Origin of the sequence: Albidovulum litorale, assembly GCF_025751495.1 — a bacterium.
GTDB lineage: Bacteria > Pseudomonadota > Alphaproteobacteria > Rhodobacterales > Rhodobacteraceae > Albidovulum > Albidovulum litorale.
Genome location: NZ_JAOWKZ010000002.1, coordinates 111,162 through 334,070, shown reverse-complemented (window position 1 = coordinate 334,070; position 222,909 = coordinate 111,162). Strand labels below are relative to the sequence as shown.

The window sequence follows — 222,909 nt, the reverse complement described above, 5'->3', positions numbered from 1 at the left end:
GGCCTGCTGCACATGGACGCGCGCACGATCCACAGTGACACGATGGGCGAGGCGATCCAGAAATGGGACGTGGTCACCGCCAATGACGATGCGGTCGATACCTTCTATCGCGCAGCCCCGGGTGGCGTGCGAACCACGCAGGCCTTTTCGACTCAGAACCGCTACAAGGAACTCGATCGCGACCGCAAGGCAGGCGTGATCCGCGCGGCCGAACATGCGTTTTCCAAGGATGGCGGGCTGGCCGTCCTTTACGGGAACATCGCCGAAGAGGGCTGCATCGTGAAGACGGCGGGTGTCGACGAATCGATCCTGAAATTCACCGGTACCGCGCATATCTTCGAAAGCCAGGATGACGCCGTTCTCGGTATCCTCAACGGCAAGGTCAAGCCGGGCGAGGTCGTGCTGATCCGCTATGAAGGGCCGCGCGGCGGGCCGGGGATGCAGGAGATGCTATACCCGACCTCGTATCTGAAATCGAAGGGGCTTGGGAAGGTCTGCGCGCTGGTCACCGACGGGCGGTTTTCGGGCGGGTCTTCGGGCCTGTGCATCGGCCACGTCTCGCCCGAGGCGGCCGAGGGCGGGGCGATCGGCCTCGTTGAACAGGGTGACACGATCGAAATCGACATCCCGAACCGTCGCATCCATCTCGCGGTCGATGACGCCGTGCTGGCCGAGCGCCGCAAGGCGCAGGACGCGAAGGGCTGGCAGCCCGAAGCGCCCCGGAAGCGCAAGGTTTCAGCCGCTCTTCGCGCCTACGCCGCGCTGACGACGAGTGCCTCCAAAGGCGCGGTGCGCAACATCTGACGAAAGGCAAGGGCGACCCCATGGACATCCGCTCGATCTTCATGGGGCTGGCTTTTGCCCTCATGTGGTCCTCGGCCTTCACCTCGGCGCGGATGATCGTCGCCGATGCGCCGCCCCTGACGGCGCTCAGCCTGCGCTTCCTGATCTCGGGCCTGATCGGCGTCGCCATCGCCCGGGCCATGGGGCAAAGCTGGCATCTGAGCCGGGGACAGTGGCGGTCCGTCGCCATCTTCGGCCTCTGCCAGAACGCGCTCTATCTGGGCCTGAATTTCGTCGCCATGCAGTGGATCGAGGCGTCGCTGGCGGCGATCATCGCTTCGACCATGCCTCTGCTGGTGGCGCTTCTCGGCTGGCTTTTCATGGGGCAGAAGGTGCGGCCCCTCGGCATTGCCGGGCTGATCGCGGGCGTGATCGGGGTGGCAATCATCATGGGGTCGCGCTTTTCGGGCGGGGTCAGCATTCCTGGCCTCATATTGTGCGGCATCGGTGCGCTGGCACTCGCGGTCGCGACGCTGACGGTGCGGGGGGCATCGTCGAAGGGCAACGTGCTGATGATCGTCGGGCTGCAGATGTTCGTCGGTGCGGGGATACTGGCCGTTGCTGCGATGCTTACCGAAAGCTGGCAGGTCAACTGGACCCCGCGCCTTGGTCTTGCGTTCGTCTATACGACATTGGTGCCGGGCCTGATCGCGACATGGGTCTGGTTCCGCCTTGTGGACCGGATCGGCGCGGTGCGCGCCGCGACCTACCATTTCCTCAACCCGTTCTTCGGTGTGGCGGTCGCGGCGGTTCTGCTAAGCGAGCAGATCGGCGTGGCCGATATCGTCGGCGTCGTGATTGTCGCGGCGGGCATTCTTGCCGTGCAGCTTTCCAAGGTCGGCGCGACGGCTGGGTAGGGGCGCGCGGCGCATGGTCTTACACATTGGCCAGCGTTCCAGGCAATCGTGTCGCTCCGGGGCGGGCCGTGGGAAAATGCTTTGACGCCCGGCGCGGAGCGCCCATACCCTAGGTTCGACGGGTATACCCGGCCAAAGAGAGGTTCCAGGATCATGTTCCGACAGATGACAATGCTGCGCAGACTGATCCGCATTGCGGTGTTGCTGACCGTGCTGGTTATTGCGCATCTCGGGGTCTCCTATTGGCTTTACGACCTGGATGATGTTCTGGCCAACCGCGAGGGGAAAGGCATTCCCGACGGGCTGACGGGACCGGCGCAGGTTACGCCTCTGCGGCACGGAATCTTCCTGATCGGTGCGTCCGGCAGGAACGTGGTCGCGGTGATCGGTGGGGACGGGGTCCTGCTCGTGGACAGTAACGAGCCGCCGGATCTGGAGCGGGTTCAGGCCGCGCTCGACACGCTTACGGACCTGCCCGTGCGTTATATCATCAACACGCATCCACACGGTGACCATATCAGCGGCAACGCGTTTTTTGCGCGGGACGGCGCTGAGGTTATCGCTACGCGGCTGGCTGCCGAACGTATCCGGGAAGACGATGCGGCGAGTGGGCGGAGTGGACCGCCGCCCTCAGGCACAGTGCCCGATATCGTCTTTGACGGCAGCTACCGGATCAGGTTCGGGCCCCATACGGTAGAGATCATCGAGGTTCCCGACGCGCATAGCGAGGGCGATGCCGTCGTACGGTTCGTCGAGGCCAACGTGATCGCGGCAGGCGATCTCTTCATCAATGAAGGCCTGCCCTATATCGCCACTGACAAGGGACGCTCGATTGATGGTTATCTGGCTGGAATGGGGCAGCTTATAGCGATGACCGACGATGAGTCCATTATCGCGCCCGGGCACGGGCCAGTTGGCGACAGGACGCGGTTGATCGAAACTCGTGACCGGCTTGCAGGGGTCCGCGATGCGGTCGCGTTCCGCAAGGGGCTTGGCCTGTCGCAGAAACTGATCATCCTGACCTATCCCGCGCATGACTGGCCGGTCTCTTGGCAGCGTTACGGTGTTGCACGGAAATGGTTCGTGAAGATGATTTACCGCAGCCTGCCTTAAGCGAGGCAGGCGTCCGCCGCATCAGAACACACCCAGATCAAGACCCGCCGCGAGGGCCGCGCCGAGCTCGCGGCAGCGGTCGAGATCGTCATCCGGGATGTGCTTCTCGGCGAGGATTGCCTCGGGCGTCTGGGCGTGGGTGCAGATGATCAGCGGCGGCTGCACCTGTTTCAGCCGCCAGCCCGTGGCGATCCGCGCGGTCTGACGGGCGGCATTCTCACCATCCGAGCCTGCGCAGATCATCAGGGCATAGGGGCGGCCCTCGATGCGGCCCAGCACCGGGTAATAGCAGCGGTCAAAGAAATCCTTCATCACGCCGGACAAGGCGGCAAGGTTTTCGGGCGCGCAGAAGATGTAGCCATCCGCTTGCAGAAGGTCATCCGGCCCGGCCGCATCGGCGGTCTTGAGAACGGTCGTCGTCTCGTCCCGCGCGGCCGCCGCTGCGGCCTCGGCCATTTGCCGACTGCCACCGGTCCGCGAGTGGTAGACGATGAGAAGTTCGGCCATCTCTCACCTTCCTGACATGGGCAGTCGTGCCACCCGTGACGTTCAGCCGATCGCGCCGCGCTGGCCGCCGGTCTGGCCCCGGTCGAGCAGCAAGTGATCGAGGATCACGCAAGCCATCATCGCCTCGCCCACCGGCACGGCGCGGATGCCGACGCAAGGGTCATGGCGGCCCTTGGTGATGATCTCGGCCTCCTCGCCCGCAACCGTGATAGTCTTCCTCGGCGTCAGGATCGACGAGGTCGGCTTGACGGCAAAGCGCACAACCACATCCTGCCCGGTCGAAATGCCGCCCAGAATGCCGCCCGCATGGTTGGAACTGAAGCGCGGCCTGCCGTCATTGCCCATGAAGATCTCATCGGCATTCTCGACGCCAGTCAATTCGGCCGCCGCCATGCCCGCGCCGATCTCCACCCCCTTGACCGCGTTGATTGACATCATCGCGGCTGCGAGATCGGTGTCTAGCTTGCCGTAGACTGGCGCACCGAGGCCTGCGGGCACGCCCGAGGCCATGACCTCCACGACCGCGCCGACGGAATTGCCGGATTTGCGCAACTCGTCCAGATGCTCGACCCAGATCGCCGCAGCCGTCGCATCGGGGCACCAGAAGGGGTTCTGCTCAACCTCCGCCATATCGAAGCGGTCGCGGTCAGCCTTCAGCCGCCCCATCTGCACCATATAGCCGGTGATGCGGACCTCCGGCGCCAGCATCTTCAATGCCGCGCGCGCCACGCCGCCGGCCGCCACCCGCGCCGCCGTCTCGCGGGCCGAGGACCGTCCACCGCCGCGCGGATCGCGCAAACCGTATTTCTGGTGATAGGTGATGTCTGCATGACCGGGCCGGAACTTCTGCGCGATATCGCCGTAATCCTTCGACCGCTGGTCGGTGTTCTCGATCATCAGCTGGATGGGCGTTCCCGTCGTCCGCCCCTCATAGACACCCGAGAGAATACGCACCGCATCCGGCTCCCGCCGCTGCGTCGTGTACTTGTTCTGCCCGGGCTTGCGGCGGTCCAGCCAGTGCTGCAACATCGCCTCTTCCAGCGCCACGCCGGGCGGGCAGCCATCGACCGTCGCGCCAAGCGCGGGCCCGTGGCTTTCGCCCCAGGTCGTGACGCGGAAAAGATGACCGTAGGTGTTCAGGCTCATGGACGCGCTCCTTTGCCCCTGCGGTCTAGCGAAGCGCGCGTCAGCACTCAAGCATTCTCGGAGGTCTCGCCCTGCGCTGCGGTCAATTGTCGGTCAGCCGGGTTCCGGCGCAATGGATGACTGGCCCGCTACCAGAAGCCCAGATGGTCCTTCACGATCTCGTCTTCGATCTCGGGAAACGGGCCGCGCACCGTTACCGGGCGTTGACCGGCGGCGAAAACCTGATGGCAGCTCAGGTCCAGCGTCAGGTTTTCGGGGTTGTCGCCGGTCAGTTCTGCCAGCCGTTTTTCCGTGAGTCCATAGACCACGGCCCCGATGCCCGTCCAATAGCACGCCCCGGCGCACATGCAGCACGGCTCGACCGAGGTCACGAGCGTGCATTTTTCCAGAAATTCCGGCTCGTAGGTCCGGGCCGCCGCACGCGCCACGTTGGTTTCGGCATGGCCGACGCCCCGATCCTTCGAATAGGTATTGCCCGAGGAAAGCAGGACGTCCCCGTTCGGTCCGACAAGAAGTGCGCCAAACGGATGATTGCCGCTGGCGCGGCTCGTTGCGGCGATCTCCACCGCAAGTCGCAGATAGTCGATGTCACTGCGCATGTTCGCCCCCATAGCGCGTCAGTCGTCCGTTCGGGCGACCGTCCGATTGAGACCGATGTTACATCATCAAGTGATCTTGCGAACAGCGGTTCTCATCTGTAGGTTCCGCCTCACCTCGGGGTGTCCCGGATCTGATCCGTGACTGAGATGCGCAAGCGAACCCGTTGAACCTGAACCGGTTAGAACCGGCGGAGGGAAGGTCAGGCACTCATGCCACACCATCTCCGCCCGCCTGACCATTGGAGGACGAGAGATGAAACATACACTGTCTCCGGCCCTGATGATCGCGGGATGTCTTGCCGCCAGCAACGTGCTGGCTGCCGACACACCCGAACTGATCGTCTATGCGCCGGATTATTTCGGATCGGAATGGGGCCCGGGCCCGGCGATCGAAGCGGGATTCGAGGCGCAATGCGCCTGCGACCTGAAATTCGTCACCGGCGACGTGATGTCGCGGCTGAAGCTGGAAGGCGAGGGGACCGAGGCCGATGCGGTCATCGGCCTGACGACCGACCAGACGGCCGCCGCCCGCGCCACGGGCCTTTTTGCCGTGCATGGCAAGGACCTGTCTGGCCTGACCCTGCCGGTGGCATGGGACGACGACACCTTCGTGCCCTTCAACTGGGGCGAAACCGCGTTCGTCTATGACAAGACCCGGCTGGATACGCCCCCGGCAAGCTTTGCCGACCTGCTCGACATGCCCGATGAGGTGAAGATCGTCATTCAGGACCCGCGCAGCTCGGTTTCCGGCCTTGCGCTCGTCCTCTGGATTTCCGAGGTCTTTGGCGACGGTGCCGAGGATGCCTGGCGCAAGCTGAAGCCGAAGATCCTGACCGTCACGCCCGGCTGGTCGGAGGCTTACGGCCTCTTCACCTCCGGCGAGGCGGACATGGTGCTGTCGTTCACAACATCGCCCGCCTACCACATCATCGCCGAAGAAGATGAGACGAAGGCCGCCGCCATCTTCCCCGAGGGCCATTACTTCATGACCGAACTGGTCGCGAAGATCGGGGCGACCGATCAGCCGGACCTTGCGGACGCCTTCCTTGACTACGTGTTGTCGGACGATTTCCAGGGCATGATCGCGACCGCCAACTGGTCCTATCCGGCCCGGGAATTCGAGGGCGCGCTGCCTGCGGGATTCGCGAACCTTCCCCGCCCGGACAGGACGCTGTTCCTGCCCGAGGCAGAGGCCGAGGCGCGGCGCGACCCCGCCATCGCCACATGGCTGAAGGTGATGAGCGAGTGACGATCCCGGGCCCGGCACGACCGATGAGCCGGGCGCTCCGGATCGGCGCGGCGTTTGCCGCCGCGCTGGTGCTTACCCTGACGCTGGGCACGCTTGGCGCCGTTCTCTGGCGGGCCGAGAGTTTTGCCCGGCTTGGCGCCGCCGACTGGTCGGCCTTGCGCTTTACGCTCACGCAGGCGGCGGTTTCCGCGGCGCTCAGCGTTCTTCTGGCGATCCCTGCCGCCCGTGCGCTGGCCCGCCGCCGCTTTCCGGGACGTGCGCTTCTGATCACGCTTCTCGGCGCGCCCTTCATCCTGCCGGTCATCGTGGCGGTGATGGGCATTCTCGCGGTATTCGGCCGCTCTGGCCTGCTCAATGACGGTCTGGCGGCTTTGGGATTTGATCGCATCTCGATCTACGGGTTCGCGGGCGTCGTTCTGGCGCATGTCTTCTTCAACCTGCCACTGGCGGTCCGCCTGCTTCTCCAAGGCTGGCTCGACATCCCGGCTGAACGCTTCCGGCTGGCGGCAGCCCTTGGCTTCGGTCCCGGCGACATCGCCCGGCATCTGGAATATCCGATGCTGCGGGCCCGCGCGCCGGGCGTTCTCGTCACGATCTTCCTGATCTGCCTGACAAGCTTCGCCGTTGCGCTCACTCTCGGCGGCGGGCCGAAGGCGACGACGGTGGAACTCGCGATATACCAGTCCTTCCGCTACGATTTCGACCTTGGCCGCGCGGCGATGCTGGCGGCGATCCAGCTTGCGCTCTGCGCCACCGCCGCGCTGCTGGCCGCGCGGTTCACCCTGCCATCGGGCTTTGGAAGCGGCCTTGACCGGCCCGTCGCCCGCTGGGACGCAAACGGCCCCCTGCTCAGGGCGCAGGACATAGCCGTGCTGACCCTCACGAGCCTCTTCCTGCTCATGCCCCTTCTGGCCGTGGTCACGGCCGGCCTGCCGCGCATCGGTGGGCTTCCCGCCCCGGTCTGGCAGGCGGCCCTGCGCTCGCTCGCCGTTGCGGGCGCCTCGACTCTGGCAGCCATCGTCCTGGCCCTGCCGCTGGCGCTCGCCAGCGCCGCGCGGCCCGGACGGCGGGGGCTGGAGACCATCGGCATGCTGCCGCTCGCCACCTCGTCCCTCGTGACCGGCACCGGGCTCTTCCTCCTCCTGCGCCCCTTCGCCAATCCCGGCGACATCGCGCTTGCCGTCACCGTCGCGGTCAATGCGGCGATGGCTTTGCCCTTCTGCCTCCGCGCCCTCCTGCCCGCCGCACGGGAACTGGAGGCCGATTACGGCCACCTCGCCCAAAGCCTCGATCTGACCGGCCTCGCGCGTCTCAAGCTCCTGATCGTACCGCGCCTGCGCCGTCCCCTTGGCTTCGCCGCCGGGCTGACGGCGGCTTTGTCGATGGGTGATCTCGGCGTCATCGCGCTTTTTGCCGATGATGACAGCGCAACGCTGCCTCTGCAGCTTTACCGGTTGATGGGCGCTTACCGTATGCAGGATGCGGCTGGGGCGGCGGTGCTGCTGCTTGCGCTCAGCCTTGCCCTGTTCTGGACGCTCGACCGGGGAGGCCGCGCCGATGCTTGAACTTCTGGACATCACGATCACGCAGGATACCTTCCGTCTGGCTGCCGATTTCCGCGTCGAGAAGGGCGCGAGGGTTGCGGTGATTGGTCCCTCGGGCGCAGGCAAGTCCACCCTGCTGTCGGTCATCGCCGGGTTCTTTCCGGCCGAGTCAGGTCGCATCCTCTGGGACGGTAACGACATCACCGCCACCCCGCCCGGCAAGCGGCCCCTGTCGATCCTCTTTCAGGACCAGAACCTCTTCCCGCACCTGACGGTCGCCCAGAATGTCGGCCTCGGGCTGCGGCCCGACCTCAGGCTCTCCCCGGCTGACTATGAGGCCGTGACCCGTGCCCTGACCCGCACCGGCCTTCAGGGCATAGAGGGGCGCAAGCCCGCGACCCTCTCCGGTGGTCAGCAAAGCCGGGTGGCGCTGGCCCGCGCGCTTCTCAGGGCGCGGCCCCTGATGCTGCTCGACGAACCCTTCGCGGCGCTTGGCCCCGCGCTGAAGGCGGAAATGCTGGACCTCGTGGCCGAGATCGCAGACGAGACCGGCGCGACCGTTCTCATGGTCAGCCATGACCCCGAAGACGCAAGCCGTTTCGCGCCCGAGACCATTCTGGTCGCCGAAGGGGTCGCGCATCCGCCGCGCCCGACGGCGGCGCTTCTGGACAATCCGCCCCCGGTTCTCGCCGCCTATCTCGGGCAATAGCGGTCCTGCGACATTTCGTCCGTGCTTTCCCCTGGGAATCACCCTATGCTGCAATGCAGCAAAGCGTGGCGCAGCATCGGGGGCATCATGTCGGGCAAGGTCATCGCGGTCGTCCAGCAGAAGGGTGGATCGGGCAAGACGACGCTTGCCGTTAACATTGCCGTCGCCGCGATCCGGCGGGGTATGTCGGTCGCCCTCCTCGACACCGACCCGCAGGGCTCGCTTGGCCGCTGGTTCATTACACGGCGCGAAAGGCTGGGCGAGGCTGGGCTGGAATTTTCCACATCCTCGGCCTGGGGTGTGTCCTATGAATGCGAGAAACTGAAGCGCGAGGCCGATCTGGTGATCGTCGACACGCCGCCCAAGGTCGATGCCGATCTGCGGCCAGCGCTCCGCGAGGCCGATCTGGTGCTGGTGCCTGTCGCCTCCTCCCATGTCGATCTTTGGGCGACGGAGGGTGTGCTTGACCTCGCCGCGCGGGAACGAAAGCAGACCTGGCTGGTGATGAACCGCGCCCGGGCGGGAACGCGGCTGGGCGACGATGTCGCCCGCGCTGCCGCCGAACTGACGGCGGGCGTCACTGAGGCGCGGCTGGCCAACCGCGTCGTCTATGCCGAAACGCTCGGTCAGGGTCTCGGCGCCATGGAGGCGGGCAAGAGCGCCGCGACGGCAGAGGTCGGCGCGCTGACGGATGAGGTCCTGCGGCTTCTTGCCGAGTGACTTGCACCCGCGCGCGGCACCCCCATATCGGACGGGAACCCTTGAAAGGAGAAACCCGACCGATGAAATGCCCTGTCGACCATACGACGCTGGTGATGACCCAAAGAAACGGCGTGGAGATCGACTATTGCCCAAGCTGCCGGGGTGTCTGGCTAGACCGGGGCGAGCTCGACAAGATTGTCGACCGCAGCCTTGCCGATGCCGCCCCGCCCGTGGCGCTGAAGGAGCCCGAGCGTGACACGCGCCCCGCCCCGCGCCGCGATGACCGCCGCCGGGACCGCGACGATGATGACGATGACGACGACCGCCGCTATCGCAGGAAAAAACGCGAGAGCTTCCTGTCGGAGCTCTTCGACTTCTGATCACCGGTTTACAGGCCGTCCCCCGGGCGCGATAGTCAAGCTGAACGCGCCCGGAACGGAGTGAGCCCATGCCGACAATTGCCAAGGATTTCAGCGGTCAGACCGTCCTGACCACTTTCGAGATGACGCCCGGCACGGCGCAGGACCTGATGGACGAGCTGCGCGACGCCTATGACAAGTTCATCCGCCATCAGCCGGGCTTCATCGGCGCGGGGCTCCACATGAACGACGCCCAGACCCGCATCGCCAATTACAGCCAGTGGCGCGACCGCAAGGATTTTCAGGCGATGCTGCGCACGCCCGAAATGCGCGAAAGGAACCGCCGCCTTGCCACGCTCTGCTCGCGGTTCGAGCCGGTGATGTACGAGGTGATGGACGCGTTCTGACCGGGACCGATCCGCATCCCGCGGCGGATGCAGCGCGGTACATGTCGCCTTTGCGCTGGTGAGGAAGCCGGGAACAGGGCAGGAGAAGGCAACCGTTCCAGCCATCCTGTGACCCATGATCGTCCGTGAAACACCCAGCCTATTGCACCTCATCCTCGTGATGCAGGGCTCCATCGTGCCAAAGATCATTGGCCGGATTCTGGCCTTCGCCGGGTTCGCGCTGGCGGTGCTGCTGATCGACCGCCATGTTCTGACCCTGCCGCATGTCTCTATCGCCGCGATGGGCGTTTTCGGTATCGCGCTGTCGCTCTTCCTCGGTTTTCGCAACAACGCGGCCTATGACCGCTGGTGGGAGGCGCGCAAGCTCTGGGGGCAGATGATCGCCGATACCCGCTCGCTCGGGCGCGAGACGCTGATCTTTCTTGGCGCGGGACCGGCGCGGGATCAGGTCATGACCGGGATGGCGGGATTCGCCCATCTGCATCGCGGCTGGCTGAGGGGGGTGAACGCGACCGAAGGTGCTGCCGCATGGGACGGGCGGGCCATGGATCATGCCGTGCACCGCAACCCGCCCGATGCCGCGCTGAGGTCAATGGCCGGGATATTGCGGAACGAAGCCGAAAGCGGGCGGCTCAGCGACATCGGCCAGCGGGCGCTGGCCGAACGGCTGGGCTCGGTCGCGCTGGCGCAGGCGGGCTGCGAAAGGCTCGCATCGGCGCCCATTCCCTTCGTCTATTCGCTGCTCGTCCTCAGGACGAGCCATCTTTACTGCCTGATCCTGCCCTTCGCGCTGATCGACACGGCGGGCGCCTTCGCCCCGGCCGTGGCCGCCATCGTCGCCTATGTCTTCTTCGGCCTGAACGCTGTCAGTGACGAGCTGGAACACCCGTTCCGCGATGCCGCGAACGGGCTGCCGCTCGACGCGATGTGCCGGGTGATTGAAATCGCCGTCGCCGAGGCGATGGGGCGCGAGCCCCCTCAGCCCCTTCAGCCGGTGGACGGTGTGCTCAGCTGAGCATGTCCCGCACCATCGGCATAACACGTGTTCCGTAAAGTTCGATGGACCGCATCTGCGCGTCGTGGGGCATGGGGCCCGAGGAATACTTCATCTCGAAGCGGCCAAGTCCAAGTGCCCTGACAGTGTCCGCGATCTTGCGTGCGACCGTCTCGGGGCCGCCGACATAAAGCGATCCATGGCTTATTTCGCGGTCGAAATGGGCGCGGTCGGTCGGCGGCCAGCCACGCTCGCGGCCGATGCGGTCGTGCAGCGCCTTGTATCCCGGCCAGATCTGGTCCCGCGCGGCTTCGTCCGTGTCGGCGACATGGCCCGGTGAATGCACGGCGATGGCTTGCGGATTGCGCCCCAACTGGTCGCAGGCACGGTGGTAGAGGTCGACAAAGGGGCGGAAGCGCGACGGCGCGCCGCCGATGATGGCGAAGATGACGGCGAGGTCGTAATGCACCGCGCGCGCCACAGATTCCGGGGTGCCGCCGACGCCGATCCACGCCTTCAGCGGCTGCGACAGCGATGGATAGACCGGCTGATTTCTCAGGGGCGGCCGGATGCTTCCCGACCAGGTGACACGCGCTTCGCGCAGAAGCCGGGTGAAAAGGTCCAGCTTTTCATTGAAAAGCGTCTCGTAATCCGACAGGTCGAAACCGAAGAGCGGAAAGCTTTCAGTGAAGGACCCCCGTCCCAGAATCACTTCCGCCCGCCCTTCCGACAGGGCGTTCAGCGTCGAAAATCGCTGGAAGACCCGGATCGGATCGTCCGAGGAAAGGACCGTGACGGCTGTGCCAAGCCGGATGCGGCTTGTCTTCGCGGCGATCGCGGCCAGAACCGTCTCGGGCGCCGAAATCGCGAAATCGTCGCGATGATGCTCGCCGAGTCCGATGAAATCGACCCCGACCTTATCGGCCAGCACCGCCTGTTCGACCACATCGCGGATCACCTGATCCTGTGGCTTGAGCGTCCCGTCCGGGCCGAAGGTCACATCCCCGAATGTATCGAGCGCGAATTCCAGCGCCATCTGCGGCCTCATGGTCTGTTATCTTGCCTCGTTTACGCGAGACTGCGGGTGCGGCGAAAGAGACATGATGAAAGGCACCGTGTGCGCAAGGGCACAGGCTTTTTCACTTTCTGTCCGGAAATACTCTCGGGGGTGAATGCCCCGGACCAGGTCCGGGGCAGAGGGCCCCCTACCCGTTTTCCCGCAGCACGCCGCCCGCAAGGTAAAGCGAGCCGCAGATGAGGATGCGCGCGCTGGGGTCCCGTACGGCGATGCTTTTGACCGCCGCCAGCACGCTCTCCGCGGTGCCAGCCTCTATCCCCGCCTTCGCCGCGGCGGCCTGCGTGTCCTCAGCGGTCAGCGTGTTGGCCTCGCCCGGGATCGAGACGGCGGTCAGCGTCTTGGCCGCCGCCGCGACCGGTCTTAGATAGCCCGCGATATCCTTGGTATTCAGCATGCCGAGAATGAGATGTGTGGGCTTCGCGGGCAGACGCGCCAGCGTCGCCGCGACCGCGATACCGCCCGCCGGATTGTGGCCGCCATCGAGCCAGAGCTCGCAGTTCCCGGCCGCATCGACCAACGGCCCATGGGTCAGGCGCTGCATCCGGGCGGGCCAGTAGGCCTTGGTGACAGCTGCTTCGCAGGCTGCCTCATCGGCACCAAGATAACGAAGCGTGGCGATCGCAGCCCCGGCATTGTCGATCTGGTGCGGGCCGGGCAGGTTCGGCAGCGGCAGGTCGAGAAGACCGTTCTCATCCTGGAAGATCAGCCGCCCGCGTTCTTCCCAGACCTGCCAGTGCTGGCCATGGGCCAGAAGCGGCGCGCCAAGCTTCGCCGCCCGCGCCTCGATCACCTCCATCGCGGGTTCGTCCTGAGGGCCGACGATACAGGGAACACCGCGTTTGATGATGCCGGCCTTTTCGCCCGCGATCTCGGGCAATGTCTCGCCCAGATATTGCTGGTGGTCGAGTGAGATGGGGGTGAGGATCGTCAGGCAGGGTGTGTCGACGACATTGGTGGCATCGAGCCTGCCGCCAAGACCGACCTCCAGAAGCGTGTAATCCGCCTTTGTCCGCGCGAAAGCCAGAAGGGCGGCGCAGGTCGTGATCTCGAAATAGGTGATCGGGATGCCGCCATTGGCGGTCTCGCATTCGGCGAGAACCTCGGTGAGGTAGTCCTCGGAAATCAACTCCCCCGCCAGCCGGATGCGTTCGTGGAAGCGGGCAAGGTGGGGTGAGGTGTAAGCGTGGACGGATTTGCCCATCGCCTCCAGCCCCGCGCGGATCATCGCCTGCGTCGATCCCTTGCCATTGGTGCCTGCCAGATGGATCACCGGCGGCAGGTCGCGTTCGGGATGGCCGAGTGCGGCCAGAAGCCGCCAGACCCGGTCGAGCGTCAGGTCGATGATCTTCGGGTGCAGCGCCATCATGCGCGAAAGGATCAGATCGGAGCCGTCATTCATCGCCATGGCCTATCCGGTTTGCTTGCCGGAAAGGCCGGGGGGCCGTCTGCCCCCCGGACCCCCCGAGAGTATTTTCAGACAGAAAGTGAAGATCAGGTCGCGGGCTTCGTGCCCTCTGCGGGCTTCGCCTCGGGTTTCGGCAGGTCGCCCTTCACCGCCGGGGGCTGACCGCTCAGCATGCGCAGGATCGTCGTTAGCTCCTCCTTCAGCGCCTTGCGATGGGTCACGCGGTCGAGCATGCCGTGATCGAGAAGGTATTCCGACCGCTGGAAGCCTTCGGGCAGCTTTTCGCGGATCGTCTGTTCGATGACGCGGGCCCCGGCAAAGCCGATAAGCGCATTCGGTTCGGCAATCTGCACATCGCCCAGCATCGCGTAAGAGGCGGTAACGCCGCCCGTCGTCGGATGGGTCAGGACGACGATGTAGGGAAGGCCCGCATCCTTCAGCATCTCGACCGCGATCGTGGTGCGCGGCATCTGCATGAGCCCGAGAATGCCCTCCTGCATCCGCGCGCCGCCGGCGGCGGAAAAAAGCACGAAGGGCCGCTTTAATTTCACCGCCCGTTCGGCGCCAGCGATGATCGCATTGCCTACATACATAGACATCGACCCGCCCATGAAGGCGAAGTTCTGTGCGGCGGCGACGATGGGCGTGCGGTTCATCTCGCCTTCGGCAACCAGCATCGCCTCTTTCTCGCCCGTGGCCTTCTGTGCGGCCTTCATGCGGTCGGGATATTTCTTCTGGTCGCGGAAATGCAGCGGATCGGCGATGGGTTCGGGCACCTTCACCTCGGCGAATACGCCGCCATCGAAGAGCGCGGCGAACCGGTCGCGCGGGGTGATCGCGAGGTGATGGTCGCAATTGGTACAGACATTGAGATTGTCGGTCAGTTCCCGGTGGAACAGCATCGTTCCGCATTCGGGGCATTTGGACCAGAGATTGTCCGGGATCTCGCGGCGCGAGAACAGCGAGTTGATCGTGGGCCGGACGTAGTTGGTGATCCAGTTCATCGGGGCCTGCCTTGGCGTCTTTGGGTCAGGTTCCTGAGATAGTCCGGGCGGGCTGGAAATGCAATCAGACGCGAAGCGCGAGCCGCGCGAGCAGCCACGACACGATCATGGTCGCGAAATCGACGATGAGGGCTGGGCGCGCGACCGCCGGATCGGTAAGGTCGATGGGCAGAGTCCAGAGCGCCAGACCGTCGAGCGTGCCGCCGATGCCGACAATCAGCAGCGCCACGACGTTGTTGGCCATGTGAAAGCCAAGTGCTGCGCCGAGGCTGCCGCTGCGCGCGGTCAGATCGGCGGCCAGCACACCAAAGAAGGCGGCCCAGAGCGCGATCATCCCGGCATTCGCGCCGTATTCCTCGGGCAGATAATGGCCCCAGGCGAACAGCGCCGAGGGGATGCCGATCCAGATCAGGGGCGAGCGGAAGCGGGCGGCAAGCTGGCTTTGCAGATAGCCGCGGAAGAGCACCTCCTCGGCGCCGGTCTGGATCAGGATGCCTGTGAGCGCGAAGGGGAGATAGCCGAGCAAGGTGGCAAGGCCGATCCCCGGCTGCAAGTCTGCGCCGCTGAGGGTCAGCGGCATGAGCGCGACCTGTAGCGCCAGAACCGCGACAAAGACGCGGATGAAGGCGCGGAGCGTCACTGCGATGGACGGGCCAAAGAGCGTTCCCGCCCCGCGGCCATGGATTATTCTGACCGCAGCCATCGGGCCAAGGGCGAGGCCGAGAAATGTCCAGAGCAACAGAAGCATCCCGCCCGGCGTATCGCCGCGCACCATCCGCTCGATCAGCGCGGCGGTAATCAGGCTGCCATATTCCGCCGTCAGGAAGGCCGACAGCACCAAGAGCGGCAGGGTATAGGCCCCTGCGATCAGGATGGCCGCCGGTAATAGACGCCAGAGCTCTGACCGTCGCCGGGCGGGCGCAATCAGTGCTTGATATGCGGAATACGAGGGTGGCAGGGGCATGGCGCCCAGACCCTAGCGCTCGGCCCGTGCCTCCGCAATTGCAGATCGGCAGGTCCCGGCCACGCAGCGCCGACTGCGGGCCAGTCGCTTGTCTCGGCGTCCCGCCTCTCTTAATGCAGGGGCGAATCCTAGCCCCGGGAAGCCGATGAATCGCCGTATACACAATCCTGTCCTGCCTGACGGTCCGTCGGGTGGATCTCTCCGTCGCGGGGCAGGGCGGTCATTGGCCTGGCTTGTTCTCCTCCCGGTGCTGCTGTCGGCCTGCGTGCCGGGCGGTCCCGCCACGGTCACACGTGCCATGGCGGTCTCGGGCGGGTCGGTCGTGGTCGCGGGCCCGCCGGGCTACTGTATCGACCGCTCGGTCAGCCGGGACAAACCGGATGGCGCCTTCGTTCTCTTTGGCACCTGCGCGGCTTTGTCGGGATCGCGGGCGGCCGGTCAGCCTGCCTCCCCGGCGCTTCTGACCGTATCGGTGTCGCCCGGCGCGTCGGACGGGCAAACCTTTGCCGAAAGCCTTCCGGCGCTTGCCTCCTTCATGCGGTCCGTGCCGGGCCGGGCGGCCCTCAGCCGCTCGGGCGATGCCGCGCAGGTGTCGGTGGAGGACATCCGGATCAAGGGCGATGTGATGTTTCTCAGGGTGCGCGACCGGTCCGCCGCCTCCGACCGGCCGGTGGAACCGGAATACTGGCGCGCCATCCTGCGGGTTGAGGAGCATATCGTGACGCTGACCGCACTCAGCCCAAGCGAGCGGCCGGTGGCGGCGACGGAACGATTGCGCGCGCTCGAAGCCCTGGTCCGGGCGATGCGGGCAGCCAACAAGGACGGCACCACTGGCTGAACCGGCCTTGCGTCACCGCGGAAGGAATGGGTAAGACTTGGCTGGTTTCCTGCAGTCGCAGGGCAATTAAGGCGGCGACAAGATGGGTCTGAAAATCGGCGGACTGTTCGATCGCCTGCTTATGCGGCACGCGCTCCGGCGCTGGCGCGCAGTCGCGGCCGAAGCCGGGGGGGCGGACCTTGCCACGCTCAGGGCGATGCGGACCCCCGCCCGTCAGACACGGCGCGAGATCGAGCGGTTGCTGCATGTGGCCGAGGGTCGATTGTCGCTGCCCGCCATTGGTTCCGATGTGATCCGCAAGCCACTGATGTCCGACTGGGCCTGGCGGCCTGAACTGTGGCGCGGGCCGGTCAGCCCGCCCGGACTGGCGGCCGTGGAAAACCGCGCCACTTTCGGGGGCGAGGCGACAATCTTCCACGATTGCAAACAAAGTGAACTGACCATCCGGCAGATCCGCAATACGCGCGAACGCGATCTGGCGCCGTTTGGGGTGCGCATGGATGTCTTCCACTTCGGCGGATCTTTCCTGTCGCTGGTCATTGATCTGCCGGCCGAGGCCGTGCAAGGCCTGACCCTGACTCATGTGATCCGGATGGAAGCGGTGGTCGAGATGGAGCAGCCGCTTGAGATTTTCGCACGGCTCAATGTACGGCACGGCCCGAACACCGAGCAATTGGTGCGCGAATTGCCGCTGCAATCCGACGACGTGATGGTGGAATTCGACCTCGCCTATACGAAGATGAACGAAAAGCGCGTGGATCGCGCCTGGATCGACCTCATCTTCGAGGGTCCCGAAATGAACCAGATCATCCTGCGCGACGTGACGTTCAGCCGCCGCCCGCGGGCAGAGCTATAGAGGAAGACGTGATGAACGAACCGGCATTGGCGGTCGGGCATATTCGCGCCGGGCTGTGGGAGGCGGAATTGTCTGCGCCCGGGGACAAGCCGCCTGCGGTCGAAATCTGGCATCTGGAAAAGAAGCTTGACGGTGTGAAGGTCGGCGCTCGCTCGGCCCGGGGGACTTGGCCGGTCTCGGTTCCGATCCCGGTCGCGCTTCTCTCGGACGGGGTGCAGACCTTTCTGGTGAAGGAGGCCGCAGGCGATACCCTGCTCGGTCGGTTCACCATCGTTACCGGCGCGCCGCTGGAAGATGATATCCGGGCCGAACTGGATCTGCTGCGCGCCGAGCTCGATCTGCTGAAGAAGGCGTTTCGTCGTCACTGCCTGGACAGCGCCGAGTCCTAGGAAAAATCTTGGTTCAAGATTTTTCCGCTGGCCGCCTGGCCGGAGGAAAATCCTTCCCGAAGGATTTTCGGAATTTCGGAAGAGTTTTCGAGAAAACTCTTCCCCGCGCCCGATCCTGACGCAGCGTTCGGCGTGACCCGGGATCACTTCTGCGCCATCGTGCCGCCAGTTTCCGGAGGCCCGATATGACGCACTACCCCCATCTTCTTTCGCCGCTCGATCTCGGCCATGTGACCCTGCCGAACCGGGTGCTGATGGGGTCGATGCATACCAATCTGGAAGAGACGAGGGACTGGAACCGGGTCGCCGAGTTCTACGCGACCCGGGCGCGGGGCGGGGTCGGCCTGATGGTGACCGGTGGCATGGCGCCGAACCGCGAAGGCGGGGTCTTTCCGGGCGCGGCGGGCCTCTTCACGCCCAAGGACATCGCCAACCACCGCATCTTCACCGACCGGGTTCACGAAGCAGGCGGGCGCATCGCCATGCAGATCCTCCATGCCGGGCGGTATGCTTACGGCGAGACCTGCGTCGCCCCTTCGCCGATCAAGTCGCCGATCTCGCCCTACCGGCCGACGGAACTGGACGAGGCGGGGATCGAAAAGCAGATCGCCGATATCGTCACCGCCGCCGCCCGGGCGCGCGAGGCAGGCTATGACGGCGTGGAAGTGATGGGGTCCGAGGGCTATTTCCTCAACCAGTTCCTTGTCACCCATACCAACAAGCGCACTGACCGCTGGGGCGGCAGCCCGGAAAACCGGATGCGACTGTCCATTGAGGTCGTGCGTCGGGTACGCGCGGCCGTCGGCCCCGATTTCATCCTGATCTACCGGATTTCGCTCATCGACCTCATTCCGAACGGCCAAAGCTGGGACGAGGTCGTGACACTTGCCAAAGCGATCGAGGCCGCAGGCGCGTCGATCCTGAATACCGGGATCGGCTGGCACGAGGCGCGGGTGCCGACGATTGCCACCTCGGTCCCGCGCCGCGCCTTTACATGGGTGACGAAGAAATTGATGGGCGAGGTAAGAATTCCGATCATCACATCGAACCGGATCAACATGCCGGATGTGGCCGAAGCGGTTCTGGCCGAGGGCTGTGCCGACATGGTCTCCATGGCGCGGCCCTTCCTTGCCGATCCGGATTTCGTCGCCAAGGCCGCCATAGGCCGGGCCGATGAGATCGCGCCCTGCATCGCCTGCAATCAGGCCTGCCTCGATCACACGTTCGACGGCAAAATCTCGTCCTGCCTCGTCAATCCGCGCGCCTGTTTCGAAACCGAACTGGTGCTGCGCCCGACTGAACATCCAAAGCGTGTCGCGGTGGTCGGCGCTGGTCCGGCCGGGCTTTCGGCCGCGCTGGCGCTCGACGAACGCGGCCATGCCGTCACCCTATTCGACAGGGCGGATGAGATCGGCGGCCAGCTGAACCTCGCCCGTCAGGTGCCGGGCAAGGAGGAGTTCCACGGTCTTGTCGACTGGTTCCGCACCCGTGTTTCGAAAAGCCGCATCGACCTGCGTCTGGCGACCTCGGCAAGCGTCGACACCCTTCAGGGGTTCGACGAGGTGATCCTTGCGACCGGCGTCGTCCCGCGTGACCCGCGGATCGAGGGGCAGGACGGCGACAATGTGCTCTCCTATATAGATGTGCTGCGCGGCGCGCCGGTCGGTCCGAGAGTCGCGGTCGTCGGTGCCGGGGGCATCGGCTTTGACGTGGCAGAGTACCTCACGCAGTCCGGCGACAGTCCGACGCTTCATCTGCCCGACTGGCTGGCCGAATGGGGGATCGCTGACCCCTCCTCGGCGCGGGGCGGGCTGACCCAGCCGAAACCCGAGGCCCCTGCGCGTCAGGTCACTCTCATGCAGCGCAAACCTGAAAAGCCCGGACGCAACCTTGGCAGGACCACCGGCTGGATCCATCGGGCAACCCTGCAGGCAAAGGGCGTCGCCATGATCGGTGGGCTCAACTATGAGCGTATTGATTCAAAAGGAATTCACGTCAGTTCCGGTCCCGACCGGTCCGATCCGAGGCTGATCGAGGCCGATACGATCGTGCTGTGTACCGGTCAGGAAAGCCTGCGCGATCTTGCGGCACCGCTCACTAAGGCGGGAAAGACTGTCCATATCATCGGTGGCGCCGATCTTGCCGCGGAACTGGATGCAAAGCGCGCGATTGACCAGGGTGTTCGCCTTGCGGCCACAATCTGACCCTCTGTCGTTAGGGAATTGGAACATATCGGCGGATTCTTGCCACACTGGTTCCCGACATTACCCAACCTTTGTCCGCCAAGCTCCGCAATGTTGCCCGAATTGCCCCTGATACATGTCCTCGGCGGGCAATACAGAGTACGGGTGCATAATGGATCGTCTGACGGAAATGGAGGCCTTTGCCACAGTGGTAGACCAGGGGGGGTTTACTGATGCGGCCAAGAAGATGGGGATTTCGAAATCCGCTGTCTCCAAACATGTTTCTTCGCTGGAAGCACGCCTCGGGGCGCGGCTTCTGAACCGCACGACCCGGCGCGTTTCGCCGACAGAAATCGGACTGGCCTATTATGACCGCGCCCGCCGCGTGCTCAATGATGCCGGAGAGGCCGATGCACTGGTGACATCGATGCAGTCGGCGCCCTCGGGCCTGCTGCGTATCTCGGTCGCCACGGATTTCGGCGTGAATCTGCTCTCGCCGATCCTTGGGGACTTCCTGCTGGAGTTCCCCGACATCACGGTCAACATGGTGCTGAACAACCGGTATGTCGAACTGATCTCGGAAGGCTTCGACATGGCGATCCGGGTTGGAGAGCTGGAAGATTCGACGCTGCGGGCCCGCAAGCTGACCGAAACCGGTCGCCGCATGGTCGGTTCGCCGAGCTATTTCCAGAAATTCGGCCGCCCGCAGAAGATCGACGATCTGAACGAACACAAGCTCCTGCATTACTCGAACCAGTCCGCTGGCAACGTCTGGAAGATCACTGCCCCCTCCGGTGAAAAGCGTCAGGTGCGGACCGCTGGCTGGCTGACCGTCAATGATGGCCAATCGCTTCTGAACGCCGCCGTGTCCGGCCTCGGCATCGCCTATCTGCCGACCTTCCTCTATGCCGACGCGATGCGTCAGGGTCTGGTGGAAGAGGCCATTCCCGATCTGCCGGTCGAAACCCTGGGGATCTACGCTGTTTATCCGCCGGGCCGGTTCACCCAGCCCAAGGTCCGCGCCTTCATCGACTTCCTGGCGCAGTCCTTCGCGGAAAAGGGTCCGGACGCCTGGTAAGACGGGGCACGGAGCAGAGTGACGTCAACCACTCATTGGGTCGAGGTGATCATCGCCTCGACCCTTCTGTTTTGGGTCCGGCCTTCCGGTGTGAGGTTGGAGGCGATCGGGCTCAGGAACCCGACGCCATCGGCTGAAAGCTGGTTCGGGTCGACGCCGTGAAGGGCGACCAGCCGTTCCAGAACCGACTGCGCACGTTTGCGCGACAGCGCCACATTCCCTGCAAGCGAACCTTCGGCATCGGTATGGCCGACCAGCGCGACAGTCTTGTCGGGATTGGCCTTCAGGAACGCGGCAAGGGCGGCGAGCGAGGCAAAGCGCCCCTCGCCAAGATCGGTTGAGCCCGAGCCGAAATCCAGATCGTCCAGCACCACCTTGCCGGCCGTCGTCAGTTCGTCGTCAACCGCACTTGGGCCGGGTACTGCCGCGCGGGCGGTAAAGTTGGCCTTGGCGATCGGGACGGGTTCGGAAAGGGCGGCCCCCACGCGGACCATCTGGACAAAGCCGCTATCGGCCGACCGGCTGACCATCAGGCTGACATAGTCAGGCTCCGGCCCCGCGACCCGACGGGCCGAAAGGAAGCGGAAGTCGCCGAGATCAACATGCATTTCGGGTTCCGGCAAGACCGGGGTGCCAAAGCGGAAATCAAAGCCGCCGCAGGCATCGGTATCGCATTCAAAAAGCACTTCGAAGCCTTCGCCGCGCAACTGTTCGCGCAGATGCTTCAGCACGGCCATGGTCGAAAGGTCGCCCTCGCGGATCCGCCATGCAGTCTGGGTCACTTCGCCTTCCGTCGCCACGGTCTCGATCCGGCCGTTTTCCCACGGACCGATCGGCAGGGCATAGCTGCCCATCCGGGTCGAATCCTCAACGGTCCGCGCCGCCGACGGCGGCAACGACAGGGTCGGTGCGGCATGGGCGGCCGGGGCGGCAAGAAGAAGCGCAATCGCGAGACGTTTCATCTGTGCGCTCCATGATAATCCGCGTTCGGCTCCATTGCGGTGGCCGAGGCGATACGGTTCGTCATGTTGAAGAAGCCGGTGACCGAGGCGATGTCCCAGATATCGCGGTCGCTGAACCCGGCATCGCGCAGGGCCTGACGATCCGGTTCCTCGATCTTTGACGAGGCGACGGTCAGTTTTTCGGCAAATTCCAGCATCGCGCGCTGTTTCGGCGACAAAGGCGCGACGCGCCAGTTCATCACGAGAGCCTCGCCCAGAACCGGGTCGCCCGACAGTTCCCGCACCGCAGCGCCATGGGCGACCTGGCAATACCAGCAGCGGTTGATGGACGACACCGCAACCGCGATCATCTCGCGTTCAAGCTTGGTCAGGCCGCTGTCTGCCAGCATCAGGTCGTTATAGATCGTGGTGAAGGCGTTCAGCTTGTCGATGTCGAAGGCGTAGGCCTTCAACACATTGGGCACGAGACCCAGCTTTTCAGCGCAGATGTCGAAGTACTTCCGGGTTGCGTCCGGAAGGGGCTCGACCATGGGCAGGTCGAGGGCCGTGGGGGTGTGGCCTATATCTTTCAACTGCTCCCCTTGCCTCTTACGGCTTATATGAGCGGTAGTGATAGTGTCCCACAAGTTGCATGTTCAGGGAAGTATAGAGCGCAATCGCCGCGTTGTTTGATTGCACAACCAACACAGAAAACCGTTCTGCCCCATGATCTTGCGCCCATTTGGCGGCTTCTCGCATCATGTTGACGGCGGATCCTTGCCGACGCTGGTCCGGGACAATGTGCAAAGCGTGCAACATAGCGGTTTTTCCGTGAATCGCGATATAGGCCGCGCCCGACGCACGATCGTTGACGCGGCCGAGGACGGTCGTTTTCGGCCCCTTCGCGCGCTCCATCACCGCGATGCGGTCCGGCCCGATCCCGCCCTCGGCCCAGATGTCGCGCATGATGGCGAGGGGCGGCCAGATGGTGAAGGCCGAGAGGCGCTTGACCTCTCCCAGAAGCGCGCTGACGGGGGCCTCATAGAGGTTAACCGGGTCCTTGACCGTATAGCCCCGCGCGGCAAGCGCCGCATCCAGCCCGGTGTCGTCCGGCCTGATCATGAACAGCGGATGCTGGCCCAGCCCCTTCTGCGCCACCTCGACCGCGTCGATATCGGCCCCGGTCCAATCGCCCTCAGCCGTCGCGGCGGATACGCGCTGTCCGCCGCCCTTGCCCTCGCGCACAAGGAAGGGTCCGACCTTGTGAAAGGCGGCAGCGGGCCAGGTCGCCTCGGTGACAGCGAAGAGGTCGCTCATGCGCCGCCCCGCGGGAAAAGCGCCGCCAGACGGGCCATCGCCGCATCGATCCGGGCGGCATCGGTACCGCGGATGACGATGTTTGACCCATAGGCGCCGTTCTGGATGAAGGGGTAAGAGCCGAAGGAGACGTCATCGAACTCCGCGGCCAGTTCGGCCAGCGGCGCGGCGATGACGCCTTCGCCCTGATCGATCCGCAAGGTCTGGCTGAGGAGCGGTTTGCCACCGGTCAGGCGTGGCAAGAGAGAGGCGACCATGGCCTGAAAGATGTTCGGCACCCCCGCCATGACATGGACATTCTCCAGGGAAAAGCCGGGCGCGGCGGAGATCGGATTGTCGATCAGAACGGCGCCCTCGGGGATACGCGCCATGCGCTGGCGCGCGGCGTTGAACTCCAGACCCGAGCGCTCGTAATGCGCGGCAAGCAGCGCGCGGGCATCCTCGCGGATGCCAAGCGCCATGCCGAAGGCCTCGGCCACCGCATCGGCGGTGATGTCGTCATGCGTCGGCCCGATCCCGCCCGAGGTGAAAAGGTGGTCATAGGCGCCGCGAAGCGCGTTCACCGCCGCAACGATGGCTGCACGGTCGTCGCTGACAACCCGCACCTCCTTCAGATCAATCCCGATCCGCGTCAGCTCGCCCGCGAGGTAATGCATATTGGCATCGCGGGTGCGGCCAGAGAGGATTTCATCCCCGATGATCAGGATGGCGGCGCTGGGATTGGGCATGGGCGTTACCTCGTTTGGCAAAAGCTTTACGCAAGGGGCCGGGCGGGGGAAAGACCCGGCCTCTGGCCAAGGCCGGTTTTGTTGACTATCTAGACCGGCATGAGACAGAAGGAGAGCCCCGTGGATGATCCCCGCGGCCGTCTGACAAAGGACGGGATCAGACTTTATGAGCCCGGCGATTTCGCCGGTATGCACGCGGCCGGGCGGCTCGCGGCCGAGATTCTTGACGAGGTGGCAGCGCTTGTGGAGCCCGGGGTGACGACCGAGGCTCTCGACGACTTCATCCGCAATCGGGTCGAAACGGCGGGCGCGCGGTCGGCCACGATCGGCTATCGCGGCTATCAGCATGCCTCCTGCATTTCCGTGAACCATGTCGTCTGTCACGGCATTCCGGGGCCGAAGGTCCTGAAGGACGGCGATATCCTGAATATCGACGTCACCGTGATCGTCGATGGCTGGTACGGCGATACCAGCCGGATGTATGTGGCGGGCCAGTTGTCCCGCAAGGCAGAGCGGTTGATTCAGGTCACCCATGACGCGCTGATGCTGGGGATCGAGGCGGTCAGGCCGGGCAATACGTTCGGCGATATCGGCTTTGCGATCCAGTCCTATGTCGAGGCGCAGCGCATGTCCGTCGTGCGCGATTTCTGCGGCCATGGGTTGGGCCGGGTCTTCCACGCGCCGCCAAACGTCCTGCATTACGGACGGGCGGGTACCGGCCCGCGTCTCGAAGAGGGCATGTTCTTTACCATCGAACCGATGGTCAATCTCGGTCGGCCCGAGACCAAGGTTCTCGCCGATGACTGGACCGCCGTGACGCGCGACAAGTCGCTTTCGGCGCAGTTCGAACATTCGGTCGGCGTGACAGCGGATGGATGCGAGATCTTTACGCCCTCGCCAGCTGGACGGTTCCACCCGACCAAGTGACGCCACCCCGGCTGGGGACCGCTACACCGCTGCTTGATCAGGACCTTTGGCCAACGGCAGTCGCGGTCACTCTTCGCCGATGCGTCTTGCCCGCGCAACTGCCGCATCAAGGCCGGTGGCGATCACCTCTTCCAGCCCCGCGCGCTCCATCGCCAGAAGGCCCGCCGCCGTCGTCCCTGCATAGTCCACCATCGCCCGCACCTGTTCGGCCGGGCTTTCCTGGCTCGCACCCAGAACCGCGCCACTGGACAGAAAGAGCTGCCGGACCGCGCGTTCGGCGGTTTCCGGCGCGATTCCCGCCGCACACGCGTAGCGGATCATGCAATCTGCGTAGAGCGCGACGAAGCCCGGCACGGGCCCTGTCATCGCGGTGAAATGATCGATATGGGCCTCGTCATCCAGCTCGTCAGTCTGACCGATGGCGGAAAAGAGCGCGTGGATCGTTTCGCGGTCGGCATCGGTAACAGCGGCAGACCCGATCCAGGGCGAATAGGCCATCCGGTCGGCGGCAGCCGGGCTCGACATCGCCCGTACGACCCGCGCCGCGCCGGTTTCTGGGCTAAGCCTTTCGCGGGTGACGCCAGCCATGACCGACACGACGAGCCGGTCAGGCGCCGTAATGCCGACCTTTCCGAAACCGGCGGGCGGAACCGACATCAGGATCGTGTCGCAAGCCCCGGCCAAGGCCATATTGTCGGTGGTGACCGCTATGCCGGGCCAGTTGTCCAAAGCCTCGGCCCGCCCCGAACGCGCCGAGATCCAGAGGTCTTCGGGCGCGATCGCACCTGCCGTCAGCAGGCCCTGCGCGATCGCGCTGCCCAACTGCCCGTTGCCGCCGACGATACCGAGCTTGCCCCTGATCCTCATGTCTCCGCCCCCTTCCTGCGCATTTCCATCTGGCCCAGCCGAACATGCCGCAAGACCTCGATCAGCATCGCCGTCATGAGCCCCATCGACAGCAGCCCGTTCGCCGCCGCCATGCCGCCAAGAAGCCGCCAGTCGACCGGCAACAGGATGTCGCCGAAGCCGAGCGTGGTGAAGGCCACAAGCGCGAAATAGACCGAACCCTCCATCGTCGCGAAGATGCCAAGCGCACGAAACGCGAAGGCCCAGACCCAAACACCTGCCGTGACCGTTCCAAGAACCCAGACCACCGTGATCGACAGCACCAGCGCCAGTTTCGGCCGGTGCGGTTCCTGAAGCAGCCAAGGCCGCGTCCGGTTCAGAAGGACCTCCAGCGCCCAGAAGGCCAGCCCCGCGATCAGGATCGTCAGCAGGATCAGGGCCGTGCCTAGCGCGATCTGGATGAACATGCCTGCCTCTGGATGCGGATGTGCCTGTAGGTCCACACCATCGCAGTTATTTCCACCAGCGTGAAGACCGATCCGGGCGCGCGGACCGTTTCAGGCCGCCCTCAGGAATGCGGTCACGGTCAGGATCATGCCGAAACCGATCACGCCTCCGCGCAGGACCCGGACCGGCACCTTGCGCGCGGCCGCCCCTCCGGCATAGCCGCCAAGCGCCGCACCGGCCATGACAGCGAAGGCATAGGGCCAGTGGACCGAGCCCCCGGCGATGTAGACCCCGCAGGCGATGAGGCTGATAAAGCCGATCACCGCGTTTTTTAGGGCGTTGGCGCGGTGGAACTCGTCCTCTCCCATCAGGATCAGCGCGGCCAGCATGATCTGCCCGAGACCGGCGCCGAAATAGCCGCCGTAGACGGACAACAGGAACAGGCTGGCAAGACCGGAAAGCCCGTACCTTGTCCTGTCGCCGGCGCGCCGGGCGACAACGAGGCGCACCTTCGGCGCGACGGCGAAGAGGAGGGTGGCGAAGCCGATCAGCCAGGGGACCGCGCTGTTGAAGATCTCCGCCCCCAGAACGACAAGCAGAAGCGCCCCGAGGATGCCGCCCGCCCCGCCGACGACGAAGGGTGCGATCAGGCCCCGGCCGATCGCCCGCAATTCGTGACGGTAGGCGGGCAGCGCGGCAAGGTTCGCGGGAACCAGCCCGACGAAGTTCGTCGCGTTCGCGACAAGCGGCGGCAGCCCGGCAAGGATCAGCGCGGGAAAGGTAAAGAACGACGCGCCGCCGGCGATGGCGGATGCCGCGCCGCCGACGGTCCCGGCAAGAAAGAGAAACAGCGTCGCGGCACCCCCGAACTCCATCCTCGCAAGCTCCTCCCTGCCCCCATCGCCGGGTGTCGCCCTGCCCAACCCCCTCGCGACGCGTTACCGCAGCGCACGGTCCGTAGCTACGGAAAACCTACGCCGGCGCTACGGATATGCGACACAATGCCTACGGCATGATCGGCACTTCTGGACTTGCGCGCCCGCCTCGCCTATCTCTGCCCGACCATGGCCGAGAAATCAGACCCCAACTACAAGGTGATCGCCGAAAACCGCCGCGCGCGGTTCGATTACTTCATCGAGAGCGATCTCGAGGTCGGCATCGTGCTGACCGGGTCCGAGGTGAAATCGCTTCGCACCGGCCAGTCGAATATCGCCGACAGCTATGCCTCGGTCGAGAATGGCGAGTTGTGGCTGATCAACGGCTATATTGCCCCCTACAAGCAGGCCGGCGTCTTCGGGCATGAAGAGCGTCGCAGGCGCAAGCTCTTGGTTTCCAAGAAGGAATTGTCACGGCTCTGGCAGGCCGTGGGGCGCGAGGGCATGACGCTGGTGCCGTTGGTGATGTATTTCAACCATCGCGGCATGGTGAAGCTGAAGATCGGTGTTGCCAAGGGCAAGAAGGCCCATGACAAGCGCGAGACCAGCGCGAAACGCGACTGGAACCGGCAAAAAGAGCGGCTGCTGAAACAGGGATAGGCGGGCATAACGGCTTGCACCCGCCCGCCTCGCCCGGATAATGCTGGGACATCCATGAAGGGGGGCATCCATGTCCGGGGACGATCCGAAAACGCTGGTATCGACAGAATGGCTTCAGGCCCATCTGAAGGACCCTGACCTGCGGATTCTCGATGCCTCCTGGTACCTGCCCGACATGGGCCGAGACGCGAAGGCCGAGTATCAGGCCGCCCATATCCCCGGCGCGCGCTTCTTCGATATCGACGAGATTTCGGACCAGCGGTCAAACCTGCCGCATATGGCACCGCCGCCGGAGAAGTTCATTTCCCGCATGCGGGCGATGGGCGTGGGCGACGGCCATCAGGTCGTGGTCTATGACGGGGCTGGCCTTTTCTCCGCCGCTCGGGTCTGGTGGAATTTCCGTCTGATGGGCAAGACCGACATCGCGGTTCTCGACGGCGGATTCCCGAAATGGCAGGCCGAGGGGCGACCCGTGGAGGACATGCCCCCGGTGCTGCGCGACCGCCACATCACCGTCAGCCGTCAGGCGCATCTGGTGAAGGATGTCACCCAGGTCGCGGCCGCATCCAAGCTCGGCGATTATGAGATCGTCGATGCCCGCGGCGCCCCCCGCTTCAAAGGGGAGGAGGCGGAGCCGCGCAAAGGGCTGCGTTCCGGTCATATCCCGAATTCGAAGAACGTCCCCTACCGCGCGGTCCTGAACGGCGACAATACGATGAAGGGCCCGGACGATCTTAAGAAGGTCTTCGCCGAGGCTGGCGTCGACCTGTCCAAACCCGCGATCACCACCTGCGGCTCGGGCGTTACTGCCGCGATCCTCTCGCTTGCGATGGAGCGGATCGGCAAGCGCGATCACGCGCTCTATGACGGGTCCTGGGCTGAATGGGGCATGTATGGCGACCTGAAGGTCGTCACCGGCTAACTGAGGAGCATCGCCATGCTGGGCACATTGAAACCGCAACCGGCGGATAAAATCCTGATGCTGATAGGCCAGTTCAAGGCCGATCCCCGCAAGGACAAGATCGACCTCGGCGTCGGCGTCTACAAGAACGCGGACGGCGTGACCCCGGTCATGCGCGCGGTGAAGGCGGCCGAAAAACAGCTTTGGGAAGTCGAAACAACCAAGTCCTATACCGGCCTCGCGGGGGAGCCCGAATTCAACGCCGCGATGGCGGCTTTGGTCCTTGGCGACGCGGTCGCGGCCGACCGCATCTCCTCCGTCGCGACACCGGGCGGCACCGGCGCTTGCCGTCAGGCATTTGAGCTGATCCGCATGGCCTCGCCCGATGCCACGGTCTGGGTTTCGGACCCGACCTGGCCCAACCACCTGTCGATCCTGAAACATCTCGGCATGAAGGTCCGGATGTACCGCTATTTCGACAACGACACCCGCGCGGTCGACTTCACCGCGATGATGGAGGATCTGGCGCAGGCGAAGGCGGGCGACGTGGTCCTGCTGCATGGCTGCTGCCACAACCCGACTGGCGCGAACCTGACCGGGCCGGAATGGCGGGCGGTCGCTGACCTGCTGGGCAAGACAGGTGCCACCCCGATGATCGACATCGCCTATCAGGGCTTCGGCGACGGGCTGGAAGAAGATGCTTCCGGCGTGCGGCTCATCGCCTCGCGCTTGCCAGAGGTGCTGATCGCCGCCTCGTGCTCGAAGAACTTCGGCATCTACCGCGAACGCACCGGTGCGCTCATCGCGCTGTCGGACCCTGCCGCGAAAGAGGTCACTCAAGGCACGCTCGCCTATCTCAACCGACAGAACTTCTCCTTCCCGCCCGATCACGGCGCGCGGCTGGTGACGATGATCCTGAACGACCCGGCCTTGCGGGCCGACTGGGCCAAGGAGCTGGAAGAGGTCCGGCTGGGCATGCTGTCCTTGCGCGAACAGCTTGCGCAAGAGCTGCAAAAAGCCTCCGGCTCCGACCGTTTCGGCTTCATCGCCCAGCATCGCGGCATGTTCTCGCGCCTCGGTGCGGCACCGGAACAGGTGGAGCGGCTGAAGACCGAACACGGCATCTACATGGTCGGCGATTCACGCCTCAACATCGCCGGTCTGAACGCGAACACGGTGCCGATCCTCGCCCGCGCGATCATCGACGTGGGGATCTGATCCCCGGCGTTCGGGGCTTTCAGAGGACACGTTCCCCCTTCTGTGGTAGGGTGAATCCAGCCATCGGGGGAGGGTGTCCGAATGAAACGCAAACCGCGTGTATCGCGCTTGTTCGTCAGTCTCGCAGCTATCTTGCTCTCTGCGGGAGCAAACCTGACGCCCATCCGTGCGATCGCGCAATCGGCGGAATGCGATCCGCAGCGACTCGCGAACCAGCACGCCTCCGTCGCCGTCTTTCGCAAGTTGCAACTGGAGGTCGCGACCCTCATGCAGGCGCAATCCGAGGCGATCCTCGAGGTCGATCATGGCATCGTCATCAGCAGTATGGATGACGGCGGCTTTTTTGGCCCGACCGGGTTTCTCGGGAAACGTATGGACAAGGGACAAAGCGCCATTCACGCCGTCCTGATTGCTGGCCGCCGCCTGCCGCTGGACGACGATGGCGCGGCAAGGCTGTCCGAAATCGAGACCAGCGCGAATGAAATCATCGCGATCGGTCATTCGATGGTGCCGCTGCTGGAGGCCGGGGACATAAAGAAGGCAACCAGCCTTTACGCGCAACGCTCAGTCCCGGCACAGGTGGCCGCCGTTGGCGCAGCCTACACAATGTCCTCCGGACTCGAGCGACAGCTGAAGCTGATGTCGCTGCGCTGCCGCTGACCATCTTCTCGCTCAGGCCACGAGTTCACCGAACGCTGCACATGCCTGACGACCGGCCGTTTTGCCAGAAAGCGCGGCGGAATGCTAAGGTCGATGCATTCGAAGGGGGAGGATAGGAAATGCGTGCGCTCGGGATGGCCCTGGCAACGGGCCTTTGTTTCACATTGTCCGGTCTGCCTGCCCACGCGCAGGAAACACCGCAGCAACTTGCGGCCCGCGCATCGGCAGAGCTGCGTCTGCTGGGTTCTTTGCAGGTCCTTGAACGCATGACGAGCCAATTGAACCATTACATGGTCTACAGCATCGAAGCGGAGCGCGGCGGCTGGCGCGCCATGGATAAGGAAATCGGAAACGACTACGTGATCCGCAGCAATGCCGACAGCGCCAAGCTGGAAGTGGCGCGGGCGCATAGCAGCATCCGGAAAAGCGACGTCGCGACCGAGGATGAATTGAAGGGCGCCGAGGCTGCGGTCGAGAATTTGAACGTTCTGATCGAATTGGCGCCTCAGATCGCCGAGATGATCCTGGCAGATGAATTTGATGCGGCGGCGGCCCTTTACAAGGAAACCGGCCAACCGGCGCGCGACCACGCCATCCGCGGCGCTCAAAGCTCAATTGGGACGGTGCAGAAGCGTCTCGGGAAGACGTTGCTGAGTATTCGCACCGCCAAGTGATCCCGAGGCCCCGGGCCTCGTCACCGCGGGCGTGATCAGCAAAAAAGCAGGGACAACCGCCCCTGCTTCTTCATTGTCCAAATACCCCCGCCGGAGGCAGGCCGCCGAGCCCCGGGGGATAGCTCAGGCGTGATAGGCGCTTTCGCCGTGCGAGGTGAGGTCGAGACCCCGACGCTCGTCATCATTGGCAACGCGCAGGCCGATCGTCTTGTCGACGATGAAGTAGAGCACTGCCGAGGCGATACCGCACCACAGGATGGTGATCACCACCGCCTGGATCTGGATCCAGGTCTGTGCCGCCATCGCATAGTCCTCGCCGCCGGTGCCGCCGAGGCCGGGCGCGGTGAAGATGCCCGTGCCGATGGCGCCGATGATGCCGCCGATCCCGTGGATGCCGAAGACGTCGAGGCTGTCGTCATAGCCCATCTTGTTCTTCACCACCGCGACGAAGAAGTAGCAGACGGCCGAGGCAATCGCGCCCAGCACGATCGCGCCCACCGGCCCGACCGACCCCGCCGCCGGGGTTACGGCGACAAGCCCCGCAACCAGACCCGAAGCCGCGCCCAGCATTGACGCTTTGCCGCGCATCACTGCCTCCAGCCCAGCCCAGGCAAGGATCGCGCCCGCCGTCGCGGTAAACGTGTTGATCATCGCGAGCGTCGCGCCGCCATTGGCCTCAAGGTTGGAGCCTGCGTTGAATCCGAACCAGCCGACCCAAAGGATGCCCGCGCCGACGAGGGTCAGCGTCATCGAATGAGGCGCCATCATGTCTTTGCCAAGCCCGATGCGCGGACCGACAAAGTAGGCGCCGACCAGCGCCGCGATACCGGCATTGATATGCACGACCGTGCCACCGGCGAAGTCCAGGGCCCCCATGTTGAAGATCAGGCCCGCGCCGTCCCAGACCATGTGGGCAACCGGGAAATAGACCACCGTAACCCAGAGCGCAGAAAAGAGCATGACCGCGCCGAACTTGATGCGTTCGGCAAAGGCCCCGACGATCAGCGCGGGCGTGATCGCGGCGAAGGTCATCTGGAAGGCGATGAAGACATATTCCGGGATCACCACGCCATCGGTGAACGTCGCGGCCATGCTGTCAGCCGTAACACCTGCAAGGAAGAGCTTGCCGAAGCCCCCGAAGAACGGCCCCGTCCCGCCGCCGAAGGCAAAGGAATAGCCATAGACCACCCAGATCACCATGACCATCGCGGTGATCATCGTGCACTGCATCAGCACCGACAGCATGTTCTTCGACCGCACCAGCCCGCCATAGAACAGCGCGAGCCCCGGCAGGATCATGAAGAGCACGAGAAGGGTGGAGACCATCATCCAGGCCACGTCACCCTTGTCCATTACCTCCGCCGCCGCTTCCTGCGCGAAGGCTGGAAGTGCCGACAGCGTTGCGAGCAGCCCCGCCAGACTTACAGATTTCATCATCGTCATCCCCTTGAAATTATCGCTCACAGCGCGTCCTCCCCGGTCTCTCCGGTCCTGACGCGCAAGGCGTCCTTCAGGTCGAGGACAAAAATCTTGCCGTCGCCGATCTTGTCTGTCTTCGCGACCTTGGCGATTGTCGCGATCACGTCGTCGGCAAGGGACGCGCTGACCGCGATTTCCAGCTTCATCTTCGGCACAAAATTCACCGCATATTCCGCGCCGCGATAGATCTCGGTATGTCCTGACTGAGTGCCGAAGCCCTTGATTTCACTCACCATCATGCCTCGGACGCCGATCGCCGTCAGCGCCTCGCGCACCTCGTCGAGCTTGTAGGGCTTGATCGCCGCTATGATGTATTTCACATCCCTCTCCTTCTGAGACGGCCCGTCGCGGGCCTCGGCGTCAGCGGAAACGCTGCGGTGCAGCATGACAAGATTTCCGACCCCTTTGGGTGAGGTGAATCCGGAGAATCCCGGTTCATTGGCAAGATTCAGGCGGATTGCCGCTTTTTTGGGCAAAGGGTGAAGTGAAACGTGAACCGGCACGGCTCCACATTCCCGCGCCATGGCTGTATGGTCGCGCCCCAAGAGCAGTATCGGGTTTTCGGAACAATGAGCAAAACGGGCGGCAAAAAACCCCCTCTGGTCGCCGAACGGCGCTATGCGAAGGCCGCCTCAAAGGCAAAGCCCAAAGCCGCGCCAAAACAGGCGCGGGCGGCGAAACCGCGCCGGGCGGCGCGCAAGGCAAGCTGGCCTGTCCGGCTGGTCACCGGATTGGTCCGGCTGATCTGGCGTGCCATATGGGGTGTCGGCTGGCGGCTTGGCGCGATGGGGGCAATCATTGTCGGCCTTTTCACGCTTTACTATTACGCCCAGCTTCCGGCGCTTGAGTCGCTCATCGACGCCCGCACCAAGGGCTCGGTCACGATGCTTGACCGTGAAGGCCGGGTTTATGCCTGGCGGGGTGAAACCTTCGGCGGGCAGATTTCGTCCGACACGGTGTCGCCCTATCTCAAGAACGCCATCATCGCGACCGAGGACAAGAGGTTCTATCGCCATCTCGGCATCTCGCCCCGCGGCATTGCATCCGCCATCCGCATCAACCTGAGCGAGGGGCGCGGGCCGCTGGAAGGCAACGGCGGATCGACCATCACCCAGCAGGTGGCGAAACTCATCTGCCTTGGCGTTCCCTACGATTCGACAGTCTGGAAGAGCGAGGCTGATTACGAGGCTGACTGCCGTGTTTCATCGAAATGGCGGAAGCTGAAGGAGGTCCCCTTCTCATTCGCGATGGAGGCGAAATACGGCAAGGCAAATATCCTCACGCTCTACCTGAACCGTGCTTATCTCGGCGCGGGAGCACGGGGGTTTGAGGCCGCCGCGCAGCGCTATTTCGGCAAGTCGGCGAATGAGGTGAATCCGGCACAGGCGGCGATGCTGGCCGGCCTTCTGAAAGCGCCGTCCCGCTATGCGCCCACGGGCGATCTGCAACGGGCGCAGGACCGCGCCTCGGTGGTTCTGGGGCTGATGCACGATCAGGGTTATCTGACCGACCTGCAATACAAGGAGGCGATCGAAAGCCCCGCAAGGCTGTCGCAGGCCGCCGAGGCCAAGGCGGGAGGCTATTTTGCCGACTGGGTGATGGATTCCGGCCCGGCCTTTCTGACGCAGGACACGACCGAAGATGTGATCGTCAAAACGACACTCGATCAAGATATCCAGAAATCGGCCGAAGAGGCGCTGGCCTACGTTTTCGACACCAAGGTCAAAGAGGGCTCCGCCGCGCAGGCCGCGATCGTGGTTATGTCGGCCGACGGCGCCGTGCGGGCTATGGTCGGCGGGCGCAAGACGCAAGTCTCGGGCGCGTTCAACCGGGCGACGCAGGCGCTGCGTCAGGTTGGCTCCACTTTCAAACCCTTTGTCTATGCCGCGGCACTCGACCTTGGCTACAACATGAACTCCTTTGTCGATGACGCGCCGATCACGCTCTACGTCAAGGGATCGGGCGAATGGACACCCAAGAACTACACGCCCGAGTTCAGGGGCATGATCACGCTGACCGATGCGCTGACGCATTCGATCAATACGGCCACCGTGCGGGTCAGCCAGGCCGTGGGACTGGAGGCGGTGCGTCAGGTCGCGGGCGATTTCGGCCTTAAATCCGATCTGGCGCAGGGGCCGGCCATTGTTCTCGGTTCTTCCGGCGCAACGCTTCTGGAGATGACAGGCGCCTATGCCGGAATCCTGAACGGTGGATCGTCTGTCCGGCCTTACGGGCTGATCGAGTTGCGCATTCAGGGCGACGACGAAGCCCTGATGGGGCAGGAAGGCGGTATCGGCGAGAGGGTGATCTCGGAAAGCGCTGCGCGGCAGTTGACCTATATGATGACTCAGGTGATCGAGCGCGGCACCGGGCGGCGGGCGCTGCTTGACCGGCATCAGGCGGCGGGAAAGACCGGAACGACCTCGGATTACCGTGACGCATGGTTCATCGGCTTCACCGCCGATTATGTGGTCGGTGTCTGGATGGGCAATGACGACAACACGCCTTTGACCGGCGTTACCGGCGGTGGATTGCCGGCTGATATCTGGCGCGAGGTTATGGTGCGGATCGAAGCCGACCTGCCCTCCACAGCGCTTCCGATGATCCGGCCCGAAGAGCTGCCGCCGCCGGTCTATCAGGGGCAGACCTACGATTCGGGACAGATCGCGCAAGGCCAGCCGATGCCGCAGCAGCCCGCGCCGCAACGGCGACAGAACGATCCGATACTCGAACTGCTGAACGCGATCCTCGGCAACCGGAACTGAACCGCTCCTCACGCGGCTACGCCTGCTCGTCGCGACGAGAAGCCCGCTTGCGGGCGCACGAGGAGCGCGCAGACTCAGCCCGCGCGCTGAAGATCTGCTGCCAGCGCGCCGATATCGCCGCGGCGCTTGTCCAGCATCGCCCCGATCTCGGTCCGTTCGGCGGCAAGCATGTTCACGCCTTCGATGATGATATTGAAGAACAGATGCTTGCCCGACTTGTCGAACACATGCCAGTCTAGCCGGAACGGCGCCTGCCCCCGCAGATGCGCGACCGAGCGCACCTCAAAGAAGCTCTTCAGCGGCCGCGCTTCCTGCACTTCGATCCTGCCACCGATGAATTCGCGGAACCGGCGACCGTATTTGCGCGAGATATAGCCCTGGAAGGCTTTGACATAGGCATTCAGATCCGACTTTGAGGCACTGCGACCCGCCGGCCCGAGAGAGCTTTGGGCGATGAAGCGGACATCGGCATACCGCACGAAGATCCGCTCGAAATCCTTGAACATCGCGGATTCGGACTTGCCCGAGGCGATGACGGTATTGACCTCTCCCACGACCTTATCGACGAGCGCCTTGGCCTGACCGGTATTCAAGGCCCACGCGCCATGAGGAAGCGCGGCCAGCGCGACACTGGCGGGCAAACCAATCATGAGGTTGCGGCGGGTCAGGTCACTGGGCATAGGGGTCCTCATACGGATCGAACACATCGGCTTCATCTTCTATGCCAAGCTCGAAATGGCGGTTCTGCAGGTAGATAAGGCGCATCTGGGCATAGCTGTCTGCGCTTTCATATAGGATTGAATCGATGGTATCGCCATATCGCTGCCGGTCCGCGACCTTCCCCCCGAGCTTCGCCGCGCCGATATAGTAGCTCTCCGGCGGGCCGGTCAGCGCCCCCACCGGATCGATGATCGCGTCGACAACGGTTCCGGCCAGATCGCGTTCGGTCGTGGGACCGGCCACGGGCACGACGAGATAGGCGCCTTCACGGACGCCCCAGACGTGGAGTGTCTCGCCGAAGTCGGTCTCGTCGGCGTAGATGCCCATTGCTGTTGCGGGATCGAACAGGCCGAGGATGCCGACGGTCGAGTTGACCACAAAGCGCACCGTATTGGTCAGCGCGGGCTTCGGCCGAACCTGAAGCACGTTGTTTATCACATCGCTTGGTGTGCCGAGATTGTCCGCGACATTGCCAAGAGTGTTCGCCACCGGCTGCGGTAAAAGCGGTTTCTTGTCAGGCTTGCCACCGCCAAAGAGCGCCCGGTCCATCGCAAGGTTTTCCTCGTGAACGGCACGGTTATGCGCCTCATGGGGGTCATTGAACTCTGCCCCCGGCTCAGGCGCCGAACACGCCCCGGTCAGCAAGAGGATTGCCGCCGACACTCCGGCAACGCCCCGCCTGTCAAAAAAACTCATCAATGGATTTCCGATCATTTTCTTTCTATCTTTCCGAATAATCGACGGCAGGGCAGAATGTCCGTTCTTTAGGCTTAAAAGCCGAATGGAGCGGTTGCAAGTAACAGACCGGAGAAGGTTTCGGTTCGGCGGGAAATCCGCCAAGGCAGGAGTGTCAGATGGCGCAGACCGACCTCAGCCGGGGGCGAGAGGAACTGGCGGCGGCGCAGGCCGAGCAACGCGGGCTGCTCTGGGCCGTCGGGCTCTTTTCAGCTTTCGTCAACCTCCTGATGCTGACCGGCCCGATCTTCATGCTGCAGGTCTATGACCGGGTGCTGGGCAGCCGGTCAGAGGAGACGCTGCTAGCGCTCTTCGCTCTCGTGGCCTTCCTCTTTGCGATGATGGGTCTTCTGGACCTGGCGCGCGGACGGGTCATGGCGCGCGCCGCCGGGCGCTATCAATCTGCACTGGAGGCGCGGGTCTTCTCGGCCGTCCTTCAACGCAGCGCGCTTCATCCCGGCGATCCGGTTGCCGCGACGGGCCTGCGCGATCTTGACGCGATCCGGCAATTGCTGGCCTCTCCGGTTTTTCTCGCGCTCTTTGACATGCCCTGGGCGCCGGTCTTCCTTGCAGCTGTCTTCATCTTCCACCCCTGGCTCGGCTTTCTGGCCATGGCTGGTGGCGCGGTGCTGATCGCCACGACCTTTGCCAACCAGTCGACGACGCGGCGCGCGGTTCTTGGCGCCACGGCCGCCAGCCAGCAGGCCGACCGTCTCTCGGACCAGCTGAGGGACGAGGCTGACCTGATCCAGAGCCTTGGCATGCGGGGGACGAGCTTCGTCCGCTGGGCCAAGGCACGGGCCGAGGCAATGACCCAGGCCGTCTCGGCGGGGGACCGGTCAGGCACGTTCACGACGTTTTCGAAAACCTTCCGGCTGTTCCTGCAATCGGCGATGCTGGCCCTTGGCGCTTATCTGGTATTGAAGGGCGAGCTGACACCGGGTGCGATGATTGCCTCTTCGATCCTCATGGGACGGGCATTGGCACCGGTGGAACAGTCGATTGGCGGCTGGGCCCTTGTGCAACGCGCCTCCGAAGGCCGCCGCCGTCTGGCCGCGCTTCTCTCTGCGGTACCGCCGCAACCGCAGCGCACCGCGCTGCCAAAGCCGCGCGCGATGCTGGAGGTCAACCAGCTGACGGTCGTGCCGCCCGGTCAGTCGGCGGCCTCGCTGCGCATGGTCTCGTTCCGTCTGGAACCGGGAAAGGCGCTGGGCGTCATCGGTCCTTCCGGCGCGGGCAAATCGACCCTTGCCCATGCCCTGACCGGTGTGTGGCGACCCGCCGGTGGCTGGGTCCGGCTGGATGGCGCGACGCTTGATCAGTACGACCCTGACGAGCTCGGCCGCCATGTCGGCTACCTGCCCCAGCGCGTTACGCTGTTCGACGGCACCATCGCCGAAAACATTGCCCGGCTGGAAGAGACCCCCGATGACGCGGCCATTGTTGCAGCCGCGCAGAAGGCCGCGGCACATCAGATGATCCTCGATCTGCCCGAGGGCTACAATACCCGCGTCAGTCAGGCTGGCGGTCGGCTGTCGGGTGGCCAGATCCAGCGGATCGGCCTTGCCCGTGCGCTTTATGGTGACCCCGTGATCCTCGTTCTCGACGAGCCGAACTCCAACCTCGACAATGAAGGCTCCATGGCGCTGAACGCGGCGATCAAGGCCATGAAGGCCGATGACCGCTCGGTCCTGATCATGGCTCACCGCCCGGCGGCCATCCAGGAATGCGACGATCTTATGATCCTCGACGGCGGATTGCGCCGGGCTTACGGCCCGCGCGATGAGGTGCTGAAGACCATGGTCAAGAATGCCAGCGAAATCACCCGGGCCAAGGGGCAGGGAGGCGTGACATGACGACGCCATCGGTTCGCGGCCCGCTTCTGCTCGGCGGCGTGGCGCTTGCCCTTCTGGTCGGCGGTTTCGGCCTCTGGTCGGTGACAACCGAGATCGCCGGTGCCGTCGTCGCTGGTGGTCAGGTGGAGGTGGAGCAGAACCGTCAGGTCGTTCAGCACCCGGATGGCGGTGTGGTCGCCGAAATCCTCATCAAGGATGGCGATCTGGTTGCGGCAGGTGATCCGCTTCTCAGGCTCGACGGCACGCTCCTTCGGTCGGAACTCACCATCGTCGAAGGCCAGTTCTTCGAGATCCTCGCCAGGCGCGGGCGGTTGGAGGCCGAGCGCGACGACGCCGAGACCATCGCCTTCCCGGAAGAGCTTCGCTCAACCAGCGCCGAACGGCCCGAGATCGCAGTGCTGATGAAGGGTCAGGAACGGCTCTTTGCCGCGCGGCGCGAGACCGAGGCGAACGAGATCGACCAGCTTCAGCGCCGCCGTGGCCAGATCGCCAACCAGATCGAGGGTATCGCCGCCCAGCGTGTTTCGGCCGACGATCAGTTGCGGCTGATCGGCGAGGAACTGGCCGACCTGAAGACGCTGCTAGACCGGGGGCTGACCCAGGCTGGCCGGGTGCTTGCGCTGGAACGCGAAAAGGCGCGGCTTGCCGGATCGGCGGGGGAACTGGACGCCGCGAAGGCCGAGGCCGAGGGCAAGGTCACGGAGATCGACATCGAGATCCTGAAACGCGGCAGCACGCGGCGGGAAGAGGCCAACAGCCAGCTTCGCGATCTGGGTTATCGCGAACTGGAACTGGCAGAACGCCGCCGCTCGCTGACCGAACAGATCGACCGACTGGAGATACGCGCACCGGTTTCAGGCATCGTCCATGCGCTTCAGGTGACAACCCCACGCTCGGTCATCCGTGCCGCCGACCCGGTGCTTTTCCTCGTGCCGCAGGACCGGCCGCTGGTGATCGCGGCCCGCGTCGCGCCGATCAACGTGGACGAGGTGCAGATCGGACAGGAAGTCACTTTGCGGTTTTCGGCCTTCGACAGCCGCACGACGCCCGAGCTTTTCGGTCAGGTCGCCCGTATCTCGGCCGACGCGCTGACCGACGAGGCGAGCCAGCTCAGCTACTACCGCACAGAGGTCGTGCTGGAACCGGACGAACTCGACAAGCTTGCCGGTCAGGCGATCATCCCCGGTATGCCGGTCGAGGTCTTTATCCGCACCGGCGACCGCACACCGCTGGCCTATCTCGTCAAGCCGCTTGCCGAGTATTTCAACCGCGCCTTCCGCGAAAGCTGAACGTTACGACTGTCGTCAGCCCAGCTAAAGCCGACGAATACCGGTCGTGGCTTTCAGGAATGGGATTGAGGCGGTTTTCATGGAACAACCCCGTGTTGATTTTTGACGTTCGATTACCCGTTAAGTTGTTGTTCTGATTTGCTAATCACTCTGATACGCTACCCTCGCGCGAGCTGTTGTTGAAAACACCTGCCCGCCGCGACGGGGTTCTGACGCGGCCATCATGAAGTGAGAATGCCGTGAAGAATGTTCCTACACTGGTTTGTATAGCAGCAGCGCTGTGGTTATCCGCTTGCGCGGGGCCAGCTCCGAAGGCAGCGGCGATAAGCGCCGAAGCACAGAGAAGCATCAATGTTACGCAAGTGACCGTTGACGTTGCGCCAATCGGAGCGGCCAGCCAAGGCAGGGTGTTATCCGCGCGGCAGATCGAAGCTGCGGTGCAAAAGGCAGCGAACGATGTGCTTGTCGGGGTCGGGCGCGGAAACCGAAGATCGAGGCTTCACATCGAAATCGAGAGTGTCAACATCCTATCGGCTGGCCAAGCCTTTATGATTGGTGGTGAAAGCGTCATGGAAGGTCGTGTGACAATTCGTGACATTCAAAGCGGCGCCGTCCTAATGCCTCCAACTAAGGTCAGTTCCGGCGGGGGTGGTTGGGTTCCGGGTGGTCTGATTGCCGTCGCGACACTAGATGAGCCGGAGGTTGAGTTGCGTCAGTTGTCTCAGGAGTTTGCGGCACGCATCTGGACACTAGTTGAGGGGCCAACAATGGCACCTGGCGCGGTGGCGCAAAAGCCCGTCGGCGCGGCCACGCAGAGGGCTCTTCCTAAAAAGTGTCAGAATGACGCCAACCGCGACTCACCGCAATGCAAGCCGTATTTCGCGGAATAAACGGGAAAGCCTTGGCGGGGCGGGTCAGTGTCAGCTGCCTCGCCCATCATATGTGATCCGGCCGCCGCAGATTGTCAGCGCTATGTCCATCTCGCCGATCTTATCCGGTGCGGTCGCCTCGATATCGCCGGACAGAACGACGATATCGGCGGCTAAACCGGGTTTCAGCGTGCCGGTCACATGCTCTCGATGCGCTGCCCAAGCGCCGCCTGCCGTATAGGCGTGCAGCACCTGCATCAGGGGTACACGCTCGTCCGAAGCGCCGGGATAGGCGGGGCGGGTCAGGGCGGCGCCGATGCCGCGCATCACCGATATGTCGGTCACCGGCCAGTCCGAAGCGAAGGCGAGCGGAGCGCCCGCCTCGGCCAGCGTGCGACAGAGATAGGCGTCCTTAAGCCGGTCGGCACCGATCGTGTCGAGGGCCGGATAAAGTGCGAAATCCATTGCTCCCGGCGCGTGAGGCGGTTGCAGAGAGGCGGTGATGCCGAGTGCGCCGAGACGCGGAATATCAGACGGGTCGATCATCTCGATATGCTCGATCCGGTGCCGGCTGTCGCGCTTGCCATTGGCTTTCTGTGCCGCTTCGTAGCCGTCGATCGTGGTCCGGACCGCGCCGTCGCCGATTGCGTGGACGGCGATCTGCAGGCCTCTCCGGTCGATCTCGGTCGCGATCTCGTTGAACCGCGGGCCGGGGAACAAGGGTTCGGAATGGTAGCCGGGCCGTCCGGGGTAGGAATCGAGCCGGAACGCGGTACCTGAATCGATCACCCCGTCCATGAACATCTTGACGAAACCCGAGGTCAGCCAGTCGTCGTCAAAGTCGCGGGTCATCGCATCGGCACGGTCGAGCGCCGAAAGGTCCATGTGCGGCTTGAAGTGGAACGGCACCTTGACCCGGGCGGTCAGCTTGCCCTCGGCCTGCAGGCCCCTGAGCAGGTCGAGCGTATAATGGTTGCCGTCCATGTTTACCATCGAGGTGATGCCATGCTTCGCCGCATGGGCGAGGCCATTGGCGATCTTGGCGCGGTCGATGGCCTGTTCGGCCTCACTGGGCCAGGGCGAAGGTTCCTCGCCCGTCGCGATGCCGAGATTGGGGCGCTTTTCGCCGCCGATGGCGATGACCGGGCCGAATGCCTCAAACTCCCTGAGTTCGCCGGTGGCAAGCCCGTCAGCGCCCATCACCACCTCGTGCCCGTGGGGCATCTCCGCACCCTCAAGGATACCCGCGACCCGCAGCGCGGCGGTGTTGGCCCAGACCGTGTGATGGTCATGCGCGCAAATGGCGATGGGACGGTCGGGGATGATCCGGTCAAGGTCATGGCGGGTCATCGGATGGTCGAGGATCGCGTAATGCCCGCCCTGCGCCATCAGAAGCGGCGCGTCGGGGTTTGCCGCCGCGAAGGCATGGAACGCCCGCGCGAGCGCGTCCTCGCCTTCCACGTGCGTCAATTGCAGATGGGCGAGTTCGGCGCCGCCGAAGAAAAGGTGCAGGTGGCTTTCGAAGAAACCCGGCAGAAGCGTGGACCCTCCGCAATCGATGACCTCGGTATCCGAAAGCGCCATCCTCTCGATTTCGGCACGGTTTCCCACTGCGATGATGCGGCCATCGGAAACGGCAACCGCCTCGGCGCGGGGACAGGCCGGGTTCATCGTCAGGATACGTGCATTCGTAAGGATCAGGTCGGGTGTCATGGCAGGCCTCTTGCGGGACGGTTTGGACAGACCGGTTCCCCGCCCGCGTGTAAGGGCGGCAGGTAAGAAGCCGGGCCGAGCCGCAGCCTACAGATATTCGTGCAATTGAAACAGTGTCTTGTAGCCCATGAACCGGGCTGCGGTGCTGTGTCCGAAAATCACGTCTCGCGCCCGGTAAGCGGGAGGGTATTCAGGATGGGCGGGTTGAGACCCGCCCGACCGTCCGCAAGCATTGGATCAGTTCACAAGACCGGCGTGACGCATGGCTGCGTCGATTTTCGCCTTGGTTTCGGGCAGGAGCGTGGTCAGCGGCATGCGCACGTCTTCCGAGCAGAGCCCAAGCTGCGACAGCCCGTATTTCGCGCCTGCCAGACCCGGCTCGATAAAGATCGCCTCATGCAACGGCATCAGCCGGTCCTGATAGGCAAGCGCGGTGGCGTAATCGCCTGCCAAAGTCGCTTCCTGAAACTCCGCGCAGAGCTTCGGCGCGACATTGGCGGTGACCGAGATGCAGCCGACGCCGCCATGGGCGTTGAAGCCAAGCGCGGTCGCGTCCTCGCCCGAAAGCTGGACAAAGTCGCGCCCGCAGAGCGCGCGCTGCTGGCTCACCCGCTCGATCTTGCCGGTTGCGTCCTTGACCCCGACGATGCGCGGCAGTTTTGCCAATTCACCCATCGTCTCGGGGCTCATATCCACGACCGAACGGCCGGGGATATTGTAGATGATGATCGGCAGCGTGCAGGCGTCGTGCATCGCCTTGAAATGCGCGTAAAGCCCGCGCTGGGTGGGCTTGTTGTAATAGGGCGTCACGACAAGCGCCGCGTCCGCGCCGGCCTTCTCGGCCCCGCGGATCAGGTCGATCCCTTCCTCGGTCGAATTGGACCCGGCCCCGGCGATGACCGGGATGCGGCCCGCGGCGGCCTTGACCACCGCTTCGATCACGCGGACATGCTCTTCATGGCTCAAGGTCGGGCTTTCACCGGTCGTGCCGACGGGGACGAGCCCGTGGCTGCCTTCGGCGATATGCCATTCGACGAGTTTCTTGAGCGTGTCCAGATCCAGCTCGCCGTTCTTGAACGGCGTGACGAGGGCTGGGAAGGACCCTTTGAACATGACACGCTCCTTTGGTGTGGCGGGCGAGACTCGCCCGGTTGAAATCGCGCGGAACCTATAGCGATTGTCTGCCGTTGCCAAGTTTGTGTGTTGCGGGGGCGGGCGGGCGCCCATATCCTTGGAAAAAACCAATCGAAGCAGTGATAAACATGATCCGCAATGCCCTGCGTGCCGCGCCCTTTGCGCTGGCCCTCCTTCTGCCCGTGATGGCCCGTGCCGATGATCCGGCGGGGTTCCGCGCGGCGCTATCCGCGGCCGATCAGCGTGACTGGGCCACGGCGGTGGCTACGGCCCGCAAGGCCGGGCCTCTGGCCGCAGCTGTGATCGACTGGGAACGCTTGCGCGATGGCAACGGAGCGTTCGGCGAATATGTCGATTTCCTTCAGCGCCATCCCGACTGGCCAGGTTTGCCGCTTCTGCGGCAAAAGGGCGAAGGCGCTATTACCGCCGACACCTCCGCCGATGTGATCATCGGTTATTTTTCGGCGCTGAAACCGCAGACCGGGATGGGCAGCCTCGCGCTGATCGCTGCCTATCAGGCGCGTGGTCAGGGTCAGGCGGCGGCCGAGGAAGCGGTGCGCGCTTGGCGGACGCTTTCGCTTACAGGTGCCGAGCATGACCTTTTCGTCGCCCGCCATGCCGCGATCCTGAAAGATCACCATGATGGCCGCACTGCCACACTTCTGCGCGAGGGCAAGGTCGCCGATGCCCGCCGCATGCTGCCCCTGAACAGCGCCTATACCCGCGCGCTGGCCGAGGCGCGCATCGCCCTTCAGGCCAGCGATCCCGGCGTGGACGGGCTGATTGCGAAGCTGCCGGAAACGGCAGTGAATTCGGGTGGGCTGGCCTATGACCGGTTCCGCTGGCGCATCCGCAAGGACCTTTATGACAGCGCAGATGAGCTTCTTCTGGAACGGTCGGTCAGTGCCGAAGCTCTTGGCGATCCGGATCAATGGGCCGACTGGCGCCGACGTCTTGCCCGCAAGGAGATGCGGGAGGGCGATGCGCGGCGCGCCTACCGGATGGCGGCTGAACACCATCTGAGATCGGGTTCGGATTACGCCGATCTGGAATGGCTTGCGGGTTACATCGCCCTGCGCAAACTCGGGGATGCCAAGACAGCGCTTGCGCATTTCGACCGGTTCCAGAGGGCCGTAAACGGCCCGATCAGCCTGTCGCGCGCCGGATACTGGCGCGGTCGCGCCTATGAGACGCTGGGAATGCCGGGCGAGGCGCAGGCCGCCTATGCCGAAGGCGCGCGGTACCCCACGGCTTTCTATGGGCTCCTCTCGGCTGAAAAGGTCGGCCTGCCGCTGTCGCCCGCGATGGCGGGGGGCGAGACCTATCCCGACTGGCGCAGTCAGCCCTTTGCGCAGTCTTCGGTCCTTCTGGCTGCGCGGGAATTGATGGCGGCTGGCGATGAAACGCTCGCCGCGCGATTCTTGCTACATCTGGGCGAGGGGCTTTCGGGCTATGAAATCGGTGCGCTCGCCGGGATGGCGGTCGAGGCGAAGGAACCCTATGTCGCGCTGTCGCTCGCCAAGGCGGCAGCCGAAAAAGGGGTGATCTGGCCCTCGGCCTACTTCCCGGTGCCCGCGCTGTCGGGGCTTGACCTGCCGGTGCGTCCCGAATTGGCCTTGTCCATTGCAAGGCGGGAAAGCGAATTCAATCACCGTGTCATCTCGCATGCCGGGGCGCGGGGGCTGATGCAGGTGATGCCCGGCACGGCCGAGATGATGGCGAAAAAGATCGGAGTCAGTTACGAGAAGGCGAAGCTGACGACGGACTGGCAGTACAACGCTCGGCTGGGGGCGGCCTATCTCGACCAACTGGTAGACGAATTCGGCAATTCGCCTCTCTTGGTCGCGGTGGGCTACAATGCCGGGCCGGGCCGCTCGCGGCGCTGGATCGCGGAATTGGGCGACCCGCGTGCCGAGGGCGTTGATCCGATCGACTGGATTGAGGCGATTCCGTTCCGCGAGACACAGACCTATGTGATGCGTGTCGCGGAAAGCCTGCCAATCTACCGCGCGCGTCTGTCGGGGCAGACGGGGCCGCTTGATTTTATGAATGAACTCAAGGGACGGTGATGGTGGCGGGAAGGATTTTGGTCCAAAATCCTTCCGGCGCAACGAAGGTGCGAATGCCCAAGGATGCACCGCTTCCGGATTACTCTGGCTTCGGCGCCTTGATACGTGCCCGCCAGAGAGTGAACAGACCCGCACCGACGACGATCAATGCGCCGATGGCCACGTTCGGCTCCAGCACCTCGCCGAAAACTGCCATGCCGAGCGCGGTGGCGAAGACCAGTTGCAGATAGGCGAAGGGCTGGATCGCGCTCGCCTCTGCCACTTCCAGCGCACGGATCATCAGCCAGTGGGCCCCAGCCGCCGTGCAGCAGAGCACTGCCATCCAGCCCCAGTCGCGCGGGACCATCGGTTCCCAGTGGAATATCCCGACACCAGTCATCACCACGGCGCCTGACACCCCGGTCCAGAAGAAGCTGACCGCCGAACGGTCCTTCCGCGCGACATAGCGGGTCAGGAGCCCGTAAAGCGCGAACATCAGGGCTGCAATCAGCGGCACCAGCGCCTCGGGCGAAAAGACGCGGTAGCCGGGTTCGAGGATGATCAGGATGCCGACAAAGCCGATGCCAATCGCTGTCCAGCGCCGCCAGCCGACCTTTTCGCCTAGTACCGGGCCGGAGAGGGCGGCGATCAGCAAGGGGTAGCAGGCAAAGACTGCATGACTTTCTACAAGGCCAAGGAGCGTGAACGCGGTCACCATCACGCAGATCTCGGTTGCCAGCAGCACGCCGCGGAAGACCTGAATTACTGGGAAATGAGTCTTCGTTGCGGCGCGTATGCCCCCCGCCTTGCGCGAGGCGACCGTCATCACGAAGACCGCGAAGAACCAGTAGCGGATCATCACCACCATGTAGACATTGTATTCGCTGGCCAGATGGCGCGAGATACCGTCCTGCATGGCGAAGACGAAGCTGGTCGCGGTCATCAGGATCGCGCCGAGGCGGAAGTTCTGGTCGTTCATCGCGCCTCGTCCATTTTCCCGCGAGTCATGTGCCGCTTGAACCCGTAACCCTTGGCCCGCTCTACCTGAAACCCCGCCGCCTGCAATCCCCGGCGGACAAAGCCCGCCGCAGTATAGGTGGCGAAGGTGCCTTCGGGCGCCGTATGGCGGGCGACCTCTGCCATCAGGTCCCCGGACCACAGTTCGGGGTTCTTGGCGGGTGAGAAACCGTCGAGGAACCATGCATCGGCCTTGCCCTGCCATGTTGGCAGCGTCGAACGCGCATCGCCCACGATCACCTCGACATTGACGGTTCCGAGGGCGAAGCGACGCTTTCCCTCCGCCCATGCGGCAAGAAGCGGCTCAGCGGTTTCAAGCAGTTCGGGAAAAGCGGCCAGTGCCCGCGCCATGTCATCGGCGGGCATCGGGAACGCCTCGAAGCTCGTATAGGACAGCCGCCCCTCCGTTCCGACGCTAGACCACGCGATCAGCGTTGCCAGAAGGTTCAGCCCGGTGCCGAAGCCCAGTTCGGCGATGTGGAACCCGTCGCGGAACCGCTTGGGCAGATCGTTCCCGGCCAGAAAGACATGTCGGGTTTCGGCCAGACCGTTGGCGAGCGAGAAATAGGGGTCGTCGAACAGGGACGACACCGGCGTGCCGCCGTCGCGCCATGTGACCTTCTCACTCTGGTCCTTTAGGCTCATCTGCCATACCCCTCTGTGCGGGCAGTTAGGCGAAGGGCGCAGCGATGGCAATCGTGGATGTGACGGTGATGGGGGCGGGCATCTTCGGCCTCTCGATCGCTTGGGCCTGCCAGAAGCGCGGCGCGACAGTGCGTGTGATTGATCCGTACCGGCCCGGCGCCGGGGCAAGCGGCGGAACCGTCGGCGCGCTCGCCCCGCATACGCTGGAGAACTGGAATTCGAAGAAGCAGTTCCAGTTCGAGAGCCTGATGATGGCCGAACACTTCTGGCCCGAAGTCGATTCCGTGTCCGGTCTTTCTTCGGGTTATGGCCGAACCGGTCGGCTGCAGCCGCTGGCCGACGATGCGGCTTTGGCTTTGGCACGGACGCGCGAGGTATCGGCGAAAGAACTTTGGCGGGGCCGTGCCGAGTGGCGCGTGGTCAGCGCGGACGGGGACCGCTGGGCCCCAGACACCCCGACGGGCTATCTCGTCCACGACACGCTTACCGCCCGCCTTCATCCGCGCGCCGCGATCGAAAGCCTTGCCGCCGCGCTCAAGGGGAAGGGCGTGGATATCCGGCACGACACCACCCCTCAGGACGGGCGCGTTGTCTGGGCCACCGGCAATCAGGGCCTGATCGATCTGTCGCGTGAGCTATCGGCACCGGTTGGCACGGGCGTCAAAGGCCAATCCGCGCTGCTGGCACTCGACGCGCGCGACCTGCCGCAGATCTTCGCGGACGGTATCCATATCGTTCCGCATGCTGATGGGACGGTCGGCGTCGGTTCAACCACCGAGCGCGGGTTCGATCGCGCGGACACGACCGACGCTCAGCTTGACGCCGTGATCGCGCGGGCCGAGGCGGTCATGCCGGTCCTGCGCCATGCGAAAGTGATCGAGCGTTGGGCAGGTATCAGGCCGCGCGCGAAAAGCCGGGCTCCGATCCTGGGCGAATGGCCCGGTCGTCCGGGCCATTACATTGCCAATGGCGGGTTTAAGATCGGGTTCGGCATGGCGCCGAAAGTGGCCGAAGTGATGGCCGATCTGGTGCTGGAGGGGCGCGATCGGGTCCCCGACGGTTTCCGCGTCGGGGACAACCTTTAGGCCGCCGCCGCCAGCGGCGCTGATTCGGCGCGCAGTTCGTTCATGAGTGATCCCAGGAGTTCGACCGAGTTCGCGTCGATGAGGCGGCCATTATCGTCGAAGGCCGCGTAGGATTCCGAGATCATCACTTCCGGGCCGCTCAGCAGGCGGGGGCGGAACGGGGTCAATGCAAGCCTGAGGGCAAACTGCGCCCGCGCCCCGCCAGACCGCCCGGCTGCGGCAGAGAGGATCGCAACGGGTTTGTCCTGCCATGGCTTGCCGGTACGGCTGACCCAGTCGAGCGCGTTCTTGAGAACGCCGGAGATACCGGAATTGTATTCCGGGGTCGAGATCACGATGGCGTCGGATGCCGCGATCTGATCGGCAAGCCGCGTAACCGCTTCCGGCATTCCCCGCTCTTCGACGTCACCGTCATAGAGCGGCAGGTGCAGATCGGCTTCGGTGAAGTCGGCGGGCCCGAAAAGCCGTGCCGCTTCGCGGACGAGCAGGCGGTTGGTCGATCCGGTGCGCAGGGCACCAGCAATTCCGAGAAGGCGAGGATGAGACATGATAGCTCCTGTTTCTGTTCAAACGGAGACATAAGTCGTCATGAGTCTACATAAACATTCATTTTCGCACATAACCCGTGCGCAGGGGCTATTTCCTGAGGCAGGACTGTCCGTCCGTCGTGAACACGCCTTCAGCGGGGTAGTTCCGGATGGCGGTGCGGGCGGCAAGTCCAATCAGGCAGGACAGTTCATCCTCGCGGTCAGGATTCGGTGTGCCGAGGTCCGCCCGCACGCCAAATGCGGGGGTGCCATCGTGAGGAAGCGTGTATGTGCCGGGCGACACGCCGACCGTGACCGAAACGGAATAAAGCCACGCACGACCCTCTGCCGTGTTCATCCATTGTCCGACATCGGATGCTGTCAGGACATTGACGACGATGTCGGCCTCTGTCCCTGTCGTCTGCCGCAACCGCTCTTTCCGCAGGGCCTTGACCAGAGGTGGCACGAGGTATTCGCCATAGCCGCTGCTAAATTGCGGCGACGACAGTTCGATGATGTAGCTCTTGCCGTCGAGAGGCGCAGCCGCAGCAGGGCTGGTCACTGCAAGGGTCGCGCCTACCACGACGATCCGGGAAAGGGGCGGCATCAGGACACCGCCTTTGTGAAGGTAAAGCTGGTTGGCCGGTCATACCCTTCATGCGCCGTTTCGCCGGTCTTTTCGAACCCCATCACCTGAAACGCGGCATGATTGCCGGTCAGTTCGACACGCGATTGCAGGGTCAGGCGGTGAAGCCCAAGTTTCCGTGCCCTGTCAGCCGCATGACCAACAAGCTGACGGGCCAGACCCTGCCCACGGAAACCGTCCTCCACCGCCAGCTTGCCGATATAGAGGTGATCCGGTTCCGGCGTCAGGAACAGGCAGGCGATGATCCGCCCTGCATCTTCCAGAACCCAAACCTCGCCATCGCGCGCCTGCCGGGCGATGCCGTCTGCGGTCAGCCGGTGCAGGGATGAGGGCGGGTCGATCACACCTTCCATGTAAGCGAAGGCGGCATGGAGAAGGCCGAGGACCGGGGCCATGTCCTCTTGTCCGGTCAGACGTCGGGGAGTTCGATGAACTGGCAGCCCGTCGTTCAGGTGCAGCCATGGCAGGCGTTCGTTCCAGTGGACGTGGCCGGTTGGGGCGTAGGCCGTTGGGTCGTCCAGCGTTGCGGCGTAAAGGTCGATCTCATGTGCGCGGGACGGACTTTGATAGCCCATCGGTGTGCCGCAGGCGGCACAGAAATAGCGCGTGACCCCGGGCGTCGAGTCTCGCGCGGCCGGGGGAGTGCCCGCCCAGCGGAAGGTCGCATGGTTGACCGCAAGGAAGCTCGTGAAGGGTGAGGCCGTCGCCCGGCGGCAGCTTTCGCAGTGGCAATGCATCTGCCAGTTGGGTGCGCCATCAAAGGCAAATCGCACCGCTCCACACAGGCATCTTCCGGCTCCGCCGTCCATGGTTCCCTCCGGTCGTGCGATGAAAGTTGGCGCCCAAATTCAAGCTCGGTCAAGGGCGAACCGCGCCCGGTCGATCCGGACACTACGGCCTTTGGTAAGGTGGGTTTTAACCCACCTTACTTTGAGACGTCTTCCCGATATCTTGTGGATAACCAGCCTCAAACCGCCACATGCGGGGCTGAAGCATTGACTCACGGCCCCGTCCGCCCAAGGATTGCAGACCCGGAGGAATCAATCAAAGGCTCGGCATTTGCGTTTCACACGGCTCAGACTGAACGGCTTCAAGAGCTTCGTCGATCCGACGGACCTTCTGATCCATGACGGGCTGACGGGTGTCGTCGGGCCGAACGGCTGCGGCAAGTCGAACCTGCTGGAAGCCTTGCGCTGGGTCATGGGTGAAAACCGCCCGACCGCGATGCGCGGTGGCGGGATGGAGGACGTGATCTTCGCCGGGGCAGCGACCCGGCCCGCGCGCAACTTCGCCGAGGTGTCGATCACCATCGACAACACCGAAAGGCTTGCGCCCTCGGGCTTCAACGATCAGGACGCGCTTGAGATCGTGCGGCGCATCACGCGCGATGCCGGTTCCGCCTACAAGGCCAATACCAAAGAGGTTCGCGCGCGGGATGTGCAGATGCTCTTTGCCGATGCCTCTACGGGATCGCATTCCCCGGCGCTGGTGCGGCAGGGGCAGATCGCGGAACTGATCAATGCAAAGCCGAAGAACCGCCGCCGCATTTTGGAAGAGGCGGCGGGGATATCCGGCCTTTACCAACGGCGGCACGAGGCCGAACTGAAGCTGAACGGGACCGAGCAGAACCTTGCGCGCGTTGACGATGTCATCGAACAATTGGCCAACCAGCTGCAGACGCTGGCCCGGCAGGCGAGGCAGGCGGCGCGCTACCGCGAGATCGGCAATGAACTGCGCCGTGCCGAGGGCATGCTGCTTTACCGCCGCTGGCGCGAGGCGGATGAGGCGCGGGCAGCGGCCGAGGCCGGTCTGACCGAGCGCACCAAGCTTGCCGCGCAGGCCGAGGCCGCCGCGCGCACCGCCGCCAAGGCGCGCGGTGAACGCGAACAGGCCCTGCCACCCCTGCGCGAGGAAGAGGCCATTGCGGCGGCGGTGCTGCAGCGCCTGCAGGTCCAGCGCGACACGCTGAACGATCAGGAGGCCCGCGCGCTTCAGACCATCGAGACGCTGCAGAACCGGATCGAGCAGCTTGCCCGCGACATGGAGCGCGAGGCCGGGCTCAACCGCGATGCGGGCGAGACGATAGGGCGGCTGGACTGGGAGCAGGCGCAGATCGTCAAGGCGGCCGAGGGACACGAGGCACGCCTGACCGACGCGCTGGAGGCGGCGCAGGATGCCGCGCGGGTGCTGTCGGACCGCGAAACCGCGCATTCGGAACTGACCGAGGATGTGGCCCGGCTTTCGGCCCGCCACCAGTCGGCGCACCGGCTTTTGTCCGACAGCCGTTCGACCCTTGAAAAGAACGAGGCCGAGGCGGCGAAAGCCAAGCTTTCAGCGGCCGAGGCTGAGACGGCTTTGTCGCGCGCTTCGGCCGACCTGAAGGCGGCGGAGGAAGCGCAGGCGGCGGCAACCAATGGTGCAGAGGCTGCGGAGGCCGCGTTGGTCGCCGCCGACGAGGCGCGCAGCGATGCGCAGGCGCGCGAAACCGAGGCCCGCGCGGCCCTGTCCGAAGCCGAAGGCGAGGCGGGGGCTCTGAAGGCCGAGGCAGCGGCGCTGCAAAAGCTCGTTGAACGCGAGGCCGCGACCGGCAAGCAGCTTCTCGACCGGGTGACGGTGAAGAAGGGCTTTGAAAAGGCGCTGGGCGCGGCGTTGGCCGACGATCTACGCGCGCCCGTCGTCGAAGCGCAGGCGCGGTCCGGTTGGGCGGTGCTGCCGGGTTACGGTCAGGCGCAGACCCTGCCTGAGGGCGTATCGGCGCTCTCGAACCACGTGACCGTTCCCGAGGTTCTGGCCCGCCGCATCGGCCAGATCGGCCTTGTTGACAAGACCGATGGCGCGCGGCTGCAACCGCTTCTGAAACCGGGCCAAAGGCTTGTCTCGGTCGAGGGTGATCTCTGGCGCTGGGACGGGTTCCGGGCCGGTGCCGAGGACGCACCGACCGCCGCGGCACTTCGGCTTCAGCAACTGAACCGTCTGACCGACCTCAAGCGCGATCTGGAGGAAGCGACGGGGCGGGCCGAAGGCGCGCGGCAGGCGCATGACCTGCTCGTCCGGCAATTGCGCGAGACGACCGAGGCCGATCGCGCTGCCCGCGAGGCGCGGCGCGATGCCGACCGGCGCATGGCTGAAGCGTCGCGCGCGCTGTCCAAGGCCGAGGCCGACCGGTCCATCGCGGGCGGGAAGCTGGAAAGCGCCCGGCTGGCCGTGGCGCGTTATGAGGAAGAGGCCCTGACCGCCCGCAAGCAGCTGCGCGAGGCCGAGGGAGCGGTCAAGGCACTGCCCGACCTTGACGCCGCACGGGCCGAGGTCGAGGACGTCAAGATGACGGTCGAGGCGGCGCGGATGACGATGATGGCCAAACGTTCGGCCCATGACGAGATCCGCCGCGAGGGCGAGGCGCGCACCAAGCGGCGGCAGGAGATCACCAAGGAAATCTCGGGCTGGAAGCACCGGCTGGAGACGGCTGAAAAACGGTCGGCGGAACTGGCCGAGCGCAAGACCGCCTCTGAGGCGGAGCTGAAAGAGGCCTCCGCCGCGCCGGCCGAAATCGCCGCCAAGCGCGCGGAACTGACCGACGCCATCGACACCGCCGAGACCCGCCGCCGGGCCGCCGCCGACCGACTGGCCGAGGCTGAAACGATGCTGCGGCAGGCCACAGATGCCGAGCGCGAGGCAGAACGCGCGGCGTCCGAAGCGCGCGAGGCCCGCGCCCGTGCCGAGGCGCGCGCCGATGCCGCCCGCGAAACCGTGGCTTATTCCGCCGAACGCATCCGGGAGGAGACCGAGAAGGAACCGGGCGAGCTGCTCCAGAGCCTCGATACCGATCCCGACCGGATGCCCTCTGCCGAGGCGCTGGATAACGATGTCCATCGTCTGCGTCGCCAGCGCGACGCCTTGGGCGCGGTGAACCTGCGCGCCGAGGAAGACGCGAAAGAGGTGCAGGAAGAGCATGACAATCTGGTCATGGAAAAGGCCGACCTGGAAGAGGCGATCAAGAAACTGCGTTCGGGCATTGCCGGGCTGAACCGCGAGGGGCGCGAGCGGCTGCTGACCGCGTTCGAGCAGGTCAACAGCAATTTCCGCATGCTCTTCACCCATCTCTTCGGCGGCGGCGAGGCCAATCTGGTGCTGGTCGAAAGCGACGATCCGCTGGAGGCGGGGCTGGAGATCATGTGCCAGCCACCGGGCAAGAAACTGGCGACGCTGTCGCTTCTGTCGGGCGGTGAGCAGACACTGACCGCGCTCGCCCTGATCTTTGCCGTCTTTCTTGCCAACCCCGCACCAATCTGCGTGCTGGATGAGGTCGACGCGCCCTTGGATGACGCGAACGTCACACGATTCTGCGATCTTCTGGACGAGATGACCCGGCGCACGGACACACGATTCCTGATCATCACCCACCATGCGGTGACGATGGCGCGGATGGACCGGCTCTTTGGTGTGACCATGCAGGAGCAGGGGGTCAGTCAGCTGGTCAGCGTCGATCTCAAGCGCGCCGAAGCGCTGGTCGCTTGAGGCGGACCGGTGGCCCGGACCTTCACGACACTGACGGGGCGCTGGCTGGGCCGCTACGAATACGACGCCGGACCCGGACCTGTGCCTTTCGAGGCCGACCTGATTGAAGATACCGGGTTTCTGAACGGCGAGACGACCGAGGGGAATACCTTCCGGCCCGAACTGGACGGTACGCTGCATGCGGTCATCACGGGCAATCACTCCAAAGGATCGGTGCATTTCACCAAGACCTATCTTGGATTTGAGGCAGACGACCACCCGATCTATTCGGGTCGCGCCAATGCAACGCTGACCCGGATCGAGGGCCGCTGGTTCTTTCCCTCGCAACCCGGCTGGGCGGGGCGTTTCGTGATGATGCGAAAGCCCGGGGCAGCGGCTGAACGCAAGGCCGGGGACAAGGCAGAGATGGAACTGAGCGCAACAGGGCGCATCTGATCTCATGATCCGCCAACCGTCTGACGTCGGAGTGATTTTCCCCGGGGTAACCATGCCTTAAGAAAGGCGATCCATAGTCGGTGGTGACCGAACCGACCGGATACCTGCCATGCGTGAATTTGTTGTAATGACCTTTGTGCTCCTTACCCTGGCCGCAGCGGGCGCCGAAACGGGTCATGCGGGGAACAAGAATAATTGTGCGGGCGGGAACATTGCAGCGGTTTCGCCGGAGTGTTGAAGGACAATCCGGTCGGCACACCGACCTCACTTGTCCGGCGCAGTGACCAGCCGGTTTTCCACGAAGCGGCGTAGCACCTCGGCGCAGTCTTTTGCGATCTGCTCGTGTGGTACGTCCGGAAAGGCGGCCGATAACACCTCGGACACATCCGCAAGACGCATGGGCTCCTCCAGCAAGCGCCAGATTGCCAATGCACCAGAATTCAGGCTGTGAATGCCGAGGCCGGAACGATCCGTCAGGTAGTGGTGACCGTTCATGGACATTTCGGTGATGCCGCTGGCCCGCTCATAGACGCGGTCTTCGTAAAAGACCGGCTGTGCCGCTGTGAGTGTGTCTTCGTCGATTTCGCGGAAGGCCAGCCGTTCCGTATCTGACGCCACAGGCGGCGGACCTTGCCAGTCTGTGAAGGCCGCAGCCAGAAAGTCGGCCGCCACTTCGGCATTAGCGTAACTCAGCCGCAGTGGTTTTATCACCGAAAGCAGAACCTTCAGGACGTTGAGAATCGTCGCTGAATGCACGGAGCGTGCGAAATTCTGGTGAAGCAGCGCCTTCATGGCGGCGCCCTCATCCATCGGCTGCAATTCGGTAGAGGCATTCGGCCTTCGGTCCAGAATGACAATCGCGCCGAGCGGCCGGGCAGTGCCATTGGGTGGCAAAACCGGCCCTGTCAGATACTTGTACCGACTGTTGGCCGGGCCGGGATCAGCCTCCACCCAATCGCGGAACCCCGCGCTGAAATCCTTGGGCAGCGGCAGGCGCAGGCGCGGACAGATGCCGTTGGCATGGCCCATGAGGATGCCGTCATCGCCCAGACGAACCGGAACGAAATCGTCTGAGAATATCGGGTAGCCGCGCCGGGCGAGGCAGGCTGTCAGTGTGCTCTTGCCCGAGCGCCGCACATTCGGAACGATCACCAGCCGCCCGGCCATCTCGATCGCCGCAGCGTGAAGGCACATCAGCCACTGGCCAGAGCGGAGCATTTCCCAGGACAGTTCCACGATCATGTCGCAGACGGCGTCGATGGCGTCATAGACCCGGGTTTTGCCACCAGATGACAGGCAGACGCTGGAATAGCGGCCACGCGATGCGGGCGAGATTATCGTAATCGGCTCTGCGGCATCTGCCGATGGCATTGTCGCAAACGGCCAATGGGGCAGGATGGTTCGGATCGGCTGCAGCAACTCTTCGCAACCGTTCAGCCGAACCGGTCCTGACAATCCGTCAAATATGAGATCGATAGACCGGCTCACCTATCTTCCATCGACTTGCGATCCATCAGGAAAAGGACCCGCCCGAAGCATTACCGCTCCGGTCGGGTCTCATGCAACCTGCCTGCGTTGATCGGGATCAAGCACCGCAGCCGGCGTCGTCGTCACCCGGTCCGGAGCAGACGCTCGGGCCCGTCGTCCCGCTCGAGTTGCTCTCGCTGCCGCTCGCGCCGGTTGTCCCGTGCGATCCGCCGGATCCGCTGGCGCCGGAGTTCCCGCTCGACCCGGAGTTCCCGCTGGATCCCGAATTGCCGGACCCGCCACCGGACCCGCCGCCCGATGAACCCGAGCCTTTGGCCTCGGCCTTGCTGAGCGTCGTGAAGGCCGGGATCGTGTAAGCGCCAAGTGCAAGCGCGCCGAGGCGGGTCAGCGCCTTGCGCCGTGAGAGAGTGGTGGTGTCGCTGCTCATGTCGGTCTCCTTGTGTAATCTGATTGTGCTGTGATGCACGATGGGACCAGATTACTGACGGTGCGGCGGGTAGGGGAACGGACCAAGGTCGGACGGATTGTCGGACCTCGGTTCAGGCCTTGGCTCCGCCGAAGGTCGTCAGCCTCGTCCCCGGTAGGGCTGTACGCCCTGGTCGGGTATCCAGACGCCTTCCGGTGGCGTGCCCGTCTGCCAGAAGACATCAATCGGGATGCCGCCGCGCGGATACCAGTAGGCACCAATCCGGAGCCATTCGGGATCGAGCAAGGCCACCAGCCTCTTGCCGATGTCGATCGTGCAATCCTCGTGGAACGCGCCGTGGTTGCGGAAGGAGAAGAGATAGAGCTTCAGACTCTTGCTTTCGACCAGCCAGTCGCGCGGCACATAGTCGATGACGATATGGGCAAAGTCGGGCTGGCCGGTCATCGGGCAGAGCGAGGTAAATTCCGGCGCGGTGAACCGTACGACATATTTGGTGCCGGAATGACCGGCGGGCACGCGTTCCAGCACCGCCTCTTCTGGCGAAGTCGGTTGCGTTGTGTCCTGACCGAGCTGGGTCAGGCCGGAAACGTCGGTCTTGGGCATGTCATTCCCCTTGGGCAGTTGTGCTTCTGCCCTGTCAGAGCGGTGGAGCGGCGTCAAGCCTGTCACATCAGGCGACGAATAAGGCCCGCCGGGTCTTCATGTCGGCCTTCAGCACATCGCGGAAGGCCCGGACCTTGGCGCCGGGCCAGACATCGGGATGGGCCACCATCCAGACATCCATGTAAGGTTGCGGCGGCAAAAGCGGCACCTGCATCAGCCCGGGCAATGAGCGCCCGAGGAACATCGGCATCCGCACCACGCCAAGCCCGGCCTGCGCGGCGCCCGCCATCGCGATCATGTCGTCAAAGCGGTATTGGACCCGGCTTGACGGATAGGCTTCGCGGGCGGCTTTTGGCACGTCGTCATGCGTCTCGTAGAGGATCCAGTCGATGGGCGCGCCCGGGTCTTTCGCGATCCGCTCAGCCCAGCCGGGGCTCGCGAAACTCGCCGAATGTTGTTCTGCAAGCCGCAGGCCGGTCAGCGTGTCCCCCGGCGTCCGGCTGATCCTTATGCCAAGATCGGCCTCGCGCCGCGACAGGTCGAGGATATCGTTCGTCGCCCGCACCCTGAGGTCCACCTTTGGATAAAGCGCCCGGAACTGCGCGAGCGCCGTGGGCAGCACATATGCGATCAGGAGTTGCGGGGCGGTGATGGTGAGCGCGCCTTCCAGCGTGCCGTCCCGCCCGGCAAGCCTTCGCATCAGGTCATGTTCGCACGCCTCCATCTCGCCGGCATGGGCGGCGACAAGCATCGCGGCATCTGTTGGCACGTAGCCGTCCTTCAGGCGTTCAAAGAGTGTTGTCCCCAGCGCCGCCTCGGCCCGTGCGATCCTTCGGGCAACGGTCGTGTAATTGAGCCTGAGTGCGGCACCGGCCGCCGCCAGCGACCCGTGCCGCACGAGCGCCATCACTGTTTTCAGATCATCCCAAGCCGCATCCTTCATGCATGCGTTATCGCATGTATAACCTGCAATATCACGCGTTTTCGCATCTCTGGCGCGGCCGTACATTCCCCCTGCAACCGAGAAAGGAACCGCCATGATCTACGCCGTTGTCCGACTGACCATCACCGACCCAGACACGTTCGCATCCTATGCCAGCAAGGCTGGACCTGCACTGGCCAAATGGGGCGCGAAGCCCGAAGCGATGACGACAGAGCCGACGCGGCTCGAAGGCGATGCGGCGCTTCCGGGCAGGGTCGTGCTTCTATCTTTTCCCGACCGCGATGCGGCTTTGGGTTGGATCAACGACCCCGAACTGGCCGAGGTGCACGCCCTACGCCAAAAGGCGGGTGACAGCGAGATCGTGCTGATCGGATGATCCAATGAAAAAGCCCCGCCCTTTTTGGAGGCGGGGCCGCATTGACTTCGTCGCCTTTGGCTCAGAGAGCTTTCTTCAGCGCCTCGGCAAGGTCGGTCTTTTCCCACGAGAACCCGCCATCCGCATCCGGCGCGCGGCCGAAATGGCCATAGGCCGCCGTGCGCTGATAGATCGGCTTGTTGAGGCCGAGATGGGTGCGGATACCGCGCGGGGTGAGGTCCATCGCCTGCGCCACGGCGCGTTCGATCGCGGCCTCGTCAACCTCGCCAGTGCCGTGGGTGTCAACATAGATCGACAGAGGCTTGGCCACACCGATCGCGTAGGACAGTTGCAGCGTGCAGCGTTTCGCCAGCCCCGCCGCCACGACGTTCTTGGCAAGGTACCGCGCGGCATAGGCCGCCGAGCGGTCGACCTTGGTCGGGTCCTTGCCGGAAAACGCGCCGCCGCCATGGGGGGCCGCCCCGCCATAAGTGTCGACGATGATCTTGCGCCCCGTCAGGCCCGCATCCCCGTCCGGGCCGCCGATGACGAACTTGCCGGTCGGATTGACGTGCCATTCGGTGGCTGCGGTCAGCCAGCCCTCCGGCAGAACTTCGCGGATATAGGGCTCCACCAGCGCCCGCACATCACCCGAGGACATCGTCGCGTCGAGATGCTGGGTCGAAAGCACGAGCGAGGTCACCTCGACCGGCTTGCCATTCTCATAGCGGATCGAAAGCTGCGACTTGGCGTCGGGGCCAAGCTTCGGCTCGGTGCCGTTCTTGCGAACCTCGGCCAGACGGCGAAGCATCGCGTGTGAATAGAGGATCGGCGCGGGCATAAGCTCTGGCGTCTCATCGACGGCATAGCCGAACATGATGCCCTGATCGCCTGCGCCTTCATCCTTGTTGCCGCTGGCATCGACGCCCTGCGCGATATCGGCGGATTGCGCATGCAGATAGCTGTCGACCTTCAGGTTGGCCCAGTGAAAGCCATCCTGCTCATAGCCGATATCCCTGACGCATTCGCGGGCAATATCCTCGACCCGTTCAATGACGGAACCGGGGCCGCGCACCTCGCCACCGATGACGACGCGGTCGGTCGTGGCAAAGGTTTCACAGGCGACGCGGGATTGCGGATCTTCAGCAAGAAATGCATCGAGGACGGCATCGGAAATCCGGTCACAAACCTTGTCCGGATGGCCTTCCGAAACGCTTTCGGAGGTAAAAACGTAATTCTGTCGGGACATGAAGTGCTCCATTGGGGTTATCCCCGTCACGCCAGGAAGCCGTTGTGACGGTTCGTCGAGCCTGACTATCCCCGCCATGCCGTGCGGTCAATCGGATTGTCGGCGGCGAAGGGTAATCAGACCCAAAAGGCCCAGACCGACCAGGATTGTTGCCGGAAGGTCACCGGTTCGGGAGTAAAGCGTGGGTGCCAGGGCTGGTGGAACAGCAGTATCCAGAACACCTTCTGTGTTCAGGGGCAGGCTGTCGAGGATGCGTCCCTTAGCGTCAATAACCGCTGTCACCCCGGTATTGGCAGAACGCAAGAGCGGCAGCCCCTGTTCGATGGCCCGAAGCCGCGCCTGTGCCAGATGCTGGTAGGGCCCGACGATATTGCCGAACCAGCTGTCATTGGTGATCTGCAAAATCCAGTCGGGCCGATCACCCTTCACCCGCAGGTCCTGCGGAAAGACCGCCTCGTAACAGATCAGAGGCAACACCCGCCCCGCCTTGCCGAGATCAAGCACGACCGGGCCCTGACCGGGGCTGTAGCCGTTGCCCTGCTGCGCGGCGAAAGCGGCGATGCCAAACGCCGCCATCACGTCGCCGAAGGGGATGTATTCACCGAAGGGGACGAGGTGCCATTTGTCATAGACGGCGGTGACGCGCGCCTCGCTGTCGATGGCCGCGAGGCTGTTGAAAAAGCGCAGGCCCTCTTCGCGCTGGATGCCGAAGGCGACCGGCACGCCGTTCGACCTGTCCGCCAATGCCGCAAAGAACCCGGCCGAATCCGACAGCAGGAAGGGCACCGCCGTTTCCGGCCAGACGATGAGGTCGAGCGGTGTGTTCGCAAGCAGGGCGGTCTGGTCCATCTGCCGGTCAAGAAAGATGCGCCACATATCGCCGCGCCATTTGAGGTGCTGGGCGGCATTGGGCTGGATCAGGCGGACCTGAATCGCAGGGTCGCGCGGTGTTTCGGGTGCTGCCAGCCGCGCAGCGCCGGTGGCCCATACGGCTGCCAGACCAGCGACGGACAAAACAGCAAGACCAATGCGTGTTCCATTGGTCACCGCCAGAACCGGCAGCGCCGCGGCGAAGGCAGTCAGCGCCGAAAGCCCGACCGGCCCGACAAACGCCGCGGCCTGTGCTATCGGTGTGCCGATCCAGATATGGCCGATGAGCGCCCAGGGAAACCCGGTGAAGATATAGCCGCGCAAAAGATCGGTCGCAGCCAGCCCGAATGCGAAGCCGACCGCGCGGATGCCGGGGCTGCGCCCCATTGTGCCGATACCTGCCGCCAGTGCCCAGAACAGGGCCATGCCGAAGGACATGAAGAAAAGCGCAAACGGCGCCATCCAGCCATAGGTCTTCGCGTCAACGAAGAACGGCTCCACGATCCAGAAGAGGCCCGCCGCGAAATATCCCGCCCCGGCGATCCAGCCGAGCCAGACCGCCTGCGCCGCCCGCCTTTCGACCGCGATCAGGCGGATGAGAAGCGTGAGCGCGGGAAGCGCCAGCCACCAGAGCGACCACGGCGCCTGCCCGAGTGCCATGACCGCGCCGAGAAGGGCGGAAAGCGCAAGACGCAGGCCGTCTGGCCGGTTGTCGCTCCGGAAGAAGGCCAGCGGGCGGAATTTCACGGTCAGGCTGCGGCCTGTGGCAGGCGCACCCTCAGCCGCTTGATGCGGCGGGGATCGGCGTCGACGATTTCAAACTCGGCGCCGCTTTCGTGCGGGATCACCTCGCCGCGCGCGGGCACCCGGCCCACCAGCATGAAGACGAGCCCGCCAAGCGTGTCAATTTCTTCGCCCTCTTCCTCGGCCGCTAGTTTCATACCGATCTCGGCCTCGAATTCATCGAGCGGTGCGCGGGACTGGACAATGTACTGCCCCGGTTTTTCCTCATGCCACAGGCCATCTTCGGACGTATCGTGTTCGTCCTCGATCTCTCCGATGACGGTTTCAATGAGGTCTTCGATCGTCAGCAGCCCGTCGACACCGCCGTACTCGTCGATGACGAGAGCCATGTGAATGCGTTCTGACTGCATCTTCTGCAAGAGAACGCCAATGGGCATAGAGGGCGGCGCATAGAGCAGGGGACGCAGCATCTTGCGCAGGGAAAAGCGCGGTTTCGGGTCGCTGAAGGCCTGCTCAAGCGCGAGATCCTTGAGGTGGATGAGACCGAGCGGGCTATCCAGTGTGCCCTTAAAGACCGGCAGGCGCGAAAAGCCGCTTTGGCGGAAATTCGCAACCAGTTCGTCCATCGTGGCGGTCACGGGGACCGCGACGATCTCGGCCTTGGGGATCGCCACATCCTCGACCCGCATCCGGCGCAGGTTGCCGATGCCGGGCAGGGGCGTGCCAATGTTGCGTTCGCCCACCTCCTCGTGCGGCTTCGCCTGCTCGTCGGTACCGGCCTCGGAGGGAGAGAAAGCGTCGATGATGCGACCAAAAAAGCCGCGCTGTTCGCTACTGTCTGAGGGGTCGGGCGCGTCTTGCGCCATCATAGACCCGTCTGCGGTTTCGCCCATTTGTCCTTTCCAAATCATCCGGCCCGTTTCGGCACCGGTTCACTCATATGGGTTGGCTATGCCCATTTTTACAAGAATTCGTGTCTCAGTCGACTCCATCAAGGCGGCATCCCGCTCTCTTACATGGTCATAGCCGAGTAAATGCAACACTCCGTGAACAATCAAATGCGTAACGTGATCGGCCACGGGCTTGCCCTGCTCATCCGCTTCACGGGCGCAGGTTTCCCACGCGATGGCGATATCGCCGAGTTCTTCAAGCATCTCTGCATCGCCGGGTTCCACCGGATCGGGGGTGCCGCCGTCCTCTTCGGCACCGCGTTCCTCCGACGGCCAAGAGAGCACGTTGGTCGGCTGAGGCTTGCCCCGGAAATCAGCGTTCAGCGTGGCGATGCGGGCATCGTCACAGCCCAGCAGGCTGATCTCAAACCCCTGTCCCGGCAGGCCCAGCTCGGCCAGAACCCCGCGCGCGGCGCGATCGGCAAGCGCCGACAGGCCAAATGCCTCCCAGCGGTCGTCCTCAATCATCGTATCAACCAGTGACTCCATCTTCGGCGTCATAAGCTTCGATGATGCGGGCCACAAGCGGATGACGCACCACGTCCTTCGCGGTGAAGTAGTTGAAGCTGATGCCCTTCACGTCCTTCAGGATGCGCTCGGCATCGGCAAGGCCGGAATTCACGCCACGCGGCAGGTCAACCTGCGTCCGGTCGCCGGTGATGACCATGCGGCTGCCCTCGCCCAGACGGGTCAGGAACATCTTCATCTGCATGGTCGTGGCGTTCTGTGCCTCATCCAGCACCACGAACGCGTTGGAGAGCGTGCGCCCGCGCATGAAGGCCAGCGGCGCGATCTCGATCCGTTTTTCTTCCAGCAGTTTCAGCACTTGCTTGGCGGGCAGGAAATCGTTCAGCGCGTCGTAGAGCGGCTGCATGTAGGGATCGACCTTTTCCTTCATGTCACCGGGCAGAAAGCCCAGACGTTCGCCCGCCTCAACCGCGGGACGCGACAGGATGATCCGGTCGACATGGCCGCCGATCAGCATGGTGACGCCAACCGCGACCGCCAGATAGGTCTTGCCGGTGCCGGCCGGGCCGATGCCGAAGGCCAGTTCGTTGGAAAAGAGGTTTTTTACATAAGCCTTCTGCGCTTCGGTGCGCGGCTCGACCTGCTTCTTGCGGGTACGGATTTCGTAGCGGCCGCCCGCGAACATCTCAAGCTGTTCGTCAAGACTGGTGGGTTCCGCCTTCGTGCCCTCGCCCATGCGGATTGCGGCGTCGATCTCGCCTGCGTCGATGGGGCGGCCCGATTCCAGCTTGCCATAAAGCGTTTGCAGCACCGCTGCCGCCTGGCCACGCGCCTCAGCCGACCCCACGACAGCGACTTGATTGCCGCGGCGCAGGATATGGACCCCTAACTGATGCTCGATCTGTGCAAGATTGCGGTCAAACTCACCGCACAAATCTATCAGAAGCCGGTTGTCGGGAAATTCCAGAAGGGTTTCGTGCAGATCCTCCGGACGCGGCGGCGGGGTCAAGGCGCTGATGCCCAAGCATATCTCCTTTTCTGCGGCAGGGCCTGATCGGATGGTGCCTATGGATTGTGTCCAAAGCAAGCCGGGATGGCATATATTTGCAGTGATGTGAAGAAATCCACCGGATGTTACAATCGTGTGACGGATATGTGGCAGTGCGGGCGGTGTTTCGTGAAAGGATGGCCTAACCTGAAGGGTATCCCCCTTGGAGCAGATTCAGATCGTGACGGGAAACGAAAGCTTTAGCGCGTCTTTGATGGGGCCTAGCCCGGAATGATCTCGAATTTTGTGACATCCACCATGCCCCGGTCAGTGATCTTCAGGGCGGGGATCACGGGCAGAGCGAGGAAGGCGAGTTGCAGGAAGGGTTCCTCCAGCGTCACGCCCAATCCCTTGGCGGCATCGCGCAGGACCATGAGGCGGTCCCGCACCGTCTCGAACGGCTCAAGGCTCATCAGCCCTGCCACCGGCAGCGCCAGTTCGGCCAGCACCTTGCCACCATTTGCAACAACGAAGCCGCCTTCGATCTCCGACAACCGGTTCGCGGCAAGCGCCATGTCGGCATAGTCGACCCCGACCGCCGCAATGTTGTGGTGATCGTGGCAGACCGTGGATGCGATCGCCCCGGTCGTCAGACCGAAGCCCTTCACGAATCCGGTGGCAATGTTGCCGTTCTTGCCGTGCCGCTCCACCACCGCGATGCGGATCAGGTCGCGCATCGGATCGGGCCGCTTGTCGCCATCTGTAATTGCGATGTTTTCCCTCAGATGTTCGGTGATGATCTTGCCTTCGATAATGCCGATCACGTCGGTTTCCGGGCGGTTCGCACGGGCACGGAAATCATCAGGCTTCACTGCCGGCGCCTTGACGGAGCCACGCCCGACCGGGGGGATGGTTGTCCGTGCGGCGAAGGCGGCATCGTTCACGACCCGTCCAGCGCATAGCACAAGCTGCGCATGGCAGCCCTCAAGGTTATCCACTGCGACGATATCGGCCCTTTTGCCCGGTGCAATCTGGCCGCGGTCTTTCAGCCCGAAGGCTTCGGCCGCCGACAATGACGCCGCGCGATAGACGGCGAGTGGAGAGGCTCCCTTTTCGATCAGCCGCCGGATCATGTAGTCGAGATGACCGTGTTCGGCGATGTCCAGGGGATTGCGGTCGTCGGTGCAGAGACACAGATAGGCCGATGTCGCTTCGGTCAGGATCGGCGCCAGAGCCTCCAGATCCTTCGACACCGACCCTTCGCGGATCAGTACCCGCATCCCCTTGGAAAGCTTCTCCAGCGCCTCTTCGGCCGTCGTCGCCTCATGCTCGGTGCGGATGCCGGCGGCGATATAGGCGTTCAGGTCGCGGCCCGAAAGCTGCGGGCAATGGCCGTCGATATGGCCGTCTTCGAAGAGCGCGAGCTTCGCCATTACCCCCGGGTCACGGTGGATGACGCCGGGATAGTTCATGAACTCGGCCAGACCGATGCCCGACGGATGGTTCATCAATGGCGCAAGGTCCGCCGCGTCGATCCGGGCGCCCGCCGTCTCCATATGGGTCGAGGGCACGCAGGAGGAGAGCTGCACCTTGATATCCATCAGCGTGTGACGGCTTGCCTCCTGAAAATAGCGGATGCCCTCGACCCCGATCACATTGGCGACCTCATGCGGATCGCAGATCGCTGTTGTTACCCCGCGTGGGGCGACGCAGCGGTCGAATTCAAACGGCGTGACGAGCGAGCTTTCAATATGAAGATGGGTGTCGATGAAACCGGGTACGAGCGTCAGGCCGGTGACGTCGATCACCTCGCGACCGTCATAGTCTGCCCCGATCCCGACGATGGTATCGCCGCGGATCGCGACGTCGCCACCGATGAGCGCACCCGTCACGACATCAAGAAGCTGCCCGCCCCTCAGCACGATGTCCGAAGGTTCATCGCCGCGCCCGGCCGCGATCCGGCGTTCCAGTTCAGTCATCGTTTCTCTGCCTTTCTTTCACCGGTCGCGTCGGCTGTCGGACGGTGCATCAATCGTCGAGGCTGACCGCCAGCCCGACCTTCACCCGGTCCATCACGATGGAGGTGGTAAACTTGCTGACCTCAGGCGAGCCGAAAAAGTTCTCCTGCGTGAATGTCTGGTATTCTTCGATATCCCGCACCACGAGGATCAGCATGAAATCCGCCTCGCCGGTCGTGTAGTAACATTGCTGGACCAATGGTTCCGCCCGCATCCGGCGTTTGAAACTTTCCAGCACGCTGGTGTTTTCCCGTTCCATCGACACTTCAACGATGATGGTCATGTTGCGCCCGACCGCACGCGGGCTGACCATGGCGATCTCTGCCTCGACCACTCCGGTATCGCGCAGCTTTTTCAGCCGTTTCTGGACGGCCGCAGGCGACAGACCGAGATGTTCGCTCAGCACATCCGCCGTCTGGCGGCAGTTATGCTGGAGGAGTTCGAGAAGCTTTAGATCAAATTGATCGAGGGAATAGGCCATGGCGGTTTGGGGTGATCCTGCTGCGGTTGAAGCATGATGCAGCCGCCAAGGTGGAAATGCATCATGAAAAGTGCAGTATGATACTAATTTCGGACTATTCTGGTGCATCATCGGGCAAACTTCGCCCCATATTTGCGTTAGACGACAAGGATGGAGGCGATTGGCGCCGCCCGTTTCGGGGGAAGCGATGAAGTTGCCGTTTGAGATCGACGTCGGGATGGGCGCGCGGGCCGCATTGGGGCTCGTCGTGTTGCCGGCGGACGAAACCCTTGAAACCGAGATGCGGTTCCTTGTCCCGGAACCGGACGTCGCGCTTTACCACACCCGCATCGTGATGCCGCCCGAAGTCACGACCGAGACCTTGGCAAGCATGGCCGACGCATTGCCAGCAGCCGTTGCAATGCTGCCTGAGCGGCCGCTCGATGTGGTCGGCTACGGCTGCACCTCAGGTGCTACGGTGATCGGGCCCGAGGGGGTACGAAATCGTGTGCGGCAGGTGCATCCCGAGGCCGAGGTCACCGATCCGATCAGTGCCACGCTTGCGGCCTGTCAGGCGCTGGGCGTCCGGCGTCTGGGTTTCGTGACGCCCTATGTCGAAAGCGTGTCGGCCGCGATGCGGGCACTTCTTGTTGCGAACGGACTTGAGATCACCGCCTTCGCGTCCTTCGAGGAGGGCGACGACAGGGTTGTGGCGCGGATATCACCCGAAAGCATCCTTGCCTCCATCGAGACGGTGGCCGGGCAGGCCGAATGCGATGCGGTCTTTGTTTCCTGCACCAATCTGCGCGTGGCCGGGATCGCGGCCGAGGCGGAGCGGCGTATTGGCCGCCCGGTGATTTCCTCGAACCTTGCCCTTGCCTGGCATATGCGTGCACTGGCTGGGCTGCAGATAGGCGTCGCCCCCGGCATATCGCTCTTTTCGCGTGGTCTTTAAGGGCTCAGCCGCGCACGGCTTCAATCATGCGGTGCACGTTCTCGGGATCGGCATCGGGGGTGATCCCGTGGCCGAGATTGAAGATATGTGGGCCTTTCGAAAAGGCTGCTACGATCCGCTTCGTTTCGCTCACCAGCCTGTCGCCGCCGGTCACCAGCAGCGAAGGGTCGAGGTTGCCCTGAACGCATCCATCCTTCTGCACATGCGCCGCCGCCCATTCCGCCGCCACCGAATTGTCGAGCGCGACGCAATCGGCGCCGGTGGCTTTCGCAAAGCCCTCGTAACGGTCCCCCGCTTCCCGAGGGAAGGCAATGATGGGCAGGCCGGGATGGCGGGATTTTAGTTCCGCGATGATGCGTTTGGCCGGGGCCAGCGCGAAATCATCGAAATCCTGCCCCTTGAGCGATCCGGCCCAGCTGTCAAAGAGCTTCACCACCTCGGCCCCAGCCTCGATCTGAGCCGAGAGATAGTCGATGGTTGCCCCGGTCAGAAGGTCGATGAGCGCGGTGAAGGTCGCCCGGTCACTGGCCTTCAGTGCATGGGCCGGGCCCTGATCGGGGGTGCCGCGCCCGGCGATCATGTAGGTCGCGACTGTCCACGGCGCTCCGGCAAAACCGATCAGCGTTACTTCCGACGGCAGTTCCCGCCTGAGGATGCGAACGGTTTCGTAGACAGGTCCAAGTGTTGTGTGAATGCCGTCGCGATCCTTCAGGCGCGCAAGGTCGCCCGGATTCCCGATCGTAGACAATCGCGGCCCTTCGCCGGTTTCGAACCAGAGATCGCAACCAAGTGCCTGAGGTACCAACAAAATATCTGCAAACAGGATCGCCGCGTCGAAACCGTAGCGGCGGATCGGCTGCAATGTGACCTCTGCCGCGAGATCGGGGTTGTAGCAGAGCGACAGAAAATCCCCTGCCTCGGCCCTTGTTGCCTTATATTCAGGCAGATAGCGGCCTGCCTGCCGCATCATCCAGATGGGCGGGGTGGGCAGGGTTTCACCGGCAAGGGCGCGCAGGATTTTCTTGGTCATGATGCCTCCGTCGCCTCTTTGACCCCGCCCTGCGACGGGATGTCAAGGCGATCCCGGGATTGGGCCCATTGCGCGGGCAATCTGTCGCGGCTATGCCGGGGGCATGACCAAACCAAGTGCTCAAAAACCGTTAAAGATTGGAACCCGCGGCTCTCCGCTGGCGTTGGCGCAGGCTTTCGAAACCCGTTCGCGCCTGATGGAAGCCCATGGGCTGACGGAAGACTGCTGCGAGATCGTCATCATCAAGACGACCGGTGACGACCGCGCGCTGATCGCGGCCGACCGACCGCTCAAGGAGATCGGCGGCAAGGGCCTTTTCACCAAGGAAATCGAAGAGGCGCTGCTGGCGGGCGCCATCGATATCGCGGTCCATTCGATGAAGGACATGCCGGTCGAACAGCCCGCTGGGCTGGTGCTCGACTGCTACCTGCCGCGTGAAGACGTGCGCGATGCCTTTGTCTCGCCCAAAGTCGCCTCGCTCGCAGACCTGCCCGACGGGGCGGTTGTCGGTTCGTCCTCGCTGCGGCGGCGCGCGCAGCTTGCCAACCGGCGGCCGGACCTGAAGCTGGTGGAGTTCCGCGGCAATGTGCAGACGCGGCTGAAAAAGCTTGAGGATGGTGTCGCCACGGCGACGTTTCTTGCCATGGCCGGGCTTAACCGTCTGGGTATGGGCTATGTCGCGAAAGGCGCGATCGAGGTCGAGGAGATGTTGCCTGCCGTCGCGCAGGGTGCAATCGGGATCGAGCGGCGCGAAAGCTGTGCGCGCGCGGGCGAGTTGCTGGCGGCGATCCACGATGCCCCGACCGCCGAGCGGCTGACCGCCGAGCGCGCGTTCCTCGCGACGCTTGACGGGTCATGCGAAACGCCGATTGCCGGGCTTGCCGTGCATGAAGGCGCGGGATTGTGGCTGCGCGGTGAAATCCTGCGCCCCGACGGGTCGGAGGTGATCCGGGGTGAACGGCGGTTCGCCGCGGCTGACGCCGCCGAGGCCGGGTCCGATCTTGCGCGGGAGCTTCTGTCGCAGGCACCTGCGGACTTTTTCGACTGGCGTTGAGCGGGCCGAGTGTCAGCCGCAACATTCCTGAAAGCTGAATTTCAGGCGCGGGCGGCGCGGGTGATCTCGTCGTCAGTCAACCCGTAGCGACCGGCAAAGCGGTGTCGCGCCGCGACGAGTCGGGGATCGTCGGGACGCAAACCGAGCGTGCGGATGAATTCGATCCGCTGCTGAGATTTCAAGGCGTCCTTATCGATCGCCGTCCCCATCGCCCGGTCGATGATCTCGCCCCCTGCCGTGACGTGGAACCATTTCGAGAAATCGCGGAAATGATGCTGGTTGTGCAGCGTCGTAACGTGGCGTTCGACGGCGGTCTTTTTCACCGGCAGGTGGGCCGTCGAATGGAACCACTCATAAGCAAAGAATGTCGTGCCGCCGCCGATCAGCACAATGGCCGCCGCGCCGGGAATGGCCCATGCGGCGCCAAACAGGGCCAGAATACCCCAGACCAGCACGAAGTTGATCGCAAGGGCCGGGAAGACCACGAAATCCGGCGCGAAGAAAAGCTCGCGGTTGGTCGGAAAGTCATGATGCCCGTAATGCGCGCGGTAGAGCAGGTCGAACTGCCACTGCCGTTGAGGCGGCCGCAGGTGGAGGATGAACCGGTGCATATTGTATTCGTTCAGCATCTGGGCCGGAATGCCAAGCAGGGCCAGTGCCCAGAGCCATGCGATGCCGGAACTGGCGACGATACCGACGCCGATCATGATCGCGGCGGCAACGCCGAGGATCGAACGGTGTCTGAACATCAGCGCCAGTCGGTCCATGTGACTCCCCTGTCAAAGCGGCGCCAGAGTCCGCCGCTGGTAGGTTCAGGTCAAGACTGACGCCGGGGCCGGGATGTCAGGACGTCGCGTCGGGTAGGGTTTTTCCGGGGTTCAGGATGTTCTTCGGATCGAATGCGGCCTTCACCGCCCGCATCATGTCGAGCGCCACGGGGTCCTTCCGCCGCCGCATCGAGGGAAGTTTCGACAGGCCGATCCCGTGTTCGGCCGAGAAGGAGCCGCCAAGTTCACGCACGATTTCCTCAACGTCTTCAGTCAGACGGTTGTCGAGCGCGGAATCCTCGCGCGTCGGGAAGACGGCAAGGTGAATGTTCCCGTCACCGAGATGGCCGACCGTATTGGTCCATGCTCCGGGGTCGATCCTTTGCAGGTCCGCCTGCATCCGGCTCAGAAACATCTCCACCCGGTCGAGCGGCAGCGCCACATCGAAGTCGACGCTGTGGCCAACACCGGTCGCGATCTCAGCCGCTGCCTCACGCCGCGCCCAGATCGCCGAGCGCTGGGCCTCGGAGGATGCGATGACCGCGTCGAGGATCAGCCCCTCTTCCAGCATCGCGCCAAGCGTGTCTTCGAGAAGGGCCGTCAGGGGAACGGCACCGTCAGGTCCGGGCGCCGTGTCACGCGGGGCGGTGGCGCCAAGCTCGACAAGGATCGTCACATCATGGATCTCGGTGAAGGGCTGGCCGAGGTCCGGGCGGCGGTCGCGGAGCTGTTCCATGTAGTCACGCGGCATGAATTCAAAGGCTTCGACTAGGCCGCCGGTCGCCTCCTGCAAGCGGTTGAGAAGCGTCAGCGCCGCGTCAAGCGACGATACGGCAAGCATTGCAGTCGCGTGGGCGCGGGGCGCGGGGACGAGTTTCATGACCGCCGCCGTGATGATCCCCAGCGTTCCCTCGGCGCCGATGAAGAGGTCCTTCAGGTCGTAACCGGAATTGTCCTTGTGCAGTTCCGACATCAGGTTCATCACCCTGCCATCGGCCAGCACCACCTCCAGCCCGAGGCAAAGTGCGCGGGTGGAACCGTAGCGCAGGACGTTTGACCCGCCGGCATTGGTCGACAGGACTCCGCCGATCGTGGCGGACCCGCGCGCGCCGAACCAGAGCGGGAAATAAAGGCCCTCTGCCGCGGCGGCGTCATGCAGTGACGACAGGATCACCCCCGCTTCGACCACCGCGACGCGGGCGTCGGGCCGGATAGACCGGATCTGGTTCATCCGTTCGAGCGAAAGCATCAGAACGCCTTCGGCATGCGTCCCGCCGGTCAGGCCGGTTCGCCCGCCGGCAGGCACGATGGGCACGGATTCGGCCTGAGCCAGACGCAGGATGGTGGCGACCTCATCGGTATTCGCCGGACGCAGGACAGCAAGAGGGCGGCTGTCATACTTCCCGGTCCAGTCGCGACCATAGCGGTCAGCGTCGGCTCCGGTCAGGACATGGGCCGGTCCGAGAAGATCGGCGAGGCGTGCGGTCAGGGTCATCGGGTTCTCCGTTCTGGCGCCACTTTGGGCATGCGGCCGGGGGAATTCCAGCAGATTGTCGGCGGCGGAGCCGCGCCGATTAGCGCGCAGCGATTGCGCGCTTGTTGAATTCACCCGGCACGGACCGGATCGTGGTAAACGAGGTCATGAGGGTCATTGTGATGTTTCGGTCCAAGCTGGCTGCGACCGTTTTGATAGTTGGTCTCGGCGCCGCTAGCGTGGCGGAGGAAAGCCCAGCCATCACTCCGAAGCCGACCGAAGCCCCTGCAGGACATTATCTTCTGGACGCCGGTCACACCCGGCGCATGTTTTCGGTCAATCATCTGGGCTTTTCGGCGACAGGCACGATCTGGCGGTCGGATTTCGGGATCGGATTCGGCATCCCGTCACCGGGCACCACGCTGGTGGTCGGTGACGAGTTCGCGATCCGGATCGAAGCAGAGTTCATCAATCCCGACGTTTCCGGCCCACAGCTTGGCCCGTAAGGTGGGTTTCAGCCAGCCACCGTCATAGGAAACGACCGGACAGGCTTGAATTCACGCGCGGGGCCGCGTATTTCCCGTCCGTTGCAACGAGACCGAAGGCGAACACGACCATGGCCACCAATCCGCTTCAGTTCCTCCAGCAGGTCCGCTCGGAAACCGCAAAGGTTCACTGGCCGACTCGCAAGGAGGTCGTGACGACCACGATCATGGTCTTCGTCATGGCGGCCATTACGTCGCTCTTCTTCTTCCTCGTCGACAGGATCATCCAGTTCGGGCTTCTGGCGGTGCTGGGGCTGGGCGGCTGATCACGGGTCATTCGGCCTTGAAATTCAAGGCCAAGGCTTGTAGTTGAGGCCAACTTTCCCGGCACCGGCGCGCAACGATTCGGTATGCGCGCTGTTTTTTGTTCGGGCAAAGCTGGGGCAACCCATTGGAATTCTGGAATAATCCGGTGACGTATCACCGGTCGAGCGGGGTCGAAGGCAGATGGCGAAGCGGTGGTATTCGGTGAGCGTTCTCTCGAATTTCGAGAAGAAGATCGCCGAACAGATCAAGCATTCGGTCGCCGAGAAGGGCCTTGAGGACGAGATCGACGAGGTTCTCGTGCCGACCGAGGAAGTGCTGGAGATCCGTCGCGGCAAGAAGGTGACGTCTGAGCGCCGCTTCATGCCGGGCTATGTGCTGGTGCATATGGAAATGACCGACCGGGGCTATCACCTGATCACCTCGATCAACCGCGTGACCGGCTTTCTTGGCCCCCAGGGCAAGCCGATGCCGATGCGGGACGCCGAGGTGAACGCGATCCTGAACCGCGTCGAGGAAGGCGAGGCCGCGCCGCGCAATCTGATCCGTTTCGAGGTTGGCGAGCAGGTGAAGGTGACCGACGGGCCGTTCGACGGCTTCTCGGGTATGGTCGAGGAAGTGGACGAGGATTCGAGCCGCCTGAAGGTGACGGTGTCGATCTTCGGCCGGCCGACGCCGGTCGAGCTGGAATTCACGCAGGTGCAAAAAGTCGCCTGACGTGTGAACCGTGGGAGGCGAGGGCTAGGGCCCGGACCGGACCACTAAACTGCACCCCACCCGGGTGCCAGTGATGAAGGAGAGGCCAGATGGCCAAGAAAGTGGTTGGGCAGCTCAAGCTGCAAATCAAGGCGGGTGCTGCAAACCCGTCGCCCCCCGTTGGTCCGGCTCTGGGCCAGCGCGGCATCAACATCATGGAATTCTGCAAGGCGTTCAACGCCAAGACGCAGGAGATGGAGCAGGGCGCCCCGGTTCCGACCGTGATCACCTACTATGCCGACAAGTCGTTCAGCTTCGAGACGAAGACGCCGCCGGCGTCCTTCTACCTCAAGAAGGCGGCCGGCCTGAAGCCGGTTGGCAAGCGTAACCGTCCGAAGGGTTCGGAAAAGCCGGGTCGTGAGACCGCTGGCTACGTGACCGTGGCCCAGGTGCGTGAAATCGCCGAAGCCAAGATGAAGGACCTTTCCGCGAACGACGTCGAAGCCGCGATGCAGATCATCCTCGGCTCCGCCCGTTCGATCGGTATCGAGGTGAAGGGGTAAGTCATGGCCAAGCTCGGAAAACGCACAACGGCCGCGAAGGCCGCTTTCGAAGGCAAGTCGAACCTCTCGGTCGAGGATGCCGTCAAGCTGATCAAGGGCGCCGCGTCGGCCAAGTTCGACGAGACGCTTGAAATCGCGATGAACCTGGGTGTCGATCCCCGTCACGCCGACCAGATGGTCCGTGGCGTCGTGACGCTCCCGAACGGCACTGGCAAGACGGTGCGCGTTGCGGTCTTTGCCCGCGGCGCCAAGGCTGATGAGGCCACCGCGGCGGGTGCCGATATCGTCGGTGCCGAAGACCTGATGGAGACGATCCAGTCGGGCAAGATCGAGTTCGATCGCTGCATCGCGACCCCGGACATGATGCCGGTCGTCGGCCGTCTGGGTAAGATCCTCGGCCCGCGCAACCTGATGCCGAACCCGAAGGTCGGCACCGTGACGATGGACGTGAAAGCGGCTGTCGAGGCGGCGAAGGGCGGCGAAGTCCAGTTCAAGGTCGAAAAGGCCGGTGTGATCCATGCCGGTATCGGCAAGGTCTCGTTCGACGAGGGCAAGCTGGCGGAAAACGTCCGCGCCTTCATCGACGCGGTCTCCAAGGCCAAGCCCACGGGCGCGAAGGGCACCTACCTCAAGAAGGTGTCGCTGTCCTCGACCATGGGCCCGGGCGTGTCGGTCGACCTCGCGTCGGCGAGCGCCCAGTAAGAATTTGCCGGGTCTTTGATCCGGCGAATGGCGGGGCCTGCAAAGGCCTCGTCCTGTCCGAGACGGAGGGTGGGGGAGACCCCATAAATCCTTCCTGAGATGGGGAACGAGACGAGATTTACCGGGGCTAGCCTCGGGCGATCCTGGCCTCGGGACCATCACGGACCCGAACGGTCCTTTCGGGGACCAGAACTGAGCCGGGGGGAAACCCCCATACTTGGAGTGAAACTGTGGATAGAGCCCAGAAAGAGAAAGTGGTCGAGGAACTCGGCCAGATCTTTGAAAGCTCTGGCGTCGTGGTGGTTGCCCACTACGAAGGCATGACAGTTGCTCAGATGCAGGACCTGCGCGCATCCATGCGTGAAGCGGGTGGGTCCGTCCGCGTCGCCAAGAACAGGCTCGCCAAGATCGCCCTTGAGGGAAAGCCCTGCGCAAGCATCGGTGACCTTCTCACGGGTATGACCGTACTCGCCTATTCCGAGGACCCTGTCGCTGCTGCGAAGGTCGCGGATGCCTATGCCAAGAAGAACGAGAAGTTCGAAATTCTTGGTGGCGCTATGGGCGATACGGCTCTGGACCAGGCCGGTGTCAAAGCCGTGGCCGCCATGCCGTCGCGCGAGGAGCTTATCGCTTCCATCGTCGGCTGCATCGGCGCCCCCGCTTCGAACATCGCCGGGGCCATTGGCGCACCTGCTTCGAACATCGCGGGCATCCTTTCCACTTTGGAAGAGCGGCAAGCCGCGTGAGCAATCTAGTGCCTTCGTGGGGTGAAACCCGTCGTTGGATCACAAACTTAGGAACGGAACAGAGAAATGGCTGATCTGAAGAAACTCGCCGAACAAATCGTGGGCCTGACGCTTCTCGAAGCGCAGGAACTCAAGACCATCCTGAAGGACGAATATGGCATCGAGCCGGCCGCCGGTGGTGCCGTCATGATGGCTGCTGGTCCGGCTGCCGCTGCTGAAGCTGCGGAAGAAAAGACCGAATTCGACGTCGTCCTGACCGACGCCGGCGCACAGAAGATCAACGTGATCAAGGAAGTGCGCGCGATCACCGGTCTCGGCCTGAAAGAAGCCAAGGACCTCGTTGAGGCCGGCGGCAAGGTCAAGGAAGGCGCGGCGAAGGCCGAAGCCGAAGAGATCAAGAAGAAGCTCGAAGAGGCTGGCGCCAAGGTCGAGCTCAAGTAGTCGTCCGGGGCTTCGGTCCCGACGTGAGAATATGGCTGGGTCCGGGCATTCCCCGGGCCCAGCCGAACCTGTCTTGGAAGGGGCTTCCATTGCCCTGACGTAAAGGATGTCCCTTCCAAGGCGAGGTTAACGGTTCGGGAGCTTTCCGGTGGGACGGAGGGCATGAATTGAACCGGCCCCCTTCATTCGCAAGCGGCGTGGTCCCGTGTCCCCGACGGTACCACACCCGCGAAGAGACGAAAGGTGACGACGAGCATGGCGCAAGCGACCGTTGGCCAGAAGCGTATCCGCAGATACTTCGGCAAAATCCGCGAAGTCCTTGAGATGCCGAACCTCATTGAGGTTCAGAAATCTTCCTATGACCTGTTTCTGAAATCCGGTGACCAGCCTCAGCCGCTTGACGGCGAGGGCATCAAAGGGGTCTTCCAGTCGGTTTTCCCGATCAAGGATTTCAACGAGAACGCCATTCTGGAGTTCGTGAAATACGAACTTGAGAAGCCGAAATACGATGTCGAGGAATGTCAGACCCGCGACATGACCTACGCCGCGCCGCTGAAAGTGACGCTGCGCCTGATCGTGTTCGATGTCGACGAGGATACCGGTGCCCGGTCCGTGAAGGACATCAAGGAGCAGGACGTCTACATGGGCGACATGCCCCTGATGACGCCGAACGGCACCTTCATCGTCAACGGCACCGAGCGCGTGATCGTTTCCCAGATGCACCGTTCGCCCGGCGTGTTCTTCGACCACGACAAGGGCAAGACCCACTCCTCGGGCAAGCTTCTTTTTGCGTGCCGCATCATTCCATATCGCGGCTCCTGGCTCGATTTCGAATTCGATGCCAAGGATATCGTGTTCGCGCGTATCGACCGTCGTCGGAAGCTGCCGGTTACGACGCTCCTCTACGCGCTCGGCCTCGATCAGGAAGGCATCATGGATGCCTATTACAACACGGTCGAATTCAAGCTGAAGAAGAACAAGGGCTGGGTGACCAAGTTCTTCCCCGAACGTGTGCGCGGCACGCGTCCGACCTATGACCTCGTGGATGCGGCCACGGGCGAAGTGATCTGCAAGGCGGGCGACAAGGCCACGCCGCGCATGGTCAAGAAATGGATCGACGAGGGCAAGATCACCGAACTTTTGGTGCCCTTCGACCATATCCTCGGCCGTTTCGTCGCCAAGGACATCATCAACGAGGAAACTGGCGCGATCTATGTTGAGGCCGGGGACGAGCTGACCCAGGTCATCGACAAGGATGGCGAGATCACTGGCGGCACGCTGAAGGTCCTCCTGGACAACGGCATCACCTCGATCCCGATCCTCGACATCGACAACGTCAATGTCGGTCCCTACATCCGCAACACGATGGCGGCGGACAAGAACATGAACCGCGACACCGCGCTCATGGACATCTACCGTGTCATGCGTCCGGGTGAGCCGCCCACCGTCGAAGCCGCCTCGGCGCTCTTCGACACGCTCTTCTTCGACAAGGAGCGCTATGACCTCTCGGCCGTCGGCCGGGTCAAGATGAACATGCGTCTCGACCTCGACAAGCCCGACACCCAGCGCACGCTGGACCGCGACGACATCATCGCCTGCGTCAAGGCTCTGGTGGAACTGCGCGACGGTAAGGGCGAGATCGACGATATCGACCACCTGGGCAACCGTCGGGTGCGTTCGGTCGGCGAGCTGATGGAGAACCAGTACCGCGTCGGTCTTCTGCGTATGGAGCGCGCGATCAAGGAGCGCATGTCCTCGGTCGAGATCGACACCGTCATGCCGCAGGATCTGATCAACGCGAAACCGGCCGCGGCTGCAGTGCGCGAATTCTTCGGCTCCTCGCAGCTTTCGCAGTTCATGGACCAGACCAACCCGCTGTCGGAAGTGACGCACAAGCGGCGCCTTTCGGCACTAGGGCCGGGTGGTCTGACGCGGGAACGCGCGGGCTTTGAGGTGCGCGACGTTCACCCGACGCACTATGGCCGGATGTGCCCGATCGAAACGCCGGAAGGCCCGAACATCGGTCTGATCAACTCGCTTGCGACCTTTGCGCGCGTGAACAAGTACGGCTTCATCGAGACCCCCTACCGCAAGGTCAAGGACGGTCAGGTGACGGACGAAGTCCACTACATGTCCGCCACCGAAGAGATGCGCCACACGGTCGCGCAGGCCAACGCGCAGCTCGATGAGACCGGCAAGTTCAAGAATGACCTCGTCTCGACCCGTCAGGCGGGCGAATTCATGCTGAACCCGCCCGACGTCGTGGACCTGATCGACGTGTCGCCGAAGCAGCTCGTTTCGGTTGCGGCCTCGCTCATCCCGTTCCTTGAGAACGACGACGCGAACCGCGCGCTGATGGGCTCGAACATGCAACGTCAGGCCGTGCCGCTTCTGCAGGCGGATGCGCCCTTCGTCGGCACCGGGATCGAGGCCGTCGTGGCCGAGGATTCGGGCGCGGCGATCATGGCAAAGCGTGGCGGGATCATCGACCAGGTCGATGCGACCCGTATCGTTGTCCGTGCGACCGAGGATCTCGAGGTTGGTGATGCCGGCGTCGACATCTATCGTCTGCGCAAGTTCCAGCGGTCGAACCAGAACACCTGCATCAACCAGCGTCCGCTGGTGAAGGTGGGCGACAAGGTCACCAAGAACGAGGTCATCGCCGATGGCCCGTCGACGGATATGGGGGAACTGGCGCTCGGCAAGAACGTCATCGTCGCCTTCATGCCGTGGAACGGCTACAACTACGAAGACTCGATCCTGATCTCCGAGCGCATCGTGCGCGACGACGTCTTCACCTCGATCCATATCGAGGAATACGAAGTCGCCGCCCGTGACACCAAGCTTGGGCCTGAGGAAATCACCCGCGACATCCCGAATGTCGGCGAAGAAGCTTTGCGCAACCTCGACGAGGCGGGCATTGTCTATATCGGCGCCGAAGTGGGGCCGGCCGATATCCTCGTGGGCAAGATCACGCCGAAGGGCGAAAGCCCGATGACGCCGGAAGAAAAGCTCCTCCGCGCCATCTTCGGTGAAAAGGCGTCCGACGTGCGCGACACCTCGCTCCGGCTTCCGCCGGGCGATTTCGGGACGGTCGTTGAGGTTCGCGTCTTCAACCGCCACGGCGTCGACAAGGACGAACGCGCGCTGCAGATCGAGCGTGAGGAAGTCGAACGTCTGGCGCGTGACCGCGACGACGAACAGGCGATCCTTGAGCGCAACATCTATGCGCGCTTGAAGTCCATGATCCTCGGCAAGACGGCTGTCAAAGGCCCGAAAGGCATCAAGCCGAACGCCAAGATTGACGAGGAACTGCTGGAATCGCTCTCGCGCGGCCAGTGGTGGCAGCTTGCCCTCGGCGAAGAGGCAGATGCCCAGAACGTCGAGGCCCTCAACGCCCAGTTCGAGGCGCAGAAACGCGCGCTCGAGCACCGGTTCGAGGACAAGGTCGAGAAGGTCCGTCGTGGCGACGATCTGCCGCCGGGCGTCATGAAGATGGTCAAGGTCTTCGTCGCGGTGAAGCGCAAGCTGCAGCCGGGCGACAAGATGGCCGGCCGTCACGGCAACAAGGGTGTGGTTTCCAAGGTCGTTCCGATGGAAGACATGCCCTTCCTCGGCGACGGGACCCCGGTTGACATGGTGCTGAACCCGCTCGGCGTGCCGAGCCGGATGAACGTCGGTCAGATCCTTGAAACGCATATGGGCTGGGCCGCGCGCGGTCTGGGTCTGCGCATCGACGACGCACTTCAGGACTACCGCCGCACTGGCGACCTCACCCCGGTACGGGATGCGCTGCGCCACGGTTATGGCGATGAGGCCTACGAAGAAGGCTTCGCCTCGCTTGATGAGGACATGCTGGTCGAACGGGCCGACACGGTGAAACGTGGCGTTCCGATCGCGACGCCGGTCTTCGACGGCGCCAAGGAAGCGGATGTCAACGACGCGCTGATGCGGGCGGGCTTTGACCAGTCCGGCCAGTCGGACCTCTTCGACGGCCGCACCGGCGAGAAGTTCGCGCGGAAGGTCACCGTCGGTGTGAAGTATCTTCTGAAGCTTCACCACCTTGTCGATGACAAGATCCACGCGCGGTCGACCGGGCCTTACAGCCTCGTCACGCAGCAGCCCCTGGGCGGCAAGGCCCAGTTCGGCGGCCAGCGTTTCGGGGAAATGGAGGTCTGGGCGCTGGAAGCCTACGGTGCCGCCTACACCCTGCAGGAGATGCTTACCGTCAAGTCGGACGACGTGGCGGGCCGGACGAAAGTCTACGAAAGCATCGTCAAGGGCGAGGACAATTTCGAGGCCGGCGTGCCGGAATCGTTCAACGTTCTCGTCAAGGAAGTGCGGGGCCTCGGCCTCAACATGGAACTCCTGGATGCGGAGGAGGAGTGAGGGCGTACGCGCCCCCACTTTCCCATCCCCTGATATGAAGGACGCAAGATGAACCAGGAACTCTCAACCAACCCGTTCAACCCGCTGACCCCGCCGAAGCAGTTCGACGAGATCAAGATCTCGCTCGCCTCGCCCGAGCGGATCCTGTCGTGGTCGTTCGGTGAGATCAAAAAGCCCGAGACGATCAACTACCGCACGTTCAAGCCGGAGCGTGACGGCCTGTTCTGTGCCCGTATCTTCGGGCCGATCAAGGACTACGAATGTCTCTGCGGCAAGTACAAGCGCATGAAGTATCGTGGCGTCGTCTGCGAGAAATGCGGTGTGGAAGTGACGCTCCAGAAGGTGCGGCGCGAGCGGATGGGCCATATCGAACTGGCCGCCCCCGTCGCGCATATCTGGTTCCTGAAATCGCTGCCGAGCCGTATCGGCCTCATGCTCGACATGACGCTGCGCGATCTTGAGCGCATCCTCTATTTCGAGAACTACGTTGTGATCGAGCCGGGTCTGACGGATCTCTCCTACGGCCAGCTTCTGACCGAAGAGGAATACCTCGACGCGCAGGACCAGTATGGCGCCGATGCTTTCACCGCCAATATCGGCGCGGAAGCGATCCGCGAGATGCTGGCCGCGATCGACCTTGAGGCGACCGCCGAGCAGCTGCGCGAGGAGCTGAAGGAAGCGACCGGGGAACTGAAGCCGAAGAAGATCATCAAGCGGCTGAAGATCGTTGAGAACTTCATCGAATCCGGCAACCGCCCGGAATGGATGGTGCTGACCGTCGTTCCGGTCATCCCGCCGGAGCTGCGCCCGCTGGTGCCGCTGGATGGTGGCCGTTTCGCGACCTCGGACCTGAACGACCTTTATCGCCGGGTTATCAACCGGAACAACCGTCTGAAGCGGCTCATTGAACTGCGCGCGCCCGACATCATCGTCCGCAACGAAAAGCGGATGCTGCAGGAATCGGTCGACGCTCTGTTCGACAACGGCCGCCGTGGCCGTGTCATCACGGGCGCCAACAAGCGCCCGCTGAAGTCGCTGTCGGACATGCTTAAGGGTAAGCAGGGCCGCTTCCGTCAGAACCTTCTGGGTAAGCGCGTCGACTTCTCGGGCCGTTCGGTCATTGTGACCGGCCCGGAACTGAAGCTGCATCAGTGCGGTCTGCCGAAGAAGATGGCGCTCGAACTCTTCAAGCCGTTCATCTACTCGCGGCTTGAGGCGAAGGGGCTTTCCTCGACCGTCAAGCAGGCCAAGAAGCTCGTGGAGAAAGAGCGTCCGGAAGTCTGGGATATCCTCGACGAGGTGATCCGCGAGCATCCGGTCCTTCTGAACCGCGCGCCGACGCTGCACCGTCTGGGCATTCAGGCGTTCGAGCCGGTCCTGATCGAAGGCAAGGCGATCCAGCTTCACCCGCTCGTCTGCTCGGCCTTCAACGCCGACTTCGACGGTGACCAGATGGCCGTTCACGTGCCGCTTTCGCTGGAAGCCCAGCTGGAAGCGCGCGTCCTGATGATGTCGACGAACAACGTTCTGTCGCCCGCCAACGGCGCGCCGATCATCGTTCCGTCGCAGGACATGGTTCTGGGTCTCTACTACGTGTCGATGATGCGTGAAGGGATGCAGGGCGAAGGCATGGTCTTTGCCTCGGTCGATGAGGTTCAGCACGCGCTTGACGCGGGTGCTGTGCATCTGCACGCCAAGATCACCGCGCGCATTCCCCAGATCGACGAGGAAGGCAACGAAGTTCTGAAGCGGTTCGAAACCACCCCGGGCCGCGTGCGGCTGGGCGCGCTTCTGCCGAAGAACACCAAGGCGCCATTCGACCTTGTGAACCGTCTTCTCAGGAAGAAGGACGTGCAGAACGTCATCGACACCGTCTACCGCTTCTGCGGTCAGAAAGAGTCGGTCATCTTCTGTGACCAGATCATGGGCATGGGCTTCCGCGAAGCCTTCAAGGCGGGCATCTCCTTCGGCAAGGATGACATGGTCATCCCGGATTCGAAGTGGACCATCGTCAACGAGGTCCGCGATCAGGTGAAGGAATTCGAACAGCAATACATGGACGGTCTGATCACCCAGGGTGAGAAGTACAACAAGGTCGTCGATGCCTGGTCGAAATGTTCCGACGCCGTCGCCAACGCGATGATGGGCGAAATCTCTGCCGTTCGCAAAGACGATGCGGGCGCCGAGAAAGAGCCAAACAGCGTCTACATGATGTCGCACTCCGGTGCCCGGGGTTCGCCCGCTCAGATGAAGCAGCTTGGCGGTATGCGCGGCCTGATGGCCAAGCCGTCGGGCGAGATCATCGAGACGCCGATCATCTCGAACTTCAAGGAAGGTCTGACCGTTCTTGAATACTTCAACTCGACCCACGGCGCCCGCAAGGGTCTGGCCGATACCGCGCTCAAGACCGCGAACTCGGGCTACCTGACCCGCCGTCTTGTGGACGTGGCGCAGGATTGCATCGTGCGGATGCCGGATTGCGGCACCGACCGGGCGATCACGGCCTCGGCCGCCGTCAATGACGGTGAAGTTGTCTCGCCGCTGAGCGAGCGCATCCTCGGCCGGACCTCGGCCGATGACGTGCTGGTTCCGGGTTCGGATGAGGTGATCGTCCGTGCGGGTGAGCTGATCGACGAACGCAAGGCGGACGCGGTGGAAGCCGCGGGCGTCGCGTCTGTCCGTATCCGCTCGGCCCTGACCTGCGAGGCCGAGGACGGCATCTGCGCGGCCTGCTACGGTCGCGACCTTGCCCGTGGTACTCAGGTCAATATCGGCGAAGCGGTCGGTATCATCGCCGCCCAGTCGATCGGCGAACCGGGCACGCAGCTGACGATGCGGACCTTCCACATCGGCGGTATCGCGCAAGGTGGCCAGCAGTCCTTCCAGGAAGCCAGCCAGGAAGGCAAGGTCGAGTTCCGCAACCCGATGCTTCTGGAAAACGAAAATGGCGAGCAGATCGTCATGGGCCGGAGCATGCAGATCGCGATCATCGACGAGAACGGTCAGGAACGGGCTGCCCACAAGATCAGCTATGGTGCGAAAATCCACGTCAAGGACGGCCAGACCGTCAAGCGTGGCGCCAAGCTCTTTGAATGGGATCCGTACACCCTGCCGATCATCGCTGAAAAGGCGGGTGTGGCGAAATTCGTCGACCTCGTTTCGGGCATCTCGGTCCGCGACGATACCGACGAAGCGACGGGCATGACCCAGAAGATCGTCACCGACTGGCGCACTGCGCCCAAGGGCAGCGATCTGAAACCGGAGATCATCGTGATGGACCCGGCGACGGGCGAGCCTGTGCGCAACGATGCCGGCAACCCGGTCAGCTACCCGATGTCGGTCGACGCCATTCTGTCGATCGAAGACGGGCAGGACATCAAGGCTGGTGACGTCGTGGCGCGTATCCCGCGCGAAGGTGCGAAGACGAAGGACATCACCGGGGGTCTTCCCCGCGTGGCGGAACTCTTCGAAGCGCGTCGTCCGAAGGATCACGCCATCATCGCCGAGATCGAGGGCTATGTCCGCTTCGGCAAGGACTACAAAAACAAGCGTCGGATCACCATCGAGCCGATCGACGAGTCCTTGCAGCCGGTCGAATACATGGTGCCGAAGGGCAAGCACATTCCGGTTCAGGAAGGTGACCATGTCCAGAAGGGCGACTACATCATGGACGGCAACCCGGCGCCGCATGACATCCTGCGCATCATGGGGATCGAGGCCTTGGCCGACTACCTCATCGATGAGGTGCAGGACGTCTACCGGCTTCAGGGCGTGAAGATCAACGACAAGCATATCGAGGTGATCGTCCGCCAGATGCTGCAGAAGATCGAAATTCTCGACTCTGGGGATTCGACGCTTCTGAAGGGCGAGCATATCGACAAGTCGGAGTTCGACGAAGAGAACGACAAGGTCATCGCGCGCGGCGGCACCCCCGCCACGGGCGAGCCGGTGCTCCTTGGTATCACCAAGGCCTCGCTCCAGACCCGGTCGTTCATCTCGGCGGCATCGTTCCAGGAAACCACGCGGGTCCTGACCGAGGCTTCGGTTCAGGGCAAGCGCGACCGTCTGGTCGGCCTGAAAGAGAACGTCATCGTGGGCCGCCTGATCCCGGCCGGTACCGGTGGCGCGACCATGCGCGTGCGTAAGATCGCCCATGACCGTGACCAGTCGGTCATCGAACAGCGCAAGGCCGAGGCCGAGCAGGCCGCCCAGCTTGCCGCGCCGAGCGAAGAGGTGCTGGACGACGTGATCGACATGGATATCGACAGCGGTCTGGTGGAAACCTACGAAAGCCGCGACTGACGGTCTGCGTGCCTGACTGATAAATGGCCCTCCGCCATCGGCGGGGGGCTTTTTTGTGGGCGATTGACAAGCGGGTAGGGCAACCACATCCTGCCCCCGCCGGAACCACCCCCGGCAGAAGACCCGGCACGGAAAGGTAAACCTTGCGAATTCAGGTCCTTGGAATGTGCCGCTTTTCGCTTCTCGTGACCAACGGGTTTCAGAAGCCGTCGCAGGATTTCGAAGAGCGCCGACGCGAGCTTTACGATCCGCTGCGCCTGACCACGCGGATGGCATGGTTCGAGCATGTGTTCATGCCATCGATCCGGGCGCAGAGCGATCCCGATTTCCACCTCGTGATCGCGACGGGCGAGGATTATCCCGAACCATGGCGCGGCCATCTGCAACAACTTGTCGCGGATGTACCGCCGATCGAGCTTCTGTTCCTGCCGCCCGGACGTCTGCGCGAAGTCTCACGCCAGGTGATGCTGGACCGGGTCGACAAAAGCGCCGATATCGTCGCGCAGTTCCGGCTCGACGATGACGACGCGGTCGCCACCGATTACGTCCGGCGCGTGCGGTCGGATTTCGAGGCCCTCGCCGCACCGGCCTATGCCTTTCAGCCGCTCGTCGCGCTCGATCACTGCAAGGGGCTGGCGCTGAACGGAACCGGCCAAGAGGTCAGCGTGCACAGGGTGGCGGCGTCCTGCTGGACCCCGGCGCTGACACTTTTCATGCCCCCGGATCACGATAAATCGGTCTTCGATTACCCGCATCATCTGGTCTATCGTCACATGACAACGCTCAGCCTTCAGGATCAGATCATGTTCGTGCGCGGCGTCCACGGGTGGAACGACAGCACCGTGACCGGTCGCAACTTCGCTGACCCGATGGAACCCGGTCCGGCGCGCTACACCCTGCGCCGCCGTTTCGGCATTGAGCCCGACCGCCTTGCCGGAGCGCTGAAGATGGCTTCAATGGCCGCGCGGGATCAGGGGCAGGCATGATCGCGAACGAAAACCTGCGCGGGGCGTTCTATATGAGCCTCGCCATGGCGGCCTTCACGATCAACGACAGCTGCATGAAGGCGGTGACGGCGGAACTGCCGCTGGCGCAGGCGATTGTTCTGCGCGGCGCGCTCGCGGTTCTGGCGCTTGTCGTGATCGGCATGCGGCAGGGTCGGCTTCGGTTCCGGTTTCCGCCGGGGGACGGCCGTTTGCTGATCATGCGATCCTTGTCCGAAGTAGCGGCCACGCTGACCTTTTTGGCCGCGCTCCGGCATATGCCGCTGGCCAATCTCTCGGCCATCATGCAGGCGCTGCCGCTGGCCGTCACTCTGGCCGCCGCTGTGGCGCTCAGGGCGCCGGTTGGCTGGCGCCGGATGGCCGCGATCGGCGTCGGCTTTGCCGGGGTCTTGTTGATCGTACGGCCCGGCACCGAAGGATTTGACCGCTGGGCGCTTGTCGGGCTGGCTTCGGTCGGATTTGTCGTCATCCGCGACCTTTCCACCCGTCGCCTTTCGGCGGAGGTGCCGTCGATCAGCGTCGCCTTCCTTGCCGGTGCCTCGGTCACCGTTGCGGCCGCCTGTCTTTTGCCATTTTCCGGCTGGGCGCCGGTCCGGCCGGGCATCGCAGCGCTCATCGGCATGGCCGCCGCGTTCCTGATCCTGGGATATCTGCTTATCGTGATGGCGATGCGTGTCGGAGAGGTCGCAGTCGTCGCGCCGTTCCGCTACACCGCCCTTGTCTTCGCCATTGCACTGGGTTGGGTCGCTTTCGCAGAACTGCCGGACACGCTTACCCTTGTGGGTGCGGGCATCATCATCGCAACCGGCATCTACACGTTCCACCGCGAACGGCGCCTGGGTCAGGTCGTCGCCACACCTGCAACGCCACCCCTGCGCTTGCGCTGACCGCGACCCGCGCTCATTTACAATCGCAGTCCGGTGAAGTACCACCGCCAGACGCAGACCCGATACATTGACACAAGCCGACTTCCGGGGCGCCCATGGTTACGGTTTCCATAGTCATTCCCGCGAAGAACGAGGCGGAGAATATCGAGACGCTGCTCGACGGGATCGACGCAGCCTGCGCCGCGCATGGGGATTACGAGGTCATCGTCGTCGACGACGGGTCCGACGATGACACCGCCGGCGTCGTGAACCGCCGGATGGACAGCCATCCGAACCTCCGGCTGCTGCGCCATGACCGCTCGGGCGGACAAAGTGCGGCTGTCCACAGCGGCGTGCTGGCGGCCAGCGGGTCGATTGTCTGTACGCTCGACGGCGACGGCCAGAATCCGCCCGAGGAACTGCCGAAACTTTTCGCGCCGCTTCTGGCCGAGGGGTCCGACGCGATCGGCATCGTTGCCGGGCAGCGGGTCGGGCGGCAGGATACCGTTTCGAAAAAACTCGCCTCGCGCTTCGCCAATGCGATCCGGTCCTGGGCTCTGAAGGACGGAACCCGCGATACCGGCTGTGGGCTGAAAGCTTTCCGTCGTGACGGGTTCCTGCGTCTGCCGTTCTTCAACCACATGCACCGCTACCTTCCGGCGCTCTTTGCCCGCGACGGCTGGCAGGTCGCGCATGTCGACGTTTCGCACCGCCCGCGCGGGGCGGGGCGGTCGAACTATTCCAATCTCCAGCGCGGTTTTGTTGGCATGATCGACCTTGTGGGCGTGATGTGGCTTTTGCGTCGTCGCAAGCTGGCACGCCCGACCGAGGCTGCGGCAAAGAAGGGCTAGGAAATCATGGACAAGGTTTTTGCCTTACTCCATGTCGGGGGATGGCTTGAATTTTGGTGGGTGGCCTTCGGGCTTTTCGGCCAGCTCATGTTCACCGGACGGTTCCTCGTCCAGTGGATCGCGTCGGAACGGGCGAAGAAATCCGTGGTGCCTTTGTCCTTCTGGTATCTGTCGATGGCGGGCGGGCTGATCCTTCTAACCTATGCGATCTACCGCAAGGACGTCGTCTTCATCCTCGGACAGTCCACGGGCGTCTTCATCTATGCCCGCAACCTCTGGCTCATTCACAAGGACCTCCGGGCCAATGGCTGAGCGTGCGGACTGGTTGCCGCGCGCGGCCCTTGTGGTCGGTGCGGTCACGCTCGCGCGGCTCGTGGCGCTGTGGTTCAACAAGACCGACCTTTTCGTCGATGAAAGCCAGTACTGGCTCTGGGGCGAGCGGCTGGATTTGGGCTATTACTCCAAGCCGCCGCTGATCGCCTGGGTGATCCGGGCGGTAACGGAACTCGCGGGCAGCGATGCGCCGTTCTGGGTGCGCCTGCCCGGCGCGATCTTTCACGGGGCGACGGCGCTGATCCTCGGGGCGGTCTCGGCGCGCCTCTTCTCGGACCGCGCGGCCTTCTGGACCGCGATCACCTATGCGACACTGCCGATGGTGGCACTCGGCAGCCTGCTCATCTCGACCGACACGATCATGGCGCCCTTCTTCGCGGCAGCGCTGCTATTCTATATCCGAGCAGCCGACACCGGCCGGGTGGCATTCGGAGCGTTCGCAGGGTTCTGCCTTGGGCTCGCATTCCTGGCCAAATACGCGGCGGTCTATTTCCTGATCGGAGCGGTGCTGGCGGCGGTCTTCGTTCCGGCTTTGCGGCCGGACTTGCGGGGCTGGGCCGCGGTGTTGACCGCTTTTGCGGTCGCGATCCTGCCGAATGTGTTTTGGAACCTGTCGAACGATCTGACGACCGTCGCGCATACGGTGGACAATGCAGGCTGGGTGCAGCACGCATCGTGGTTCGCCAACCTCAATCCCGCCGGTCTGGCCGAGTTCTTTTTCAGCCAGTTCGCTGTCGTCGGGCCAGTGATCTTTGCGGCACTGCTGTTCGGGTATGTCCGCCCCGGATCGGCCGGGGGCAGGGCGCTCGTGCTTTTCTCACTGCCCGTACTGGGTATCGTCTGCGTTCAGGCCTTCCTCGCGCAGGCCTATGCCAATTGGGGTGTCGCCGCCTATTTCGCCGGAACGGTTCTCGCCGTCGCCGTCCTTCTGGATCGCGCGCCGCGTCTTTTACCGTGGTCGTTCGCCATCAACGGCGCATTGTCGGTGCTTTTGCCGGTCCTGACGGTGATCGCGCCCGTCCCTGAACGCGGGGGCGAGCCGCTTCTGGCCCGCTATCTGGGCCGCGCCGACCTCAGCCATCAGATCATCGACGCGGCGGCCGCGGCCGGGGCCAGTGGCATCGTCGCGGGCGACCGCGATATCCTTGCTGACCTCTTTCATACCGGAAAGGGGATGGGGCTGAGCTTCTATGCGCTCCCGCCAAAAGGCCGTCCGCGCAGCTATTATGAGCAGAACTTCCCGCTTCCCGCCGATGTGGCCGGAGTGCTTCTGGTCGCGGGCGACGCACCCGCCTGCGCGGGTGCGCCTGTGGCGGAGTTCGACACCGGAAACGGGGCCCATGCGGGGCGTGTGTTGCGCGCCTGGCTTTTGCCCGAAGGGTGCCGAGATGCCGGGGATTGATCACCGCAAGGCGGCCATCGGGCTTGCCGGCGCCTTCCTAATGGCGGTCGCTGTCTTTGCACTCTGGCCGGGGATCGACCTTGCTGTGTCGGCGGCGTTCTTCCGCGAAGGCGAAGGATTCTGGCTGGGCCGGGTGGAATCGGTTCAGGCACTGAGGCATTTCATCTGGAACCTGTCGATCGCCGCGGTTCTGCTGTCGCTCGTCGCTCTCGGCCTCGCCGCGATCCGGCGGCCGCTGCCCGACTTCGGCGCGCGTCCGGCGGGGTTCGTCTTCCTGCTTTATCTTCTCGGCCCCGTGCTTCTGGTAAATGCGCTGCTGAAGAACCACTGGGGAAGGGCGCGGCCGGCCGATACGACGGAGTTCGGCGGGACACTCACGTTCACGCCCCCCTGGCTGCCGTCAGATCAATGCGCATCCAATTGCTCTTTCGTGTCCGGCGAAGGGTCGGCGGCGGTCGCACTCGCGATCACCTTCCTGCTCCTCGTACCGCTTCTGCGGCGCGTCCTGCCCGACCTCCTGTTCCGCGCCTATGTGGTGCTGGCGGTGTTTCTGCCCGCAGCGGGTCTCGCGCTGCGCGTCATGACCGGGCGGCATTTCCTGTCCGACACAGTGTTTGCTGTCCTTTTCGTGCTTGCCATTGCTCTGGGACTGCACCGCTGGCTTCTGACGGAACGACGCTGAGTACCCCTTGTTGACAACCCCCGCGACTCCCCCTATACGGCGCCCACTCGGCCACGGGTCCAATGCGCGTGGACGGGTATCAGAACTGAAGTGGTCATGATCCGGGCCCTATAGCCCCGATCCTCTGGAATTCCACCGCGTCGCCCCGCGAAGGGACGATTGCGGTTTTGGTGTTTTGCGGACGCGCAGGGCACGACTTGTGAGAAAAGCCCCCGGAAACATCGCTGACGGGCGATCGTTGATCGGGCTGCAAACAAAGGCGAGAGTTAATGCCGACGATCCAACAGCTGATCCGGAAGCCCCGGGAAGCAAAGCCGCAAAAGTCCAAGTCCCAGCACCTGGAATCCTGCCCGCAGAAGCGCGGTGTCTGCACGCGCGTCTACACCACGACGCCGAAGAAGCCGAACTCGGCTATGCGTAAGGTGGCCAAGGTCCGCCTGACCAACGGCTACGAGGTGATCAGCTACATCCCCGGCGAAAAGCACAACCTTCAGGAACACTCCGTTGTCCTGATCCGTGGCGGCCGGGTGAAAGACCTTCCGGGCGTCCGTTACCACATCCTGCGCGGTGTCCTCGATACCCAGGGTGTCAAAGATCGTCGTCAGCGCCGCTCGAAATACGGCGCGAAGCGTCCGAAATAAGGAGATCACCAGATGTCTCGTCGTCACGCCGCCGAAAAGCGCGAAGTCCTGCCCGACGCCAAGTATGGTGATCGGGTTCTCACCAAGTTCATGAACAACCTGATGGTCGACGGCAAGAAATCCGTCGCCGAGCGGATTGTCTACAACGCGCTGGAGCGTGTTGAGGGCAAGCTGAAGCGCTCGCCGGTCGAATGCTTCCACGAAGCGCTCGACAACGTGAAGCCGTCGCTCGAAGTGCGTTCGCGCCGCGTTGGCGGTGCGACCTATCAGGTGCCGGTCGAGGTCCGCCCGGAGCGCCGTGAGGCGCTGGCGATCCGCTGGCTCATCACCGCCGCGAAGAACCGCAACGAAAACACGATGGAAGAGCGTCTGGCAGGTGAGCTGACCGACGCCGTCAACGGTCGTGGCACTGCGGTGAAGAAGCGCGAAGACACCCACAAGATGGCCGACGCGAACAAAGCGTTCAGCCATTACCGCTGGTAAGACCGAAGGAAGGCAAGAAAGATGGCACGCGATTATCCGCTGCAGCGATACCGCAACTTCGGGATCATGGCCCATATCGACGCGGGCAAGACCACCACGACCGAGCGGATCCTGTATTACACCGGCAAGTCCCACAAGATCGGCGAAGTCCATGATGGCGCCGCGACCATGGACTGGATGGAGCAGGAGCAGGAGCGTGGCATCACGATCACCTCGGCTGCGACCACCACGTTCTGGCAGCGTCAGGAAGACCCGAGTGCCGAAGGCACCTCTGACACCAAGTACCGGTTCAACATCATCGACACCCCGGGCCACGTCGACTTCACCATCGAAGTCGAGCGTTCGCTCGCCGTTCTCGACGGGGCAGTATGCCTTCTCGACGCCAATGCCGGCGTCGAGCCGCAGACCGAAACCGTCTGGCGTCAGGCCGACCGCTACAAGGTCCCGCGGATCGTGTTCGTCAACAAGATGGACAAGATCGGCGCTGACTTCTTCAACTGCGTGAAGATGATCAAGGACCGCACCGGTGCGACCCCGGCCCCGATCGCCCTGCCGATCGGCGCTGAGGACAAGCTTGAGGGCATCGTCGACCTGATCTCCATGGAAGAGTGGGTGTATCAGGGCGAAGACCTCGGCGCCTCCTGGGTGCGTCAGCCGATCCGCGATGAACTTAAGGACGTCGCCGACGAATGGCGCGGCAAGCTCATCGAACTCGCCGTCGAACAGGACGACGACGCGATGATGGCTTACCTCGAAGGCGAAGAGCCGGACGTTCCGACGCTCCGCAAGCTGATCCGCAAGGGGACGCTTTCGCTGACCTTCGTTCCGGTCACCGCCGGTTCGGCCTTCAAGAACAAGGGCGTCCAGCCGCTTCTGAACGCGGTCATCGACTTCCTGCCCTCGCCCCTCGACGTGCCGGCCTATATGGGCTTCGCGCCGGGTGACGAAAGCGAAGAGCGCAACATCGCCCGTTCTGCGGACGACGCGCAGCCCTTCGCGGCGCTGGCGTTCAAGATCATGAACGACCCGTTCGTCGGCTCGCTCACCTTCACCCGTATCTATTCGGGCGTCCTCAAGAAGGGCGACCAGATCATGAATACGACGAAGGGCAAGCGCGAGCGCATCGGCCGCATGATGATGATGCACGCCATCAACCGCGAGGAAATCGAAGAAGCCTTCGCGGGCGACATCATCGCTCTGGCGGGTCTGAAGGAAACCACCACCGGCGACACGCTGTCGGATGCGTCCAAGCAGGTGGTTCTGGAAACCATGACCTTCCCCGAGCCGGTCATCGAGATCGCGGTGGAGCCGAAGTCGAAAGCCGACCAGGAAAAGATGGGCCTTGCCCTTCAGCGTCTGGCTGCCGAAGACCCGTCCTTCCGCGTCGAGACCGACATCGAATCGGGCCAGACCATCATGAAGGGCATGGGCGAACTTCACCTCGACATCCTTGTCGACCGCATGAAGCGGGAGTTCAAGGTCGAGGCGAACATCGGCGCTCCGCAGGTGGCCTACCGCGAAACCATCTCGCGCGAAGCCGAGATCGACTACACGCACAAGAAGCAGACCGGTGGTACCGGCCAGTTCGCCCGCGTGAAGCTCGTCATCACCCCGACCGAGCCGGGCGAGGGCTACTCGTTCGAATCGAAGATCGTCGGTGGTGCGGTGCCGAAGGAATATATTCCGGGCGTCGAAAAGGGCATCAAGTCGGTCATGGACTCCGGTCCGCTCGCGGGCTTCCCGGTCATCGACTTCAAGGTCGCGCTCATTGACGGTGCGTTCCACGACGTCGACTCCTCGGTCCTCGCCTTCGAAATCGCCTCCCGTGCCGGTATGCGCGAAGGCATGAAGAAGGCCGGTGCCAAGCTTCTCGAACCGATCATGAAGGTCGAAGTTGTGACCCCGGAAGAATATACCGGCGGCATCATCGGTGACCTCACGTCGCGCCGGGGCATGGTGCAGGGCCAGGACACGCGCGGCAACGCCAACGTGATCAACGCCTTCGTGCCGCTCGCCAACATGTTCGGCTACATCAACAACCTGCGCTCTATGTCCTCGGGCCGCGCGGTGTTCACGATGCAGTTCGACCATTACGAGGCCGTGCCGCAGAACATCTCGGACGAGATCCAGAAGAAATACGCTTGATAACTCGGTGCGCCAAAGCGGCGCACCCTACCACCCCGTAGGGCGCTTGGAAGCGCACCGAACAAAGAACAGGAGGCCATGATGGCAAAGGCAAAGTTTGAACGTAACAAACCGCACGTGAACATTGGCACGATTGGCCACGTTGACCACGGCAAGACGACGCTGACGGCTGCGATCACGAAGTATTTCGGTGATTTCAAGGCCTATGACCAGATCGACGCGGCGCCGGAAGAGAAGGCGCGGGGGATCACGATCTCGACCGCTCACGTGGAATACGAGACGGCGAACCGTCACTACGCCCACGTCGACTGCCCGGGCCACGCCGACTACGTGAAGAACATGATCACGGGTGCGGCGCAGATGGACGGCGCGATCCTCGTGGTGAACGCCGCTGACGGCCCGATGCCGCAGACGCGCGAGCACATCCTTCTCGGCCGTCAGGTCGGCATCCCCTACATGGTCGTCTACCTTAACAAGGTCGACCAGGTGGATGACGAGGAGCTTCTGGAGCTCGTCGAGATGGAAGTCCGTGAGCTTCTCTCCTCCTACGAATATCCGGGCGACGACATTCCGATCATCAAGGGTTCGGCTCTGGCCGCTCTGGAAGGCCGTGACGCCGAGATCGGCGAGAACTCGATCCGCGCGCTGATGGAAGCGGTCGACACCTACTTCCCGACGCCCGAGCGCGCCGTGGACCAGCCGTTCCTGATGCCGATCGAAGACGTGTTCTCGATCTCGGGCCGCGGCACGGTTGTTACGGGGCGTGTCGAGCGTGGCGTGATCAATGTCGGCGACGAGATCGAGATCGTCGGCATCCGCGACACCAAGAAGACGGTCTGTACCGGTGTGGAAATGTTCCGCAAGCTGCTGGACCGTGGTGAGGCCGGCGACAACATCGGCGCGCTTCTGCGCGGTGTCGACCGTGACGGCGTCGAGCGGGGCCAGGTTCTCTGCAAGCCGGGTTCGGTGAAGCCGCACACCCAGTTCGAAGCCGAGGCCTATATCCTGACCAAGGAAGAGGGTGGCCGTCACACGCCGTTCTTCGCCAACTACCGTCCGCAGTTCTACTTCCGCACGACCGACGTGACGGGCACGGTGAAGCTGCCGGAAGGCACCGAGATGGTGATGCCGGGCGACAACCTGAAGTTCGAGGTCGAGCTGATTGCCCCGATCGCGATGGAAGAGAAGCTCCGCTTCGCCATCCGCGAAGGCGGCCGCACCGTCGGCGCAGGCGTCGTGTCGAAAATCATCAAGTAAGACTACGGGTTCGAAGCAGGCCGGGCATGAGGCCCGGTCTGCCTCTCAACTTTGAAGCCCCGCAAGAGGCAATGAAATGACTGGTCAAAATATCCGCATCAGGCTCAAGGCCTTCGATTACCGCGTGCTGGACGCCAGCACGCAGGAGATCGTGAACACGGCCAAGCGCACCGGTGCCCAGGTCCGCGGTCCGATCCCGCTGCCGAACAAAATCGAGAAGTTCACGGTTCTCCGTGGTCCGCATATCGACAAGAAGTCGCGCGACCAGTGGGAAATCCGTACCCACAAGCGTCTTCTCGACATCGTCGATCCGACCCCGCAGACCGTGGACGCGCTGATGAAGCTCGACCTCGCCGCCGGCGTCGACGTCGAAATCAAGCTGAACTGAGGAGGGCATCAGATATGTTGCGCTCTGGAGTTATCGCGAAGAAGCTGGGCATGACCCGGCTCTTCCTCGAGGACGGCCGGCAGGTTCCGGTGACCGTCCTGCAACTGGACAACCTGCAGGTCGTGGCGCAGCGCACGGCCGAGAAGGATGGCTATTCGGCCGTTCAGCTCGGTGCCGGCACCGCCAAGGCCAAGCGGACCACCGCCGCCATGCGCGGCCACTTCGCGAAAGCGAACGTGGCGCCGAAGCGCAAGATCGCGGAATTCCGGGTTTCCCCGGAAAACCTGATCGACGTGGGCGAGGAAATCACCGCCGACCACTACTTCGAAGGTCAGTTCGTGGATATCGCGGGCACCTCGATCGGTAAGGGCTTCGCCGGTGCGATGAAGCGTCACAACTTCGGCGGTCTGCGCGCCTCGCACGGCGTGTCGATCTCGCACCGCTCGCACGGTTCGACCGGTCAGTGTCAGGATCCCGGCAAGGTCTTCAAAGGCAAGAAGATGGCCGGTCATCTCGGCGCTGTCCGCGTGACCACGCAGAACCTGCAGGTCGTCCGCACCGACAGCGACCGTGGCCTGATCATGGTCAAGGGTTCGGTTCCGGGTTCGAAGGGTGGCTGGGTCACCATCAAGGATGCGGTGAAGAAGCCGTTCCCTGAAAATGCGATCCTGCCCGCCGCGCTGAAGTCGCAGGCCGAACTTGCCCGCAAGGCCGCTGAAGAAGCCGCTGCTGCCGCCGCTGCCGAGGAAGAAGCCGCCCGCAAGGCCGCGGCCGAGGCCGAAGCCGCCGCGCAGGAAGCCGCTCTGGCTGCTGCCGAAGCGTCTGCTGCCGCAGAAGGTGAAGCCGATGCCGGTGATGCCGGTGACGCGCCCGAAGGAGAGAAAGAATGAAACTCGATGTGATCAAGCTCGACGCCAAGAAGGCAGGCTCGATCGATCTCTCCGACGAGATCTTCGGGCTGGAGCCGCGCGCCGACATCCTGCACCGCGTCGTGCGCTGGCAGCGCGCGAAGGCGCAGGCCGGTACACATTCGGTGCTGGGCAAATCGGACGTGTCCTACTCGACCAAGAAGATCTATCGCCAGAAGGGCACCGGCGGCGCACGCCACGGGTCCCGCAAGGCGCCGATCTTCCGTCACGGTGGTACCTACAAGGGCCCGACCCCGCGCAGCCACGCCCATGACCTGCCCAAGAAGTTCCGGGCGCTCGGTCTGAAGCACGCGCTCTCGGCCAAGGCCGGTGCCGGTCAGCTCATCATCGTCGACAGCCTCGACATGAAGGACGCCAAGACCGCGGTCCTCGCCAAAACGGCAAAGGAACTCGGCTGGAAGAAGGTCCTGATCATCGACGGCGCCGACGTGAATGAGAACTTCGCCCGTGCCGCAGCGAACATCCAGGGCATCGATGTGCTGCCCTCGATGGGCGCCAATGTCTATGACATCCTCAAGCGTGAGACGCTCGTTCTCACGAAGGCGGGTGTCGAAGCTCTGGAGGCTCGTCTGAAATGAGCGTGAAACCGGAACATTACGACGTGATCGTCAAGCCGATCATCACCGAAAAGGCGACCATGGCCTCCGAGGCCGGCGCGGTTGTCTTCCAGGTGACGAAATCCGCAACCAAGCCGCAGATCAAGGAAGCGGTCGAGGCGGTGTTCGGCGTAAAGGTGAAGGCGGTGAACACCACCATCACCAAGGGCAAGACCAAGCGTTTCCGCGGCCAGCCCGGCGTGCGGAGCGACGTGAAGAAAGCCTATGTAACCCTCGAAGAGGGGAACACTATCGACGTCTCTTCGGGGCTCTGATAGAAGGCGCCGAATCTCGCGGCCCCGGGTTCCGGGGCCGCTCGATTTTCTAACCGGGGACCTTCGGGGCCCTATACCCAACGGACCGACAGGTCCAAAGCAACGGAAGACAGAAGCATGGCACTCAAGTCGTATAAGCCGACGACGCCGGGCCAGCGTGGGCTGGTACTGATCGACCGTTCGGAGCTTTGGAAAGGTCGCCCGGTCAAGGCCCTCACTGAGGGTCTGACCAAAACGGGCGGCCGGAACAATACCGGGCGTGTTACATCCTGGCACAAGGGCGGTGGGGCAAAGCGCCTTTATCGCATCGTAGATTTCAAGCGTCGCAAGTTCGACGTGCCGGCGACCGTGGAGCGGATCGAATACGACCCGAACCGCACCGCCTTTATCGCGCTGGTGAAGTATGAGGACGGCGAACAGGCCTACATCCTCGCGCCGCAGCGCCTCGCGGTTGGTGACAGCGTTGTCGCCGGTGCGAAGACCGACGTGAAGCCCGGCAATGCGATGCCGTTCTCGGGCATGCCGATCGGTACCATCGTCCACAACGTTGAGATGAAGCCCGGCAAGGGTGGTCAGATCGCGCGCGCCGCGGGCACCTATGCCCAGTTCGTCGGCCGTGACGGCGGCTACGCCCAGATCCGCCTGTCTTCGGGCGAGCTGCGCATGGTCCGTCAGGAATGCATGGCGACCGTCGGCGCGGTTTCGAACGCCGACCACTCGAACCAGAACCTCGGCAAGGCCGGCCGCAAGCGGCATATGGGCGTCCGCCCGACCGTGCGCGGTGTTGCGATGAACCCGATCGACCACCCGCATGGCGGTGGTGAAGGCCGGACCTCGGGCGGCCGTCACCCGGTTACCCCGTGGGGCAAGGGCACCAAGGGCAACCGCACCCGGTCGAACAAGAAGACGGACAAGTACATCGTCCGTTCGCGCCACGCGAAGAAAGGGCGTTAATCAATGTCTCGTTCTGTTTGGAAAGGCCCGTTCGTCGATTCCTACCTTCTGAAGAAGGCGGAAAAGGCGCAAGCCTCGGGCAAGTCGGAAGTGATCAAGATCTGGTCGCGCCGCTCCACCATCCTGCCGCAGTTTGTCGGCCTCACCTTCGGCGTCTACAACGGCCAGAAGCATATCCCGGTCAACGTGACCGAAGAGATGATCGGCCAGAAGTTCGGTGAATATTCGCCGACGCGGACCTATTACGGTCACGCCGCCGACAAGAAAGCCAAGAGGAAGTAAGCCATGAGCAAGGAAAAGAATCCGCGCCGCGTGGCCGATAACGAAGCGATGGCGAAAAGCCGCATGCTCCGTACCTCGCCGCAGAAACTGAACCTCGTCGCCGCGATGATCCGTGGCAAGAAGGTCGAAAAGGCGCTTGCCGATCTGACCTTCTCGAAGAAGCGGATCGCCGAAGACGTCAAGAAGTGCCTGCAATCGGCGATCGCCAATGCCGAGAACAACCACGGCCTCGACGTCGACGGTCTGATCGTCGCCGAAGCCTGGGTCGGCAAGAACCTGGTCATGAAGCGCGGCCGTCCGCGGGCGCGTGGCCGGTTTGGCAAGATCATGAAGCCGTTCAGCGAACTGACGATCAAGGTGCGTCAAGTTGAGGAGTCCGCATAATGGGACAGAAGGTTAACCCCATCGGGATGCGCCTCCAGGTCAACCGCACCTGGGACAGCCGCTGGTACGCCGACAAGAAAGACTACGGCAATCTGCTTCTTGAAGACCTCAAGATGCGTGAGTTCATCCATGACTACGCAAAGCAGGCCGGTGTCTCGAAAGTCATCATCGAACGTCCGCACAAGAAGTGCCGCGTGACGATCCATACCGCCCGCCCCGGTGTCATCATCGGCAAGAAGGGCGCGGATATCGAAACGCTGCGCAAGAAGCTCGCGAACTTCACCGACTCGGAACTGCACCTCAACATCGTCGAGGTCCGCAAGCCCGAGCTTGACGCCCAGCTGGTGGCCGAGTCGATCGCCCAGCAGCTTGAGCGCCGGGTGTCGTTCCGCCGCGCGATGAAGCGCGGCGTGCAGAACGCGATGCGGATGGGTGCCCTTGGCATCCGGGTCAACGTCGCGGGCCGCCTCGGCGGCGCCGAGATCGCCCGGACCGAATGGTACCGCGAAGGCCGCGTGCCGCTGCACACGCTTCGCGCCGACATCGACTATGCGCTCGCCGAAGCCACGACCCCCTATGGCATCATCGGGATCAAGGTCTGGATCTTCAAAGGCGAGATCATGGAGCATGACCCCCAGGCCCGCGACCGCAAGGCGGCTGAGGCTCAGGACGGTCCGGCCCCCCGTGGCCCGCGCCGCGATGACCGCCGCGACGCCCGGTAAGGAGAGACAAAGATGCTGCAACCGAAACGGACTAAGTTCCGCAAACAGCACAAGGGCCGGATTCACGGCGAAGCCAAGGGCGGTTTTGAACTGAACTTCGGCGGCTTCGGCCTCAAGGCCACTGAGCCCGAGCGCATCACGGCGCGCCAGATCGAAGCGGCCCGCCGCGCGATCACCCGCCACATGAAGCGTCAGGGCCGGGTCTGGATCCGCGTCTTCCCGGACACGCCGGTTTCGTCGAAGCCGACCGAGGTTCGGATGGGTAAAGGCAAGGGCTCCGTCGATTTCTGGGCGGCCAAGGTCAAGCCGGGCCGGATCATGTTCGAGATCGACGGCGTGAACGAGACCATCGCCCGCGAGGCGCTCCGCCTCGGCGCGATGAAGCTCCCGGTCAAAACCCGCGTTGTCGTGCGCGAAGACTGGTAAGCCTGACCAACATGGATCAGCGAAAAGGGCGGAGGTTTCTCCGCCCTTTTTGTTTCATGGTCGTGAAAGACGCGGTTTCGCAATCGTGAGCCGGGAAACCGGGCAAACGTGTTAGGATTGCCCCACGGAAATCCTGCCCGCAGTCCTTGCGTGACCCGGGCCGGCGAGAGGGGGAGAATGACATGACGAGGACAATCGCAGCATTATTTCTGACCACCGCAATGGCATTGCCAGTTTCCGCGCAGGACAGCACCGAAGAGGTCGTGATGGCGAACCTTCGTGGTGTCGGGGCACTCGACGTCGATCAGATCGTCGCGACCTATGCCGATGACGCCATGCTGCTGACGCCCGAAAAGGTCTATTCCGGGCACGGCGAGATCCGGGGGTTTTACGAGGGCTTCGTGGCCGAGTTTTCGCAACCGGACATCACCATGAACTCCGACGGCATGAACATCGCCGGCAATACGGCCGTGATGGTATGGAGCGGCGAGTCGCCCGACAATGTCTACGACTATGCCGCCGATACCTTTGTCGTCGACGGCGGCAAGATCGTCAGCCACAGCTTCGTGGGCAAGATCATCCCGAAATAGGCGCGCAGAGGCCAAATGCCACCGGTCCGCGACCGGAAGCGTTCAGGAGGCGCTGCCGGAATCGAGTGCGACGAGGGTGCTTTGCGTTGACCTCTGCCGGATGCCCATGATGGCCATGTATTCCGGGGAATAGTACCAACCCTTCAGCGCCTCCATACTCGGAAACTCGATGATCACCATGCGCCCTGGGGTCCAGTCCTTGCCGGACTCAAGAACCTCAAGCGCACCGCCCCGCGACAGAAAGCGCCCGCCATGGGCGGTGATGGTCGGCAGCACCTGCCGCTTGTACTCGTCGAACGTGTCTTGGTCGGTGATGATTTCATCGGCGATCAGGTAGGCAGGCATGACGCAACTCCCTCTCTGCGCGTTCCGGCGCAATGGCTCGGATTCGGCAGGGTCAGTATTTGCGATTTCAGTCATGCCGCCAATCCGTGGAACTGCCCTAGGGGCTGCTTCTTTAAAGGCGCCCTGTCGTCTTCTTGCCAGATGCAAATGCTAGGCCTACGCTTTCGAAAGCGCCACAGCGGGGAGGGGCCCATGCGTGAGACCGAGAGGATTGTCCGCCAGTTCCATGAGAGCTGGGACATGCGTGACCCTGACCGGGGGGCTGCGGTCATTGCCGCAGATTGCCAGTTCGAGGATGTCGCACGGGGCGAGGCGCAGGTCGGCCCCGATGCCTACCGCGCCGATTACCAGCGTTGGCGGGATGCGTTCCCGGATGGTGAGGTCAAGGTCACGCGGGTCATCGTCGACGGCGACTGGGCCGTGGTGGAGTTCGTGAACCGGGGCACACATACCGGCACCCTCAAGTCGTCCCTCGGGGACTTTCCGCCCAGCGGACGACGGCAGGAGTCCCGCTACTGCTCGGTGATGCGGGTCAGGGACGGCAAGGTCGTGGAGGGGCGCGACTATTACGACAGCGCCAGCATCGCGCGGCAGTTGGGGCTGGTGGATTAGGGCTGTCGGCTTGCATCGGAAGGCAATGGCTCTATGACGCTGTGAACGAAAGCCCCGTCTTAGCCCGGATATAGGGAAAAACTTTCCCTTGCCCCCCAGCCCCACCTCCCTTATAGGGACGCATCCTGCGATTCCGGGTTCCCGGATTCGTACGTTTATCATTGACTCCACCGGGCTGAAGGCAACCCGTCCACGGGCCTTCCGGTGATGTTGAAAGGAAGAAGGCGACATGAACGCCACTGAACTGAAAGCGAAGACGCCCGACCAGCTCCGCGATGAGCTTGTCGCGCTCAAGAAGGAGGCCTTCAACCTCCGCTTCCAGCAGGCCACCGGCCAGCTTGAAAACACCGCCCGCATGCGCGCCGTCCGCCGTGACGTCGCCCGCATCCAGACGGTCCTGAACCAGAAAGCCGCTGAAGCGGCGGCGAACTGAGGAACACACCCATGCCCAAACGTATCCTGCAAGGCGTCGTGACCTCGGACAAGAACGAGCAGACGATCACCGTCCTCGTCGAGCGTCGCTTCAAGCACCCGCTGCTGCACAAGACCGTGCGGAAGTCGAAGAAATACCGCGCCCATGACGCGGACAACAAATTCAAGGTCGGTGACACCGTTCGCATCGAAGAATGCGCTCCGATCTCGAAGACCAAGCGTTGGACGGTCGTGACGGAGGCCTGAGGCCTAACCCCACGATCCCAATCAATCGAAACCCTGGGGATAGTCCCCAAAGGTCGGGAGAAACCAAATGATCCAGATGCAGACCAATCTGGATGTTGCTGACAACTCCGGCGCGCGCCGGGTTCAGTGCATCAAGGTCCTGGGTGGTTCCCACCGCCGCTATGCCAGCGTCGGCGACATCATCGTGGTGTCGGTCAAGGAAGCCATCCCGCGCGGCCGCGTAAAGAAAGGTGACGTCCGCAAGGCCGTCGTCGTGCGCACCGCCAAAGAAGTCCGCCGTGAAGACGGCACCGCAATCCGCTTTGACCGCAACGCCGCCGTCATCCTGAACAACCAGGGCGAACCGGTCGGCACCCGTATCTTCGGGCCGGTCGTGCGCGAACTGCGCGCCAAGAACTTCATGAAGATCATCTCGTTGGCTCCGGAGGTGCTCTGATGGCTGCGAAACTTAAAAAAGGCGACAAGGTCGTCGTCCTTGCCGGTAAGGACAAGGGCAAAGAGGGCGAGATCACCTCGGTAGACCCGAAGGCGGGCAAGGCCGTGGTCGAGGGCATCAACATCGCCATCCGTCACCAGCGCCAGACCCAGAACAGCCAGGGCGGCCGTCAGCCGAAGGCAATGCCGGTTGACCTGTCGAACCTCGCGCTGATGGACAAGAACGGCAAAGCGACCCGCGTCGGCTTCCGCATGGAAGGTGACAAGAAGGTTCGTTTCGCCAAGACCACGGGGGACGTGATCTGATGCTCGACACAGCAACCTATACCCCGCGCCTCAAGGCCGCCTATCAGGCGACGATCCGCGCCGCTCTGAAAGAGCAGTTCTCCTACAAGAACGACATGCAGATCCCGCGTCTGGACAAGATCGTCCTCAACATGGGCGTCGGCGAGGCCGTGAAGGACACCAAGAAGGTCAAGCAGGCCGCCGAAGAGCTGACGCTCATCGCCGGTCAGAAGGCCGTGATCAACAAGGCCAAGAAGTCGATCGCCGGCTTCCGCGTCCGTGAAGAGATGCCGCTCGGCACCAAAGTCACGCTGCGCGGCGACCGGATGTACGAATTCCTTGACCGCCTGATCACGATCGCACTGCCGCGCGTCCGCGACTTCCGCGGCGTGAAGGGCACGTCCTTTGACGGTCGTGGCAACTACGCGATGGGCCTGAAGGAACACATCGTGTTCCCCGAGATCGACTTCGACAAGGTCGACGAAGTTCTCGGCATGGACATCATCATCTGCACCACCGCGAAGACTGACGCGGAAGCGAAGGCGCTGTTGAAGCAATTCAACATGCCCTTCACCAGCTGATCGCGGAGGAGAGAAGATATGGCGAAGAAATCCATGGTGAACCGCGAAGTGAAGCGCGCCAAGATGGTCAAGCAATATGCTGCCAAGCGCGCCGCACTGAAGGAAATCATCGAAGACCAGTCGAAGCCGATGGAAGAGCGCTTCAAGGCGACGATGAAACTGGCGAAGCTGCCGCGCAACTCCTCGGCCACGCGGGTTCATAACCGCTGCCAGCTGACGGGCCGTCCGCACGCCTATTACCGCAAACTCAAGCTCAGCCGCATCATGCTGCGCGATCTCGCCTCCATGGGCCAGATCCCCGGCATGGTTAAGTCGAGCTGGTAAGGAGGTCGAGAAATGTCGATGAACGATCCTCTCGGCGATATGCTGACCCGCATCCGCAACGCGCAGATGCGCGGCAAATCCACCGTCCGCACGCCGGCCTCCAAGCTTCGCGCCTGGGTTCTGGATGTGCTGAAGGACGAGGGCTATATCCGCGGCTATGAAGCCGCAACCTCGGCCGCCGGCCACCCGGAGCTGGAAATCAGCCTCAAATACTTCGAAGGCACGCCCGTGATCCGCGAGATCAAGCGCGTCTCGAAGCCGGGCCGCCGGGTCTATGCCGGTTCCAAGGAGCTTCCGTCGGTCCGTCAGGGCCTCGGTGTTTCCATCGTTTCCACGCCGAAAGGCGTGATGTCGGATGCAGCTGCACGCTCTGCCAATGTTGGTGGCGAAGTGCTCTGCACCGTATTCTAAGGAGGGTTCCATGTCTCGTATCGGCAAGAAACCCGTAGAAGTCCCCTCGGGCGTCACCGCGACGATCTCGGGTCAGAAGGTGGATGTGAAGGGCCCGAAAGGCACCCTTTCCTTCACCGCGACCGATGACGTCACGATCACGCTCGACGGCAACGAAATCTCGGTGAAGCCGCGCGGCACGTCCAAGCGGGCCCGCCAGCAGTGGGGCATGGCTCGCTCCATGGTGGCGAACCTCGTCGAAGGCGTGACCACGGGCTTCAAGAAGGAACTCGAGATCAACGGCGTTGGCTACCGCGCGCAGATGCAGGGCAACACCCTGAAACTGTCGCTCGGCTACAGCCACGAAGTTAACTTCGAGGTGCCGCAGGGCGTGACCGTCACGACCCCGAAGCAGACCGAGATCGTCGTCGAAGGGATCGACCCGCAGCTCGTCGGCCAGGTCGCGGCCAATATCCGCGAATGGCGCCGTCCCGAGCCCTACAAGGGCAAGGGCATCAAGTACAAGGACGAGTACATCTTCCGTAAGGAAGGCAAGAAGAAGTAAGGACCAGACAGATGGCAAACAGCAAACGGGAACTGTTCCTCAAGCGCCGCCTGCGCGTCCGGAACAAGCTTCGCAAGATGGCCGACGGGCGCGCGCGTCTCTCGGTTCATCGCTCCTCCAAGAACATCAGCGTCCAGCTGATCGACGACGTCAAGGGCGTGACGCTCGCCTCGGCCTCCAGCCTCGAGAAGGATCTGGGTGTCGTTGGCAAGAACAACGTCGAAGCGGCGAAGAAGATCGGCGCGGCGATTGCCGAGCGTGCGAAGAAGGCCGGTGTCGAAGAGTGCTACTTCGACCGTGGCGGCTTCCTCTTCCACGGCAAGATCAAGGCGCTTGCTGACGCAGCCCGCGAAGGCGGCCTGAAGTTCTGATGACTGCGGGCGGCACCCGTGCCGCCCCGATGATCCGGGTCCCCGAACCGCTCGGGGACACCAGGATCGGCCCAAACGGCGCAGTGCCGCGCCACCAGTGAAGGAATGCCTAATGGCAGAACGTGAGAACCGCCGGGATCGCCGCGAACGCGAGGAAACCCCGGAATTCGCCGATCGCCTCGTTGCGATCAACCGTGTGTCGAAGACTGTGAAGGGCGGCAAGCGCTTCGGTTTCGCCGCGCTCGTGGTGGTCGGTGACCAGCGCGGCCGAGTCGGCTTCGGCAAGGGCAAGGCCAAGGAAGTGCCGGAAGCGATCCGCAAGGCGACCGAACAGGCGAAGCGTTCGCTGGTTCGCGTGCCGCTGCGCGATGGCCGCACACTCCACCACGACATCGAGGGTCGCCATGGTGCGGGCCGCGTCGTGATGCGCACCGCTCCGGAAGGTACCGGGATCATCGCCGGTGGTCCGATGCGCGCCGTGTTCGAGATGCTGGGCGTGAAGGACGTTGTGTCCAAATCGCTCGGCTCGCAGAACCCCTACAACATGATCCGGGCCACGATCGACGGTCTGAAGCAGGAAGCCAGCCCCCGCATGGTCGCGCAGCGCCGCGGCAAGAAGGTGGCCGACATCCTGAAGAAGCCCGAAACGGCTGAAGCGGCGGAGGCCTGAGACCCATGGCCAAGAAAACCATCGTCGTGAAGCAGATCGCCTCGTCCGCCCGTCGCCCCGCCGTTCAGGCCGCGACGCTGAAAGGGCTCGGCCTCGGCAAGATCAACCGCACGCGTGAGCTGGAAGACACGCCCGCCGTGCGCGGCATGGTCAACAAGATCCCGCATCTGGTGACCATCGTCGAAGAGCGCGGCTGACGTCGCAGGCGCAAATTCCTTTCAAAGGAATTTGCCAAAATTCTTCGAAAGAATTTTGAAAGCGCCCCGGGAAGCCGGGGCGCTTTTCGTTTCGTTCCGGCAGGTTAGCGTTGCACGGGGCGCAAGGCGGCTCTTCGCTATTGTCGGTAGCCGACCAGCGGTCGGCGTCCTATGTCTTTCAGCGAAAGATGTTATCGATATCAGGAATATGACCATGGTTGCTGTTACGCACACCGCCAAACCTCTCGCGGAGACGCTGCGGATCATCCGCTCGACGATCCGCCACCTGACCACCGTCGCCACGCGCGGCGAGCCTGCGCCCTACTGGACCGACTATCTCCGCGACACGCGGAAGTGATCCCGGCGACAGAGTGCGCCGAAAACGCCCCGGCCAGTCCGGGGCGTTTTCGTTTTGAGCCGGCGCCTTTCGTCTCATTTTCCCCAAACATGATTTCCTGTGCTAGACTGGCACCCGTAAGCGGTGCTTTGTTACCGGTCTTTCTCAGAAAAATCTTTGTCGCCATAAGGCGACCATCCGGGGGGAAACCATGTCTCAACACTATGCTGGCGGCTGCGAGCATCATCCCGTGCGCGCCTCCGCAGAACCAATCGACAATCATGAATGCCACTGCAATGTCTGCAAGAAGGTCACGGGCCAGCACACGACGCACGTTGCATTCTTCAATCACGGCGAACTGAAAACCGACAACGAAGCCGCGATGAAGCGCGTGCCGTTCAATGCCGACAACCCGGACGGCCCCCTGGAGATCTGCCTTTGCGAGAAGTGTAATGCGGTCCTTATGCTCGACGACAAGCAGAAGCGCATCCGCGTCGCCGTGCCGAACGTGATGGGATATGATGACGCGAAATTCCCGAAGGCGACCTACCACGCGTTCTGGGACGAATCGAAAGGCTACCCGAAGCCCGACGACGGCCGCCCCGTCTATGAGGGCCTGCAGCCGAGCTTCGTCTGGCCGAAGGGCGCGTGACGAGGCTATGATTCCGTTCCTGATCTGATCCGGGACATATAATGTGATCGCCCCCGCCCCGTGGCGGGGGTGAAGGTTTTTTCTGAAAGCTTGCATTGGCGTCTGTGCGCGTCTATACGCCCCCGGTGGTCCCTCGGGGCCCGATTCATGAAATCAAGAAATGCCGTGTGCCCCCAACCGTCGCTGGCGGGGGTCTTCCGGCCAAGGAGAAGCGACATGAAACTGAACGAACTCCGGGACAATCCCGGCGCCGCCAAGAAACAGAAGCGCGTTGCGCGTGGTCCCGGTTCGGGCAAGGGCAAGACCGCCGGCCGCGGTATCAAGGGTCAGAAGTCCCGTTCGGGCGTAGCCATCGGCGGTTACGAAGGCGGCCAGATGCCGCTCTACCGGCGCCTGCCTAAGCGCGGCTTCAACAAGCCGAACGCCAAGAAATTCGCCGTCGTGAATCTCGGCCAGCTTCAGGCCTTCGTCGATGCTGGCAAGCTCGACGCCAAGAAAGAGATCACCGAGGATATCCTCGTCGAGGCCGGCGTTGTTCGCCGCAAGCTCGACGGCGTCCGCGTTCTCGCCAAGGGCGAGGTCAAGGCCAAGCTGAAGCTCGCCGTCACTGGCGCGTCGAAAGCCGCCATCGAGGCCGTCGAGAAGGCCGGTGGTGCACTTTCGGTCACGGCTGCGGCACCGGCGGCGGAAGCCACCGAATAAGGTGTTGTGGGCGACGCAAGCGGCGCTTACATAGACACGAGTTTTCCAAAGCGCCGCCGACCGGGAAACGGTTCGGCGGCGCTGTCATACAAGCGAGACCGGAATGGCATCTGCTGCAGAGCAAATGGCGGCGAATATCAGCTGGGGGGCCTTTGGCAAGGCCACCGACCTTCGCCAGCGTATCTTATTTACCATCGGACTTCTGATCGTCTACCGCCTTGGCACCTATATCCCGGTGCCCGGCATTGACGCTGACGCATTGCGCGAGTTCATGAAGGACGCGTCGCAGGGCATCGGCGGCATGCTTCAGATGTTCACCGGCGGTGCGCTTGGCCGTATGGGCATCTTCGCGCTCGGCATCATGCCCTATATCTCGGCCTCGATCATCGTCCAGCTTCTGACGGCGATGGTGCCCGCGCTCGAGCAGCTCAAGAAAGAGGGCGAGCAGGGGCGCAAGAAGATCAACCAGTACACCCGTTACGGTACGGTCCTGCTGGCAACCTTCCAGGCCTACGGACTTGCCCGCAGCCTTGAGGCGGGCGATCTGGCCCATGATCCCGGGCTCTTCTTCCAGCTTGCCTGTGTTATCACGCTTGTCGGCGGCACGATGTTCCTGATGTGGCTTGGCGAACAGATCACCGCGCGCGGCGTCGGCAACGGCGTTTCGCTGATCATCTTCGTCGGCATCGTCGCCAATATCCCGGCAGCACTTGCGCAGTTCTTTGAACAGGGCCGGATCGGCGCGATTTCTGCCCCGGTCATCATCGGCGTGATCCTGATGGTCATCGGCGTCATCGCCTTCGTGGTCTTCATGGAGCGCGCGCTGCGGAAGATCCACATCCAGTATCCCCGCCGTCAGGTCGGCATGAAGGTCATGGACGGCTCGTCCTCGCATCTGCCGATCAAGGTCAACCCGGCGGGCGTTATCCCGGCGATCTTCGCCTCGTCGCTGCTCTTGCTGCCGACCACGATTTCGACTTTCTCGGGCGCGCAGACCGGCCCGGTCATGTCGACGATCCTCGCCTATTTCGGCCCCGGCCAGCCGCTCTACCTTCTGTTCTTCACGGCGATGATCGTCTTCTTCGCCTATTTCTACACGGCGAACGTATCGTTCAAATCCGATGATGTGGCCGACAACCTGAAGAACCAGGGCGGCTTCATTCCGGGCATCCGTCCGGGTGCGAAGACGGTGGATTACCTCGACTATGTCGTGGCGCGTATCCTCGTCGTGGGCTCCGGCTACCTGGCCGCCGTCTGTCTTTTGCCCGAAATCCTGCGCTCGCAGCTGGCGATCCCGTTCTATTTCGGCGGTACGTCGGTGCTGATCGTCGTGTCGGTCACGATGGACACGATCAACCAGATCCAGTCGCATCTGCTGGCGCACCAGTATGAAGGGCTGATCGAAAAGTCCCAGCTGCGCGGCAAGAAGCGGGGCGGGGCCAAGAAAGCGCCCTCGCGTCGCTAGACGCGTTTCGGGTTTCAGCGAAAACAAGGTGAAAAAGAATTCGAACGAAAAAGGTTCGAATTCTTTTTCATTGTAAACCCGGAACGCTGTCACGTCCGCACAGGCGGTCGGTATCCGATTGCACACAGGCGTTGGCTTGGGTAGCAATTCGGTGTAAAGCCGGCCGGCCTAAAGGGGGACCCATGACCAATATCATTCTTCTCGGACCGCCGGGGGCGGGAAAAGGAACTCAGGCCCGACTTCTGGTCGAAGAACGCGGACTGGTGCAGCTTTCGACCGGCGACATGCTGCGCGAAGCCAAGGACTCCGGAACCGAGATGGGCAAGATCGTCGCTGACGTCATGGCGCGCGGCGATCTGGTCACGGATGAGATCGTCATCGGCCTGATCGAAGAGAAGCTTGCCGATACCAAGGCCAAGGGTTTCATCTTCGACGGCTTCCCGCGCACTCTGGCGCAGGCGGATGCGCTCGGCGCGCTTCTCAAGCGCTCGGGCAACCAGCTCGATGCAGTGATCGAGATGCGGGTGGATGACGAGGCGCTGGTGCAGCGGATCACGGCGCGCTCGACCTGCGGCAATTGCGGCGAGGTCTATAACGACATCACCAAGCCGATCCCGGCCGACGGCACCTGCACGAGCTGCGGCCAGAAAGCGGAATTCAAGCGCCGCGCCGACGACAATGCCGACAGCCTGAAGCAGCGCCTGATGGAGTATTACAAGAAGACCTCTCCGCTTATCGGCTACTATTACGCGATGGGCGATCTCTTCACCGTCGACGGGTTGGGAGAGATCGACACAGTCGCCAAATCCATCGCCAATGTGCTGGACCAGGCCACGGCGACTTGACGTCCCCGGCGAAACCCACTAGGTCACGGCGTCTCTGATGAGAATCGTCTTGATTTGCTGGGTTTTCCCATAAGCGAATCAGTTCGGAAGAACCGGCCCGGCGGCACCCAAGCCTTCGGGCCATAGTTGTGAAAAAAGGTTCCGGCACTACGGAACCGCAACGAAAGGAAGCTACGCGTGGCACGTATTGCTGGCGTCAACATCCCGACGGGGAAACGCGTCCCCATCGCCCTTCAGTATATCCACGGCATCGGCAACGATATCGCCCACAAGATCTGTGAGGCTGTGAAGATCGAACCGACCCGTCGTGTGAACGAACTTTCCGACGCCGAGGTGCTCGCCATCCGCGAACACATCGACGCCAACTACACGGTCGAGGGCGACCTGCGCCGTGAAGTGCAGATGAACATCAAGCGTCTGATGGACCTCGGCTGCTACCGCGGTCTGCGTCATCGCCGCAACCTCCCTGTCCGCGGTCAGCGGACCCACACCAACGCCCGTACCCGCAAAGGCCCCGCAAAGGCCATTGCCGGTAAGAAGAAGTAAGGGGAGGCTTGACCGATGGCTCGTGACAAGACCCGCATGAAGCGCAAGGAGCGCAAGAACATCGCCGCTGGCGTTGCGCATGTGAACTCCTCGTTCAACAACACCAAGATCCTGATCTCGGACGTTCAGGGCAACGCGATTGCCTGGTCCTCGGCCGGCACGATGGGCTTCAAGGGTTCGCGCAAGTCGACCCCCTATGCCGCCCAGATGGCTGCCGAAGACGTGGCCCGCAAGGCACAGGAACACGGCGTGAAGACGCTGGAAGTCGAAGTGCAGGGCCCGGGTTCGGGCCGTGAAAGCGCGCTGCGCGGCCTCGCCGCTGCCGGTTTCAACATCACCTCGATCCGTGATGTGACGCCGATCGCGCATAACGGCTGCCGTCCGCCGAAGCGTCGGCGCGTCTGACGACTTATGCAGCGTTCCGGGCCGTGCGACCTAGCGCGGCCCGGGGCGTTTTCGTTTTTTCCCTCGGGCGTTCCCGGGCATCGGTCATGGACCGGGAACAGGTATGGAGGCAGAACGCATGATCCACAAGAATTGGGCCGAACTGATCAAGCCGCAGCAGCTTGAAGTGAAGCCGGGCAACGACCCGCAGCGCAAGGCGACGCTGATCGCCGAACCGCTGGAGCGCGGCTTTGGCCTGACGCTGGGCAACGCGCTGCGCCGGGTGCTGATGTCCTCGCTTCAGGGCGCGGCCATCACCTCCGTCCAGATCGACAACGTCCTGCACGAGTTCTCCTCGGTCGCCGGTGTGCGCGAAGACGTCACCGACATCGTTCTGAACCTCAAGGGCGTCTCCTTGAAGATGGAAGTCGAAGGGCCGAAGCGCCTGTCGATCTCGGCCAAGGGGCCGGGCGTTGTCACCGCTGGCGACATCTCGGAATCGAACGGCATCGAGGTTCTGAACAAGGACCACGTGATCTGCCATCTCGACGATGGCGCCGACCTCTTCATGGAACTGACGGTCGATACCGGCAAGGGCTATGTCGCGGCCGACAAGAACCGTCCGGAAGATGCACCGATCGGTCTCATTCCGATCGACGCGATCTATTCGCCGGTCAAGAAGGTCAGCTACGAAGTTCAGCCGACCCGCGAGGGCCAGGTTCTGGACTATGACAAGCTGACCATGAAGATCGAGACGGACGGCTCGCTGACCCCGGACGACGCCGTGGCCTATGCCGCGCGCATCCTTCAGGACCAGCTTGGCATCTTCGTCAACTTCGACGAACCGGAATCGGCCTCCAAGCAGGACGCGGACGACGGGTTGGAATTCAACCCGCTCCTCCTCAAGAAGGTGGACGAGCTGGAACTCAGCGTCCGTTCGGCGAACTGCCTGAAGAACGACAACATCGTCTATATCGGCGATCTGATCCAGAAGACCGAAGCCGAGATGCTGCGCACCCCGAACTTCGGCCGCAAGTCGCTGAACGAGATCAAGGAAGTGCTTTCCGGCATGGGTCTGCACCTCGGTATGGATGTCGAGGACTGGCCGCCAGAGAACATCGAAGACCTCGCGAAGCGCTTCGAAGACCAGTTCTGAAAGTCCTAATCCGCCGTGCGGCGTGTCGGGACGGATGCCCGACAGATGCCATACGGATGCGGGACGCTTGACAGACGGGTGGGCCGGCCCTAAACGGCCCCCCGAAATGCCCGCCGGATGCGGGGAAGACCCGGGCAGAAAGCCCCAAGGAGAGCGGAGCGAGGACCACGCCCGCCGGACAAAGCAAAAGACGATAGGAGATCAAAATGCGTCACGCCCGCGGCTACCGCCGTCTGAACCGTACCCATGAGCACCGCAAGGCGCTCTTTGCCAACATGGCCGGTTCGCTCATCGAACACGAACAGATCAAGACCACCCTTCCCAAGGCGAAGGAACTGCGTCCGATCATCGAAAAGCTGATCACGCTCGCCAAGCGCGGCGACCTGCATGCCCGCCGTCAGGCTGCGGCCCAGCTGAAGCAGGACAAGTATGTCGCGCGGCTCTTCGAGATTCTCGGCCCGCGCTACAAGGACCGCCAGGGCGGCTATGTCCGCGTCCTGAAAGCCGGTTTCCGCTACGGCGACATGGCGCCGATGGCGATCATCGAATTCGTCGACCGCGACCCGGCTGCCAAGGGCGCTGCCGACAAGGCGCGTCTCGAGGCCGAGGAAGCCGCTGAATCCTGACGTAGCGTCACCCGCTTAACGCGCGGTATTGAAATAGTAACACCCCCGTCGATACTATCGGCGGGGTTGTTTCGTTAAATGGGTGTGCTGCTAGATGATGTCGTCGATTCTGCCTGAAGACAGCCGGACCGCCCGGGCCCGCGCGGCAGCATCGTCGATTACGACGGCCAGTTGCGCATCTTCCATCGACGTTGCGCCCAGAAATTCAAGCAAATCGGCTCTGATAGCTTCAGGCAACTGCATCAGCCTTGCAAACAGCCCTGGATTGATGGTTCGCAACGACGTGATCCTCGACAATACTTCCGCCGGGGATCAATTTAAAGTTGATTGGGGACAAGGCAACTTGTCTACAGAGACATGTCTTCACACCGCGGCATAGATCTAAGACTTCACGAACTGGGGCTTCTGGCCCCGGCAGGTTATTTTGTCGGTTTGCACATTCGCTTTACCGCGCCTTTGATGACTTTTCAGACATACGATCAGGTTTGGATCGATCACTATACCAACAATGGCTATGTGCTGCGGGACCCGATGACGGCCTGGGGGTTCAGCACCACCGGAACGATCCGGTGGAGCGATGAGCGCCTGCCCGATCCGTTCGGTCTCTTCAAGGAAGCCGCACGGTATGGCCTGAAATACGGTGCGACGGTGTCCTACGGAGCGATCAGTTCGCGCACGATCGCCAGCATCGCTCACAGTGAACGTGAGTTCACCGATAGCGAAATTGCTCAGGCGGCAGAGATCGTGCATGACCTGCATGACGCGACCGAGCCGCCCAGCGAACTGACGACAGCTCAGATCGAAGCACTGAAGTGCATTGCGGGTGGCGACCGGCACGCAGCAGCGGCCGCGAAACTCGGGATATCGGAAAGTGCGCTCAAGGCCAGACTGAACTCTGCACGGCAGAGACTGATGGCTAGGACCACTGCCGAAGCAATCCAGAGGGCAAAAGACTACCGTCTTCTCTGACGGTCGTCCTCCGCAAGGTTACCAACTAACCACCCACCCTGCAGGAGGATGTCATGCAGACCACTACCCTTTCTTTTGAGAATCTCCACAACCATGGGGAGCTCTTTGCCAATATGCTTCGTGCCCGGCGAGAACTTTTCATCGGTCATAACAAATGGGACCTGCCCGAGGCGCTCGGCATGGAATACGATCAGTACGATACTCCGGCAAGCCGCTGGGTCGTCGTGCATGACGAACTGGGCCAGGTTCTGGCAGGGAACCGTCTGACGCCGACAACGGCGCGCTGCGGGATTTACTCCTACATGATCCGCGATGCACAGCGCGGGCTGCTCGACACAATCCCGTCAAACCTTCTTTATGAGGAGGCGCCGGTGGCGGAAACCGTCTGGGAGAGTTCGCGCCTGTTCGTATCTCACACCGTTCCTGCGCATCTGCGCCGCCGGGTGCATGCGAAGCTGGTGATGGAACTCGGCGGCGCCGCCCGGCGTCTTGGCGCAACGCATTGCCTGACGCTGCTTGCCGCGAACTGGCCGCGCTGGGCCGCACGGGTCGGGGTCGACATGACGGCGATGGGGCCGGTGATGAATATCGACGGGATCGACAATCAGGTCGTGTCGATGGACTTCTCGTCGAACCTGCATTGAAAGCCAGGCGGGTCGGCATCCCTTTGGCGGCCGGCCCATGCTTCCGCTTTTATCGGCATTGCCGCTGAGATAGTCTCCCGGCCATGCCGGATCTTTTCGATCAGACCACAAGTGCTGCCCCCTTGCGCGACGCGCCGCGTCCGCTGGCGGACCGGCTGCGGCCTGCCGCGATTGCCGAAGTTATCGGACAGAAGAAGGTTCTGTCCGCCGATGGTCCGCTCGGCGCGATGCTGGCCTCGGGCTCTCTGTCGTCGCTGATTCTCTGGGGGCCTCCCGGCGTGGGCAAGACCACGATCGCGCGGCTTCTGGCCGATGCGACCGATCTGGCCTTTGTGCAGATCAGCGCGATCTTCACCGGTGTGCCGGACCTCAGAAAGGTTTTCGAGGCGGCCAAGCTCCGCCGTCAGCAGGGTCGGGGGACACTGCTCTTCGTTGACGAGATCCACCGTTTCAACAAGGCCCAGCAGGACGGGTTCCTGCCGCATATGGAAGACGGCACCATCGTGCTCGTGGGCGCCACGACGGAAAACCCCTCATTCGAACTGAACGCCGCCCTTCTCAGCCGGTCGCAGGTGATCGTGCTGGAACGGCTCTCGCCTGCCGATCTGGAGCTGCTGGTACAGCGGGCGGAAAAGGAACTCGGCCGCGCTCTGCCCCTGAAGGCCGAGGCGCGCGAGGCGCTGGTGAACATGGCCGACGGCGATGGCCGTGCCCTTCTGAACCTGATTGAGCAGGTTGCGGCATGGAAGCTCGACAATCCGCTCGATACCGCAGCTCTTTCAGAACGTCTGATGCGGCGGGCTGCGAAATACGACAAGTCGGGGGAGGAGCATTACAACCTCATCTCGGCCTTGCACAAATCCGTGCGCGGCTCGGACCCGGATGCAGCGCTTTACTGGTTCGCGCGCATGCTGGAAGGCGGCGAGGACCCGCGTTTCCTTGCCCGCCGCATCACGCGGATGTCGGTCGAGGATATCGGCCTTGCCGATCCGCAGGCGCAGACGATCTGCCTGCATGCCTGGGAGGTCTATGAGCGTCTCGGCAGCCCCGAGGGCGAGCTGGCGCTGGCCGAGGCGGTGACCTATCTCGCGCTCGCGCCGAAATCAAACGCGGTCTATGTCGCCTACAAGGCCGCCCGCGCCGAGGCGCGCAAGACCGGCTCCGAACCGCCGCCGAAACATATCCTCAACGCGCCGACGAAGATGATGAAGGATCAGGGCTACGGGTCCGGCTACGCGTATGATCACGATGCCGAGGACGGGTTTTCGGGCCAGAACTACTTCCCCGAAACGATGAAACGCCCCGTCTTCTATCAGCCGGTCGAGCGCGGCTACGAACGTGAGCTGAAGAAGCGCGTCGAGTGGTTCGCGAAGCTGCGCGACAAACGCGGCTGACACTCCTCGTGCGCCCGGGCTTCGCGTCGGGGCGAGTGCCCCGCAGGGGCTTCGAGGAGCATTGGCCGGAGTTGACTTTGCCCGCGCGAGGCCTGAGGAAGGCGCCATGATCCAGACCCTGCTTCAGGTGGCCCTTGGCGGCGCGCTCGGCGCCTCGGCCCGCTACATGACCAATGTCGCCGCGATGCGGCTGATCGGACCGGGCTTCCCCTGGGGCACGGTCGTGGCGAATGTCGCGGGGTCATTCCTGATGGGGGTGATCGTCGTGGCGCTGGCCCACAAGGATGCAACGCGGATGGCGCCTTTTCTGATGACTGGCCTTCTGGGCGGTTTCACCACCTTTTCGGCCTTCTCGCTCGACGCGCTGACGATCTGGGAACGCGGCCAGACGGGGCTTGCCGCCGCCTATGTATTGGGCTCGGTGATCCTGTCGCTAGGAGGGATCGTCGCGGGCATGGCTGTGACCCGGGGGGTGTTCGCATGAGCGGCGTCAAGCTCCTGACCGTATCCGCGGATGAGGGTGAAAGCCGTCTCGACCGCTGGCTGAAGAAGCGGTTCACGCAGATCACGCAAGGCCAGATCGAGAAGATGTGCCGCACCGGGCAGATTCGCGTCGATGGCGGGCGGGTCAAGGCCTCCACCCGCGTGCAGCCGGGGCAGGAGGTGCGCGTGCCGCCGCTGCCGAAATCCGAACCCAACGCGCCGAAACCGGAGGCCGGGATCAGTGACGCGGATGCGAAGATGATCCAGGCGGCGGTCCTGTGGAAGGATGAGCATATCATCGCGCTGAACAAGCCGCCTGGCCTGCCAAGCCAGGGCGGCTCGGGGCAGGGCAACCGCCATGTCGATGGGCTGAGTGCTGCCCTGATGTTCGGCTACAAGGACCAGCCGAAGCTCGTCCACCGGCTCGACAAGGATACATCCGGCATTCTCCTGCTGGCCCGCACCGGCCGCATCGCTCGGGCGCTGAGTGAGGCGTTCCGGTCGCGCACCACGCGCAAGATCTACTGGGCCGCCGTCGCCGGTGTGCCGAACCCGAAGATGGGCACGATCCGCTTCGGTCTGGTCAAGGCACCCGGTCACGGACGGGGCGGCGAGGGCGAGAGGATGATGGCCGTCCACCCTTCGAAAGTCGATGAGATTGAGGGCGCGAAACGGGCGACGACCGATTTCGCCGTTCTCGATGCGCTCGGCACCCGTACCGCTTGGGTCGCGCTGGTTCCTGTCACGGGCCGCACCCACCAGCTTCGTGCCCATATGGCTGAGTTGGGCCACCCGATCGTGGGCGATGGCAAATATGGCGGCTCAGGGCAGGAGAACCTCGGCGATGGCTGGGGCGCGCAGCTTGGCGGCGATATCAGCCGCAAGCTGCATCTTCATGCGCGTTCGATCAGCTTCGACCATCCGATCACCGGCAAGCGCATCACCCTGACCGCGCCCTTGCCCGACCACATGAAACGCACCTGGAAGACGCTCGGTTGGGCCGAGGCTGATGTGCCCGCCGACCCCTTCGCGGAGGAGGCATGACTGGGCTGCGGCTGGTGGTTTTTGATGTCGATGGCACGCTCGTCGACAGTCAGGACCATATCCACGGGGCGATGGAGCATGCATTCGCGGCAACCGGCCATGCCCTGCCGTCCCGTGCCGATATCCTGTCAATAGTCGGCCTGTCGCTGCCCGAGGCGATGGCGCGGCTTGTCCCGCATCTGCCCGCTGTTGCGCAAGCCGATCTAGTTGAGGCTTATAAAGGCAGTTTCGGGCGCATGCGGGCGGACCGGCTGTCGCCGATGTTCGATGGGATGGCGGATCTTATCACTCGACTAAGCGCTGAGCCGGAGACGCTTTTAGGCGTGGCGACTGGCAAATCTCGCCGGGGTCTGACCCATGTGCTGGCCGGGCATGGGTTGCAGGACCATTTCATCACCACCCAGGTCGCCGACGATCACCCGTCGAAACCGCATCCATCGATGCTGCTGGCGGCTTTGGCCGAAACCGGGGTTCCGGCGCGCGATGCGGTAATGATCGGTGACACGACTTTTGACATTCAAATGGGCCGAATGGCCGGGTACCACACGATCGGGGTCAGCTGGGGCTATCATCAAGCCACTGCACTGGCAGAGGCCGGGGCGGGGAGGGTGGTCGATACAGCCGGGGCACTGGCCGACGCGATTGACGAGATCTGGGAGACGGTATGAGCGGCTGGAAGGCGAAACGGTTCTGGAAGGCGGTGACAGTCGTCGGGACGGAAGGAGGCTTTACTGTCCTGCTCGACGCACGACCTGTTCGCACACCGGCCAAGGCGCCGCTATTGCTGCCGCGCCGTGCAATGGCCGAGGCGATCGCGGCAGAATGGGAGGCGGTCGAGGAGGCGGTCGATCCCCGCGTGATGCCAGTGACGCGCCGGGCCAATGCTGCCATCGACAAGGTCGCCCTGCAGTTTGAAGAAGTGGCGCAACTAGTGGCCGATTATGGCGGGTCGGACCTGATTTGCTACCGCGCCGAAGCTCCGGAGGCACTGGCGGAGGCACAGGCGCAGGCCTGGGACCCTCTGCTGGACTGGGCGGCGGATACTTTCAGTGCACGCCTTCGTGTCACTCGGGGTGTCGTACCGGTGGCGCAGCCTGCGGACTGCCTCGACAGGTTGACTGCTGCAGTCCGCGCCACGACGCCTTTTCAGCTCACCGCGTTATACGATCTGGTCGGGCTCAGCGGTTCGCTGATCCTGGGCCTTGCGGCGGCGCGCGGCGAATTCGACGCCGAATCCCTCTGGAAACTGTCCCGGCTGGACGAAGACTGGCAGGCCGAGCAATGGGGTGAGGACGAGGAAGCATCCGCGACAGCCGCACTGAAGCGGGAAGACTTTCTTCTGGCACGCCACTTTTGGGAACTTTCGCGCCCGCTTGCGGAATAAAGTTACGCGCGGCGTCGCGTCATTCCGAAAATCCAGCTGTCAAATGGCAATTCCGCCATCTGCCGTGCTGTTTGCGACCTTGACGCGCGCAGCGCATCGTTCAACACTGCGCCGCGCGGGGGAATGAACCCCAATAAACAGGGGCCGACCACTCGGCCCGGACAGACCGCCCCGTGGGGTGGCAACTCAGGAAGAGGTACATATGAAAAAATCGCTATTCCTCGGGACGCTGGCAGCGAGTGCTCTGCTGGCTGGCTTCGCGTCGGCGGCAACGCTGGACGACGTCAAGGCCCGCGGCGAGCTGATCTGCGGCGTCAACACTGGTCTGACGGGCTTTGCGGCCCCGGATGCGAACGGCAACTGGCAGGGCTTCGACGTGGCCATCTGCAAGGCCGTCGCCGCTGCCGTGCTTGGCGACGCGTCCAAGGTGAAATACGTGCCCACCACCGGCGAGACCCGCTTCACCGCGCTTGCCTCGGGCGAAATCGACATGCTGGCCCGGAACACCACCTGGACCTTCTCGCGCGATGCAGACCTCAAGTTCACGTTTACTGGCGTAAACTACTATGACGGTCAGGGCTTCATGGTGAAGAAAGACCTTGGTGTTTCTTCGGCCAAGGAACTGGACGGCGCCACGGTCTGCATCCAGACCGGCACGACGACCGAGTTGAACCTTGCTGACTTCTTCAAGGTCAACAACATGGCCTACCAGCCGGTCGCGATCCAGACCAACGCCGAAGGCGAACAGCAGTACCTTGCCGGTGCCTGCGACGCCTACACCACGGACGCTTCGGGCCTTGCCGCGACGCGCGCCGTCTTCGCCGATCCGGAGAACCACATCATTCTTCCGGAAATCATCTCGAAAGAGCCGCTCGGGCCGCTCGTCCGTCATGGCGACGACCAGTGGGCCGACATCAACCGCTGGGTGCTGAACGCGCTCATCGCGGCGGAAGAGTTCGGCGTCACATCGGCGAACGTTGAGGAACTCGCGAAAGGCACCGAGAACCCGGAAGTGAACCGGATCCTTGGCAGCGAAGGCGACCTTGGTGCGATGATCGGTCTCGACAAGGACTGGGCGAAGCGCGCGATTGCAGCCGAAGGCAACTATGGCGAGATCTTCGCCAAGTATCTCGGCGAATCGACCCCGATCGGTCTGGCCCGCGGCCTGAACGCGCAGTGGACCCAGGGCGGCCTGCTCTACACGCCGCCGTTCCGCTGATCTGAACCCCTTAAGGCGCGCGGGCAACCGCGCGCCTTCTTCTTCCAACAAGAACAGTCCGAAGGCCGGGGCATTCCGCCCTGAACAGACGGCAAAGCCGCAAGTGCCTTCGACAACGGGGATAAAATCATGGCAACAGCCGCTGACACGCCGAGGGAGTCCTTTCGGCTAGGGATGCTTATCTACGATACACGGTATCGTTCCCTTACCATTCAGACTGTCGTTGTACTGCTTTCCATGCTGGGCGCATGGTGGCTGATCGACAACCTGCTGACGAACCTCGAAGCTTTGGGAAAAACGCCGAGCTTCTCGTTCCTGTGGAACCGGGCCGGGTATGACATCAACCAGACGCTCATTCCCTATACCAATGATGACACGCACTTTCGTGCGATGCTCGTCGGGCTTATCAATACGATCCTCGTGGCGCTGCTGGGCTGTATCGCCGCGACGATCATCGGGGTGATTGTCGGCGTCCTGAGGCTGTCCAAGAACTGGCTCGTTGGCCGACTGATGACAGTTTACGTTGAGGGTTTCCGCAACGTCCCGGTTCTCCTCTGGATCCTCGTGATCTTTGCGGTCTTCACCGAAATCACCCCTCAGCCCCGTGATTTCCGGATCACTGATGAGATGGTCGCGGCCGGAGAGGATCCTGCCGCTTCCATGATCCTCTTTGATTCCGTGGCCATCACCAACCGTGGTACGTTCGTTCCCAATGCATTGTACGAACGCTCGCTTGGCGAGTTTCAGATCGGTTTTCTGCCCATCAGCCTCAATACACTTGCGATCCTAGCGGTGATCATCGCCAGCATCTTTGGTTACCGTGCGATCAAGAAACACGCGACCGCGGTACAAGAGGCGACGGGCGTCCGGCCCGTCACATGGTGGAAGAGTCTCCTCGTGCTCTTTGGGCCGATTATCGTCCTTCTGATCGCGCTAGGCTTTCACCTGGAGATCCCGACACTCGGCGGGTTCAACTTCACAGGCGGAATTCTTGTTTCGAACGCACTGATGGCGCTCTGGCTTGGGCTCACGCTCTACACCGCGGCTTTCATTGCCGAGATCGTCCGCGCCGGTATTCTCGCCATTTCCAAGGGTCAGACCGAGGCATCCTATGCGCTGGGCCTGCGCCCGGGCCGGACCATGAGCCTCGTGATCCTGCCACAGGCGCTGCGCGTCATCATCCCGCCGCTTATCTCGCAATACCTGAACCTGACCAAGAACTCGTCTCTGGCGATCGCGGTCAGCTACATGGACCTGCGCGGCACGCTGGGTGGTATTACGCTGAACCAGACCGGCCGGGAGCTGGAATGCATGCTCATCCTCATGCTCACCTATCTGGCACTGAGCCTACTCATCTCGTCGGGGATGAACGTCTACAACAACGCCGTCAAGTTGAAGGAGCGCTGAGATGTCCGACCTTCATGCACATTCGGCAATGTTCGTCCGCAAAGAGATGCTGCCGCAAACCGACCCGCCGGCGCTTGAGTCCGGCGCGATAAAGTGGCTGCGGGAGAACCTGTTCTCCGGCTGGGTCAACACAGTCCTGACGGTTCTTGGCCTTGCGGCGATCTTCTATATCCTGAAACTCGCCTTGCCGTGGTTCCTGCACGGCGTCTGGAACGCCAATTCGCTCGGCGAATGCCGCGAGATCATCGCGGCGACCTGGGGTGAACAGGCGCATGGTGCCTGCTGGGCGGTCATCCGTGAACGCTGGAACCAGTTCATGTTCGGCTTCTATCCGCGTGAGCTCTACTGGCGACCCGTTCTTGCGCTTCTGCTTCTGCTCGTGGCATTGGCCCCGGTTCTCTTCTCGGAGAAATCAAACAAGCTCTGGATCGCTGGCGGCGTCACTGCAGCCCTGATCCTATGGCTCGCGGTCTCGTATGGCCAGTTCCTGCCGGTCGGCATCCTTGTCATCGCCGCCGCGATCACGGGTTTCCTTGGCATGCGCGGCGTCCGCTGGCCTGCGAACCTACTCTGGTTTTCGGGCGTATATGCCGGCCTTGCCTTCTGGCTGCTCTGGGGTGGAACGGTTTGGCTGCCGGTCGTGGCGTTGCTCGGCTTTGTCGTTGGCTGGGTCGTCTTCCGTCTTGCCAGCAACGCGACCGGTGCAATCGTCGGTGCCGCTGGCGGGGTCATCGCGGCGGTGCTCTGGTGGTACATCGTCGCAGGACCGCTCGTCGATATGCTGGCGCAGATGACAGGGCGGACGCAACCATTCTGGCTGCGCGGCGTCGATTCCGATGAATTCGGCGGCTTCGTGCTGGCCTTCACCATCGGCATTGCAGGCATCGCCATCTCGTTGCCGATGGGTATCATCCTCGCTCTCGGCCGCCGGTCGGACATGCCACTCGTGAAGGCGATCTGCGTGGGCTTCATCGAGTTCATCCGCGGCGTTCCGCTGATCACGCTTCTGTTCGTGGCCTCGCTTCTCCTGAACTACTTCCTGCCGCCGGGGACCAACTTCGACATCATCCTGCGGGTCATCATCATGGTGACGCTCTTCTCGGCGGCCTATATCGCCGAGGTCATCCGGGGAGGCCTCGCCGCGCTGCCGCGCGGACAATACGAGGCGGCCGACGCGCTTGGCCTCGACTACTGGAAGGCGCAACGGCTGATCATCATGCCGCAGGCGCTCAAGATCTCGATCCCGGGAATCGTCTCGTCCTTCATTGGGCTTTTCAAGGACACCACGCTTGTTGTCTTCGTGGCGCTCCTCGACCCGTTGAAAGGTATCACCGACGCCGTGCGGGCGGACATAAACTGGAAGGGCATCTATTGGGAGCCCTACATCTTCGTCGGCGCCATTTTCTTCATCGTCTGCTTCAGCATGTCGCGGTACTCGATGTACCTCGAGAACAAGCTGAAGCGTGAACACCGTTAAGGAGGTTCCCATGTCGGACCCACATGCAGTCACCCGCGAAATCGACCGCAGCCACATGCAGGTCTCGGACGAGGTCGCGATCCAGATTACCAACATGAACAAATGGTACGGCGCGTTCCACGTTCTGCGTGATATCAACGTGACCGTGAACCGGGGCGAGCGGATCGTGATCTGCGGCCCCTCCGGTTCGGGCAAGTCGACGCTGATCCGTTGCATCAACAGGCTTGAGGAACACCAGCAGGGCAAGATCGTCGTCGACGGGATCGAATTGACCAACGACCTGAAGAACATCGACAAGGTGCGGTCAGAGGTCGGAATGGTGTTCCAGCACTTCAACCTCTTCCCGCACCTGACGATCCTCGAAAACTGCACGCTTGCCCCGATCTGGGTGCGCAAAGTCCCGAAGAAGGAAGCCGAGGCGACGGCGATGCATTTCCTCGAAAAGGTGAAAATCCCCGAACAGGCCAACAAGTATCCCGGTCAGCTCTCGGGCGGTCAGCAGCAGCGCGTGGCCATCGCCCGCTCGCTCTGCATGAAGCCGCGGATCATGCTTTTCGACGAACCGACTTCTGCGCTGGACCCCGAGATGATCAAGGAGGTGCTCGATACCATGATCGAGCTTGCCGAAGAGGGGATGACAATGCTCTGCGTGACCCATGAAATGGGCTTCGCCCAGGCCGTGGCGAACCGGGTCATATTCATGGACCAGGGTCAGATCGTGGAACAGAACGAACCGAAAGAGTTCTTCAACAACCCGCAATCGGACCGGACCAAGCTGTTCCTGAGCCAGATTCTCGGGCACTGACACCTGTCGGATGCAAGGAAAAGCCCCGGTATTTGCCGGGGCTTTTTGTATTTATGGTCAGGGCGTTAGTCGCGGCCGGATGGTACAAAGAAATCCAGAACAGAACCGGACCCTGCCTTGATCGCCGACCAATGGTCGATCTGGAAATCGACGACCAGCGTCGCTCCGGTCGGATAGCGATGGAAATCCGGGTCGACGGGTGCGCGCGCGGGCAGTCTGGCTGCGAACTCTGCGATGCCGGGATTGTGCCCGATCATCAGTACGCAATCACCTGTCGCCTTCGACAGGTATTTCATCATGACATCTGGCGCTGCGTGGTAAAGTGCGGGCACAAACTCCACCTTCGGGGTCACTTCCAAGGGTGCGGCTGCCATCCGGGCCCAGGTCTCCTTGGTCCGTTCGGCGGTTGAGCACAGGACCTGATCGGGTTCATAGCCGCGAGAATGAAGCCACTCCCCCAGTTCCAGTGCCGCCCGCCGCCCGCGCCCGTTCAGGGGGCGGTCATGATCGGCGGTTGCGGGGTCATCCCACGCGGATTTCGCATGGCGTGTCAGGATCAGGCGGCGGTGGCCGGAAGGGGTCATTTGTGAAAGAGCCTCATGTGATAGGCGGATTGTTCCGGCAGCCTGCCATAGGCTTGTGACAGCGGGCAAGCGCGGCGAACACGGCAACCCGAAGAAAGGCAATCCTGTCCTGAGGGCGTGTCAAGAAAGTCGTGGCAAGAGGGCACATCGTAGCCTTCCGGCGTCAACGCTCCGCTCGGGCAGGCCGCCTCGCAGGGCCGCTCGGTGCAGGTCTCGCAGGGCGAGGCCGCGGGCGGTGGCGGCAGGTCCAGCCGATCGGGCAAGGCCAGCGCACCCCGGAACGACACCATGAGCCCGGCCCGGTCGTGGACGAGAAGCTGTACGGGCGAAGCCCATACCCGTTCCGTCCGTAGAGCCCAGCGGTAGAAGGGGGGATAGGGCGGGCCGTCCGAGGGAAAGATTGCCTCGCCGCCATGGATGAACGCGATATCGGCTAGAACCCGTTTGGACCACCTGTCTAGTGGGTCTGGCGCCCCGTCCTGCCATTCTGGCATGGTGGTGACGTGGGCCCAGAAGCCCGGTTCGGAAGGGCCTAAGAGCAGGATCGTCCCGGTACTTTCCGGACAATCGTCTCCTTGTGTGGGATGAAATCCGCCGAACACCGCCAGACGATGTCCGGCGGCCATGCTGTCGATGCTGGAGAGATCGGTCCGCGCCATGACAGAACGATGCCGTGCCGCTCGGTCCCCGGCAATGCCAAAGGCGACCACAACTGCGCGGTTTTCTCTACCGCACGCGCGGTTTCACACGCGGTTCCGTCGAGCGGATGAGCGAGCCCGCGCCATGATCGGTGAACAGTTCCAGAAGGCAGGCATTGGGAACGCGCCCGTCGAGGATGACGACGGCGCGCACGCCCTCTTCGATCGCCTTCAGCGCGGTTTCGGTCTTGGGGATCATGCCGCCCGCGATGACACCCTTGGCGGTCAGGTCGCGCACCTCTTCCGGCGTCAGTTGGGTGATGACCTCACCGGCCTCGTTCTTGACGCCCGAGACATCGGTCAGGAGCAGCAGGCGGTCAGCCTGCAAGGCACCGGCAATCGCGCCGGCCGCCGTGTCGCCGTTGACGTTGAAGGTTTCGTTGGGGTCCATGCCGGTTGCGACCGGCGCCACGACCGGGATGATGCCGGCGGTGAAGAGGTCACGCAGGACCTGCACGTTCATCTCGACCGGTCTGCCGACAAATCCAAGCTCCGGATCATCTGCTTCGCAGACCATGAGGTCGTCATCCTTGCCCGAAAGCCCGACCGCGCGGCCGCCCTCATCCATGATCGCCTGCACGATGCGCTTGTTGACAAGACCGGTCAGCACCATCTCGACCACCTCGACCGTCGCCTTGTCGGTCACCCGCTTGCCGCGCACAAACTCCGATTTGATGCCCAGCCGAGACAGAAGGTCGTTGATCATCGGCCCGCCGCCATGGACGACAACCGGGTTCATCCCGACCTGACGCATCAGCACGATGTCGCGGGCAAATTCGGCCATCGCCGCCTCATCCCCCATCGCGTTACCGCCGAATTTCACGACGACGACGGCGCCGGTATAGCGCTGAAGATAGGGCAGCGCCTCGGACAGGGTCCGGGCGGTGGCGATCCAGTCACGGTTCATGTCTTGCTTTCTCATTGGCGAAAAACCTGAAAGGGCGGATAGCCCGTGTTATCGCTTTCCGCCACCTTGGCCAAGGGTGGGTACCAAAATCCTTTCAAAGGATTTTGGGAAGGATTTTTGAAAAATCCTTCCGCCTCAGGACATCGTCGCGATGATCGAACGCAGGGTTTCGATGCCGTCGCCCTTTTCGGACGAGGTCACGACGATCTCGGGATAGGCAGCAGGATGCTTTTGCAGGGCGGCGCGAACCTGGGTCAGGATCTTCTCATGTTCCGAGGTCTTGATCTTGTCGGCCTTGGTGAGGACGACCTGAAAGGTCACGGCCGAGCGGTCGAGAAGCTTCAGGATCTCCTCATCCACCTTCTTGATACCGTGGCGCATGTCGATCAGCACGAAGGCGCGGCGGAGCGTCTGGCGCCCGCCGAGATAGGATTTCAAGAGCGCCTGCCACTTCGCAACCACCGCAACCGGCGCCTCGGCATAGCCATAGCCGGGCAAGTCGACGAGGTAATGGGTGTCTCCGGCAGTGAAATAGTTGATCTCCTGCGTCCGGCCCGGCGTGTTCGAGGCACGCGCCAGAGCCTTGCGGCCCGTCAGCGCGTTGATGAGAGAGCTCTTTCCGACATTCGATCGGCCCGCGAAGCAGACCTCGACCCGGTCGGCAGGTGGCAGGCCCGACATCGCGACGACGCCCTTGAGAAAGTCGATGGGGCCCGCGAACATCAGCCGCCCCTTTTCGCGGCTGGCATCGTCCGGAATGGGGGCCAGCGGGAAGGGAATGGTCACGGCAAAAGCTCCGCCCGGTCGCCGACATTGATCTCTCCGGATTCGATGACCTTTGCGTAAAGGCCGAAATCCTTGTCGCCATGCAGCGCTGTCAGTGCGCGCAGGGTGTCGGCATCCCGTTCACCCGTCACAGGGTTCGCGGTCGTGGCCAGACAGCGCTCTTTCGGTTCGACGATCTCCAGTACCGCGCCGCCGACCCGCAGCTTGCGGCCGATCCAGTCCCGCTCTTCCCAGGGGCGCAGACCTTCCAACCAGATATTGCCCCGCCACCGCAGGGGGGACAGATCAATGCCCATATACTCCGCCAGCGCGCGGTTCGAGGCGAGCGAGATGAGCGAGACCGACGGATAGTCCGTGTCGGTCATGCCACGGCCTTCAACCGAATATATCCGCGCGGGCAGGGCGCGGTCGGCTGGGCTGATCGGACGAACCCAGTCGATGAAGCGGGCGGCATCCGAGCTATCGTCGGGGTGGAAAGTGATATCAGGCCGCTCCGGATGGGTCAGCGTCAGGGTGGCTGCTGCCTCATCCAGCGTGGCATTGATCGCCATCAGCTTCGGCGCTTTGGACCCGCGCGAAAAGTTCTGGCAGGGCGACCATTCTCCTTCCGCGATCTTGGCCGCGTCATGGGCGACCGCCCAGTGCCGGTCCCATTGCAAGCCCTGACCCTCGGTCAGCCGGACGCGGGACAACGCCTCGCGGCCGTGCGATTTCAGCGGGTGACGCTGGAGCGAGGCGACGGTCGGCGTCATTTCGACGCCGACTTATCGCGTTTGAAGCCGCTCTTGATATTGCCGAAGAGGTCGGGCCGTTTTCCGTGCATCGACATGATTGAGTACTGCTGTACGAAGGTGATCACGTTGTTCGCAATCCAGTAAAGGACGAGACCCGAGGCAAAGCCGCCCAGCATGAACATGAAGATCCACGGCATCCAGGCAAAGATCATCTGCTGGGTCGGATCCGTCGGCGCCGGGTTCAGTTTCTGCTGGAACCACATCGAGATGCCGAGAAGGATCGGCAGGACGCCAAGCGAGAAGATGAAAAAGAGAGAACCCGGTTCAGGCGTGGCCCAGGGCAGGAGGCCGAAAAGGTTCAGGATCGACGACGGGTCGGGCGACGACAGGTCCTTGATCCAGCCGAACCACGGCGCATGGTAAAGCTCGATCGTGACGTAGATCACCTTGTAGAGCGAGAAGAAGATCGGGATCTGCAGGAGGATCGGCAGGCAGCCCGAGGCCGGGTTGACCTTGTTCTTCTTGTAAAGCTCCATCATGCCTTTTTGCATCTTCTGGCGGTCGTCGCCGGCGGCCTCCTTCAGGGCCTCCATCTCGGGTTGCAATTCCTTCATCTTCGCCATCGAGATGTAGGATTTGCGCGCCAGCGGGAAGACGATCAGCTTGATGATGAAGGTCAGCGCGATGATCGCCCAGCCCATGTTGCCAATGGCGCCATGGAGCCAGTGCAGCAGCTGGAACATCGGTTTGGTCAAGAAGAAGAACCAGCCCCAGTCGATGGAATCGACGAAGCCCTTGATCCCGGCCGTTTCTTCATAACCCTTGATGGCTTCCCATTCCTTTGCGCCGGCAAAAAGCATCGTCGTCGCGGTCGAGGTCGCACCCGGCGCGACATCCATCACCGGAAGCCGTGCCTCGGCCTGGTAGATATCCGCGCCCGGGACGTATTTGACGACCGAGGTGAAGGGCTGGCCCGGAGCGGGGGCAAGCGTCGTCATCCAGTACTTGTCGGTGAAGCCGATCCAGCCATCGGTGGTGACGGCGACGGGCTCTGCGGGTGCGCCTTCCCGGTTGTCGATGTCGAGATCCGGAATGGCGGAATACTTGGTTTCCTCCAGCACGCCATCCGACATGCGGACGACGCCCTCATGCAGAACGTAGATACGCTGGGCGTCTGGAATTCCATGGCGGGCGACGATGCCGTAAGGCGCGAGCCTGACCGCTGCGCCGGTCTGGTTATCGACCGACTGGGTTACGGTGAAGAGGTAATCTTCATCGACCTCAACCTTTCGGTGGAAGACGAGGCCCGCGCCATTGTCCCATTTCAGCGTCACGGGTTTCCCCGGGGCCAGGGTCGCGCCCGCTTCGACCTGCCACAACGTCTTTGCATTGGGCACAAGCGACGGGTCGAGGCCACCGGCGGGCAGCCAGCCATAGACCGCATAATAGGGTTTCGCTGCATTAAGTTCGGTGCCGCCGATCGGTGCCAGCAACCGGACATCCGCTGCGTCCGCATCAAGCGAGACCTTGTAGTCCTTCAGCGACAGATCGTCGATACGTCCGCCGAGAAGCGAGATGGAGCCTTCGAGACGCGGCGTGTCGATATCGACGCGCGCGGCAGCCGACAGTTCGGCGGCGGCAGTGTCGACGGCAGGCGCACCGGCGGCGGGTTCGCCTGTCGCGTTTGCGGATTGCGTTGCGTCTGTACCCTGAGCGGTTGTCGAAGGCGCATTCGGGTCGGCCTCGGGCGTTGGCGGCGGGAACAGGGTGAACCAGATCAGGATCACCAGGAACGACAGCACCGTCGCGAGAATGAGGTTCTTGTTCTGATCATCCATGATGGCGCCACTACCCGTCTGTCCGAAGTCTCGGCAGGTTCAACAGAACGGGCGGCGAAAGGTCAAGCGGTTTTCGGGTGCTGGCCTTGCTGGCAAGGGCTGTCCGGTGTCCAGAGCGGTATATTTGCGGCTCCGGGGCGATGTCCTGACAACGCTACCGTTCTGTCAAGTCGTTTTGCTTTCAGTGCTGGCGCTACTTTGAAAGAAATCGCCAAGACGTGTCTGCACACCGAAGCCAGAGGCTTGTGGGCCGGCCCCTTCGTGCACCGAACTGGTTCAGCCCGTGCGACGTTTTGCGCTTGGCGGACCGGAAAGCTTTGCGCGATGCCTGACGATCCAGTCCCGCGTCGCCTGAGCCGGCAACGGGCGGGAAATGGCGTAGCCTTGAACGTGGGTGCAGCCGAGTTGCGCCAGAATGGCATGTTCCCCGATCGTCTCGACTCCTTCTGCCAGTGTCTTCAACCCCAATCGCTCCGCCATGGATAGGACGGCGGTTACCATGCGCTGCTGCGCCGGGTCACTGTCGACCTGCGTGACATAGGAATGGTCGATCTTGATGCGGTTTACGGAGAACCGGCGGATCGCGGCGATCGAGGCATGGCCGGTGCCGAAATCATCAAGGTCAATCGGGCAGCCGAACTGCGCAAGCGCAGCGATGTTTCGTACGACGATGTCATCTTCGGTCTCTGCCGCCACGGTTTCCAGGATTTCAACCGTCAGTCGTTCAGGCTTCAGGTCAAAGCGATCCAACTGCCATTTGATCTTGTTGACCAAAGACGGGTCGCGGAGTTCATCGCGCGAGTAGTTGACCGCAACCCCAGGAACATTCAGCCCGTCGGCATCCCACATCCGTAAGGCCGAGAGCGCGTGGTTCAGAATGATTTCGCCCAGCCGTTCGGCGAGCCCTGCGTCGAGAATCGCCGGAAGGAATTCGGCCGGCGTCAAAACTCCGCGCTCCGGGTGTTGCCACCGGGCCAATGCCTCGAAACCTGAGATGTCGCCGGTATCTGTGCAGAGCTGCGGTTGGAAGTAGGCAACGATCTCACCGGTTTCCAGAGCAGCCTCTATGCGCCCCTGAAGGGCGACATGGGCCGATGCGGCCTTTGCGATATCCGCGGTATAGGCGCGGATCGTTCCCGGGCCGCTGCGCGCCGCGACAGTCAGCGCCGCTGCGGCGGCGGCGAGCAACGCCTGACCTGTCCGTTCCGGCGCCCGGACCGAAAGACAGAAACCGACGGAGACGCTGACATAGATCGTCGTCCCATCGACGCTGATCGGCTCCGCCACGGCTGCCTTCAACCGCGCGGCGACCTGGATGACCGATTCGAGATCCATCCTTCGTCCGGGCGCTAAAGCCACGGCAAATGTTTCGCCATCGGCCCGGGCGAGAACGTCCTGATCCCGCAGCACCCCCTGTAACCGGTCAGCGATCCGCCGCAGGACCATTTCATGTGCGCTTTGTCCAAATCCGGTGCGCACGCGGTGCGGTTCGTCGAGACCCACGACAAGGCAGGCGGTGGTCTTGCCGGTTTCTTCCTCGGTCAGGAAACCGCGGTCGAGCGCGTCATGAACCGCGACCGATGCCGGAAGACCAGTGACGACGTCAACAGTCTGCCGGATCGGATCGGGCATTGGATCGTGGAAACGCTGCCGTGCGAGCCAGACCAAGGGCAGACCGCTGCTGAATACAAGTGCCGCACCGGCAAGACCGAAATAATGACCGGCGACCGCCAGACCGGTGAACAACACAACAAGCTCCGGCCGCACCAGATCCGCGCCGGTTCTGATCAGGCTGGTGCGTATACCATCACGGGTCATGGCAGTTCCCTCAGTCGCCGGGCCGCGGAATTGGGCTTCGGGTCGACGCTAAGGGGAGGGGGTGAGTGGGAGGTTAATCGTCGTCCGACGAAAGCTTCGGAATTTCTCTAAAATCCGATGCTTTACTTTTGCCCGGCGCGAGACCGGCAAAATCGAAGAGTTTCGGGTCAAGCAGATGCGAGGGGCGCGCATTCATCAGGGCGCGGAACATCACCTGCCTGCGACCGGGGCTGCGTGCCTCCCAGCCATCAAGGATCTGCTTGACCTGCTGGCGTTGCAGCCCGTCCTGCGAACCGCAGAGGTCGCAGGGAATGATCGGATAGTTCATCGCCTTCGCGAATTTTTCACAATCGGCTTCGGCCACGAAGGCGAGGGGGCGGTAGACAAAAAGGTTGCCATCCTCGTTCAGAAGCTTCGGCGGCATAGTCGCGAGCCGCCCGCCATGGAAGAGGTTCATGAAAAACGTTTCGAGGATATCGTCGCGGTGATGGCCGAGGACCACGGCAGAACACCCCTCTTCCCGCGCGATGCGGTAGAGGTTGCCGCGACGAAGCCGCGAGCAGAGGGAACACATCGTGCCCCCCGGCGCGATCTTGTCGGTGACGATGGAATAGGTGTCGGCATATTCGATCCGGTGCTCGACCCCCATCTTGGTCAGGAACTCCGGCAGCACGGTCGCCGGAAAACCCGGCTGTCCCTGATCGAGATTGCAGGCCAGCAGATCGACTGGCAGAAGGCCGCGCCATTTCAGCTCGTGCAGCACGGCCAGAAGGGTATAGCTGTCCTTGCCACCCGACAGGCAGACGAGCCAGCGCGCGCCGCGTTCCACCATGCCATAGCTCTCGATCGCCTCGCGCGTCTCGCGCACGATCCTTTTGCGGAGTTTCTTGAACTCCGTCGAGGCAGGCGCGCCGTGAAACAGCGGATGGATGTCATCGAGGTCGTCGAGCATGGTCTTTGCGATACTGCATCGTTCAGTTTGCGGCAAGGTGGGACGGATCTCACTCGCGAATGGAGGGAGCGCTTCGCTACGTGTCAGCGCGTGACGCCCGGTTCGGGGCTGCAGCAGACAGGATCTATTCGGCTGCCGGGTGTTTTTGCCGAACCGGTTTCTGCGCCGCGATTTATCCGCTTGTCTTCCTAAGAATTTGCATCGGTTTTGCGGCCCCACGGTTCTCCAGCGCCTCGAGGAATTTCGACAAGGTGCCGGGCCAACTCGGGGTTGCGTCCTTCTCAGGCCAGGCCTGACGGTAGTCCGATGGCCGTCGGCCAAAGCACTTGCCGAACGAATAGGCGAAATGCGACAGCGTGTTAAAGCCCGACGCGGTCGCGATCTCGCGGACCGAGAGCGAGGTGGAAATCAAAAGAACCCGCGCGTGCTGGAGGCGGAGCAGCAGGCCGAATTGTACAACCGTGCAGCCAATCGAGGCTTTGAACTGCCGTTCCAATTGACGCTGCGACACGCCAAGCTCCCCGGCGATCTCGGGCACGGTCAGCGGTTCGGCGATGTTCTTTTCGATCAGCGTGATCGCCTCGCGCACCATCGGCGCAAGCGACTCCATCCCCCGTCCCATCGTCCGCCGTTGCGGCGCATTGGCGGGGCGGATCGGGTGATAGAGCATCTGGTCGGCGATCTCTCCGGCCAGCCTCTCGCCATGTTCATCCCCCACCACCCGCAGCATCAGATCGACCCCGGCCAGACCGCCCGCACAGCTCATCATCTGTCCGTCGATGGTGAAGAGCTGTTCAGCCACGGTCACTTCGTCGAATTGTTCCTCGAAACCCGACATCCAGGACCAATGCGTGGTCGCTCGCTTGCCCGACAGAAGACCGGCGCGGGCAAGAAGGTAGCAGCCCAACTCCACCGAGCACATCCGCACGCCGCCCCGCGCCTGTCTGCGAATCCATGCCAGTGTATGGGTGTTCTTGTAATTCTCGGCGTTCCATGAGCCGAGGACGAACAGCGTTTCGCCCCGGCGTATATGGTCGTCGGGCACTGCCGTGCCCACCGTGAAGCCGTTTGAGGCGGTGATCTCTTGTCCGTCGAAGGACAGCACTTCCCACGAATAGAGCGGCGCAGGCGAGAGGTAATTCGCGATCCGCATCACCTCGATCATGGTCATCATCGTCATCATGTTGAAACGCGGCACGATCAGGAATGCCACGTGACGGGCAGCCTGATCCCGAGGCGGCGGGGCCATGGCAGCAGGGTCGGATGAGGTGCGAATTTTCGACATGGCATATGCATATCAGTCGAATTACTGACAGGAAAAGACCTTTTGCGGCCCAAGGATTGAGAAAAGGCTGGGAGGCGTCGAATGAATTTTGAGGTGGTTCTAACCTGTGCTGTGACCGGGGCCGGTGCCACGACCCATATCAGCCCGCATGTCCCGGTGACGCCTGAGGCCATCGCGCGCGAGGCGATCGAGGCCGCCAAGGCCGGGGCGTCCTGCGCCCATATCCATGTCCGAGACCCCGAAACCGGCAAAGGATCACGCGATCCGAAGCTTTTCCGCGATGTGGTGGACCGGGTGCGTGCATCTGGCACCGATGTCGTCATCAACCTGACGGCCGGGATGGGCGGCGACTGGGTACCATCGAAGGACAACTGGGCAATGCCGGGGCCGGGGACCGACATGATCGGGCCGGAAGAGCGGCTGACCCATGTGAAGGATTGCCTGCCTGAGATCTGCTCGCTCGACTGCGGGACGCTGAATTTCGGCAATGACGACACGATCTATATCTCGACCCCGCCGATCCTGCGCCGCATGGCCGCGCTGACGCAGGAATGGGGCGTGAAGCCGGAACTGGAGGTCTTTGACCTCGGCCATATCCGTTTTGCGAAAGCGATGGTGGAGGAAGGGCTGATCGACGCGCCGCCGATGTTCCAGCTGTGCCTGGGCATCCCCTGGGGTGCCGACCAGACGGTCGAGACGATGGCGGCGATGAAGGCGCAACTTCCGGCGGGCGCAAGCTGGGCCAGTTTTGGCATCAGCCGGATGCAGATGCCGATGGTCGCTGCCGCTGTCTCGCTCGGCGGCAACGTCCGGGTGGGGCTGGAGGACAACATTTATCTGTCGCGCGGAGTGCTTGCGACCAACGCCCAGCTGGTCGAACGCGCCCGGACGATTATAGAGGCGATGGGCGCCCGCGTCCTGACCCCGCAGGAGGCGCGCAACAAGCTGAAGCTGCGGGGCGCCGACGCATGACCGAAGGCGCCGCTTCGGGGGGCCTCAGGCTTCAGGCGCTGACCAAGCGGTTTGGCAGCTTCACGGCGGCTGAGAACGTCAATCTGGATATCAGGCGCGGGGAGTTCCTGACGCTGCTAGGCCCGTCGGGGTCTGGCAAGACCACGCTTCTGATGATGATTGCCGGGTTTCTAGATATCACCGAGGGTGACATCCTTCTGGACGGAACCAGCATTGCCGGGATGCCGCCGGAGAAGCGTAATTTCGGCATGGTCTTTCAGGGCTATGCGCTTTTCCCGCACATGAGTGTGCGCCAGAACATCGCCTATCCGCTCGATGTCAGGAAACGCCCGAAGGCCGAGATCGAGGCCCGCGTTGATGAGATGCTTGACCTCGTCCAGTTGCAGGACTTCGGCCACCGCTTGCCGGGCCAACTCTCAGGTGGCCAGCAGCAACGGGTGGCCTTGGCCCGCGCGCTCTGTTTCGCGCCGCCAGTCCTGCTTCTCGACGAGCCTTTGGGCGCGCTCGACAAAAAATTGCGAATCGAGGTGCAGGCGCAGCTCAAGGACATTCACCGCCGCGTCGGCACGACATTTATTTACGTGACCCATGATCAGGAAGAGGCGTTGTCGATGTCCGACCGCATCGTGATCATGCAGCAGGGCCGCATCGAACAGGTCGGCACACCCGAGGAACTGTATCAGAAGCCCCGCACACGCTTCGCGGCGAGTTTCCTCGGCAAGTCGAATTTCCTGACCCGGGACGGCGCGCTTTATGCTCTGCGTCCCGAAAAGATCGACATCGCGCCTAAAGGCGCGGGACAGGGGCCGAACACGCTTTCGGGCACGGTTCGTGCGATGACCTATTTCGGCTCCACCCTGAAATACGACGTTACCGTGCCGGGCATGGATGAGGTCGAGGTGGATGCCGATGCCTGGCGCGGTGGCGCGCCCTTGCCCGAGGGTACCGACGTGGATCTGAGCTGGTCGGACGCGGCAGCGGTCCGGCTGGAAAGCGACTGAGCGGGAGGGAGGAACGGACCCGCGACCAAACCGGGCACAAAGCCCGACCAACAAGGAGGAGACAAGAATGCACGACAAGCAATTCATGCGTGAGACGGCGCTGGAAGGTGCCAGGGCGTTCAAGGAAGGCCGGATGGACCGGCGCAGCTTTCTGGTCCTTTGCGGCATGGCCGGGATCGCGACCCAGTCGGTGATCGCGGGCGATGCCGAGGCGGCGGCCAATGAAATCGTCATGTGGAACTGGGGCGGCCAGTCTGAGGAATGCCACGGCGCGGCCATCGGCGATCCCTTCACCGCCGAAACAGGCATGCCCTTGAAATTCGACACCTCCGGCCCCTTGCAGGGCAAGATCAAGGAGATGGTCGACAGCGGCAATGTCACCGCCGACGTCTGCGACGCTGACCTCTTCGACGCCGTGGCGCTCGGGCCGTCGGGCCATCTGGAAGCCATCGATTATGACATCGTCTCGAAAGACCGGACGCTGCCGCAATATGCGCTGGAACACGGCGTTTCGATCATCCTTTACGGCTACGCCTTCGTCTATGACACCGAGGCTTACGGGGATAATCCGCCCAACTCCTGGGCCGATTTCTTCGATACGGCGAAGTTCCCGGGCAAGCGCTCGCTTTACAAATGGGCCAACGGGGCGCTTGAAGGCGCGCTTCTGGCCGATGGCGTGGCCAAGGACGCGCTCTATCCCTTGGACATGGACCGGGCGCTCGCCAAGATCAAATCGATCAAGGATGACAGCCTCTACTGGGGTTCGGGCTCCGAGGCGCATTCGATGGTCGTCAATGGCGAGGTGTCGATGGGCATGGTCTGGCAGAACCGTGGCCGCAACATCGAGAACGACACCGACGGCCGCTACAAGCTGGTGATGAACGAAGCCCTTGCCATGCCCGGCGCCTATATCGTGCCGAAGGGCAACCCGGCGGGACGCGATGCGGTGATGAAGTTCATCGCCACGGCGCAATCGGTGCCCGCGCAACTGACATTGCTCGACTGCCTCGGCATGACGCCCTCGAACCCAGAGGCGTTCGCCCAGATCCCCGAGGATCAGCAGCCCTATGCGATCACCTCGGCGATGAATATCGACAACATCGTCTATAACGATCCGACCTGGTGGGGCGAGAATGGCGGCGACGCCGTGAACGCCTTCCTCGACGCGATCTCGTGATCCTCGACCCGGCGGCGCTGCTCCCGCGCCGCCGGCCCTGAGACTTGGCGCGGGCCTGACGGTCCCGCCCCTTTCCAGATTTCCCGTGGAAGTGACCAGATGAACGGCTCCCCCATCACGCGCATCGGCACTGGCTGGCTTCTCGTCCTGCCGTTCCTTGCGCTTGTGGTGACGCTCTTCCTTGGTCCCATCGTCAATATCCTGTGGCTGAGCGTGACCGACCCAGAACCGGGGCTGGGCAATTACGCGGCGCTCGTCACCTCGGACAACCTCACCGGAATCCTCTGGACGACGATCCGCATCTGCGTGATCACCACTGTTTTTTCGGTGATCTTCGGCTATTCCATCGCCTATGCGATGGTCCATGTCGCCCAAGGCAGCCGCAACCGGATGCTGAGCCTTTTGCTGGTGTCGTTCTGGATATCCGTTCTGGTGCGCACCTTCTCCTGGCTGATGCTTCTCGGCCGCAAGGGGTTAGTGAACGAAACGCTGGTGAATATTGGCATCATCGTCGAGCCTATCGAGTTCATGCGCAATGAATTGGGCGTGCTGATCGGCATGGTGCACTACATGATCCCCTATGCCGTCCTGCCGCTTCTGGCCTCGATGCAGAACATCGACGGTCGCGTCCTCTCCGCCTCGCGCAGCCTTGGCGCCACGGGCAACCAGACTTTCTGGCGGGTCTACCTGCCCTTGACCAAGCCCGGCCTTGTCGCCGCCTCGCTTCTGGTCTTCATCCTGTCACTCGGCTTCTACGTCACACCCGCGATCCTCGGCGGCGGCAAGGTGCTGATGGTGGCCGAATATATCTCGGTCCAGATCCTCGTCACGCTCCGCTGGGGCACGGCGGCGATGCTGGCCGCGCTGATGCTCTTCGGTGTGCTCGCCCTTCTCTTCCTCATGTCACGCTTCATGAAGCTGTCGACCATCTTCGGAGGGGCCAAGGCATGAGGCGCAACTTTTCTGAAACCCTGAATCGTTACTGGGCATGGCTTCTGCTCTTGTTCCTCGTGGCACCGGCTTTGATCGCCATCCCGGTCTCGCTGACGCCCAAGCGCTTCCTTTCGATGCCCAAAGGGGAACTGTCGCTCCGCCATTTCGAAAAGCTCTTCACGTCCGAGGAATGGATGTCGAGCTTCTGGCAAAGCGCGGTTATCGGCCTGACCTCGTCGGCGCTTGCCACGGCACTTGGCACGCTTTGCGCCATCGGCCTCTGGCGGGTTTCATCGAAATGGGGCGAGGCTGTGCGCGCTTTCCTGCTGTTGCCGCTGGTGGTCCCGCCGATCATCTCGGCCATGGCGTTTTACCGCTTCATGGTGCCCCTTGGCCTAATCGACACCTATGCAGGGCTGATCCTTGCGCACACCGTCCTTGCCGCGCCGCTGGTGCTGATCACCGTCTCTGCCTCGCTCGCAGGCTTCGATCCAAGGCTGGAGCAAGCCTCGCGCAACCTTGGCGCCTCGAACTGGACGACGATGCGGCGGGTGATCCTGCCCTCGATCCGCCCCGGCGTACTGGCGGGTGCGATCTTTGCCTTCATCGCATCTTGGGATGAGATCGTGGTGACGCTCTTCCTGTCGAAATTCAGCGTCTATACTCTACCCCGTCGCATGTGGAACGGCATCCGCGAAAACACCGATCCAACGGTCGCCGCCGCCGCCGTCGTGCTGATAGCCATCACGCTCATCTTCTTCATCATTCAGGCGCTGAACGCGCGCCGAACCCGCAATTCCGGAGAGACCTGATGAACGCCACCCTGTCGCATGAGGACGAGCTTCTGCGCGCCTCTGTCCGTACCTTTCTCGACAAGGAAGTGATCCCGCATGAGGAAATGGTCGATCAGACCGGAGAAGTCCCCGAAGAGATCGGCCGCGAGATCGAGCGGAAATCGAAGGAGCTTGGTCTTTTTGCCGCCAACTTGCCGGAACGAGTGGGTGGCGGCGGTTTAAACTACACCCAGATGTCGATCATCGAGCGTGAATTCGGGCGCACGAGCCATGCGCTGCATTCCTGGATCGCACGGCCGACGGAACTGCTGCTGGCCTGTGAGGGTGAACAGGTCGACAAGTACCTCATGCCGTGTGTCAGTGGCGAAAAGCGCGAACTCTTCGGGCTGACCGAACCCGGCGCGGGATCGGATGCGATGGGGATGCAAAGCCGCGCGCAGCAGGACGGCGACGACTGGATCCTGAACGGGATGAAGCATTTCATCTCGGCCCCGACCATGGCCGATTTCGCCATCGTCTTTGCCGCGACCGGGGTGGATGAGACGAAACGTGGCCCGCGAAAGCGCGTCACGGCCTTTCTCGTCGATCGCGATATGCCCGGCGTGACCTTCCGCGAGGGCAGCAAATGCGTCTCCAATCGCGGCTACAAGACCTACGAGCTGATCTTCGACAATGTCCGCCTCGGCCCCGGTCAGGTTCTGGGCGGGGAGGGGCGCGGCTTTGAACTGGCGGGCAAATGGCTGGGCATGGGGCGGGTCTGGATCGGGGCGTCGTGCTGCGGCAAGGCGGAACGCCTGATCGCGCTTGCCACCGACTGGTGCGCCACCCGCAAGCAGTTCGGTCAACCCATCGGCCAGTTTCAGGCGACCGGCTTCCGCCTGGCCGACATGACGATCGGGCTCCGCACCGCCGAACTTCTGGTCGCCGACACCGTGCGCCGCGCCGATCAGGGCATCATGCGCGATGAGGATGCAGCGATGGTCAAGGTCTATTGCTCTGAGATGCTGAACCGCGTCGCCGACGACACCGTGCAGGTCTTCGGCGGCATGGGGCTGGTGGAGGAGATGCCGGTGCAGCGCCTTTGGCGCGATGCGCGGATCGAACGCATCTGGGACGGCACGTCAGAGATTCAGCGTCACATCATCACCCGGTCAATCCTGAGGCCGCTTGGGGCATGACGCCGGAACGCCGCGCCAATCTGAACCGGCTTCTGAACCCGCGCCACATCGCCTTTGTCGGCGGGCGCGACGCTGAGGTCGCGATCAAGGAAGCGGACAGGCGCGGGTTTCTGGGTGATATCTGGGCGGTGAACCCCAAGCGCGACACGCTTGGCGGCTATCCCTGCTATCGCAATCTGGCCGACCTGCCCGAGACACCCGACGCCGTGTTTCTTGCAGTTCCCGCCCCCGCCGCAGTGGAGGCGGTGCGCGAGCTTGCGGCGATGGGGGCCGGGGGCGTCGTCTGCTACACGGCCGGGTTCCGTGAGGCCGGTGACATAGGGGTGGAACTTGAGCGACAATTGATCGAAGCCACTGGCGATATGGCGCTGATCGGGCCCAATTGCTACGGCATGATCAACTATCTCGACCGCGCGGCGCTCTGGCCCTTCGCCCATGGCGGCACCTGCCCCGGTTGGGGGGCCGCGATCATCACCCAGTCGGGGATGCTGTCGTCCGACATCACCATGGCGCAGCGCTCGCTCCCCCTGACCCACATGATCTCGGGTGGCAACCAGTCGGTTCTGACGATCGAGGATTTTGTCGACCACCTCGCCGACCATCCCGCCGTCCGCGCCATCGGCATCCATATCGAAGGTCTGCGCGATGTCCGCGCGTTTGAGGCGGCCTGTCTCAAGGCGCTAGACCGGGGCGTGCCGGTGGTCGCCTTGAAAACCGGATCTTCAAAGATCGGGGCGAGCCTGACCGTCAGCCATACCGGCTCGCTTTCGGGTGCCGACGATCTGCACAATGCTCTTTTCGATCGCTGCGGCGTGATCCGGGTCAAGAACCCATCGGAGCTTCTGGAAACCCTGAAATTCCTCTGCGTGGCAGGCGCGCCAAAGGGCAATCGAGTCGCAGGTTTTACCTGTTCGGGCGGTGGGGCAACGATGCTGGCCGACCATGCGGAGACGATAGGTCTCAACTTTCCCTCATTCGATCAGGCTGCCCGCGCCGAACTTGCGGCGCTATTACCGCCCATCGCCACGGTTTCGAACCCCTTGGACTACACAACCCCGATCTGGGGCCAGCCTGCCATCACCGGCCCCGTCTTCGGTCGAGCCATGGCGCTCGCGGAGGCCGACGTGACCCTGCTGGTGCAGGACTACCCCGCAGAGGGACTCGACGAATCTAAGGTCTACTACCTTAACGATGCCAAGGCTTTCACTGAGGTCGCCCGAGGTCAGGGAATCCCCGCCGCAATCTGCGCTACCCTGCCCGAAAACATCGACGCCGAGACCCGCGACGCGCTGGTCGCAGCAGGTGTCGCCCCGATGCAGGGGATCGACGAGACGCTTAACGCGATCCGCGCCGCCACGCGCTGGAGCGCGATGCGCAGACGGATTGTCGAGGCGAAACCTGCACCGCTGTTGCCCGCACGACCGTCGGGTGCCCTGCATATGATCGACGAAGCCGCCGGCAAGGCGCGTCTGCGCGAACTGGGACTGCCGGTGCCAGAGGGCCGACTGGTCAGCGGCAATGACGTGGTGGCAGCGGCGGAACATCTCGGCTTTCCTGTGGTGCTGAAAATGATCGGGCCGCACCTTGCCCACAAGACCGAGGCCGGCGCAGTCGCCGTGGGCCTGACGGATGCCGACGCGGTGCAGACGGGGCTTGAGACCATGCGGCGCACCGTCCACGCCCATAATCCCGAAGCCGTCACCGACAGTTTTCTGGTCGAGGCAATGGCGCCGAAACCCGCAGCCGAACTGATCCTTTCGATCCGCTCCGACCCGCAATTCGGCATGGCCCTGACACTCGGCTCCGGCGGCATACTGACCGAACTCGTCGGTGACAGCACGACCCTGCTTCTGCCCGCGGGCGCTGCCGAGATCGAGACGGCGCTTCGAAGGCTGAAGGTCGCGCGCCTACTTGACGGTTATCGCGGTTCAAAGGCGGTGGATATTGGTCTTCTTGCAAACGAGATCGCGGATTTTGCCGTAGCCGTTATCACCCACGTTAGTGAGATTGCCGAGGTAGAGATCAACCCACTCTTCGTGACTTTTGAAGGGTGTCTGGCGGTTGACGTTCTGTTGCATGAATGGCGTCTATCGGAAGCCGTCGGATAAGGACAGGTCCTACACCTTCGATCCGAACCGTGTGAGCTGCTTCACCAGTGCTGCGTTGTGCCAGCCGGCACCCTTTCCATGATCACGTCGGCTCGCCATTGAAGAGATTCAACCCTTCGCACCCGGTTCGTGCCTGAGAACCACCCAATTCTTAGAATGTCCTGCCACCAGCGTATTTGCTGTCAGATAGTCGCCATAGTGACTCAGGAGCCTGTAGACGCTTGGATGCGTAGCGGATTTCAGCGGCACCGCGATATATGAAACGTCTTTGAACATTTCTGCGCCCTCGGGCAAAGTATCGTCGCTCATGTTCCTGCCGAAATGCATCCACGAGTAGCCGCGCGACTTGCGCGAGGCATCGACCATAAGAGGCATCGTGTTGACAAAATCGAGTGTGGTTATCTCGCTCTTGTCAGCGCCGAGCGACTTCAAGAGCCGAGCGCCCTCTTCCAAAACCGGCAGGAATTCCGTTCGCGTCAGATGCGAAATGGGGATTTTGCCATCCAGCAGCGAAGTCATGTCGTAAGGACCGTCATAGAGATCCACCGACGAATCGGCAGCCTGACTGTCGGCTATGTCAGTCGCACTATTGTAAATGTACAGATTGTCAAATCTTGGATCCTGAATCCCAGGCAATTGACCAGTTGGAGCCCGCACATGTTGCAGCGTTACGCGCGCCCAGTCGGTCGCGTATGGGGCAACGACAAGATATGCACTTGCGACGATGATTGATGCAATGCGAAAACGGTCGCTGGCATCCGCCGCGGCACTTGCTGACAAGATCGCGAAGGCTACGGGCAAGGATACGATGAACTTGAACTGGTAGTTCTGGTCTATGATTGCGACGCCTGACACCATGATGAAGCCGACCAGTGCTAAACTTCTCCACGAAAGACCCGGTCTGAGCAACACGGCATAGGTCGCGAGGATCAGAATTCCGATGTTGTCGCGGTTAGAGAACGCGACGTCGAAATAGGAACCACGCACCGCGCTGTCGGACCGCAGCGCTTCTTGTATCGAATGGACATAACCAAAAATGACGCCTGTGGAGAACAGAGTAATAACTGTCAATAGCGCCGCACCAGTAACAAGGGCGATCAGTGCATTGCTTCGACCGTTGCCGGGTAGAGTCGCAAGCAAAGCGAGATAGGCGACCGCTACTAGGAAATAGGTGATCTTGGTAAGAAAAAGGCCCACGAGCAAGCCTCCGCAGAGTACCGCTGCGAGAAATGCCCATCGCCGACCGTTGCCTCCGGGTAAGCCAAGCAAAAACAGTGCTACAAGAAGGCCCCAACCCCAGCGGTTGTAGTGCATCGCGTGTGAGATCTGGTTTGCCCCTTGCCCCGGAACCAGCGGCACGACGATAACTGCTGCGATGGTGCCTAGGATCAGCAGCGCCATCACCGGCGATGTTCGCCGCCACAGCAAAACAGAAGCGACGGTCAATGTCGGTGCGGCGAGAAGAAGCGATCCCATCTCGACCGCGCCGCTGAAAGTACCTGTGATGCGGTAGCCAAAATAGGGCAGCAGATAGGGAATCGGCCCGACTGGCGACCAGAAATCCGCATTCGGGGACTGACCTTTCAGGATCCGGTGAATCCCGTCAAAGAAAACGAAGGTGTCACTGACAAACAGCGCCGCATGGCTGATGCCGCGGCCGTAGATGGCTGCCAGAGCGACAAACAGAATGACGTTCATCGCGACAAGAAAACCGGCCGTCGCGGTTCCACCGGCCAGCGGCGGCATGCTTGGCGACGGTGTGCGGTTTTTCATGATCCGCCCAGCACCGGCGCAGCTGACCCAAGGGCCGCCATGACGCGGATGGAGTAGAGGCGCGTTGCCGTCAGGATGCATTCCGAAAACCGGAAAGAGCGTCGAGGTAAACTGGTCAATTCAATACCTTGGGTTCAGTCACACCCCATCCCGGACTGGACAGGTCAGACGCCAAGTCCGATCCGGTCTGGCGCGGTTCCAGTGTTTGAAGGGTACGGTAGACCGGTGGCTTTTACTAAGGCAAGGAGATCTTGGGCAATCGTGCCGGCGCTCGACAAATAGCCCGCCAGCGCGCCACTGTGTCCGATCCGGACGCGATGGCGGCGCCATTGGCGATGGGCCCGCCTGATACGCTTCCGGGTGGTCTGTCAGCCGTTCGGAAGCCCGACCTCGGCCGCGATCTCGGCCCGGCTCTTCCGCGCCCGCTCGGTTGCCGACTTGAGTTGACCGCAGGCGGCCATGATGTCCTCGCCCCGCGGGGTGCGGATGGGCGAGGCGTAGCCCGCCTTGTAGATGATGTCGGCAAAGGCCTCGATCCGCTCCCAGTCCGAGCGCTGATAGGGGCTGCCGGGCCATTCGTTGAAGGGGATGAGATTGATCTTGGCGGGGATGCCGCGAATGAGCTTCACCAGCCGTTTCGCATCCTCGTCGCTGTCATTCACGCCCTTCAGCATCACGTATTCGAAGGTGATGCGTTCGGAGTTCGAGAGCCGGGGATAGTCCCGCAGCGCGCCCAAAAGCGTCTCGATATTCCAGCGCTTGTTGATCGGTACCAGCCGGTCGCGGATCTCATCCGTCGTTGCGTGGAAGCTGACGGCCAGCAGACAGCCGATTTCCTCGGCGGTCTTGGCGATCTCGGGCACCACGCCACTGGTGGAGAGCGTGATGCGGCGGCGCGAGAGGGTCAGCCCCTCGCCATCCATCACAACCTTCATCGCGTCGCGGACATTGTCGAAGTTGTACAAGGGCTCGCCCATGCCCATCAGGACGATGTTCGAGACAAGACGGGTTTCATTCTTCGGCGCGCCCTGTTCGGGCCATTCGCCCAGATCGTCGCGCGCCAGCATGACCTGACCGACAATCTCCGCCGCCGTGAGGTTGCGCACCAGCTTCTGCGTGCCGGTGTGGCAGAAGGAACAGGTCAGCGTGCAGCCGACCTGCGACGAGATGCAGAGCGTGCCGCGGTTTTCCTCGGGGATGTAGACCGTCTCGACCTCGTGCCCGCCGGCGATGCGCAGAAGGTATTTGCGGGTGCCGTCGGCCGAGACCTGACGGGTGACGATTTCCGGAAGCGCGATTTCGAACGTCTCGGCCAGCATCGCCCGATACTCCTTGGCGAGGTTGGTCATGGCGGCAAAGTCGCGCACGCCCCAGTGATAGATCCACTGCCAGACCTGCCCGACACGCATCTTTGCCTGCTTTTCCGGCGTGCCTGCCGCAATCAGCGCATCGCTGAGCTGGTCGCGCGTCAGCCCGACAAGGTTCACCCGCCCGCCTTCCGGCAGCTTGCGGGCAATGGTCACGACATCCTGCGTGACGGGGACGGTCGGTTTGGCATCAGACATCTGGCGGGTCCTGTGGATCAAGATCGCCCCATATAGGCTATTGGAGGGGGAAACGGAACACCCCCCGTCACAGCCCGTTGACGCTGCCCGCCGCCCACGATAGACAACGCAAGCCTCGGTCCGGCGGGTTGGCGGAGAGGTTACGCAGCGGATTGCAAATCCGTGTAGACCGGTTCGATTCCGGTACCCGCCTCCAAGGTTTTCCAATTACTTAGCGTATATCCGGCTCGGGCAAGTTCGCGCGTCTGGCTTTGTGTTTTGGTCCTGTTTGCCGGTTTGTGTGCCTTAACGCCCCTCACACGAGTCGCAAACTCGAGTGTTTTGCCCCGCCGAAGCGGGAGCTTCGCCATGGCTCAAGGCTGATGCTCGACCCTGTGACTGCGCGCCAGATACCTGCAGAAGTGAATCTGCAAGATTCTAACGGCGCGCGAGGTTTTCGCGAGGCAAAAAAACGCCGCCCTATAGGGCGGCGAAGGTTCTCGCGGGGAGGTAGATTTCAGATATCCAGCGTGTGATCATGTTCCCACCGGGAGAAGTGGGACACGAAGCTATTCCATTCCTTGTGCTTGAGCTTGAGGTAGGCCGAGGAAAACTCTTCGCCCATAGCCGCCTTAAGAGATTTGTCCTTGTCGTATTCGCGCAGCGCATCAAGCATGTTCAGCGGCAGTTTCGGTGCGCCCCTCACCTTGTGCCCCTCGGCATACATGTCGATGTCCCAGCGGCGGCCCGGATCGGCCTTGCTGTGGATGCCGTCGAGACCGGCGGCAATGATCACAGCTTGCAGCAGGTAGGGGTTCGCCGCCCCGTCGGGCAGCCGCAGTTCGAAGCGGCCGGGCCCGGGGACGCGCACCATGTGGGTGCGGTTGTTGCCGGTCCAGGTCACCGTATTTGGTGCCCAGGTTGCGCCGGATGTCGTGCGCGGGGCGTTGATCCGCTTGTAGCTGTTGACGGTCGGGTTGGTGATCGCGGCAAGCGCAGAGGCGTGCTTCATGATGCCGCCGAGGAACCATTTGCCGCGTTCGGAGAGGCCTACCTCGCCGGTCGGGCCCTCGCCTTTGCCGGCAAAGACGTTCGTTTTTGCCTTCGCGCCCGGCGCGTCCCAGACCGAGATATGGGCGTGGCAGCCATTGCCGGTCAGCCCCTCGATAGGCTTGGGCATGAAGGTGGCGCGGAAGCCGTGTTTTTCGGCCACCGACTTGGTCATGAACTTGAAGAACGAGTGCTTGTCGGCGGTCACCAGCGCGTCGTCGAAGTTCCAGTTCATCTCGAACTGGCCGTTGGCGTCCTCGTGGTCGTTCTGGTAGGGCCCCCAGCCGAGTTGCAGCATGTAATCGCAGATTTCCTTGATCACATCGTAGCGGCGCATGACCGCCTGCTGGTCATAGCAGGGCTTTTCTGCGGTATCGAACGGGTCGCTGATCTGCTTTCCATCCGGAGTCAGCAGAAAGAACTCCGCTTCGACGCCGGTCTTGACATGCAGCCCTTCAGACGCGGCTGCGTCGATCAGCCGACGCAGGACATTGCGTGGCGCCTGATCGACGTCCTTGCCTTCCATCACGCAGTTCGAGGCGAGCCACGCGACCTCGGGTTTCCACGGCAGCTGGATGACGGAGGCCGGGTCGGGCACCGCCAGCATATCGGGATGCGCCGGTGTCAGGTCCAGCCAGGTCGCGAACGCGGCGAAACCAGCCCCGTCTTCTTGCATGTCCGAGATCGCCTGCGCCGGAACGAGTTTTGCACGTTGTCCGCCGAATAGGTCCGTATAGGACACCATGAAATACTTGACGCCGTTTTCCTTGGCATACTTGGCCAGGTCTTTGACCATTTTTTCCTCCCAGTTCGCGTTATTCGGCTCAGAAGCCATTCTTTCCCGGATACCAGTCCGTCCCCGCCAGAGGCACACGCGCCATGGCGGCTGCCTCCATCGTCAGGGCGCAAAGGTCCTCGGGTTCAAGGTTGTGCAGATGGTTCTTGCCGCAGGCCCGCGCGATCGTTTGCGCCTCAAGCGTCATCACCTTGAGATAGTTCTTGAGACGTCGTCCCCCCAGCACCGGGTCGAAGCGGTTGTAAAGCTCGGGGTCCTGCGTCGTGATGCCGGCGGGGTCCTTGCCCTCGTGCCAGTCGTCATAGGCCCCGGCAGTGGTGCCGAGCTTCTGGTACTCGGCTTCAAATACCGGATCGTTGTCGCCGAGCGCGACCAAGGCCGCCGTGCCGATGGCAACCGCGTCGGCGCCAAGCGCCATGGCCTTTGCGACGTCTGCACCGGTGCGGATACCGCCCGAGACGATCAGTTGCACCTTGCGGTGCATGCCGAGGTCCTGCAGCGCCTTCACGGCTAGCGGGATGCAGGCGAGGATGGGCTGGCCGACATGTTCGATGAAGACGTCCTGCGTTGCCGCTGTGCCGCCCTGCATGCCATCCAGCACCACGACATCGGCCCCGGCTTTCACCGCCAGCGCGGTGTCGTAGTAGGGCCGCGCCCCGCCGATCTTCACGTAGATCGGCTTCTCCCAATCCGTGATTTCTCGCAGTTCGAGGATTTTGATCTCAAGGTCGTCCGGCCCGGTCCAGTCCGGATGGCGGCAGGCCGAGCGCTGGTCGATGCCCTTGGGCAGGTTGCGCATCATCGCCACACGGTCAGAGATCTTCTGGCCGAGAAGCATGCCGCCGCCGCCGGGCTTTGCGCCCTGACCGACTACGACCTCGATCGCGTCAGCGCGGCGCAGGTCATCGGGGTTCATCCCGTAGCGCGAGGGCAGGTACTGATAGACCAGCGTCTTGGAATGGCCGCGCTCTTCTTCCGTCATGCCACCGTCGCCCGTGGTCGTCGACGTTCCGGCCGCAGATGCGCCACGGCCGAGGGCCTCTTTTGCGGGGCCGGACAACGCACCGAAGGACATGCCCGCGATCGTTACCGGGATATCGAGGTGAATCGGGTTCTTGGCAAAGCGGGTGCCAAGCCAGACATCGGTCGAACATTTCTCGCGATAGCCTTCCAGCGGGTAGCGGCTGATCGAGGCGCCGAGGAACAGAAGATCGTCGAAATGCGGAAGGTAACGCTTGGTGCCACCGCCGCGGATGTCATAGATGCCGGAAGCGGCGGCCCGGCGGATTTCGGCATTCGCCGCATCGCTGAAGGTATAGCTCTTGCGCGGAGGGGTATGGGGAAATTCGCTGGTCATGATCGTTCCTCAGTATGCGTCCGCGTTGTCGATGTTGAAGTTGTAGAGCTTGCGGGCAGAGCCGTAGCGCCGGAATTCCTCCGGTTTGGCCTTGGCGTCGGCCTCGCCACGGCGGAGAAGGTCTTCTAGAAGATCGTAATGCTCGGGCCGCATCTCCTTTTCGATGCAGTCGGCTCCAAGGCTCTTCACCTTGCCGCGTACGAACATCCGGGCTTCGTAGAGCGAGTCCCCGAGCGCATCACCCGCATCGCCCAGAACCACGAGGTTGCCCGACTGCGCCATGAAGGCCGACATATGGCCGATATTGCCATGCACGACGATGTCGATACCCTTCATCGAAATCCCGCAGCGCGACGAGGCATTTCCCTTGATCACCAGAAGCCCGCCACGACCGGTGGCGCCTGCATATTGCGAGGCATCACCATCGACGATCACGGCGCCCGACATCATGTTCTGTGCCACGCCGGGCCCGGCCGATCCTTTGATGCGGACGGTGGCATGCTTGTTCATCCCGGCGCAGTAATATCCCGTTGATCCATGGACGGTCACGTCGAGCGGCGCGTCCAGGCCCGCCGCAATAGCATGCGACCCTTTCGGATTGACGACGTCCCAGGCCGTCTGGTTGGTCTGGCCGTTGAGCGCGTGAAGGGCCGAGTTCAGCTCTCTCAGGCTCTGGGCCGCAAGATCGAAAGTCTGTTTGCTCATTGTATCCGCGTTCCCAATCTCAGTGGTTCCAGAAATAGACGGTGGACGGCTCCGGTTCCCAGACGCGGGCATTGTCGATGCCGGGCAGGTTCACCAGCGCCCGGTATTCGCTGCCAAAGGCCACGTACTGGTCGGTCTCGGCCATCACGGCGGGTTTGCAGGCAATCGGGTCGCGGATGACGCCGAAACCGTCCTTGGTGCCGACGACGAAGGTGAAGAAACCGTCGATATCGTCAATGGAAGATTCCAGCGCTTCGCCGAGCGTCGCGCCTTCGCGCATCTTCCAGGTCAGATAGGCGGCGCCGACCTCGGTGTCGTTCTGCGTCTCGGTCCGCACCCCTTCATGTGCCAGCATCCGGCGCAGAGAATTGTGGTTCGAGAGCGATCCGTTATGCACGAGGCACTGGTCCGATCCGGTGGAGAACGGGTGCGCGCCCAATGTGGTCACGGCAGATTCCGTCGCCATGCGGGTATGGCCGATGCCATGGGTGCCTTTCATCTTGGCGAGGTCGAACCGCGCCGCGACGTCTTTGGGCAGGCCAACTTCCTTGTAGATCTCAAGGCTGTCGCCCGAGCTCATGACGCGCACCTCAGGACGCAGATGTGTCAGCGCCGAGCGCGCGGCGTCAACCTGATCCATCGGCAATTCGATAACAGCGTGGGTGCTTTTGACCTTCAGCGCGATGGGCTTGCCGATCGCCTCCTTGAGGTCCTTGTCGAGGTTCGCGAAATCTGTGTTCGGGTTCGGCGACTGGACAGTAATCTTGGCAAGGCCGTCATCGGGCCGCGAATAGATGGCGATCCCCGCGCTGTCCGGGCCGCGATCCGTCATGGTGATCAGCATATCCGTCAAAAGCTCGCCGAGCTTTGGCTCAAGCGCCGGGTCCTTGATGAACAGACCAACAATTCCGCACATTTCATGCCTCCTTAGGCAGTACGATTCTTCCCTATTTCGACACTAGCTTTATAGCGAATAGAGTCAACTTAAAAGAAACAAATATTCGTGTAAGGCAAGTCGGGCGGAGGTTTCCCCCCGCCCGACAGATCGCTCAATATTTCTTGAGCAGCTCCTTGATCTTCTCCTCGTCACCCATGTGTTTGGCTTCTTCGAGGTGCGCGCCCTCGCGGACGAACTGAATGCGGTGCCAGCCGATCCAGAAGGCGACGCCAAGGATGACCATCAGCCATTCGGTGCCCTGCAAGGGATAGACTGCGCCAACTTCGGCAAGGTCGACAGCCCAACTATCATACCCAATCGTAGACATGAGATATCCTCCTCACTTGGTTGTAAGTGCAGCCAGATCGGCTTCGGTGATTGCGTGAACGGCATCCTCGTAGGCGTGATGCTCGGCGTAATCGAGGCCCTGAAGCTCCACCTCGCGCGGGATGCGCAGAACACCTGCGGCCGCCTGAAGTCTGGCCAGCACATAAGCGGGCAGGAAGCCCAGGAGGCCGAACATGATCGCCGCGCCGATGGTGTTGCCGATCGGGTTGATCGTCGCATACCCCTCATAGGGTGACGACGGTGCGCCCCACAGAAGGAAGCCCGCGATGATCAGGCCAATGACGCCGGAATAACCGTGCACCGCGACAGCACCCACTGCATCGTCGAGCTTGAACTTGCGCTCGACCCAGTAGTGCAGCTTGTAGACGATCACGACACCGACCGCGCCGACCAACATGGCCTGGATCGGGTGGTAAAGGTCGTTCCCGGCCGAGGCCGTGATGACCCCGGCAAGACCGCCTGAGAAGGTCCAGAACGCATCACCCTTGGACACCACATAGGCCGCCATCAACCCGCCCGACAGTGACATCAGGAAGTTGAAGGTGATGGCCGAGAGGGTCGTCGGTGCCAGATAGATGTTGGTCGCCGTCCATGTCGTGCCGGTGATCTGACCGTCAATGACCTCGGGTGCTATGACCGGTACGTTGCATGCCGCGTAGAAGCCCCAGAACCCGGTATAAATGAGGAAGAGACCGATGGTCAGCATCCACGGGTTGTGCGGCGGGATATCGCGCGGCGTGCCGTCGGCGGCGAACTTGCCGATCCGTGGCCCGAGCACCATGATCACACCGAGAGCATAGCCGCCCGCGATGGCATGAATAACGCCCGAGGCATAGGCGTCATGATAGCCCAGAACCTTGACCATCCAGCCGTCCCAGTGCCAACCCCAGGCGGCGTCGATGATCCACCAGACCGATCCGATCATGACCGCATGGACCCAGAGCGCGGAAGAACGGATTCGCTCGATGACCGAACCGGACACGATCGAGGCGGCTGTCCATGAGAACAAAAGGAACGCCGCCCAGAAGACGCCGGTGATGCGGTCGCCAAGATGGGTGCCCATGTTCTCGGACCAGGGTGCGTAGGGTGCGCCGGCTTCCCAGCCGATACCGCCCATGCCGGGGAATGCATTGGGGAAGGCCCAATAGATCCACCAGCCAAAGAAGAAGAACGTGACCGTGACCAAAGGAATGATCATCACGTTCTTCATCAGCGTATGCATATGATTGCGGCGCCGGCTGGCGCCAACCTCATACATGCAGAATCCCACATGAATGAGGAACATGAACACAACGGTTACCCAATAGTAGAACTCGGTAAAGACCGTCGTGAGGGCGTTTAGATTTCCATCCACTTTTTGTCTCCCTGTCGTCGTACTCCCTGCGGTTAATACGAGTACAAGCATTCTCTTCAGTCAACTTTTTTTCCTGATGGGCGTGTGGTGGCGCAAACATATGAAAAGAATGAACAAACAACGGGGCCGGGTGTTGCCGGGTCCCGCACACTGAAGATTCGGCGGTCTAAACGTGTGAAAAACGCATTCGAACCGATGATTGCGAGAGTATGGGTGCCGACCATGAGATTGAGAGCGAAACGGAACATTAGCACCACTTCGCTTTATGCGAATCTCTATGCGTATGCGCCTGTAGCAAAGAGAGTTCTGGATCGGTTCATCGCTTACATATGCGGCCGAACAGGACGCTTCCTTGGAGAAAGCTATCCCTGTAGTGTGCCAAGCGAATTCTCTCTTTTTAAGAAAAATATTTTCTTGACAGGCATGTCTGGCGCCGCGCATCCTTTTTCGAGAAGACGTTAGCCTCGAGTTTTTCGAGCCCAAGGCCGTTGAGATTGTACGCTGAACTGACTGACCGACAGACCATAATGGCCCTGACGAAGGTCGGTTCGCCGCGACGCCTCGATCAGCCCTGGAAACGGGTCGAAATGCGACGGGCACCGAAGTCAGAACAGGGAGAGAAAAATGACGTCGTCTTGGAGATTTTCAGCGCTCGGTGACCGCCACAGGGCGCTTGGGTCCGATCTGGAGGACTGGAGCGGCATGGGCACGGCCTGGTCCTATTCAAAGGGTGACCCTGATGCCGAATACATGGCGATCCGCACCAAGGCCGGACTCATGGATGTGTCGGGGCTGAAGAAGGTTCACATCACCGGATCGGGGGCGAGTCACGTCATAGATCGCGCGACCACTCGAAATGTCGAAAAGATCATGCCGGGTCGGTCGATGTATGCCTGCATGCTGAACGATGCCGGCAAGTTCGTCGATGACTGCATCATCTACCGTTATGGGCCGAACAGTTTCCTCTTGGTTCACGGCTCTGGTCAGGGCCATGAACAAATCACCATGGCGGCGACAGGGCGCGACGTCTCGGTTCGCTTTGACGACAACTTGCACGATCTGTCCCTGCAGGGGCCGAAAGCGGTCGAGTACCTGGAAAAGCATGTCGCCGGCATTCGCGATCTGGCCTATTTCGGCATCATGCATACGTCGCTTTTCGGTGTGCCGGTGACCATTACCCGCACAGGCTATACCGGCGAGCGGGGCTATGAGATCTTCTGCCGCGGGCAGGATGCGGGCATGATCTGGGATCGTATCCTCGAGGAGGGGGCCTCCATGGGGATCATCCCCTGCCGGTTCACCACGCTCGATATGCTGCGCGTTGAGAGCTATCTTCTGTTCTACCCCTACGACAATTCCGAGATGTATCCGTTCGATAACGAGGGCCCCGGCGACACGCTCTGGGAACTCGGGCTCGACTTCACCGTGTCGCCGGGCAAAACCGGCTTCCGGGGTGCAGAGGAACATTACCGGCTGAAGGGCAAGGAACGCTTCAAGATCTGGGGTCTGAAGCTCGACGGGACCAACGTGCCGGGCAACGGCGCGCCGGTTTTCCGGGGCGGCAAGCAGGTCGGCGTCGTCACCCAGGCGATGTATTCGCCGCTGAACAAGCACAATGTGGCCATCGCCCGCCTGCCGGTCGATTGCGCCAATAATGGCACCAAACTTGAGGTGCGTTGTGCGACCCACGGAGCGATCGGCGCGGTGACGCATGCGCTGCCCTTCTATGACGAGAAAAAGGAACGGCGGACCGCAAAAGGATAGGTCCTCCCCTAAGGCAGGCAGGTCCCCTGCGGCCTGCCTGCCAGCCTTTTCACCGAAAGCCTGAATGCGAGACATGACCAAGTTCAATTTCCCACCCTCCATCGCCAGTCGCCCGATCTGGGGTACGCTGGAGCCGCGAAAGGGCAAGGCGCACCTGATGATCGCCGATGCAGAAGGTGCCGAGGCGCTAATCGATCTGGCGAATGCCGCCCCGGCACTCCTAACGATGGCCCATCTCATCTATCTGCCGAAGGATACCGGCAAACGCTACAGCGATGCGCTGGCCGCACTTAAGCCCGCCTCGATCTATGTCGGCCCCAGTTATGATGCCGCCGAAAGCCGCATCCAGCGGGTTCTGTCCGACGCGCATATGGGGCTGCAAATCTATCTGGCCGGCACTGAAGGGCTGATGGGGCGGGCAATGTCAGCCGCGCTGGCTGCCGGATTGCCGCTGGCCGCGATCCAGACCGAACACCGCGGATCGGTGGCGCGGCGGATGCAATGCGTGCATTGCAAGGGCATCACCGAAGATGTGACCACCGATCCTTTCGTCTGCGCCCATTGCGGTTTGAACCTTTTCGTGCGCGACCATTTCTCGCGCCGGATCGGCGCCTATCAGGGCGTCTGCGTCGATGCCGAGGACCCCGGAGAGGTCCCGCCGCAGAAGGAGCTTTATTCATGAGCGCGGGAACAGCAAAAATCGCAGTCCGCGTGGCCGAGGTGGTCGACGTCAATGAATTGGTGAAGCGCTTCAAGTTCGTGCGCCGCGACGGTGGTGAGATGCCCACTTTTTCCGGCGGCGCCCATACCGTTGTCGAGATGCGGGATGGCGCGACAACGCGACTAAACCCTTATTCGCTGATGTCCGATCCGGGAGACCGGTCGGCCTTTACAATCTCGGTCCGGCGCGACGACGAAGGGCGGGGCGGATCCCTGTTCATGCATAACAAGGTCAAGCCCGGCGACGAGATGGTGATCTCCTACCCGGTCAACCTTTTCTCGCTCGACCTGAGGGCGCGCAAGCACCTGATGTTTGCGGGTGGTATCGGCATCACGCCGTTCCTTGCCCAGATCAAGCAACTGAGCCATGCCGGTGGGAACTTTGAACTGCACTATTCGGTGCGCACGGCTGCGCTCGGGTCCTACGTCGATGAACTGACCACGGCGCATCCCGACCGTGTCCATATCTACTATGATGACAAGAAGCAGGCGATCGACCTCGCAACCCTGCTCGACGGGCAGCCATTGGGCACGCATATCTATGTCTGTGGCCCGAAAGGCATGATCGACTGGGTCCGCAACACGGCCCTTGATCATGGCTGGCCCGAGACTGCCGTGCATTACGAAGAGTTCCTGGCGCCCCAGTCGGGCAAACCTTTCGAGGTGGAACTGGCAAAATCCGGCAAGACGATCACTGTCGGCGAGCATCAAAGCCTTCTGGAGGCGATCGAGGCCGCCGGTGTGGACGCGCCTTATCTCTGCCGTGGCGGTGCCTGCGGCCAATGCGAGACGGATGTCATCGCCCATGAGGGCAAATTCATTCACAATGACCACTGGTTGACGGAGGACCAGCGCACGGGATGCAACAAGATCATGCCCTGCGTCAGCCGCTTTGAAGGGCGGCGTCTGGTACTAGACCGCTGAGGGGGACACCCATGACACTTCAGTTCAACGACGAAACCTTTACCGGCGACTACACCTTCCGCAACTCGAAGGAAGCGATCCGGCGGTTTCCCTTTCCGTTCCACGAAGACAGCTACATGTATTCGGTCAATCTGGAGCCGCACAAGCCGGGCCCGAAGGGATCGGCCTATGAACATCGCTTCGATGTGGACGAGCATTACCTGTCCGAGATGAAAGACCGGGCGCGGGTTCTGAACGACGATCCGCTGCGTTGCCAGTCCTTGCCGCATATGGATCTCGCCGGCTGGGATACGCTGGAATTGATAATGACCTCGAAGGCCGAGGATTATCCTGATCTGTTCGAACTGCACCGCGACGGCAACCGTTGGCGCTGGGTCAACAAGCCGATGGCGATCGACCAGAGTTTCACCTTTCTTGACACCTCGACCCTGCCTTGCGGGCCGATGGAATACATCCTGCGGCAGACACAGGGCGACTTTGCCATTCTCGACCACCGCGAGAACAACCTGTGGATGGATGCGGGCATGGTGACGACCCAGGCCGACTGGAGTCTCGATTTCGACATCGGTATGAACTTCATGGAATGGCACGCGCCGGTGCCGCTTGCACATCAACTCGGTGTTTTCGAGCGAGCGCTGAAGTTTCTTCTGAACCTCCAGCAAGGTGCGCCGGTCCGGCGGCTGAACTGGACCATGACGGTCAACCCGAACCTCGACACGAGCCCCGAGAACTACCACAAATGGGGCCCCGAAAAGACAACGATCACGCCCGAAAATGTGGGCGAGAAGCAGCACCTGCGGGTTGAGTTGCAGACGCTTTGGCGGTTGCCGCGGTCGAACGCGCTTTTGTTCCCGATCCGCTGCTATCTTATCCGGCTGGAAGATCTGGTTACGGTGCCCAAATGGGGACGCCGCCTGCACCGTGTGCTTCGCGACCTGCCGGTGGAGCTCGCGACCTACAAGGGTTTCATCCGCAACCGGCCTGTCATCGTCGAGTACCTTTCGCAGTTCGACGACGGTGCGCCGACCTCGCCGGGCTGCTTCCCCGACTAGACCTGTTTGCCCTGCGGATAGGCGATGATCGACAGATACCGGGCCGGCAGTTGATGCATCTCTGCCGGTCCGTGTGGCGCGTCGGCGTCGAAAAACAGCGTGTCGCCGGGTTCCAGCCGGTAGACATTGCGGCCATGGCGATAGTCGACGATGCCCTCCAGCATATAGATCGTCTCGATCCCCTCGTGCTGGAAGGTCGGAAACACATCGGATTCAGAGGTGAGCGTGATCAGATAGGGCTCCACCTGAACGCCAGACGCGTTTTGCCCGATATGGCCCAAAAGCTTGTACTGATGACCCGATCTGGTACCCCGACGGTCTATTTCGACCCCTTCACCGCTCTTCGTATGCACCGCCTCGTGCACGTCCTCGAACCTGCGAAAGAACATTGTCAGCGGGACACTGAGTGCATGTGACAGGCTTTGCAGCGTCGACAGGGAGGGCGAGATGTTCCCGTTCTCGATCTTCGACAGCATCCCTATCGAGAGACCGGTCCGTTTGGATAGATCGGCCACGGTCATGCCGGCCTGATGACGAAATGCCCTGACCTCGCGTCCGATTGCTACTTCGAGCACATTCTCGCGCTCTTCGCGGAGTTTATGAGGATCCTGCTCCAGCATCGAGGCGCTCATTGCCTGCTCCTTTAGCCCGTTGTGATGCCGGTAAATGAATCTCGGCGAAAAAAGAAATGGGTTCCATTGGAGTTGGGATCCCTCAGTATTGGTCGGGACCGGCCCACTTTGTTTCCTGAGAGTAATATTGTGTTGCCGCCAGCGCAATCACCCACGACAGTTGCTGTCTTGGTTTTCCCTGATTCCTATAATCTGCCAGATACGGATGGCAGTTCTGCCGAATGGTGAGCAGGTTCACCTCTGAGTCAAACGCGCTCTGTTACGTCGTCGGAAAGGGACGCCCCATAGCGCTTGCGCGCGGCGCTGGTCTGGCGAAGCCATTCGGCCACTTCCGAACACCCGGCTGACGGAATCCTCTTTTCTGGTAGAAGAAGGTAGTAGCCGAATGTGGTCCGGACGTGGGCATCCCCAAGTGGCCGGATCAGCTTGCCGGATTCCAGAAGCTGATCGACCAGGTGCCCCCATCCAAGCGCCACGCCCACGCCATCCACTGCGGCGTAGATCGACAACGGGTAGGTATTGAACAAGGTGGTTTGTTCCAGATCGACCCGGGATACTCCCTTGTGTCGAAGCCATGTACGCCAGTTCATCCATTCGGTGTGGGAACTTGAAACCTCGATCAGCGGGGCTTCGTTCAGCGCTTCCAGTTTCGCAACTTCAGGATGCTGGCGGAGAAAGTCGGGCGAACACACGGGAAATACGGTTTCCCCGAACACAAGGTGCGACTTGTAACCGGGCCAGTTACCATCGCCGCGAAGGATTGTCAGATCAACGGAGTCCGCCAGGCATTCCTCGTCGCTGTCAGACGCAACCAACATGATTTTTAGATGCGGATTGGCCTGCCGGAAAGCGTGCAGGCGCGGTGTCAGCCAAAGCGAGGCGACGGAATTGGTTGCAGCAAGGGTTACGGGGCGATTTTGACTCTTGACCATCGCGTCGTCGGCCACGTCACGAATCGTATCGAGTGCAGGTTTGATGCGGGCGAGAAATTCGCGGCCTTGCTTGGTCAGCTCAATCGCCCGGTGGCTGCGCTCGAAAAACGTCAGGCCGAAATGAAGCTCAAGCAGGCGGACTTTCCGGCTGATGGCGGTTTCGCTGATGTTGAGCGTCTTTGAGGCCGGCGAAAAGCCACCCGCGAGTGCCGACGCCTCGAAAGCAAGCAGGTAGTCAAGCGGGGGCAGCGCTTTTCGCACGCCTTTTTTTCTACGTTCAGCCATCCGTCCCGGTGTCGCGCGTGTCATGACTTGGTCGGTCATGCGTAAACTATCCCGCCCACCCGATTTTGCCAGCAAAAATTCGCGGCAACGGCTTCAGAGATTCTTCGCAGAGATTGCGCCGGACAACGTCATTATCTTTGTCACAGAAAACGACATGCAATGTCATGAAACAGGGAGAAGACATGCGCACTACTACATCTGTCTCCGTCGTGGCCCTCGTCGCGTTCGCCTCTTCGGCGGCTTACGCAGCCGACAGCTCTGATCCGATCGTCATTCCGATCCACAACTGGTCCAGCCAGATCGTGATGAGCAACGTGGTGGGCCAGATTTTCGAGGCCGCTGGCAACAACGTTGAATATGTCACCACCGACAGTCAGGCGGTCTATGAATCGGTCCGGTTGGGGGACGTCACGCTGGAGCTTGAGGTTTGGGAAGGCGCCTTTGGCAAGTCCTTCCGCGCCGCGCTCGAAAAGGGCGGGATCGAGGATGTCGCGACGCACGACGCGGTCACGCGCGAGGACTGGTGGTACCCGATGTGGACCAAGGAAGCCTGCCCGGGCCTTCCTGACTGGAACGCGCTGAACGAATGCGCCGCGCTCTTTGCGACACCCGAAACCGGCGACAAGGGCCGGTTTCTGGCCGGACCGGTGGACTGGCTCAAGCATGACCAGGAGCGTGTCGATGCACTTGGCCTGAACTACACCGTGGTCAACGCCGGGTCGGCCGCTGCGCTTTGGGCTGAAATTGCCGCCGCCGAAAAGGACAAGACGCCGATCGTTCTGTTTAACTGGACGCCAAACTTTGCCGAGGCGGTCTGGCCGGGCGAATTCGTGAACTTCCCCGAATGGGTGGATGGCTGCGATGTCGATCCGGCAGTGGGACCGAATCCCGATGCGGCCTTCGACTGCGGCAACCCTGCGAACGGTTATCTTAAGATCGCCGCCTGGGAGGGCATGAAGGACAAGTGGCCGGGTGCCTATGGCGTTCTTCAGAAAGTGAACTTTACCAATGCCCAGATCGCCGAAATGGCGAAACTGGTCGACGTGGACGAGATGGAACCGGAAGATGCGGCCGCGAAGTGGCTGGAAGATAACGCCGACGTCTGGAAACCCTGGATTTCGATGTAATCATTCACACCAGCACGAGAAGCCCGGGGGGCGCATGTCGCCCCCCGGACCGTCAAAGGAACGCCTCTAATGCCCGCTCAAGACCCCGTCATCCGTTGCCGCAACGTCTGGAAATTGTTCGGACATTCGCCGAAGAATTACCTCGAAACGGCGAAGGGCGGCCGCAGCTTCGATGAGATTCGCCAGGACGGCTATATTGCCGCTGTTCGCGATGTTTCGGTCGATGTCGGCAAGGGGGAGATGCTCGTGATCATGGGCTTGTCGGGGTCCGGCAAGTCGACCTTGGTGCGCTGTATGTCACGTCTCGTCGACATAACTGGCGGCGAGATTGCGGTGGATGGCACCGACATCATGAAGCTCGACGAACGCGAACTGATCCAGTTGCGCCGCCGCAAGATGGGGATGGTGTTCCAAAGCTTCGGACTTCTGCCGCATCGCACCGTTCTGGAGAACGTTGCCTTCCCGCTCGAAATGCGCGGTCAGGACCGTCACGACCGGCGCGAGCGGGCGTTGGAGGTGATCAAGCTCGTCGGGTTGGAAGGGCGGGAAGAATATTATCCGCGTGAACTCTCGGGTGGCCAGCAGCAGCGTGTCGGCATCGCGCGATCCTTGGCCATTGAGCCCGACATCTGGTTCCTCGACGAACCCTTCTCTGCGCTCGACCCGTTGATCCGGCGCGAGATGCAGGATGAATTCCTGCGCCTGAGAGGGATGCTGGGCAAGACGATTGTCTTCATCACCCACGATTTTGACGAGGCGCTGCGACTGGCCGACCGCATCGCGATCATGAAGGACGGCGCGATCGAGCAGTGCGATACGCCCGACAAGATCGTGCTGAAGCCGGCTACACCCTACGTCGCTAAATTCACCGAAGACGTTGAAAAAAGCCGCGTCGTTCACGCTGGCGGGCTGGTGGTTCCGGTAAACGGATATGCGTTGGAGGGCGCGCCCGTGGACGCCGGCGCCACGATCCTTCAGCTTGCCCGTCAACTCGTGAATGACACACGCGAGGTTCTGCCGGTTCAGGGCAAGGATGGCGCGATCATGGGCGCGATGAAGCGGCAGGATGCTCTCGATATCCTTCTGGGTCCGGTTTGATGGCCGTTGCCGATTTTTCCTCAACGACCACCTCTGGTCGTGGGTTCAGGCCGGGTCTGAGCGCCATGCTTCTCGGGCTGGCGGTGTTTTTGGCTGTCCTGAAGCCTTTCCTTCCGGCCTTCGCGGTCCGCCTCCCGGACGCGGCCGTCTTGCCCTATGACGTCTGGTTCCAGTCGCTGTTCGACTTCCTCAAGGATGATCTTGGATTGATCTACGTCACCCGCACGATTTCCGCGGGTCTTGAATGGCTGCTCGATATCACCGCGAACCTGTTCTACGGCAAGCACCGCTGGCCCTATATCGGTCCGATGCCATGGGCGGCGGTCGCAGCTGTCGTGGCCATAATCGGCTATGCGCTGAAAGGCTGGAAGATGGCGCTGCTTGGTGCGGTGACCTTTGTCTGGGTGGCGCTGGTCGGACAGTGGGAAATCGCAATGCAGACGATGTCGGTCATCGCGGTCGCGGCACCCGTCGCCGTCTTCGTCGGCCTGGTGCTTGGCATCTTCGCGTGGAAATTCCCGCGCTTCGAAGCATTCCTTGCGCCGGTGCTTGCGATCTTTCAGACTTTGCCCTTCTTCACCTACCTTCTGCCCGCCGTGATCTTCTTCAAGGTCGGTCCGACCGCGGGATGTGTCGCCACGATTCTGTACGCCATGCCGCCAATGGTCCTGATGTCGACGCTCGGCCTGAAAAAAGTACGTTCCGAGGTCGTCGAGGCCGGGCATATGAGCGGCTCGACCCGCTGGCAGATGCTGCGCCATGTCTACATTCCCTCAGCGCGCACCGAAATATTGGTCGGCGTGAACCAGGTCATTATGCTGTCGCTGGCCATGGTGGTGCTGACGGCCTTCATCGGGATGCCGGGGCTTGGCGCCAAGCTTCTGTCACTCATGAACTCGCTCAAGCTTGGGCGCAGTTTCGAAATCGGCGTCACGATCGTGCTGATCGCCGTCACCATGGACCGGATGTCGAAAGCATGGGTGGTCACACAGCCGGTCCACTACGAGCGCGGAACCCCTTGGTGGATACGCCATCGCTATCCGTTGCTGGCGGTCGGTGCATTCATCGGGATTACCGTTCTGGCACAGGCTTTCCCGATACTGGCCGAAATCAAGCGTGGCCAGGACCTGTCGATCGGTTCCGAGATCGACTCGGTTATCACGGCCATATTGTCCAATGATGTTGTTACCGGTGTGACCGGTTGGCTGCGTGGGTTCCTTGTCACCTCGGTGCTGATCCCGTTCCGTAACGCGCTTTTGTGGCTGCCGACCATCTCGATCCTGCTGGCTTGTGCAGCGGCGGGTTGCGCAGTCGGTGGCTGGCGGTCTGCAGCTCTTGCTTCCGGTTTTCTGGCTATAGTCGCCGCAACCGGCTGGTGGGACCGCGCGGTGATTACGCTCTATTCGGTGATTTCGGCGGTTTGCGTTGCGGCGCTGGTCGGTCTTCCGCTCGGGGTGCTTGCGGCGCTGAAACGGCGCTGGTCGGATCCGATCCTCATCGCCTGCGACACAGCACAGACCTTTCCAAGCTTCGTTTACCTGATCCCCGCAATCATGCTTTTTGGCGTCAGCGACGTGTCGGTGGTCTTCGCGATCTTTATCTTCGCCACGGTTCCCCTGATGCGCTACACGATCGAAGGCATTCGCGCCGTTCCCGAGGAGGTCGCCGAAGCCGCGGACATGTCCGGTGCGACCCGGATGCAGAAGCTGTTCAAGGTCCAGTTGCCGCTTGCGCTGCCGACCATGGTGATCGGCGTCAATCAGGCGATCATGTTCGCCTTCTTCATGGTCATCATCGCAGCCTTTATCGGCACGCAGGACCTTGGGCAGGAACTGCAAAAAACCCTTGCCGGAAACGAACTTGGCAAGAACTTCGTCCTTGGCATGTGCGTCGCCCTGATGGCGCTTGCCTTCAATCACATCCTGATGCGCTGGTCCGAAGACCGTCGCAAGACACTCGGTTTGGGCTAGGTCATGACGCAGCATGCTGCCAGACGCACAGTCGTTCGCTTCGACAACGCCACCTTCCAGCCTATGACGGCTTTCGGCGACAGGGACGGCGTGATGCAATGGCACAATGTCTCGTTCGATGAGTGCAAGGGGGCCGGCAGCTACCTTCTGATCATGGAGCCCGGCGCGTCGAGCGTTCCGCACCGCCACGACGGGCGCGAGGAGTTTTTCGTGCTTGACGGCGAACTCGTTGATTTCGACGGCACGGTCTATCGCGCGGGCGATTTTGTCAGCCTTGCGGCGGGCACGGCCCATACCTCGCTTTCCCCATCGGGATGCAAGCTTCTGGTCACAGCCTGGGGCCCGACCGAGCCGGTTGCCGTCAACAAATTGGAGCCCTTGTCATGAATGTCATGAGCGTCTTCGAAACGCCATTCGAGCGCTCTGGTGTTGTGACGCCGGGCCTGCCCGTTCTACCGCCAGGGGTGGAGCGTCACCCGGTACCGGGTGGTGGCAGCCGCGCGGTCGAGATCTACAGGGGCGACGAGATCACCATCCAGGACCGCGAGGGGCTGCAACCGGTCGAGATGGTCTTTTTTGCCCCGGATGGCCGGTCTGACGCGGCGATGATCGGGGCAAAGGGGGGGCGTGACCCAAAGGGACTGAAGGCGGCGCTTATCCGTGATCCGTCCGGCCGCCGGGTGGTCCGCGCACTGGAGGTCGCGGGGTTCGATCTTGGCAAGGCCGATGGCAGCCTCGTCTTTGCCGAGGGTTCGCGGGCGGGCGACTTTGCCGCGTTCATCGCCGGGCAGGATGGGCTGTTGATCGTCTGCGCCGCCGGTGAGCCGATGGAGCCGCACGCGCAATGGGCGCCGACCGAGGTTGTGCTTTACGTCCGGCGTGCCAATCCGGCACTGGCAAAGGCGGGCAACCAGCCACCCGATCCGCTCGCCGATCCCTTGCGCGACGACAATATCCGCCCCGGACAGGCCGTCGCCTATGAGGTCAAGGCCGGACAGTACATCCAGATTCTCGATGTGCAGGGCCGCGAATGCTCCGACTTTCAGGCCTTTTCGCTGCGGGCGCTCGACAAAGGACTGGAGCGTGAGATTGATCCGACGACGACCCGCTCGCTCATGGGGTCGCTCTATCCGATGCCCGGGCTGCACGCGAAATATTTCTCCGTCGACCATGAGCCGCTGATCGAGATCGTTCAGGACACGGTCGGGCGGCACGACACGTTCGGCCTGTCGTGCACCGCACGCTACTATGAGGATCTGGGTTATCCCGGCCATATCAATTGTTCCGACAACATCAATGTCGAACTGGCCAAATGGGGTATTCGCCCGCGCGGCGGTTGGCCGGCGATCAACTATTTCTTCAACACGCTTCTGGACGACACCCACGCGATCGGAATGGATGACCCGTGGTCGCGTCCGGGGGATTATGTGCTGGTGCGTGCGCTGACAGACCTCTTGTGCGTCTCGACCGCCTGCCCTTGCGACATCGATCCGGCGAACGGCTGGAATCCGACCGATATCCAACTGCGCGTCTATGACAAGAATGAAGATTTCAAGCGCTCGATTGGCTGGCGCAAAACTCCGGGGGCCGATTTGGAAGAGACAAAGAAAACCGGGTTTCATGACTGCTTTGCCCGCCACACGCGCAATTTCGTCGAATATAACGGCTATTGGTTGGCGGCGGACATGACCAACCACGGGGCTATCGCCGAATACTGGGCGGCACGTGAAAAGGCCGTGGTGATGGACCTCAGCCCCTTGCGCAAATACGAAGTGACCGGCCCCGATGCCGAAGCGTTGATGCAGCTCTGCGTGACCCGTGATATCAAGAAACTGCCGGTGGGCGGCATCGTCTATACCGCGATGTGCTATCCCCATGGCGGGATGATCGACGACGGCACGGTGTTCCGTCTGGGCGATACCAATTTCCGCTGGATCGGCGGCAATGATCAATCCGGACTCTGGCTGCGCAAACAAGCGCAGGAGCGGCAGATGAACGCCTGGGTGCGCACCTCGACCGATCATCACTGCAATATCGCCGTGCAGGGGCCCCTGTCGCGCGACATATTGAAAGAGGTGATCTGGACGCCGCCCGCACAGGCGAGCGTCGAGGAACTTGGCTGGTTCCGCCTGACCATCGGCCGTTTGCATGGGTTCGACGGACCTGCCGTCGTCGTCAGCCGCACCGGCTATTCCGGTGAACTTGGCTATGAAGTGTTCTGCCACCCGAAGGACGCGGAAGCGGTCTTTGACGCCGTTTGGAAGGTCGGGGAACCGATGGGCATGGTGCCGCTGGGTCTGAAGGCGCTCGACATGCTCAGGATCGAGGCGGGCCTGATCTTTGCCGGGTCGGAGTTCGATGACGAGACCGACCCGATGGAAGCGGGGATCGGCTTTGCCGTGCCGCTGAAATCCAAGACCGACGACTTCATTGGCCGCGAGGCGCTGGAGGCGCGAAAGGCCAGCCCACAAAAGCGTCTGGTCGGTCTGGAGGTTCTGGGCGGGATCGTGCCCACGGCTGGCGATTGCGTCCATGTCGGCAAGCCGCAGATCGGCGTGGTGACGTCTGCCGTCAAATCGCCGGTTCTGGGCAAGGTTATCGCGTTGGCTCGGCTGAGCGTGACCCATGCCGAGATCGGCACCGAGGTTGAGGTGGGACGCCTAGACGGCGACCAGAAACGCCTCAAGGCTCGCGTCGTGCCCTTCCCGCATTTCGATCCGACCAAGGAACGGGTTAAGGGGAACTACTGATCACTGTGGCCGTCGTGTCCGAAGCCGCGCGTCATTCCTCCTCTGCAAGTAAAAAAAATAATTGATCTAAATATGTGCACTGAAGCTTTCGGCCTCAGACAGCATCAAGACGTGTGTCTGCTCGCAGCGGGGCTTCTGAAGCTCGGCTTTTGATCTGCGCCTCAACCATTATCTGAATGTTTGGTCAAATTCCTCCCGAGTCCGAGGATCGCTCAAAATTGCCTTCGCGCACTTTTTTCGCCTTGCCGAGGCATATTTTCCAAGAAACTGTGTACATTTGGTGAGAAATGTTTACCAAATATGCTTGTTGCGTTTGACAACACTCGGTTAACCTCACCAACTCCGGAATGGGAGTGCGCAACCAACTAGGGGGAAGACTTACATGATCAAACAACTCACCAGCCGCCGTATGGCGCTGCGGACTATTGCAGCAGCCGGGGCTTCGACGCTTGCGGCTCCGCATATCGCATCTGCTCAGGCCAACGGAACAACATGGAAGATCCAGACGTCGTGGCCCGGCGGCGCGGGTCTACAGATCTTCAAGGATTGGTGCGCTACTATCGCCGAAAAAACCGGTGGGGAACTGGCCTTCCAGCCGTTCGGCGCCAATGACGTCGTCGGCGATTTCCAGCTCTACGACGCAGTGAAGAACGGCGTTCTGGATGCCGTGAACCCCTTCACGATCTATGCGCAAGGGATCATTCCTGCGGCGACATTCCTGACATCCTATCCGCTGGCATTGCGCAACCCGCACGAATTCGACGTGTTCTTCTACGGCCTCGGCGGGCTTGAAATCGCCCGCGAGCTCTATGCGGCACAGGGAATGTATTACGTGGGCCCGGTTCACCACGGACCCAATATCATCCATTCCAAGGTGCCGATCAACTCGATCGACGATTTCCGCGGCCGCAAGATGCGTCTGCCGGGCGGGATGGTGGCCGAAGTCTTCACCGAAATCGGGGCCGAGACGACCGTGCTTCCGGGATCGGAAATCTTCCCGGCGCTGGAGAAGGGCACGATCGACGTCGCCGACTATGTCGGACCGGCCGTCAACTATGCGCTCGGCTTCAGCCAGGTGACCAACTACATCTCAATGGGCCCTCCGGGCTTCATGTCGGTCTATCAGCCGGTCGACCTCATGGACATCACGGTTTCTCAAACCGCCTGGGACGCACTGTCGCCGCAAATGCGTCAGTTCGTCGAGATGGAGACACATGTCTACTCCGACATGCACCATGCCGCGATCCAGAAGGCCGACCAGGAAGCCTGGGGCAAGTTCGCCGCCGAAGGCACCGAGGTCACGCGCCTCAGCCAGGACGACGTGGAGCTTCTGACCGAGGTCGCCGTGCCGATCTGGTTCAACTATGCCAACCGCGACAAGGATGCGGCGCGCGTGTTCAAGATCCAGCTCGACTACATGATGTCCGGATCTCTGGGCTATGTGACGCCGGAACAGGTCGAAGGTCTGACGCTCGATCTGTGAACCAGTCACAGACCTGACGACGGGCCCGTGCGGACGCTTCGCGCGGGCCCTCTCTGCCGAAAGGCGCGGCCAATCCCCGGGACTCCGCAATGCCAAACATCGACTTCACGCTGCCGCACTGGGCCTACTGGCTCGGGCTGATCCTTTTCCCGGTCGCCGGAATGATCCTGGCGCGACGGGCCCGGCCGGATCGGCCGGGATACAGTGCCCCGCTTGCCTATCTGATCCTCGTGACGGGCGGTATCCTTGGGCTTCACCGGTTCTATCTGAAAAGCCTTCTGGGATTCGTCTATATTCCCATCTTCCTCTGCGTTCTTTGGAGCAACGCTGAGGAGCGCGAGGCCCGTGCCGCGATGTCGGATGCAACGAACCTCGTCAAGGTTGCCGAGCGCACACTGGAACGCGAGCGGCCGCGTCTTGAGACCGCCGAAGCCGATATCGAGAAGTTCCGTGTTGAAGCTGAGGCGGCCGAAGCTGGCTCCTTCGCCAAGAAGAGCGCCGAGCGCCGCCTGAAGCGTGCCGAGGATGGAATCGTCGTCGGTCGCGAACGTATCGCGACGGCCGAAGCCGATCTTGCCAAGGCGCAACCCATAGCTGAGGTCGCTCAGGCCGATCGGGCTTTCTGGGGCAATGCGGCGCGCTATGCGTTCTATGCCATCCTCGCACTGCTTGCGATCGATGCCCTTCTCGTTCCCGGCCTTGTCCGCAGGGCTAATGCCCTTGCGGCGCAAGAACCTGACGAGGAAAGTATTATCGACGAGGAGATCGCCGAGAAAGCCGCGCAGATCGACCCGGACGCCCGCAAGGCGGACCATGAATGGGCCGAGAACTGGATCGACCGGTTGTCGCTCTATGCCGGTGAATTCGTCAGCTACTGGGCAGTGATCGCGGTCTTTGTCTACTACTACGAGGTCATCAGCCGGTACGTCTTCAACTCGCCGACCAACTGGGCGCACGAGTCGATGTACCTGATGTTCGGCATGCAGTACCTGATCGCCGGTGCCTACGCGATGCTGACCGAAAGCCATGTGCGGGTCGATATCTTCTACGCGCCGCTGACCCGACCGAAGAAGGCCTGGGCCGATCTTGTGACATCGGTTTTCTTCTTCATCTTCGCTGGCACGCTTCTCGTGACCTCCTACATCTTCGCGATGGATGCCGTCGCCGTTCCGTCGGGCAACTCGGTCGTCTCCGACTGGGCGCGCGGCCAGATCGGCTTCGGCGAAATGCTGGGCGGCCTGTCATTGCGCGACTGGACCGATCCCGCGATCCGCTGGGGCGAAATCAGTTTCAACGAATGGGAAGTTCCGCTCTGGCCAATGAAGTGGATGATGTTCGTCGGCGGCGTCCTGCTGGTCCTGCAGGGCGTGTCGAAAATCTCAAAAGACATTCGCGCGATCGCGAGAGGAGCCTGAGGCATGGGTCTGGATATTTCCATTGAGCTTCTGACGCTCATCATGTTCGGATCGCTGCTGGCGCTCCTGATGGCGGGGCTTCCGCTGGCCTTCGTGACCGGCGGTCTTGCCTGTGTCTTCCTGTTCCTTCTGGGTGACGCGCGCGCGCTGAATATCGTGCCGAGCCGTATCTTCCCGCTGATGACGAACTATCAGCTCTCGGCGATCCCGCTATTCATCTTCATGGCGGCGATGCTGGAAAGGGCGGGCATAATCAACGACATGTTCGACGTGATCTACAAGGTTCTCGGTGGCGTGAAAGGCGGGCTCGCCTCGGCCACGATCATCGCCTCGACGATCCTTGCAGCGATGGTCGGCGTGATCGGCGCGGCGGTCGTGACCATGGGCATTATCGCCCTGCCGGCGATGCTGAAGCGCGGCTACGATCCGAAGATCGCGATGGGGTCGATCATGGCGGGCGGCACGCTCGGGATCCTGATCCCGCCCTCGATCCTCGCGATCATCTACGCCGTGGTCGCCGAACAGTCAGTGGGTGAGCTGTTCATCGGTGCGGTCATTCCGGGCCTGATGCTCTCAGGCCTCTATATCCTCTACGTGACCATCCGCTGCTACATCAATCCCGAACTTGGCCCTCCAATCCCGATGGAAGAGCGGGTGAGCACGCGAGAGAAGTTCCAGCTTCTGGGAAAGATGTCGGCCCCGATCATGCTGATCGCAGTCGTTCTGGGTGTGATCTTTTCGGGCGTGGCAACGCCGGTCGAGGCGGCTGGAATCGGCACGTTCGGTGCGTTCATCGTTGCGGCCATTCACCGGCGTCTCGACTGGCCGACGATCCGGGAAGCCTCAATCACCACACTGAAAGCCAGCGCCATGGTCATCTGGATCATGTTTGGCGCGACGATCTTCGTTGGTCTCTACGTTCTCGAAGGTGGCCAGCAGTTCGTGCAGGAGACGATGCAAGGTGCGGGCCTTGGACCTTGGGGTATCTTGATCGTGATGCAGATCATCCTGATCATCCTCGGGATGTTCCTCGATTGGGTCGGCATCCTTCTCCTTTGCGTACCGATCTTCGTGCCGATCATCAAATCGCTTGGCGCGGCGGCCTTCGGCTTTGACAGCACCGACGATCTGGTCCTGTGGTTCGGCGTTCTCTACCTCGTCAACATGCAGATGAGCTTCCTGTCGCCGCCTTTCGGCTATGCTCTGTTCTATCTGCGCGGGGTGGCCCCGGACTCGATCCCGATGTCGGATATCTTCCGTTCTGCGATCCCGTTCCTGTTGCTTCAGGTTGTTGGGTTGATGGTCTGTATGCTGGTTCCCGAAGTCATAACGTGGCTGCCAGAACTGGTCTATCGATAGATCTGGTTCGAACCAGATGCGTGGACTGTTCGGTTCCGATCGATGCCCGTTATTTCTGGCGTCGGCACGCTAGGAATTGAGTCTCGGATCGTCGATCAGGTACCGCCAACCAACACCAATGCCCTGACCGGTCTGGATTGCGGGCTGATAGACCATGAAGTTAACGGGGCTGCCGTTGCTGCCGCGATGACTTCGGCGCAAACCCGGTTGAGGCAAAGCGCCGGTCGCTGTCGAATGTAGCGGCGCGGATCGACATCGGCAGAAGCTGCGGATCGGCCAGGCATACGGAGCGGAGCTGGCCAATTTCGCAGCAGATGACCGGGTGCGCAGACCGCGACGATCCCCTCGGTGAAGAGCGGCCGACTTTGGTGCCGACCGGAGCGCCTTCGCCATATGTCATGACGAGCGGTCGTGGCGATACCGGCGACCGACGCGATTCTTGTCATCAATTTTTGCCGACAATACCTAACCGTGCCTTGCTCTGACCGAAGCCGATTTCGTCGTCACCGAGGCCGTAGTTGACAAGGCCGCCGCCGCGATCGTGTTCAGCCTTGCCGCGAGTGCTCCGCCGGCGCAGTTTCAGAGAGAAAATCCTCAATCAGTGAATGAAAAAGTGCCGGCTTTTCAAGATGTGCGGCATGTGCAGCGCCGGGGATGACCGACAGACGCACATCCGGCAGATTGGTCCAGAGTGTCTCCACCTGCGGCCAGCGATAGGAGCGGTCGGCGTCGCCCCAGACGACGAGCGTCGGCATGGTAAGACGCTTCAACGCCGCGCGTCCGTCCCAGTCCGCCATCGCGCCAAGCGCAGCCTCGGCCGCCTGACGATTTGCGCGTGAACCGATCTCGGTGACTAGGGGGTAGCCTCCCGCTTCGGCACCTCTTTTGAACCAGGTCGCGCCGATCCGGGCAATCGTCGCCGAGACCCCGTCGGACAGCAGGCGTTCGCGCGATGTGGCCAGCGGTTCAAACCGGTCCGGCATCAAGCCAAGCGGTCCTGTCCCGTAGAGAATGAGCCGCGACACGCTCTGCGGTCGCATCCGCGCCATCTCCTGGACAATCATGCCGCCCATGGAATGGCCAAGCAGGATGAAGTCTTTGATCGCCAATTCGTCGAGCAGACCGTAGACGGCCTCTGCCATTCCCGGGACGGTATCACACCCCTGACGGTCAGCCGCCGCTCCGAAACCGGGCAGGTTCGGCGCGATCACGTCATATCGGTTGGAGAAGTGATCCATCTCGCAACGCCACTGCTCCGCGCCACCAAGATAGCCGTGGACCAGAACAAGTGATGGCCCGGTGCCGGCACGGAGATAGGGAACACCGGTCATCACCGCATCTGTTCCGGAAGCCAGAGCGCCACGTCCGGTGCGACGATCAGGATCAGGATCAGCAATACCATCGCCCCGATGAAGGGCAGACAGCCCATGATGACATCGCCGATGCTCACCTGGTCCCGGCTGATTGCCTGAATGACGTAAAGGTTCAGGCCCACTGGCGGCGTCAGCACCGCGATTTCCATGGTGATCGTATACACGACGCCGAACCAGATCAGGTCGAACCCCGCTGCCGCCATAAGGGGGAAGATCGTCGGCAGCGTGATGAAGGTCATCGAAACCGGCTCAAGGAACATGCCCAGTACGATGTAGAAGACGATCACGATGGCCAGTACGGTATAGGGCGACAGATCGAAGGACAGGAACAGCTCGGTGAATTGCTGCGGCACCCGGTAATAGGTCAGGACGAAGCCGAAGAGCACGCCAGCCGACAGGAGCAGACCGAGATATCCCATGGTCCGCATCGTGGAAAACAGCGCATCCTTGAACGCCTGCCAGGTCAGACCTCCGACGGCGAAGGCGAGGATTACGGTCAGAAGAGCTGCCACGGCCGCCGCCTCGGTCGGCGTCGCGATCCCGGCATAGATGGCTACCGTGATGACGAGACCGATCAGGACCACGGGTCCGACGGTGTTCAGGATCATCATGAGCGGCATCTTCACGGCGTCTTCGCTTGTCGGAATATCCTCGGGCCGCATCCTGTCCCAGATCAGCACCACGATGACGAAGCCGCTGACAAGGATGATCCCCGGAATGACGCCCGCGATGAAGAGATCTCCGATGCTTTGATCCGTGACGATGCCGTAAAACAGCAGGATCAGGCTCGGCGGGATCAGAACCGATAGCGTGCCACCGGCGGCGAGAACGCCCGAGGAAAGTCGCTTGCCATAGCCGAGGCGCAGCATCTCGGGCAGTGCGACGCCGCCGATGGTCAGTGCGCCGACCATCGACGATCCGCAGACCGCACCGAAACCGGCACTCGCGCCGATCGAGCCGTAGGCGGCAGAGCCCCTGAGCCGGACACCTTGATGCAGGAACTGGTAAAGGTTCGGCCCGATATTCGATTTTCCTATGAGTTCTCCTAGGAAGACGAACAAGGGAACCGCGAGCAGGATATAGTCAATCCACACCCCCCAGAGTTTCAGTTCGGACGAGACGACCGAGGTGCTCCACCCCTGGATGTCCCACAGAAAGGGAAGCGATGCGGCGGCAAGCGCGAAGGGAATCGGCAGGCCGATGACAATGAAAAACATCAGAAGGATGAGCAGCCCGAGGCCAACGGTATACCATTCCATCAGACCTCTCCTTCCGCGGTGATGGTCATGAAGAGGCGGGCGAGCCTGAGCGCGACGTAGATCGCAAACAGCACCAGTGCGACCGCGCCCGGCGCCCAGAACCACCAGCGTGGCCAGTGCAGGATTTCCGATGCGACGCCCGAGTTGAAGGACCGGATCGTGGCGCTGACACCTGCATAGGCAAAGAAGAGGCCGACCCCCAGCATGATGATGTGATTGATGATCGCGAAGATGTGCTGGACCCGCAGCGAAAAGCGGTCAATCAGCATCGTCACCTTCGGCATAGCATCTTCGCGAAGCGCGAAGGCGAGGCCTGCAAAGGCAACCGGGAAAAGAAGGAGCGCGGTCGCTTCGGTCACCAGCCGGTCGGGCTTGCCCAATCCATAGCGGGTGAAGACGCCGTAGGAGATCCAGAGCATCTGGATCAGCACGATAATGCCACCGGCAGCAGCTGCCCAGACAACGAACCGTTCGACGCCACGGATCAGGCGGTCCAAACGCTCATCCATGATAAGCCTCTTTTGGCAGAGTGATTACAGGCGGCCCCGGAGGGGTCCGGAGCCGCCGGGAAATGCTCCAATCAGGGAGCGTGGCTTGCCAGAAGCGTGCGGATTTCACCGGCCAGATCGGCGCCGCAGGCTTCGTCAACAGTGACGTCCCATGTGTCCTTGACGCTGGCGATCAGGGCAGCGCTGGTCTCGGCCGACAGGTTCTCTTCCGTGCCGCCTGCAGCAACCGCAGCAGCAACCTGCTCGTCAACCCAGCCCTCGTATTTCGGCTGAAGCCAAACCTCGGTCTCGGCGGCGGCCTCAGTCATCGCGGTCTGCTCCTCGGGGGTAAGGGCGTCGAACTTGTCCTTGTTCATCATGTAGATGATGTTGCCGTAGAACAGGTTCGCATTGACCATGTGCGGCATGACATCCCAGAGCTTCCAGGACGAATATGTCGCGACACCCATATTAATGCCGTCGACGACGCCGCGTTCGGCGGACTGGAACACTTCCTTCGGCGCCACGAACACCGGCTCGCCGCCCCAGGTTTCAATCATCATGGAGACGAGCGGGCCGATCGAGCGCACGAGCTTGCCATCGAGCTTGCCGATATCGCTCATCGGCTCTTCAAACCACCATTCCTGGTCGTAGGAGTAGTTCGAGTTGATGAGCGGCACGAGGCCCTGCTTGGCAGCCTCATCGCGGATGAGGTTGGCATAGTCCGCATCCAGCTTCGGCTGTTCCGACAGGTCGATGAGCGCCGGGTAAAGCGACGTCACAGCGTAACATGGCAGGCGGTTGTCCGCGTTGATCCACGAAATGTCGGAAACACCGCCCTGAAGCGAGTCGACCCCTTCGGACCAGCCGTGAAGCGTCGCTGACGGGAATACCTCGACCTTTACACTGCCCCCGGTCTTCTCAGCGACGAGATTGGCAAAATGCGCAAAGCCTTCGTAGCGGATATCGGCTTCGTTAACGTAAGTGCTGAGACGTACCGTGGTCTCGGCGGCGGCAGGCAATGCGGCCATCGTCGCGATGGCAAGCGCAGCTGTACTGATGAATTTCGGTGTCATGGTCCTCTCCTGTTTTATCAGGCCTTTCGACAATCGTTGATACCGATGGCCCTTGCCGACTGCGCCGGGCGCAGCCTGACAGCAAGTCTACGCAGGCTGCGGCAAACCGTGCCAATTAAAACATGTCATCCAACTATACCGAATTTGCATAATCTCCGTGGCGATGTAGGGTCACGTGACTAGGGAGGTGCCGATGGACCTGAACTGGCTGCAGGATTTCGTCTGTCTCGCGCGGACGCTGAACTTCACGCGCGCGGCCGAGGAGCGAAATATTACCCAGCCCGCTTTCAGCCGCCGGATCAAGGCACTCGAATACTGGATCGGCGTTCCGCTGATCAAGCGATCGACCTATCCGGTACAGCTTTCGGAAGCCGGACAGCAATTCCTGCCGGTTGCCCGCAACGCCATCGCGGAAATCACCGATGTCCGCCAGACGATCAGGGCCCAGGAACGGGGCGTCACCGCGTTTCAGCGCTTTGCGGTGTTGCACACGATCTCGGTCAACTACCTCTCCCGCCGCATCGGCCAGATGGAGCGCGACATCCCGAACCTGCGTGTCCGGGTTTATTCGGACAACCTGCGCGCCTGTTGCCAGATGCTGTCGGACGGCGCCTGCGACTTCCTGCTGTGCTATAGTCATCAGGACGTTCAGCCGATTTTCGACGGGACCCAGTTCACGCGAAAAGACATCGGGGCCGAAAAGATATTCCCCGTGGCTCAAGCCGAGGTCGCGCGCCGTTACGGTTGGAGCCTGGACACTGCGGACGTCCCGCCAATGCCTTATCTCGGCTATGACCCCTCAAGCTTTCTAGGTACCGTGGTTGATCAGACAATTGGACGCCGCGAACCGCCGCTTGCGTTGTGCTACATGGATGCGCTTACCGAGGCCATCAAGCGCCGGACGCTTTCGGGCAGCGGCGTTTCCTGGCTTCCGGAAAGCGTTGTCGCCGACGAGATGGCGGAAGGGCGGATCGTGCGGGTCGGCGGCGAAAGCTGGGAAGCCACGCTGACGCTGTCGCTCTTCTGCTCGCCCGAACGCCTCGACAAGATAGGCCGCGATGTGTGGGAAACCCTTTAGGAGTTCACGCGAAGCGAGACGCTCGGTTCCCCCTGCAATCCGCCGAAATTGCCAGATGAACATTGACGCGCTACCGTAAAGCTGGAGGTGGCCTGAAATCTCGAAAACAAGGCAGCATATAGACGCCGTGGTCAACGCTGTGACGTCCGGCTCAGCAGCGGCGCGGTCGGGGCTGGCAGCGTCTTGGCGTCGGTCGATGGAGCATCATCAACTGGACCCTGCACGCGTGCAGTCCGCTCATCGCCTCGACGAGCAGGAACTTGAGGAGCGTCGCGGCCAGCTTGATCGGTTCCTGCAGGTTGCGGCGCCCAAGCTGGATCATCTTTTCGGCCTAGTTGGCAATTCCGGCTGCGCTGTGCTTCTCACCGACGAAAGCGGCATCGTGCTGGACCAGCGCTGCACAAATGCGGATGCCTCGATCTTCGACGACTGGGGACTTGCACTTGGCGCCGACTGGAGCGAAGCCAGCGAGGGTACGAACGGGATTGGCACCTGCCTGACCGAGAAACGTCAGATCACCATCCATCGGGACGAACATTTCCTTGCCCGGAACATCGGGATGAGCTGCATGGACGCGCCGATTTTTGGCGATGACGGAAGGCTTTTGGCCGCACTCGATGTTTCGTCGGCGCGCGCCGATCAGACGGCGGCCTACAACCGCCTGATAGGCGCGATGGTGACCCAGACCGCCCGCGCGATCGAAGCCGACTACTTCCGGGCGTCATTCCCCAAGGCACGGATCGTGGTTGCCGACGGCGGGGATAGTGATGCTGCCGTCTTGCTGGCGCTGGACAGCGACGATCTGGTCATCGGCGCGACACGGGGTGCACGCCGCGTATTTGGATTGGAAGCGCAAGGCCGACTACGGCCGCGCCCGGCCTCTGATCTCCTTGGCCGCGACGACGGTCCCTCGGGTTTCGAAAAGGCCGAACGGGCCGCTGTGATGCGCGCACTCGTGCGCGCCGACGGCAATGTCTCGGAGGCTGCGCGCGCGCTTGGCGTCGGTCGCGCGACGCTTTATCGTCGCATGAGACGGCTTGGCATTGCGGATTGACCCGACAACCTGTCTCAGATCTGAGACAGAAGGTTGTTGCCGGCTCAAGCTCCCCGACTGACAGACCGACGCCAATCCACAATACCTCCTCCATCCGGGCTGAGGACCCGGTTCAAGGAGGAGATAACATGAACGAGATGACCCAAACCGCTGGCCAATTCCGGTCGCCATTCAAGACCCGTTACGACAATTTCATCGGTGGCAAATTCGTCCCGCCCGTAAAGGGGCAGTATTTCGACAACATCACCCCGATCACCGGCGCGAAGGTCTGCGAGATCGCTCGATCATCGGCAGAGGATATCGAACTGGCGCTGGACGCAGCGCATGCCGCCAAGGACGGTTGGGGCAGGACGTCGGCCGCCGAGCGCTCGAACATCCTTCTCAAGATCGCCGACCGGATCGAGGAAAACCTCGAACTGATCGCGACCGCCGAGACCTGGGACAATGGCAAGCCGATCCGCGAGACCGTGAACGCCGACATTCCGCTGTCGGTCGACCATTTCCGCTATTTCGCGGGCGTTCTGCGCAGCCAGGAAGGCACCATGTCGGAAATCGACCACGACACGGTGGCCTATCACTTCCACGAACCTCTCGGTGTCGTTGGTCAGATCATTCCGTGGAACTTCTCGATCCTTATGGCTGCGTGGAAGTTGGCCCCGGCGCTGGCCGCAGGCAATTGCATCGTTCTGAAGCCAGCCGAACAGACCCCCGCGGCAATCATGGTGCTTGTCGAACTGATCGCCGACCTTCTGCCGGCAGGCGTCCTGAACATCGTCAATGGCATCGGTGCCGAGGTCGGCGCCCCGCTTGCTCGCAGCCCGCGCATCGCAAAGATCGCGTTTACGGGCTCCACCGCCACGGGCCGCAAGATCATGGAAGCCGCCACCGCGAACCTGATCCCCGTCACTCTGGAACTGGGCGGCAAGTCACCGAACATCTTCTTTTCGGATGTGATGGCCCAGGATGACGCCTTCCTCGACAAGGCGGTCGAAGGTTTCGTGCTTTTCGCCTTCAACCAGGGCGAGGTTTGCACCTGTCCGAGCCGTGCGCTGATCCAGGAAGACATCTACGAGGCCTTCATCGAACGCGCCATCGACCGCGTCCGGGCAATCAAGCAGGGCGATCCACGCCTGATGGAAACGATGGTTGGTGCGCAGGCGAGCCAGGCACAGCAGGACAAGATCATGTCCTACCTGACGATCGGCCGCGAAGAAGGCGCCGAAGTCCTCGTCGGCGGTGACGCCGCCCGCTTCAATGGCGATCTGGCGAATGGCTTCTACATCCAGCCCACCATTCTGAAGGGCCACAACAAGATGCGGGTCTTCCAGGAGGAAATCTTCGGCCCGGTCGTATCGGTCACCACATTCAAGGACGAGGCGGAGGCGCTCGCCATCGCCAACGACACGATATACGGCCTCGGCGCCGGTGTCTGGACCCGCGACGGGACACGCGCCTATCGCTTCGGTCGAGCGATCGAAGCGGGGCGTGTCTGGGTCAACAACTACCACGCCTACCCGGCACACGCGGCCTTTGGCGGCTACAAACAGTCCGGCATCGGGCGCGAGACGCACAAGATGATGCTCGACCACTACCAGCAGACCAAGAACATGCTGGTCAGCTACAACCCGAACAAGCTCGGCTTCTTCTGAGGTCTTCGTCAAGCATGAACGGGATGCGCCCTCGGGCGCATCCTGCCTCGAATTAAGCTCGATCTCTGTGACCGGCTCTTCGGCGAAACCTAGTGCCTGACCATGACGTGTCGGACAGCCGTGTAGTCTTCCAAAGCGTACATCGACATATCCTTGCCGTAGCCCGAGCTTTTGAGCCCGCCATGCGGCATCTCGTTCACCAGCATGAAATGCGTGTTCACCCAGGTGCAGCCGTAGCGCAGCCGCGCAGCGGTGGACATGGCGCGGCCGATATCCTTGGTCCAGACCGACGAGGCGAGGCCGTAGTCGCTGTCATTGGCCCATTGCACCGCCTGATCGACCTCCTTGAACGGCGTGACCGAAACGACCGGCCCGAAGACCTCGCGCTGGACAATCTCGTCTTCCTGACGCGCCCCTGCGATCACCGTCGGCGTATAGTAAAAGCCGTTGTCGCCATGCGTCCGCCCGCCCGTGGTGACTTCAATATGCTTCTGTTCGCGGGCGCGTTCGACGAAACTTGCCACCCGGTCGCGCTGGCGGGCCGAGATGAGGGGGCCGATCTCGTTCGTGGTGTCGTCGTCCTGCGCGAAGGCGATGCCGCTGACGGCGGAGGTCAGATCGGCGACGAGATTCTCATAGGTCTTTTCGGATGCGTAGATTCGGCAGGCGGCGGTGCAGTCCTGCCCCGCATTGTAATAGCCGAAGGCGCGGATGCCCTCGACCACTTCGGCGATATCCGCATCGTCGAAGACGATGACCGGGGCCTTGCCGCCGAGTTCCAGATGCGTGCGCTTGACCGACTTCGACGCGGCCTGAAGCATCTTCTTGCCCGTCGCCACATCGCCCGTCAGCGAGATCATGTCGATGCCGGGATGTGTCACGAGCGCATTGCCCACCGTCTCGCCCCGCCCGGTGATGACGTTGACCACGCCCTTCGGGAGTTCCTCGGCGAGGATCCGCGCCAGTTTCAGCGCCGTCAGCGGGGTCTGTTCGGAGGGTTTGAAGACCACGGTATTTCCACCCGCCAGCGCCGGTGCCAGCTTCCACGCCATCATCATCGCCGGATAGTTCCACGGTGCGACCGAGGCGATCACGCCGACCGGGTCGCGGCGGATCATCGATGTGAAGCCCTCCATGTATTCGCCCGCCAGGGGCCCGTGCATGTTGCGCACTGCGCCTGCGAAGTAGCGGTAGGTGTCGACGATGGCGGGAACCTCGTCGCCGATGGCGGCATTGATCGGCTTGCCGCAGTTCAGCGCTTCCAGTGCGCCAAAGGCCTCGGCGTCGGCCTCGATCCGGTCGGCGATCCTGAGAAGCGCTGCAGAGCGTTCGGCGGGCGTGGTGCGTGACCAGCCGTCGAAGGCCTCGTTCGCGGCTGCCACTGCCGCCTCCACCTGTTCGGCGGAGGCTTCCGGCAGGTCGAGGATCGTCTCGCCCGTGCGCGGGTTCAAAATCGCCTCGGCGGTACCCATGCCGCCGGTGAACGTGCCGTTGATCAGGAATTCAGTGTCCATTTCAGTTACCTCGCAGGTCGGATCATTTGCCGCCCCCGGCGGTGTCGGTGCCGCCGCGGGTCAGGTAATAGGCGCCCAGAATGGGCAGGAAAGTCACAAGAACGACGACCATCGCCACGACGTTGGTCACGGGCCGCTGGCGGGGCCGGACGAGTTCCTCCAGCATCCAGATCGGCAGGGTCTGCTGCTGACCGGCGGTGAAGGTCGTCACGATCACCTCGTCGAAGGAAAGCGCGAAGGCCAGCATCCCGCCCGCCAGAAGCGCGGTCGAGATATTCGGCAGGATCACATGCCGGAAGGTCTGAAACCCGTTCGCGCCGAGATCGGCCGACGCCTCGATCAGCGAGCCCGAGAGCCGCCGGAACCGCGCCACGGCATTGTTATAGACGACGACGATGCAGAAAGTGGCATGGCCGAGGACGATTGTGAGCGTGGAGAACGGAATCTCGCCGAGACTGAAGGCGGAGCGGAGCGAGATACCGGTGATGATGCCGGGCAGCGCGATGGGTAGGATCACCAGAAGCGACACCGCCTCGCGCCCGAAGAACTTCGCGCGGCTGACGGCGGCGGCGCAGAGCGTGCCGAGCACCATCGCGACAAGGGTCGAAATCGCGGCGACCTTCAGCGACAGTCCCAGCGCCGCCCAGACATCGGGCCGGTTCCAGGTAACCGCGAACCACTTCAGCGTCAGGCCGGGGGGCGGCCATTGGTAGGAGCGGTCCTCGGTCGTGAAGGCATAGACGAAGATCAGAAGAAGCGGCAGATGCAGGAAGGCGAGGCCCGCGAAGGCGGCGATCTTCAGTGCTATGGGCGCGCGGTCAGAGTGCATCGAACGCCCCCTGCCGTTTGGCCATCCAGAGGTAGAGTCCCATGATCACGATTGGCACGACCGCGAAGGCGGCCGCCAGCGGGATATTCCCGGCGGTGCCCTGATGGGCATAGACCGCCTGTCCGATGAAGAGACGTGAGGAGCCGACGATCTGGGGAATGATGTAGTCGCCCAAGGTCAGCGAGAAGGTGAAGATCGACCCCGCGATGATCCCCGGCATTGCAAGGGGCAGGATGACATGCCGCAAGGTCTGGCCCGGGCGCGCGCCAAGGTCGTTCGACGCCTCAAGGAGGTTCGCGGGCACCCGTTCCAGTGCGGCCTGAACCGGCAGGATCATGAAGGGCAGCCAGACATAGAGGAAGACGAGGAACGTGCCGATATAGCTGACCGAAAGCGAACCCCCACCGATCACCGGCAGGGCGAGGATGGCGTTCAGAGCGGCGCTTGCGCCTACCCCGTCCACGGCCCAGGTCAGGATACCCTCTTTGGCGAGGATCAGTTTCCAGGCATAGACCTTGACCAGATAGCTCGACCACAGAGGCAGCATGACGCCGAGGTAGAAGAGCGCCTTCATATGCCCCTTGGCGAAGCGGGCGGCGTAGTACGCGATGGGGAAAGCGATGATCGCTGCGGCCACGGTGACTGAGGCGGCCATCAGCGTCGTGCGCAGGATGATGTCGAAATTCGCTGGCCGCAGCAGTTCGGCATAGGTCTTCAACGTAAATTCGTAATTGATGAGGCCCGAGAACTCGTCGATGGAAAAGAAGCTCTGGACCAGAAGTGCTGCGAGCGAGCCTATATAGATCACGCCAAGCCAGAGAAGCGGCGGGATCAGAAGGACCGCAAGCAGGACCTTTGGCCGCCTCCAGAAGAGGTCCGACAGGCCCTGCGCGATGCCGGGACGGACCGCCTCCATCACTCCTCCTCCATCCGGTGCATGGCGGTGGCGGTCCAGTTCAGTCCCACGGCCGCGCCTTCGGCAGGGGCATCCTGACCGGCGGGAATGGCCACGGTGAGTTCGTCGCCACCCACATCCACTGTGACCCGCTTGACGGCCCCGAGGTAGCGCACTGTGATGACGGTTCCCGAAATCCGGCCCGAGTCCGTGGCAACGGTTTCCATCGCCTCGGCTCTGAGACTATGCCACGATTCAATTCCGCCTGCCCGGCGGCTGAGCGCGGGCGAGAGGACATTGGCCGAGCCCACGAAATCCGCGACAAATCGGGTGCGGGGGCGCTGGTAGATGTCTTCGGGGCTGCCTTCCTGCACGATGCGGCCATCGTTGAAGACGGCGACGCGGTCAGCCATCGACAGGGCTTCGCCCTGATCATGGGTGACGAAAACAAAGGTGATGCCGAGCTGCCGTTGCAGCGCCTTCAGCTCGTCCTGCATCGCCTCGCGCAGTTTCAGATCGAGCGCGCCGAGAGGTTCGTCGAGCAGAAGGACGCGCGGATGGTTCACCAGCGCGCGGGCGAGCGCCACCCGCTGGCGTTGCCCGCCCGAAAGCTGCGCAGGCTTGCGGTCTCCGTAGCTGTCAAGCTTGACGAGTGCGAGCATCTCTTCCGCGCGGGCGTGGCGCGTTCGTTTGTCGATGCCCTGAACCATCAGCCCGTAGGCCACGTTGTCGCGCACGCTCAGATGCGGAAAAAGCGCGTAGTCCTGAAAAACCGTGTTCACCGGGCGGCGGTTCGGGGGCAGGTCTTCCGAGGTTTCGCCGAAGATCCGGACATGGCCCGCCGTGGGTCGCTCAAAGCCCGAAATCAGCCGCAGGCAGGTGGTTTTGCCAGAGCCGGACGGGCCGAGCATGGCGAAGAACCCGCCTTCCTCGATAGCGATGGAGACATCGTCCACGGCGCGAACCGTGCCGAAATGGCGCGAGACGTGGTCGAATTCTACGGCGTAGGACATTGGCTATTCCGGGATGCAGGGGCGACGTTCTCCACCGCGCCCCTCCCCCGTAGCGGGGGAGGGAGACGCGAAGGGTAAATGCGGGTTGAGTGGTGGCGTTCCGTGCCACACTTCCCCTCGCCGTGTGGAGGTCGGGGCCGCTAGGCCCCGGTCAGGGTTCAGCGTCCGCCGATCACGCCGATATAGTCAGAGACCCAGCGGTAATAGGGCACACAGGCCCCTTCGCCCTGCGAGCAGTTCGACACCGGCGTGGTCCAGAAGCGGATCTTTTCGAAATCGGCGAGACCATTGGCGTCGCAGCCTTCCTGGTTCTGCATGCCGCGACCGTCGGAGCAGGCGGCGGGCACGGAGGGCACCGCACCGAACCAGACCGAAAGGTCGGATTGCAGGTTCGAGGCCAGCGAATGTTCCATCCACATGTAAGAGCAGTTCGGATGGGCGGCATCGACATGCATCATCGTCGTGTCGGCCCAGCCGGTGGCCCCTTCCTCGGGTACGACCGAGGCGATGGGTTGACCTTCGCTTTGCAGGATATTGACCTGGAACGGCCAGGAGCCGGAGGCCACGACACCCTCGTTCTTGAAATCGTCCATCTGGATGAAGGCGTCATGCCAGTAACGGTTCACCAGTTCCCGCTGCCCGCGTAGAAGGTCGAGCGCCGCCTTGTACTGGTCCTCGTTCAGCTCGTAGGGCGAGGTGATGCCAAGCTCGGGCTTGTGCGCCATCAGGTATTGCGCCGCGTCGGCAATGTGGATCGGCCCGTCATAGGCCTGCACCCGGCCCTTGTTCGACTGGCCGTCGGGCAGGGTCATTTCCTCGAAGACGACGTTCCATGATGTTGGCGGTGTGTCGCCGAAGGCGTCCTTGTTGTACATCAGCACGTTCGGACCCCACATGTAGGGCGTGCCGTAATGGGTGCCATCGACCGTGTGCCACGGCGCGTCTTTCAGCCGGTCGTCGACCGAGGCCCAGGAGGGGATCAGATCCACGTTGACCGGCTGTACCCGCTTGCCGGCGATCAGGCGCAGGGAGGCGTCGCCCGAGGCGGTGACGAGGTCGAAGCCGCCCTCGTTCATCAGCGCCACCATCTCGTCCGAGGTGTTGGCGGTCTTGACGTTGACCTTGCAGCCCGAGGCTTCCTCGAACTTCGTGACCCAGTCGAAGGCGGCGTCGGTTTCGCCGCGCTCGATGTAGCCCGGCCAAGCGACGATATCGACCTGACCCTCGCCGGCGCCGATCTCGGTCGCCATCTGCGCCAGAACAGGCTGCGCCGCGATCAGCGCAGCAGCACTCGCGGTCACAAGAAAGCGTGCGGACATCCCATTTCTCCCTGATTGCTGTGTTAACGCGCGCGGATTTTCCGTCTTCGCGGATTGGGCGAAGTCTGCCCTCCTACGCGATTTTCGCAAACTCAAAATTCAGAAGAGTGTTATCGGTTTTACCGATATCTTTGGCGCAGTGGCCTAGGTCAGAACGAGCTTTGCGCCAGCCGTACGAAATCGCGGGTAATTTCCGACAGGGGGGCACCGCGCCGCCAGGCCATGCCGACCTGCACCGTGGGCAGATCGCCCGAGACATCCCTGATCTCGATCCGGTCGCCTTCCAGCGACCATGGCCGGTAGATGAGGTCGGGCAGAATGGCGAGCCCGACGCCGGTCGCGACAAGGCTGCGCACGGCTTCCACCGACCGGGTGCGGAACGCAACCTCTGGCCGGGCCCCGAGCGAGGCCATGAGCCGTTCGGTGCTTTCCTCGATCTCCTCCAGCGACAGCATGATCAGCGGTTCGCGGGCGACCTCGTCAAGTTCAATGGCTTCCTTTGCAGCCAGTGGATGGCCAAGCGGTAGCCAGAGCCGCATGGCCGAAGCCGCGATGCTTTCGACCTGAAAGGCGTGACGGTTGTGCAGGTTCGAGACCAGAAGGAAGGCCACGTCTATCTCGCCGCCGATCAGCAGGTGTTCGAGATACTCACCGGAATCCTCGATGGCGGTTATGTGCACTGCCGGAAAGGTCCGACGGAACCGCGACAGGGTCTCGGCCAGCCCATAGCCTGCAACGAGCGAGGTAACCCCGAGCCTCAACTCCCCCGTACGCTCGGCCACCTCGATCTGGAAGGCGCGGCGGGCGTCCGACACGTCGTCCCGGATCTTCCGGGCGTGACGCAAAAACTGGTGGCCGGCATTGGTGATGGCGATCCCGCGTGCGCGGCGTTCAAAAAGCGTGATCCCGAGATCGGCTTCCAATGCCTTGATCGCCTCGGTGACCGAGGACTGCGATATGGCCAGAGCTTTGGCGGCCCCGGACACGCTGCCATGTTCGGCCGCAGCAACGAAGAACTGAAGCTGTCTGAGGGTGAATGCCATTCCAAGTCCATTGACTTACAGCTAAACGGCATCGTCATCCGGTGTCGCTAGAAGACCGTATTCGCATACATACCGTTGCAACCATGTTGTAGCTTCGAATGATCGGGTTGGACAGTATTGTCTGAATCGCCGGACAGCGTCGTCTCACAGCATCATACAAAACGTCTGCTCGATCGTGAGCGTGAACCGATGGTTCCGCCCGTTGTTCGTAACCCAACGATTGGCGTGACACGCCGGCTACGAGATCGACTGTAGCCTCCATAGATCGCTCGGCGATGCCGCTGCCCGCTCGTCCGCCGCGTCAATTGCAGGCCAAAGCTCCTCAATTGCTTCAGCGAGCATTTCCGCATGATTGAAATCGACATCCTGCGAAATAATCGACAGGCGGAGGACGGTACGCCCTTGCCACGATGCCGTTCGCACAAAGAAATGTTGTTCGGCGTTCAACCCGTCGGCCAGTGCCGCGATTTTCCAGTGCTCGTTGTTCCGGTCGTGGCAGCCGACGATGATCTGGTTGAGATCAACGCGGTTCAGCACCGAAAGCCCGCCGATCCGACCAAGGCGTTCTGCCAGGACGGTCGCCGCCCCGCAATGGCGGTCGACCAAACCGGCAACGCCGTTGCGGCCGAGGCGGCGCAGAACCGCCCAGGCGGCGAAACCTTGGGCTCGTCGAGACAGGCCAGGGGTGTATGCAGACGGGTTACGACCGTCTTCCTCGTCCGTGTTGAGATAACCTGCGGTTTTCTGCATGGCACGCTGATGGGCTTTCCTGTTCCGGACGATAGCAAAACCGGATTCGTAGGGCAGTTGCAGCCACTTATGACCGTCGACCGACCAGCTGTCGGCAAGCTCCGCCCCCGTTGCCAGATCCTTACGCGTGACCGAGGCCCGCGCCCAGAGCCCGAATGCACCGTCGACATGCATCCATGCATGATGCGACCGCGCAAGTTCTGCAATCTCGGCCAAGGGCTCGAAGCCGCCCGAATTGATGTGTCCGGCCTGAGCCACGATGATTTTTGGCCCCTCGGCGCGGATCATGGAAGCGGCCAGATCTTTCGGACGCATAAGCCCGGCCTCGTCCGACGGCAATCTGTGGAAATTGGCCTCGCCGAAGCCTAATTGGCGTAACGCCGCGTAGTTCGTGACATGGGCATCGTCGCTGAGAAAGACATGTACCTTCGGCGCGCCCTGAAGGCCTTCTGCATCGATATCGTACCCGTAGCGTCTCAGTACTTCTCCACGCGCTGCGGCCAGACTGACGAAGGCCGCCATCGTCGCGCCGCTGACGAAACCCACCGAGCTATCGCGCGGCAGGTCGAGCAGTTCGAGAAGCCAGGCCTCGACCGCCTCTTCGGCCGTCGCAGCGGCGGGCGAGGACTGGTAGATCGCCGCGTTCTGGCCCCAGGCGGAGGTGAGCCAGTCGGCCGCGACACCGACGGGGTCGGACGCGCCCATGACCCAGGCGTAGAAGTTCGGATCGGTATTACCGACAAGTCCCGGTTCGGCTGCCGCGATCAACTCATCGATCACGCGCCCGCCGGGAAATCCGTCATTGGTCAGCGGAAGACAGAACCGCTCTCTCAGCGCGGCGGCTGAGGCGGAAGGACTGATCGGGTGCTTGCTGCTCCGATAGCCCCGCGCGTAGCTGGCCGCGCGGGTCAGAACATCGGAAGGGGTAAGATGCGCAAGGGTCTGTGCCATGTCGAACTCCGATCTACCGTGGATGCATCCATCCGGGCAGGAACCCAAAGGGATTGGCCGTCTTGCTCGCGTCGAAGCTGAGGCCCAAAGCGGCGAGCCGCTCTGCCATTGAGCCATCCTTGAACGCCTCGAAAGTTTCCGTCGCCCCGCCAACATGCGTCCCGCCCACGAAGATCTGCGGAATGGTTGGCACGCCGGCCTTGACACCCAGCGCGGCCCGAAGATCGCCGCCGAGATTGTCCTTCTGCATCGCGGCCGCATCGAGCTCCACCGCGTGATAAGGCACGCCCGCCGCGGCAAAGAGCTTGCGTACAGACCAGCTGAATTCACACCATTCAAGGACGAACATCACAACGGGATGCTGCGCGACGATCTCTTCGACCATCTTTGCGGCCTCGGGCTTGCAGGTCGGTGCGGCCGCAGGGGCCGCTGGTGATGGGCCCGCGCTGTCGAAGCGCGCGCCGGGTGTGGACCGTGACAGCGCAATCTCGTCGTCGCTCATTTCCTCCTCGATGCCATCGAATAGGACCGTGGACATGTAGCGTTCGCCGGTGTCGGGCAGCATCGCAACGATGCGCGACCCTTTGGGGGCGGTCTTCGCCACTTCCAGTGCGGCAGCGAAGGTTGCACCGGCGCTGATGCCGCAGAAGATGCCCTCCTGCGCCGCAAGGTCGCGCGCCGCTTGCAGAGCGGCATTGCCGGCGACGGGTTGGAACGCGTCGATTGCGCCCGCGCTGACGGCATCTTCGGCGAGTCTCGCGATGAAGTCCGGCGACCAGCCCTGCATCAGGTGGGGACGGAACATCGGGTGGCTGGCCGGGTGGCCGTCTGCATCCCGCTCCTGCGCGATTCCGCTTTGCATCAGCGGGACGTTGTCCGGCTCTGCCACGACGATCCGCGTCTTGGGGCATTCGGCGCGCAGGACCCGAGAGACGCCCTTCAACGTGCCGCCGGTTCCGAAGCCGGTGACCCAGTAGTCCGGGCCTTGTTCGCCAAAGGCATCGACGATTTCCCGCGCGGTGGTGCGGGAATGCATGTCGGCATTGGCCTCGTTCTCGAATTGCCTTGCAAGGAACCAGCCGTGTTCGCGGGCCAGTTCTTCGGCCTTGGCGAGCATGCCCGTCCCCTTCTGTGCGGCGGGCGTCAGCACCACCTTCGCGCCAAGAAACCGCATCAGCTTGCGCCGCTCGACGCTGAAGCTTTCTGCCATGGTCACGACCAGCGGGTAGCCCTTGGCGGCGCAAACGAGCGCAAGGCCAATGCCGGTATTGCCCGACGTCGCTTCGACCACGGTCTGGCCGGGTTTCAGGGCGCCCGATGCCTCTGCCGCCTCGATTGCAGCCAAAGCGAAGCGGTCCTTGACCGAACCGCCGGGGTTGAAAGCCTCGACCTTGACGTAGAGTTCGACACCTTCGGGCGCGAGCCGGTTGATGCGGACGAGGGGCGTATTGCCGATCGTGTCGAGGATGGAGCCGTGAAGCGCCGGGGCGGTCTGGGGGACAGGTTTCATGTGCATCTCGCTTATCCTTTTCATAGGTATGATCGGTCAGGTGGCCGTTGTCATGTGAACCTTGTGCTGGACGACCTGGGCGTCGCGGAGCGCGAGGTACCAGGGGTCCTTCGACAAGGCGCGGTCGACGAGGCTCTGGACCGTGGCGCGGTCCTCGTCCGTGTCGATTTCGATACGGATCCGGGTTTCCAGCGGGGCGGCCGTGCGTGGGCTTAGCCCCATCAGCGCGGCATCGTCGAAATCGCATTCGATCGTGACATCGACCGAGCGGAAGACGAGCCCTTCACGCGCGGCCATCATCTTTACACCGATGCCGACGCATCCAACGATAGCGGCGCGGGCGAAAAATCCCGGGCTTGGCCCGGCCGCGTCGCCACCCATGCCGGGCCCCATATCCATAGTCGCATGATACTTACCCTGCGCGGCGTGGCAGATCAGGCCCTCTTCGACCCGTCCGGTTGTCACGATCGTATTGCAAGCGGCATCAAGGTCTTGCCGCATCCGCTCGATCACGGCGGTCTGCGCCTGCCGAATGACTTCGTCTCGCGCGGGGACCGGTTTCGCATCGTTATCGGGGTTCATCATGGTCATTGGTATCTCCATTCAGGCGGCCGAACGGCCGCGTGTGCAAAGAATGTGGTCGGCAAGGGCGGCGGCATCGGCGCCGACGCCATCGATGAGGGCAGAGTTACGCTGTCGCATGAACGGCAGGCCGAGGACGTATAGTCCCGGCGCAACCAACCCTTCCTGGTTGATGAGGCCGCCCTTACGGTCGAAGACCGGCAGGTTCAGCCAGCTGTAATCGGGCCGGAATCCGGTCGCCCAAAGGATGGTCCTGATGTGGCCACTGCCCAGATAGAGCGAAAGGCGGGACGAGGCGGGGCAGGGTGTCGCGGCAAAGCGTTCGACCGGGCCGATGCCGCCGATACCCGTGTCCTCGGCCCAGGCATCGAGCGTATCGAGCAGCCGGTTCATCTTCAGGTCGGACAGCGCGCAGTGATTGTGCAGCGCACCCGAGAAAAGCGCGGTGCCATCGCGGACGGCGCTGAGACGGCCGACGATCTCGACCCCTTGTGCGGCGAGGCTGCTCAGATCGCAAAAGCGCTGCTCGTAAGAGCCAATGAGTTGCAGCGATGGCACCCGGCGGGCCCGGTCAATGTCATCGACCTCGTCGACCCGCGCGGTTTGAATGCCTGCCCGGTCCATCCACCACTGGATGTCCCGACCGCGATAGTGGCGCGGCATGCGGATATGCTCGCCGGCTGAAAGAATGACCTCATGTCCGGCGGCGCGGATTTCGGCGGCAAGCTGGACACCGGTTGCCGAAGCGCCGACCACCAGAACGCCACCCGGCGCAAGTTGGTCGGGGTTGCGGTAGTCGAGGGCCGTTATCTGATCGACCTTCTCCGGAATATCCGCCGCAAATCCGGGTACCGAGGCCATATTGCAAGACCCGGTGGCCAATATGAGCGTCTCGCAACTCCAGTCGCCCCGGTCGGTCGCAACAAGGTAGCCGTTGCCCCGGGCGGTGACCAACAGCACACGGGTGCGGTCTTCGACCGGTGCCCGGCTCGCGGCGGCGTAATCGTTCAGGAAGTGAGTGACCTCGGGCATCGACATGAAACCGTCGGGATCTTCGCCCTTATAGGCGAAGCCGGGCAGGCGGCTTTGCCAGTTGGGGGTGAGCAGCCGAAGGCTGTCCCACCGCTCATGCCGCCAGGAATTTGCGATCCCTCCGCGCTCCAAAACGACATGGGGGATGTTGCGGTCCGACAGGCAGCGGCTCATCGCGAGGCCAGCCTGACCGGCGCCGATGACGAGGGTTCCAATGTGTTTCATGGGTCTTGCTCCTGTCGGACCGGCGGGGTCAGGCGACCGTCACGTTGACGGACGTCGGGTTGGTGAGAATGTCGAAGACGGCAGAGCGCTTCTGCGACTGGGCCACCAGCGCGCGGACTTCATCAGCGGTGGCATCGGCTTCGATTTCGAAATTGACGCGGATGGCCGAGAAACCGTTGCGGATGTCCGGGTCCATGCCGAGGATACCGCGCACGTCGATGTCGCCTTCGACCATTGCCCGCATATGGTGCAACTGGATGCCGCGGTGCTGGGCGACGGCCGCGACACCGCCAGAAAGGCAGCTGGCAAGCGCGGCCAGAACGATTTCCGGCGGGGTCGGTGCGCGGTCGGCAGCGGCAAAGACTTCCGGGTGGTCGCTGTCGATGCGGAAGGTTTCCTTGCGCTCGTGGTTCTGGCCGAGGCCGAAGTAACCATTGATCGCATTGGTGCTGTGGGTGCCGTCTTTCCAGTCGCAGGTGCTGCGGAAGGTGAAGGCGGCGGCCTCGGGCATTTGCTCGAACGCGCCGCGCGCACCGATCAGGGCTTCGGTGTTGACGCCGTTTGATACGGGCTTGGTCATCGTGGAGGTTTGCATGTTCGTTCCTTTCAAGAGTTTTTGTGTCTGATCTTCGAGGTTTGAGGGGATGGCCGGCTATTCCGGTCCGGGATGGCGGGCCTTTGGGCCCGGCGCATTCAGTGGTGCAGTCCGCCCAGTCGGGGCTTGGCAAAGAACGGGCTCCGTTCTGCGTACCAGCTGCGGGAAGTGTCGCTCGGGATCAGCCCCGAAAGCCCGTCAAAGCCGCTGCCATAGCCGGGCCTGCGGTCTTTCTTCATCAAGTTGTCCATTTTGCTTTCCTTCTTCGTTCCTGGCCCTTCCGGGCTGATGGGAAAGCAATACAGGCAGCTTTTGCTTGTGGTCTTGAGCAGGGGGTGGGTAATTTATGGGGAAAGTCTGAGTTTCGGTGGGGAAGGCTTTTTGCATTACGCATTCGACGGTTTCGCACTTGATCTGAACCGAGGCGACCTGCGCCGCGGCGATGATGTGCTGCCGGTCGAACCCATGGCCTACGCCGTGCTGAGCCATCTGGTGCAGAATTCCGAACGTCTGGTTGCAAAGGACGAACTGGTCGAAAAGGTCTGGGACGGGCGCTTCATCTCGGACGCGGCGGTTTCGACGGTGATCAAGTCGCTGCGCCGCGCCCTTGGGGACGATGGTAAACAGCAGCGTTATATCCGCACGGTTCACGGGCGCGGGTTTCGCTTCGTCGCGGATGTTCGGATCGTGGCGCCTGCAGCCGTGACCGAGCCGCGACCGCAAGAAGATGCACAACCTGTCGAGACGGTTCCGGCGGAGCAAAAGCCCTCAATTGCGGTTCTGCCTTTCACGCTGATCGGCAGTTCCGAGGTCTATTCCGCCATTGCCGACGCGATCCCGGGAGAGCTGATCTCCATCCTTTCAAGGCTGCGCTGGCTCAAGGTCGTGGCGCGGGGGTCGAGCTTTCGGTTTCGTCCGCCGGTGCAGGATTTCGAGGCGATCCGCTCGGCGCTTGGCGTGACCTATATTTTGTCAGGAGAGGTTGAGATCCTCGGTCCCGCGCTTGGAATCGCGATCGAGCTTGTCGATGCGCGGACCTCGCAGGTCGTCTGGGGTGACCGGCTCTCGGGCAAGATCGACGATGTGCACGACATGCGCGAACAGATCGTTGCCCTGATCATTTCGGCGATGGAACTGCACATCCCGCAACACGAAGCGCAGCTTGCGCGTTTGCGTGCGCCAGCAGGTCTTGATGCCTGGTCGCTTTATCACATCGGCCTTCAGCATGCCTTCCGCTTCAACCGGGGGGACAATGCCCGTGCCGCCGACTTTTTCCAGCGTGCGACCGAACTCGATCCGCTCTTTGCCCGCGCCCATGCGGCCCAGTCCTTCGTCAGCTTCCAGGCGGCGTTTCTGCGCTATTCGACGGATCATGCGGGCGCCATCGACGATGCCAGGCGCCATGCGGAGCGGGCCGTGGAGCTTGATCCCATGGACCCGTTCGCGAATTTCAACTTCGGCCGCGCCCATTGGCTCCGGGGTGACCCGGCGGCGGGGCAGTCCTGGCTGGAACGGTCGTGCAGTCTGAGCCCCAGTTTCGCGCAGGGTTACTACGCGCATGGCTGGGCCGATCTGATGGCGGGCGATGGGCAAGTCGCCCTTGAGAACCTTGAAAAATCAATCAGCCTCAGCCCGCTTGACCCGTTCCGCTATGCGATGCTTGCGGCAAAGGGCATGGCGCATTTTCAATTGGACGAGATGGACGAGGCCGCGCGCTGGGCAGATCAGGGCGCGCGGACGCCGGGCGCGCATTATCTGATCAACGCATTTGCCGCCGTGATAAACGAAGCTGCCGGTCGCCACGATCAGGCGCAATACTGGACGCAGGAGGCGAAGGCGCGTCGCAAGGACGTTTCAGTTGAGGCTTTCTTTACTGCATTCCCGTTCAGAGACGAAGCCAGGCGGCAGGAGTTATCTGATGCACTGGTCACACTGGGATTCCCGGAACGATAGCAATCCGACTGACAGCGATGGCGTTGCGTCGGGACTAGTCCACGCGATGATCGTACGAGACCAAGAATGGCAGTTTCAAAGGCTTGGCTTTGAGAATTGACGGTTTGGTGGCATCCTGACCGGATTGAACCAGAGATTTTTCGGAGACGGTCATGGACTATATTTTCGTCGCGCGTAGCAAGAAGGGGGATGGGTTCGGCGATGATCCGGCGACCAGCCACTTCGTCGCGGTGCCGGGTAATGCCAGCAACATCCTTTTCAAGCACAAGATCACCAAGAACGAATGGCGCAAGGCGGTCATGGATGAGGCGCAGGGTGGTACGCCCAATCCGATGACCACGGGCGATATTGTTTTCTATGTTCACGGCTTCAACAATTCACAGAAGACGGTTCTGGAGCGGCACCGCAAGATCAAGAAGGGGTTGGCCGCGCATGGCTTCAAAGGTGTCGTTGTCAGCTTTGACTGGCCGAGCGGGGATGTCGCCCTCAACTATCTTGAGGACCGTGACAAGGCCAAGGCGGCGGCACATCAGCTCGTCACCGAGGGGATCGCGCTTTTCGCAAGGCTGCAGGAACCCGATTGCCGGGTCGATATGCATATCCTCGCCCATTCGATGGGCAGCTATGTCGTCCGTGAGGCCTTTGACGATGCCGATGACCGGATGTCAGTCGCCTCACAAAGCTGGTCGGTCAGTCAGGTCATGCTGATGGCGGCGGATGTCTCTGTTCATTCGCTGGATGCGGACAATTCTAAGTCTTCCTCGCTCTACCGCCACTGTGTCCGGCTGACGAACTACTACAATCCGCGGGATGAAGTGCTTTCGGTCTCGGCCGTCAAGCGGATCGGTGTCGCCCGGCGGGCGGGCAGGGTGGGGCTCGACAAGCCGCCGGTGGAGAAAGCCGCCAATGTCTATTGTGGCGAGTATTTCAAGAAGACCTATCCCGCATTGCCCGTGGACGCGCAGCATTCCCATGCTTGGTTTTTCGACGATGCGGTTTTGATGCAGGACGTCTTCTACACGATCAGCGGTGGGCTGGACCGGAACGAGTTTCCGACACGCGGGGTCACGGACAAGGGCAATCTAGCGCTGCAGGCACCGCCCGGGTGATCAAGAACGGGTCTTGTCGGCGTTCGACCCTTCAGCGGGTTGGGGTAAAATCCGCAAGTACTTCAAGATGCGGGCGGATGTCGCCGATCCGCTCGGCCACCCAGTCCGGGTTGTAGTAGGTATCCAGATAGCGCCGCCCACTGTCGCACATCAGGGTGACGATGGACCCTTCGCGCCCCGCTGCCATCATCTCGCGCGCGACCTGAAGCGCCCCCCAGATATTGGTGCCGGTCGAGGCGCCCGCCTTGCGGCCGATCAGGGTTTCAAGCCAAAGGATCGTGGCGACGCTTGCCGTATCGGGCACTTGGATCATCCGGTCGATCACGTCGTGCTGGAACGACGGTTCCACCTTTGGCCGGCCAATCCCCTCGATCCGGCTGGAACAGGCGCGGGTCAGGGTCTTGTCGCCGCTTTGATAGCTGTCGAAAAAGACGGAGTTTTCGGGATCGACCACCACGAGTTCCGTGTCGTAGCCGCGATAACGCACATAGCGGCCCAGCGTGGCCGAGGTGCCGCCGGTGCCCGCGCTCATCACGATGGCGGCGGGGATCGGATGCGGTTCACGCGCCATCTGGGTGAAAATGCTGTCGGCGATATTGTTGTTTCCGCGCCAGTCGGTGGCGCGTTCGGCATACATGAACTGATCCATGAAATAGCCGCCGGTCGTCTTGGCCAGCGCGACCGCCGCGTCATGCATTTCAGGTGCAGAGCCGACGAAATGGCACTGGCCGCCATAAAACTCGATCAGCTCGATCTTGCTGCGCGCCGTGCTTTTCGGCATCACCGCGATGAAGGGCAGGCCGAGCATGCGGGCAAAATACGCTTCCGACACGGCGGTGCTGCCGGATGAGGCCTCGATCACCGGCCGTCCCTCCTGCAGCTTGCCATTACAGAGCGCGTAGAGAAATAGCGACCGCGCCAGCCGGTGTTTCAGGCTGCCGGTCGGATGGGTGCTTTCATCCTTGAGGTAGATGTCGACGCCGATGATCCCGGGAACGTCGAGGCGGAAGAGATGCGTATCGGCCGAGCGCTGGAAATCCGCCTCGATCCGGGTGATCGCCTCACTTACCCATCCGCGCATTGTCTCGTCTCCACCTGTCATTCTGTTCCATGACCATCAGTACCGGGCACGGGATCGTATCCCGATCCACCCCAGGGATGGCAACGGGCGATGCGGCGGGCGGCAAGCCAGCCGCCCTTAAGCGCGCCGTGCTGCTCCAGCGCGTCCAGTGCGTAGACGGAACAGGTCGGCTGATATCTGCAGGAATGCCCGACCCAGGGGCTGAAGACCAGCCGATAGGCGCGCACCGGGAGCGCGAAGAGGTGGGCGAGGGGACTCACTCCGCCGACCCGTGAATATGCGCAAGAGCGCGTTTCAGATCGCGGTGCATCTCGGCGAAATCGCGGGTGGCGGTCACTTCGGGCCTGCCGATCAGAACATAGTCCCAGCCGGGACGACCCCCAGTGGGCAGGATCAGCCGGGCGATCTCGCGCAGGCGCCGCTTGGCGCGGTTGCGGGCGACGGCGTTGCCAACTTTCTTGGAACAGGTAAAGCCGATGCGGATAAGCCCCGCGTCCACCTCGTCGGCATTGCGTTCACGCGCCTGCAAGAGGAAACCGGGCGTGCCGCGCCGCCGGGCTTGGGCGGCTTTCAGGAAATCGGAACGTTTCGACAGGACCGCCAGAGAAACGGAAACCGCCGGTGGCGTCTCCGTGCCCCGGCCCATCTGGCCTTGCACGGGTGCCTCCGGCGGTGTCATGTCTTTGACTTTCCGTCTGGCCTCAGGCCGAGAGAACCTTGCGGCCCTTCGCGCGGCGGGCGTTCAGCACCCTGCGGCCGCCCTTGGTGGCCATGCGCGCACGGAAACCGTGCCGACGGGCGCGGACGAGGTTCGACGGTTGAAATGTGCGCTTCATCGCTGCAACTCCGGTACGGTGGCCCAAAGCCCGGACGGGATTCGAAGGCCGGTATCATTCGAAGCCCGGCTATTAGACGGGCGATGGTGGCAAGTCAACTCGCACGGAAGGTTTTTTTGCCTGCGCGGCACCTTGGCAGGCCGTTTCAGTGGCCCGGACCAAGTTCCGAAGTGACAGAGGTTTAATCCTCTGCAACGAATGCCTATTCTTGTAGGGACCGCAAGCCTCAAGTGGATTTCAATCAGGGCACGGCCCAGTTCGGCAGATCAGGGGAACGAAACCAGCCATGCTGTTCAATACGCTGTCCGGTCGCTTCCTGCTCTTGACGGCTGCGTTCGTAATGCTGGCCGAGATCCTTATCTTCGTTCCGTCTGTCGCGCGGTTCCGTGAAGACTACATCATGTCGCGGCTGGAGCGGGCGCAGATCGCCTCGCTGGCGCTTCTGGCTACCGATGGCATGATCGACCAGAATCTCGAACAGGAACTTCTGGCAAATGCCGAGGTCTTCAACGTTGTCCTGCGCCGGGACGAAGTGCGCCAGCTTGTCCTCTCATCGCCGATTCCCGCGCCGATCGAGCAGAGTTTCGATCTGCGCGACGCCCCGGCATGGGAACTGATCCGCGATGCGGTGGCCTGCCTTGCGGACCCGCAGAACCGGGTGATCCGGGTAATCGGTGCGCCGGTGCGGCAGGCGGGCCTCCTGATCGAGGCAACGATGGACACCGGGCCGCTGCGGTCTGCCATGATCGATTACGGTTTGCGCATTCTCGGCCTCTCGGCGCTGATCTCGGCGGTGACAGCGGCGCTCTTGTTTCTCGCGGTGCGGCGGTTGCTGGTCACGCCGATCCGGCGCGTGGTTAATCACATGTCGGTCTATGCCGAGGCGCCTGAGGACGCCCGCCGGGTGATCGAGCCGCAGTCTAAGGTGGTTGAACTGCGCGAGGCCGAAGAGGCCCTGCAAAGCATGCAGCACCAGTTGACCGGGGCGCTCAGGCAGAAGGACAGGCTGGCCCAGCTTGGCGGCGCCGTGGCCAAGGTCAGTCACGACCTGCGCAACATCCTGACCTCTGCCCAACTCTTCGCCGACCGGATGGAGACGAGCGACGACCCGATGGTCAAGCGCGCCGCGCCGAAACTGGTGAATTCGATCAGCCGGGCCGTCGGGCTCTGCGAATCCACCCTCGCCTTTGGCAAGGCCGAGGAGCCGGCGCCCACGCTCACGCGCTTCATGGTGTCGACACTTATCCGCGATGTGGTTGAAAGCGAAAAGCTTGCAGCCGGTGAGAACGACGTCGAGTTCGTGACTGACGTTCCGCAAACCCTCGCGGTTCGGGCCGATCACGAACAGCTTTACCGCGTGCTGACCAATCTCGTGCGCAATGCCCGTCAGGCAATCGAGGCGACACGCGCGCCGGGAACGATTGAGATCAGCGCCGGCGAAGAGGAAGAAGGCTGGTGGCTGCGGGTCGGCGATACGGGCCCCGGCCTGCCGGAACGGGCGCGGGAACACCTGTTTCAGCCGTTTCAGGGAGGATTCCGCAAGGGCGGGACGGGACTTGGCCTTGCCATTTCGGCCGAACTCATCCGCGGCCATGGCGGGCGGCTGGAACTCCTAAGATCCGACGCGGAGGGAACAGAATTCGTCATCCATCTGCCGCGAGACCTAGTGCTCGGCCTCGCGGCGCCCGCCACCCGGATAGTCGCAGCGACGGAAGCGTGACCCTTCGCCGGTTTTGCCCTTGCAATGCCCCGCCGGGGTCGCTAAATGCCACCGCACGCACCCGTAGCTCAGCTGGATAGAGCACCAGACTACGAATCTGGGGGTCAGGAGTTCGAATCTCTTCGGGTGCGCCATTTCCTCCCATGAACAAAATCCGATTGCCGAGCGTCGACGTTATGGTCCGCCGCCGCATTGGTCCTTGCGGATCCAGCGCAGTTCCCGTGATCCGGCAAGTGCACCGGTGGTCGGTAGGATATTCTTGCAACAAACTGATCGCCACTTCGACCAGTGAACTGAATGCCATGGAATGGCCAGAATCTCTTTGCCTAGATGCAACGAAAGATTGAACGGAAGGAGTCATCATTATGGGATTTACGGAAGCAATTCGGACCTGCCTGCGGGAAAAATACTTTACTTTCAAAGGCCGCGCGTCGCGGTCCGAATATTGGTACTACACGCTGTTCATGTTCCTCGTGTGGATGGTGCTGGCTGCGGCGTTCTTTGGCCTCGGCGGATTTGATGCAGTCGAAACGCTCGAATTCACGACGATGAACTACATTGTCGGTGGTATCGCGCTGATCGTGTTCATCGGCCTTTACATCCCGTCCATCGCCGTCATGGTCCGTCGGTTCCACGACCGGAACCTGTCCGGCTGGTGGGTTCTGGCGGTGTTCATCCTGAGCAACATTCCCTATGTCGGCTTTCTGGTCAGCATCGCCAGCCTGGTCATAACGGTGCTGAAAGGTACCGATGGCGACAACCGGTTCGGGCCTGACCCGCTGAGGGTTCAGAACGGTGCGGAAGTCTTCGCCTGACCGACTGTTGCGCTGCATCAGGCTATTGAGCATTCTGGTGGCGCTGGTCATGTCGGCCAGCGCCGTCACTGCTCAGGTTCAGGGTCCCGACTATTCTGTCGTCGAACGCGTCGCCGCTCCGCGCGGCGAGAATTGGCCCGCATACAGCGAAACCGCGGCGCGGAATGGCGCGCAGAGCACGGCCGATTATGTCAGCAAGCTGGTCGGCCGACTGGCGACCGGAAAGGCGAGGACCAGTCGGGTGCCGGTCGGTCCCGGAACTATCGATCTGAATCTCGGCGGGTTCGGTGTGTTCCTTGTGGTCGTCGTTTTGGCGACTGCACTTCTGCTCTGGCTCAAGTTCGGCGGTTCCGGCGTGTTGCTGGACCGAGCGCCTTCTGAAGATGCACGGCGTCAGGAAGCCCCGGAGAGCTGGAATATCGGACCGCGTGACAATCTGGGTACCACTCAGGATCTTCTCGACCGACTGGCCGCGATGCCGGACCGGGGTGCTGCGCTCGTTTTTCTGCTGCGTCATTGCCTGCTGGCGGCGGCTACGGCCACCGGCACCCGGTTTGCGCGTTCCGATACCGAGCGGCGCGCCTTTCGCAGGCTGCCAGACCACTGGTCGCACCATGGCGGACTTGAGACAATTCTGCGTCGAACCGAGTTGGCACATTACGGTGGACGTCCGGTTGCGGAGGATGCGTTTCAGAATGCCCTGTCGGCCGGGCGTGCCATTCTAGATGCCGGAAAGGTGAGGGCCGCGAGCCATGTCTGATCCGTCGCGATATGTTGGCCGGGACAAGGAGTCGCGCGCCACGGTCATCTTCGTGATCGGTCTTCTGATCGCTGGTGTCGCTTTGTTGACGTTGTTCGGTTCCGGTGTCGCCGACCGGGCGCTTGACCGGTCTCCGATCGGGCTCAGGGCAATCGGTCCCTGGCTGCGACAGGCGGAATTGCCAGCACGCGTGTCCCACCCACGACTGCACCCCCGGGTCGAGGATCTCGGTCTTCGCGTCCTGCCGCTTTTCGACATCGATCTTGGATATGAGGAAGGTCCGCCTGAGACACTCGAAGACCGAATGAACAGCACAACGCTGCGTGACATCGATCTGGACAATTTCACGACCAAGATCACTGAGATACCGACGGTCGTCCTTTTGCCGAAATGGCGCGGTGCGATGGTCGAGACCGGTATTGCCCACGACCAGTCCCTGATCCCACTTGGCGACCTCTACAAGCTCAAGAATCAGATCGGGCTGGAACGCGCGGGTCTGCATCGTGGCGGTCCAGAGTTCGCCGAAGTCGAAGTGGAACCGGGCCAGACCATTGCCCTGTTCCACGCGCAGACCTTCGTTGCCAGCATCCTGCCAGACCATTGCCGCTCGGAACTGGCTTTCGCGGGCGGAGTGCTGGTCATGGCCTGCGATCAGGACGAGGTCGGGTTTCCGGTCTATTTCGTCGCCGACCCGGATCTGATGAACAATCACGGGCTGGGGGTCGCCGATAACGCCGCTTTCGTGCCGGCCTTGCTCGACCGGCTTCGCGGGAGCGGAGACCTGCCGGTCTACATCGACAACAGCCCGGACCTTCTGACCACAATCGAACGCGAAGAAGAGCGGCAGGATTATTCCCGCGGCTATGAGGAATTCGCGCGATTCTTCGACTATCCGTTCACCGTCTTCTGGGCGGCGTTGCTGATGGTGCTGGCAGTTCTCTTCTGGCGCGGAGCGGTGCGGTTCGGTCCACTGGATACCGGCGAACGCTTCGCGGTCGAACGATCGAAACGTGCCGCGATCACCGCCAAGGCGCGCCTCTTGCGGTTGTCGGGCAGCGATGGGCGCATGGTGGCGGATTTTGTCCGCACCCAGTTGAACGACCTTGCGATGCGCAGTTTTGGCGGTCAGCCAATGCAGGATGTCGAACGCCGCTTCCTGACCTTTATCGCCCGGCGCGACCCCGATCTCGCGCGCGACTTCGGCGCATTGGCGGATGATCTGATACAAAACGCGGCCTCAATGCCCGAGGCGCAGCTACACCGAAATCTCGCCCATTATCATTCCCTTCTGAAAAGAGTGGTGACCATCCATGGACCTGTCTGAATTCCAATCGCTCGCCGACGACATACGCGGCGAAATCGGCAGTGTCGTTCAGGGCCAGAGACCGCTGATCGACATGCTGCTTGTTTCGGTCTTCGCCCGTGGCCACTGCCTGCTGGAAGGACCGCCGGGGACCGCCAAGACGCTTCTGGCGCGGTGCCTTGCTCAGGTTGTCGACCTCGATTTCGGGCGCGTGCAGTTCACGCCCGACCTGATGCCCGGCGATGTGCTGGGGGTGAACCTCTTCAATTTCGAAACCAATGAGTTTCGCCTGACCAAGGGTCCGGTCTTTACCGACATCCTTCTGGCCGACGAAATCAACCGCGCCCCGCCGAAAACGCAGGCGGCACTTTTGCAGGCGATGAACGAACGTGAGGTGACGATCGACGGCACCACCCATCCGCTTGGCGCCGATTTCTTCGTGATCGCGACGCAAAACCCGATCGAACAGCACGGCACCTATCCGCTGCCCGAGGCGCAGCTCGACCGGTTCCTGTTCAAACTCCTGGTGGATTTTTCCGACCGGCAGGCGGAGATCGACATCCTGAAGCGCAGCGCGGGTCTGCCGCTGGATGCCGACAGCGGCCGCAAGGAACTGCGCAAGGTCATGACGCGGGCTAAATTGCGCGCGGGCCATGCGCTGGTCGATTCGATCCGCCTCGACGAAACCATCCTGAGTTACATCGTCGATCTGGTCCGCGCGACGCGGCAGGATGGCGAGATCCAGCACGGCGCCTCCACCCGGGCGGCCAACGCGATTGCCGGGGCGGTGCGGGCCAAGGCCGCGCTTGACGGGCGGGATTATGCGATCCCGGACGACGTGCAGGCTTTGCTGATCCCGGCGCTTCGGCATCGTCTGGTGCTTGGCCCGACGGCCGAGATCGAGGGCCGGACCTCGGACGACGTGCTGACCACGATCCTCAGCCGCACCGACGCGCCGCGCTAGATGCGACCGTCCCGCCGCCTTGTCGCGCTGGTCCTGATACTGGCCGCGCTGACCGTTCTGATCGGGCTTATCCGTCAGGATGGTGGCATCGCTGCATCCATCCTCTGGGGCGCGGCGGTCCTTCTGGCGCTTGCCGATCTGGCTTTGTCGCCGTCCGCGAAAGGCTTCGCCGTCGAGGCCGATCTGGCGGAAACAGGTTTTGTCGGCAAGACGGCCGCACTCTCGCTCGATATCGCCTCCCGGCGCGGGACCTTGCCGCAACGCTTCGATCTGCGGCTCACGCATGACCCCGGTATCGCGACCGGCGAAGCGGTGTTTGCGGTCGAGCCGGAGGCGGACAGCCGGGCTGTTGGGGTAAAGGTTCCACTTGACCTCGTGGAACGGGGCGAGGCGGCGTTGCATCGGCTTTCGATGCGCTTTGCGTCCCGCTTCGGCCTTTTCGACATTCTGCCGCGCTGGCCGCTGGCCCTTAAGGTCGACATCGTTCCTGACGTGGCCCCCGTACATAGTGGCGAGATCCAGACCCGGATGCTGCCGCTGCTGGATGGTTTGAAGGACATGAACCTGCGCGGCGAAGGGTCCGAGTTTCACCAGTTGCGGGATTTCCAGCAAGGCATGGACCCGCGCAATATCGACTGGAAACGCTCGGCGCGGCTGCGCGGCCTCGTCGCCCGCGAAACACGGGCCGAGCGCAACCATCAGATCGTCATCGGACTGGATTGCGGCCATCTCATGGGCGAACGGATCGGCAAGCTCTCCAAGCTCGACCATGCGATCAATGCGGCGCTGGCGCTGACTTGGGCGGGCGGACTTGGCGGCGACAATGTCGGCTTCTTCAGCTTCGCCAGCTGTCCGCAGAGCTTCCTGCCGCCCCGCCCCGGACGCCGCGCCTTCGGTCAGATTCAGAAGCACAGCGCCGCCCTGAAACAGGAAAGCGCCGAAACCAACCACACGCTGGGCCTGACCCAGTTGAACAGCCATCTCGACCGCCGCTCGCTCGTCGTCATCTTTTCGGATTTCGTCGACAGCGTGACGGCGGAATTGCTGATCGAGAACCTCGCGGTGATGACGCGCCACCACCTGATCCTCTATGTTGCGCTTCAGGACCCGGAGCTTGAGGCCTTCGCCCAACCCGATGATGTAGCGATGACCGCGGTGGCCAATGCGATTTCGGCCCGGCAGATGCTGTTCGAACGTCGCCACGTTCTCGACCGGCTGCGCCGTCTCGGGGTCCTGTGTCTTGACACGACGCCCGACAAGCTGACCGCCGGTCTTATCTCGCGCTACATCGACATCAAATCGCAGGAACTCATATGACGGGCAGGGTCGCAGATCAGGTTGACCTCATCCGGTCGTCCCGCTTCCGCGCCGAGCGCGAGGCGGGCTGGGTCGAGCTTGACCGGCTGATCACCCGCACCGAAAAGTCGGGCACTGTCGCGCTGAGTTACGAAGAGGCGCAGAGCCTTGCCAGCCTCTACCGGCAGGCGATGAACTCACTCAGCGTGGCGCGGTCGATCTCGATGGACAAGGCGCTTCTGGCCTATCTCGAAGCGCTTTGCGCGCGCGCCTATCTGGTCGTCTACGCACCGCAGGAAAGCATCCGTGGGGCAGTGGCCCGGCTGTTTTCACACGGCATTCCCCGCGCCGTTCGGCGTTCGGCCCTGCCGCTCGCCGTAGGTTTCATCGCAATGTTCCTTGGCGCTGTCGTCGGATACCTGCTTTATTTTCAGGACCCCGGCTGGTTCTTTACCTTCGTCCCGCCGGAGATGTCCGATGGCAGGGTGCCGGGCGCGTCCGTCAGTTATCTGCGGGAAACGCTTTATGAAACCGGCGGCCGGGATGGTGAATCACTTGGCGTATTCGCCTCGTTCCTGTTTTCGCACAACACCGGCATCGCGATCTTCATCTTCGCGCTCGGGGTCTTTGCCACGCTGCCGAGTTTCGTGCTGACGTTCTACAACGGCCTTCTCCTCGGGGCGTTTTTTGCGATGTTCGCCGAGGCGGGGCTGGCGCTTGACCTCTTCGCGTGGCTGTCGATCCATGGCGTGACCGAGTTGTCGGCGATCTGTGTCGCCTGCGCGGGCGGTGCGCAGCTTGGGCTGGCGGTGCTCTTGCCGGGCAACCGGACGCGCGGCGCCGCTTTGCGCGAGGCGGGGCACGACGCGGTGAAGCTGATCATTCTGGCCGGCCTCATGCTGATCGTTGCGGCCTTTGTTGAAGGGTTCCTGCGCCAGCTTGTTCAGGGCATCGGCCCACGTCTGCTGATCGGATGGGGGCTGGGTCTGGCATGGCTGGCGTGGCTGGCCCTTGCCGGGCGCGAACCTAGCTCGACATCGGCGCAAGAACCAGAGGCGGACCTTCGATGAAAGACAGGACCGCCGATATCCTGCCGCCGGAAGGTGTGCCGATCACCTTCCTTATTTCATCCGGCGGCGCGCGCTTCGGTGCGCAATTGCTGGATATCGTGATCACCTTCGGCGGGTTGCTGGCGCTTTTCTTCGCGCTCATCTGGGTCGGCGTCTTTGACTGGTCCATCATCGCCACCCTGTTCCTGCTGGTCATCTTCTTCATCCGGATTCCCTATTACATCTTCTCGGAACTCGTCTGGAACGGGCGGACCTTGGGCAAAAGGATCGTCGGGATACGGGTCATAAGCGGTGATGGCGGGCGGCTCACACCGCATCAGATCGTCGCCCGCAACCTGATGAAAGAGGTCGAGGTGTTCATGCCCCTGACCACGCTGATGTCCGGAACGATCGAAGACGGCTGGGTCGGGCTTGCGATGTTCGCCTGGGTCATGCTGGTCCTCGCGGTGCCGGTGTTCAACAAGCGCCGACAGCGGCTTGGCGACATGATCGCGGGCACGCTGGTTGTGGATCAACCGCGTTCCGTTCTGATGCCCGATCTTGCGGTCCAGACCCGCGTGAATGAGACGGGATTTATCCTCGATACCGCGCAATTGGAAATTTACGGCCGGTTCGAGTTGCAGGTTCTGGAAGAGATCCTGCGCGAGAAGCCTAGAACGGCCGAGGCAAGGTCCCGTGTGGCGGAAGTCGCGCGCACGATCCGCCGCAAGATCGGGTTCGACGAGACGGTGGCAAACCACGATGATTGGGAATTCCTGTCGGATTTCTACCGTCAGCAACGTCAGTATCTGGAAAGCCGACAACTCTTCGGGGATGCGCGCGAAGACAAGTTCCACGAAAAGGCCAAGGCAGCGGGGGCCGCAAAGCCCTCCCGGTAATTCGCGTCAGCCTGCCTAGCTGCGCAACCGCCAGCCGGTGCGGAAGATGAACCACACCGCACCAAGCCCGAGGCAAAGGAAAATCGCCACCGCGATGAGCGACGCGGCGACCGGCACGTCGGCCTGCCCGAAGAACGACCAGCGGAAGCCCGAGACGAGGTAGAGGACCGGGTTCAGTTTCGCGACGCCTTCCCAGAAGGGCGGCAGCATCGAGGCTGAATAGAACGCGCCGCCAAGGAACACCAAAGGCGTGATCACCATCAGCGGGATGAATTGCAATTGCTGCCAGTCCTTCGCCCAGATGCCAATAAGGAACCCGAAGAGCGAGAAGCTGAAGGCGGTCAGGATCAGGAAACCGAGAGCCCAGAACGGATGCAGCATAGGCAGGTCGACGAAGAAGAGGGCCGTCAGATAGATGACCGCAGCGATAATCGTCGATTTCAGTGCGGCGGCCCCGACATAGCCCAGCACGATCTCGAAGAAGGATACCGGCGCGGCAAGAATTTCGTACATGGTCCCGATAAACTTCGGAAAGAAGATGCCGGACGAGGCATTGGAGATCGACTGCTGCAACACCGTCAGCATGATCAGCCCCGGCACGATGAAGGCGCCGTAGCTGATCCCCTCGACCGACTGGATGCGCCCCCCAATCGCCGCGCCAAAGACGACGAAGTAAAGCACTGTCGAAACGACCGGCGACGCGAGCGATTCCCAAGGCGTCCGCCAGAACCGCGCCATTTCATGGTTGAAGATCGTGCGTATCGCCTGCCAGTTCATGCCCGTTCCTCCTCCACCAGCCGCAGGAACACATCCTCAAGCGAGGATTGCTCGGTCGAGAGGTCACGCACCGCGATCCCCTCGGCGGCGAACCCCGCCAGAAGCCGGGCAATGCCCGACCGGTCGGCGCGGGCGTCGTAGTCATAGCTCACATGCATCCCGTCCGCCGACAACGTCACCCCGTCGCCCGCCAAATCAGCGGGCAGGGCCGCCATCGCCTCGGTCAGCTCAACCGTCAGTCGCTTGCGGCCAAACTCATGCATCAGTTCGGCCTTATCCCGCACGAGCATCAGCCGCCCCCTGTCAATGACTCCGACCCGGTCGGCCATCTCCTCGGCCTCTTCCAGATAATGGGTGGTCAGGATCACCGTCACGCCTTCCTCGCGCAGACGCCGGACGACGCCCCACATCTCGCGGCGCAGGTTCACATCGACACCGGCGGTCGGTTCATCGAGGAACAGAACCTTCGGCCCGTGCGACAGGGCCTTGGCGATCAGCACCCGCCGCTTCATGCCGCCCGACAGTTCCATCAGTTTGGCGTCCCGCTTGTCATAAAGCGCCAGCGATTTCAGCACGCCTTCCAGATAGGCATCATCCGGCGCCTTGCCGTAAAGGCCGCGGCTGAAGCGGACGGTGTTGATCACCGTCTCGAACATCTCGACGGAGATTTCCTGCGGCACGAGCCCGATCAGCGACCGCGCCGCCCTGTAATCGCGCACCACGTCATGGCCGCCGACCCGGACGGTCCCGCCCGTGGGCGTCACCAGCCCGCAGGTGATCGAGATGAAGGTGGTCTTGCCCGCGCCGTTCGGCCCCAGAAGGGCAAGGATCTCACCCTGATGGATGTCGAGCGTGACATCCGTCAGCGCGACCGTGCCGCTGGCATAGGTCTTGGAAAGGTCGCGGACCTCGATGATCGGCTGCATGGGGGCCTCCTCTTCGCGGAGGCGAGGCTATGCGCGGACGGGCAGGAAGGGAAGCGGCATCCTGCCGCCTCCCGACAGGTTCACCGCCGGCGGTCGCGACGGGCGCTCATCGGCTGAAAGGCGACGCCGACATGGGCCTCGCAATAGGGTTTGCCGGGCTGCGAGGCGAGGCCGCAGAACCAAAAATCCTCGGTCGCCGGGTCGCCGATCGGCCATTTGCAGGTCCGCTCGGTGAGTTCCATGAGGGAAATTTTGCGCGCCTTCTTCTCTACCTCGCGGACAGAGGCCAGCGCCTCGGGGCTGATCTCGCCGGCCGAGGGTTGCGGCGGCAGCGGCTGACCGGCCGGGATGATCGGCTTGCGCGCGGGCGTGGACGACGGGGCGGTCTGGGCCGGTTCGGGACGCGGCGCGGGTTTTGCCTCGGCCTTGGCAGGCGCTGGCTTCGGGGCCGCTGCGCGCGGTTCGGCCTTGGGCGCCGGGTCTGCCGCCTTGGCCTTTGCCGGTTCCGGCGCTCCACCTGCACGGTTCGACAGGCCGAGGCGGTGCACCTTGCCGATCACCGCATTGCGGGTCACGCCGCCCAGTTCCTTGGCGATCTGGCTGGCCGACTGGCCCTCGGTCCACATCTTCTTCAGGGTCTCGACGCGTTCGTCGGTCCAGGACATATTCGATCCTCGGCTTGGTGACCCCCATTGGCGGCAGTGGCCGGGCGGGTCGTGAATGGCACTCGTCCCATTTTAGTCGGGACGTGCCGAGATACAAGCGAGGGGCGCGAGAATCAAGCCCGTGCTGTCTCGTCCGGGCTGAAGGTCGCAGGCGGTTGCGGCGCGCGGTTGACCGACAGGTTGAAGATGTCAGGGCGGGCATAGTGGCCGGCGACGTCAAATTTCCTTCGCGACGCCTTTGCAGCCGCGACGTCGATGTCAACCGACAAAAGCCCCTTCTCGGCATGCATCGGGCCCGCTGCGACGCCACCGAACGGCTGGTAGACCACGGCGTCCCCCGGATTGATCCATTCCTTCGGATCGGGAAAGACCGCATCCCGGTGGGGCAGGGTGTCGGGGATATCGGACGCCTCAAGTGCGGTGGCGCAGCCCAGCACCCAGACACCGCCTTCCCGCGCGATGTGCTGCATGGTGGCAAGCCAGGTCGGCCCGCTGTCCCATGTCGGCGCGACGTAGATGTCGATGTTCTGGGCATAGAGCGCGAACCGCGCGAGCGGCATGTAGTTCTCCCAGCAGATCAGCGTGCCGACCCGTCCAACCGCAGTTTCGACCACGCGCAACCCCTGGCCGTCGCCGGTGCCCCAGACCATGCGCTCGGGATTGGTTGGCATCAGCTTGCGGTGGTTGTTGAGGATCTCGCCATCGGCGTCGATGATGGCACAGCTGTTGAAAAGCGTGCTGCCGCTAAAGCGCCCGTCGATCTCCTGATGGCCGACCACCGCCACCATGCCGTGTTCGCGCGCGGCCTCACGGATCGGGCGCAGGCCGTCGCGCGACAGGTCGACCGAGTTTGCCTGCGACAGGCGGAACAGCTCGTCCGTCACACCCATGCCGCGCCCCGGCAGGAGCCGCCAGACAAAGGTCGGGTAGCCGGGGAACCAGACCTCGGGAAAGACGATCATCTCGCATCCCTCACTGGCTGCCTGCGCCATCAAAGCGACGGCGCGCTCCATCGAGCGCTCCAGATCGAGATAGACCGGCGGTTCCTGTACCAGACTGACTTTCATGAACTTCCCCTCCCCTTGTTGTCCGGACCGTAACATAAACCGCGCCGATTGGCCCCCCGTGGCCAAGTTGCAATGGACATCGGCCGGATTCGCGGCTATTGGCCACGTCATGACGCACCGGACCCGCCCTTTCGCCCGTCCCCGACGCCGCCGCATCCGCGCCTGACGTCCGTCTTCCCGTGGCCCCGCCACATCCCCCATATCGTTGACTTGGCCCGCGCCCTGAGGCACCCATTGGCCTTCCCTTACGGAGTTCACCCATGATCCCGTCGATCCTGCCCACCTATAACCGCGCTCCCCTTTCTTTCGTGAAGGGCGAAGGCTCATGGCTGATCGAGGCCGACGGGTCGCGATATCTCGACCTCGGCGCCGGGATCGCGGTCAATGCGCTCGGCCATGCCAATCCCGATCTGGTGGCGGCGCTCACCGAACAGGCGGGCAAGCTCTGGCACGTCTCGAACCTCTACCAGATCCCCGAACAGCAGAGGCTCGCCGACCTTCTGGTCGAGAATACCTTCGCAGATACCGCCTTCTTCACCAATTCCGGGACCGAGGCGGCGGAGCTTGCGATCAAGATGGCGCGGAAATACTGGTATGAGAAGGGGGCGCCGCGCGAAGAGATCCTTGCCTTCGAAGGCGCGTTCCACGGCCGCTCGACCGGCGCGATCGCGGCGGCCGGATCGGAGAAAATGGTCAAGGGCTACGGGCCCCTGATGCCCGGCTTCCGGCAACTCCCCTGGGGCGACATGGACGCCCTGAAGGCGGCGATCAGCGACAAGACCTGCGCGGTGATGGTAGAGCCCATTCAGGGCGAGGGCGGCATCCGGCCGATGGCCGACGCCGATCTGAAATTCCTGCGCGCGCTTTGCGATCAGACCGGCGCGCTTCTGATCTTTGACGAGGTGCAATGCGGTGTCGCCCGCACCGGTCGGCTCTTCGCGCATGAATGGGCGGGCGTCACGCCCGATATCATGATGGTCGCCAAGGGCATCGGCGGCGGCTTCCCGCTGGGCGCGGTGCTGGCCACCGAGAACGCCGCCTCCGGCATGATCGCAGGCACCCATGGGTCCACCTATGGCGGCAACCCCCTGGCCTGTGCCGTGGGCGCGAAAGTGATGGAGATCGTCACCGACCCCGCTTTCCTCGCCGAGGTCAACCGTAAGGCGGGCCTCCTGCGACAGAAGCTCGAAGGGCTGGTTTCAGCCCATCCCGACATCTTCGAAGGCGTCCGGGGCCAAGGCCTCATGCTCGGACTTAAATGCAAGGCGGCACCTGCCGATATCGTCAAGGCGGGCTATGCCCAGCATATCCTGACGGTGCCGGCCGCCGACAATGCGCTCCGCCTGCTGCCGCCGCTCACCATCACTGATGAAGAGATCGCCGAGGCCGTCAGCCGCCTCGATGCCGCTGCGACCGCACTCGAAACCGCACCTTCTTCTGTTTGAAAATACCTCCCGGGGGTCCGGGGGCAGGAAGCCCCCGGTGCCCGGTATAAAGGACGACGCCGATGAACCATTTCCTCGATATCCACAAGACCACGCAATCCGACCTCCGGGCGATGATCGACCAGGCCCGCGCGATGAAGGATGCCCGCAACAACCGCCCCAAGGGGATGCGCGACGATGAAACCCCGCTTTCCGGGCGGCTCATCGCGCTCATCTTCGAAAAGCCCTCGACCCGGACCCGCGTTTCCTTCGATGTCGGCGCCCGCCAGATGGGGGCAGAGACGATGGTGCTGTCGGGCAAGGAAATGCAGCTCGGCCATGGCGAGAGTATCGCCGACACTGCCCGCGTCCTCTCACGCTTCGTCGACCTGATCATGCTGCGCACCTTTGAGGAGGCGACGCTTCTGGAGATGGCCGAACATGCGACCGTGCCGGTGATCAACGGGCTGACGGATGCCAGTCATCCCTGCCAGATCATGGCCGATATCGTGACCTATGAGGAACATCGCGGCCCCATCGCCGGGCGCAAGTTCGTCTGGTCGGGCGACGGCAACAATGTCTGCTCAAGCTGGCTGCATGCGGCTGGCCAGTTCGGCTTCGACCTGACCTTCACCGGCCCCGAAACGCTCGACCCCGATCCCCGCGCCGTGGCCTTCGCCCGCGAGCGCGGTTCGAAGGTGGAGATCGTGCGCGACCCGCTGGAAGCCGCGAAGGGTGCCGACGCCATCGTCACCGATACCTGGGTCTCGATGCACGACCCCGAAAGCGCGCGCGAACGGCGGCACAACCAGCTGCGCCCCTATCAGGTCAATGCCGACATGATGGGACAGGCGAAACCGGATTCGCTCTTCATGCACTGCCTGCCCGCGCACCGGAACGAAGAAGCCACCAACGAGGTCATGGATGGCCCGCATTCGGTGATCTTCGACGAAAGCGAAAACCGGCTTCATGCGCAAAAGGCGATCCTGCGCTACTGTCTCGGCGTTTGAAACGGCGGTGCAGCCGAGGGTGGCGTGACACCCTATCCCGAACCTGCGGGCAATGATCAGAATGCACGGAACCGGCATTGCAACCGGTGGACAGGTCGCGACAGTGAGTTCCGGCACCGCACATCGTTGTATACGGCGTTAAAGCGCGCCTGTTTTTACACGCGCCGGAAACACACTACGTCTTGCTCTTTCGACACCACTTCCATACCCGAAGATCGGATCGACGCGAACATCCGATCGAGGTCCTTATCTCCGTTCGGATACGCATGCGGATGGGTTTCGAGGATAATCAAGGACATACGTGACAGGAGATCGTGCTCCGAGTCGATGAGTGCCAGTTCAGCGCCCTCTATGTCGCAGACCAGTGCGAACGGACCTTCGGGCAGGTCCTTTACAAGATCGGAAAGCCGCGCAGTCGGCACCTCAATGCCACCTGCCGCTGCACCGACGCGGCCATTGTGGGCGTTTTCGCCGGGTGCAAACATGACAGTATTCGCGCCGGAATAATCTATGGCTGCCCCAACCATACAGGTTTTCCCAGCATCCGCTCCCTGCTTCGCATTGGCTTCGCAGATCGGACGCAGTTTCGGGTCCGCCTCCACCACGATATGAACCGCCTTTGGACCGATCACACTGCGGATCAGTGCCGACACAATTCCCATGCAGCCGCCGAGTTCGATGACATTGGTGTCTGTGGCCAGAAAGCGCCGGACCATGTCGGCCTCGCTTTGCTCATACGGGCGGCCCCGGGCCAGCTTGTAGCTGAAAACAGGGTCAATTCCGTCGGGAATGCGCACATTGACGCCGTGGGGTGCAAACACCTCCGTATTTCGGCCCAGAAGTTTGCGGAAGAAAAGATAAGCGCGGCGTCTGAAGGCCTTCATGGCGCGATTCCTAAAGTTCTGTGCGTCGCAAAGAAGTGCAATTCAGTTCGGTATGGAACGGGTGCTCACATCGCGAATGCAGGGGCCCGGAGTGTTTCCGGGCCCTCAATTTTTTTCGGACGGGATCACTCCTGATCCGCGTCGGCCTTTTCCTTTTTCTCCGGCGCGATTTCTTCGCCGGTTTCCTGATCGACCATCTTCATGCCAAGGCGCACCTTGCCGCGGTCGTCGAATCCGAGAAGCTTGACCTTCACTTCCTGACCTTCTTTCAGCACCTCGTTCGGGTGCTGCAGGCGCTTGTTTGCGATCTGGGACACATGGACCAGACCGTCGCGCTTGCCGAAGAAGTTCACGAAAGCGCCGAAATCGACCAGCTTCACGACCTTGCCGGTATAGATCTTGCCCTCTTCCGGCTCGGCCACGATCGAGTAGATCATGTCGTAGGCCTTCTTGATCGACTCGGCATTGGCCGACGCGATCTTGATCACGCCGTCGTCGTTGATATCGACCTTGGCGCCCGACACTTCGACGATCTCGCGGATGACCTTACCGCCCGAGCCGATCACTTCGCGGATCTTGTCGGTGGGCACGGTCATCGTCTCGATGCGCGGGGCATGGGCGGAGAACTCGCTCCGGCCTTCGGTCAGCGCCTTGGCCATCTCGCCGAGGATGTGCATCCGACCGTCTTTCGCCTGCGCCAGCGCCTGTTCCATGATCGCGGGCGTGATGCCCGCTACCTTGATGTCCATCTGGAGCGAGGTGATGCCGTTTTCCGTACCCGCGACCTTGAAGTCCATGTCGCCGAGGTGATCCTCGTCGCCAAGAATGTCGGTCAGGACCGCGTATTTGCCGTCATCTTCCAGGATCAGGCCCATGGCGACACCGGCGACCGGCGCCTTCAGGGGTACGCCCGCATCCATCATCGACAGCGACGAGCCGCAGACCGTGGCCATGGACGACGAGCCGTTCGATTCCGTGATCTCCGACACGACGCGGATCGTGTAGGGGAAGTCGGTCGGCGCCGGCAGAACCGCCTGAAGCGCGCGCCACGCGAGTTTCCCGTGGCCGATCTCACGACGGCCCGGAGGACCGAAACGGCCAACCTCGCCGACCGAATAGGGCGGGAAGTTGTAGTGCAGAAGGAAGTTCGAGCGGAAATTGCCGTGCAGCGCGTCGATGATCTGCTCATCCTCGCCGGTGCCGAGCGTGGTGATCACGAGGCCCTGGGTCTCGCCGCGGGTGAAGAGCGCCGAACCATGCGTGCGCGGCAGGATGCCGACTTCCGACACGATCGGGCGAACCGTCTTGGTGTCGCGGCCGTCGATGCGCTTGCCGTTGGCAACGACATCGCCGCGCAGGATCGACGATTCCAGCTTCTTGAAGGCCGAGCCGAGATTGGCGTCGTCCAGTTCCTCTTCCGTGAGCGTCGCCTTAACGGCGTCGCGGGCGGCGGCGATGGCGTTGGTGCGCTCCTGCTTGTCGAGGATCGCGAAGGCCGCGCGCATCTGCGTCTCTCCCGCCGATTTCACCTTGCCGTAAAGCTCGGAATAGTCCGGCGGAGTGAAGTCGAAGGGTTCCTTGGCCGAAGCCTCGGCGAAGGCGATGATCAGGTCGATCACCGGCTGCATCGCCTCATGGCCGAACTTCACGGCGCCCAGCATCTCGGCCTCGGAAAGCTCATAGGCCTCCGATTCCACCATCATCACCGCGTCCTTGGTGCCCGCGACGACGAGGTCGAGCCGTTGCTCGGGGTTCATGCGCAACTGGTCCATGTCGCTGACTTCGGGGTTCAGCACATATTCGCCGTTCGAGAAGCCGACGCGCGCAGCGCCGATCGGGCCCATGAAGGGCACGCCCGAGATGGTCAGCGCCGCCGAGGCCGCGATCATCGCGACGATGTCGGGATCGTTGACGAGGTCGTGGGAAAGAACCGTGCAGATCACCAGAACTTCGTTCTTGAAGCCATCGACGAAAAGCGGACGGATCGGACGGTCGATCAGGCGCGAGGTCAGCGTTTCCTTTTCCGAAGGACGCCCTTCACGCTTGAAAAAGCCGCCCGGGATCTTGCCAGCGGCATAGGTCTTTTCCTGATAATGCACGGTCAGCGGGAAGAAGTCCTGCCCCGGCTTCTGTTGACGGGCATAGGTCACGTTGGCCATGACGGATGTCTCGCCAAGGGTGGCGATGACCGAACCGTCGGCCTGACGGGCAACCTTTCCCGTTTCCAGTGTCAGCTCTTCCTGGCCCCACTGGATGGATTTCTTTGTCACGTTGAACATATATCGTTTCCTCTTGGAGGCACGCACGGGCGTATCCCGTGTCCTCCTTTTTGCATAGCGGCCCCATTGCCGCCGCCCCCAATCCTTCGCATGCGCCCGGGGGCATGGGCTCACGTCACAGATGGAGCGGGGCCATACAGGAAAACGGAGAGGTTGGGAAGGGGCGGGTTGGGGCTGGGGCTGGGCAGCTAGTCCAACTCCTTAACAATCCGGAAGCCACGATATTGGCTTCTCTCCATTTTTGGGCCGATCGCCCTCCGACTGGCTGCGCGCGCGCCATCCAAGGGCGATCCAAACCCGCCGCCACGCGCCGTACGTTCTTCACAGCTTTCACTGAAGCTCTTGTCCAGCCATTCGCTCGTAGTCGACCAACCCTCGTAACGCATCGTATAGCAGGAAAGCGTTATCTCGCCTGCGTTGCCGGACATGTGCCGCAAGTCCCAGCGATTGGTGGCGTCCATTTCATTCACCGGCACCGGGTAGCCGAGATTGCGCAGGTCTGGCCGATCCTTGTGCAATACCATTTCGGTCGCCTGACCTGATGTATTCACCTGATCCGGGCTCGGCTCGAACCCTTGGGCAAATCGCGTTGTCGTACCGGCACGCGCTGCATATTCCCATTCCGCTTCGGTCGGCAGCCTGTAGGCATCGGTACCCAGCTTTCGGTTCAGCCATGCGACATAGGCTTGCGCATCTGAATACGACACTCTCAGAACCGGGTAGTTCCCGCCGATCTTCAGGAACCGATCCTCGACAATTGCGTCAAGCATCGAGCTGCTCGACGGAAGATGCGAGAACCGTACGTCGGTCAGTGACCGGATGATCGCATCCTTCGTTCCCACGCGACCAATCCGGTTGTCCGGGACATAGCCATTGCACCCACCGTCCTCGATGCACGCCATCCATTCGGCATAGGTCACTTCGTTACGCCCCATGGCGATGGGGATGTCGACTACGACGCGGTGTTGCGGGCCTTCATTGTCGGGGATGTAGGGATTGTCCTCTGTCGCCATACGGATGGCGCCATCCCGGTAATAGACGATCCGCCGGAACTCATCATCGGGCGCGCCCATGACAAACTCGCCCAGTGGCAGTTCGATCATCTCCGGGCAGACCTCGCAGTCGCGGAAGATGTCCAGCGGCGCGGCATAGGCGGCGAAAGCCAACAGAAGCCAAGCGGCCAAGGCGTGGAGTGTGAACTTCACCTAAACGACCTTTCCGAAACCATATCGCCGTCTCCGCGCCCTTCTGGACGAGCGACCGATCAAGCCGACGCGATATCTGCGACCCCGGCAGACACGTTGCCATACGTTTTGCCGACACTTTGCAGACGCTGTGCCGACGGGCCTCATCCGCTGCAAACTGATGCTCAGAGCGTCAGGTGACGTGCCCTTGCGCCGCGTTCTATGGCGGCGGCGTGGAGTCGATCGATGGTCAATTCGTGGCGGATTTCCTCCAGAAGCCTCAACTCCCCCTGCCGGATCGTGCCGTCTGCCGCTGCCACATCGCAGGCCAAAGCATAGGCGGTTTCCCAAAGCCGGTCGGGCAACGCGTCCCTGACCATGGCAAATAGCGTGTCGAGGCCGTCTTCATCTTCCATTAGCTTGTAGACTGTCTCGGCGACCTCTTTCGCGTTGTCGATGTCGTAGTCGGCAAAGATCGGCAGGTGGTTGACCTGACGTTCGATGGCGACGAGTTCGGAGGTACGGATCGTCTCATCCGAGACCGAGACGGTGACCATGATCGCGACAAGGGCGTCCTGGGCGGAGAAGGCGGGAAGGGTATGGGGCAATGGCTCTGTCCTTTCGGGCTTTGAAGGGCAAATTATTGACGATCCCGCCCCCGTTCAATAGGAGACGGGGCTTGTGGCACACGGGGTGCCATTCTTTCGGGAATTACTGACATGTCTTCTCTGCGCGACGCCGCGATGAACTCCAAAGCCTGGCCTTTCGAGGAAGCGCGCCGCGTGCTGAAACGCTATGAGAAGAAGGACCCCGAAAAGGGCTATGTGCTGTTCGAGACCGGCTATGGCCCGTCCGGCCTGCCGCATATCGGCACCTTCGGCGAAGTGCAGCGCACGACGATGATCCGCCGGGCCTTCGAGATCATCTCGGACATCCCGACGCGGCTTTTCTGTTTCTCGGACGACCTCGACGGAATGCGGAAAGTTCCCGAGAACGTGCCGCAGCAGGAGCTTCTGAAGGCCAATATCCAGAAGCCGCTGACCTCCGTGCCCGACCCGTTCGGGGAATATGAAAGCTTTGGGCACCACAACAACGCGATGTTGCGGCGGTTCCTGAACACATTCGGCTTTGAGTATGAATTCTATTCCGCGACCGAGTTCTACAAATCGGGCGCCTTCGACGACACGTTGCGGCTGGCGGCTGAACGGTATGAAAAGATCATGGAGATCATGCTGGCCAGCTTGCGCGAGGAGCGTCAGCAGACCTATTCCTGCTTCCTGCCGATCCATCCTGAAACGGGGCGTGTGCTTTACGTTCCGATCAAGCACGTCGACAAGAAGGACCACACCGTCACCTTCGACGATGAGACGGGCCGCGAATGGGTGCTGCCGGTGACGGGCGGCAACGTAAAGCTGCAGTGGAAGCCGGATTTCGGCGCGCGCTGGGCGGCGCTTGATGTCGATTTCGAGATGTATGGCAAGGACCACTCGACCAATACGCCGATTTATGACGGCATCTGCGAGGTTCTGGGCGGCAGGAAGCCCGAGCACTTCACATATGAGCTGTTTCTCGACGAGCAGGGTCAGAAAATCTCGAAATCGAAGGGCAACGGCCTGACGATCGACGAATGGCTGACCTATGCGGCAACCGAGTCCTTGGGCTATTTCATGTATCAGAAGCCCAAGACCGCAAAACGGCTGTGGTGGGACGTGATCCCGAAGGCGGTGGACGAATATCACCAGCAGTTGCGGGCTTTCCCCGATCAGGACGATACGGGAAAGCTCGCCAACCCTGTCTGGCACATCCACAACGGCCAGCCGCCGGCCTCGGACATGGTGGTGCCCTTCGCGATGCTCCTGAACCTCGCTTCGGTGGCCGGGGCCAAGGACAAGGACGGGCTTTGGGGCTTCATCCGCAAATATGCGCCCGACGCCTCGCCCGAGACCAACCCGCAGCTCGATCAGGCGGCGGCCTTTGCAGTGCGTTACTTCAACGATCATGTTGCGCCGACACGGGTCTTCCGCGCACCGACCGACAAGGAACGGGCGGCGATGGAGGATCTCGTTTCGCGCCTCAAGGTCTGGGATGGCGGGCTTGATGCCGAGGCGTTGCAGTCGATGGTCTTTGCCGTTGGCAAGGAACATGAATTCGAGCCTTTGCGCGACTGGTTCACGGCGCTTTACGAGGTGTTGCTGGGCGCATCGCAAGGGCCGCGTTTCGGCGGATTCATCGCGCTCTACGGTGTCGAAGAGACGGTTGCGCTGATCGAACGGGCCCTCGCAGGACAATTGGCCGCATAGGGGAAAACGGCGCTGAATCTCCTCGTGCGGTGCGTACAGCGGAGCTAGGATCGGACCATACACTATTGCGTATCCGGAAAGGGAATCGCGATGCGGCTTATTGTTCTGATCCTGCTCACGGCCTTGCTGGGTGGTTGCGGCAACGGCGTTCCTCTGGTTCCGTTCATCTGAAGTCGAAGAGTTTGATTACGGGGCTTCGCCGCCGCTGTTTGGCTGCGATCGGATTGTGCGCTATAAGTGAGTAACAGCGTCGGTTGCGGAGGCAGCGATGCCACGAACAATACTGGCTTTCGTGCTGATTGCCGGAGGGGCCTTGGTCGGTAATTCCGGCGTCGCGTTAGCTGACGACAAATCCGATATTCAGACGGTTATCGGTCGGCAGATCGAGGCTTTCGCGGCCGATGACCTTTCAGCCGCGTTCGATTTCGCCTCGCCGATGATACAGGGTATTTTCCGCGATCCCGAGACGTTCGGGCGTATGGTGGAGACCGGGTATCCGATGATCTGGCGGCCCGATGCGGTTCGTTATCTCGACCTGCATGAGGAGAACGGGCACGTCCTGCAACGCATGGGGTTCCGGGATGCGTCCGGGCAGTTCCATCTGTTCGATTATGAGATGATCGCAGGTCCCGATGGCTGGCGCATCAACGGGGTATATCCGGTGCCGCCCGCGGATGTAGGGGTCTGATTCTTTGCGCGCGCTGACCTAACTAATTCCAAAGCCTTTCCCGGTAGAGCTATTCGCCGAGGGCCCGGCGTGGCCCGTTGATTTCCCAAGATGAGCAGTCTCCGCATCCGCCCGCATCGCGGGTTTGCGCCGCCTGTCCGGGGCTGCGCAACGCGGGCGCCGCCGGACGGGGTGTGGACAACGACAAGGGGTTCTGCGCGATGAACAAGGCGATTACCGACGGGCTGGTCTTCATGCCGCCCGCATTCGAGAACGGGCTGACGGTGTGGTCGAGCGGCGATGGCACGCCCGGATCGCCGACCTATGACGGTGCGGTCAACGCGGCGCTCGTGACGGCCGATCAGGATTTTGCCTCGTGTCTGGAGCTTCAGAAAACGACGACGGTTACCAAGTTGCGCTACATGGGTGAGACGACGATCCTGCCCGGCTGCTATCTGCGCATCCGGGCGCGCGTCAAGGCGATGAGCGGCAATCTGCCCTCGGCCCGGATCGCGGCCTGGGCTGGTGGCGCAGGTGGTGCGCATGTGGCGGGCGTGGTCGAGACGGGTCCGAGTGTGGCGTTGACCGCCTATGGCAAGGTCGAGACCGTCGAGGCCATCGTCGGCACCGGCAATCGCACCGGCGTCGACATGAGCTGGGGCACATCGGCGCTTTACGGCCATTTCGGCATTGATCTGACCGGCGCGAATGGCGGCATCGTCCGAGTTGACGATATCGAGATCGAGGACATCACCTCGGCCTTCCTGCGCACGATGATGGACTGGGTCGATGTCCGCGACTATGGCGCTGTTGGCGATGGCGTCACGAACGACGCGGTCGCGGTCGAGGCCGCTGATGCCGTCGCCGACGCGACCGGCCGGACACTTTTGTTCTCGGCCGGGACCTATTTCCTCGACGCTGATGTGACGCTGGAATCTCCCGCGCGGTTCGAAGGCACGCTGACGATGCCGGTCAACCGCCGGATCGCGATGACCCGCAGTTTCGATCTGCCAAGCTATGCGGATGCATTCGGGAGCGAGGAGCTGGGCTTCAAGAAGGCCTATCAGGCGCTGGTGAACTTCGCCGATCACGACACGCTGGACATGTGCGGGCGGCGAATCGAGATCACCGCGCCGATCGACATGCAGGCGGCGGTGAACAACAAGACGAGCTTTTCGTCGCGCCGGACGATCCGCAACGGGCAGTTCAACGTCATCGCCGGACCGGCATGGGATACGGTGACGGTGACATCGCAGGCGAGCTATTCGGCCGGCAATGAACTGGTTCTGTCGGCGGTCGCCAATATCGCCAATATCCCGGTTGGTGCGCTGGTGGAGGGGGTCGGCGTGGGCCGCGAGGTCTATGTCACCTCGGTCAATGTCGCTGCCGGGACCCTGACCCTGAGCCAGCCGCTTTACGGCGCGGCGGGAACGCAGGTCTATACGTTCACGCGCTACAAGTACGTGCTCGATTTCTCGGGCTTCGCCTCTTTGTCGAACATGATCCTAGACGATTTGCAGTTCGAATGCGGAGGCGAGGCCAGCGGGATCATGCTGGCGCCGGCCGGGTCGATCTTTCAGTTGCGCGACAGCCATGTCCTTGGCCCGAAGAACCGGGGCATCACCTCGATCGGGCGGGGCTGTCAGGGGATGCTGATAGACCGCTGCCAGTTCGTGTCGAATGAAAGCCCGCTCCGGTCGCAGGACCGGATTTCGGTCGCGATCAACACCAACGCAAACGACGTGAAGATCCGGGATAATCGGGCGGTCCATTTCCGGCATTTTGTCGTGCTGGGTGGCAACGGCAACCTGATCGCGGGCAATCACTGGTTCCAGGGCGATCAGGAGACGGCGGGGTTGCGCGTTGCGGGACTCGTTCTGGCCGGAACGGATGTGAAATCGACGATCAACGGCAACTATGTCGACAACTCGTTCATCGAATGGACGAACGAGTATGAATCCGATCCCGATTTCGCCAACCAGTTTTCGTTCGGCGGTCTGACGATCACCGGTAATACGTTCACTGTCGCCGATGTCGCGCCTTGGTTCAGCTGGATCGTCGTCAAGCCCTATGGTTCGGGTCACTATATCCGCGGGCTTAACCTGTCGGGCAATGTATTCCGGTCGCTGAACGGGTCGGTTGATCGGGTCGAGAAGGTGGACACGACCTTTGCGCCGCTGGTCAATTTTTCCATGCGGAATATCTGGGTGGGCGAGAACACCTTTACCAGCGTCAATCAGGCCATCGCCAATCCGGTTCTGGTGCAGCATGACCAGGTCACCGAGGCGACGGTCTGGACCATCGATCCGGGCCCTTATCTGCCCTTCGGGGGCTGGGCCCGAAATGTCGATGCGGTTGTGGCCGAAGGGATGATCACCGGGCCTTCGAGCGTAAGGCGAACCGATATGCCCTATGTCGATGTCACCCAAGGCGCGTCGAAGAACCAGATCACGCTGAACTGGGCCCAGCCTTCCAAGGGGCGTGTCAATGTTACGGTGCGGATGGACAATCCAAACTAGCCTGTGCCGACGACGATAAAGGGGCCGGGGGAACCCGGCCCAACTGCATGCAGTTAAAGCGGTGGCGGCGGCGGGGCGGCTGTCAGGATCTCGGCCCAGAGCAGGCGTTTGTCCACCGGCTTTGTCAGATAGCCGTTGAGCCCCAGCGCCATGTAGTGATCACGTTGATAGGTCACCGCATCGGCGGTAAGTGCAATGACCGGAATGCTGGCCCAGTCCTGCCCGGAATCGCGGATCTCGCGGAGGGTCGCCTCACCATCCATATCCGGCATGTTCATGTCCAAGAGCACGAGGTCGAACGTCTCGGCACGAAGCCATTCGAGCGCTTCACGGCCGCTGTCAGCTTCGATGGCCTCGATGCGGAGCGAGCGGAGCATCTGGCACACGACGAAGCGGTTCGAGGCAACATCGTCAACGACAAGAGCACGAAGCCTTCCATAGACGGTTTCCGCCCCGGTTGCGGGCGGTTCCGGGATGGTAACAAAGGGAAACTCCATTCTCGCTACGAGGCTTCCATCGGGGGACCTCATCAAATCGGTGTTGCCGCCGATTACACCGGCCACCTGTTGGACAAGCGCCAGCGCGAGAGACCCGTCGGTGGCAGGCACCGTTTCTGTATCTACTCTTCCGCTTTTTGAGGGCTCGCCTGCGATTGTCAGCCTTATCCGGCCTTGGCGTCCGGGGGCCAACGCGCAGCGCAATTCGAGATGTGGCCGGGCATCTGCGTTTTTATCCGCCGCGACGACGGCACAGAGATGGCTCAGGCATTTCCGCATAAGAATCGGGTCCAGCCGCCCGAATTCCGGAACTTCCGGCGAAATCGAAACCGTGATCTCGGGTTCCTGCCCTGGTTTGACCGGCAATTTCATCGCCGCCGCGTATTCCAATTCGCGGTGGATCACGGTGGTGACCGGATGGAACCGGATTTTACCCTCGGTCGCTTGGGCCAGATCGATCACATCCTCGACCAGCATTTTCAGCGCGCGTGCCGATGCCTCGATAATTTCTGCATGATTATCCGCCACTGCCCCGTCGCTCTCTTCGCGCAGCAGCTGACTGTGACCGAGAATCGAGTTCAGCGGCGTGCGCACTTCATGGCTCATCGCCGCGAGAAAACGCGACTTGGCGCGGCTGGCGGCGTCCGACTGTTCGATTGCTTCCAACAGATGCGACTGGGCGTTGTGGTTCTGGATCAAAGCTGACAGGAAATAGCCAATCAGGGCGATGACGGCCGCAGTCGCAACTGCGGCCGGAAGCGCCGCGCCGGGTTGCAGCAGTTGCTGGACGGGCAGCCACATAAGTGTCAGCGCCGGGGGTATTCCGCTGAGTATGCCAAGCGGCAGATGTACCGAGCGCACGACGGATACGTTGAGCAGCGCCCCGATAAGAGGCAGCACGCCCGCGAACATGACCAGCGGCTCCCCCATGGTCCACAGAACAAGGGCCGGGACGCAGTACGCGGCAAGACCGAAGAAGGAATTGGCGAGGAAGGCGGCGCGGATTCGGGGCAGCGGCGTTTCTTCGTAAGCCCGCATCATGCGAAGCTGGCCGATCTCAGTTCCGACGCAGGCGAGATAGACGAAGAAAACAAGCCAGAAGGGCAGGAAGAAGAAAAACAGGATGCAGCTCAGGGCGACGCCGATCTGGCGTGAGACCAGGTCGGCCTCCATCCGCTGCCTTTGGCGCGATATCTCATCCGTCGAGGTTGTCCGCTCAACCATGCGCACCCGCCCGTTTTCTCCGTTGCGACAGGGGCCGGGGCGGGTGGGGCCACCGGATCTGCGCAGTCTTAACGCACTGTAAGGTCTTTCTGGTCAAGTGCATAGGCCTTAGCGAAGCCCGCATTCAGGTGGCCACTGACGATATCGAACAGGACGAAGTGGAAATCGGCAAAATCGACATAGAGGGCGGCCTTCGGATGGGTGCCAAGCCATGCAGCGCGCAGGTCCGTATGATGACTTTCTTCCCGCAAGGCAAACCGCGCCGTGACGCAGAGCGTTAGCCGTGGATGGGCCAGCGGATCGCCCTTTTGACCCGGCTCGCCGATCAGCAGGGCCGCGCGCGCGTCGTTGCGCAGCGCCCGGCTGTGCAGCGCGAGATCGGAGATGAGCGTCATTGGCATGCCCGCAGGTGAGAGGCCAAAGCCGATGCGGCTGACGAATGGTGCGCGGGTGTCGGCCTCGGTCACCGCAAGCGCTGCCGTGGTTGCATCGCGCAAAAGCTTGCGGGCAATTGCGCGCGCCTCGTCGTTCGTCTGCGTAAAGGGATTGGAGCGATTGGTCATCGTATCCTGCGGGGTCCTTTCCTTTGCGGTATCAGCCGGACCTGTATCGGGCAAGCAGGGCTTGCAAGTGTTGTCACGCGGGCTCAGCGCCTCAGATATTGCTGGTTTCTACATGTAAAAAACCTGTCGTGATCACGGGTTCGGACATCGGCAGTGTCATTGGTTTCGGTCATTCGAATCGCGGCGGGATGTGAGCGTTAACGGTGAAAGAGCCACAGAAAGCCGACAATTCGGGGTTCGAATGCGCTGGCTGGCAAGCGGTGCCGGGTTCGATGTCTGCTCACGCGGCTGTGCACAACCAATCAATTGAAAATTCATGGCAAAAATGTGCCGATAGGCATTATATTTACAAACTTACCCCAGTATTTGTGAATAAATTAACAGAAAAATTCAATATAAAAAATAGGTTACAAAAAAAAGTACAATTAGTTTACAATGCTCAGAATAGGGCTTTGAAGGGGGCGGTGCGGTCATGCGTGCGGCTCCGGGAAAAGTCGGCACCTGACGGATGGAGGACAGCCATGGCGGCACAGAGCGCGACGGATGCAACGGCGAAGCGGGCAATCCCGGCCGGGTTTGAGAAAGCCCACGCAACGCCAGAGACCTACGCGAAGATGTATGCCGCCTCGGTTTCCGACCCTGCTGCTTTCTGGGGAAAAGAGGGCAAGCGCCTCGACTGGATCAAGCCCTATACCAAGGTGAAGGACACGAACTTCAAGTTCGGCGAGGTTTCGATCAAGTGGTACGAAGACGGCGTCCTGAACGTCGCGGCCAACTGCGTCGACCGCCATCTTGCGACCCGTGGCGACCAGACCGCGATCATCTGGGAGCCGGATGATCCGGCAACGCCGGCCCGCCATATCTCGTACAAGGAACTGGCCGACAAGGTCGGGCGCATGGCCAATGTGCTGAAGGCGAATGGCATCTCCAAAGGTGACCGGGTCGTCATCTACCTGCCGATGATCCCCGAGGCGGCCTATGCGATGCTGGCCTGCGCCCGGATCGGTGCGATCCATTCCATCGTCTTTGCGGGTTTCTCACCGGATGCCTTGGCCAACCGGATCAACGACAGCGAGGCGAAGGCCGTCATCACTGCCGATACCGCGCCGCGCGGCGGGCGCCGCACGGCACTGAAGTCGAACACCGATGCGGCGCTGCTGCATTGCGATGACGACGTGAAATGCCTTGTCGTGAAGCATACCGGTGACCAGACAACTTGGGTCGATGGTCGCGATGTCGACGTGCTGGCCGGAATGGCCGATGCCAGCCCGGACTGCCCGCCGGAGCCGATGGGGGCAGAGGACCCGCTCTTCATCCTCTATACCTCCGGTTCCACCGGCAAGCCGAAGGGCGTGGTTCACACCACGGGCGGCTATCTCGTCTATGCCGCGATGACCCACCAGTACACATTTGACTATCACGACGGCGATATCTTCTGGTGCACGGCCGATGTCGGCTGGGTGACGGGCCACAGCTATATCGTCTATGGACCTCTGGCGAACGGCGCCACGACCCTGATGTTCGAGGGCGTGCCGACCTATCCGGACGCGGGGCGGTTCTGGGCGGTGTGTGAAAAGCACAAGGTTAACCAGTTCTACACCGCCCCGACGGCCATCCGCGCGCTGATGGGGCAGGGCCCCGAATGGGTCGAGAAATACGATCTTTCGTCGGTGCGCCTTCTGGGCACGGTGGGCGAACCGATCAACCCCGAGGCCTGGGTCTGGTACGACAAGTATGTCGGCCGCGGCAAATGCCCGATCGTCGATACCTGGTGGCAGACCGAAACCGGCGGCCATCTGATCACGCCGCTGCCCGGCGCGACCGAGACCAAGCCGGGATCGGCGACGCTGCCCTTCTTCGGCATCCAGCCCGTTGTGCTCGATGCGACCAGCGGGGTGGAGATCGAGGGCAACGGTGTTGAGGGCGTTCTTTGCATCAAGGACAGCTGGCCCGGTCAGATGCGCACCGTTTGGGGCGATCACGAGCGGTTCCAGAAGACCTATTTCGCCGACTACAAGGGCTATTACTTCACCGGTGACGGCTGCCGCAGGGATGAGGACGGCTATTACTGGATCACCGGCCGCGTCGATGATGTGATCAACGTCTCGGGCCACCGGATGGGCACGGCCGAAGTTGAATCGGCACTCGTCGCACATGAGAAGGTCGCTGAATCCGCCGTGGTCGGTTACCCGCACGCGATCAAGGGGCAGGGCATCTATGCCTATGTCACCCTGATGAACGGCGTGGAGCCGAGCGACGACCTGCGCAAGGAACTGGTGAAATGGGTGCGGACCGAGATCGGCCCCATCGCCTCGCCTGACCTGATCCAGTGGGCGCCGGGCCTGCCGAAGACCCGTTCGGGCAAGATCATGCGCCGCATCCTGCGCAAGATCGCCGAGAACGACTACGGCGCGCTGGGCGACACCTCGACGCTCGCCGATCCGTCGGTGGTCGATGACCTGATCGAAAACCGCATGAACCGGGGCTGACGGGATGAGCGAGGTTGTCACGACCCCCGCCGTCCTTATCCTTCTCGGGCCTCCGGGCGCGGGCAAGGGCACGCAGGCGCGGATGCTGGAAGAAGGTTTCGGCCTCATCCAGCTTTCGACCGGCGACCTTCTGCGCGCGGCCGTGGCCGAGGGCACGCCTTCCGGCCTCGCCGCGAAGGCGGTCATGGAATCGGGTGGCCTTGTCAGCGATGAGATCGTGCTGGCGATCCTCAAGGACCGGATGGCCATGCCGGACGTTCAGGCCGGTGTCATCCTTGACGGTTTTCCACGGACAGCCGGACAGGCCGCGGCGCTGGACGGATTGCTGGCCGGCAGCGGCCAGCAGGTCACGGCTGCCATCAGCCTTGAGGTCGATGACGAGGCGATGATCGACCGCGTGGCGGGACGCTTCACCTGCGCCCATTGCGGCGAAGGATACCACGACACCCACAAGCAGACCGCCAAGGCGGGTGTTTGTGACAAATGCGGCGGTTCGGAGTTCAAACGCCGGGCCGACGACAATGCCGAAACCGCGCGTGAAAGGCTGAAAGCCTATCACGCCGACACGGCACCACTGATCGCGCACTATGACCAGTTGGGAGTGTTGCAGACGGTCGATGCGATGGGCTCCATCGACACGATCGCCTCGGCGCTGAGGACAATAGTGAAACGCGCGACTGAATGAGGGGAGGCCCGCATCCCGGGATGAGCCGGGGCGCGGGAGAACGAGGGAACTCAGGGAGTAAGACAATGGCGGACAAATCTTCGTCCAACGCCTATTGGGCAGCCAACGTACGGCTCATCAAGATCTGCTTGGTGATCTGGTTCGTTGTGTCCTTTGGCTTCGGCATTCTTCTAAGGCCGATGCTCGCAGGTATCAAAGTCGGGGGGACAGATCTTGGCTTCTGGTTCGCCCAGCAGGGCTCGATCATCGTGTTCCTGATCCTGATCTTTGTTTACGCCTGGCGCATGAACAAGCTCGACGCCGAACACGGCGTGGAAGAGTAAGGGAGAGCAGGGACAATGGACCAGTTTACACTCAACCTGCTGGTGGTGGGCGCGACCTTTGCGCTTTACATCGGCAT

The 222,909-nt window shown here is 62.5% G+C and carries 224 protein-coding genes, 2 tRNA genes, 1 pseudogene and 2 riboswitches (2 of these 229 running past the window's edge); of the genes and pseudogenes, 136 read left to right on the top strand and 91 right to left on the bottom strand.

Going from position 1 to position 222,909, the window contains the following annotated elements; genetic code table 11:
* The 3 genes from ilvD to OEZ71_RS07500 all read left to right on the top strand — a co-directional run.
* Positions 1-804: the final stretch of a dihydroxy-acid dehydratase gene (gene ilvD, locus OEZ71_RS07510; protein WP_263739328.1), read on the top strand. 1,026 nt of this gene lie to the left of the window's left edge; only the last 804 of its 1,830 coding nucleotides appear in the window; its start codon lies off the left edge, out of view; the stop codon is at positions 802-804.
* Positions 805-824: 20 nt separating this feature from the next.
* Complete coding sequence (locus OEZ71_RS07505) at positions 825-1,700, top strand: DMT family transporter (protein WP_263739327.1); 876 nt, start codon at positions 825-827, stop codon at positions 1,698-1,700.
* A gap of 171 nt (positions 1,701-1,871) precedes the next feature.
* Positions 1,872-2,813 carry an MBL fold metallo-hydrolase gene (locus OEZ71_RS07500; protein ID WP_263739326.1) on the top strand — a complete coding sequence of 314 codons (942 nt, stop codon included), beginning with the start codon at positions 1,872-1,874 and terminating at the stop codon, positions 2,811-2,813.
* A gap of 21 nt (positions 2,814-2,834) precedes the next feature.
* On the opposite strand, the gene OEZ71_RS07495 is transcribed toward OEZ71_RS07500, so the two are convergent.
* The 3 genes from OEZ71_RS07495 to OEZ71_RS07485 form a co-directional block, all read right to left on the bottom strand.
* Complete coding sequence (locus OEZ71_RS07495; RefSeq protein ID WP_263739325.1) at positions 2,835-3,320, bottom strand: flavodoxin family protein; 486 nt, start codon at positions 3,318-3,320, stop codon at positions 2,835-2,837.
* 42 nt (positions 3,321-3,362) lie between these two features.
* Positions 3,363-4,466, bottom strand: coding sequence for a chorismate synthase (gene aroC / locus OEZ71_RS07490; RefSeq protein WP_263739324.1), 1,104 nt, complete (start codon positions 4,464-4,466; stop codon positions 3,363-3,365).
* A gap of 128 nt (positions 4,467-4,594) precedes the next feature.
* Positions 4,595-5,065, bottom strand: a complete 471-nt coding sequence (locus OEZ71_RS07485; protein ID WP_263739323.1) for a nucleoside deaminase — start codon at positions 5,063-5,065, stop codon at positions 4,595-4,597.
* Positions 5,066-5,171: 106 nt separating this feature from the next.
* Positions 5,172-5,279: riboswitch (TPP riboswitch) on the top strand.
* 39 nt (positions 5,280-5,318) lie between these two features.
* Between OEZ71_RS07485 and OEZ71_RS07480 the strand changes: the two genes are divergently transcribed.
* The 7 genes from OEZ71_RS07480 (at position 5,319) to OEZ71_RS07450 (ending at position 11,050) form a co-directional block, all read left to right on the top strand.
* Entirely contained in the window at positions 5,319-6,314 is a 996-nt protein-coding gene (locus OEZ71_RS07480; protein ID WP_263739322.1) for a thiamine ABC transporter substrate-binding protein, read from the top strand.
* A 23-nt stretch (positions 6,315-6,337) separates the two neighbouring features.
* Entirely contained in the window at positions 6,338-7,879 is a 1,542-nt protein-coding gene (locus OEZ71_RS07475; protein ID WP_263739979.1) for a thiamine/thiamine pyrophosphate ABC transporter permease ThiP, read from the top strand.
* The gene (locus OEZ71_RS07470) at positions 7,872-8,567 is read left to right on the top strand and encodes a thiamine ABC transporter ATP-binding protein (RefSeq protein ID WP_263739321.1); all 696 of its coding nucleotides are present in this window, start codon (positions 7,872-7,874) and stop codon (positions 8,565-8,567) included. Before OEZ71_RS07475 ends, OEZ71_RS07470 begins: the two co-directional genes overlap by 8 nt.
* 87 nt (positions 8,568-8,654) lie before the next feature.
* Positions 8,655-9,287, top strand: coding sequence for a ParA family partition ATPase (parA, locus tag OEZ71_RS07465; protein ID WP_263739978.1), 633 nt, complete (start codon positions 8,655-8,657; stop codon positions 9,285-9,287).
* A gap of 62 nt (positions 9,288-9,349) precedes the next feature.
* A complete protein-coding gene (locus tag OEZ71_RS07460; RefSeq protein WP_263739320.1) occupies positions 9,350-9,649 on the top strand; it encodes a TFIIB-type zinc ribbon-containing protein in 300 nt (99 codons plus the stop codon).
* Positions 9,650-9,717: 68 nt separating this feature from the next.
* Positions 9,718-10,035 (top strand): antibiotic biosynthesis monooxygenase family protein, encoded by a 318-nt coding sequence (locus OEZ71_RS07455; protein WP_263739319.1) that lies wholly within the window; start codon positions 9,718-9,720, stop codon positions 10,033-10,035.
* A gap of 115 nt (positions 10,036-10,150) precedes the next feature.
* Positions 10,151-11,050, top strand: a complete 900-nt coding sequence (locus OEZ71_RS07450; protein ID WP_263739318.1) for a bestrophin family protein — start codon at positions 10,151-10,153, stop codon at positions 11,048-11,050.
* Here the strand turns inward: OEZ71_RS07450 and OEZ71_RS07445 are convergent.
* From OEZ71_RS07445 to OEZ71_RS07430, 4 genes are all read right to left on the bottom strand, one after another.
* The gene (locus OEZ71_RS07445) at positions 11,043-12,065 is read right to left on the bottom strand and encodes an LLM class flavin-dependent oxidoreductase (protein ID WP_263739317.1); all 1,023 of its coding nucleotides are present in this window, start codon (positions 12,063-12,065) and stop codon (positions 11,043-11,045) included. The two genes, OEZ71_RS07450 and OEZ71_RS07445, sit on opposite strands and share 8 nt — an antisense overlap.
* Before the next feature lie 169 nt (positions 12,066-12,234).
* Entirely contained in the window at positions 12,235-13,506 is a 1,272-nt protein-coding gene (locus OEZ71_RS07440; protein WP_412175621.1) for a bifunctional folylpolyglutamate synthase/dihydrofolate synthase, read from the bottom strand.
* A 92-nt stretch (positions 13,507-13,598) separates the two neighbouring features.
* Entirely contained in the window at positions 13,599-14,516 is a 918-nt protein-coding gene (gene accD / locus OEZ71_RS07435) for an acetyl-CoA carboxylase, carboxyltransferase subunit beta (RefSeq protein ID WP_263739315.1), read from the bottom strand.
* A gap of 64 nt (positions 14,517-14,580) precedes the next feature.
* A complete protein-coding gene (locus OEZ71_RS07430; RefSeq protein WP_263739314.1) occupies positions 14,581-15,480 on the bottom strand; it encodes a CPBP family intramembrane glutamic endopeptidase in 900 nt (299 codons plus the stop codon).
* A 223-nt stretch (positions 15,481-15,703) separates the two neighbouring features.
* On the opposite strand from OEZ71_RS07430, the gene OEZ71_RS07425 reads away from it, so the two are divergent.
* The 5 genes from OEZ71_RS07425 to OEZ71_RS07405 all read left to right on the top strand — a co-directional run bounded on the left by OEZ71_RS07425 (position 15,704) and on the right by OEZ71_RS07405 (position 20,824).
* Positions 15,704-16,318 carry a hypothetical protein gene (locus OEZ71_RS07425; RefSeq protein WP_263739313.1) on the top strand — a complete coding sequence of 205 codons (615 nt, stop codon included), beginning with the start codon at positions 15,704-15,706 and terminating at the stop codon, positions 16,316-16,318.
* An 82-nt stretch (positions 16,319-16,400) separates the two neighbouring features.
* Positions 16,401-17,174 carry a DUF6478 family protein gene (locus OEZ71_RS07420; protein ID WP_263739312.1) on the top strand — a complete coding sequence of 258 codons (774 nt, stop codon included), beginning with the start codon at positions 16,401-16,403 and terminating at the stop codon, positions 17,172-17,174.
* An 11-nt stretch (positions 17,175-17,185) separates the two neighbouring features.
* Positions 17,186-17,563 carry a hypothetical protein gene (locus OEZ71_RS07415; protein WP_263739311.1) on the top strand — a complete coding sequence of 126 codons (378 nt, stop codon included), beginning with the start codon at positions 17,186-17,188 and terminating at the stop codon, positions 17,561-17,563.
* Between the two features lie 185 nt (positions 17,564-17,748).
* Positions 17,749-19,767: an NADPH-dependent 2,4-dienoyl-CoA reductase gene (locus OEZ71_RS07410; RefSeq protein WP_263739310.1), complete on the top strand. Its 2,019-nt coding sequence runs from the start codon at positions 17,749-17,751 to the stop codon at positions 19,765-19,767.
* A gap of 151 nt (positions 19,768-19,918) precedes the next feature.
* The gene (locus OEZ71_RS07405) at positions 19,919-20,824 is read left to right on the top strand and encodes a LysR family transcriptional regulator (protein WP_263739309.1); all 906 of its coding nucleotides are present in this window, start codon (positions 19,919-19,921) and stop codon (positions 20,822-20,824) included.
* A 32-nt stretch (positions 20,825-20,856) separates the two neighbouring features.
* Here OEZ71_RS07405 and OEZ71_RS07400 read toward each other — a convergent pair whose 3' ends face one another.
* The 4 genes from OEZ71_RS07400 to OEZ71_RS07385 are packed head-to-tail and all read right to left on the bottom strand — an operon-like array spanning position 20,857 to position 23,810.
* The gene (locus OEZ71_RS07400; RefSeq protein ID WP_263739308.1) at positions 20,857-21,786 is read right to left on the bottom strand and encodes an OmpA family protein; all 930 of its coding nucleotides are present in this window, start codon (positions 21,784-21,786) and stop codon (positions 20,857-20,859) included.
* Positions 21,783-22,349, bottom strand: coding sequence for a peroxidase-related enzyme (locus OEZ71_RS07395; protein ID WP_263739977.1), 567 nt, complete (start codon positions 22,347-22,349; stop codon positions 21,783-21,785). Before OEZ71_RS07395 ends, OEZ71_RS07400 begins: the two co-directional genes overlap by 4 nt.
* A 25-nt stretch (positions 22,350-22,374) precedes the next feature.
* A complete protein-coding gene (locus tag OEZ71_RS07390) occupies positions 22,375-23,082 on the bottom strand; it encodes a GNAT family N-acetyltransferase (protein ID WP_263739307.1) in 708 nt (235 codons plus the stop codon).
* Positions 23,079-23,810 (bottom strand): competence/damage-inducible protein A, encoded by a 732-nt coding sequence (locus tag OEZ71_RS07385; RefSeq protein WP_263739306.1) that lies wholly within the window; start codon positions 23,808-23,810, stop codon positions 23,079-23,081. Before OEZ71_RS07385 ends, OEZ71_RS07390 begins: the two co-directional genes overlap by 4 nt.
* 99 nt (positions 23,811-23,909) lie before the next feature.
* Between OEZ71_RS07385 and map the strand changes: the two genes are divergently transcribed.
* Positions 23,910-24,737, top strand: coding sequence for a type I methionyl aminopeptidase (gene map, locus OEZ71_RS07380; protein ID WP_263739305.1), 828 nt, complete (start codon positions 23,910-23,912; stop codon positions 24,735-24,737).
* A gap of 66 nt (positions 24,738-24,803) precedes the next feature.
* Here the strand turns inward: map and OEZ71_RS07375 are convergent, their stop codons facing one another.
* The 3 genes from OEZ71_RS07375 to OEZ71_RS07365 all read right to left on the bottom strand — a co-directional run bounded on the left by OEZ71_RS07375 (position 24,804) and on the right by OEZ71_RS07365 (position 26,905).
* Positions 24,804-25,604 carry a pyrroline-5-carboxylate reductase family protein gene (locus tag OEZ71_RS07375; RefSeq protein ID WP_263739304.1) on the bottom strand — a complete coding sequence of 267 codons (801 nt, stop codon included), beginning with the start codon at positions 25,602-25,604 and terminating at the stop codon, positions 24,804-24,806.
* Complete coding sequence (locus OEZ71_RS07370; RefSeq protein ID WP_263739303.1) at positions 25,601-26,050, bottom strand: ion channel; 450 nt, start codon at positions 26,048-26,050, stop codon at positions 25,601-25,603. The genes OEZ71_RS07375 and OEZ71_RS07370 overlap by 4 nt, the downstream gene beginning before the upstream one ends.
* A gap of 90 nt (positions 26,051-26,140) precedes the next feature.
* Complete coding sequence (locus tag OEZ71_RS07365) at positions 26,141-26,905, bottom strand: sulfite exporter TauE/SafE family protein (RefSeq protein WP_263739302.1); 765 nt, start codon at positions 26,903-26,905, stop codon at positions 26,141-26,143.
* A 189-nt stretch (positions 26,906-27,094) separates the two neighbouring features.
* Here OEZ71_RS07365 and smpB point away from each other — a divergent pair, with 189 nt between their 5' ends.
* The 5 genes from smpB to OEZ71_RS07340 all read left to right on the top strand — a co-directional run bounded on the left by smpB (position 27,095) and on the right by OEZ71_RS07340 (position 31,018).
* Entirely contained in the window at positions 27,095-27,565 is a 471-nt protein-coding gene (gene smpB / locus OEZ71_RS07360; RefSeq protein ID WP_263739976.1) for an SsrA-binding protein SmpB, read from the top strand.
* Between the two features lie 70 nt (positions 27,566-27,635).
* Positions 27,636-28,487: a 3-mercaptopyruvate sulfurtransferase gene (gene sseA, locus OEZ71_RS07355; protein WP_263739301.1), complete on the top strand. Its 852-nt coding sequence runs from the start codon at positions 27,636-27,638 to the stop codon at positions 28,485-28,487.
* 15 nt (positions 28,488-28,502) lie between these two features.
* Positions 28,503-29,684 (top strand): amino acid aminotransferase, encoded by a 1,182-nt coding sequence (locus tag OEZ71_RS07350; RefSeq protein ID WP_263739300.1) that lies wholly within the window; start codon positions 28,503-28,505, stop codon positions 29,682-29,684.
* 81 nt (positions 29,685-29,765) lie between these two features.
* Complete coding sequence (locus OEZ71_RS07345; protein ID WP_263739299.1) at positions 29,766-30,344, top strand: hypothetical protein; 579 nt, start codon at positions 29,766-29,768, stop codon at positions 30,342-30,344.
* Positions 30,345-30,463: 119 nt separating this feature from the next.
* Positions 30,464-31,018 carry a hypothetical protein gene (locus OEZ71_RS07340; RefSeq protein WP_263739298.1) on the top strand — a complete coding sequence of 185 codons (555 nt, stop codon included), beginning with the start codon at positions 30,464-30,466 and terminating at the stop codon, positions 31,016-31,018.
* 123 nt (positions 31,019-31,141) lie between these two features.
* On the opposite strand, the gene OEZ71_RS07335 is transcribed toward OEZ71_RS07340, so the two are convergent.
* Complete coding sequence (locus tag OEZ71_RS07335) at positions 31,142-32,452, bottom strand: ammonium transporter (RefSeq protein WP_263739975.1); 1,311 nt, start codon at positions 32,450-32,452, stop codon at positions 31,142-31,144.
* Between the two features lie 26 nt (positions 32,453-32,478).
* Positions 32,479-32,817 (bottom strand): P-II family nitrogen regulator, encoded by a 339-nt coding sequence (locus OEZ71_RS07330; RefSeq protein ID WP_263739974.1) that lies wholly within the window; start codon positions 32,815-32,817, stop codon positions 32,479-32,481.
* 249 nt (positions 32,818-33,066) lie between these two features.
* On the opposite strand from OEZ71_RS07330, the gene OEZ71_RS07325 reads away from it, so the two are divergent.
* Entirely contained in the window at positions 33,067-35,262 is a 2,196-nt protein-coding gene (locus tag OEZ71_RS07325) for a transglycosylase domain-containing protein (RefSeq protein ID WP_263739297.1), read from the top strand.
* A gap of 74 nt (positions 35,263-35,336) precedes the next feature.
* On the opposite strand, the gene OEZ71_RS07320 is transcribed toward OEZ71_RS07325, so the two are convergent.
* Positions 35,337-35,942, bottom strand: a complete 606-nt coding sequence (locus OEZ71_RS07320; RefSeq protein ID WP_263739296.1) for an MlaC/ttg2D family ABC transporter substrate-binding protein — start codon at positions 35,940-35,942, stop codon at positions 35,337-35,339.
* A complete protein-coding gene (locus OEZ71_RS07315; protein WP_263739295.1) occupies positions 35,932-36,678 on the bottom strand; it encodes an MlaA family lipoprotein in 747 nt (248 codons plus the stop codon). Before OEZ71_RS07315 ends, OEZ71_RS07320 begins: the two co-directional genes overlap by 11 nt.
* A gap of 158 nt (positions 36,679-36,836) precedes the next feature.
* Here OEZ71_RS07315 and OEZ71_RS07310 point away from each other — a divergent pair, with 158 nt between their 5' ends.
* The 3 genes from OEZ71_RS07310 to OEZ71_RS07300 all read left to right on the top strand — a co-directional run bounded on the left by OEZ71_RS07310 (position 36,837) and on the right by OEZ71_RS07300 (position 40,752).
* On the top strand, positions 36,837-38,573 hold the full coding sequence (locus OEZ71_RS07310; protein ID WP_263739294.1) for a type I secretion system permease/ATPase: 1,737 nt from the start codon (positions 36,837-36,839) through the stop codon (positions 38,571-38,573).
* On the top strand, positions 38,570-39,862 hold the full coding sequence (locus tag OEZ71_RS07305; protein ID WP_263739293.1) for an HlyD family type I secretion periplasmic adaptor subunit: 1,293 nt from the start codon (positions 38,570-38,572) through the stop codon (positions 39,860-39,862). The genes OEZ71_RS07310 and OEZ71_RS07305 overlap by 4 nt, the downstream gene beginning before the upstream one ends.
* Before the next feature lie 362 nt (positions 39,863-40,224).
* Entirely contained in the window at positions 40,225-40,752 is a 528-nt protein-coding gene (locus OEZ71_RS07300) for a hypothetical protein (RefSeq protein WP_263739292.1), read from the top strand.
* A 30-nt stretch (positions 40,753-40,782) separates the two neighbouring features.
* On the opposite strand, the gene OEZ71_RS07295 is transcribed toward OEZ71_RS07300, so the two are convergent.
* The gene (locus tag OEZ71_RS07295) at positions 40,783-42,444 is read right to left on the bottom strand and encodes an amidohydrolase (protein WP_263739291.1); all 1,662 of its coding nucleotides are present in this window, start codon (positions 42,442-42,444) and stop codon (positions 40,783-40,785) included.
* A gap of 237 nt (positions 42,445-42,681) precedes the next feature.
* On the bottom strand, positions 42,682-43,557 hold the full coding sequence (gene dapA / locus OEZ71_RS07290) for a 4-hydroxy-tetrahydrodipicolinate synthase (protein ID WP_263739290.1): 876 nt from the start codon (positions 43,555-43,557) through the stop codon (positions 42,682-42,684).
* 149 nt (positions 43,558-43,706) lie between these two features.
* Here dapA and OEZ71_RS07285 point away from each other — a divergent pair, with 149 nt between their 5' ends.
* The gene (locus tag OEZ71_RS07285) at positions 43,707-45,647 is read left to right on the top strand and encodes a lytic transglycosylase domain-containing protein (RefSeq protein ID WP_263739289.1); all 1,941 of its coding nucleotides are present in this window, start codon (positions 43,707-43,709) and stop codon (positions 45,645-45,647) included.
* A gap of 79 nt (positions 45,648-45,726) precedes the next feature.
* Here OEZ71_RS07285 and OEZ71_RS07280 read toward each other — a convergent pair whose 3' ends face one another.
* Positions 45,727-46,605 carry a DMT family transporter gene (locus OEZ71_RS07280; RefSeq protein WP_263739288.1) on the bottom strand — a complete coding sequence of 293 codons (879 nt, stop codon included), beginning with the start codon at positions 46,603-46,605 and terminating at the stop codon, positions 45,727-45,729.
* Positions 46,602-47,288, bottom strand: coding sequence for a tRNA (5-methylaminomethyl-2-thiouridine)(34)-methyltransferase MnmD (mnmD, locus tag OEZ71_RS07275; RefSeq protein WP_263739287.1), 687 nt, complete (start codon positions 47,286-47,288; stop codon positions 46,602-46,604). The genes OEZ71_RS07280 and mnmD overlap by 4 nt, the downstream gene beginning before the upstream one ends.
* Positions 47,289-47,332: 44 nt before the next feature.
* Here mnmD and OEZ71_RS07270 point away from each other — a divergent pair, with 44 nt between their 5' ends.
* On the top strand, positions 47,333-48,373 hold the full coding sequence (locus tag OEZ71_RS07270) for an NAD(P)/FAD-dependent oxidoreductase (protein WP_263739286.1): 1,041 nt from the start codon (positions 47,333-47,335) through the stop codon (positions 48,371-48,373).
* Here the strand turns inward: OEZ71_RS07270 and OEZ71_RS07265 are convergent.
* The 3 genes from OEZ71_RS07265 to OEZ71_RS20235 all read right to left on the bottom strand — a co-directional run bounded on the left by OEZ71_RS07265 (position 48,370) and on the right by OEZ71_RS20235 (position 50,355).
* Positions 48,370-48,921, bottom strand: coding sequence for an NADPH-dependent FMN reductase (locus OEZ71_RS07265; protein WP_263739285.1), 552 nt, complete (start codon positions 48,919-48,921; stop codon positions 48,370-48,372). The genes OEZ71_RS07270 and OEZ71_RS07265 overlap by 4 nt on opposite strands.
* Before the next feature lie 88 nt (positions 48,922-49,009).
* Complete coding sequence (locus OEZ71_RS07260) at positions 49,010-49,507, bottom strand: hypothetical protein (RefSeq protein WP_263739284.1); 498 nt, start codon at positions 49,505-49,507, stop codon at positions 49,010-49,012.
* Positions 49,507-50,355 (bottom strand): GNAT family N-acetyltransferase, encoded by an 849-nt coding sequence (locus OEZ71_RS20235; RefSeq protein WP_318527813.1) that lies wholly within the window; start codon positions 50,353-50,355, stop codon positions 49,507-49,509. Before OEZ71_RS20235 ends, OEZ71_RS07260 begins: the two co-directional genes overlap by 1 nt.
* Positions 50,356-50,605: 250 nt before the next feature.
* Here OEZ71_RS20235 and smc point away from each other — a divergent pair, with 250 nt between their 5' ends.
* Complete coding sequence (smc, locus tag OEZ71_RS07245) at positions 50,606-54,061, top strand: chromosome segregation protein SMC (RefSeq protein ID WP_263739283.1); 3,456 nt, start codon at positions 50,606-50,608, stop codon at positions 54,059-54,061.
* A gap of 9 nt (positions 54,062-54,070) precedes the next feature.
* Positions 54,071-54,496, top strand: a complete 426-nt coding sequence (locus OEZ71_RS07240) for a hypothetical protein (RefSeq protein ID WP_263739282.1) — start codon at positions 54,071-54,073, stop codon at positions 54,494-54,496.
* A 264-nt stretch (positions 54,497-54,760) separates the two neighbouring features.
* Here the strand turns inward: OEZ71_RS07240 and OEZ71_RS07235 are convergent, their stop codons facing one another.
* From OEZ71_RS07235 to OEZ71_RS07220, 4 genes are all read right to left on the bottom strand, one after another.
* Positions 54,761-55,984 (bottom strand): PqqD family peptide modification chaperone, encoded by a 1,224-nt coding sequence (locus OEZ71_RS07235; RefSeq protein WP_263739281.1) that lies wholly within the window; start codon positions 55,982-55,984, stop codon positions 54,761-54,763.
* Between the two features lie 97 nt (positions 55,985-56,081).
* Entirely contained in the window at positions 56,082-56,411 is a 330-nt protein-coding gene (locus tag OEZ71_RS07230; protein ID WP_263739280.1) for a hypothetical protein, read from the bottom strand.
* A 138-nt stretch (positions 56,412-56,549) separates the two neighbouring features.
* The gene (queF, locus tag OEZ71_RS07225; RefSeq protein WP_263739279.1) at positions 56,550-57,014 is read right to left on the bottom strand and encodes a preQ(1) synthase; all 465 of its coding nucleotides are present in this window, start codon (positions 57,012-57,014) and stop codon (positions 56,550-56,552) included.
* A gap of 67 nt (positions 57,015-57,081) precedes the next feature.
* The gene (locus OEZ71_RS07220; protein WP_263739278.1) at positions 57,082-57,957 is read right to left on the bottom strand and encodes a LysR family transcriptional regulator; all 876 of its coding nucleotides are present in this window, start codon (positions 57,955-57,957) and stop codon (positions 57,082-57,084) included.
* Between the two features lie 94 nt (positions 57,958-58,051).
* Between OEZ71_RS07220 and OEZ71_RS07215 the strand changes: the two genes are divergently transcribed.
* A complete protein-coding gene (locus tag OEZ71_RS07215) occupies positions 58,052-58,333 on the top strand; it encodes a DUF1330 domain-containing protein (RefSeq protein WP_263739277.1) in 282 nt (93 codons plus the stop codon).
* Between the two features lie 61 nt (positions 58,334-58,394).
* Here the strand turns inward: OEZ71_RS07215 and metK are convergent, their stop codons facing one another.
* The 7 genes from metK to OEZ71_RS07180 all read right to left on the bottom strand — a co-directional run bounded on the left by metK (position 58,395) and on the right by OEZ71_RS07180 (position 66,080).
* The gene (metK, locus tag OEZ71_RS07210; RefSeq protein WP_263739276.1) at positions 58,395-59,561 is read right to left on the bottom strand and encodes a methionine adenosyltransferase; all 1,167 of its coding nucleotides are present in this window, start codon (positions 59,559-59,561) and stop codon (positions 58,395-58,397) included.
* A 4-nt stretch (positions 59,562-59,565) separates the two neighbouring features.
* Positions 59,566-59,615, bottom strand: a riboswitch (SAM-SAH riboswitch).
* A 33-nt stretch (positions 59,616-59,648) separates the two neighbouring features.
* Positions 59,649-61,091, bottom strand: coding sequence for an apolipoprotein N-acyltransferase (gene lnt, locus OEZ71_RS07205; protein WP_412175620.1), 1,443 nt, complete (start codon positions 61,089-61,091; stop codon positions 59,649-59,651).
* A gap of 89 nt (positions 61,092-61,180) precedes the next feature.
* Positions 61,181-62,068 (bottom strand): hemolysin family protein, encoded by an 888-nt coding sequence (locus OEZ71_RS07200; RefSeq protein ID WP_263739274.1) that lies wholly within the window; start codon positions 62,066-62,068, stop codon positions 61,181-61,183.
* Between the two features lie 39 nt (positions 62,069-62,107).
* Positions 62,108-62,614, bottom strand: coding sequence for an rRNA maturation RNase YbeY (gene ybeY, locus OEZ71_RS07195; protein WP_263739972.1), 507 nt, complete (start codon positions 62,612-62,614; stop codon positions 62,108-62,110).
* Positions 62,598-63,617: a PhoH family protein gene (locus tag OEZ71_RS07190; RefSeq protein ID WP_263739273.1), complete on the bottom strand. Its 1,020-nt coding sequence runs from the start codon at positions 63,615-63,617 to the stop codon at positions 62,598-62,600. The genes ybeY and OEZ71_RS07190 overlap by 17 nt, the downstream gene beginning before the upstream one ends.
* Before the next feature lie 245 nt (positions 63,618-63,862).
* Positions 63,863-65,560, bottom strand: coding sequence for an adenine deaminase (gene ade / locus OEZ71_RS07185; protein WP_263739272.1), 1,698 nt, complete (start codon positions 65,558-65,560; stop codon positions 63,863-63,865).
* Positions 65,561-65,609: 49 nt separating this feature from the next.
* Complete coding sequence (locus OEZ71_RS07180) at positions 65,610-66,080, bottom strand: Lrp/AsnC family transcriptional regulator (RefSeq protein WP_263739271.1); 471 nt, start codon at positions 66,078-66,080, stop codon at positions 65,610-65,612.
* A gap of 187 nt (positions 66,081-66,267) precedes the next feature.
* On the opposite strand from OEZ71_RS07180, the gene OEZ71_RS07175 reads away from it, so the two are divergent.
* The gene (locus OEZ71_RS07175) at positions 66,268-67,014 is read left to right on the top strand and encodes a maleate cis-trans isomerase family protein (RefSeq protein ID WP_263739270.1); all 747 of its coding nucleotides are present in this window, start codon (positions 66,268-66,270) and stop codon (positions 67,012-67,014) included.
* Positions 67,015-67,018: 4 nt separating this feature from the next.
* Here the strand turns inward: OEZ71_RS07175 and hemE are convergent, their stop codons facing one another.
* A complete protein-coding gene (gene hemE / locus OEZ71_RS07170) occupies positions 67,019-68,047 on the bottom strand; it encodes a uroporphyrinogen decarboxylase (RefSeq protein ID WP_263739971.1) in 1,029 nt (342 codons plus the stop codon).
* A 100-nt stretch (positions 68,048-68,147) separates the two neighbouring features.
* Here hemE and hemC point away from each other — a divergent pair, with 100 nt between their 5' ends.
* Positions 68,148-69,098 carry a hydroxymethylbilane synthase gene (hemC, locus tag OEZ71_RS07165; RefSeq protein WP_263739269.1) on the top strand — a complete coding sequence of 317 codons (951 nt, stop codon included), beginning with the start codon at positions 68,148-68,150 and terminating at the stop codon, positions 69,096-69,098.
* A gap of 41 nt (positions 69,099-69,139) precedes the next feature.
* On the opposite strand, the gene OEZ71_RS07160 is transcribed toward hemC, so the two are convergent.
* Positions 69,140-69,865 carry a sterol desaturase family protein gene (locus OEZ71_RS07160; RefSeq protein WP_263739268.1) on the bottom strand — a complete coding sequence of 242 codons (726 nt, stop codon included), beginning with the start codon at positions 69,863-69,865 and terminating at the stop codon, positions 69,140-69,142.
* 76 nt (positions 69,866-69,941) lie between these two features.
* Positions 69,942-71,360: an FAD-binding oxidoreductase gene (locus OEZ71_RS07155; protein WP_263739267.1), complete on the bottom strand. Its 1,419-nt coding sequence runs from the start codon at positions 71,358-71,360 to the stop codon at positions 69,942-69,944.
* Positions 71,361-71,506: 146 nt separating this feature from the next.
* On the opposite strand from OEZ71_RS07155, the gene OEZ71_RS07150 reads away from it, so the two are divergent.
* From OEZ71_RS07150 to OEZ71_RS07010, 29 genes are all read left to right on the top strand, one after another.
* Complete coding sequence (locus tag OEZ71_RS07150) at positions 71,507-71,845, top strand: hypothetical protein (RefSeq protein ID WP_263739266.1); 339 nt, start codon at positions 71,507-71,509, stop codon at positions 71,843-71,845.
* Positions 71,846-71,955: 110 nt separating this feature from the next.
* Positions 71,956-72,150, top strand: a complete 195-nt coding sequence (gene secE / locus OEZ71_RS07145; RefSeq protein WP_263739265.1) for a preprotein translocase subunit SecE — start codon at positions 71,956-71,958, stop codon at positions 72,148-72,150.
* Between the two features lie 181 nt (positions 72,151-72,331).
* On the top strand, positions 72,332-72,865 hold the full coding sequence (nusG, locus tag OEZ71_RS07140; protein ID WP_263739264.1) for a transcription termination/antitermination protein NusG: 534 nt from the start codon (positions 72,332-72,334) through the stop codon (positions 72,863-72,865).
* A gap of 89 nt (positions 72,866-72,954) precedes the next feature.
* Complete coding sequence (gene rplK, locus OEZ71_RS07135; protein WP_263739263.1) at positions 72,955-73,407, top strand: 50S ribosomal protein L11; 453 nt, start codon at positions 72,955-72,957, stop codon at positions 73,405-73,407.
* A 3-nt stretch (positions 73,408-73,410) separates the two neighbouring features.
* Positions 73,411-74,109: a 50S ribosomal protein L1 gene (gene rplA / locus OEZ71_RS07130; RefSeq protein ID WP_263739262.1), complete on the top strand. Its 699-nt coding sequence runs from the start codon at positions 73,411-73,413 to the stop codon at positions 74,107-74,109.
* 230 nt (positions 74,110-74,339) lie between these two features.
* Positions 74,340-74,855, top strand: coding sequence for a 50S ribosomal protein L10 (gene rplJ, locus OEZ71_RS07125; RefSeq protein ID WP_263739261.1), 516 nt, complete (start codon positions 74,340-74,342; stop codon positions 74,853-74,855).
* Between the two features lie 66 nt (positions 74,856-74,921).
* Positions 74,922-75,296, top strand: a complete 375-nt coding sequence (gene rplL, locus OEZ71_RS07120; protein WP_263739260.1) for a 50S ribosomal protein L7/L12 — start codon at positions 74,922-74,924, stop codon at positions 75,294-75,296.
* A 255-nt stretch (positions 75,297-75,551) separates the two neighbouring features.
* Positions 75,552-79,685, top strand: a complete 4,134-nt coding sequence (gene rpoB / locus OEZ71_RS07115; RefSeq protein WP_263739259.1) for a DNA-directed RNA polymerase subunit beta — start codon at positions 75,552-75,554, stop codon at positions 79,683-79,685.
* A gap of 48 nt (positions 79,686-79,733) precedes the next feature.
* Complete coding sequence (gene rpoC, locus OEZ71_RS07110; RefSeq protein ID WP_263739258.1) at positions 79,734-83,987, top strand: DNA-directed RNA polymerase subunit beta'; 4,254 nt, start codon at positions 79,734-79,736, stop codon at positions 83,985-83,987.
* Between the two features lie 164 nt (positions 83,988-84,151).
* Entirely contained in the window at positions 84,152-84,973 is an 822-nt protein-coding gene (locus tag OEZ71_RS07105) for a putative rhamnosyl transferase (RefSeq protein ID WP_263739257.1), read from the top strand.
* Positions 84,970-85,878 carry a DMT family transporter gene (locus OEZ71_RS07100; RefSeq protein WP_263739256.1) on the top strand — a complete coding sequence of 303 codons (909 nt, stop codon included), beginning with the start codon at positions 84,970-84,972 and terminating at the stop codon, positions 85,876-85,878. The genes OEZ71_RS07105 and OEZ71_RS07100 overlap by 4 nt, the downstream gene beginning before the upstream one ends.
* A gap of 95 nt (positions 85,879-85,973) precedes the next feature.
* The gene (locus OEZ71_RS07095; RefSeq protein ID WP_263739255.1) at positions 85,974-86,708 is read left to right on the top strand and encodes a glycosyltransferase family 2 protein; all 735 of its coding nucleotides are present in this window, start codon (positions 85,974-85,976) and stop codon (positions 86,706-86,708) included.
* A 6-nt stretch (positions 86,709-86,714) separates the two neighbouring features.
* Complete coding sequence (locus tag OEZ71_RS07090) at positions 86,715-87,020, top strand: lipid-A-disaccharide synthase N-terminal domain-containing protein (RefSeq protein ID WP_263739254.1); 306 nt, start codon at positions 86,715-86,717, stop codon at positions 87,018-87,020.
* The gene (locus OEZ71_RS07085) at positions 87,013-88,443 is read left to right on the top strand and encodes an ArnT family glycosyltransferase (RefSeq protein ID WP_263739253.1); all 1,431 of its coding nucleotides are present in this window, start codon (positions 87,013-87,015) and stop codon (positions 88,441-88,443) included. Before OEZ71_RS07090 ends, OEZ71_RS07085 begins: the two co-directional genes overlap by 8 nt.
* A complete protein-coding gene (locus OEZ71_RS07080) occupies positions 88,430-89,125 on the top strand; it encodes a phosphatase PAP2 family protein (RefSeq protein ID WP_263739252.1) in 696 nt (231 codons plus the stop codon). The genes OEZ71_RS07085 and OEZ71_RS07080 overlap by 14 nt, the downstream gene beginning before the upstream one ends.
* A 269-nt stretch (positions 89,126-89,394) precedes the next feature.
* Positions 89,395-89,766 (top strand): 30S ribosomal protein S12, encoded by a 372-nt coding sequence (gene rpsL, locus OEZ71_RS07075; RefSeq protein WP_108855081.1) that lies wholly within the window; start codon positions 89,395-89,397, stop codon positions 89,764-89,766.
* A 12-nt stretch (positions 89,767-89,778) separates the two neighbouring features.
* Entirely contained in the window at positions 89,779-90,249 is a 471-nt protein-coding gene (gene rpsG / locus OEZ71_RS07070) for a 30S ribosomal protein S7 (RefSeq protein WP_263739251.1), read from the top strand.
* A gap of 21 nt (positions 90,250-90,270) precedes the next feature.
* A complete protein-coding gene (fusA, locus tag OEZ71_RS07065; protein WP_263739250.1) occupies positions 90,271-92,394 on the top strand; it encodes an elongation factor G in 2,124 nt (707 codons plus the stop codon).
* 81 nt (positions 92,395-92,475) lie between these two features.
* On the top strand, positions 92,476-93,651 hold the full coding sequence (gene tuf / locus OEZ71_RS07060; RefSeq protein ID WP_263739249.1) for an elongation factor Tu: 1,176 nt from the start codon (positions 92,476-92,478) through the stop codon (positions 93,649-93,651).
* Positions 93,652-93,727: 76 nt separating this feature from the next.
* The gene (rpsJ, locus tag OEZ71_RS07055; RefSeq protein ID WP_104070856.1) at positions 93,728-94,039 is read left to right on the top strand and encodes a 30S ribosomal protein S10; all 312 of its coding nucleotides are present in this window, start codon (positions 93,728-93,730) and stop codon (positions 94,037-94,039) included.
* 14 nt (positions 94,040-94,053) lie between these two features.
* Positions 94,054-94,929 carry a 50S ribosomal protein L3 gene (rplC, locus tag OEZ71_RS07050; protein ID WP_263739248.1) on the top strand — a complete coding sequence of 292 codons (876 nt, stop codon included), beginning with the start codon at positions 94,054-94,056 and terminating at the stop codon, positions 94,927-94,929.
* The gene (gene rplD / locus OEZ71_RS07045; protein WP_263739247.1) at positions 94,926-95,546 is read left to right on the top strand and encodes a 50S ribosomal protein L4; all 621 of its coding nucleotides are present in this window, start codon (positions 94,926-94,928) and stop codon (positions 95,544-95,546) included. Before rplC ends, rplD begins: the two co-directional genes overlap by 4 nt.
* A complete protein-coding gene (locus OEZ71_RS07040) occupies positions 95,543-95,839 on the top strand; it encodes a 50S ribosomal protein L23 (protein ID WP_263739246.1) in 297 nt (98 codons plus the stop codon). Before rplD ends, OEZ71_RS07040 begins: the two co-directional genes overlap by 4 nt.
* Positions 95,840-95,956: 117 nt before the next feature.
* Positions 95,957-96,793, top strand: a complete 837-nt coding sequence (gene rplB, locus OEZ71_RS07035; RefSeq protein WP_263739245.1) for a 50S ribosomal protein L2 — start codon at positions 95,957-95,959, stop codon at positions 96,791-96,793.
* A 3-nt stretch (positions 96,794-96,796) separates the two neighbouring features.
* Positions 96,797-97,075, top strand: coding sequence for a 30S ribosomal protein S19 (rpsS, locus tag OEZ71_RS07030; protein WP_263739244.1), 279 nt, complete (start codon positions 96,797-96,799; stop codon positions 97,073-97,075).
* 3 nt (positions 97,076-97,078) lie between these two features.
* Complete coding sequence (gene rplV, locus OEZ71_RS07025) at positions 97,079-97,459, top strand: 50S ribosomal protein L22 (RefSeq protein ID WP_263739243.1); 381 nt, start codon at positions 97,079-97,081, stop codon at positions 97,457-97,459.
* Complete coding sequence (gene rpsC / locus OEZ71_RS07020) at positions 97,459-98,181, top strand: 30S ribosomal protein S3 (RefSeq protein ID WP_263739242.1); 723 nt, start codon at positions 97,459-97,461, stop codon at positions 98,179-98,181. Before rplV ends, rpsC begins: the two co-directional genes overlap by 1 nt.
* Positions 98,182-98,193: 12 nt before the next feature.
* Positions 98,194-98,607: a 50S ribosomal protein L16 gene (gene rplP, locus OEZ71_RS07015; RefSeq protein ID WP_263739241.1), complete on the top strand. Its 414-nt coding sequence runs from the start codon at positions 98,194-98,196 to the stop codon at positions 98,605-98,607.
* Between the two features lie 182 nt (positions 98,608-98,789).
* Entirely contained in the window at positions 98,790-99,197 is a 408-nt protein-coding gene (locus OEZ71_RS07010; RefSeq protein WP_263739240.1) for a nuclear transport factor 2 family protein, read from the top strand.
* 42 nt (positions 99,198-99,239) lie between these two features.
* Here OEZ71_RS07010 and OEZ71_RS07005 read toward each other — a convergent pair whose 3' ends face one another.
* Positions 99,240-99,542, bottom strand: coding sequence for a DUF1330 domain-containing protein (locus tag OEZ71_RS07005; RefSeq protein ID WP_263739239.1), 303 nt, complete (start codon positions 99,540-99,542; stop codon positions 99,240-99,242).
* A 192-nt stretch (positions 99,543-99,734) separates the two neighbouring features.
* Here OEZ71_RS07005 and OEZ71_RS07000 point away from each other — a divergent pair, with 192 nt between their 5' ends.
* The 21 genes from OEZ71_RS07000 to rplQ all read left to right on the top strand — a co-directional run bounded on the left by OEZ71_RS07000 (position 99,735) and on the right by rplQ (position 111,363).
* Entirely contained in the window at positions 99,735-100,154 is a 420-nt protein-coding gene (locus OEZ71_RS07000; RefSeq protein ID WP_263739238.1) for an ester cyclase, read from the top strand.
* A 229-nt stretch (positions 100,155-100,383) separates the two neighbouring features.
* Positions 100,384-100,587 (top strand): 50S ribosomal protein L29, encoded by a 204-nt coding sequence (gene rpmC / locus OEZ71_RS06995; RefSeq protein WP_263739237.1) that lies wholly within the window; start codon positions 100,384-100,386, stop codon positions 100,585-100,587.
* A gap of 11 nt (positions 100,588-100,598) precedes the next feature.
* A complete protein-coding gene (gene rpsQ / locus OEZ71_RS06990; protein WP_263739236.1) occupies positions 100,599-100,832 on the top strand; it encodes a 30S ribosomal protein S17 in 234 nt (77 codons plus the stop codon).
* 67 nt (positions 100,833-100,899) lie between these two features.
* Entirely contained in the window at positions 100,900-101,268 is a 369-nt protein-coding gene (gene rplN / locus OEZ71_RS06985; protein WP_022705624.1) for a 50S ribosomal protein L14, read from the top strand.
* Positions 101,268-101,573, top strand: coding sequence for a 50S ribosomal protein L24 (gene rplX / locus OEZ71_RS06980; RefSeq protein WP_263739235.1), 306 nt, complete (start codon positions 101,268-101,270; stop codon positions 101,571-101,573). Before rplN ends, rplX begins: the two co-directional genes overlap by 1 nt.
* The gene (gene rplE / locus OEZ71_RS06975; protein WP_263739234.1) at positions 101,573-102,133 is read left to right on the top strand and encodes a 50S ribosomal protein L5; all 561 of its coding nucleotides are present in this window, start codon (positions 101,573-101,575) and stop codon (positions 102,131-102,133) included. The genes rplX and rplE overlap by 1 nt, the downstream gene beginning before the upstream one ends.
* An 18-nt stretch (positions 102,134-102,151) precedes the next feature.
* A complete protein-coding gene (gene rpsN / locus OEZ71_RS06970; protein ID WP_263739233.1) occupies positions 102,152-102,457 on the top strand; it encodes a 30S ribosomal protein S14 in 306 nt (101 codons plus the stop codon).
* A 12-nt stretch (positions 102,458-102,469) separates the two neighbouring features.
* Positions 102,470-102,868 carry a 30S ribosomal protein S8 gene (gene rpsH / locus OEZ71_RS06965; RefSeq protein WP_263739232.1) on the top strand — a complete coding sequence of 133 codons (399 nt, stop codon included), beginning with the start codon at positions 102,470-102,472 and terminating at the stop codon, positions 102,866-102,868.
* Between the two features lie 10 nt (positions 102,869-102,878).
* Positions 102,879-103,412: a 50S ribosomal protein L6 gene (gene rplF, locus OEZ71_RS06960; RefSeq protein WP_263739231.1), complete on the top strand. Its 534-nt coding sequence runs from the start codon at positions 102,879-102,881 to the stop codon at positions 103,410-103,412.
* A gap of 11 nt (positions 103,413-103,423) precedes the next feature.
* A complete protein-coding gene (gene rplR / locus OEZ71_RS06955; protein WP_263739230.1) occupies positions 103,424-103,783 on the top strand; it encodes a 50S ribosomal protein L18 in 360 nt (119 codons plus the stop codon).
* 112 nt (positions 103,784-103,895) lie between these two features.
* A complete protein-coding gene (gene rpsE / locus OEZ71_RS06950; RefSeq protein ID WP_263739229.1) occupies positions 103,896-104,453 on the top strand; it encodes a 30S ribosomal protein S5 in 558 nt (185 codons plus the stop codon).
* A 5-nt stretch (positions 104,454-104,458) separates the two neighbouring features.
* The gene (gene rpmD, locus OEZ71_RS06945; protein WP_263739228.1) at positions 104,459-104,650 is read left to right on the top strand and encodes a 50S ribosomal protein L30; all 192 of its coding nucleotides are present in this window, start codon (positions 104,459-104,461) and stop codon (positions 104,648-104,650) included.
* Positions 104,651-104,858: 208 nt separating this feature from the next.
* Positions 104,859-105,008, top strand: a complete 150-nt coding sequence (locus OEZ71_RS06940; RefSeq protein ID WP_263739227.1) for a hypothetical protein — start codon at positions 104,859-104,861, stop codon at positions 105,006-105,008.
* 190 nt (positions 105,009-105,198) lie between these two features.
* Positions 105,199-105,639 (top strand): GFA family protein, encoded by a 441-nt coding sequence (locus tag OEZ71_RS06935; RefSeq protein WP_263739226.1) that lies wholly within the window; start codon positions 105,199-105,201, stop codon positions 105,637-105,639.
* 216 nt (positions 105,640-105,855) lie between these two features.
* Positions 105,856-106,341, top strand: coding sequence for a 50S ribosomal protein L15 (gene rplO / locus OEZ71_RS06930; protein ID WP_263739225.1), 486 nt, complete (start codon positions 105,856-105,858; stop codon positions 106,339-106,341).
* Between the two features lie 103 nt (positions 106,342-106,444).
* On the top strand, positions 106,445-107,806 hold the full coding sequence (gene secY / locus OEZ71_RS06925; RefSeq protein ID WP_263739224.1) for a preprotein translocase subunit SecY: 1,362 nt from the start codon (positions 106,445-106,447) through the stop codon (positions 107,804-107,806).
* A gap of 182 nt (positions 107,807-107,988) precedes the next feature.
* The gene (locus tag OEZ71_RS06920; protein WP_263739223.1) at positions 107,989-108,651 is read left to right on the top strand and encodes an adenylate kinase; all 663 of its coding nucleotides are present in this window, start codon (positions 107,989-107,991) and stop codon (positions 108,649-108,651) included.
* A gap of 177 nt (positions 108,652-108,828) precedes the next feature.
* The gene (gene rpsM / locus OEZ71_RS06915; protein ID WP_263739222.1) at positions 108,829-109,197 is read left to right on the top strand and encodes a 30S ribosomal protein S13; all 369 of its coding nucleotides are present in this window, start codon (positions 108,829-108,831) and stop codon (positions 109,195-109,197) included.
* 15 nt (positions 109,198-109,212) lie between these two features.
* The gene (rpsK, locus tag OEZ71_RS06910; RefSeq protein ID WP_263739221.1) at positions 109,213-109,602 is read left to right on the top strand and encodes a 30S ribosomal protein S11; all 390 of its coding nucleotides are present in this window, start codon (positions 109,213-109,215) and stop codon (positions 109,600-109,602) included.
* A 118-nt stretch (positions 109,603-109,720) separates the two neighbouring features.
* The gene (locus tag OEZ71_RS06905) at positions 109,721-110,737 is read left to right on the top strand and encodes a DNA-directed RNA polymerase subunit alpha (RefSeq protein ID WP_263739220.1); all 1,017 of its coding nucleotides are present in this window, start codon (positions 109,721-109,723) and stop codon (positions 110,735-110,737) included.
* Between the two features lie 206 nt (positions 110,738-110,943).
* A complete protein-coding gene (gene rplQ / locus OEZ71_RS06900; protein WP_263739219.1) occupies positions 110,944-111,363 on the top strand; it encodes a 50S ribosomal protein L17 in 420 nt (139 codons plus the stop codon).
* A 90-nt stretch (positions 111,364-111,453) separates the two neighbouring features.
* Here rplQ and OEZ71_RS06895 read toward each other — a convergent pair whose 3' ends face one another.
* Positions 111,454-111,642 carry a hypothetical protein gene (locus OEZ71_RS06895; protein WP_263739218.1) on the bottom strand — a complete coding sequence of 63 codons (189 nt, stop codon included), beginning with the start codon at positions 111,640-111,642 and terminating at the stop codon, positions 111,454-111,456.
* Positions 111,643-111,720: 78 nt separating this feature from the next.
* Between OEZ71_RS06895 and OEZ71_RS06890 the strand changes: the two genes are divergently transcribed.
* The 11 genes from OEZ71_RS06890 to OEZ71_RS06840 all read left to right on the top strand — a co-directional run bounded on the left by OEZ71_RS06890 (position 111,721) and on the right by OEZ71_RS06840 (position 122,189).
* Positions 111,721-112,332 carry a helix-turn-helix transcriptional regulator gene (locus OEZ71_RS06890; RefSeq protein ID WP_263739217.1) on the top strand — a complete coding sequence of 204 codons (612 nt, stop codon included), beginning with the start codon at positions 111,721-111,723 and terminating at the stop codon, positions 112,330-112,332.
* A gap of 53 nt (positions 112,333-112,385) precedes the next feature.
* Complete coding sequence (locus OEZ71_RS06885; protein ID WP_263739216.1) at positions 112,386-112,976, top strand: acyl-homoserine-lactone synthase; 591 nt, start codon at positions 112,386-112,388, stop codon at positions 112,974-112,976.
* Between the two features lie 83 nt (positions 112,977-113,059).
* Positions 113,060-114,370: a replication-associated recombination protein A gene (locus OEZ71_RS06880; RefSeq protein ID WP_263739215.1), complete on the top strand. Its 1,311-nt coding sequence runs from the start codon at positions 113,060-113,062 to the stop codon at positions 114,368-114,370.
* A 106-nt stretch (positions 114,371-114,476) separates the two neighbouring features.
* A complete protein-coding gene (gene crcB, locus OEZ71_RS06875; RefSeq protein WP_263739214.1) occupies positions 114,477-114,854 on the top strand; it encodes a fluoride efflux transporter CrcB in 378 nt (125 codons plus the stop codon).
* Positions 114,851-115,897, top strand: a complete 1,047-nt coding sequence (locus tag OEZ71_RS06870; protein WP_263739213.1) for an RluA family pseudouridine synthase — start codon at positions 114,851-114,853, stop codon at positions 115,895-115,897. Before crcB ends, OEZ71_RS06870 begins: the two co-directional genes overlap by 4 nt.
* Entirely contained in the window at positions 115,894-116,565 is a 672-nt protein-coding gene (locus OEZ71_RS06865) for an HAD-IA family hydrolase (RefSeq protein ID WP_263739212.1), read from the top strand. Before OEZ71_RS06870 ends, OEZ71_RS06865 begins: the two co-directional genes overlap by 4 nt.
* Entirely contained in the window at positions 116,562-117,281 is a 720-nt protein-coding gene (locus tag OEZ71_RS06860; protein ID WP_263739211.1) for an ATP12 family chaperone protein, read from the top strand. The genes OEZ71_RS06865 and OEZ71_RS06860 overlap by 4 nt, the downstream gene beginning before the upstream one ends.
* A gap of 202 nt (positions 117,282-117,483) precedes the next feature.
* Positions 117,484-118,500 (top strand): amino acid ABC transporter substrate-binding protein, encoded by a 1,017-nt coding sequence (locus OEZ71_RS06855; protein WP_263739210.1) that lies wholly within the window; start codon positions 117,484-117,486, stop codon positions 118,498-118,500.
* Between the two features lie 129 nt (positions 118,501-118,629).
* The gene (locus OEZ71_RS06850; protein WP_263739209.1) at positions 118,630-119,907 is read left to right on the top strand and encodes an amino acid ABC transporter permease; all 1,278 of its coding nucleotides are present in this window, start codon (positions 118,630-118,632) and stop codon (positions 119,905-119,907) included.
* Between the two features lies 1 nt (position 119,908).
* On the top strand, positions 119,909-121,384 hold the full coding sequence (locus OEZ71_RS06845) for an amino acid ABC transporter permease (RefSeq protein WP_263739208.1): 1,476 nt from the start codon (positions 119,909-119,911) through the stop codon (positions 121,382-121,384).
* A gap of 10 nt (positions 121,385-121,394) precedes the next feature.
* Entirely contained in the window at positions 121,395-122,189 is a 795-nt protein-coding gene (locus tag OEZ71_RS06840) for an amino acid ABC transporter ATP-binding protein (protein ID WP_318527810.1), read from the top strand.
* Positions 122,190-122,254: 65 nt separating this feature from the next.
* On the opposite strand, the gene OEZ71_RS06835 is transcribed toward OEZ71_RS06840, so the two are convergent.
* The 9 genes from OEZ71_RS06835 to OEZ71_RS06795 all read right to left on the bottom strand — a co-directional run bounded on the left by OEZ71_RS06835 (position 122,255) and on the right by OEZ71_RS06795 (position 131,755).
* Positions 122,255-122,773, bottom strand: a complete 519-nt coding sequence (locus OEZ71_RS06835; protein WP_263739207.1) for a SixA phosphatase family protein — start codon at positions 122,771-122,773, stop codon at positions 122,255-122,257.
* Positions 122,770-123,432, bottom strand: coding sequence for a ferredoxin (locus OEZ71_RS06830; protein ID WP_263739206.1), 663 nt, complete (start codon positions 123,430-123,432; stop codon positions 122,770-122,772). The genes OEZ71_RS06835 and OEZ71_RS06830 overlap by 4 nt, the downstream gene beginning before the upstream one ends.
* Before the next feature lie 67 nt (positions 123,433-123,499).
* A complete protein-coding gene (argB, locus tag OEZ71_RS06825) occupies positions 123,500-124,378 on the bottom strand; it encodes an acetylglutamate kinase (protein ID WP_263739205.1) in 879 nt (292 codons plus the stop codon).
* Positions 124,379-124,513: 135 nt separating this feature from the next.
* On the bottom strand, positions 124,514-125,164 hold the full coding sequence (yihA, locus tag OEZ71_RS06820; protein WP_263739204.1) for a ribosome biogenesis GTP-binding protein YihA/YsxC: 651 nt from the start codon (positions 125,162-125,164) through the stop codon (positions 124,514-124,516).
* A complete protein-coding gene (locus OEZ71_RS06815; RefSeq protein WP_263739203.1) occupies positions 125,161-125,916 on the bottom strand; it encodes an MOSC domain-containing protein in 756 nt (251 codons plus the stop codon). Before OEZ71_RS06815 ends, yihA begins: the two co-directional genes overlap by 4 nt.
* A complete protein-coding gene (gene yidC, locus OEZ71_RS06810) occupies positions 125,913-127,736 on the bottom strand; it encodes a membrane protein insertase YidC (RefSeq protein ID WP_263739202.1) in 1,824 nt (607 codons plus the stop codon). The genes OEZ71_RS06815 and yidC overlap by 4 nt, the downstream gene beginning before the upstream one ends.
* Positions 127,737-128,012: 276 nt before the next feature.
* Positions 128,013-129,554 (bottom strand): putative bifunctional diguanylate cyclase/phosphodiesterase, encoded by a 1,542-nt coding sequence (locus OEZ71_RS06805; RefSeq protein ID WP_263739201.1) that lies wholly within the window; start codon positions 129,552-129,554, stop codon positions 128,013-128,015.
* 73 nt (positions 129,555-129,627) lie between these two features.
* A complete protein-coding gene (gene ttcA, locus OEZ71_RS06800) occupies positions 129,628-130,506 on the bottom strand; it encodes a tRNA 2-thiocytidine(32) synthetase TtcA (protein WP_263739200.1) in 879 nt (292 codons plus the stop codon).
* Positions 130,507-130,678: 172 nt separating this feature from the next.
* Positions 130,679-131,755 carry a GlxA family transcriptional regulator gene (locus OEZ71_RS06795; RefSeq protein WP_263739199.1) on the bottom strand — a complete coding sequence of 359 codons (1,077 nt, stop codon included), beginning with the start codon at positions 131,753-131,755 and terminating at the stop codon, positions 130,679-130,681.
* Positions 131,756-131,872: 117 nt separating this feature from the next.
* On the opposite strand from OEZ71_RS06795, the gene OEZ71_RS06790 reads away from it, so the two are divergent.
* From OEZ71_RS06790 to OEZ71_RS06760, 7 genes are all read left to right on the top strand, one after another.
* A complete protein-coding gene (locus OEZ71_RS06790; protein ID WP_263739198.1) occupies positions 131,873-132,763 on the top strand; it encodes a beta-keto acid cleavage family enzyme in 891 nt (296 codons plus the stop codon).
* Positions 132,760-133,764 (top strand): ABC transporter ATP-binding protein, encoded by a 1,005-nt coding sequence (locus OEZ71_RS06785; RefSeq protein WP_263739197.1) that lies wholly within the window; start codon positions 132,760-132,762, stop codon positions 133,762-133,764. The genes OEZ71_RS06790 and OEZ71_RS06785 overlap by 4 nt, the downstream gene beginning before the upstream one ends.
* Positions 133,765-133,831: 67 nt before the next feature.
* Positions 133,832-134,941 (top strand): extracellular solute-binding protein, encoded by a 1,110-nt coding sequence (locus OEZ71_RS06780; protein ID WP_263739196.1) that lies wholly within the window; start codon positions 133,832-133,834, stop codon positions 134,939-134,941.
* Positions 134,942-135,040: 99 nt separating this feature from the next.
* Positions 135,041-135,892 (top strand): ABC transporter permease, encoded by an 852-nt coding sequence (locus OEZ71_RS06775; protein WP_263739195.1) that lies wholly within the window; start codon positions 135,041-135,043, stop codon positions 135,890-135,892.
* Entirely contained in the window at positions 135,889-136,686 is a 798-nt protein-coding gene (locus OEZ71_RS06770) for an ABC transporter permease (RefSeq protein ID WP_263739194.1), read from the top strand. Before OEZ71_RS06775 ends, OEZ71_RS06770 begins: the two co-directional genes overlap by 4 nt.
* Positions 136,686-137,846, top strand: a complete 1,161-nt coding sequence (locus OEZ71_RS06765; protein WP_263739193.1) for an acyl-CoA dehydrogenase family protein — start codon at positions 136,686-136,688, stop codon at positions 137,844-137,846. The genes OEZ71_RS06770 and OEZ71_RS06765 overlap by 1 nt, the downstream gene beginning before the upstream one ends.
* Entirely contained in the window at positions 137,843-139,954 is a 2,112-nt protein-coding gene (locus OEZ71_RS06760) for an acetate--CoA ligase family protein (RefSeq protein ID WP_263739192.1), read from the top strand. Before OEZ71_RS06765 ends, OEZ71_RS06760 begins: the two co-directional genes overlap by 4 nt.
* Positions 139,955-140,062: 108 nt before the next feature.
* On the opposite strand, the gene OEZ71_RS06755 is transcribed toward OEZ71_RS06760, so the two are convergent.
* Positions 140,063-141,808, bottom strand: coding sequence for a hypothetical protein (locus OEZ71_RS06755; RefSeq protein WP_263739191.1), 1,746 nt, complete (start codon positions 141,806-141,808; stop codon positions 140,063-140,065).
* Positions 141,809-142,095: 287 nt separating this feature from the next.
* Positions 142,096-143,292 carry a dual-specificity RNA methyltransferase RlmN gene (rlmN, locus tag OEZ71_RS06750; protein ID WP_263739190.1) on the bottom strand — a complete coding sequence of 399 codons (1,197 nt, stop codon included), beginning with the start codon at positions 143,290-143,292 and terminating at the stop codon, positions 142,096-142,098.
* Positions 143,293-143,414: 122 nt separating this feature from the next.
* Between rlmN and OEZ71_RS06745 the strand changes: the two genes are divergently transcribed.
* Positions 143,415-143,488: transfer RNA gene (locus OEZ71_RS06745), tRNA-Cys, on the top strand.
* Between the two features lie 300 nt (positions 143,489-143,788).
* Here OEZ71_RS06745 and glnT read toward each other — a convergent pair.
* The 6 genes from glnT to OEZ71_RS06715 form a co-directional block, all read right to left on the bottom strand.
* Positions 143,789-145,117 carry a type III glutamate--ammonia ligase gene (gene glnT, locus OEZ71_RS06740; RefSeq protein WP_263739189.1) on the bottom strand — a complete coding sequence of 443 codons (1,329 nt, stop codon included), beginning with the start codon at positions 145,115-145,117 and terminating at the stop codon, positions 143,789-143,791.
* A gap of 28 nt (positions 145,118-145,145) precedes the next feature.
* Positions 145,146-146,474, bottom strand: a complete 1,329-nt coding sequence (locus OEZ71_RS06735; protein WP_263739188.1) for an FMN-binding glutamate synthase family protein — start codon at positions 146,472-146,474, stop codon at positions 145,146-145,148.
* 9 nt (positions 146,475-146,483) lie between these two features.
* Positions 146,484-147,179, bottom strand: a complete 696-nt coding sequence (locus OEZ71_RS06730) for a GXGXG domain-containing protein (protein WP_263739187.1) — start codon at positions 147,177-147,179, stop codon at positions 146,484-146,486.
* Positions 147,180-147,198: 19 nt separating this feature from the next.
* Complete coding sequence (locus tag OEZ71_RS06725; protein WP_263739186.1) at positions 147,199-148,095, bottom strand: class II glutamine amidotransferase; 897 nt, start codon at positions 148,093-148,095, stop codon at positions 147,199-147,201.
* 133 nt (positions 148,096-148,228) lie between these two features.
* Positions 148,229-148,444, bottom strand: a complete 216-nt coding sequence (locus tag OEZ71_RS06720; protein WP_263739185.1) for a hypothetical protein — start codon at positions 148,442-148,444, stop codon at positions 148,229-148,231.
* A gap of 12 nt (positions 148,445-148,456) precedes the next feature.
* Complete coding sequence (locus OEZ71_RS06715; RefSeq protein ID WP_263739184.1) at positions 148,457-149,818, bottom strand: ammonium transporter; 1,362 nt, start codon at positions 149,816-149,818, stop codon at positions 148,457-148,459.
* Positions 149,819-150,442: 624 nt separating this feature from the next.
* Here OEZ71_RS06715 and OEZ71_RS06710 point away from each other — a divergent pair.
* The 4 genes from OEZ71_RS06710 to OEZ71_RS06695 all read left to right on the top strand — a co-directional run bounded on the left by OEZ71_RS06710 (position 150,443) and on the right by OEZ71_RS06695 (position 154,278).
* Positions 150,443-151,582, top strand: a complete 1,140-nt coding sequence (locus OEZ71_RS06710) for an aminomethyltransferase family protein (RefSeq protein ID WP_263739183.1) — start codon at positions 150,443-150,445, stop codon at positions 151,580-151,582.
* 73 nt (positions 151,583-151,655) lie between these two features.
* Positions 151,656-152,264: a dimethylamine monooxygenase subunit DmmA family protein gene (locus tag OEZ71_RS06705; RefSeq protein WP_263739182.1), complete on the top strand. Its 609-nt coding sequence runs from the start codon at positions 151,656-151,658 to the stop codon at positions 152,262-152,264.
* Entirely contained in the window at positions 152,261-153,226 is a 966-nt protein-coding gene (locus OEZ71_RS06700) for a PDR/VanB family oxidoreductase (RefSeq protein ID WP_263739181.1), read from the top strand. The genes OEZ71_RS06705 and OEZ71_RS06700 overlap by 4 nt, the downstream gene beginning before the upstream one ends.
* A gap of 11 nt (positions 153,227-153,237) precedes the next feature.
* Positions 153,238-154,278 carry a heme-dependent oxidative N-demethylase family protein gene (locus tag OEZ71_RS06695; protein ID WP_263739180.1) on the top strand — a complete coding sequence of 347 codons (1,041 nt, stop codon included), beginning with the start codon at positions 153,238-153,240 and terminating at the stop codon, positions 154,276-154,278.
* Here OEZ71_RS06695 and OEZ71_RS06690 read toward each other — a convergent pair.
* Positions 154,275-154,910: a helix-turn-helix domain-containing protein gene (locus OEZ71_RS06690; RefSeq protein ID WP_263739179.1), complete on the bottom strand. Its 636-nt coding sequence runs from the start codon at positions 154,908-154,910 to the stop codon at positions 154,275-154,277. The two genes, OEZ71_RS06695 and OEZ71_RS06690, sit on opposite strands and share 4 nt — an antisense overlap.
* Before the next feature lie 245 nt (positions 154,911-155,155).
* Positions 155,156-156,166: a LysR substrate-binding domain-containing protein gene (locus tag OEZ71_RS06685; protein ID WP_263739178.1), complete on the bottom strand. Its 1,011-nt coding sequence runs from the start codon at positions 156,164-156,166 to the stop codon at positions 155,156-155,158.
* Positions 156,167-156,309: 143 nt separating this feature from the next.
* On the opposite strand from OEZ71_RS06685, the gene OEZ71_RS06680 reads away from it, so the two are divergent.
* From OEZ71_RS06680 to OEZ71_RS06645, 8 genes are all read left to right on the top strand, one after another.
* On the top strand, positions 156,310-157,254 hold the full coding sequence (locus OEZ71_RS06680; RefSeq protein WP_263739177.1) for an ABC transporter substrate-binding protein: 945 nt from the start codon (positions 156,310-156,312) through the stop codon (positions 157,252-157,254).
* A 69-nt stretch (positions 157,255-157,323) separates the two neighbouring features.
* Positions 157,324-158,352 carry a quaternary amine ABC transporter ATP-binding protein gene (locus OEZ71_RS06675; protein ID WP_263739176.1) on the top strand — a complete coding sequence of 343 codons (1,029 nt, stop codon included), beginning with the start codon at positions 157,324-157,326 and terminating at the stop codon, positions 158,350-158,352.
* A complete protein-coding gene (locus OEZ71_RS06670; RefSeq protein ID WP_263739175.1) occupies positions 158,352-160,322 on the top strand; it encodes an ABC transporter permease in 1,971 nt (656 codons plus the stop codon). The genes OEZ71_RS06675 and OEZ71_RS06670 overlap by 1 nt, the downstream gene beginning before the upstream one ends.
* 3 nt (positions 160,323-160,325) lie before the next feature.
* Positions 160,326-160,709 carry a cupin domain-containing protein gene (locus tag OEZ71_RS06665; protein WP_263739174.1) on the top strand — a complete coding sequence of 128 codons (384 nt, stop codon included), beginning with the start codon at positions 160,326-160,328 and terminating at the stop codon, positions 160,707-160,709.
* Complete coding sequence (locus tag OEZ71_RS06660; protein WP_263739173.1) at positions 160,706-163,072, top strand: DUF1989 domain-containing protein; 2,367 nt, start codon at positions 160,706-160,708, stop codon at positions 163,070-163,072. The genes OEZ71_RS06665 and OEZ71_RS06660 overlap by 4 nt, the downstream gene beginning before the upstream one ends.
* 382 nt (positions 163,073-163,454) lie before the next feature.
* Positions 163,455-164,555 carry a TRAP transporter substrate-binding protein DctP gene (dctP, locus tag OEZ71_RS06655; RefSeq protein ID WP_263739172.1) on the top strand — a complete coding sequence of 367 codons (1,101 nt, stop codon included), beginning with the start codon at positions 163,455-163,457 and terminating at the stop codon, positions 164,553-164,555.
* 89 nt (positions 164,556-164,644) lie between these two features.
* Positions 164,645-165,970, top strand: a complete 1,326-nt coding sequence (locus tag OEZ71_RS06650) for a TRAP transporter small permease subunit (RefSeq protein ID WP_263739171.1) — start codon at positions 164,645-164,647, stop codon at positions 165,968-165,970.
* Between the two features lie 3 nt (positions 165,971-165,973).
* The gene (locus tag OEZ71_RS06645; protein ID WP_263739170.1) at positions 165,974-167,329 is read left to right on the top strand and encodes a TRAP transporter large permease; all 1,356 of its coding nucleotides are present in this window, start codon (positions 165,974-165,976) and stop codon (positions 167,327-167,329) included.
* A gap of 545 nt (positions 167,330-167,874) precedes the next feature.
* Here the strand turns inward: OEZ71_RS06645 and OEZ71_RS06640 are convergent.
* The 4 genes from OEZ71_RS06640 to dctP (OEZ71_RS06625) all read right to left on the bottom strand — a co-directional run bounded on the left by OEZ71_RS06640 (position 167,875) and on the right by dctP (OEZ71_RS06625) (position 171,525).
* The gene (locus tag OEZ71_RS06640; RefSeq protein ID WP_263739169.1) at positions 167,875-168,660 is read right to left on the bottom strand and encodes an alpha/beta fold hydrolase; all 786 of its coding nucleotides are present in this window, start codon (positions 168,658-168,660) and stop codon (positions 167,875-167,877) included.
* Complete coding sequence (locus OEZ71_RS06635; RefSeq protein WP_263739168.1) at positions 168,660-169,961, bottom strand: TRAP transporter large permease; 1,302 nt, start codon at positions 169,959-169,961, stop codon at positions 168,660-168,662. The genes OEZ71_RS06640 and OEZ71_RS06635 overlap by 1 nt, the downstream gene beginning before the upstream one ends.
* A complete protein-coding gene (locus OEZ71_RS06630; protein ID WP_263739167.1) occupies positions 169,961-170,470 on the bottom strand; it encodes a TRAP transporter small permease in 510 nt (169 codons plus the stop codon). The genes OEZ71_RS06635 and OEZ71_RS06630 overlap by 1 nt, the downstream gene beginning before the upstream one ends.
* 71 nt (positions 170,471-170,541) lie before the next feature.
* Positions 170,542-171,525, bottom strand: coding sequence for a TRAP transporter substrate-binding protein DctP (dctP, locus tag OEZ71_RS06625; protein WP_263739166.1), 984 nt, complete (start codon positions 171,523-171,525; stop codon positions 170,542-170,544).
* 193 nt (positions 171,526-171,718) lie between these two features.
* Between dctP (OEZ71_RS06625) and OEZ71_RS06620 the strand changes: the two genes are divergently transcribed.
* From OEZ71_RS06620 to adh, 3 genes are all read left to right on the top strand, one after another.
* Positions 171,719-172,603 (top strand): LysR family transcriptional regulator, encoded by an 885-nt coding sequence (locus OEZ71_RS06620; protein ID WP_263739165.1) that lies wholly within the window; start codon positions 171,719-171,721, stop codon positions 172,601-172,603.
* A gap of 196 nt (positions 172,604-172,799) precedes the next feature.
* Entirely contained in the window at positions 172,800-173,657 is an 858-nt protein-coding gene (locus OEZ71_RS06615; protein WP_318527829.1) for a helix-turn-helix domain-containing protein, read from the top strand.
* A 128-nt stretch (positions 173,658-173,785) separates the two neighbouring features.
* A complete protein-coding gene (gene adh / locus OEZ71_RS06610) occupies positions 173,786-175,306 on the top strand; it encodes an aldehyde dehydrogenase (RefSeq protein WP_263739164.1) in 1,521 nt (506 codons plus the stop codon).
* Positions 175,307-175,395: 89 nt separating this feature from the next.
* Here adh and OEZ71_RS06605 read toward each other — a convergent pair whose 3' ends face one another.
* The 13 genes and pseudogenes from OEZ71_RS06605 to OEZ71_RS06545 form a co-directional block, all read right to left on the bottom strand.
* Positions 175,396-176,820, bottom strand: coding sequence for a gamma-aminobutyraldehyde dehydrogenase (locus tag OEZ71_RS06605; protein WP_263739163.1), 1,425 nt, complete (start codon positions 176,818-176,820; stop codon positions 175,396-175,398).
* Positions 176,821-176,842: 22 nt separating this feature from the next.
* A complete protein-coding gene (locus OEZ71_RS06600; protein WP_263739162.1) occupies positions 176,843-177,649 on the bottom strand; it encodes an ABC transporter permease in 807 nt (268 codons plus the stop codon).
* Positions 177,639-178,565, bottom strand: coding sequence for an ABC transporter permease (locus OEZ71_RS06595; RefSeq protein ID WP_263739161.1), 927 nt, complete (start codon positions 178,563-178,565; stop codon positions 177,639-177,641). The genes OEZ71_RS06600 and OEZ71_RS06595 overlap by 11 nt, the downstream gene beginning before the upstream one ends.
* Positions 178,565-179,557, bottom strand: coding sequence for an ABC transporter ATP-binding protein (locus OEZ71_RS06590; RefSeq protein WP_263739160.1), 993 nt, complete (start codon positions 179,555-179,557; stop codon positions 178,565-178,567). The genes OEZ71_RS06595 and OEZ71_RS06590 overlap by 1 nt, the downstream gene beginning before the upstream one ends.
* Positions 179,558-179,715: 158 nt before the next feature.
* Positions 179,716-180,876 (bottom strand): ABC transporter substrate-binding protein, encoded by a 1,161-nt coding sequence (locus OEZ71_RS06585; protein WP_263739159.1) that lies wholly within the window; start codon positions 180,874-180,876, stop codon positions 179,716-179,718.
* Positions 180,877-181,025: 149 nt separating this feature from the next.
* Positions 181,026-181,919: a LysR family transcriptional regulator gene (locus OEZ71_RS06580; protein WP_263739158.1), complete on the bottom strand. Its 894-nt coding sequence runs from the start codon at positions 181,917-181,919 to the stop codon at positions 181,026-181,028.
* 237 nt (positions 181,920-182,156) lie between these two features.
* The gene (locus OEZ71_RS06575; RefSeq protein WP_263739157.1) at positions 182,157-183,620 is read right to left on the bottom strand and encodes a pyridoxal phosphate-dependent decarboxylase family protein; all 1,464 of its coding nucleotides are present in this window, start codon (positions 183,618-183,620) and stop codon (positions 182,157-182,159) included.
* A 13-nt stretch (positions 183,621-183,633) separates the two neighbouring features.
* Positions 183,634-183,969: a glutaredoxin domain-containing protein gene (locus OEZ71_RS06570; protein ID WP_263739968.1), complete on the bottom strand. Its 336-nt coding sequence runs from the start codon at positions 183,967-183,969 to the stop codon at positions 183,634-183,636.
* Between the two features lie 114 nt (positions 183,970-184,083).
* Positions 184,084-185,136 (bottom strand): annotated as a pseudogene (locus tag OEZ71_RS06565) (PLP-dependent cysteine synthase family protein); the annotation flags it as partial.
* A gap of 30 nt (positions 185,137-185,166) precedes the next feature.
* Positions 185,167-185,721 (bottom strand): OsmC family protein, encoded by a 555-nt coding sequence (locus OEZ71_RS06560; RefSeq protein WP_263739156.1) that lies wholly within the window; start codon positions 185,719-185,721, stop codon positions 185,167-185,169.
* A gap of 12 nt (positions 185,722-185,733) precedes the next feature.
* On the bottom strand, positions 185,734-186,969 hold the full coding sequence (locus tag OEZ71_RS06555) for an NAD(P)-binding domain-containing protein (RefSeq protein WP_263739155.1): 1,236 nt from the start codon (positions 186,967-186,969) through the stop codon (positions 185,734-185,736).
* Positions 186,970-186,997: 28 nt separating this feature from the next.
* Complete coding sequence (locus tag OEZ71_RS06550) at positions 186,998-187,549, bottom strand: OsmC family protein (protein WP_263739154.1); 552 nt, start codon at positions 187,547-187,549, stop codon at positions 186,998-187,000.
* Between the two features lie 113 nt (positions 187,550-187,662).
* Positions 187,663-187,815: a hypothetical protein gene (locus OEZ71_RS06545; RefSeq protein WP_263739153.1), complete on the bottom strand. Its 153-nt coding sequence runs from the start codon at positions 187,813-187,815 to the stop codon at positions 187,663-187,665.
* A gap of 130 nt (positions 187,816-187,945) precedes the next feature.
* On the opposite strand from OEZ71_RS06545, the gene OEZ71_RS06540 reads away from it, so the two are divergent.
* Both OEZ71_RS06540 and OEZ71_RS06535 read left to right on the top strand, forming a co-directional pair.
* Positions 187,946-189,517, top strand: a complete 1,572-nt coding sequence (locus OEZ71_RS06540) for a winged helix-turn-helix domain-containing protein (protein ID WP_263739152.1) — start codon at positions 187,946-187,948, stop codon at positions 189,515-189,517.
* Positions 189,518-189,669: 152 nt separating this feature from the next.
* Complete coding sequence (locus OEZ71_RS06535) at positions 189,670-190,626, top strand: alpha/beta hydrolase (protein WP_263739151.1); 957 nt, start codon at positions 189,670-189,672, stop codon at positions 190,624-190,626.
* A 31-nt stretch (positions 190,627-190,657) separates the two neighbouring features.
* Here OEZ71_RS06535 and OEZ71_RS06530 read toward each other — a convergent pair whose 3' ends face one another.
* From OEZ71_RS06530 to rpmH, 4 genes are read right to left on the bottom strand one after another with little or no spacing between them, the layout of a single operon-like run.
* On the bottom strand, positions 190,658-191,707 hold the full coding sequence (locus OEZ71_RS06530) for a PLP-dependent cysteine synthase family protein (RefSeq protein WP_263739150.1): 1,050 nt from the start codon (positions 191,705-191,707) through the stop codon (positions 190,658-190,660).
* A gap of 17 nt (positions 191,708-191,724) precedes the next feature.
* Positions 191,725-191,967: a membrane protein insertion efficiency factor YidD gene (gene yidD / locus OEZ71_RS06525; protein ID WP_263739149.1), complete on the bottom strand. Its 243-nt coding sequence runs from the start codon at positions 191,965-191,967 to the stop codon at positions 191,725-191,727.
* Entirely contained in the window at positions 191,964-192,386 is a 423-nt protein-coding gene (gene rnpA / locus OEZ71_RS06520; RefSeq protein WP_263739148.1) for a ribonuclease P protein component, read from the bottom strand. Before rnpA ends, yidD begins: the two co-directional genes overlap by 4 nt.
* Before the next feature lie 22 nt (positions 192,387-192,408).
* Positions 192,409-192,543, bottom strand: coding sequence for a 50S ribosomal protein L34 (gene rpmH, locus OEZ71_RS06515; RefSeq protein ID WP_073061402.1), 135 nt, complete (start codon positions 192,541-192,543; stop codon positions 192,409-192,411).
* A gap of 286 nt (positions 192,544-192,829) precedes the next feature.
* Between rpmH and OEZ71_RS06510 the strand changes: the two genes are divergently transcribed.
* The 9 genes from OEZ71_RS06510 to OEZ71_RS06470 all read left to right on the top strand — a co-directional run bounded on the left by OEZ71_RS06510 (position 192,830) and on the right by OEZ71_RS06470 (position 201,349).
* Entirely contained in the window at positions 192,830-194,263 is a 1,434-nt protein-coding gene (locus tag OEZ71_RS06510) for a sensor histidine kinase (protein ID WP_263739147.1), read from the top strand.
* 57 nt (positions 194,264-194,320) lie between these two features.
* Positions 194,321-194,397: transfer RNA gene (locus OEZ71_RS06505), tRNA-Arg, on the top strand.
* Between the two features lie 231 nt (positions 194,398-194,628).
* Positions 194,629-195,078 carry a DUF805 domain-containing protein gene (locus OEZ71_RS06500; protein WP_263739146.1) on the top strand — a complete coding sequence of 150 codons (450 nt, stop codon included), beginning with the start codon at positions 194,629-194,631 and terminating at the stop codon, positions 195,076-195,078.
* 25 nt (positions 195,079-195,103) lie between these two features.
* On the top strand, positions 195,104-195,838 hold the full coding sequence (locus OEZ71_RS06495) for a hypothetical protein (protein ID WP_263739145.1): 735 nt from the start codon (positions 195,104-195,106) through the stop codon (positions 195,836-195,838).
* Positions 195,831-197,162, top strand: a complete 1,332-nt coding sequence (locus OEZ71_RS06490; protein WP_263739144.1) for a hypothetical protein — start codon at positions 195,831-195,833, stop codon at positions 197,160-197,162. The genes OEZ71_RS06495 and OEZ71_RS06490 overlap by 8 nt, the downstream gene beginning before the upstream one ends.
* Positions 197,149-198,105, top strand: coding sequence for an AAA family ATPase (locus tag OEZ71_RS06485; RefSeq protein WP_263739143.1), 957 nt, complete (start codon positions 197,149-197,151; stop codon positions 198,103-198,105). Before OEZ71_RS06490 ends, OEZ71_RS06485 begins: the two co-directional genes overlap by 14 nt.
* Entirely contained in the window at positions 198,106-199,422 is a 1,317-nt protein-coding gene (locus OEZ71_RS06480) for a DUF58 domain-containing protein (RefSeq protein WP_263739142.1), read from the top strand.
* Complete coding sequence (locus tag OEZ71_RS06475; RefSeq protein WP_263739141.1) at positions 199,419-200,471, top strand: stage II sporulation protein M; 1,053 nt, start codon at positions 199,419-199,421, stop codon at positions 200,469-200,471. Before OEZ71_RS06480 ends, OEZ71_RS06475 begins: the two co-directional genes overlap by 4 nt.
* Complete coding sequence (locus OEZ71_RS06470) at positions 200,468-201,349, top strand: RDD family protein (protein WP_263739140.1); 882 nt, start codon at positions 200,468-200,470, stop codon at positions 201,347-201,349. Before OEZ71_RS06475 ends, OEZ71_RS06470 begins: the two co-directional genes overlap by 4 nt.
* A 15-nt stretch (positions 201,350-201,364) precedes the next feature.
* Here OEZ71_RS06470 and OEZ71_RS06465 read toward each other — a convergent pair whose 3' ends face one another.
* The 4 genes from OEZ71_RS06465 to OEZ71_RS06450 all read right to left on the bottom strand — a co-directional run bounded on the left by OEZ71_RS06465 (position 201,365) and on the right by OEZ71_RS06450 (position 204,784).
* Positions 201,365-202,126: an ABC transporter permease gene (locus OEZ71_RS06465; RefSeq protein ID WP_263739139.1), complete on the bottom strand. Its 762-nt coding sequence runs from the start codon at positions 202,124-202,126 to the stop codon at positions 201,365-201,367.
* Positions 202,123-203,052 carry an ABC transporter ATP-binding protein gene (locus tag OEZ71_RS06460; RefSeq protein WP_263739138.1) on the bottom strand — a complete coding sequence of 310 codons (930 nt, stop codon included), beginning with the start codon at positions 203,050-203,052 and terminating at the stop codon, positions 202,123-202,125. Before OEZ71_RS06460 ends, OEZ71_RS06465 begins: the two co-directional genes overlap by 4 nt.
* A gap of 80 nt (positions 203,053-203,132) precedes the next feature.
* On the bottom strand, positions 203,133-203,717 hold the full coding sequence (locus tag OEZ71_RS06455) for a GcrA family cell cycle regulator (protein WP_263739137.1): 585 nt from the start codon (positions 203,715-203,717) through the stop codon (positions 203,133-203,135).
* Positions 203,718-203,830: 113 nt separating this feature from the next.
* Entirely contained in the window at positions 203,831-204,784 is a 954-nt protein-coding gene (locus OEZ71_RS06450) for a carbon-nitrogen hydrolase family protein (protein WP_263739136.1), read from the bottom strand.
* Positions 204,785-205,044: 260 nt separating this feature from the next.
* Between OEZ71_RS06450 and OEZ71_RS06445 the strand changes: the two genes are divergently transcribed.
* Together OEZ71_RS06445 and argF are read left to right on the top strand one after the other, a co-directional pair.
* Complete coding sequence (locus OEZ71_RS06445; protein ID WP_263739135.1) at positions 205,045-206,229, top strand: aspartate aminotransferase family protein; 1,185 nt, start codon at positions 205,045-205,047, stop codon at positions 206,227-206,229.
* Between the two features lie 62 nt (positions 206,230-206,291).
* Positions 206,292-207,218, top strand: coding sequence for an ornithine carbamoyltransferase (gene argF, locus OEZ71_RS06440; RefSeq protein WP_263739134.1), 927 nt, complete (start codon positions 206,292-206,294; stop codon positions 207,216-207,218).
* Positions 207,219-207,373: 155 nt separating this feature from the next.
* Here argF and OEZ71_RS06435 read toward each other — a convergent pair whose 3' ends face one another.
* From OEZ71_RS06435 to OEZ71_RS06420, 4 genes are all read right to left on the bottom strand, one after another.
* On the bottom strand, positions 207,374-208,102 hold the full coding sequence (locus OEZ71_RS06435) for an FkbM family methyltransferase (protein WP_263739133.1): 729 nt from the start codon (positions 208,100-208,102) through the stop codon (positions 207,374-207,376).
* A 125-nt stretch (positions 208,103-208,227) separates the two neighbouring features.
* Positions 208,228-210,381 carry a polyribonucleotide nucleotidyltransferase gene (gene pnp / locus OEZ71_RS06430; protein WP_263739132.1) on the bottom strand — a complete coding sequence of 718 codons (2,154 nt, stop codon included), beginning with the start codon at positions 210,379-210,381 and terminating at the stop codon, positions 208,228-208,230.
* A gap of 188 nt (positions 210,382-210,569) precedes the next feature.
* On the bottom strand, positions 210,570-211,586 hold the full coding sequence (locus tag OEZ71_RS06425; protein ID WP_263739131.1) for a formylglycine-generating enzyme family protein: 1,017 nt from the start codon (positions 211,584-211,586) through the stop codon (positions 210,570-210,572).
* A 164-nt stretch (positions 211,587-211,750) separates the two neighbouring features.
* Complete coding sequence (locus tag OEZ71_RS06420) at positions 211,751-212,173, bottom strand: tellurite resistance TerB family protein (RefSeq protein WP_263739130.1); 423 nt, start codon at positions 212,171-212,173, stop codon at positions 211,751-211,753.
* 111 nt (positions 212,174-212,284) lie between these two features.
* Between OEZ71_RS06420 and OEZ71_RS06415 the strand changes: the two genes are divergently transcribed.
* The 3 genes from OEZ71_RS06415 to OEZ71_RS06405 all read left to right on the top strand — a co-directional run bounded on the left by OEZ71_RS06415 (position 212,285) and on the right by OEZ71_RS06405 (position 217,051).
* The gene (locus tag OEZ71_RS06415) at positions 212,285-213,865 is read left to right on the top strand and encodes a lysine--tRNA ligase (protein WP_263739129.1); all 1,581 of its coding nucleotides are present in this window, start codon (positions 212,285-212,287) and stop codon (positions 213,863-213,865) included.
* A gap of 268 nt (positions 213,866-214,133) precedes the next feature.
* Entirely contained in the window at positions 214,134-214,553 is a 420-nt protein-coding gene (locus OEZ71_RS06410; RefSeq protein ID WP_263739128.1) for a DUF4864 domain-containing protein, read from the top strand.
* A gap of 173 nt (positions 214,554-214,726) precedes the next feature.
* Positions 214,727-217,051, top strand: a complete 2,325-nt coding sequence (locus OEZ71_RS06405; RefSeq protein WP_318527809.1) for a glycosyl hydrolase family 28-related protein — start codon at positions 214,727-214,729, stop codon at positions 217,049-217,051.
* Between the two features lie 53 nt (positions 217,052-217,104).
* On the opposite strand, the gene OEZ71_RS06400 is transcribed toward OEZ71_RS06405, so the two are convergent.
* Both OEZ71_RS06400 and OEZ71_RS06395 read right to left on the bottom strand, forming a co-directional pair.
* A complete protein-coding gene (locus tag OEZ71_RS06400; protein WP_263739127.1) occupies positions 217,105-218,721 on the bottom strand; it encodes a response regulator in 1,617 nt (538 codons plus the stop codon).
* A 119-nt stretch (positions 218,722-218,840) separates the two neighbouring features.
* Positions 218,841-219,335 carry a HugZ family pyridoxamine 5'-phosphate oxidase gene (locus tag OEZ71_RS06395; protein WP_263739126.1) on the bottom strand — a complete coding sequence of 165 codons (495 nt, stop codon included), beginning with the start codon at positions 219,333-219,335 and terminating at the stop codon, positions 218,841-218,843.
* 521 nt (positions 219,336-219,856) lie between these two features.
* Here OEZ71_RS06395 and acs point away from each other — a divergent pair.
* The 4 genes from acs to OEZ71_RS06375 all read left to right on the top strand — a co-directional run.
* Positions 219,857-221,824 carry an acetate--CoA ligase gene (gene acs / locus OEZ71_RS06390; protein ID WP_263739125.1) on the top strand — a complete coding sequence of 656 codons (1,968 nt, stop codon included), beginning with the start codon at positions 219,857-219,859 and terminating at the stop codon, positions 221,822-221,824.
* Between the two features lie 4 nt (positions 221,825-221,828).
* Complete coding sequence (locus tag OEZ71_RS06385; protein WP_263739124.1) at positions 221,829-222,509, top strand: adenylate kinase; 681 nt, start codon at positions 221,829-221,831, stop codon at positions 222,507-222,509.
* A 65-nt stretch (positions 222,510-222,574) separates the two neighbouring features.
* Positions 222,575-222,832 carry a DUF4212 domain-containing protein gene (locus OEZ71_RS06380; RefSeq protein ID WP_263739123.1) on the top strand — a complete coding sequence of 86 codons (258 nt, stop codon included), beginning with the start codon at positions 222,575-222,577 and terminating at the stop codon, positions 222,830-222,832.
* Positions 222,833-222,847: 15 nt separating this feature from the next.
* A protein-coding gene (locus OEZ71_RS06375; protein WP_263739122.1) for a sodium:solute symporter family protein crosses the window boundary here: on the top strand, positions 222,848-222,909 show its beginning. Its footprint extends 1,666 nt past the window's final position; only the first 62 of its 1,728 coding nucleotides appear in the window; the start codon lies at positions 222,848-222,850; the stop codon falls past the right edge of the window.

Excerpts from the sequence above, each read along its gene's own strand:
- OEZ71_RS06780 (WP_263739196.1), top strand. The coding sequence starts at position 133,832 with ATGCACGACAAGCAATTCATGCGTGAGACGGCGCTGGAAGGTGCCAGG.
- OEZ71_RS06770 (WP_263739194.1), top strand. The coding sequence starts at position 135,889 with ATGAGGCGCAACTTTTCTGAAACCCTGAATCGTTACTGGGCATGGCTT.
- rplO (WP_263739225.1), top strand. The coding sequence starts at position 105,856 with ATGAAACTGAACGAACTCCGGGACAATCCCGGCGCCGCCAAGAAACAG.
- OEZ71_RS07155 (WP_263739267.1), bottom strand. The coding sequence starts at position 71,360 with ATGACCCTGACCGCACGCCTCGCCGATCTTCTCGGACCGGCCCATGTC.
- OEZ71_RS06380 (WP_263739123.1), top strand. The coding sequence starts at position 222,575 with ATGGCGGACAAATCTTCGTCCAACGCCTATTGGGCAGCCAACGTACGG.
- OEZ71_RS06865 (WP_263739212.1), top strand. The coding sequence starts at position 115,894 with ATGACTGGGCTGCGGCTGGTGGTTTTTGATGTCGATGGCACGCTCGTC.
- argF (WP_263739134.1), top strand. The coding sequence starts at position 206,292 with ATGAACCATTTCCTCGATATCCACAAGACCACGCAATCCGACCTCCGG.
- OEZ71_RS07455 (WP_263739319.1), top strand. The coding sequence starts at position 9,718 with ATGCCGACAATTGCCAAGGATTTCAGCGGTCAGACCGTCCTGACCACT.
- rpmD (WP_263739228.1), top strand. The coding sequence starts at position 104,459 with ATGGCCAAGAAAACCATCGTCGTGAAGCAGATCGCCTCGTCCGCCCGT.
- smpB (WP_263739976.1), top strand. The coding sequence starts at position 27,095 with ATGGCCGAGAAATCAGACCCCAACTACAAGGTGATCGCCGAAAACCGC.
- OEZ71_RS07150 (WP_263739266.1), top strand. The coding sequence starts at position 71,507 with ATGAGGGTCATTGTGATGTTTCGGTCCAAGCTGGCTGCGACCGTTTTG.
- OEZ71_RS06765 (WP_263739193.1), top strand. The coding sequence starts at position 136,686 with ATGAACGCCACCCTGTCGCATGAGGACGAGCTTCTGCGCGCCTCTGTC.
- OEZ71_RS06855 (WP_263739210.1), top strand. The coding sequence starts at position 117,484 with ATGAAAAAATCGCTATTCCTCGGGACGCTGGCAGCGAGTGCTCTGCTG.
- OEZ71_RS06435 (WP_263739133.1), bottom strand. The coding sequence starts at position 208,102 with ATGAAGGCCTTCAGACGCCGCGCTTATCTTTTCTTCCGCAAACTTCTG.
- OEZ71_RS06860 (WP_263739211.1), top strand. The coding sequence starts at position 116,562 with ATGAGCGGCTGGAAGGCGAAACGGTTCTGGAAGGCGGTGACAGTCGTC.
- OEZ71_RS06675 (WP_263739176.1), top strand. The coding sequence starts at position 157,324 with ATGCCCGCTCAAGACCCCGTCATCCGTTGCCGCAACGTCTGGAAATTG.
- OEZ71_RS07505 (WP_263739327.1), top strand. The coding sequence starts at position 825 with ATGGACATCCGCTCGATCTTCATGGGGCTGGCTTTTGCCCTCATGTGG.
- OEZ71_RS07470 (WP_263739321.1), top strand. The coding sequence starts at position 7,872 with ATGCTTGAACTTCTGGACATCACGATCACGCAGGATACCTTCCGTCTG.
- OEZ71_RS06605 (WP_263739163.1), bottom strand. The coding sequence starts at position 176,820 with ATGGACACTGAATTCCTGATCAACGGCACGTTCACCGGCGGCATGGGT.
- rlmN (WP_263739190.1), bottom strand. The coding sequence starts at position 143,292 with ATGTCTGATGCCAAACCGACCGTCCCCGTCACGCAGGATGTCGTGACC.
- OEZ71_RS07365 (WP_263739302.1), bottom strand. The coding sequence starts at position 26,905 with ATGGAGTTCGGGGGTGCCGCGACGCTGTTTCTCTTTCTTGCCGGGACC.
- OEZ71_RS07370 (WP_263739303.1), bottom strand. The coding sequence starts at position 26,050 with ATGTTCATCCAGATCGCGCTAGGCACGGCCCTGATCCTGCTGACGATC.
- OEZ71_RS07160 (WP_263739268.1), bottom strand. The coding sequence starts at position 69,865 with ATGGACCGACTGGCGCTGATGTTCAGACACCGTTCGATCCTCGGCGTT.
- rpsN (WP_263739233.1), top strand. The coding sequence starts at position 102,152 with ATGGCGAAGAAATCCATGGTGAACCGCGAAGTGAAGCGCGCCAAGATG.
- OEZ71_RS07285 (WP_263739289.1), top strand. The coding sequence starts at position 43,707 with ATGATCCGCAATGCCCTGCGTGCCGCGCCCTTTGCGCTGGCCCTCCTT.
- OEZ71_RS07345 (WP_263739299.1), top strand. The coding sequence starts at position 29,766 with ATGAAACGCAAACCGCGTGTATCGCGCTTGTTCGTCAGTCTCGCAGCT.
- OEZ71_RS06385 (WP_263739124.1), top strand. The coding sequence starts at position 221,829 with ATGAGCGAGGTTGTCACGACCCCCGCCGTCCTTATCCTTCTCGGGCCT.
- OEZ71_RS07340 (WP_263739298.1), top strand. The coding sequence starts at position 30,464 with ATGCGTGCGCTCGGGATGGCCCTGGCAACGGGCCTTTGTTTCACATTG.
- OEZ71_RS06400 (WP_263739127.1), bottom strand. The coding sequence starts at position 218,721 with ATGGAGGCCGACCTGGTCTCACGCCAGATCGGCGTCGCCCTGAGCTGC.
- OEZ71_RS06705 (WP_263739182.1), top strand. The coding sequence starts at position 151,656 with ATGACCAAGTTCAATTTCCCACCCTCCATCGCCAGTCGCCCGATCTGG.
- map (WP_263739305.1), top strand. The coding sequence starts at position 23,910 with ATGAGACAGAAGGAGAGCCCCGTGGATGATCCCCGCGGCCGTCTGACA.
- OEZ71_RS07325 (WP_263739297.1), top strand. The coding sequence starts at position 33,067 with ATGAGCAAAACGGGCGGCAAAAAACCCCCTCTGGTCGCCGAACGGCGC.
- OEZ71_RS07270 (WP_263739286.1), top strand. The coding sequence starts at position 47,333 with ATGGCAATCGTGGATGTGACGGTGATGGGGGCGGGCATCTTCGGCCTC.
- rpoC (WP_263739258.1), top strand. The coding sequence starts at position 79,734 with ATGAACCAGGAACTCTCAACCAACCCGTTCAACCCGCTGACCCCGCCG.
- acs (WP_263739125.1), top strand. The coding sequence starts at position 219,857 with ATGGCGGCACAGAGCGCGACGGATGCAACGGCGAAGCGGGCAATCCCG.
- rpsG (WP_263739251.1), top strand. The coding sequence starts at position 89,779 with ATGTCTCGTCGTCACGCCGCCGAAAAGCGCGAAGTCCTGCCCGACGCC.
- secE (WP_263739265.1), top strand. The coding sequence starts at position 71,956 with ATGGCCACCAATCCGCTTCAGTTCCTCCAGCAGGTCCGCTCGGAAACC.
- OEZ71_RS06720 (WP_263739185.1), bottom strand. The coding sequence starts at position 148,444 with ATGTCTACGATTGGGTATGATAGTTGGGCTGTCGACCTTGCCGAAGTT.
- OEZ71_RS06595 (WP_263739161.1), bottom strand. The coding sequence starts at position 178,565 with ATGGAGGCGGTCCGTCCCGGCATCGCGCAGGGCCTGTCGGACCTCTTC.
- dctP (WP_263739172.1), top strand. The coding sequence starts at position 163,455 with ATGATCAAACAACTCACCAGCCGCCGTATGGCGCTGCGGACTATTGCA.
- OEZ71_RS06550 (WP_263739154.1), bottom strand. The coding sequence starts at position 187,549 with ATGACCAAGCCCGTATCAAACGGCGTCAACACCGAAGCCCTGATCGGT.
- OEZ71_RS06685 (WP_263739178.1), bottom strand. The coding sequence starts at position 156,166 with ATGACCGACCAAGTCATGACACGCGCGACACCGGGACGGATGGCTGAA.
- OEZ71_RS06920 (WP_263739223.1), top strand. The coding sequence starts at position 107,989 with ATGACCAATATCATTCTTCTCGGACCGCCGGGGGCGGGAAAAGGAACT.
- OEZ71_RS07460 (WP_263739320.1), top strand. The coding sequence starts at position 9,350 with ATGAAATGCCCTGTCGACCATACGACGCTGGTGATGACCCAAAGAAAC.
- OEZ71_RS07090 (WP_263739254.1), top strand. The coding sequence starts at position 86,715 with ATGGACAAGGTTTTTGCCTTACTCCATGTCGGGGGATGGCTTGAATTT.
- OEZ71_RS06700 (WP_263739181.1), top strand. The coding sequence starts at position 152,261 with ATGAGCGCGGGAACAGCAAAAATCGCAGTCCGCGTGGCCGAGGTGGTC.
- adh (WP_263739164.1), top strand. The coding sequence starts at position 173,786 with ATGAACGAGATGACCCAAACCGCTGGCCAATTCCGGTCGCCATTCAAG.
- OEZ71_RS06790 (WP_263739198.1), top strand. The coding sequence starts at position 131,873 with ATGAATTTTGAGGTGGTTCTAACCTGTGCTGTGACCGGGGCCGGTGCC.
- OEZ71_RS06470 (WP_263739140.1), top strand. The coding sequence starts at position 200,468 with ATGAAAGACAGGACCGCCGATATCCTGCCGCCGGAAGGTGTGCCGATC.
- OEZ71_RS06600 (WP_263739162.1), bottom strand. The coding sequence starts at position 177,649 with ATGCACTCTGACCGCGCGCCCATAGCACTGAAGATCGCCGCCTTCGCG.
- OEZ71_RS06465 (WP_263739139.1), bottom strand. The coding sequence starts at position 202,126 with ATGAACTGGCAGGCGATACGCACGATCTTCAACCATGAAATGGCGCGG.
- glnT (WP_263739189.1), bottom strand. The coding sequence starts at position 145,117 with ATGGTCAAAGACCTGGCCAAGTATGCCAAGGAAAACGGCGTCAAGTAT.
- OEZ71_RS06500 (WP_263739146.1), top strand. The coding sequence starts at position 194,629 with ATGGGATTTACGGAAGCAATTCGGACCTGCCTGCGGGAAAAATACTTT.
- OEZ71_RS06730 (WP_263739187.1), bottom strand. The coding sequence starts at position 147,179 with ATGAGCAAACAGACTTTCGATCTTGCGGCCCAGAGCCTGAGAGAGCTG.
- OEZ71_RS07320 (WP_263739296.1), bottom strand. The coding sequence starts at position 35,942 with ATGCCCAGTGACCTGACCCGCCGCAACCTCATGATTGGTTTGCCCGCC.
- rpsQ (WP_263739236.1), top strand. The coding sequence starts at position 100,599 with ATGCCCAAACGTATCCTGCAAGGCGTCGTGACCTCGGACAAGAACGAG.
- OEZ71_RS06475 (WP_263739141.1), top strand. The coding sequence starts at position 199,419 with ATGACGGGCAGGGTCGCAGATCAGGTTGACCTCATCCGGTCGTCCCGC.
- OEZ71_RS07310 (WP_263739294.1), top strand. The coding sequence starts at position 36,837 with ATGGCGCAGACCGACCTCAGCCGGGGGCGAGAGGAACTGGCGGCGGCG.
- ybeY (WP_263739972.1), bottom strand. The coding sequence starts at position 62,614 with ATGGAGTCACTGGTTGATACGATGATTGAGGACGACCGCTGGGAGGCA.
- rplL (WP_263739260.1), top strand. The coding sequence starts at position 74,922 with ATGGCTGATCTGAAGAAACTCGCCGAACAAATCGTGGGCCTGACGCTT.
- OEZ71_RS06815 (WP_263739203.1), bottom strand. The coding sequence starts at position 125,916 with ATGACGCCGACCGTCGCCTCGCTCCAGCGTCACCCGCTGAAATCGCAC.
- OEZ71_RS07265 (WP_263739285.1), bottom strand. The coding sequence starts at position 48,921 with ATGTCTCATCCTCGCCTTCTCGGAATTGCTGGTGCCCTGCGCACCGGA.
- rpsS (WP_263739244.1), top strand. The coding sequence starts at position 96,797 with ATGTCTCGTTCTGTTTGGAAAGGCCCGTTCGTCGATTCCTACCTTCTG.
- OEZ71_RS07305 (WP_263739293.1), top strand. The coding sequence starts at position 38,570 with ATGACGACGCCATCGGTTCGCGGCCCGCTTCTGCTCGGCGGCGTGGCG.
- OEZ71_RS06870 (WP_263739213.1), top strand. The coding sequence starts at position 114,851 with ATGAGCGGCGTCAAGCTCCTGACCGTATCCGCGGATGAGGGTGAAAGC.
- OEZ71_RS07410 (WP_263739310.1), top strand. The coding sequence starts at position 17,749 with ATGACGCACTACCCCCATCTTCTTTCGCCGCTCGATCTCGGCCATGTG.
- OEZ71_RS07040 (WP_263739246.1), top strand. The coding sequence starts at position 95,543 with ATGAGCGTGAAACCGGAACATTACGACGTGATCGTCAAGCCGATCATC.
- OEZ71_RS06775 (WP_263739195.1), top strand. The coding sequence starts at position 135,041 with ATGAACGGCTCCCCCATCACGCGCATCGGCACTGGCTGGCTTCTCGTC.
- OEZ71_RS06670 (WP_263739175.1), top strand. The coding sequence starts at position 158,352 with ATGGCCGTTGCCGATTTTTCCTCAACGACCACCTCTGGTCGTGGGTTC.
- OEZ71_RS06890 (WP_263739217.1), top strand. The coding sequence starts at position 111,721 with ATGTCTTCACACCGCGGCATAGATCTAAGACTTCACGAACTGGGGCTT.
- OEZ71_RS07400 (WP_263739308.1), bottom strand. The coding sequence starts at position 21,786 with ATGAAACGTCTCGCGATTGCGCTTCTTCTTGCCGCCCCGGCCGCCCAT.
- OEZ71_RS07440 (WP_412175621.1), bottom strand. The coding sequence starts at position 13,506 with ATGAATGACGGCTCCGATCTGATCCTTTCGCGCATGATGGCGCTGCAC.
- rpmC (WP_263739237.1), top strand. The coding sequence starts at position 100,384 with ATGAACGCCACTGAACTGAAAGCGAAGACGCCCGACCAGCTCCGCGAT.
- rpsE (WP_263739229.1), top strand. The coding sequence starts at position 103,896 with ATGGCAGAACGTGAGAACCGCCGGGATCGCCGCGAACGCGAGGAAACC.
- rplB (WP_263739245.1), top strand. The coding sequence starts at position 95,957 with ATGGCACTCAAGTCGTATAAGCCGACGACGCCGGGCCAGCGTGGGCTG.
- OEZ71_RS06735 (WP_263739188.1), bottom strand. The coding sequence starts at position 146,474 with ATGACCAGCGAATTTCCCCATACCCCTCCGCGCAAGAGCTATACCTTC.
- aroC (WP_263739324.1), bottom strand. The coding sequence starts at position 4,466 with ATGAGCCTGAACACCTACGGTCATCTTTTCCGCGTCACGACCTGGGGC.
- OEZ71_RS07260 (WP_263739284.1), bottom strand. The coding sequence starts at position 49,507 with ATGCCGCCCCTTTCCCGGATCGTCGTGGTAGGCGCGACCCTTGCAGTG.
- OEZ71_RS06680 (WP_263739177.1), top strand. The coding sequence starts at position 156,310 with ATGCGCACTACTACATCTGTCTCCGTCGTGGCCCTCGTCGCGTTCGCC.
- parA (WP_263739978.1), top strand. The coding sequence starts at position 8,655 with ATGTCGGGCAAGGTCATCGCGGTCGTCCAGCAGAAGGGTGGATCGGGC.
- OEZ71_RS20235 (WP_318527813.1), bottom strand. The coding sequence starts at position 50,355 with ATGGACGGCGGAGCCGGAAGATGCCTGTGTGGAGCGGTGCGATTTGCC.
- OEZ71_RS07350 (WP_263739300.1), top strand. The coding sequence starts at position 28,503 with ATGCTGGGCACATTGAAACCGCAACCGGCGGATAAAATCCTGATGCTG.
- OEZ71_RS07230 (WP_263739280.1), bottom strand. The coding sequence starts at position 56,411 with ATGAGCAGCGACACCACCACTCTCTCACGGCGCAAGGCGCTGACCCGC.
- OEZ71_RS06650 (WP_263739171.1), top strand. The coding sequence starts at position 164,645 with ATGCCAAACATCGACTTCACGCTGCCGCACTGGGCCTACTGGCTCGGG.
- OEZ71_RS06690 (WP_263739179.1), bottom strand. The coding sequence starts at position 154,910 with ATGAGCGCCTCGATGCTGGAGCAGGATCCTCATAAACTCCGCGAAGAG.
- metK (WP_263739276.1), bottom strand. The coding sequence starts at position 59,561 with ATGTCCCGACAGAATTACGTTTTTACCTCCGAAAGCGTTTCGGAAGGC.
- OEZ71_RS07405 (WP_263739309.1), top strand. The coding sequence starts at position 19,919 with ATGGATCGTCTGACGGAAATGGAGGCCTTTGCCACAGTGGTAGACCAG.
- rplQ (WP_263739219.1), top strand. The coding sequence starts at position 110,944 with ATGCGTCACGCCCGCGGCTACCGCCGTCTGAACCGTACCCATGAGCAC.
- OEZ71_RS07080 (WP_263739252.1), top strand. The coding sequence starts at position 88,430 with ATGCCGGGGATTGATCACCGCAAGGCGGCCATCGGGCTTGCCGGCGCC.
- OEZ71_RS06905 (WP_263739220.1), top strand. The coding sequence starts at position 109,721 with ATGATCCACAAGAATTGGGCCGAACTGATCAAGCCGCAGCAGCTTGAA.
- OEZ71_RS06660 (WP_263739173.1), top strand. The coding sequence starts at position 160,706 with ATGAATGTCATGAGCGTCTTCGAAACGCCATTCGAGCGCTCTGGTGTT.
- yidC (WP_263739202.1), bottom strand. The coding sequence starts at position 127,736 with ATGGATGATCAGAACAAGAACCTCATTCTCGCGACGGTGCTGTCGTTC.
- OEZ71_RS07200 (WP_263739274.1), bottom strand. The coding sequence starts at position 62,068 with ATGGGCGAAACCGCAGACGGGTCTATGATGGCGCAAGACGCGCCCGAC.
- OEZ71_RS06940 (WP_263739227.1), top strand. The coding sequence starts at position 104,859 with ATGACCATGGTTGCTGTTACGCACACCGCCAAACCTCTCGCGGAGACG.
- ttcA (WP_263739200.1), bottom strand. The coding sequence starts at position 130,506 with ATGCTCGACGACCTCGATGACATCCATCCGCTGTTTCACGGCGCGCCT.
- OEZ71_RS07180 (WP_263739271.1), bottom strand. The coding sequence starts at position 66,080 with ATGGCCTATTCCCTCGATCAATTTGATCTAAAGCTTCTCGAACTCCTC.
- OEZ71_RS06665 (WP_263739174.1), top strand. The coding sequence starts at position 160,326 with ATGACGCAGCATGCTGCCAGACGCACAGTCGTTCGCTTCGACAACGCC.
- OEZ71_RS06480 (WP_263739142.1), top strand. The coding sequence starts at position 198,106 with ATGCGACCGTCCCGCCGCCTTGTCGCGCTGGTCCTGATACTGGCCGCG.
- OEZ71_RS06835 (WP_263739207.1), bottom strand. The coding sequence starts at position 122,773 with ATGACCCCTTCCGGCCACCGCCGCCTGATCCTGACACGCCATGCGAAA.
- OEZ71_RS06795 (WP_263739199.1), bottom strand. The coding sequence starts at position 131,755 with ATGGCCCCGCCGCCTCGGGATCAGGCTGCCCGTCACGTGGCATTCCTG.
- OEZ71_RS06410 (WP_263739128.1), top strand. The coding sequence starts at position 214,134 with ATGCCACGAACAATACTGGCTTTCGTGCTGATTGCCGGAGGGGCCTTG.
- dctP (WP_263739166.1), bottom strand. The coding sequence starts at position 171,525 with ATGACACCGAAATTCATCAGTACAGCTGCGCTTGCCATCGCGACGATG.
- OEZ71_RS06845 (WP_263739208.1), top strand. The coding sequence starts at position 119,909 with ATGTCCGACCTTCATGCACATTCGGCAATGTTCGTCCGCAAAGAGATG.
- OEZ71_RS06830 (WP_263739206.1), bottom strand. The coding sequence starts at position 123,432 with ATGGCGCGGACCGATCTCTCCAGCATCGACAGCATGGCCGCCGGACAT.
- OEZ71_RS07315 (WP_263739295.1), bottom strand. The coding sequence starts at position 36,678 with ATGAGTTTTTTTGACAGGCGGGGCGTTGCCGGAGTGTCGGCGGCAATC.
- OEZ71_RS06395 (WP_263739126.1), bottom strand. The coding sequence starts at position 219,335 with ATGACCAATCGCTCCAATCCCTTTACGCAGACGAACGACGAGGCGCGC.
- OEZ71_RS07430 (WP_263739314.1), bottom strand. The coding sequence starts at position 15,480 with ATGCCCCTGCCACCCTCGTATTCCGCATATCAAGCACTGATTGCGCCC.
- OEZ71_RS06755 (WP_263739191.1), bottom strand. The coding sequence starts at position 141,808 with ATGCATCCTGACGGCAACGCGCCTCTACTCCATCCGCGTCATGGCGGC.
- mnmD (WP_263739287.1), bottom strand. The coding sequence starts at position 47,288 with ATGAGCCTAAAGGACCAGAGTGAGAAGGTCACATGGCGCGACGGCGGC.
- OEZ71_RS06490 (WP_263739144.1), top strand. The coding sequence starts at position 195,831 with ATGTCTGATCCGTCGCGATATGTTGGCCGGGACAAGGAGTCGCGCGCC.
- OEZ71_RS06785 (WP_263739197.1), top strand. The coding sequence starts at position 132,760 with ATGACCGAAGGCGCCGCTTCGGGGGGCCTCAGGCTTCAGGCGCTGACC.
- argB (WP_263739205.1), bottom strand. The coding sequence starts at position 124,378 with ATGAACCGTGACTGGATCGCCACCGCCCGGACCCTGTCCGAGGCGCTG.
- rplK (WP_263739263.1), top strand. The coding sequence starts at position 72,955 with ATGGCCAAGAAAGTGGTTGGGCAGCTCAAGCTGCAAATCAAGGCGGGT.
- OEZ71_RS07420 (WP_263739312.1), top strand. The coding sequence starts at position 16,401 with ATGGGTCTGAAAATCGGCGGACTGTTCGATCGCCTGCTTATGCGGCAC.
- fusA (WP_263739250.1), top strand. The coding sequence starts at position 90,271 with ATGGCACGCGATTATCCGCTGCAGCGATACCGCAACTTCGGGATCATG.
- OEZ71_RS06805 (WP_263739201.1), bottom strand. The coding sequence starts at position 129,554 with ATGACCCGTGATGGTATACGCACCAGCCTGATCAGAACCGGCGCGGAT.
- OEZ71_RS07415 (WP_263739311.1), top strand. The coding sequence starts at position 17,186 with ATGAACGAACCGGCATTGGCGGTCGGGCATATTCGCGCCGGGCTGTGG.
- rpsK (WP_263739221.1), top strand. The coding sequence starts at position 109,213 with ATGGCTCGTGACAAGACCCGCATGAAGCGCAAGGAGCGCAAGAACATC.
- OEZ71_RS06555 (WP_263739155.1), bottom strand. The coding sequence starts at position 186,969 with ATGAAACACATTGGAACCCTCGTCATCGGCGCCGGTCAGGCTGGCCTC.
- OEZ71_RS06840 (WP_318527810.1), top strand. The coding sequence starts at position 121,395 with ATGTCGGACCCACATGCAGTCACCCGCGAAATCGACCGCAGCCACATG.
- rplP (WP_263739241.1), top strand. The coding sequence starts at position 98,194 with ATGCTGCAACCGAAACGGACTAAGTTCCGCAAACAGCACAAGGGCCGG.
- OEZ71_RS07220 (WP_263739278.1), bottom strand. The coding sequence starts at position 57,957 with ATGAAGGATGCGGCTTGGGATGATCTGAAAACAGTGATGGCGCTCGTG.
- OEZ71_RS07215 (WP_263739277.1), top strand. The coding sequence starts at position 58,052 with ATGATCTACGCCGTTGTCCGACTGACCATCACCGACCCAGACACGTTC.
- OEZ71_RS07335 (WP_263739975.1), bottom strand. The coding sequence starts at position 32,452 with ATGAAATCTGTAAGTCTGGCGGGGCTGCTCGCAACGCTGTCGGCACTT.
- OEZ71_RS07480 (WP_263739322.1), top strand. The coding sequence starts at position 5,319 with ATGAAACATACACTGTCTCCGGCCCTGATGATCGCGGGATGTCTTGCC.
- rplD (WP_263739247.1), top strand. The coding sequence starts at position 94,926 with ATGAAACTCGATGTGATCAAGCTCGACGCCAAGAAGGCAGGCTCGATC.
- OEZ71_RS06935 (WP_263739226.1), top strand. The coding sequence starts at position 105,199 with ATGTCTCAACACTATGCTGGCGGCTGCGAGCATCATCCCGTGCGCGCC.
- OEZ71_RS06880 (WP_263739215.1), top strand. The coding sequence starts at position 113,060 with ATGCCGGATCTTTTCGATCAGACCACAAGTGCTGCCCCCTTGCGCGAC.
- OEZ71_RS07095 (WP_263739255.1), top strand. The coding sequence starts at position 85,974 with ATGGTTACGGTTTCCATAGTCATTCCCGCGAAGAACGAGGCGGAGAAT.
- rplC (WP_263739248.1), top strand. The coding sequence starts at position 94,054 with ATGTTGCGCTCTGGAGTTATCGCGAAGAAGCTGGGCATGACCCGGCTC.
- dapA (WP_263739290.1), bottom strand. The coding sequence starts at position 43,557 with ATGTTCAAAGGGTCCTTCCCAGCCCTCGTCACGCCGTTCAAGAACGGC.
- OEZ71_RS06455 (WP_263739137.1), bottom strand. The coding sequence starts at position 203,717 with ATGTCCTGGACCGACGAACGCGTCGAGACCCTGAAGAAGATGTGGACC.
- rplF (WP_263739231.1), top strand. The coding sequence starts at position 102,879 with ATGTCTCGTATCGGCAAGAAACCCGTAGAAGTCCCCTCGGGCGTCACC.
- queF (WP_263739279.1), bottom strand. The coding sequence starts at position 57,014 with ATGCCCAAGACCGACGTTTCCGGCCTGACCCAGCTCGGTCAGGACACA.
- OEZ71_RS06590 (WP_263739160.1), bottom strand. The coding sequence starts at position 179,557 with ATGTCCTACGCCGTAGAATTCGACCACGTCTCGCGCCATTTCGGCACG.
- rplN (WP_022705624.1), top strand. The coding sequence starts at position 100,900 with ATGATCCAGATGCAGACCAATCTGGATGTTGCTGACAACTCCGGCGCG.
- rnpA (WP_263739148.1), bottom strand. The coding sequence starts at position 192,386 with ATGACACCGCCGGAGGCACCCGTGCAAGGCCAGATGGGCCGGGGCACG.
- OEZ71_RS06885 (WP_263739216.1), top strand. The coding sequence starts at position 112,386 with ATGCAGACCACTACCCTTTCTTTTGAGAATCTCCACAACCATGGGGAG.
- rpoB (WP_263739259.1), top strand. The coding sequence starts at position 75,552 with ATGGCGCAAGCGACCGTTGGCCAGAAGCGTATCCGCAGATACTTCGGC.
- crcB (WP_263739214.1), top strand. The coding sequence starts at position 114,477 with ATGATCCAGACCCTGCTTCAGGTGGCCCTTGGCGGCGCGCTCGGCGCC.
- rplV (WP_263739243.1), top strand. The coding sequence starts at position 97,079 with ATGAGCAAGGAAAAGAATCCGCGCCGCGTGGCCGATAACGAAGCGATG.
- OEZ71_RS07175 (WP_263739270.1), top strand. The coding sequence starts at position 66,268 with ATGAAGTTGCCGTTTGAGATCGACGTCGGGATGGGCGCGCGGGCCGCA.
- OEZ71_RS06460 (WP_263739138.1), bottom strand. The coding sequence starts at position 203,052 with ATGCAGCCGATCATCGAGGTCCGCGACCTTTCCAAGACCTATGCCAGC.
- rpsL (WP_108855081.1), top strand. The coding sequence starts at position 89,395 with ATGCCGACGATCCAACAGCTGATCCGGAAGCCCCGGGAAGCAAAGCCG.
- OEZ71_RS06510 (WP_263739147.1), top strand. The coding sequence starts at position 192,830 with ATGCTGTTCAATACGCTGTCCGGTCGCTTCCTGCTCTTGACGGCTGCG.
- OEZ71_RS06630 (WP_263739167.1), bottom strand. The coding sequence starts at position 170,470 with ATGGATGAGCGTTTGGACCGCCTGATCCGTGGCGTCGAACGGTTCGTT.
- OEZ71_RS07000 (WP_263739238.1), top strand. The coding sequence starts at position 99,735 with ATGCGTGAGACCGAGAGGATTGTCCGCCAGTTCCATGAGAGCTGGGAC.
- rplE (WP_263739234.1), top strand. The coding sequence starts at position 101,573 with ATGCTCGACACAGCAACCTATACCCCGCGCCTCAAGGCCGCCTATCAG.
- sseA (WP_263739301.1), top strand. The coding sequence starts at position 27,636 with ATGTCCGGGGACGATCCGAAAACGCTGGTATCGACAGAATGGCTTCAG.
- OEZ71_RS06585 (WP_263739159.1), bottom strand. The coding sequence starts at position 180,876 with ATGTCCGCACGCTTTCTTGTGACCGCGAGTGCTGCTGCGCTGATCGCG.
- OEZ71_RS07085 (WP_263739253.1), top strand. The coding sequence starts at position 87,013 with ATGGCTGAGCGTGCGGACTGGTTGCCGCGCGCGGCCCTTGTGGTCGGT.
- pnp (WP_263739132.1), bottom strand. The coding sequence starts at position 210,381 with ATGTTCAACGTGACAAAGAAATCCATCCAGTGGGGCCAGGAAGAGCTG.
- OEZ71_RS07450 (WP_263739318.1), top strand. The coding sequence starts at position 10,151 with ATGATCGTCCGTGAAACACCCAGCCTATTGCACCTCATCCTCGTGATG.
- OEZ71_RS07280 (WP_263739288.1), bottom strand. The coding sequence starts at position 46,605 with ATGAACGACCAGAACTTCCGCCTCGGCGCGATCCTGATGACCGCGACC.
- OEZ71_RS06530 (WP_263739150.1), bottom strand. The coding sequence starts at position 191,707 with ATGCGCGGATGGGTAAGTGAGGCGATCACCCGGATCGAGGCGGATTTC.
- rplA (WP_263739262.1), top strand. The coding sequence starts at position 73,411 with ATGGCCAAGCTCGGAAAACGCACAACGGCCGCGAAGGCCGCTTTCGAA.
- OEZ71_RS06415 (WP_263739129.1), top strand. The coding sequence starts at position 212,285 with ATGTCTTCTCTGCGCGACGCCGCGATGAACTCCAAAGCCTGGCCTTTC.
- OEZ71_RS07445 (WP_263739317.1), bottom strand. The coding sequence starts at position 12,065 with ATGGCGCTGGAATTCGCGCTCGATACATTCGGGGATGTGACCTTCGGC.
- OEZ71_RS06725 (WP_263739186.1), bottom strand. The coding sequence starts at position 148,095 with ATGTGCGGAATTGTTGGTCTGTTCATCAAGGACCCGGCGCTTGAGCCA.
- OEZ71_RS07005 (WP_263739239.1), bottom strand. The coding sequence starts at position 99,542 with ATGCCTGCCTACCTGATCGCCGATGAAATCATCACCGACCAAGACACG.
- OEZ71_RS06645 (WP_263739170.1), top strand. The coding sequence starts at position 165,974 with ATGGGTCTGGATATTTCCATTGAGCTTCTGACGCTCATCATGTTCGGA.
- OEZ71_RS06445 (WP_263739135.1), top strand. The coding sequence starts at position 205,045 with ATGATCCCGTCGATCCTGCCCACCTATAACCGCGCTCCCCTTTCTTTC.
- OEZ71_RS06695 (WP_263739180.1), top strand. The coding sequence starts at position 153,238 with ATGACACTTCAGTTCAACGACGAAACCTTTACCGGCGACTACACCTTC.
- OEZ71_RS07295 (WP_263739291.1), bottom strand. The coding sequence starts at position 42,444 with ATGACACCCGACCTGATCCTTACGAATGCACGTATCCTGACGATGAAC.
- secY (WP_263739224.1), top strand. The coding sequence starts at position 106,445 with ATGGCATCTGCTGCAGAGCAAATGGCGGCGAATATCAGCTGGGGGGCC.
- OEZ71_RS07100 (WP_263739256.1), top strand. The coding sequence starts at position 84,970 with ATGATCGCGAACGAAAACCTGCGCGGGGCGTTCTATATGAGCCTCGCC.
- OEZ71_RS06615 (WP_318527829.1), top strand. The coding sequence starts at position 172,800 with ATGGAGCATCATCAACTGGACCCTGCACGCGTGCAGTCCGCTCATCGC.
- OEZ71_RS07010 (WP_263739240.1), top strand. The coding sequence starts at position 98,790 with ATGACGAGGACAATCGCAGCATTATTTCTGACCACCGCAATGGCATTG.
- OEZ71_RS07385 (WP_263739306.1), bottom strand. The coding sequence starts at position 23,810 with ATGCCCAATCCCAGCGCCGCCATCCTGATCATCGGGGATGAAATCCTC.
- OEZ71_RS07475 (WP_263739979.1), top strand. The coding sequence starts at position 6,338 with ATGAGCCGGGCGCTCCGGATCGGCGCGGCGTTTGCCGCCGCGCTGGTG.
- OEZ71_RS06620 (WP_263739165.1), top strand. The coding sequence starts at position 171,719 with ATGGACCTGAACTGGCTGCAGGATTTCGTCTGTCTCGCGCGGACGCTG.
- OEZ71_RS06580 (WP_263739158.1), bottom strand. The coding sequence starts at position 181,919 with ATGGCATTCACCCTCAGACAGCTTCAGTTCTTCGTTGCTGCGGCCGAA.
- OEZ71_RS06760 (WP_263739192.1), top strand. The coding sequence starts at position 137,843 with ATGACGCCGGAACGCCGCGCCAATCTGAACCGGCTTCTGAACCCGCGC.
- OEZ71_RS06570 (WP_263739968.1), bottom strand. The coding sequence starts at position 183,969 with ATGTTCGTCCTTGAATGGTGTGAATTCAGCTGGTCTGTACGCAAGCTC.
- nusG (WP_263739264.1), top strand. The coding sequence starts at position 72,332 with ATGGCGAAGCGGTGGTATTCGGTGAGCGTTCTCTCGAATTTCGAGAAG.
- OEZ71_RS06575 (WP_263739157.1), bottom strand. The coding sequence starts at position 183,620 with ATGGCACAGACCCTTGCGCATCTTACCCCTTCCGATGTTCTGACCCGC.
- OEZ71_RS07485 (WP_263739323.1), bottom strand. The coding sequence starts at position 5,065 with ATGCGCAGTGACATCGACTATCTGCGACTTGCGGTGGAGATCGCCGCA.
- OEZ71_RS07500 (WP_263739326.1), top strand. The coding sequence starts at position 1,872 with ATGCTGCGCAGACTGATCCGCATTGCGGTGTTGCTGACCGTGCTGGTT.
- rpsH (WP_263739232.1), top strand. The coding sequence starts at position 102,470 with ATGTCGATGAACGATCCTCTCGGCGATATGCTGACCCGCATCCGCAAC.
- rplR (WP_263739230.1), top strand. The coding sequence starts at position 103,424 with ATGGCAAACAGCAAACGGGAACTGTTCCTCAAGCGCCGCCTGCGCGTC.
- hemC (WP_263739269.1), top strand. The coding sequence starts at position 68,148 with ATGACCAAACCAAGTGCTCAAAAACCGTTAAAGATTGGAACCCGCGGC.
- rpmH (WP_073061402.1), bottom strand. The coding sequence starts at position 192,543 with ATGAAGCGCACATTTCAACCGTCGAACCTCGTCCGCGCCCGTCGGCAC.
- OEZ71_RS06710 (WP_263739183.1), top strand. The coding sequence starts at position 150,443 with ATGACGTCGTCTTGGAGATTTTCAGCGCTCGGTGACCGCCACAGGGCG.
- rpsC (WP_263739242.1), top strand. The coding sequence starts at position 97,459 with ATGGGACAGAAGGTTAACCCCATCGGGATGCGCCTCCAGGTCAACCGC.
- rplX (WP_263739235.1), top strand. The coding sequence starts at position 101,268 with ATGGCTGCGAAACTTAAAAAAGGCGACAAGGTCGTCGTCCTTGCCGGT.
- rpsJ (WP_104070856.1), top strand. The coding sequence starts at position 93,728 with ATGACTGGTCAAAATATCCGCATCAGGCTCAAGGCCTTCGATTACCGC.
- OEZ71_RS06450 (WP_263739136.1), bottom strand. The coding sequence starts at position 204,784 with ATGAAAGTCAGTCTGGTACAGGAACCGCCGGTCTATCTCGATCTGGAG.
- OEZ71_RS06640 (WP_263739169.1), bottom strand. The coding sequence starts at position 168,660 with ATGACCGGTGTTCCCTATCTCCGTGCCGGCACCGGGCCATCACTTGTT.
- lnt (WP_412175620.1), bottom strand. The coding sequence starts at position 61,091 with ATGGCACTCGGGCAGGCGCCGTGGTCGCTCTGGTGGCTGGCGCTTCCC.
- OEZ71_RS07105 (WP_263739257.1), top strand. The coding sequence starts at position 84,152 with ATGTGCCGCTTTTCGCTTCTCGTGACCAACGGGTTTCAGAAGCCGTCG.
- OEZ71_RS07390 (WP_263739307.1), bottom strand. The coding sequence starts at position 23,082 with ATGAGCGACCTCTTCGCTGTCACCGAGGCGACCTGGCCCGCTGCCGCC.
- OEZ71_RS06485 (WP_263739143.1), top strand. The coding sequence starts at position 197,149 with ATGGACCTGTCTGAATTCCAATCGCTCGCCGACGACATACGCGGCGAA.
- OEZ71_RS07375 (WP_263739304.1), bottom strand. The coding sequence starts at position 25,604 with ATGAGGATCAGGGGCAAGCTCGGTATCGTCGGCGGCAACGGGCAGTTG.
- accD (WP_263739315.1), bottom strand. The coding sequence starts at position 14,516 with ATGAACTGGATCACCAACTACGTCCGGCCCACGATCAACTCGCTGTTC.
- ade (WP_263739272.1), bottom strand. The coding sequence starts at position 65,560 with ATGACTGAACTGGAACGCCGGATCGCGGCCGGGCGCGGCGATGAACCT.
- OEZ71_RS07495 (WP_263739325.1), bottom strand. The coding sequence starts at position 3,320 with ATGGCCGAACTTCTCATCGTCTACCACTCGCGGACCGGTGGCAGTCGG.
- OEZ71_RS06635 (WP_263739168.1), bottom strand. The coding sequence starts at position 169,961 with ATGGAATGGTATACCGTTGGCCTCGGGCTGCTCATCCTTCTGATGTTT.
- OEZ71_RS06560 (WP_263739156.1), bottom strand. The coding sequence starts at position 185,721 with ATGACCATGATGAACCCCGATAACGATGCGAAACCGGTCCCCGCGCGA.
- OEZ71_RS06850 (WP_263739209.1), top strand. The coding sequence starts at position 118,630 with ATGGCAACAGCCGCTGACACGCCGAGGGAGTCCTTTCGGCTAGGGATG.
- OEZ71_RS06545 (WP_263739153.1), bottom strand. The coding sequence starts at position 187,815 with ATGGACAACTTGATGAAGAAAGACCGCAGGCCCGGCTATGGCAGCGGC.
- tuf (WP_263739249.1), top strand. The coding sequence starts at position 92,476 with ATGGCAAAGGCAAAGTTTGAACGTAACAAACCGCACGTGAACATTGGC.
- OEZ71_RS06535 (WP_263739151.1), top strand. The coding sequence starts at position 189,670 with ATGGACTATATTTTCGTCGCGCGTAGCAAGAAGGGGGATGGGTTCGGC.